Below are 230,686 nucleotides of genomic sequence, written 5' to 3' on the forward strand. Positions count from 1 at the left end.
AGGATCTCCGTGTCTTCGAAACATGGCTGACGCCCGACGACATGGCCGCAGCGATCAACGCAAAACAACAGAAAGCACCGATCGCCCTCGAAGCTGTTCCTCGCAACCGGGGGACGCTCAAAGATCCGAATCAGTCCTTGCATGCCAGACACATGCACAAACTCAAGCTCGGACAGGAAATCCCACAGCCGGTGCAGAACCGCATTCTCGGTTTTGTAAAGTACGACCCAACCGCTGCGCAATTCACGATCGACAATACCCTGCTCGATTCGACCACATTGCAGTCGATGATCAACGCGGGTAAGACCGATATCCCGGATTTCCCAAACACGGCGATCACCACAAAGCCGGTATTTAATATCATTACAAAGAGCACCCTCGACTCGAACGGCGGATACTACAAGCTGCCGGTATGGTCGGGCCCGAACGATACGTCGATTGGTTATCCGTCATCCGCATGGCCCGGAAGTGTCTGGGTCGATCCGAAAAATCAGGGCCAGGGACACGGTGGTGTTGATACCGGACAAGGACGTTCGCCGCAGAATACGTATAATCTCGACGAGTTCGTTCACTTCAAGCTGGATAAGAAATCAGCGTCCTACATTAAGGCCTCGTATGGCATCGATGCGAACGAAGGCGACTATGCGATTCTCGTTGCCATGCATGTGACGTCACGCGAGATCAAGCGATGGACATGGCAGACGTTCTGGTGGGCGCCGAACGCCGATGCGCCGCCGGCTCCGAGCTCGAAAGCAATTGCCGATGCCCGTCCGTCGCAACTCACCGGTGCGCCGCGACATTATGCGATGGCTGTTGCATACACCTTCATCGATCCGAACCAGCCGTATACCAACGGCAACAACATCGGAACATCGATCTATACGTTCAATCCGTATCTCGAAGCAGGCTTCGATACATCCGTCTTTTACGAAAAGGCAATCGTCATGACGAAGGGTAAGCCTATCGTCAACGATGTCGGTGTCCATACGAATTGTATGAGCTGTCATGCGCTGGCGAATTTCAACCCCGGCAATCTCGTCCCGACCGGACCGGGTTATATGGCAGATACATATATCGATATGGATGGCAAGCGATTCAAAGGCGTCCTGAAGCTCGACTTCTTATGGTCGATCCAGGGCAACATTATCGAGGACTCTACGAAAAAATAGCCGATGAAGAAGCTCATCCCGATCCTGACGCTTGCAGCAACGCTGGGCGTCACCTCGTGTTCAAAGAAAGCAATGGAAGGTGACGCCGAGCCCGGCGTCCCTTCCGAGCTTGCAACTCCTGCAGAGTTTGTAAGCACCATTCCCTCCGACATTGATACGTCGCTGCAGAACCAGTATATGGCGAACCACGAGATCGCGAAGTCGCAACGGCTTCACGACCTTTTCTCATGGCGCTCGTTTCTGGCGATCAACTGGCCTGTCGATGCGAAAGGCGATCCGCAGCCGAAACTCACCGATGCCGGCCAGCCGCGCTGGACGGGGTGGTCCGAGGCGTTCAACGTGTTCCGCGATAGCGGCCAGCACCCGTTGCCGTGGGGAGCAAACCGGTTGCCACCGTCGTGGATCGTTAAAGGGTTGCAACGCAAACAACTCAATGCAAGCGCTGATGGAGCGCATAGACGGATTCTTTTCCTCAACAACAAGACTCTGCCTATCCACGGCAAGCAGACGGTTGCGAATGAAGTCGATCAGGCGTTTACCGGACCGATGTTCGATCAGAACGGGAATCTCGTTCGCTACGAAGTCCTGCTCAATAAGCAAGAATACGATTACATCGTGGCGAACGAACTCTATAATTGGGACGGCCAGATTGTGTTCTCATCGAAGCATGACTCTCTGGCCGACTTCCCGTCCGGTATATTCCAGGACAAGGATTCGGTCGGAGCAATCGAAATCAAACTCGCCTGGAAAGTACTCGATCCGAAGAAGGACATCGCATCGCGCTACTTCAGCATGGATGCGTACGTCTATAATCTCGACAGCACTTGGAGCGATGTCAAGGTAGGCCTCGTCGGAATGCACATCAGCCACAAGTGTGCTTCGGGCAAACAGTGGTTATGGTCAACGTTCGAGCAAGTAGATAATGTCGAAGTCAATGAGCTCGCGGCAGAAACCGATTCGTCGAAACTGCCGAAGAAGCCGTCGTTCTACGACCCGAATTGTCCGTCGTGCCCGGTAAACGTCTTCGTCGATTCGACGCAGATCCCCTATACCAATCCGGCCGAGTATATTAAATATTCGATCCCGAAGGATAAATACATCCCAAACGGGGGCGGTGCGTTCATCGCGCAGGCACAACGTGTTATCCCGATCCCGAAGGCATTGCAAGAACTCAACCATCGCATTCAGAAGATGCTTGCAGCGCAGGGATCGGTCTGGCAGTACTACGAACTCATCGGCACGCAGTGGCCGAAGCACCAGTTCGTGCCGCCGGCACCGAACACGTATGCTGCGCTGCCGCGGAGCGTCGACAACAAACCGGGCGGCGATCCCGAACCCGTCTTCCTGACGAACATGACGATGGAAACATATTTCCAACTCGGCAATCAAAGCGCCTCGAATATGATCGAGAATGCAAACGCCCCGGCAAACGTCTCGCAGGAGCGATACGTATTCGGCACCGAAAGCTGTATGGGCTGTCACTCGTCTGCGGGTCTTGCCGTCGGTAAAGATTCCAGCGGCAATCCGATCTTCGCTCCCCAGCTCTCGGCCGATTTCAGTTGGCTGCTCAATACCAAAGCGACCTGGAAGCGATAACAGATCGAACTTCGTTCGATCGCCTCGGATGTTGACGATCGAACCGGTGAAAACGCCCCGGGGCCGATACGGATACCACCGTGTCGGTCCCGGTCTGGTTTTGTACATTAGATAACCTACGTGAGATAGAGTTACGTAGCTTCTTTGTGGCCACATCCTAAACGAAAGAATCCGCCGAAGCGGACTCTCACTCAAACCTCAGTATTGCGAGCGTTTAGCTTAGGATCTGTGTATGCAGTGCGATCTCTTCGAGTACGGAGCTCACGCGCAGACATTCGCCCATATCGCCGTCGAACACTACTGATTTGCCTTTGGTATGGACCTCCCAGGCATGGGCTTCGGCACGGTCGCGGGTGGTGCCGGTGGCTTTGCAGATCTGGCCGATCACCTCGTGGAACGTATGGAAATTATCGTTGAATAGCATGACCTTCAGCGGAAGATCGATCGATACGATGACGTCTTCTTCGCTGTAATCTTGTGTGAGCGATTCGGCCCGCACTACCTCGGTGTGCGGCCAGAACACGGTTGCCAGATCAATTTCGTACTTTCCCATCTCTCTGGATGCTATAACACAGGTTTTGGAAAAAAGTCGCCGGCCATTGGCCGGCGATCAGGGGCCAGTAATTAATAGCCGGTAGAATTCGCATCAAACAATTTCTGGCTACTGAATACTGGCTACTGACTACTAATTCGGAACCCGAACTCGTTATCTGCCATTACAATAAACTCAAGTCGTTAACCAAATAACCATGTCAGAAACTGTAGAGACATCCGTACACGATCGTGCCTATATCCGCGCCGAAGAGCTCGACGCGGTCTATGGCCAGCGCAAACCGCGCATCCTTTCGGGGATGCGCCCGACCGGGAAACTCCATCTCGGCCATTGGGCAGGCGCGCTCGAATCGTGGGTGGCTTTGCAGGATAAGGCGGAGAACTTCCATCTGATCGCCGATTACCACGTGTTGACGACCAACCGCGACACGTCGAAAATCGACGAGTTCACCCGCGACATGACGCTCGACTGGATCGCCTTCGGGATCGATCCAGAGAAGTCTCCGATCTTTCGCCAATCGAAGGTGAAAGAACATGCGGAGCTATTCCTGATTTTCTCGATGCTGATTACCAAGGCGCGCCTCGAGCGCAATCCGGCGGTGAAAGATCAGGCTCGCGATCTCGGTATCGGCGAAGGCATCACGTATGGTCACCTCGGGTACCCCGTACTCCAGGCGGCGGATATCTTATTGTACCGCGGAGAGCTGGTGCCGGTCGGTGAAGACCAGATTCCGCACGTCGAGATCACGCGCGAATTTGCGCGCGATTTCAATTATCTGTACGGCAACGTCTTCCCGGTGCCGAAGGCATACGTCTCGAATTACCCGAGGCTTGCGGGCACCGACGGCAAGCGCATGTCGAAGTCGGTCGGCAATACGATCCTGCTTTCGGACTCGAACGACGAGACATGGCTGAAAATGAAGACGGCCGTAACCGATCCTGCGAAGGTTCGCAAGGGCGATCCCGGCAATCCGGATATCTGCCTGGTGTATTCGTATCACCAGAAATGGAATCCGAACGAGACCTCGGATATCTATGCCGGTTGCACGAGCGGCGCACTCGGTTGCGTCGATTGCAAAAAGCGCATTACCGAGCGGATCAACGAAGAGTTTGCGCCGATGCGCGCAAAACGTTCGGAGCTGGCGAACGAGCCGGAGTATGTACTCCGCGTGCTCGAACGCGGCGAAGAACAAGCCCGCACCCAGGCTGAGATGACAATGAACGATGTACGAACAGCCATGAAACTGGGGTGAGCGAAGTTGAAACGGTGAAGTCGGAAGTCGGAATCACGAACGTTGAATTCCGACTTCTGACATTCTCGTGTTGATTTTGCTTGTGCTTCCGGTTCGAGCAATTGATATGAAACGTTACATACTTAGTGCGGCCGCGATTCTGTGCGTAGTCCTTCCATCCATTCTACGAGCACAGTCGGGCTGGCAGATCCAGCTTCCGCCTTCACTGAAGCATCTGTATTCCGTCGATTTTCTCAATCGCAACGTCGGCTATGCCTGCGGGCAAGCGGCGGTGCTCTATACCAGCGATGGTGGCACCACATGGGCCGAACAGACGATCCCTACGAAATACAAACTCTATTCGATTTGTGCGATCGACGCAAACTATGCGATGGTCGCCGGACGCGATGGCACGATCCTTCGTACCACCGATGGCGGACAGAATTGGTCACAGCAATTGTGCGAGGACACGAAAGTGATGCCGCTCAAAAGCACGGCGTTCGTCGATTCGCTCACCGGCTGGATGGTCGGGTGGTACGGAACGATCATTCATACGGCAAGCGGCGGAAACAAATGGACGAAGCAGGTTTCGCCAACGAATGTCTTTCTCAATAAGATTGCGGCAGTCAACAAGAGTACGGCGGTTGCGGTTGGCGAGTACGGCGTCATCATTCGCACAACCAACGAAGGCAAGACGTGGCAGACGCTCATGAGCGGCACGCGCGATTCTCTCTATGGAGTTTGCGTGGTCAAACAACACCCGAACAAACTCTTTGCGGTCGGCGATCGCGGCACGATCGTACGTTCGAATGACGGCGGAGCAACTTGGGATTGCGTCATGAGCCCAACGCAGAAGGGTTTACTCGATATTACGTTTGCGGACGAACAGCATGGCATCGCCGTCGGCGCTGACGGCACAATCATCCATACCGACGACGGTGGCACAACATGGACCCAGGAGCACTGCCCGGTTCAAACACACCTCAACAGCGTTTGCATGGTCGATGCCTACCATGCCACGATCGTGGGCGTCAATGGCACGATCCTTCACACCACAACCGGCGGCAAGTAGACTGCCCCAGCAGATTTTAGCTGTTAGCGGACTACATTCAACCCCGTTGTCACTGCGCTCGTTGACGTTGTTAACCGGAGGATATAGTGTCCGGGTACCAGCGTGCGCGTCGAGATCAGGAATTTGTGTGCCCCTGCCGGTAGAACTTCTCCGTTCAACGCCACCATGCGTTCGCGTCCGAGATCATCGTAGAGCCGAAGCTCGGCATGCGTGGTTGCGCTCAGTTGAACGGTTGCAACCGTCTCGTCGACAACGGGATTTGCCGACAGCTCAAGTGCAACGCCGCTTGAAGTGTTCTGCTGTTCGACTGCGTCCGGTGCGTTCGTCATTTCAATCCAGTACCACGGACTTTGTAGCTTTGTTTGATCGATCACGAAGGCAAACTGGTTTCGCGTGAGGTCATGCACGGCATCGAATGCTCGACGTGTTGGCATGCCTGAGGAATCGAGCGGATGCACCACAACCCGCATCGAATCGCTCCGCAAGAAGCATTGCAGATTCTGAGCACTCATCAGCACCGGATCCGTCCCGTAGTGTTGAGCGATCCCAAGCGAATCCGCGTCCCACACCCATCCGGTGTTTTGCGACCGCGACCCGATCGTCAGAAACAGATTTGCTGTCGTTGCAAGCGTCGCCGTGTCCATCGATAGAACAGACATCGAGAGCAAGTCGGTATTTGCATCGTCACGAGTGAGCCACAGTGGACCAAATTGTAATGTATCAAAAAGGAAGTATCCCACGGCTGCCGAATATCTTGGTGTTTGTGCCGTCATCCATCGGCGCTGACCGTCCCACGTGAGCTCGCCGGTTTCAGATACTTTTACGGCAGTATCATCGGTCGTCCGATTATACGGGTACTCGCTCGCCAGCTTCTCACTCGGTGCGCTAAAGCTCTGACGTACTTTATACAGTGCACCGATGCCGGTAGAAAGACTCCCCGGAACACCGAACGGATGCAAGAATCTTCCGCTGAGCCCAGTCAGCGAAATACTCTCGTCGGTATGTGTCAACTTCAGATCGACCGACGACGGTGCGATCCGGAAGTCGCGGAATGCTTTGCTCGACGAGGGGAACATCGACAGCAATGCATCGTTTCCTGCAACGCTGTAGTAATCGGTACGGAAAGCATAATCCGAATCGAGTACCTGGCTCGCTGTGCCCCAATAACTGAAGAATATTGCATCCCAATCTTGCAGCGAGGCGTATGATGACAGCAGCGTCGGAATCTCTTGGCACTGTTGGTTGATAAATGGCACCAGATAGCTTGACATCACGAACGGCTTCCCTTCCAATGCTTGCGCTTCAACCGTACCGAGTACCGAGTTGCCTACATCACTCGTAAGGGAATTTTGGATACAGATGTAATCCGACGTTCCAGTTCGTGGGTACGCATAATCGTGATTGATCCCACCGCCAGCGTAATCGCTGGTGCGGTTTGCATACGCATCGAGATATGTCCCCCACCACGTCGGACAATAGTTATTTACCATTATCGCCGACTTGATACTATCGCGGATATATGCATGAATCGGATTAAAGTATGCTTGCTGGAGCGAATCGTAGAATAATCCAAGATCGCGAACACGCTGGAAGGGCGTGGTTGTCGGTGAAGCGAATGCGACACGCGCGACGCTCGAAGTTGCAAGATGCTCCCCTGCACGTAAGCCTTCCTCGCGGGTGCGATGGATACTTATTGCATCGAACTGCAGGTCACATAGATGTGCGCCGAAATAGATTCGAAAATCCTGCGCATCGGAGCCGATGGCGCGAATTGTATATGTATACTTTCGCCATGCGGTGTCAATCGGCACCGAGGCGACAAACGTGGCGGCATACGACGGCACGTCATAAAACACAGGATAGACCGTATCCACGAGCACGGGCGCAGCGGACGAATACTTTACCCTCGCCCAAAAGCTAAACTCGTAGAGACTATCTTGCTTGAGACGAACGGACGTATTTGTGATGTACGCATCCCCAAGTGTTGGGTTCACACTCAACGATTTCAGATGAACCAACAAATTATACTGCGAGTCGACACCGCCGGCAAGCGAGGCCGTGCCGCCGCTCGCTCCGTTCGATGCAATGAACGTCCAGGCACTCGATCCGATATCTTCGAAGCTTCCATTGTCAAACAAGTTTGTACCATTTACCGCAGGGCCCGCATAGGCGGCTGCCAATGCTCCTTCCGACCCGTACTTCTTCAGTAAATACTGTGAGAAGAGCGTATCGAGATGGCGAGACTCGTTGTAGGTAATCGTTGCCGATCCGTTCGGATAGACGTTCGCCTGATCCTTGAAATTTATATAGCCATATCGCCATGCCGTCGTCAGGCTGTAATACTGATTTTCTAATTCGATTGATGCGATCGCCGGATCGTCGGCGAGTCGGAGACCTGTCAATGGATTGACGTGGGTCAGCAATGTCTTCGCCCAGTCGCGGTAGAGTTGACGGGCACGAGCATCGTAGAAGTGCCGGAATATGCCATACACCCACCCACTATCGCTATTGATCACGCCTTCCGCCGGGACGAAGGAATGCACACCACGAAGCGTTAGAAACGTATAGATTCCCTGTTGTTTGAGCTCGTAGAGCAGTGTGTCGAAGTTCGCAACATGTGGTTGGTAGAGGTTGAACGAACTCTTGGCATCCGAATAGACCAGTCCATAGTTATAGTCGTTCACGATGAAGCGAATCGCATTGAATCCAAGCTTTCGCAGGTGTTTCGAGAATCGGCGTGCGTGCGCTTGATCCATAAATTGAGCGCCCCATGCGATCTCGGTGCCATACAGACGGATACGCTGTTGATTCGCAGTGCCGGCATGCAACACGAAGTGTCCGTCTTGCGGAGTGATCCGGTCGGTGATCGGCGTCGCTTCCGTACTAAACGGCAACAGACCGGTCATCGACGTGTCGGCATTTGAGATCGTAAACGGATAGCTCGACCGCAGTGGTTGAGCGTGCACGCTACATCGGCCGGCGATCAATGCTACAACCAATACACATGCGAAGCGAAATATCAATCTTCTCTTCATACCTATTGAACTTTGACGATACGTTTGTTGCGAACACCGGTGGGTGTCTCAACGATCATGGAATATACGCCGGAGGAAAGCCCCGACATCTCGAACGGAATGTTCAGCATGCCGGATGCCGACGCTCCGTCATAGAGCGACTTCGCTGTTCTGCCAACCGCATCGACAAGCGAAATGCGAACACGTCCGCTAACGACGGAGCGAATCGTTGCCGTCGCTGCATGGACGATCGGATTAGGGAATACGTCAACGGAAGTTTCCGCTGCGGTGATTGTCTCACCGATTGACGCCGGATCGACCGTACTGCTGAGTGTGACCGCATACCACGGGGTACGTGTCTGAGCCTGGTCAAGCACGACGGTGATACTCCCTGTTTGTGGTAATCGAATACCGACAATGTCAGCATTCGCGATCGGCGCTCCGCGTCCATCGAGCGGAGTGAGTCGAAGCGTATCCTTTGTTGTCTGCAGCACGAGTGTCACGGTCGCTGCCGACATGACCGTCGGTGCGGTGCCGAAGTTTTTGCCGAAGCCATTACTATCTACCCAGACGATCCCCGTATTTTGTGCACGGGTCGTGAGTGAGAGAAACAGACGAGCCGAACTATCGATCGGTTGTCCGTCGGTGCTCAGTAAAGCAAGCGAAAACTGCTCTTTGCCGGCGGCCGCATCGGTTCGCGCAAATCGGAGCGCTCCGATCACGGTTGTATCGCGCCCGAACAATCCGCACGCACCGAGAATCATTGGCGTCGTAATCGTAAATAAGCCGTTCGTTTGATCCCAGTACAGCTCCTTCGTATCGCATGTTTTTGCGGCGGAGTCGGCAAGATAGGGATACTCGGCAGCTTGTTTGTGCCGCGTACTATTAAACGATTGACGCAGGCCGAACTGTGTAAACACATTATTTTCGAGCGGCCCTTCGACGCCGAATGCACCGCGCGCTGGGGTAAAGACGGGAGAGAGCCAGACGTCGTCCGCATCGTGGAGTAACGAATCCGAAAACCCTGCGGAGGAAACCAATCCGTTGCGAAAGAGCGCGCTGGCCACGGGCGCGAGCGCGAGCGTCGCAGGATTATTGACGATCGAATTAAAACTCCCCCCAGCCTTGAACGGATTAATCAGACTATCGGCAAATAGCTCGGAGCGAGATGTGCTGTACGGACCGAAAAATATCCCATCCCAATCCTGATACGCCGCCCACGCCGGTAGAAGCAGCATTTGCTCGCTATTGTACTGGTTCGGCCACGGGATCTGAAAATCACCAAGCATCATCGCTTTCCCCTGCACCGAACCGGCCGCCAGAATCGGAAGAACCGAGCCGGTCTTACTCTTCGTCATCGAGGTGTTTCGTATCATCCACGTTGAATCGGCATACGTTTTCCCGGCCCGTGCACTAAGAAAGTCATTGGCCTCGTGCATGATCATGACATCGCTGCCCGACCCGGTATACACATCCGGAAGTTGCACCCAATAATTATGCTGACGATGGTTTACCAGTCCGTGAAATTTCAGCGTATCCTTTACAAGGCTGTCCATCGACGCAAAGAATGTTTGTTCGAGTGCATTATAGAATGCCAACTGATCGCGAACGCGCTGCAACGGTTGCGACCGAAGGGTACCATCGTTGTGTAATCTCAGCACCGTTGCGGTCGAGAGATGTTCGTTCGGACCAAGCGTATTTTCGGCACGCATACGCACCGATACAGCATCGAGCCAAACATCACCGAGTTCGTTGCCGCACTGGATCGAGATTTGGTGCGTACCGGAGGCCGTTGGCCGCAGGACGAATGAGTATTGCCTCCACGAAGTATCGATGGTTTGCATCTGAGAGATGCCCCCACGTCCACCCGCCGTAGCATTGACATACGAAAGGGTGATGCTACGACTTGTCTTTCCGGGAAGGTTCTTTGCATCGTAGTTCATTTTCGCCCACAGTGTTAGTGTGTACAATGTATCCTTCCCCAGATACGAACTAGAGTTCGAATAAATCACGTCCGCAGGCGCGGGACGGGCAGAAAGCGAATTGATCCTGATCTTTTCGAATATGGACGAATCCACGCCACCGTCACCAGTAACAGCCACCGCCGTGGCCGAGGAACGCAATGTCAAGACCCATGCATTCGAGAATACGTTTTCAAAACTTCCGTTGGTCAATAGTTCTTTATTCGACACAACGATATTACCACCCCAGGCATTCTTCAGTGCCTGATCGGTGACATATTTCGACTGTAGAAACGATGCATACAGTGTATCGAGACGACGTGAGTAATTCCAACTAATCGTGTTCTTCCCTTTATTGTAATTATTCTGGTCGATATAGATCAAGCGGTCGAGCGAATTCCAATAGTAATAGAGACTGTGTTCATAATTATACTCGATCACTGCAAATGCGGGGTCGTCGGCATACCGTAGTCCTGTCAGTGGGTTGCGGTGTGTGAGCAATGTCCGAGCCCATTCGCGCTCGAGCCGCGCTGCGGCAGGATCGATCAGCGGTGCAAGCACGGCGGTCGGATAGACCGAATCCGGGTACATCAGACCGTCCCCCGCAAGGTAACGGTGATTCGTTAGCAACGTGAAGTCCGTATAGATCCCATTTCGCTTGAGTTCGGAGAACAACGTATCGAACTTCGCCAGTTGTAGAGGATTCACGACATACGACGACTTGTTGATCTGCCCTGCCGAGTCACGATATTTGAAGAAGCTCGCATCGTCGATGTTCGTATAGTCGTTGTTTGCAAAATGGACACAGTTGAACCCAAGTTTTCGCAATCGCGCAGCGACCGTCCGTGCGTCCGGTGACGGAAGAAACTGCGCATTCGCAAGAAGCGACGTACCGAAAAACCGGATACGCGTGCCATCGGTACCGATAATATGACCTTCGGGACTACGCATGCACGCGCCGTGCGCACCGGCGAACTGAGTGCTATCCGATGGCAACGCAAGGGAAGCGACCGTGTCGCGTGACGGCATAGTGAAGGGGTATGGCCGGGCGATGGTTTGCGAACGCGCACTCGTGGCAAACGCTACTGCAATACAAAGCAGCAGCCACGGGTAACTTGTTGGTCTCATAGAGCGTTATCTCCGAGGGATTGCAGAAACGAAGCGGTGAGATATAGCAATACATTCCTTCGGGCGAAAGTTTCCGGCGTCGTGGCGGCGTTGCTCCTTCTTGTGCCGCATATAGCACCGCCTCGTGCCCAGCCGGCCGCCATTGCTCCAATCGCCAAACCTCTTCCACAGGTCACCGTCTCGCTCGACGCTTGCGGCTTTATTCCTTTTAGTCAAAGCTACCGGCTTAACTATCAGTCGAAACTGATGGGGCTGCCGATCGAATGGACAGGGACGCTCGGTTTCCCGATCAACGAAAGTGTTTCGAGCCAGATCGAGCTCCGGTACCGGCGTCGTACGGCGGTATTCCTGAATGATGTTTCTGTCCGCCAACTTGAGATCACGCCGGGTGTGAAGACGTATCTGGAAAAGCAGCATGAAAAAGACCTCCGGCTATTCGGCACGTTCGGTTTGGTGTTGGCCGAAAGCATCGTCAGCGGCCCGCTGCAATCGACAACCGACGGAACGGATATTATCACCGTCGATGTGTCGAAGAGTTATTATAATCTCGGTCTTGCGATCGGACTCGGACTGGAGTATGAACTGACGCCGGTTTCGACGATCCATGGCGGACTTCGCTTCGGCATCTACCTTCTCGATCCCGTTTCACGCGGCGGACTCGGCGATGCGGGTGGAATCTCGCTCGGGCTCGGGTATCAATATTCTGTTTTCTGAAGCGTGGGAATAGATTCGTCTTCGCATGTCTGCTCATTTTTTCTATGAGATTATGTCATCTGTTACGCGATAAGTGAGCAAAGAATTGGACAGCCAATGCGGTCGGCGCGAGCGTATCAGCTCGACTCGGATTGTAAGAAGGATGATCTGAGATGTCGCTTTGAAGCATCAGACATCAAGTGTTGAACTTTCCTCCCCCGCTCGGCTTTGTAATGCTCGATGAAGTCACTGTTCGGCCTCGTATGCTCTTTCGCGGTGGCGGTGGTGCTCGGCTCATGTCATGAGGCGACCACACCGTCTGCATCGCCGCATCTTCCGGCCGTCGTGCAGCCGCTCTCAGGGACGTTCCATCCTCTTGGCAGCACGGCCTATCCCGATTCGCTTGCACCCGTCTTTCCGAACCCGTTCAATCTGGTGACGGGCGACTCGGTAATCAATGTGTTCTTCTCGCTCAAGGATACGGCCGATGCCATTTTGCTGATCCAGAATCCGTTTGGCGACAGTGTTGCCGTCTTCCGCGACGCACATTTGGGCGGCGGCGGTTATAGCGGACAATGGGCGCCTGTGAACGCAGCCGGCGAACGGCTCCGCGAAGGGCTGTATTTCATCACGCTCCGTGTCCAGAACTCCGCGCAATCGCGCGACTTCATCAATTCCGAACTCTTCTCCATCGAAGCTAACTGATGCTCGTACGAATGACCCGACTCGTTTCATTTATTTCGCTCACGATCTTACTCACGCTTGCACACTCCACCCATGCTCAGGAGAAGTATATCAGCAAGGGCGAACAGATCGCACGCTTCCCGCTGCATTTCAATAATGGGTTCCTCTTCGCGAGCGCTCCGGTGATCGATACACTGCTCGATGGCAGACCGGATACGATCGTTCGCAGCTTCTTGATCGACCCGCGCGCCTCGAATGACGGAAGTTATCTTCCGGCAGACTCCAGCGAAACACAGCTTGGTACACGTAATGTGTATGTCCCTGTGAGCACACAGCGCACGATGATCTGGAAGCTCGCGCCAAGTCTGGCAAAGTATAATTTCAAGAAGGCGGACACTGCGTTTCGTGGCGTCATCGGCTACGGTATCTTAAAGCAGTACGTCACGGTAATCGATCTTGCCGATCGCGTCATGACATTGTATGCGCTCGATCCGAGCCCCGATCTCTCGAAGCGACTCGATACGGACGCAATTCATGTCCCGTATTTCGACGATGCAATCCTGAAATATTGTCATTGCAATTTCCCGACGATCTGGCTCGAACCCGATGCTGCACCACTATTACCCGGACGTTGGCATCTCTCACTCGCAGACCGGCAGTCTGTGATCTACGAACAGTCGCTCCCCGGCAAGCTGAAGAAAAAGATTAACGACGCCATGCTGCAAGATTCACTGGCCGGGAAGACCGATCCGTTCGCAGGTATTCAGATATCGAAGTTCGTGCTCGGCGGCGTCAATCTCGCGAAGCTCGAACCACATCGTCCGATCGACAATTTACCCGATATTTTCAAAGACCTCTCGGTCACCGTCATGGGCACAGTCGCCATGGATGTCTTACGACACTTTCCGGCAATCATCATCGACCCGACAAGGGGAAAGATTTTGCTCTGTAACTACTGATTGAATACAGTGTTTATTGGGTGATCAGATTCGATACGGCCATGAAGATTTTCGCCTGTGTTGCTCTCGGTATCACATTGCTTGCCACGAATGTGGCGGCCCAGCAATGGACGACTCCGGTTCGGGTCAATCACGATAAATCGTTGGCGTCCCAGCGTTCGCCGATGATGAAGATCGGCAGGAACGGAAACATCTACGTCGCATGGGTCAATACGATTTCCGGCAGCGGTGGGCCAATCCAGATGTCGGTCTCGGCCGATGGCGGCGAGACATTCACCAACGACGTTTCCGTCTGTGCCGACGCCAACTGCAATGCCGACTTTCAACGCACCGCGCAGTTCGTGCTCGATACGAAGGATCATATTCATATGATCTGGATGGGCAATCGGGTTAAGAATCCCAAAACGAACCAGCTTCAGCCCGATATCTGGTACACGCGTTCGATCGACAACGGTGCGACCTGGACTACTCCGGTCTCGATCAGCGGCGCGGACGATTCATCAATCTATGCACAGGACTTTCCGTCGATCGCGTGCGATTCGTCGGACAATCTCTACGTCACCCATCTGGACTCTCGCGAGACACAGCGGCAGCAAAACTCGAACGTACATCTCTACTTCACGAAATCCACGGACGGAGGGACGTCGTGGAGCGCAAACAAGAAGATCGAATCGTATACCGGAGTATCAAGCGGCGGCACCTGCGAGTGCTGCACCGAGAACATTGCATCCTCACCGGACGGACACCTCTATGTCGTCTTTCGATCGAACATCAGCGATCTGCGCAACATTTGGCTTGAGCGATCGGAAGATCGGGGCGAGACGTGGGCACCGGCACTGAAGGTACAGAACGGCGATTGGCATATTAGTGAATGCCCTGTATCCGGACCCAGCTTGACTTTGGGACCTGATGAAACTGCCTACATATCCTGGCGCGACGCACGCGACGATTCCGGCTCGAATAAAGCACATATCTATCTGGCTCAAATACCGTCTGGTTCGACTGTAATCCCAGCGAATAGGCAAATGGACGAGCCTCTGCAAATGCTCGCGAACTATCCGTCGATTGCGACATACGAAAATGGGAAGTACCTTGCAATCTTCTACCAGAATACCGCCGCGGGAAATGACACGATGCGATATGCAGTGTATTCGGGCGGAACACCTGTCGTAAAGAACTGTCCTCTTCTGAGTGTTAAACGCGGACAATTTGCAAACGTACTGTTTGCACCTGACGGAACGCGATACCTCAGCTGGCAAGATTTAAGAGACGATGCCGGCGATATTTATTTCTGCAAAGAAATCTCGCCCCTTTCCACTGCATCGGTGGAAGTCGCACCGCTGACGAAGCCGTTCTCTGTTCGTCCCAACCCGATTAGCGGACCGAACAAGACGGTCACGATCGTTACCGACGCAACACACGGCACGTTCCGCTTAGTCGATCTCAAGGGCAATACGGTGAAGCTCTGGAAGCTCAACGAATCGACTGGGATGAAGGTCGACCTCTCCGGCTTCGCCGCAGGATACTACGTCGTCGTCTTCGAGCACGACGGCAGGACCGAGTCCAACAATATCGAAATCCGTTAAGGCGCCGGGTAGGCGATCTTTTTATCCGACTCGAAATCGTAGAGCGTCGCTCGCCGTAACCGGAAATAGCTGAGCCAATAGCTTTGCTCGGTGAGGATGAGTGACTCTCGCGCTTTGTCTTTTGCATCTTGCGCCAGCAGCAGTTTGGTGACGTCGTACTTTCCTATTAGATAGCGGTTCTTAGCCAGGATATATTGTTTCTGCGCGATGGTATCCGCTTTGAGCGATAGTCTTAATTGCTCTTGATTCTGTACGAATCGCTCCACTTGTGCCTCGACGTCTTGATCGAACGACTTGCGCTGCAACTCCAGCGACGTCCTTGTGCGATCGAGATCTTCCTCTGCCGCAGCAACGGCATTGCGTCCCTTTCCCCACTGCCACAGCGGAACAGTAAGATCCAACCGGGCCGACTGCTGATTGAGCGGATTCTTATAAACATCTCCAACCTGCGAGCCGGTCTGGTTATACCCATAGCTCGCAGTAATAGTGGCATTGAAACCGGTGGCGAGTTGCTGTTGGCGAAGATTCCGCTCCGCATTATGCTCTTGTAGAGAATACCCGAGCAGATCGCTACGATTGTTGTGTGCCTCGGCCATTGCAGTTTCAAGCGCAACACGCACTTCGGGCAACTCCTCTGCCGGGACGATCCCGTCGATATCGTCGTCGGACGTTCCGAGCGATGTCGCGAGCGACCGAAGTGCGATCTTCATATCCAACTGAGCCGACGCTCGCTGCGTCTTGGCATTGGCGAGTGCAAGTTCGCTTTGCAGGAGATCGTTCTCGTCGATCTTCCCCACCTCAAACCGCCCGCGCGAGATCGTCAGCAACGTATCGTTGATCGAGACATTTAGCTCTGCATTATCCACACGCATTTGCGCGACATACACGTCGAAGAACTTCTGTGTCACGTCGATCATCGCATCTTCCATGTCCTCGTTGTATTTCTTCTGCGCCTGCTCATATTGCAGGTCGTTCGCTCGGTTATCCCACCAGAGCGTATTGAGTTGGAAGAGCGGCTGACGGATTCCGACGACGATCGGAGATGAACGCCAATAGGTCGAATTCTCCGTTCCGAAGAGATCGGTTCGACTGAGCGACGAACTCACGAATATCGACCCGCCGGTGAGCACGAGCGGTTCGGTAAGCGATAGTGACAGCGAAGAGTTTGCCTGGCTTTGCGCAAGGTATGCTGTCGTTCCGTCGTTCTGCACGATCGGATTAATGGCTCGCTCATAGTCCGGCGCCGTGCCTGTCAGTAGTATCTGCGGCAACAATCCGCCGTTAAACGAACGGTACATAAATGTACGGCTACGGAATAGCTGGCGAGCCATCTGCGCATTCGGGCCGTCGCTGCGCGAACGGTCGATGCATTCTCGGAGTGTGTATCGCTTCGGCGTTGCATCGGACGAAGCACTTCCAACGGCAAGGAGGATGAAAACGAACAGGAATATCTGTTTATTCATAGCGCAGGGCTTCGATTGGATCCTGATGCGCAGCACGGCGCGCGGGTACGATACCGAAGACGAGACCGACACTCACGGCAACACCAAACGAGATGACAACGGAGATCGGTGTAACGATCGTGTTGACGCTTGCGAACGTTCGGATCGCGAAACTCATCGCAATGCCGAACACGATCCCGATAATGCCGCCTGCCAGACAGAGAGTGACCGCTTCGCTCAGAAATTGAAAGGTTATATCGCGGCTCCGTGCGCCAATGGCCCGGCGCACGCCGATCTCGCGTGTGCGTTCGATCACCGAGGCGAGCATGATATTCATAATACCGATCCCCCCTACGACAAGCGAGATCGACGCGATGGCACCGAGCACGATATTAAAAATATCTTTTGTGCGCTGTTCCTGTTTTAGAAGCAATTCCGGCACCTCCACTTCAAAATCGATCACTCGGTTATGGCGTCGTTCGAGCATCCGCGTGATCGTCTCGGCGATCTGAGAAATATGTTCGGTGGATGCAACACGGACGGTGAGGCGGTCGAGTTGATTATAATTCTCGCTCGGCTTCGATGTTTCTTCGTCCTCGTCGGTTTCACGCTGCGCATCGGTTACCATCTTACGAGTCAGCAGTGAGCGGTTCTTAAAGCGCAACAACGCAGTGGAGACCGGAGTGTAGACATCCATATTATAATCGCGGATCCCAAGGTGTTTGATATCCGCTTCACTGATGTTGCGTTCGCGCAATATCCCGACGACCGTCAGCCAGACATTCCCACATTTGATGCTCTTGCCGATCGGTTCATCCTGCGGGAAGAACTTTGCACGAATACCACTGCCGATGATACACACCGGTGCCGCTTCGTCGATCTGTGCACGGCTGAAGTGCTCACCTTGCGAAAGGCTAAAATCGGACAATGAGAAATATGACGGTTCTACCCCGACGAGTTTCGCCGTCCGTTTATATCCGTTTCGGAGAACAGTTAGATCATCGACGATCTCCGGGCTGACGTCGGTAACCTCCGGGATTACCGCACGGATTCCTCGTGCATCCTCCATCGACAGTCCCGGCGAAAAGCGTTTCTTCTCTGCTTTCTTTGCGTCGTCATCCTTCGAGGTTTTGCCTTCCGACTGTTCGACAATGGGCTTGATGACGATATTGTTCGCGCCGAGGAGCTTCATCTGCTCGAGGATCTCTTGCTCGGCTCCGCGCCCTACGGATAACATGGCGATCACCGAACCGACACCGAAGATAATACCGAGCGATGTGAGCAACGCACGCAGCTTATTCGCCGCGATTGCCTGCCATGCGATCGCAACGGTATAGCTGAAATTCCCGGGGAGCTTCAACTGCATCAGCTCGGTTGGGTAGTCTTGGCAGAATCAATCTTGGGGAGTGTACGAACGGTCGCACTTCGTCGCCTCTCTTCTGACGGTACGGAGAGAAATACCCGGTCTTTTTCACTTAGCCCCTGGACTATCGTTGCTTCGTTCTCATTCGTTTCTCCGACCTGTACTTGTTGTTTTACGATCTGCCCACCGTCCTTTTTATAGACAAACGTTTGCGAGCCCTCAGGGTGCAGACACTCCAGCGGGACATAGAGCTTGTTCGGCAACGTCGAGACATAGATCGTGTTGCTCGTCGTCATCGAAGGGCGAAGCGTGGTGTCTTTCTCGCGGATGAGTATGCGAACCTCAAACACCTTGGAGTCGGAGTTCGGGCGTTGTTCGCCGATATTGGCAACGCTCGTCACTTCGCCGGTATACTTCTTGCTCGGGTCGGAGTCGAGTCCCAATCGGACCTGCATTCCCACCTTGATCTTTTGGATATCCACCTCGTTCACGTACGTGACCGATTCCATCGTATCGAGGTCGGGGATGGTTGCCACGGTCGGACTCCACTCGTTGATCTGCGAGCCAACCGTCCTCTTTTTCCCGTTCCATTCTCGATAGTATACCACGATGCCGGGAGCGGGAGCGGTGATGCGAAATTGCTGCATGACTTCCGTCATTCGTTGCAGCTTCTGCTGTTCGCGTGCGAGATCGGCGCCGACGGTCTGCATCTTCGCGACCGCTTGTGCTACCTTTGTTTGATAGTTCGTCTTCGATTGTTTAAGCTGTCGCTCGGTTTTTTCAAAATCGAGATCGACCTGTTTACGAACTGCCGGGGCTTCGTAGACCGACTGCTCCTTCAATAACTTCGATTGCTGCTCGGCAAATTCGAGTGTAACGATATCTTCGCGGGCTTGTGATAATGTGAGTGCAGTATCGAGACGGGCAGAATTGTATTCGGCTTGGGCTTTTTGGATTGCAAGCTCGCCATCCTTCATCTTACTCGCAACGTCGGTTTGGTCGATCTCAGCGACAAAATCGCCGGTCTTGACTTGTGTCCCTTCCGCAACGAGATTCGAAATCTTCATTTGCCAGATGCCAATCTGCCCAACGCCTTGCGGGCCGCGAATATCTTTGGAGTTCTTCGCAGAGAGCTCGCCCGTCGTCGTGACAGTGATCATGAACTCCCCTCGCTTCGGCGAAACGAGGACTCCACCACTATCTTCCGCCGGCGCTTTGACGGCAAACCACCAAATGCCGAGCGCTGCGACTGCGACAAGGCCGAGGATCATCCACACTCTTCGTTTCATAGACGCGATGACGCTGATGAACGTGTAATAACAACCGAATTCGCACAAATGCCTGAACCGACCTAACCAAACAACTGCAATAAATAGCCGTAGATATCCGAAAGTTTCACGGTCGGCAGACCGTTTTGTTTCAATCGTGCTGCTCGTATGCGCGGTGTGCGCTCGAGAAGAACAGGAGGACTTCGGCGTCGGCCGACCCAACATTCCGAAAATAATGCGGGATGCCGCGCGGCGCGACAGCGCACTGCCCCGCAACCATGCCAAATACCTCGTCACCGATGACCTCTTCGACGGCCCCACGGATTACATATGCCGCTTCTTCGCAATTCGAATGCGAGTGAGAAGCACTCGTGGCACCCGGCGCGATGATCATTCGGGCAACGGACAACTCCGCCGCATTGCCGAGTTCACCGTTTACGAGCCATTCGATAGAGCCGTAGGGTTGCGCGAGAAGCACTTGGTAACGCGATTGGTACCGAACTGTATTGTACCTATTAAGAAATCATACCCAAGTATAAGTCCCAAACGGGAAAGATCATCTCATAGTCATTCCAGTTCAGATTGCCATTGATAATCTCAAACTTCTTAAACTCCGACTTGCGACGATACTTCTTATAAAGAGGGTTTGGAGCATTCGAAAGGAACATATCAAGATCAACGACACGCTTGGTGCCATCAGAAAATACAACCTGAATACGGAATCCATCAACGTATGCTGCATCGACTACGCTGATTTCGGAGTTAGTTGTAATCTGTGGATGTTGCCTTTTCATTTCAAGCTCCGGCTAATTTTTCGACTCTTCACTGACTTCCCAAGTACAAAGAAGTCAATCCAACTCTTGACGATATTTGCAGCCTCGTGTTCTACCAACTCTTTGAAATGCGCAAGATGACTTCCTCGCAACGGACGTCGCCCCGGCACACGTAGAATTCGTATCGACGTAATCTCACCATTGACAAGTAAGATCTCTGCCTTGCTCTCACTACCTTGATACTCGCCGTGCACATGTACAGGCTCGTGTTCGTTCGCGTAGAAAAACACGACAATTCCAAAATACTCGTAGAGTTTCGGCATCTTCTTCTCACCAGAACATCGGCCACTTCGCCGGGTTCGATTCGCTCATGAGCTGGTAGATGCAACGGAAGATATCGTCGGTGTTCGGCTTCGAGAAATAGTCTCCGTCGGAGCCATATGCCGGACGGTGCGCCTTCGACGTGATCGTGAGCGGTGCCGAGTCGAGATGTTTGTACCCTTCCTGCTTTTCCAGCACTTCCTGCAGCATATATGCCGTCGCACCACCGGGCACATCCTCGTCGAGGAAGACAATGCGATTGGTCTTGGCGAGCGACTGCGAAATCATTCCATGGCGATCGAACGGAATCAGTGACTGCACGTCGATCAGCTCGACCGAGATACCGAACTTCGCGAGCTCGGCCACCGCTTCCTGCGCCACGCGACAGCATGCACCGTACGTGACAAGCGTAACGTCCGTTCCTTCGCTCAATACTTCCGGCACACCGAGCGGAAGTGTGTGCTCTCCGATGTTATCCGGCAGGCGTTCTTTGAGACGGTATCCGTTGAGCACTTCCACAATGAGCGCCGTGTCGTCGGATGCAAGCATTGTATTGTAAAATCCGGCAGCCTGCGTCATGTTGCGCGGAACCAGCACATACATTCCTCGAAGCGAACCGAGAATCATCCCCATCGGCGAACCGCTATGCCATACTCCTTCCAGGCGATGGCCGCGCGTACGAACAATGACCGGCGCCTTCTGCCCGCCCTTGGTGCGCCAGCGGACGGTCGCGAGATCATCCGACATGGTCTGTAATGCAAACAGCAGGTAATCGAGGTATTGGATCTCGACGATTGGCCGCAAACCACGCATTGCGGCGCCGATGCCCTGCCCGAGGATCGTCGCTTCGCGGATGCCGGTGTCGGTAATGCGAATCTCGCCGTACTGTTCCTGAATGCCGTCGAAGCCTTTGTTGACGTCGCCGATCTTTCCGATATCCTCGCCGATGGCGAACACTTTCTGGTCGCGTGCGAACGCAGCATCAAAGCATGCGCGCATGATTTCGCTACCATTGATCGAAGGCGAGGCATCGGTAAACATGGGCTTCACTTCCGGGACAAGCAATGCCGATTCTGTCGACTCGCTATAGAGTTGCGATGTGTACTCGTCTTCTGCGCGGGCGATACGAGAAGCAACCCAGGCTTTTAACGTGGTGCCTGCCTGACTCGGCTCGATATTCCCGAGTCGTATTCCCTTGCGCGCCGCTTCAAGCACATCGCGGTGCAACGGTTCGCGAATGGCGTCAAGCTCCTGCTTCACTTTCAGTACTTCAGCGCCAAGCGATACTTCACTCGCAAGCTCGCCAAGCGTCGCGCTCACCGCCACGAGATCCGTACGGATGGGAGCAAGAAATGCTTCCCATGCGGCTGCCTTTGCAGCATTGACGATCTCGTCGTCCTCTTTGTCGATGGCATCGAGTTGCTCTGCCGTCGCAACCGAAGTTGAGATCATCCACTCACGCATCTTGCGCACACAATCGTGCTCCTCTTCCCATTTCAGACGCTCTTTCGACTTGTAGCGCTCGTGCGAGCCCGACGTGGAGTGGCCCTGCGGCTGGGTAAGTTCATTCACATGGATTAGCGCGGGTATATGTCGCTTGCGAACGTCAGCGACGACCGCTTCGTATGCATTGCAGAGGGCGGCGTAGTCCCATCCCTTTACAACGCGAATGATGTATCCTTCGCCATTCTCCTCGCGGAAGCCGTCGAGAATCTTGGAAATAGACTGCTTCGTCGTTTGATACGCAGCTGGGACGGAAATGCCATACTCGTCATCCCATACGGAAATTACCATCGGGACCTTCAGTACGCCTGCCGCATTGATCGATTCCCAGAACAACCCTTCGGACGTGCTCGCATTACCGATCGTACCGAACGCAACCTCATTGCCTTTGCGTGAGAAGTTCGTAAGCGAATGTAGATCCTTGTTATTGCGAAAAAGCTTCGACGCGTAGGCAAGTCCCACCAGACGCGGCATTTGTCCGCCGGTTGGTGAAATGTCGGCTGACGAATTCTTGATCTTCGTCAGATCGCGCCATGATCCGTCCTCATTGAGCGAGCGCGTAGCAAAATGGCCGTTCATCATGCGGCCGGCGGATGCGGGCTCTGCGTTGACGTCCGGATGAGCGTAGAGCTGGGCGAAAAACTCCTGGATCGTGCTCGTACCGGTCGCAAACATAAACGTTTGGTCACGGTAATAACCCGAGCGCCAGTCGCCCTCGCGAAATGCTTTGGCCATGGCGATCTGTGGGACTTCCTTGCCGTCCCCGAAGATGCCGAACTTTGCCTTGCCGGTGAGCACCTCGCGCCGGCCGAGCACACTCGCCAACCGCGACTGGTGTGCGATGCGGTAATCGGCGATGATCTGCTCGTGCGTATAGGATACCGTCTGCGGCGCAGCGACAGCCGGGGATTTGAGGACAATATCCTTCACGGAAACGGCCGGTTTGCTAACCGAGCGTTTCGCGTACGCAGGTTTCCCGAAGCCCGGTTTAAAGTTATCCGTCTTCCCGAATCCCTTTTTCCCATATCCTTTCTTCTCGAAGCCCTTCTTTTTGATGGTCAACTTCGGCGGCGCAAGCTTTTTTGCCATGTCCAACAATCGCTACAAATTTGCGACGTGGTAACAAAAAACATGCGAGTTCTATTCGCGGTATCCTGTGGTAGGTAGTGGCTCAGTAATGACTATAGTTGTATAGTCATTATCATGTCATTCTGAACGAAGCGACGACTCTTTTTGGCGGAGCCTCACTGCGTTTCGTAAGGGATTCTTCGCTTCGTTCGGAATGACATCGTCTGAATACCATGTAAACTGAGCCACACCCATCGCTCGGTAGTGTGTACTCGTACGGCAATGAAGAAAATTGTTGGGGTAATAATGAAAGAAGCGGCGCAACACACAGGTCGTGGGAGCGCCGCTTCGTTCGTTTGTATTACATGTCCCGTGGCAGGGACGTATCCTCACATGTAGCAACAGCCGAGCAAGCAGAATATTACTCCTGGGACGCGGCGTGATTATTGAAATTCTTAGTCGAAGCTTGTAGCAGATGCAATCGTCTTGCAAACGTGCTCCAACAACGTACCGTACATACCAAATCTTCCGCCGGTGTAGAGTGCGTACGCCTCCACTAGTTCCGGTGGAACCGGGGTACCGTAGGCCGCGAAGCGGACGAATGCGCGCAACACCAGGAAATATTTGCCGGCGTTATACCGTGAAACGCCCAAATGCTTCGACCGCAGAAACTGTTGCGCTCGGTTACACAGGACATCGACCATCTGAATATCGCCGCGCAGCGCGAACGATGCACACTCGACCATGCGGATACGCAGATCGGTGAACATACTCTGTTTCATCTTCGAGTTCATTCCGTAGGCCTCATTCAAATATGGCAACACCTCGGCGGGTCTCCCTTGCAGATTCAGTAGTAGTGCGCGTATGAGTGCAATATTCGCCGATGCGTAATTCGGTAATACATAGGGTAGAAACACGCAGTGCTCGGAGAGAATCTGTTCTGCCTGCTCGAGTTTCCCATTGACGATCGCGAGTTCTGCATAGCGCAAGAGAAAGAACGGCTCGTCCCACAATTCGTGCTTCGCGCCGAGCCTGGTATAGAGCGAGTGATATACTTCGAATGCCTCGGCCGGTTTGCCGGCGGCCATCAATCCATCGGCCGACAAAAACTCAAGTCGTAGCTGCTCAATTTCGACGAACGGAATATCGATCGTCCGCAATAGCTTGCGGGCTCGTTTGAGTGAGCCAATATACGCGTCGGCATCGTAATATCTCCAGAAATGCAGATGCGCATGGATCAGTGATTCAAAGTAGAGACAGCGGGTGTCACGCTGTGTCGCTACCTTCTGCGAGTAGGCAGAAATCATACGTTCGATCGATGCCATCGTCTTGGTTGGATTGGACGTATGTCGCGCAAGAAACGGAAGTTCTGCGGCAAGTTCGGCGCCTTCGAATACCAACAGTTCTGTACGATCACGTTTGACGGCAACAGCAAACCGCTCGCGGCAGCGTTTGATCAGCGCTTGCTCATGCGGATATCGCGCAAATCGGTGCAAGAGGATGCTCGCACCGAAATAGAATTCTTGTATGGCATGCTGGTCCTTCGACCGGAGCACCTCGCTTTCGACACGGCGAAACTCACCTCGGAAGATCGTCGGTAGCTGTTTGCGAGCAAGCAGGCGCAGCAACGGCAATCCCCCTTCGGGCGCAAATACGCGAATCGCACGCTGCAGTAGTACGGACGATATTTGATGACGATGAGAAGTCGAAAGCGAGTCGAGCTGGGTATGCTCATACTTTGATCCGCCCTTCACCCGATACACACGCAGCGCCGCTTGCAGAACCAGGTTCTGCTTTCCTTCCACGATTAGTTCACGAACACGTTCGAGTTCGTCTGGGTACAGGGAATCGATAAACCGCTGCAACTTGAGCATAACGACGCAGAACGATACATGCAAGTGGGGGGAAAGACATGCATGGCGGATCGGCTGCGGGCAGCGGCAAACCGCCTACTGCGCAAAGGCCAAGACGGCCCAAAGGGAAACGCTACCAATCACAATCCATAACAATACGCCCTCGACGAACGGCCGAATGCCGACGGACTTCAGCGTCTTGCGCGAGAGTCCGCTGCCGATCAAGAAGAGCGTCAACACCAACCCGGTCTTGGCGGTGGATACAAGACCATCGTAGATCGTCGGCCCGAGGTCGACATACGTCCGCACGACCGAGGCGATCACGAATAGGAATATAAAATACGGTATTTTTATCGACTTCTTCGAACTTTTGAATAGGAAGGAGGTCGCAAGCGCGAGCGGCACGATCCAGAGCGCACGTGCAAGTTTCACGGTGGTTGCGATTTTCAGTGCTTCGTCGCCGAACTTTGCTGCGGCGCCAACGACAGAACTCGTGTCGTGAATCGCAATCGCTGCCCAGATACCGAACTGTGTTTGCGTGAGTTGAAAGTAGTGGCCGATGATTGGAAAGATAAACAACGCGATCGAATTCAGAACGAATACCGTCCCGAGCGCCACGGACATTTCCTTTTCGCCCGCATCCATCACCGGACCGACCGCTGCGATCGCACTTCCTCCGCAAATCGCTGTGCCACTGGAAATGAGGTGCGACGTCTTGGGCTCGATCTTCAGCCATTTACCGATGAGATACCCAAGGCCGAGCGTCCCGAAGATCGTAACAATCGTGAACAATATTCCCGAACGTCCTGCTTCGAGGACATTTCCAAAGTTCATACTGAAGCCCAACCCGACGACCGAAACCTGCAACAAGATCTTCGTTGCCTTGCTATTGTGTTTGGCGAATGGATGACCAACTGTCAGCGCGATCGCGATGCCAAGAGCCAACGCAATCGGAGGAGATGCCCAAGGAGTCAGACAAAAGACGACGGCAAGAATGAAGATGATCCGGTTCACGGCTCGGGGTGATTGGTGATATGGCACTGACAACACGAATACTGTCGGTTCGGATTCGCTCGGAGCACGAACGACACAAGAAACGGACAGAGGGTGAAGATCACCCCCTGTCCGCACATGTGTTGTGCTGCCTTAGAGAACGTCCTCGAGCGGGACGTTTAATTTTTTCCGTGCAAATTGCAGGAGTTTACCGAACGCGCCATACTGCGCTGAGGTGAACAGGGAGTAATACTTGATCCGTTTATCCTTCACACGTTTGCCGAGAGCAACGTACTTCATGAACGATTCCAGGATCAGGAAATAATGTCCTTCCACATCTTTCTTCAACGACATCTTTCGCGTACGCAGCAACTGGATGCCGCGCGAGATTACTGCCTTGACCAGGTCGTGCTCGCCGCGCAGCACGTAGCATGCGCATTCGAGATACCGGCATTGCAGATCGAGCGCGAACGTATAGTTGCGTCGGCTGTTGAACCGCTGTGCCAGTTCGACATAGCGCAACCCTGCATCCGGATCGTCCTTGAAGATCGCTAAGAGCGCCAGCAGGATCGCAGCCCGGACCGCACGATGGGTCGGGAAGATGTAAAAGAGATGCTGCAGCCGTTCGTCGATGATCTTCTGCGCATGCTCGAATTCGCCGATCGTAATGGCAAACTCGGCAAGGCGAAGATTCAACGCGGAATCGCGCCAGAGCGGGCTATCGGCCGGCAGCTTCTCGAAGAGCATCACGAACCGTTCGTACGCGCGGCCATACTCGCCGCGAGTCGCGAACAGATCGGCGGACCGCAGTTGCATCGCCACTGCTTCGTCGCGATGAACGGCCTGTGTCAGACCCGCAACAACTTCGTTCGCCTTGCGATACCAGCCTTCGACAACTGACGGATCCGTCCCCTTCTCCAATTCGTACGCTGCATGCGCAAGCGCAAGATGAAAGCGGCAAAGATCGTCGCCATCCCGATCGATCGCTGCATCGAACTTGACGAGTTTTTCGTCGAGTTTCTCTGCGGACGATTTGCCCGGAGACGACTTATTCTCGGCAAGCTTTAGCTGGATTGGCGCCATGACCAAATCCATCAACAGCGTTGCCTGTCGCTTATTCTTTGAAAGGCTCAGGTAGGATTCCCGGCATTGTTCCAGAAGGTCTTCTTCGATCAGACGCGAATCCAAGCGGCCGATGAGCACCACGATCGAGTAGTAATACTCGCGCTGCTGCTCTACCGTAAGATCCGGAAGAAGTACCTTTTCCTGCTTTCGGAATTCTTCGCGGAAGAGAACCTGCAGGTCCTTCGCCGCTAAGAATTCGAGAATAGCAAGTCCACCCTCGGGTACGAGCGCCGTGTAACAGCGCTCAAGCATCACCGAGCATATTTCGTACAGATGCTCACGGCTGATATTCGGTAGGAAATTCTCTTCCGAGGCTTTCCCAGTGTCCTGGCGGTACCGCCCAAGTGCAAACTCCAGCACCTGTGCTTGTTTACCCACCGCGCGAATAGCTCGGACCCGTCTGAGGTCCTCGCCCGTGAGACTGTCGACCAGTCTAAATAGTTTTTGTGACAATGTATCCCGTGTAACACCGCCTATTAAGCGGTTATTACAAATATACGAAGAAATCGCCCGATTCCAATACAAAACCGAGAACCTTAGGAATTGGATGAGCGGAATACTACCGCCAGACGATCTCGGTCAACTCGTCCGAACCGGTGAAGGAATGTATCTTTTGCAGTATCTCGTGGCTGCGCATCGTCAATTCATATTTCCAGACGGAGGACTCGACACGCACGATGATGGAATTCCCTTTGATGCGTTCGGGGACGGCAATGTCGGCAACTTTATCCCCGACGATCTCGCGCCAATGCGTCAGCGCTTCATAGCGCTTCGCATTCTCCTGCAACCCATAGGTATGCAGTGTGCGCTCGAGAACATCGGTAATCGACTTTGGGAATTTCATTGTAGCTATGCAAACATACGAACCCTACACAATGAGCCATAAACAATGCAGACACCACAATTTCATCCACTCCGTAAAGTGGCACGGACTCTTAGTCCATGCATCTTTCGTCCGCCGGTCATTCTGAGCCCATTCGCTTCGCTCAGTGTAAACTCCGCGAAGAATCCCTTTCGCAGAGCCGCAGTATCTCCACGCCACGACCCACCCGTAGGGGCGAGGCACGCCTCGCCCGCTCTCAAAGCCACCACCAAACAAAACGGGGCGACTCCTCCCGAAGCCGCCCCGCTCGTTACTCGTTACTTTCGACTCGTTACTACTCCTGATGCACCAGCTTCACCGTCTTCACCTCGCCAAAGCCGGTCGAGATGCGGGCGTAGAGTGTACCGCTCGGCAAGCCAGTGCCATCGATGTGGATGGTGTGCAACCCCGGATCGAGCGAGCGGCCCTTGGCGTCGCCCCAGACCATTCGGCCCAATGGGTCGTAGATCGAGACGGATACGTAGGTCATGCGGTTGAGCGTGACGTTCAACGAGAGGTCTTGCGTGAACGGATTTGGAGAACTACTGCATGCACCCAATCCGAGTCCTGCTACAGATGGCAATGGGTCGTTCACCGAACGTGTCAGCAGGAAGCCAAGACCAAGCGTGTCGAGGCTTGGGTCGATCGTATCTAACTGACCTGGAACGGCGCCGTTGCGAAGCCAGGTATTGTATCGTGCATCGATGTCAAATTGAAGCTGATCGCGTAATCCCCGATCGTCGCAGTTCGAGTCAGCTATTAAGTACTTTTCGATTGCGATTCCGGCATTTGTGATCCGGTACGGTTCAACGCCGTACGTGCTTGCCATAGTCAGGACGCAGTTACAGAAGTACTTTGGGTTGGTCTTGTTCAGAAACAGGACGGAGATAAGCCACTCTCGAAATCTATTCCATCTCGTTGAATCATCGAGGTGAATATTGGAGACGTCCGCCAGTAAATTCGTGAACACATTCGCGGTATGATCGTCAATCGGGGCACACGACTCAACATATCTTGTAAGTGAGTCGAATTGCATTTGATATTCAGCCTGGGTTTGTGGCTGCCCGGCTTCCCACTGCCTCCACCGCTCGCACGAATCGAGATCCATAGCCGCCACAGATGAGTGGGATGTGGCAAGAATCGTTAAGAGCAAAACGAATAATGAAATCTTCATGGTACTAATGAATATCCCAGATTCTGCGAATCAACTGTAAACGAATATACACTGATTTTTCTATAATTCTTCTCCCGAACCACCGATAAGGGTTCAAGCTCTCTACCCCGTCGAGAATGTGAGTGTTTCCTACAACGTCAATTCCAATGACGATGCTACCATATCTGCCCTTCGCCGATCCTAATCAGCCGGTTCGCATGATCGCCGCTGGCCAGGAGCGTATCGAACGACTCTCGGGTCGTGGAGGTGATGAATGTTTGCCCGTACTGCGGCGAGCTGATGAGTTCGAGCAAGCGGGCGGCGCGGTTGGCGTCGAGTTCGGAGAATACGTCGTCGAGCAGGAGGATCGGCGTCTCGCCGGTCGCGTCGCGTAGGTACTGATACTCCGCAAGCTTCATCGAGACAAGCAACGTCTTGTGCTGCCCCTGCGATGCGAACTTGCGGGCTTCGCGTTTGTCGTCGATCAACATCATCAATTCGTCGCGGTGTGCGCCGACGAGTGTCGTACCACGCCGAAGCTCTTCACTTTCACGGCGATCGAACTCGCGTTCGAGCAACGGTCGGAACCCGCCGAGTTCATACGGCTCTTCAATCCCCAGCGGACAGTACCACAATGATGGTTTCTCGTTGCCTCCGGAAAGCTCGGCATATCGAGCTTCGAGGAAGGGACGAAATTCTTCGACAAACGCCGCACGACGGGCCATCACACGCGCAGACCGTTCGGTGACGACTTCGGTCCAGGGTGCAAGCTGTGGCCGTGCAACCGACGCAGGCGTATTGCGTTGCTTGAATTCGAAGAGCAAGGAGTTGCGATGCTTCACGGCCTTCTTCAACTCGATCTCGTCTTCGAGGTACAGACTGCTTGCCTGCGAGAGCACCAACGATAGAAATCTGCGACGATCGTCTGGCGAACCGCTGGTGATGATCTTATCGTCGGGCGTCAGTGCGACAACCGGGATGCGCCCGATAAGGTCGCTCGAACGGCGGAGCTTGTCGGAATTGACGAGAATCGTTTTGCGTGCCGGTGGCCCGGCCGTGTACTCGACCTGAACGCCAAGCGGCACGCCGTTATCGGACGTAAAGCGGGCGTCGATACTATACATGCTCGCCCCCGTCTGCACGAGCACGGCATCGGCAGCATTCGTAAAACTCTTGGTAAGCGCTGCAACGGAAAGCGACTCAATGACGGAGGTCTTCCCCGCTCCGTTCGGACCATTAATAATATTGAACTTCGCACCGAACGCCTCGAGCAGCGTATCGCGATGATTACGGAACGAGGTGATATGGAGGCTGTCGCATCTCATTCGGGAGTGAGTGATCTACAATTCAGTAGCGCCGACTTCAGTCGGCGCAAGTTCATGAACTGCTCCGACTGAAGTCGGAGCTACTATCGGGGGCAACGACTCGTTAGGCGGACAACCGCACCGGCATGACGAGCATCAATACTTCGAACGCGCCGCTTTCGCGGGGCTCGAGGATCACGGCACGAGTCGGTGTCGAAAACTTGAGCGTTACTTCCGATGCATCGAGATGTGCCAATGCATCGTCGATGAACTTTCCATTGAAGCCGATCAGCAAGTCGTCGTTTGAGTAATCGCAGGCAATGTGTTCTTCGGCATTCGAACCCTCTTCGGCATTGTCGGCAAGAATGACGAGCTCGTCCTTGTGCAACTGCATTCGGATCTGACGTGTATCGGGATCGGCGAAGATCATCACGCGTCGGTTCGACGATTGCAGGGGCGCACGGGAAATGGTCATTGTCTTCTCGTTCTCACGCGGAATAACCGCTTCGTAGTTCGGGTACTGTTCGTCGATCAAACGTGAAAGAATCGAGGTCGAATCGTTCTTGAACTCGATCTGTGTCGCACTGAAGCTGATCGTCACCGTATCGTCGTCGCCGAACGATTTCGCAACGAGGTTCACTGCCTTGGCCGGCACGATGACATCGCGTTCGCCATCGCTTTTGAGCTCGGGGTTCGTGATCTTCACCAACCGATGCCCGTCCGTCGCGACACATGTCGTGCCGTCGGGCGAGAACTGGAACAGCAAGCCCATCATTGCGGCACGAAATTCATTCGAGCTTGCGGCGAAGATGGTCGAGGAGATCATCTTCTTGAGGTCGCCGCCTTTCGCAGTGATCGATCCCTCGGGCTTGAACTCTTTCATCATGTCCGGCAGATCGGTATCTGCGAACGTCGCCATGGTATAGTTACCTTGGGCGCTCTGCAACTGGAGGCGGCGGGTTGTTTTGTCCAGCGTCGCGTTGAGGTCACCATCGGGCAACGAGCGGATGATCTCGGCAAGTCGCTTCGCATTGGCGGCAATAACGCCGTCGGTCTTGGCGGCAACTTCGATCGATGCACGAACCGAGACTTCGAGATCGGTCGCCATGAGCGTCAGGCGCTTCGCCTTGAGCTCAAGCTGAATATTCTCGAGCTGTTGCAGGGTCGACCGGCTCGGAACGACTGCCGTGACCGTAGGAAGAATATGCTGCAGATCCGCAATACTTGCCGAAAATTTCATTGGGGTGCCGTTGCTGGTGAATGCACAAATATTAGAATGCAAATTTACTACTTTTTGGCCCATCCTCTGTGAGAAGTTCATCGGGCCCGAATTCAGAAAAAACCTCGGAACCTGCTCGAACTCAATACAGGCTCTCCGAGTTACCAATACACTCTTTTTACCCCGGAAGATCGGGCAGCTCTGCCCGAAGTTGTTGTGTTTCTTTCCCAATCGCTCATTATGAAAACCACACTCGTTATGCTTTGCTGCCTTGTCTGTGCAGCAGGGAGTTCGTTCGCTCAAGGCTTCGCAAAATTCATCATCAGCCCCTCGCTCGTCCAATTTCAATCTGTCAATATCGGCGACTCGCTCGACAAGACGATCAGCTTTATTGTCGATTCGTCTGCGCCGAACGATGTGAACGTTTCGATGTCGAACCCGAAGCTTGCAAGTTATAGCTATGTCGGCCCTTCGTCGTTCACCGTAAAGAAAGGCTCGACCTACTCGCTTACCGTTCGCTTCAAACCGGTCGCACTCGGTGCGCAGCGCGACACAGTATTCGCGACACACAACGGCGATACTTCCATCTTCAAAAGTCCGGCACGTATTACTTTCGGCGGACAAGGTTTGCCGAAGGATACATTCCCGCGCATTCAGGTGACGTCGCAAATACAAGGTCTCAATTTCGGAATCGACAGCATGGGCACCGTCACCACAAAGACATTCTATGTCATCAATGTGTCGGACACACAGCGAGTGCTCACCGGCACCGTAGGCAACCCAAAGACCACAAACTTCTCCTTTATCGGGGCAGCGGGCAACTTCTCGCTCAATAAAGGCGACAGCATGAAGGTGACGGTCGCATTTAGCGCACCGAACAAGGCCGGATTATACCGCGATACGCTGACGATCACGAGCAACTCGAACTCGTCAAACTCGACGATCAAACTCTCGATGTTTGCGACCGTCCCCGGACCGGATACCGTCGCACGCATTTCGATCCTGCCGTCGAACCGTTTCCTCGTGCTTGGACCGGTATCGGTCGGCAAATCGAAGCAACAAACGGTCACGATCAAGAACACTACCAACGTGGACCTTCAGCTCTCGGGGAACGTCAGCAGCACGAACCACAGTAAATCGTACTCGATCGTAAGCGGAGCCGGACCGTATTCGATCAAGAAGGGCGACTCTGCACATGTCGTCATTACCTTTGCACCGGATACGATCGGCAATCGCATCGATACGTTGATCGTCACGAGCAACTCCGACCCGTCAAACCAGAAATTCAATATTCTCATGGTCGGGCAAGGGACAGCGCCGGATATATTGCCGCGCCTGGCGCTCAGCGGCGTCCAACAGAGCAACGGCGCTATTCGGCTGAACTTCGGCACGTCGGGAATCGGTGTCCCGACTTCGCGGACGTTCACGATCTCGAACACGACCGACTCGAAGATCGCAACGCTGATCGGTACAGTCGGAACCCCGGCAAAGCCTCAATTCGCCGTTACCGCAGGCGGTGGTGCGTTCACGCTCGACTCCGGAAAGGCACAATCCGTCACCGTGACGTTTACTCCGACTGCCCTCGCGCAAGTATCGGATACGCTAATCCTCACCTCCAACGATTCCACCGCGAAGCTCGTGCAAATCATTCTGACCGGCTCCGGTCGGTTAGATACGATGGCCAAGATCACACTGAGCACTACGACGATCGACTTCGGAACCGTAGCGGTCGGTGCGCCCGCAGTTATGCGTAGTTTCACGGTCACGAACAGCTCGGATACGGCTCGTTCGTTGAACGGATCGGTCAGCTACCCGATCGCTCCGTTCCGACTCGAAAGCGGCGGCGGTGCATACTCACTCCTCAAAGGTGCCTCGGCGAACGATACGGTTGTGATGACTCCGGTCGTGCCCGGTACATACGACGACTCGATCGTGGTCACGTCGAATACGGATGCGTCTACCAGTCGCTTGGTGATCCATTTGCATGGTGTTGTACTCGCCGATGCGGTACCTGACTCACGCATTGTCGAACATGTTTCGCTCTATCCGAATCCGGCTCAGCGTTCGACAACGCTTGCTCTTACACTCGCCGAGAATACGCAGATGCACGCAACGATCTACGATCTGCTCGGTAATGCAGTGAAACACTTCGAGGCGACTCAGCTCACTGCGGGATCAAACAGTCTTCTGCTCGAACTGGAAGGATTGCATACCGGCTCGTATCTGCTGAAACTGCAATTCGACGACGGGACGAGAGTGATCCGGTTTGTCGTGTCGAAATGAGAATACACACCTCCATTTCTACAAACGCCACCGGCTGTCTTAGCAGCCGGTGGCGTTTGTGCAGAAACAAATCGCACATGATTGTTATTGCTGCGAGGGTTTTGGCGGCGACTGAGGGCCGATCCACATGAAGTGATCCGGATATGTCAGCGGTGCAAAGCCGAGCGGCCGATAGACCTCATGCGCATCTCTCGTCGCAAGGCACCAACGGCGGACGTCGACAACGTCGGGGTGTTCCATCGCGAACCGTACCATCGCACGGGCGATCCCCTGACCGCGATAGGATTCGTCGACGATCACATCCGAGACCCAGGCAAACGTCGTGCGGTCGCTGACAAGCCGCATGTAGCCGACTTGCATATCGTTATCATACGCGCCAACGACTAACGCAGAAAACTCCATCGCTTTCAGGACGCGTTCGTAGGATACACCGGGTGACCAATATGCATTCGAAAGCCATTCATGCACGCGCGGCATGTCCAGTCGCGACCGGTCGTCGCTAATGATATACTGACCAAATTCCAGATTCATAGACGAAGAAAATGAATAAAGCGAACAGGTATCGTACGCAAACGAACGAAAAAGGCGGCACGATGGCCGCCTTTTTTCCCATCGGTAATTGCAGAGCTTAGAGACCGAGATCGGCCAACTCGCCTTCGGTAAAGAAGAATGCGATTTCGCGCAGGCCGTTCTCGACCGAGTCCGAACCATGGACGGCGTTCTCGCCCTTGCTCGAGGCATAAAGTTTGCGGATCGTACCTGCAGCGGCTTCCGCCGGATCGGTCGAACCGATCACGCGGCGCCACTCGGCAATCGCATTCTCCTTCTCGAGCGCGATCGGCACACAAGCGCCGCTCGACATGAACTTTACGAGTTCGCCGTAGAACGGACGCTCGCTGTGGACTTCATAAAATTTGCCTGCCGAGCGCTCGTTGAGGCGCGTCATCTTCATTGCAAGGATCTTGAAGCCTTCCTTCTGGATATGAGCAACGATATTGCCGATATTGCCGGACTTGACGCCATCGGGCTTAATAATGCAGAGTGTACGTTCGATCGCCATAATAGTACGTGTAATTCGTGAGCTGATAGATGCCCTGATGGCGGACTGCGCACATCCGGCGGCCCTGAAACACCGCTTTGCGGGAAGGAAGTTCTAATGCTTCACAACCGTTGCCGTCTTGAGGAATGCGGCCCACTTCCGTTCTTCCTCCGGCGTGATTACGGCGCGTTTGACGCCCCAGAACGCCATGAAGAGGTCATGCGAACCGTTGACGATACGCCAGACCTGCGATTCGGGCTCTTTCTCATTCGTCTCAATCTTGAAAAGTATCCACGGATATGTTGCGGCCGTATCGCGTTCGATCACGGTGAGTTTCGCGCTCGGCGCGGCGGTTTTCGCTTGCGTGAAGAGTTGCTTCATCTCGTCGGCAACCGTGCCGATCGCCATCCCTCGATAGGTGGTGACCGTCCCGATCTCTGACCAGTGATCGAGTGACTCGCCGCCGCGTGTCAGTTCGATCACTTTGACGCCGTCTCCTTCTTGGGTATTCATGACCTTCCATCCTTCGGACTCGGGCCATGTCAACTGCAACTCCTCGGGTCTGCCCATCGCTGCCATCGACGCACTGTCTGAGCAGTATTGCCGCAAGAACCGGTCGGCACGTTGATCACCGAGCGATTTGGCCTCGCGAAGGTCTTCGCAGCCGCCATCCTTATCGCCGACCTGCAATCTCGCCTGCGCACGCATGAAATATGCGGACGCATTACCCGGCTCCAGCTTGATGCTCGTCGTCAAGTCGGCAAGCGCATCCTGTGGTCGTTCGAGTTGCAATTTTGCGATAGCACGGTTGGAGTATGCTCTTGCAAAATCAGGTTTGAGCGCAATCGCTTTATCGAAGTCCGGTATCGCGGATTCGTAGTCTTTGATGCGAATCTTGGAAGTTCCACGATTATAATACGCATCGATGTAGTTCGAATCCATCGAGATTGCGATGCTATATTCTTTGATCGATTCTTCATACCGACGGTCGCGAGCGAGCATGTTGCCTTCGGTGTAATGGTCCTTGGCGTTCTGGGCAAGCGCAACGTCATTCAAGCACACGACCATGAGCAGCGTGAAGAACGAGCCAACGAGGGTACGAATCGAATGTATTGGTGCGAACAATCGGATGATCATCTATTCTCTATCAGTGGATTGAGGAAGTTAGTTCGTCAACGCACGGAAGGATAAGAAACTCCCCTACTTCGCAAATTTTTTGACGATCGTCGAGACCGTGTTCCAGTTGCGTGTCGTTGCCCTGATGGAGAATACCTTCTCCACAATCGCATTGGGGAAACCCCACGTCCCGTTTGGCAACGGATGCGAAAGGCAGAACAGATCGAGCCCCGAACGACCATAGATCGTTATCTCGTTCTTCGCTGAGATGAACGGCAATACCATTTCTTTTTCTGGCTCGGTTTGGATAAATGTGATATACCCTTTCGATTGTCCTGCGAGTTCCTTTCCGGCAAACGGATCGGTCGAGACCAGTGTCGTCATCGCATTCATCGTCCGCAAGATCACATCAACATGGTACCCGAGCGTCTTCGAGAGGTCCTTCTGTATCGATGCCTCCAACTTCGCGCGTGAAGTCGCCGTCGAATCAAAAATCACATTCCCGCTCTGAATGTAGGTCGAAACGTTCGAACAGCGCATCCCCTCGAACATCCGTTTCAGCTCGGCCATCGGGATGATCTTCTGTCCGCTGACATTAATACCGCGCAGGAGCGCAACGTAACGGGTCATTGGCTATTATTCAAGAATGATCTTGGTTGTTGTACGTTCGGTACCGGTTTCGACCCGGCAATAGTATGTACCGGCTGGCAACTCTGCCCCTGACCACACAATATGGTACGAACCCGCGCTTAGAACATCGTTGACCGGCATTGCAACCGGTGTACCGAGCGTATTATATATACTCATCCGCACACGTGTAGGCGCAGCAATCGACAGTGTAATCGTGGTCTCCGTATGAAATGGGTTGGGATAACATGACACCGAGACTTCACCGGCCGTCGTCTGCACTCGAGGACTAACAGAGAGTTGGGCGATCGATCGACGCCATATCGCACTTGGGGCGAACGCGTACATATCGGGTGATTTCGGGAACAACGCAATGATAGTAGAATCCGTCAATCCCTGATTCATTTCCGTCCACGAACTTCCCGTATCCCGTGAAACCTGCACTCCCATCGTTTGCGTACCACGGATGAGTACCGAACCGTCAGACACGACAGGCCCTTGCTGAACGCATGGCCACAACTGACACCGTTCCGACCACGAAGTGCCATTATCGGTCGACAGCCATGCAACCGACTGTTCGTCGGTTGCATACAGCACCCCTCCGACCGCGGCGATCTTCCCCACTCGCGTCCCATTATCTGGGAATGTCGTTGCGGCGACCCGGGTCCACGTGCGACCGGTGTCTACCGAACGGTAGAGTCCTCCAGCTACATCGATATCGTGGAAGATTGCGTTTCCAACGAACCACAGATATCGAAAACTTCCAGAGGCGAGTGGAGACGACCATGTTACTCCGCTATCGATACTCTTAATGAGCACAGGCTTTCCTGACCAACCGGATGCGAACAACACAGACCCAACGGAGTCGATCCGTTGTATTTGCACTTTGGCACTGGTCGCATCCGGACGCTCCCAGGTGTTCCCGTTATCTACCGATCGAAATACCCCACTGTCGGTTCCGGCAAAGACAAGTGTACCGATCGTTGCAAGCGCATGTACTGTGGGAGACGTAAGTCCGCGTGACAACCCTTCCCAATGAGCGCCATAATCTGCGCTTCGTGAGACTCCGCTTGTACCGGCTGAGACAAATATGTGCTTCCCGGCGGCAGCAAGGCTAGCCACATAGGCACTCTCGAACAAGCTATCCGATGCATGCTGCCAATATCTTCCACGATCCGACGAATAATATATCCCGTTATCCGACGTCCCGAGATAGTAGTCAGTGCCGGCTATGGCGAGCGTAGTTATCCAGCGATTCCAAACTCCGGAATCCAATTGTATCCATGTTCTTCCGGTATCATGAGACAATCGAACTCCTACATAGCCCGCTTCGATCAGATCCCCCCCCACAAATTGTAAACTGGGCTCCCATCCGTTCCGTCCGACGGTATCGCGTCGGTACCAATGGCTCCCTGCATCAGTGGACACATAGAGCCCGTCACCGGTCACGGTCACTAACGTGTTCCCGTTTGCAGCAAAGCGATACGGAAGCGCCGCAAGACCAAAGGTATCGGCAACAAGCAGATCCCAGTGTTTGCCTCGGTCGATCGAACGAGCCACATCAAGCGAAATCGAATACAGAGTATCGCCGACATTCGTCAGCATACTCGACCGTGCGTACGAGGAAACGGTATCCACGGCTATCCATGACACTCCGGAATCCGGAGAACTCCATAAGCCGTACCAGGTCCCGGCGTACAACATAGAACCCAAATGAACAAAACTCGATATCTCGCTAATCGGCAGCTTTCTTACGTCGGGCCAGGTTCTGCCCGAATCGAACGATCGGGCGATTTCATTCGTGTATGGATCGAGCGCAAACACAATCGTCCCCATCGTATGGAATTGCGTCGCTACAAAATCAGGCCGATTTGGAAAGACCGACACCCAAGTGTTGCCATGATCGGAGCTCTCGATGAGTCCCGGATGCCCCGAGGTGATCACCATATCCCCAATCGTACCGATCGACCGGACCGATCCCGCTTTCGGTGATGGAACGACGCTCCATTGTGACCACGCAGTACCGAACATGGTTATGAGGACCGCCATCGAAACGACAACATGGTGCAATCCTTTCCGATTAGCAAGCGATAATTTCAATATATTCATACAGCATGCTCTGTCAAATGGTGTACACAATAGCGTTAACGCCGGCGAATGAACGGACGATCGGAAGAAGACCCGTATCTATTTTCCGAGCACTACTATAAATAGACCCCTGTAAGCGGAAATTGTTACTACCTATTCTTCAGTATTTTTTGCGCAAATGACCGATTGCAGGCGTCTCCATCCTCCGTCGATCACATGTGCATTCGTATAACCCAAATCGGTCAATGCCTGTGCAGCCCGTGGCCCGCTCTGCCCGCCGCCACAGTGGCAGTAAATCTCAGTGTTCTTATCGGGGACGAGCGATGCGATCTCAGCTTCGAGCTTCGTCTTGTGGACGTTGATCGCGCCTTCAAGGTGTCCCTCGGCGTACTTATCAGCATCACGTACATCAATGACGACAGCGTTCTTGTTCTTCGAACGATGCGCCAGGAAATCCTCGGCGCTTATGTGTTGTGCATCAGCCATAGTTATTGAACCGTATAGAAAAGAAAAGGGATTCACAGCTCATCCTGTGAATCCCATACATCCCACGAATCCCAGTTAAGAATTACTTGCGCTTCTTGGCGACAGCCTTCTTCTTCGGTGCAGCCTTCTTCGCGGTCACTTTCTTCGCCACAGCCTTCTTCGCCGTCGTCTTCTTCGCGACAGCTTTCTTGGCTACCGCCTTCTTCGCTGCGGGCTTTGCAGCGGGCTTCGTCTTTGCAAGCGCCTTCGCAACCGTCTCGCCGAGCAGCGCGGGGCTTTCGACGACGTGGATGCCGCACTTCTTCATTGTGGCCATCTTCTCGGCCGCCGTGCCCTTACCGCCGCTGATAATAGCACCGGCATGGCCCATACGGCGTCCCGGAGGAGCCGTGCGACCCGCGATGAAGCCGACGACCGGCTTCGTGACATGCTTCTTGACGTAGTAGGCGGCTTCTTCTTCCGCCGTGCCGCCGATCTCGCCGATCATGATGATGGCGTCAGTATCGGGGTCTTCCTGGAACAACTTGATGGCGTCGATGAAGCGGGTGCCGATGATCGGATCGCCGCCGATACCGATGGCCGTCGATTGGCCCATGCCGACGTCAACGATCTGCTTCACGGCTTCGTACGTGAGCGTCCCGGAGCGCGAGACGATACCGATGCGACCCGGCTTGTGGATGAAACCCGGCATGATGCCGATCTTTGCTTTACCCGGCGAAATGACGCCCGGGCAGTTCGGGCCGATCAGGCGCGACGTCGAGTGCTTCATCACTTCGTTGACCGCAACCATATCGCGTACTGGAATACCTTCGGTGATACAGACGATAAGAGCGATGCCGGCAGCTTCGGCCTCGAGGATCGCGTCCGCTGCGAATGCAGGCGGGACGAAGATGCACGTGGCATTTGCGCCGGTCGCTTTGACGGCTTCGGCAACCGTATTGAAGACCGGCACGCCGATATGCGTCGTGCCGCCCTTGCCCGGCGTGACGCCGCCAACGACCTTGGTGCCATATTCCAGCATTTGCGTGGCGTGGAAGGTGCCTTCACCACCGGTGATGCCCTGCACCAGCACGCGCGTTTTCTTATCGACTAATACGCTCATTATGTTCCGAATTGAAAGATAGTATAGAAGACAAAAATACGAAGTTCGGGGAATTGAGAATGCAGAATTGAAAATTGGGGATCGGCTTCGGATGCCAGGCGGGCGAACGAATCTCATCAGTCCCTCCGTTTGGCTGCATTCAGAAGCATCGACCCGAATGTACCGTTTCCTTGCCATTGTATTCTGCGCATCGCTGCTCTTTTCCGGCTGCATCGACATCTTTATCGATGTCGTCCACAATCCTGACAATACGTTCACCCTGAGAAAGATGGTGTCCATCGACGACAGCCTATTCGTCATGCTGCAGGACTTCGCCAATTCGATGGGTGACTCGACCGCGAAGAAGCCCACCAAACGGATGATGCTTGATTCGATGGAACATGAGTTCGCATGGGAGCGCGAGGTCTTGCTCGCCACGAAGGGTGTGACGTGGTATGCCTCGCGAGATAGCGAAGCGAGTGGACGTACGTTCATCCTTTCTGAAATCGGCGTGAAGGATGCCGCTTCACTTTCGACAGCCTCAGTGGCACTGATGCAAACGCTCGACTCCAAGAAACCGGAAGAACGCGATCCGGACAATTCCCGACCAACGGTGAAATGTGCAGTCACCGCCGAAGGCACTTCGATCACGTTTTCGTTCGAGAAGGGCAAGAAGAAACAAACCCAAGAGGATCTCGGGATGGCAACGCAACTTTTCAAAGATCATGGTCTCTTCATTCGCGTCTTCTCGCCGACGCTCGCCGTCTCAAAGAACAAACAGATCTTCCCGATCGACGGAGGTCAGGAATGGCGGATCCCGCTTGTGAAAATGATGGACGAGAAGTACCTCGCTAAGACAAAAGCAACGTTCCTATTAAAAGGCGTCCGCTAAAGTGTGACGAGCAAACCGACCGCTGCGGCGAGCATCACACCGGTCGAAATCCAGCCGAGCACAAGCACTCGCGGTCGCAGAGTGAAGCGCGACATGACTCGTTCGTTCGCGCCCATGAGCATCATGATCGCCATAATAGGCACGGCGACCAGACCGTTCACAACGGCCGCCCAGTAGAGCGCATCGATCGGGTTCACGCCGAAGAAGATCAGGATCGCGCCGGCAATGGTGATGAGCGCGATGAGTGAGTAGAAATTCTTGGCTTGTGACGGCTTCTTCTCGAGTCCTCGCTCGAAGTCGAACAACTCCGCGAGTGCGAATGCCGCCGAGCCTGCCAGCACTGGAAGTGCGAGCATTCCCGTCCCGACGATACCGATCGCAAAGAGTGCGAACGCCGCATCGCCTGCCAGCGGCCGAAGCGCTTGCGCGGCCTCGGCTGCAGTTTGGATACTGCTGCCGCCGGCGTGGTGGAGTGTCACCGCCGCGACGATCATAATCACCATTGCTGCAACATTCGCATAGGCAACACCGAGCAATGTGTCGAGCTTGATCCTTCGCAATGCTCCGGCCGCTTCCGAAGGGGCATCCCGGAGCGGATGCGCCTCTGGGTCGTCCTGCTCTTCTTCTACTTCTTCGGACGCTTGCCAAAAGAAGAGGTACGGGCTAATCGTCGTTCCGAGTAACGCGATGATTGCGGTGAAGAATGTGGTATTGAGTTCGAGTGTCGGGACGACAATGGAGCGCGCAACTTCTGACCACGGCACATGCACGAAAAACAGCACGCCGAAGTAGGCGAAGAGGGCGAGCGTCATCCACTTCAGGAAGAATACATAGCGCCGGTACGGAACCCAAACCATCAATACGATGGAAGCGACCGTAAGCAACACACTGTACACCATCGCGTTTCCCCCGAATACCAATCGCGAGGCCTCACCCATCGCGACTACATCCGCGCCGATGTTCACTGTATTCGCAACCAGCATTAACGCGACGATCGAGAACGCAACCCACTTCGGGTAGTGCTTTTTCATATTCTCTGCCAGTCCGCCGCCGCTGACTCGCCCGATCTCCGCGCTCGCCAGTTGGATCGTGGCCATCATCGGATAGGCCAGCAGCATAATCCAGAGCGTCGAGAAGCCGGTGATCGCACCTGCTTGGGAATATGTAGCGATGCCGCTCGGATCATCGTCGGATGCACCGGTAATCACGCCCGGCCCGAGCGTACGCGACCAGGCGCGAACGCGTTTCATCAAGGGGCTGGGGCGGGTACTCACGCAGGTTTTTTGATTCTGTGTAACAAAAGTACGGTGCGCGAGGGGCAGCACGGGTTAGCGACTGAACTCAATCGGAATTTCCATCTTCCCGTCGTCGAGTCCGCACGAGATCGTGCCATTATAGTGATAGCCCTGTGGCAGCGCTGGAAGTGTTTTCGTCCGTTCAAAGGAGAATCGCTCCGTCTGGCCGGGATACAATCGTTTCACGGTCGTGGCAACATACGCCTTCGAATCTTTGTCCATCGGATCGAACTCGCGGGTCTCGTGAATGTGAAGCGTGAAGGAGTGCGGCTTGTCGGAGTCCGCAAGTCCGCCGCGGAATTTCAGCACGTAGTGTGTTGTATCGTGTGCGCTGAACAGCACACGCGCACTCGCATCGCGCCAATCGAATGCACCGTTATGAACGGCGGAAGAATCCGGTCGCAGGATCTGCAATGAAATGTCGGTGAATAGATTGTAATCTGCACGATCGAGTGAGACGTCAAAGTTCGCCGCATGATCGTTCTCTCCTGCCGTGAACGGCATCGTAAATGAGTCACTCACGGCAATGACCGTGTCGATGTACCGCTCGTACCCATCCACCGTCGCAGTGACCGACCCGACCGGAACGACTGCCGTCGATTGGTTCGTCATCATGAACTGTCCTTCGAAGCCATGCTCGGGCGACGCGGTTAGTTCGAGCGGTTCTACATCGAACGGAAACGCCTTGACCGAGAGTGTTGCGTTCGAAAGCGTCTCGTCGTCGCTGCCAAGCCCGCGCTTGACGACGATCTCCCATACGCCTGCTCCAAGCTCATCTCCGGTGATCCATCTCGTCTTCTCTTCACCCGATTCTTTCGGTTGCACATGTAATCGGCCGAATGTTTTGCCGTCGTTATCGACGAGAATGGCATCGGCACTCGATTGACCTTCGCCGACGGCGAGCGACACCTCCACTGCTTTCGTCCCGGGCGGGATGCGGAAAAATTCACGACGCAAATATCCGACGTGGACCGGAATGTTCTTTACTTCGCAGGTAAAATTGTTCTCGGGCGTCAGTTCGTTTGGAATGACGACGGTGTTCCACAATTCAAACTCCGGGGTGGTACGAGCAACCCCTTTTCGGTATCCAAGAATTTTCGCCGCATAAAGACCCGGTGTGTTGAGCATCGACTCGTCATAACGGATGCTCGCTTCAAGCGCGCCGTCACCGCGCTTGTAGATGCTCGACTGCACCGGCTCGAGCCACTTTGCAGTGGAAACCAGATCGAACGCATTGAACCCCAGCCTGCTTGCACGAGTCCCGTCTTTCTTTTCATCAAGCGGGGTAATCGTGAATTCGGTACGTTCGCCATGTTTGGGATACAAGCCGCTGCGATAGTACGCCGCCGTCCCACTCCCGACTGCATTCGGTACATTCACTCTGATCGCATACTTCCCCGGTGCCCCGCCCGACTGCTGCCACTTCGAAAGCAACTCGAACGCCTTCGGCACATTCGTGAGTCCAGCACCTTCGTCAAGAATCGTCATGTTCTCGATGTGTGTCGCCGAGAGCTGTAATGCGCGCTTGATCTGTGCGGAGTTCGGAACGTACCCAGGGAATGCCTGCTTCATTGCCGAGACGAGCACTGCGCAGCAGCCGGTCGTGTATGGCGAAGCCATCGAGGTTCCGTTGTAGCGATCGCCGCCGACATAGTCAGGCACGGTGCTGATCGCCGTACCGGGGCTCACGATATCGGGCTTTGCCAGTTCGCCGCCACGCGAAGAAAAATCCCAGACGATCGTTTTCGACATTGCGACGCCGTAGAGGTCACGCCCGGTCTCGTTCGGTAATCCCGCTCCGCTCGTGATGACACTGCGTGCCGTCCCGGGCAGACCGATATTGGAGAGTCCCGGACCTTCATTCCCGGCGGCAATACAGACGGTTACTTCAGGATGCGCCTCGAGCAGCGAATCAAGCCACTGATCCATGACGCTCTGACCTTCGAGTTCGCTTCCGACACCGAAGCTCATGTTCGCGATCACGGGTTTGCCACTTTCTTGCGCGAGCTTCACGACATACTCATACGCTCGCTTCATCGAGTTGGTCACCGTCAATCCGCCAATCGTATTATCTGCGAACTTGAGCGCAACCATCTCGGCGCCGGGTGCGACTCCGTTGAAGCCGACCTGTCCGTCGATATTGCATCCACCGGCAATACCGGCAACGTGAGTGCCGTGACCACCGTCAGCAAAGTAGAGATTAATACGATGTTCGCTTGGGAAGATATTCACCGCGCCGGAGAGGAATCGTTCGTCATGATGCGTCGAGGTCGCTGCCGCACGAAGCCGGAATAGATCGCCTTTCTCCTTATACGTCGAGATGATACTCTCATTCGAAACATCTCCGTCGGCATCGCCGTCGACGACGGCAGCATAGTGATCCGGTGCGTCCTCGAAGACGATCACGCCGAAGCTATCACTTTTACCGCCGTTGAAGTTCAGATCGCCAAGCCCGTTCTTAAAATGCGACTCTTCGAGCACCGCATAATAATATTTCCCGTCGACCGGATGGATTGCAAGTTTATCCAGACCGCTGAGCACATGCGTGCCGCCGAGGAATAGCTGATCTCCTTTTCGCTCTGCCGGCTGATACGTAAGATCTCCGGTGCCACTGAAATCCTGCACGTCGATGATCTTGCGCTTCCCTTCCGAGGTTTTGAGCAAACCTTCGATGCCCGGATCGACGCCGTCGTCGAGAACAGCGACGATCGTCCCGCGACCGTCGTATGTCGGGTGCTGCTTGATGAACTCATCCACTCCGCACGCACCGAGTGAAAGGAAACTCCAGGAGTTTTGTCGTTCCATCGAGGTCGTTGAGGCCGTGGCGGTCGCGACCGTATCCTGCGACAGCGTCGGTCTGCGTTTTGCGCCGGTTTGAGCAAATGTAACAGAAGCATATACCGCAAGCAGCAGCGCGCACACTGACAGCAATGAAAAACGACTCATCGGATAACGAAGCGTGAAATGAATAGATGTACTGCAACACACGAGCGGTACAGAATGCTTCCGTCCTGTATTATTGGAACCATTGGAGACCACCCAACGGTATTGAGATGATAGTATCATTTCCATCTACTCTATTTAATACCATGATCCGATCGTTTGTTACTGCCATTGTAGTGTTGTTCTGTGTCCAGTCTGCCGTTGCACAACAGCTTGTCGGTGCGTCGGCATCGTCGACAGCTCCAATCCCGATGCTTGGGGCGTTTCATGCCGCAGCGTCACAGGCGCATGCGCCGACGTCGCCGTTGAGTACAATGGACATTCACTATTTCGATCCCTCGCTTCCAACATACGATTGGATCGGCGGAGCGAACTACGGAGGGATCGTTTCACTCATGCTCGGCGAGCGTATCACCCTGCCCACGACGGACCAGGGATATGTCGACTCCGTCTCGATTGTCATCGACAGTCTGCAAAGCGATAGTGTTGCGGTCCTGCTGATGCCGGACACACTCTTCGAGACCTCGGGCGGTGCATACCATTTGATCGACATCTTCAGCGGCAATTCGGAGTATGCTGCCGTACCACTCTACCGCCAGCAACTTAATCTTGGCGGCGAGACGGTCGTCCACTTCGATCATGTTCAGGTACCGAAGGAATTCTTTATCGTTGTCGTCACCGACGCACAACTTAACTCGGGTGTAGTGTACGCAACGTGGGTACGTGGTGATCTAGAAGCGACACGAACGCGCACGGCCGAGAATACACGTTCGGCAATGGTCGGACTGTTCAACGGACAATTCTATTCACTGGTGCTCGACAGTACCTTCATCCCCACTGGACAAACCCAGGTTGCATTCTCGAATTTATATGCTCGCGCCTTCGTCAGCAACGAAGATCGCGGCGTCTCGACAGGCTCGTCGAGTGCGTCGGCGATCACGGTTTCCCCGAACCCGGCGACATCGACGATCACAGTGTCAAACATCGAGGGGACGGGTAGCACAAGCACGATCGAAGTATACGATCTGCTCGGCCGCACGGTGCTCTCCAAGGTTGCGATGGGCAACACGGCGAAGCTCGATGTTCGCGCGATACCGAACGGCACATACCGTATGGTCGTGCGAAACGGTGATGCCGTGCGCTCGACTACGCTCGTCGTCGCGCACTAACACGTTCACCGTAGCGCACAATCGTGAACATCCCGTGCGCCTCGGTCTGCTGACCGGAGCGCACGGTGAAGTAATAGGGGCCCTCTGCCATCATCGATGCCGAAGATATTGGCACCGAACTCACGGAAGTGACTCCCACATTCGGGTCCATCTACCACAATAAACTTCTGGGGGATACCGCGCTACGCCTCACGTAGAAAATCATTGCCTTTAGGTAGTGACCATGCAGGTAGAGATCGGCACGTTCATCTGCCGAAAAGCACCGATCGAGTTTCGACCCGCTCACCTTCGCGCAACCGCACGTAATATGTGCCGTACGGCAACTCGTTGCGAGAAAGATCATACTCATAGATCCCCGGACCAATATCGAACGGATCTTCGGAGCGAACCGTACGGCCGAGTTCGTCGAACAACTCGATGCTCACCCGACTTTGTTCATCGACCTGAAACCGAAGCGTGCACGTTGTTGCCGCGGGGTTCGGGAAACACCCTTGGATCATCGTACGAGACGGCGGAGGATTATCGTCCGGGATAACAACCAATTGTTCCGGAAACGAATCGACACTGACGAATACGCCGCTCACGTCCGACCCCGCATACAAATGTGCCGAAGGATCGAAGCAGAGCGAGAGGATATTCATCGTGCTCAACCCAATGCTGTACGGCATCCAGTCTTTCATGGCGAGGTTTCGTAGATAGACCCCGCTATCGGTCGCCGCAACGATAGTCCCGTTCGGTGCCTCGATGAGTGCGTTGATTTTTCGATGCTCAATTCCGACATTCCACGGCGACCAGGTGGAGCCGTTGTCGACAGACTTGTATGCTCCGGTTCGATCCGTTGCGGCATACACAGTACCGAGTGAGGACACCAAGAAGCGCACAACATTTCCTGCGCCACTTCCAACAGATTTCGCGACCACTTTCCAGTGCACGCCAAGGTCGCTGCTCTGGTAGATCGTATCCTTGCCAGCGACGACAAGATTGCCACCAGGCAGCAACGCGATCGCATGGAGCGTGTCGTTCGCGATCCCACGGTTATACCGGTTCCACGTCATACCGCTATCGGTCGAACGCAGGACACCAGCATCCGGGGAAGCAGCAAACACCATTCCATTCGGATGAACGAGAATGTCATCGATCACTGCCGGAGGATTAATCCATCGCTTACTAACGCGTCCGATAGGACCCACGGAGTATAGCAAAGTCCAGTCGGTGCCGCCGATGAACCGTTGCTGTGAGTCGAGTGCCATACATCGGGGCGGCGATAGGTACGACCCCTCATATAACGAATCGTTTGTATGCCACGTCGTTCCTTGGTCTGACGTAGACCACACACTCGCACTGTCACCGGCAAATGCATACACGGTGCCTTTCTTGTCCGACATCAGCGCCCAGACCGGGTCGATCGGTGGTGTTATTCGTGAGATCCGGCTCACGGGGTTCGTTTCGATCCGACGCAAGCCACCAATTCCATAGCCGAGAAATGAGCCATCGGCACCTCCGGTCAAGATTCGCATATCCGAACGACGCACACCGTATGGCACATCAGTGATTTCTGCAAACGTGCGGTTAGTGTCGGTACTCTGCCAATAGCTATGCAGCGGCCCAGCCTCGCTGGCCTCCGAGATCATGATTCCCGTTGGTCCAGCAAACGGGTTTTCGTGCTGGAACACAATCGTATCCCATGTCAGTCCGTTGTCGGTAGACCTAAGACCGCTGATAGACGAGGCACTTCCAATAAGACTCCCGTCGGGCCATGGCGTAATCTGTCCAATATACTTGCCCTGCTTCGCAGGACGAAACCACGAGATACCGGAGTCATTGGATACGTATGATGTCCTATCCCAAATACTGGAGCGAACGGCCTCCGCGAGAAGAACCCCGCGCGAAGATGATGTCAATCGTGCCAGAGGCGCGTTCATTTGCGGCGAATCGATCGTCGTCCAAGTCATGCCATCATCATGCGATCCAACCAGGCCTCGGAGCGAGTCCACTCCAAAGAGTGACCCATTCGCGCCTTGCCAAATCTGCATGCCGGCAAGCGGCAGATGTCGCCACGTCAACCCATTATCATCTGAATAAAGGATTGCACCGCGTCGAAACTGATTCAAATACCAGTAATCAAATGCTGCGAGCGAGTCCGCGATGACCCTCCCAGAAGGCTGGGAGAATATGGTGGTCAGGAGACCCGGAGTACGTCGAACCAGTGTCCATGTCCTTCCACCATCGCTCGAACTGTGGAAGACGGTCTCGCTTGTGGGATGGACCGCAGCAGCGATGATCTCACTATTCGGAGTGATGGTGTAACCACCCAACTCATACGCGTCAATCTCCCCTCCCGGCCCACTGGTTTGCCGCCATTGCGCATGCAGCGGTACCGACAGCACCAGGATCGCTGTGCACACCCAAAGCCGGAATCCGTCTCGCATACTCATGCGAGGATAATAACCTCGACGGACCAGAATGGTTACAGGCCTCTTCGTTCTACTTCCGGATTACGATCGGTGTCGTCACGGACCGGCCATCGGGAGTTCTAACTTCGACGTAGTACGCACCATCATGTAGCGACGCTGTGCTCACTTCTATCGTCGACATCTCCGCCGACACGTGCTCGTGTTGCGTCAGCACGACCCGACCGAGACAATCCTGCACCCGCACATCGACCACACCGAAACCTGAAGAACTGAGATTGATCTTGAATGCGGATGCAGCAGGATTCGGGTAGAGTTCACATGTCTCACCGCTGCGTGAATTGTGTTCAGCCCCGACCAAAGACTGGTCCGTCGCCGTGGCAACAAGTTCGACGGTCGATACAGCTTCGGGTGCATTCGTATAGATATAGAGCATCGCATGCGATGTCCCATACGTCTGCGGATGAGCGCTGACGGTAAAGCTCAACGGTTTTCCGTCCGAGACGGTGAATGGGAATGGCAGTGGATTCGCGATTGAAAAATCGCCTGTTTGTCCGGCGTCCGCTATGAGCCTCACGCCATAGACTTCGAGCGGGTTAGAACCCTTCGATGCGATGATGCCGTCAAGTATCGTATCTCTCGTGGTGCCAAGCGGCGCTCGGGGAAATGTAATCTGACCGATCGTTTGCGTGATCGTCGGTGCATCGGCAGGAATGATCTTGTTGAAGGTCTGCACACTTCGGAACACACCGCTACCGTCGGTACCGGCATAGATGCGACCTGCATTATCGCGGCAGAGCGACAGGACGTTTGGAGCAGTGATGCCGAGATTATACGGGATCCAACTGCTGCCTGCTGCTGTGTCGAGGAAAAAGACGCCAGCCTCCGTCCCCGCGAATACTTTCCCCGAGGGTGTCGCAAGGAGCGTGTTGACGTTCTTCGCGGTGAAGCCTGTTGCCTTTTGATTCCACGTCGCGCCGTTATCGGTCGACCAATATATACCGGCGTTCTGCACTCCTGCGATGATCGCTCCTTGTGCGTTCACCACAAGCGACGTGACGTTACCTGCCGTCGCAGGCAAGTTTGCGTTCAGCGAACTCCATGTGAGTCCGTCATTCGTTGAATAATAGATACTCGCGTTCGAGCCGACAAATACATCACCGTTCGGCGCGACCGCAAGCGAATAGAGATTTTGTGTCGGCATACCGGAAGTAAGCTGATCCCACGTCGCTCCGCGATCGGTCGAACGGAAGATTCCTTCGGTGGAGGAAGAAACGAAAATATCGCCGTTGAAGCGGACGGCAATGCCGGAGATTAGACCGCTGGTGAGTGACGGTGAAGCAGTATTCCAAGTCTGAGCATCATCCGCCGACAACAGCACACTGCCACCAGATCCAACGAGAATATCTCCGGAGGAATCTGTAGCCGCCGCCGTACTGACCACATGTGATTTGACGATCTGCCAGGAAGTTCCTTGATCACTACTCCAAGCTGGAAAACCACCACCCTGTCCGTCGATATCGAAAGCTACTATCTTCGCTGTTCGAGTAGCGGTCAGTGAATTGATCATACCATTTGCACCGGATACGACCGTCGGCGCTGAGGGCGGTTGAAACCGATACAAAGTACTACCATCTCTGAGGAGAAAGCTCCTACTCCCTTCCGAGGCCGTTGCTCCCCAGACCGGAGCGAGAGTCTCTTTGATCCATGTTTTGCCAAAGTCCGTTGTCAGCCAGGTGAAGAGACCTCTCGCCATCAGTGCTCCACCATTTCGGTCAACGACGATTCCTTGGATCTCTTGATTGATAAATTGGGAATCGGCTACCCAAGTCCGCCCCTGATCGGTAGACTTACAGAGCGAACGATACGAGAACATATTGGCCAAAAAGAGCGACCCATCTTGCATCTCTATGATAGGTAATGGATACGATAGTATAGGGGGAAGCCCGTTTACAACCTTGCTCCAACTGATCCCATTGTCAGTCGAGCGGTACATATATTGGGCAATCACAATTAACACGCCGCCAGAAGTGCTGTAGAATTGTGTTGGCGGTTCAGTTACACCGGTAAGTGTAAACGGCGTCCAAGTCTTCCCATCGTCTATCGAACGGAGGTACCCCTGATCGCCGGCAAAGAGCAGAACGCCATTCGCGCCTTGCCAAATGCGGCCGCCTGTCACAGCCAGCCCCGTCCAAGTAATCCCTTCGTCATCCGAGGCATAAATGCTATCGGCTGTATTGCCTCCAATAATTCGATGTGAAATGAGTAGTCTTCCACTTGGTTGAATCATCAGTCGATAGAGGTTACCGATTGTTCCTCCTGAAGGAAGCGTCTCCCACGTGAGCCCGGCATCGGTCGACCTCATTAGACCTCGTCCACAGATAAAGAGATGCCCTTGTGTGTTGACAACGATCGAATTGATCCCATCCGTCCCCACCCCATTCGTCTGCTGCCACAATTGGGCATTGGAGGATTGAGCGGCCAGCAGGACTGCCAGGAAAGCGAAGACGGGAAGAATATGCTTCATCGGAGTAACAGCTTGTTGTTGTGTGTCTGAACGAGAAACTGCCAACCCCCACCGAAGTTACATTCGTAGTTGCGGAATTCTTTTCGCAGCCGTCCTCTTGAAAGGGATATGAGAAAACTATTCGTATTGACCGCATTGGTTGCCGCGATCGCGCTGAGTTCCTGCGGACCGGATGTACGCATTGTCACATTCGACACGAAGCCGCAAGGATTTTTCAAAGGAGACAGCGTGAAGCTCTATTGGGTCGTCGAACATGCCGACGAAGTGACGCTCGACGGAGTGCCTGTAAACAAGGATTCCGGTTGGGTAAAAGTCAGGTTCGACACGACCCGCACCTATATTCTCAATGCGAAAAACGGACACTCGGAGCGGACCAATAAGATGCACGTGGTGTCGCAGAACTGAGCATTGAAGATTGAGATAGGGTGCAACCACAATTTCATCGAATGTCATTGCGGGGAAGTCGCGAAGCGACGACGAAGCAATCTAAGAACGTGAAGAAGCACCTGTTTCAGGTTCGTAGATTGCTTCGTTCGGGCAAAAGACCTCTTCGCAACGACGGACGGTTGCTTATCAATGTTTCAATTCTCAATTCCCGACTATCCGAAATTCCACTCGCCGGTTCGTTGCTCTTCCCTCTTCGGTTGCGTTGGATTCAAGCGGACGTTCGGAGCCGTATCCGTGCGCTTCGAGGCGGTTCGATGCGACTGTTTGTGAGATAAGATAATCGACCACCGCTTCTGCACGAGCTTCCGAGAGCTTCTTGTTATGTTCTGCCGAGCCGGTCGAATCGGTATATCCTTCGATCGCGACGCGGATCGACTGGTCCCCTTTCATCACATCGGCAAGGCGGTGAAGCTCGGCGAACGACTCCGGCAGCAGCGTCGCTTTGTCCGTCTCGAAGAAGATATTATTCAATCGGACAACCGCGTTTTCTTTGATCTTGACGAGTGTCAGATCCTTCGTGATAGTCGAATATGCCTTGACGGCCTTTGTATCGAAGCTCTCACTTGTCGGAATGTACCCGTGTTGCTCGGCATAGAGGCTGTACACTTCGCCGGCCGGCACTGTGATCTGAAATGCACCGGTAGCGGGGTCGCTATGTGCAAGGCCAAGCGTCTTGCCATCGGAAAGCCGTTCGTAGCGGATCGTTGCTTCGAGCGTCGCGCCGGTTTCATCATGTACTCTGCCGGAAATCAGCACAACCGGCACAATCCGTGCCGGCGCCGGTGAGCGAAAAATATCGGTTTGGTCGTCCTGACTTCTGCGCCACACATAGTATGCATACTTCCCCGCCGCGTCTTCGCTGTAATAGCTCGTGCGTCCGGGTCGGTTGATCGTGTTATCAAGATGTTCCGGTGCGGACCAATGCCGCCAACCGTCATCGAGCCGTTCTGCGCGCCACACATCGAGTTCACCGATCCCACCGGACCGGTCGCTCGAAAAATAGAGCGTCTTGCCATCGGCGGCGAGATAGGGGGTGATCTCGTTCGATCGCGAATTGATCTCGGCGCCAAGCCAGAGCGGTGTGCTCCACGTGTTCGACTTCTCGTCGAGAAAGCAGACGAACAAATCCTGCCCGCCCATCGACGAATCGTGCTGCATGCTCAAGATCAATGTCTGCTGATCCGGACCGAAGGCAAAGTCGATGACGTTTCCGCGGGCATTGAGATCGTTAATGTGAATCGGCTGTGGCACGGCCCACCCGTCCTTGGTACGATGTGTCACCATGACCCGATCCTCGGCACGTTGTGCCTCGCGAAGTTTGCCTATGAGAAAGAGTGTGTTATCATCCGGCGCAACACTCGTCACGGCAATGCCGTACCGTGAGGCGAGCTTGCCACCCTGAATGGTCGCTGTGGCGAAGCGATCTGTGCTATCGTGACGGCTGCACCAAATGTCGATCACGGTGTTGCCGTCGATGCCAACTCTGGGCCTCGCGAAATAGAGCCACTTCCCGTCGGCGGAGATAACGGGTAGTACTTCGCTCTCGGTCGGACTATTGACCGACGCGGGAAGTTTCGTGAAATTACCGCCCTGCGCAAACGTCGCGCTCGAGGAGAATGCAACGATGCCTGCGGCGGCGAGCGCAAGTAGTCGGTTTACTATAGAGTTGACGGTATGCATGCGAAGGTTCGGTAACGTCGGTGCTACGTGAACGAATCCCCATCCGTTTCATGGGAATTGTTGTCGATATGCCATCCTTGTAATTATGCTATGAGTATCATTTCGACCCGTCGCATTCTCGCACTCTGTGTTGCTGTCGTTACCGTGGTAGCCTCCGTTGGCTTCGCACAGTCCGAACAGTCATCCAGCAAGCAGACCAATCCCCGCGCAACGAAGAAGATCGTTCACAAACACCGTACGCATCGTACCTCGAAGCACGTCGCGAAGCGCTCGAAGCACACCAAGCGAGACACAGCCGAGACCGAACTGCGGCTGCACTATCCTGCTCCAAGCTCGGGTGGCGAAGAGCCCAACGGCGATTGGTACCGCAAGCGTGCGTATCCGAACGAGTTTATCGATCCGGATGCATATCCCAACGCGCTACGTGAGGCTGCTGCGCTTCCGCAGTATCGGCCTGCAGGGATTCACACCCAATCGGCCATGCAGTGGCAGCCGATCGGGCCGTTTAAGATAGGCGGACGTGTGACGTCGATCGCAACACATCCGACCGACCCGAACACGTTTTATGTAGGCGGTGCGGCCGGCGGACTCTGGAAGACAACCGATCACGGCGTATCCTGGCGCTCGCTTACCGACACATTTTCTGCAATCTCCGTCGGGTGCATCACTATCGATCCGCACGACGCGAACACGATCTATCTCGGCATGGGTGAATGCAATTCGAGCGCCGATAGCTACCCCGGCAACGGGCTCTGGCGCTCCACCGATGCCGGTGAGACGTGGACCAACCTCGGACTGACGAAGACACAGTACATCTCGAAGGTCATCGTCGATCCATCGGACCGGAACATCGTGTGGGTCTGCATCCCAGGGCCAGGCAACACCGCCGATTCGAACAGAGGTGTCTGGAAAACTACTGACTTCGGCGCAACGTGGGTGCAGTCATTGCTCGTGCGAACGGCGAAGAATAAGCTCGCCCCGTCTGTACCCGTGATCGACATGGCGATGAACCCTTCCGATCGCAACGACATCGTCGCTGCAACATGGCAGAAGGTGACAAGCGCAAGCAACGCAGTGAACGTTCCGAACACTGGACTGTGGCGTACGCGAGATGGCGGCATGACATGGAATCGTATCGATACGATCTCAGGCTCCGGCTACATCAACGGCATCACATTCAAACATGCATCACGCTCGTCACTGCTCTGGACGACCAATAGTAAAGGCGTCCCGACGCTGTACGCGCTGACATCGAAGGTCGATAAAGACCCGCTGACGGGCTACGTCCTTGCCGATAATTTCAACGTGCTCCTTCGCACGACAAATCCGGAATCCGGCTGGCAGGTCGTTCTCGACTCGTCGTTCCGAATTCCGTTCCTCGGTAATAATATTGACAGCGTCGATATCTTCAATCGTCAGGGCGGATACAATAATCTGCTTGTGGCAAACCCGCATATCCCCGACGATATCTATCTCGGCGGTATCGACATCCTCCGCTCGAGCGATGGCGGCAACACGTGGAAAGATATTTCGAATGCATATCCTCACTACTTCGCCAACGACCGGTCGCAACACTCCGACATGCATGCCCTGGCATTCACAGCGGCGATAAACGGCACCGATATCTTGAACGGGCAAGACGGCGGCGTCTTCAACACAACCGACTTCGGTCAGAATTGGACGCAGCTCAAGGGTTTGCCGATCACGATGTTCTATCACCTCGAACCATGGTACGGCGGCATGGACCACATCGCGGATCCCTTCCCTGTCGATTCGTTAAAATTCTTCGGCGGCACGCAAGATAACGGGACGGTGTCGCACGGCTTCTCGGCGAACGCCGATTGGGACTGGATCAATCGCGGCGACGGTGGCATGGCACAAAGCGATCCGAACAATCCAGCGCACATTGTGACATCGCTGCAGCTCGGGAAGATATTCTTTCGAACGACACTCGATTCGCTTCGACCAAATCTCTTTAGCGATGCTGGAAATCTCGACCCGAATGCGAAGAAGTGGTTCGATCTTTCGGCGATTGCGAAACGTCGTGGGATTACAGATTCGTCCGAATCTTGCACATTTATCCCGCCGGTCCTGCTCGATAAGCAGAACGGCCGCGATGTCTATACCGGCAAAGTGTACGTCTATAAATCGACGCTCGATTTTACCACTCCCGACAGCGGCACGGTGATCACCCGCTGGTCGCCTCAATTAGCGGGCAGCCCTGGCAATCCGAAAACGTGGTACACCGGCAGCATCGAGACGATGGCGCTCGGGCCTCGCGACAGCCACGGCAGACCGATGATCTGGGCCGCTGGAATCCTTGGCGGCGCACGTGCGGTGTGGCGTACAACGCTGAACGAATCGCTGCCGCAAGATTCGATGCCGCGGTGGATTCGCGCCGACTCGGCCGGGTTGGCGAATCTCAGTCCGAACTGGCTCGAAGCCGATCGCAGCGATTCGCTCACCGCGTTTATCTCGTTCTCCGGTTCGGCCTCTGGCCATCTGTATAAGACGATTGACGGCGGCAAACACTGGACTAATATTAGCGGGAATCTGCCAAATACATCGCTCAATGCGTTCGTGATCGATTCGCTTGCCGAGCAGGGCGATCCGCTGAAGAAGAACCAGTGCATGTTCGCCGCAACCGATGTGGGTGTATTCGTTACTACCGACGGCGGTAAAACGTGGTCGTCGATCGGTACCGGTATGCCGCATCTTGTTGTCGGTTCGCTCGCGATGTACCGCAACTGGCTTGTCGCCGGAACACACGGGCGCTCGGCATGGGCGCTTGACGTCAGCAGCATCAACGCGGAGCAGCGCAGCGTGCGGACGGAGACGGGCTCAGTAGCGTCGGTCTCGGTCACTGCGTTTCCCAATCCGGTGCGCGACCACTGCAGCGTCCGATTGAACGGCACAACCGGCCCGGTGCGCTTGACACTCTATGACCTTTCCGGTCGTGCTGTGCTTGGCACGACAACAAGCTCGGGTTCAACGGAACTGGCACTTCCTGCTACACTCTCGACAGGAACGTATATGCTAACCGTCACTACCTCGCACGGAGAAACGGCGGAGACCAAGATCGAAATCGCCCGCTAAGACTATTGATTTTCATTGAACCGCTCGCTTCGGACCATCCGGGGCGAGCGGTTTCTGTGTTCAGACGATCACAAACTGTTCAGACGTGCTAATGCAGTTTGGTATTCCGCAACCAGACGATTCACCACCTCGGCGGCAGGAATAATCTCGTTCACAAGACCGGACGATTGTCCCATCTCAAGCTCACCTTCGTCGAGATCGCCTTCGAAGATGCCGCGCATCTCGCGCTTGCGATCGAGGATGGCCAGTTCTTCTTCTTTCGATGCGCCATGCACTTGCGCATCGAACGCACGCAGCGCAAACGCATTCTTCTTGAGTCGGACCGGTGCGACCTTCTTGAGAGCAAGAATAGTAGAAGTATCCTCGCATTCGACGATCGCTTGCTTGTAGTTCGGATGCGAACTCGCCTCGATCGTCGCAGCGAAACGAGTACCGACTTGCACCGCTTCGGCGCCGAGCGCCAATGCTGCAAGCATCTGTCTTCCATCAGCAATTCCGCCTGCAGCAATAACCGGCACATCGACTGCATCGACGACCTGCGGCACGAGGCATAGCGTCGTGATCTCGTCAGCGCCGTTATGTCCCCCGGCTTCGAAGCCTTCGGCGATCACCGCATCGCAACCCGCTTCGACCGCCTTTTTCGCATGCTTCACGCTTGCGACGACATGCGCGAGAAAACATCCTGCATTCTTAAATTTTTCGGCATGCACTTTCGGCGAGCCTGCGCTCGTGAAGACGATCTTTACGCCTTCTTCGATGGTGGCAGCAACAAGCGCATCGACATCGCCGCGGATAAGCGGGATGTTGACTCCGATCGTATCGGCGACTTCGGTCGCTTTGGCCTTGCGAATGTGTTCGCGCAGCAGTTCCGGCTTCATCGAGCCTGCACCGATGAGCCCGAGCGCACCGGCTCGCGCAGCGGCAATGGCGAGGTTCGCTCCGCTCGTCCAGACCATGCCAGCCTGGATGATCGGGTAAGTGATTCCGAGACGTTTTGAAAGTGCTGTCTGCATCGGGACAAAGTTACGATATCATCCGGTCCTCAGAACGGCTTTTAGTCGTTCCACTCCCCCAACAGGCGTCAACCAGCAACACAGTACGGAGACGACTCTTTTTGCGTATTTTTGTCTATTATTCAATCGATCATTTCCATGAAACGCTTTCTTATCCTTTCGCTGCTGGCATTTGTCGTTGCAAGCTGCGGCAAGAAGTCCGAAGACATGACGCCGGTGCAACCCGGCGAGACAGTCACGTTCCGCGATCAGGTCTATAAGTTCACGTTCAAAGCTCCGAAGGCTTGGGTCGCCGAATCGACACCCGGACAGCGGACGAGCTACTTCTCTTCCCAAGAGAGCGAAATCCGTTTCCAAAAGTTTACCGAAGGTGCGTTCGGCGCCATGGTCGAAGTCGGCGTCAAGGACGGCATGACCAAAGAGGCCGCCATCGACGAGTTCACCAAGAGCATGGAGGGCATCACCTTCTCGAAGCCCGAAGCGGCAACACTTGGCGGACAACCGGCACTCAAGGTAACGTTCAATACGGGTACCGACGAGGATGCCTATATGGGCTATCGTATCTACTCGAACAAGGATTCGATCGTCACCTACTTTCAGGCTGCCACGTTCGGCGCAGGCCGGATGGCAAAGTATAAGCCAGTCTTCGATCTCGCAGAAGCCTCTGTCACGCTCGGCTATGTGCTGAAGCTCACGCCGGGTAAGATCGACAGCGCCACGATGGAGCAGCTCAAGAAGGAAGCCGCACCGTCGCCGAATCTCTCGAACTACAACGGCAACGGCTATTCGATCTCCTACCCCGAAAACTTCAACGCCCAGGCAACAGCGAAGGGAATGAAGTTCGAAGGCGACTGGAAAGGCGCCACGATCATGGTCGATGTGATCCCCTCGAACAATGCAACGCTCGATGCCTTCGCCGCAGCCGCGTCGAAGACCTACGGCGGCATTGCTCCGAGCAACGTCACGATCGGCGGTCAGCCCGCGAAGATGATCAACTACTCGGTGTCGTCCGGTTACGGCTCGCGCGCATACTTCATCGTCAAGGGCGCGAACGCCTACCGCATCACGATCAACTGGCCGAAGGAAGTCGAAAGCCTCTTCCGACCGGAATTCGAGAAAGCCGCGATGAGTTTTAAGCTGAAGTAACTATTCAGCGCGCAAGTGTGGGGCGGTAAGTTCTTCTATCACTACTTGCACTTGAATTGATCTCTTACTGCCTCATGAGCCCCCGTTGCCCTTGCAACGGGGGCTTTTTTTTGTCACAACATTATTGCAGGGCATCACATGCATCGCCCGGTCTTCGTGTGTCCGCGGACTCGGGCGAGGCATGCCTCGCCCCTACGGAACAGTTTCGTTTCTCAATTCTTATTTCTTAATTCCGCTCCACTCGTATTTTTGCGTTATGACAAACGCTGCATCGCTCCAGGCTTCGATCGAATCGTTACTCACATCCGATCTCGCTGCTCGGCGAGAGGAAGGGCTGGCTACATTTGCTGAACTTCGCACATCGCTCAATGCGGGGACGGTTCGCGCAGCCGAACCCGACAGCTCCGCTGGTTCCGGATGGCGAGTCAATACCTGGGTCAAACAAGGCATCCTGCTTGGCTTCCGGCTCGGTGTTCTCGAGATGATGCCGTCACCGGCACCATTCTCGTTCGCCGACAAGAGCACCGTTCCTGCACGTGAGTTCAAACACTCCGACGGTGTGCGCATCGTCCCTGGCGGGACGACCATCCGCGACGGCGCATTCATTGCTCCCGGCGTCATCGTCATGCCTCCGGCATATATCAACATCGGCGCGTACGTCGGCAGCGGGACGCTCGTGGACTCGCACGCGCTTGTCGGTTCGTGTGCGCAGGTCGGAGAACGGGTTCACCTGAGCGCTGCGGCGCAGATCGGCGGTGTGCTTGAGCCTGCCGGAGCGATGCCTGTCATCGTAGAAGACGATGTAATGATCGGCGGCAACTGTGGCGTGTACGAAGGCTGTATCATAAAGAAACGAGCAGTGCTCGGTTCCGGCGTGATCCTCACGGGCTCGACGCCGATCTACGATCTGGTGAATTCGACCGTGATCAAACGTGCCTCCGTGGACGAACCGCTCGTCGTGCCGGAAGGTGCAGTGATCGTCGCAGGCACTCGCTCGCTCGCGGGCCGTTCGCCCTTCGCCGACGAACACGGCCTCTCCCTCTATGCTCCGGTGATCATTAAGTATCGCGACGACAAGACCGACGCCCGTACTGCGCTCGAAGGGGCGTTACGATAATGCAGAGCCCGGCATACTGAAATAGGAATAGATCTCATAGCTGAACCTCCCGGCCTGCACTGCAGGATCGGCTTCAACGTATGAGCGAACTTCATCCTTGTCGCTCGATGCGTAGATCGACATGCCGAAGATTCCGGGATGATCGGTCACCGGACCGTTGACAAGCAGCTTCCCCTCTTCTTTCAGCGAGAACAAGTACCGAAGGTGTGCCCAATGGTTCTCCTCCAGCTTATCCTGCGGATAGTCATGCCGATGCGGACCGGCCGTGAGGAACACAATGGTATAGCCTTTCCCTTTGGCGACCTGCGCCTTGACGTAGTCGTTCGTAATCATATTCGTTGAGTCCTACCAATCGAAGTTCCAGCGGAATTGCTCTTGCTCGAGTTTGTACTGATGATCGCTTTTTCGCAAGAGCAGCCGAAACTCCAGTTGTTCTTTGCGGGCGAGCAATTCTGCACTCGTCGAATCGTGTCGGATAATGCGGACACTATACGATTCGTACATCGGTCGTTCGAAGTTCATCACACACTCTCTGTCTGAAGTTGGTTGAAGCAAGAAGGGCCGAACATCGTCGAAGCCCACCCGAAGCATGCCATCGAATTTCGCGCTATCGAGCGATTCACCAACAACGAGCTGATTCCAACGTTGTTCATCCCTGACATCATTCATTGGCACGCCGTTCACCTCGAATGAAATTACTTTATAATTCCCATAGAGCGCCGGATGCAAAGAGCGAAGCATACGAGGATCGTGTGGGCTCGCGAACACGGTTGCACCCAGCGTTTCCCACACTGCATAGCAAATGATCACAACCCATGCGCCCCTGAGCCAGATCCGAATCTGTGGTTGATACGCCTTCGTATCGGCATACGCATTTCGCTGTACGATCATGTGCCATAACGGCAGCGCGACCTCGGATAGCACATAGAGTGCGAGTATAAAGAGGTAGCTCGAATAGTATTTGACCGGTATACCATAACAGAAATTCATCATCACGACGTTTGCAAGGACACCGGCCGCGACAAACGCGCCGATGATCGACGTACGCCGATAGAGTAACAATAATCCCGCGAGAACCTCCAGTATTCCGCTAAATTGCTGATACGTAGCCGAACTGCCGACAAAATTCCATGCAAGCTGCATGCGCGATTGCTCTCCGAAGGGCATTGCCAGTGTTGCAAGTGTCGGGGCGGGCATTTGCAGACAGAGGACTTTCACAATCCCATACCACATCATCATCATGCTCAGATCCAAACGAACCAATAACCGGAGGTAATATCGCAGATGAACGTAGGATGCCCGTTTGCGATCGAGGAAGCTCCAACACAGCGAGATCAGAGCGGCGAAGAAGAGGTTCAGAACCGTTCGAGCCAGCGTTGCGTGGACATCCCCTGCTCCAGCCGTTGAAATATCCGGTTCACCGATTCCGAAGAAGTCCAATAGGGGGCTGCCAAGCCAAAAGATTGCCGTATTGAGACTTGACAGTAGCCATCCGGAGGTAAATGGAATATTGTACCATATCGTGGTCGACAAGACGACGAACGCCGCGAAGAACCGAAATCCGACGCGATGCGCGAGCGACCAACGCTCGTCAGTGATCTCTGTTGTGTGTTCCATACAAATCTGCCGCACGCCCTCAAGATGCGGGCCGAACCCATACTACCCCAAGCTCGCCTTTATCCGCTCGGTGATCTCGTCGATCTGGCCGAGGCCGTTGACCATGTCGAGCGTGCGACGCTGTGCGTAGTAATCCTGAACGGGCTTCGTCTGCTGGTGATAGACGACGAGGCGGTGACGAATGGTCTCCTCGGTATCGTCCGAGCGACCCGATTCCTGTCCCCGCTTGACAAGCCGTGCAACGAGTTCGTCTTCCGGCGCGTCGAGGACGACGATGCGCACGTTCGCGATGGCAAGCTCAGTGAATAAGCCGTCGAGCGCTTCGGCCTGTGCGACCGTCCGTGGGAAGCCATCGAGCAGAAAACCTTTGCCGGCTTTCTGGTCGGCGACGAGCACTTCCCTGACCAACCCGATAATGACAGAATCCGGCACGAGCTCCCCGGCGTCCATATACTTCTTGGCTTCGAGACCGAGCGGCGTGCCGTCTTTCACGGCAGCACGGAGGATATCTCCGGTCGAGATGTGATGCAGGTTATACTGGTCGCGAATGCGCTCAGCCTGCGTGCCTTTGCCGACGCCCGGCGGTCCGAAAAGAATGATGTTCATGGATCGTTGTATTCTACAATGCTGCGAAACGGACGCATGCAATAGGTGCACGTCCGCCGAGCGCAAAAATACGGAGCGTCTCGGCCTCGCCAGAGAGAACTGCGCTCGCCAGATCAGTCCTGCGTGCCGGGCGGCGGAAGTTTTGAAAGGTCCATCACAATATGCGGCGCGCGAAACTTGTTCCATCCGCCGGATGTCGCATCGAAGATCGCCCCAAGGCCGGCTGTGAGTATCACATCGGCGGTCAGCCATAGCGGATGAATGTCAGTGGCCATGATCAAGGTCTGCGGTTCGAACCCATCGTGCCGAACTTCGATAACCTGGCGTTCGCGCGGTGCGAGCTCTGCGCGAACCGGCGAATAGCCAAGGAACTGTCCGTTTGCGAACACCTTCGAACTATCCGGCGTAACGCTGACGGTCACCGTGTCGTACTTGGATGCAAGCAACATACCACACCCAGTTACTGCCGAACAAAGCGCGATCAAACCGACCGCAACAACTGACTTTCCAATTATCATGATTGAATGCACTGCGATGATGAAGATGCAAATATACGCGCTCTGAACATTAGGATCGGACGGCGACTGCATCGTATCTTTGTACAGGTTATATTGGAGTCATTGCATCGATCATCGCTATGAAACTGTCCCGTACGTTCCTTATCCTATCGACTGTCATTGTCGCAGCTCATTCGGCCGTTGCGCAGCCGAAGCGGATCCCACGCTATCCGTTTGGTTCGGCGCTTGAACCTCCGGCGGTGCATCAGCCTGCAATATCGGCAGATGCGGCCACCGGTCGACCTACCCTTCAGCGATCGATCGTGTATCTTCCGCAAGCGGCGGGTGATTACTGGGACTCGATGTTCTACGATCACCTTAGCTATTTTGACGGCATCGACCATGCACGAGTCAACGCGATCGTCGCGGACACCAACTTCGTCTATGTCGCCGGCTGCTTCCAGCGTTTCGACTTTCAGAATGTCTGGCATATTATTGCATACGACAAGCATACCAACGCATGGACCCCGCTTGCCGACGGCCTTGGCCCTTCAGTCATGGCACTGGCCTTGCATAACGGAAAGCTGTATGCCGGCGGCCGCTTCAAATCGGATGGCGGGGCCGGTTCGACATCGTTGCAAGGCATTGCCGTGTGGGACGGTTCATCGTGGACCGAAGTCGGCGGCGGCGTCGATGCGACGGTCAATGCGATCGCATTCCTTGGCGACGACCTCATCGTCGGTGGCAACTTCTCTTCGGCCGGTGGTTCTGCCACACCGTACATCGCCCGCTGGAACGGCTCCACCTGGGACGATCTGAGTGCCACATTCAACTCGCCGGTCACAACACTCCTCACTCGGCACGATACGCTCTACGCCGGTGGTGACTTTTGGGATTATTCTACCGGCCGTAACTCGATCGCAATGTACACCGAAGCCGGTGGATGGCAGCCACTTGCTCAAGGGCTCGACGGCACCGTCGATGCTCTTACGTTCTTTCATGACTCGTTATGGGTAGGCGGCTCCTTCTGGCACACTGCCGACGGTAATCAAGACATCTTCGGCCTTGCCTCATGGGATGGCTCCCAGTGGCGAACGTTCGGACCGGACAGTAGTCTCGGCTGCGGGCACGGCAGCATCAGTGCGTTCACTGTCTGCGGCGACTCGCTCGTGATCGGTGGCCAGTACTCCGCCATCGCCGGCGTCGCCTCGCATGCCCTCTCGGTCTATTCGCATGGTGCGTTCTCCGCCGTAGCAAACGGCGTCAACGGCGAGATCCATGCGCTCGCCAAGGTGGATACGTCGCTCGTTGTCGGCGGATCCTTCGGGTCTCCTTCGATCTTAAACGATGCGGAACATCTGGCGAACTTCAACCTCCGAAGCGGCGACTGGAGTTCGTCATTCGGAACCCTTACTGGTCCGTATGGCGGCTACAACTATACGGCAACATACGCCACCATTGCGAACGATCGCTCCGTATTTGTCGGCGGCGAGTTCACCGACATCGCGTTGCAGCCGATGAACCATATTGCGGTATTCGACAAGGCCAGCAGAACGTGGTCTGCGCTCGGTGGCGGGCTCGACGGCAACGTCTGGAGCCTGCAACTCGTCGGCTCAAAGCTCTACGCTGGCGGCGAATTCATGCACGCCGACGGCTTACCGGCGACACACGTCGCCTGTTATGACCTCGAGAGCAAACGATGGACACCGCTTGGAGCAGGTTCGAATCGAATTGTGTATGCCATGGAAAGCGATGGCACAAATGTGTATGTCGCCAACGAGCTTGCGCACGAGGGCAATTCATTCAATACGTATATCGGCAAGTGGGACGGATCAAGTTGGACCCGCATTGATCACCCGCTTGTCGGCTGGGTCAACGCGCTGTATCTGAAAGGATCGAATCTATATGTCGGCGGTACCATCTACACCGCAGACGGTACTGACGTGAACAATATCGTCATGTATGACGGAAATAGCTGGCAGCAGGTCGGGGATGGGCTCAACGATCGGGCTCTGTCTATCGTCTCGATCGGCGACGAGCTGTACGCAACCGGATGGTTCACGGCATCGAACTCGACACGGTTGAACGGCATTGGCCGCTGGGACGGATCGAGCTGGCATGCGCTCGGCACGGGACTGAACTACACAGGGTACGCACTGTCTGCTCGGGGCGCTGACCTCTACGTCGGCGGCGCGTTCACAAAAGCGGGAGGCGCCAATTTTTCAGCGCTCGCTAGATGGGACGGCACCCGTTGGAGTTCCGCACTTGGCGGCGCCGACTACAGCGTGTATGGTCTTGCGAATGACGGCGCTTCCCTCTATGTCGCTGGCGGGTTCAGCAACGTCAATTCGACATTCCCGTCGTATCGCTTTGCAATCTTGCATTTCGGCGACGCCGCCGTCGGTGAGTCGAAGTCTTCACCAACGCCATCGATTTCAAACTATCCGAATCCCTCATCGGTCGTGACCAACATCGAGTATACCGTACTTCAGTCATCGATGGTCGAGATATCACTCGTCGATCTCTTAGGCCGAACAGTGCAAATACCCGTGAGCGAATACAAGACGCAAGGAACATACACGACCACCATCGACGTGTCTTCGCTCCCCAGTGGAATATATCTCTGCCGATTCCATGCCGGAAACACCGAGCAAACACAAACGATTACCGTCGCCCGGTAATCGTGCTTGCAGACTGTAAGGTGATTGAACGTTCATCCGTCATGTACATGGATGATTGTTCTTCATTATTCAAAGTGTATTCCGGCCGTGCAACGATAAGCGGTACGGACGACATAAGCACGATCGATGAGTATAGTCGCCACAATCGTAGTGCTCGCTTGCGCTGTACTGTATGGAAGTTACGTGCTTGCAAACCGAGTGATCGGCAGACGCATCCACAGGAAGCGAAACCGAGTACTCGTGAATCTATTGGGCGCACTGTTCGTGTCGTTTGTTGTCTATGTCGCAGGCATCGGTCTCTTCGTCGCGGTAATGAGTTATTACCCTCATCGCTCCTTCGATGCTCGTTCATGGGCCACAAATCCCGACGATCGGTATATGATGGTGGACGATCTCGAAGACAAGTACTTGCGTATCGGGGAATCTCAAGAGCAAGTTCGTAGCCTACTCGGATCGGATGAAAATAATCCCGCAGACGACGAATGGTCATATACGCTTGGCATTCGTCCCGAATTATTCAATATCGATCCGGATGTATTGGTCGTTACATTTCACAATGACCGTGTATCCGGCATTCATACGACGAGGCGTTAACGCCTCACTATTGGCAGCAAGGCCGCTCGTCTCCCAGATCACGGTGCCACAATTGTGTCCGTCAGATCCGGTTCGATCACGCAATTGGCCTTCCGGTCGGCGGCTGCCGAAGAAACCCCGGTAGTTGCTCTGTTCAAATAGTTTACACAGACGTCATTCTGAGCAAAGCGAAGGTGCTCAGAATGACTAGTGGAATACAGTCAAAACGGAGCCACCACCGAAATCCCGGAATGGGAGATGAACTGTCCCCCGAAATCGTTATACCCCCGTAGGCTGGCAACCCGCCAGCCACCGTGAAACTTCTGTGGTACCCGTTCGTGCAATCAGTATCGGATGCCATAGAGCATTCATTTGTGACCTACGATTCTATCTATTCCATTCATCGTCATTCATGAACACTCGCTCGCTTCTGTTCGCCTTCGCTCTTGTCCTTATCGGCATGAGCTCCGTTTTCGCTCAATCGGCCGATGAGGTCGTCGATAAGTATCTTGCAGCCATCGGCGGCAAAGATGCCTGGCATAATCTGCACTCGATCCGGATGGTCGGCGAGGTCAATGCGAACGGCACCAAAATCCCCATGACACTGACCGTCGTCCACAAGAAGGCGATGCGCCAGGACATGACCGTGATGGGTATGTCCGGCATCAATATCGTCACCGCAAACGGCGGTTGGGTCTATATGCCCTTTGCCGGTCAGAAAGAACCCGAGGCCCAGACGCCCGACGCCGTCAAGATGCAGCAAGACCAGCTCGACATCCAGGGCCAGCTCCTCGACTATAAGCAGAAGGGCGAAACTTGCGAGTACATCGGCAAAGAAGACGTCGATGGGACCGAATGCTACAAACTGAAGCTTACCAAAACCAACGGCACCGTCAGCTCGCTCTTCATCGATCCGTCGAATAACTATCTGATCCGCACGACCACCAAAGCGAAAGTGGACGGACAAGATCAAGAACAGACTATCAACTTCAGCAACTTCGAGAAGGTCGGCAACGGCCTCATCTTCCCGATGGCGATCAACATGGGGATGGGCGATGTGAAGTTCACGAAGATCGAGATCAACCCCACGATCGACGACAAGATCTTCGACAAGCCGGTCGTCGACGACAAACACTAAGCGATCGTTCGATTGAAATCCGCCATGCCCATTGCGGCATGGCGGCAACTGTGTTTGTGCATTCGCTTCCCTTCATCGTAGGTTTCACCGCACGTATCATCGCATCAGTATGAGATCACTTGCTACGCTTGCATTGCTTGCTGTCTGTGTGTCTGTTGCATCTGCGCAGTCCACGATCACGTCCGCCACATTCGGGATGATGGAAGCCCGCCATCTCGGCCCGGGTACGATGAGCGGACGCATCACCGCCATCACCGGCATCGACAGCATGCCCCGTACGATCTACGTCGGTACCGCAGGCGGCGGTGTCTGGAAAACGACGACCGGCGGCGCGGCCTTCGAACCCGTGTTCGACAAATACTGCCAATCGATCGGCGCGATCGCCGTCGACCAGAAGCATACCGATGTCGTCTATGTCGGCACCGGCGAGAGCAATATGCGCAACAGCGTGTCGATCGGCGTCGGGCTCTACAAAACCTCCGACGGCGGCGACAACTGGAAACTCATCGGCCTCGATTCGACCGAACATATCGCCAAGATCGTCATCGATCCGAAGAACTCAGACGTCATCTACGTCGCAGCACCCGGTCCGCTTTGGGGCGACAGCAAGCACCGCGGCCTCTACAAGTCCACCGACGCCGGCGCGACCTGGAACAAGATTCTTTACATCAACGAGAAGTCGGGGTGTGCCGATGTTGCCGTCGATCCGACAAACCCGAACATCGTGTACGCATCGACGTGGGAATTCCGCCGGCTTCCCTACGCATTCAACTCCGGCGGCAACGGCAGCGGGATGTATAAGTCCACCGATGCCGGAGCACACTGGACCGAACTCACGAGCGGTCTGCCACCGAAGCCATTCGGCCGCATCGCCTTTGCGCTGAGCCCGAGCGCGCCGCGCGACCTCGTCGCCATCGTCGAATCGAACGAGACGGGCCTCTACCTCTCGCGCGACGGCGGCAACACCTGGGTCAAGAAAAGCGCAACGTTCAACGTCACGGCGCGTCCGTTTTACTTCAGCACGATCATGTTCGATCCGAAGGATTCGAACCGCGTCTATCGGCCGGCCTTCAGCTTTTCATACTCGAATGACGGCGGCTTTTCGTTCGCCGATGCCGGTGCGAGCGGCGGATGGGTACATAGTGACATGCATGCGCTCTGGATCAATCCGATGGACCCGAACCAGCTCTACCTCGGCACCGATGGCGGAATGTATTATAGCCACGACAAAGGCGCGAACTGGATCTTCGTGCAGAACTTGCCCGTGGGTCAGTTCTATCATGTTGCCGTCGATAACCAGGATCCGTACCGCATCTACGGCGGCTTGCAGGATAACGGCACTTGGATGGCGCCGTCTGCCGCACCCGGCGGAATTGGCAACTCGAATTGGATGAACCTCTACGGCGGCGACGGGTTTTGGGCGCAACCGGATTTGACCGATCCCGATGTTGCTTATGCCGAGTCGCAAGGTGGCAATGCCGGGCGAGTGCAACTGAGCGTCGGAAAGTCCTACGACATCCAACCGCAAGCCGGCCCGAAGGACGATAAACTCCGGTGGAATTGGAATACGCCGATCGTCACGGGCGCGAAGAACCCGAAGCATCTGTATATGGGTGCGCAGTATCTCTACCGTTCCACCGATCAGGGCCGCAACTGGACGAAGCTCTCGCCCGATCTGACGACGAACGACAAGAAGAAGCAGCAACAAGATTCGAGCGGCGGACTGAGCGCCGACAATACCTCCGCCGAAAATCACTGCACGATCTTTACGATCGCCGAGTCTCCGCTCGACGAGAATATGATCTGGGTCGGTACCGACGACGGCTGTCTGCAACGCACGACCGACGGCGGGAAGACGTGGACGTTGTTGTCAAAGAACGTCGCGGCATGCGGTGTGCCGTCGATGACATGGGTATCGAGTATCGAGCCGTCGCACTTCGATAAGAACGTCGTCTATGCAACGTTCGACAATCATTACTATGGCGACATGCAGACGTACGTTGCGAAGTCAACCGATATGGGCTCGACCTGGATGCGACTTACGAGCCCTGAGTTCACCGGCTTCGCACATAAGATCGCCGAGGATCTGGTCAATAGGCAGTTGCTCTTCGTCGGCACCGAGATGGGCTTCTTCTCGTCGCTCGATGGCGGCGCCACCTGGATCCGCATGAAGAACAACGTGCCATGGTATGCGTTGACCCGCGATATCAAGATCCATCCGAAAACGAACGATCTGTTGCTCGCCACCCACGGCCGAGGCATCATCAGCATTGACGATATTACGCCGATGCGCGAACTCACGAACGAGATCGCCTCGAAAGCCGTCTATCTGTTCCCCATGCAGCCTGTAGCGCTCAGCGAAGGCCGCTATGGTGGCGGTGGCTTCCCGAGCACGGGCGGCTGGAGCTCCGGCAATGCAGCATATACCTATGCGCCGCCGATCGAGTATTATCTCAAAGATCGCATCAGCAGCGGCGACGTCAAGCTCGGCATTTATAACGCCGATGGAACACTGGTGCAAGAGCTGACGCCATCGAAGCGCAAAGGCATCAACAAAGTGTCGTGGAATCTTCGCATGACCCCGCCGAAGGTGGCATCGGGCGGAAGCAAACCCGACTACTCAGGCTTCTATGCGCCGATGGTGTTGCCCGGCTCTTACACTGCGAAGCTCACGGTTGGCTCGAATTCATATTCGCTGCCGATCACGCTCGTGCACGATGCCGCAAATACGCAGTACAGCACCGACGACGAACAGGTGCAGTATAAGACTGCGATGGCGATCTATCATCTACACGAGTCGCTTGCCGCGATCGTCGACAGCATTTCAGCGCGCGAAAAAACGATCCTTGTCCACAAGGAATCGCAGCAAGACCCAGCCGCGAAGCAATTACTATCGGCGTACCACGACTCGCTCGAAGCACTGCGAGCAACGCTCCTGGCGACGAAACAGAAGTCCATCTTCGCCGACGAGAAGCAGCTTCGCGAAGAGATTTCGGAGCTCTATACGTCGGTCGTCGGCAATCAGGTTCGCCCGTCGAATCTGCAGATCGAACGTGTCGCTGTACTGTCGGATCGTGTCGCGAAAGCAAAGAAGGATGCCGAGGCGATCGATACACGGTTTGCGCAGAAGGCAGCTCCGTATCTCGGCAAACTCTGATCGTAGCGCGGCTCACTCTTCAAGTGAGCCGAACTTCCCTAATTGAAAGTCGATGAAGGCTTGGCGTAATTCGCCTTGCGTGTTCATCACGAAGGGGCCATACATTGCAACCGGCTCGCCAATGGGCTCGCCGCTCATCAGCAGAATGCGTGTCGGCTCCGTGGCGGTGAGGGTGATGCCTTCGCCGTCACGATCGAAGACGACTGCATTCTCCGCCGCGACTTCGCCATGCCCGGCAACATTCAATCTGCCGTCAAGCAAAAATATAAACGCATTGTGCATCTTCGGCAACGGGATCGATAGCACCGCGTCTTTCTTCAAATAGATTGTCGCGGCATTCACCGGCGATGTCGATGGGATCGGCCCTTGCAGACCGAACAGGCTCCCTGCTTGCAAGTATGCTTCGGCCAGATTGTCCTCACTCACAAACTTCGGCGTGTCTTCTTTGGTCAGTGGGATGTACTTCGGCTCGTCGTTCTTATGCGACTGCGGGGTATTGACCCACATCTGAATGATCTCCTGCCGTGAACCTCGCGAATGAATATCGAGAGGCGGACGCTCCGAATGCATAATCCCTGCTCCGGCATTCATCCACTGTGTACCTCCGGCATAGATCGTACTCTCGTGGCCTCGACTATCGCGGTGATGCACGCCGCCTTCGAAGATGAACGTCACCGGAGAGAACCCACGATGCGGATGAGGTCCGACACCGGCATTGGCGAGATCGGTCTCTTTGGGGATAGAGACATTCGCGTGATGCAGCAAAATAAACGGATCGATCTGCCGTACCTCGGGCGATGGAAACGGCTGGCGAACGGTTAGACCGCCCATATCGAATTCGTGAGCATATAAGACATGGGTAACGGAACGTGTAGTCATACGTGTCGAGAGTAGTAATCAAAACGTAGTGTACGAATGTACGAATTGCCGGTTTCGGAACTCCAATCTTCGGCATTCCGAACTCGCGGGCGTAGTGAAGAATCTGTGATGGCTGCGGCTTATACACGAGCAAATGCTTATAGAGTATCGTCGTCCCGGATTCCTCCCTTCGGTCGGAATGACAGTTGGGAGAGTTTATCGAAGGACTTCAGGCTTGTCATTCTGAACGGAGCCCGGTTGCTGTTTCTACCACCTGTATGCTCGCGGGCGTAGTGAAGAATCTGTGATGGCTGCCGCGTATAGTCGTGCGAATGCTTGTAGAGTATCGTTGTCCCAGATTCCTCCCTTCGGTCGGAATGACAGTTGGGAGAGTTTATCGAAGGACTTCAGGCTCGTCATTCTGAACGGAGCCCGGGTGCCGTTTCTACCACCTGTATGCTCGCGGGCATAGTGAAGAATCTGTGATGGCTGCGGCTTATACACGAGCAAATGCTTATAGAGTATCGTCGTCCCGGATTCCTCCCTTCGGTCGGAATGACAGTTGGGATACTCCCTGGCAAACTCAACCTCCCGCCTTTCTGTTTTAGTGGTTCTAACAATCCACCTATGGGACTTTTTTCAAAGAACAGCGCAGCGTTTTCGGAAGCGGATATTCTCAACGCACTTCGGTCGGTCGAAGACCCCGATCTGCATAAAGATGTCGTGTCGCTTGGCATGATCAAGAACGTGAAGATCGACGGCTCGGCCGTCTCGTTCACGTTCGAGCTGACAACCCCCGCCTGCCCACTGAAAGATCAACTGGAACTGGCGGCCCGCACGGCTGCCGAGACGGTCGCCGGCGCCGGGAACGTGAAGATCACGATGTCGTCGAACGTCGCATCGCATTCCGGCGCGAACAAGCCTGCCGCGCTTTCGGGCGTTCGTAATACGATCGCCGTGGCCTCGGGCAAAGGCGGTGTCGGCAAATCGACCGTCGCCGCAAACCTCGCCGTTGCGCTCGCGAAGAACGGCGCGAAGGTCGGCCTCCTGGATGCAGATATTTATGGCCCGAGCATTCCACTAATGATGGGCATCGAGAACGAGAAGCCGATGGCCGAGCAAGTCAACGGTCACGCCGTGATCCAGCCGCTCGAGGCGCATGGTGTAAAGGTTATGTCGATCGGCTTTCTTGTCGATCCGAACACGGCGGTCGTCTGGCGCGGACCGATGGCTTCCGGTGCGCTCAAGCAGTTTATGACCGATGTGCAGTGGGGCGATCTCGATTACCTCATCTTCGATCTGCCTCCAGGCACGGGCGATATTCAACTGACGCTCTGCCAGACCATACCGCTTACCGGCGCCGTCATCGTCACGACCCCGCAGGACGTCGCGCTGGCCGATGCGCGCAAAGCCGTTCGCATGTTCGAGAAAGTGAACGTCCCGATCCTCGGCATTACCGAGAACATGAGTTATTTCCTCTGCTCAGCCTGCGGACACCGCGAAGAAATCTTCTCGCATGGCGGCGCAAAGAAAGCAGCCGATGAATTCGGCGTGCCGTTCCTCGGCGAACTGCCGCTCGAAACGAACGTGCGCCAAGCAGGCGATGCCGGCAAACCGATCGCCGCAAGCATGCCGTTCACTCCGGCAGGTTCTGCGTTCGGCGAACTGGCACAGAGCGTCGCGCAACAAGTCTCGATCAGAAATCTTACCCCGAGCCATAAGCCGGTCGAGATCCTCCTCGGGACGGAAGACTAATCCTGCTCACGATGTCTCCACTGCTCGATCGCATCGAAGCGGCACTCGCAGAGTGTCGTCCGTTCCTCGCCGAAGACGGCGGCGGGATCGAGTTCGTGCGGCTCGATGAAACGGCGATGGTCGCTGAAGTTCGCTATAGCGGCGCGTGCAAGGACTGTCCGATGAAGCTCATGACCTTACGCGCCGGGATCGAGCGCTCGGTCAGGTACTATGCACCGGAGATAAAACGCATCGAAGAGGTCGCCTGACCAAGCCGACCCCTTCGATGCACCCATACCGTGGCAACTCGTTTTATTTTTTCAGCGCCTTGATCGCGTTTTTGATCAAGTTCGCAATCTCATCCTGATTCGACGCATCGCGCGGATCGTACGGCGACTTCCCGCTCTGCCCAAAGACCAGCGTCGGATCGAAGACCATCGCAAGATTGTAGCTATTGCCCGATGAGAACGTGACCGTCGCCGGAAACTTCATTTCCACGTTATCGGTCTTCGATGTCTTGAACGAGAATGCATATCCCGTGCCGTTCACATACGCCGTGCCGTCGATGATTGTCGTGTAACGGCCACCATTGAGGAAATCTCCGAAGAGCGGATCGTTGATGAGCACGGCATCATTCTTATCGTCAAGCTTGTGCATCTCGAACTTGATCTTATCATACGTGCCCGGCGGAACGGTGACGGTCGAGACGATCTTCTCGCCGGTCGAATCCCACTCGGCGATAAACGGCCCCACCTTGATCGTGCCTGCACCGGCCGTGTCTTCGTCGTCGTGATGCAGTTTGAGTTCGCTGATGAGAATACGTGCCCGGCCGATGACGACCGAATCGCACGTCAAGCCGCCGCCAAGCGGAATATTCGTGCGGATGGCCGCGCCACTAACGGTGCGGTTCGATACCGATGTGGTCATCGTGACGCTCGGATCGTTGGAATCGGTCGAACTGGAACAACCGATGAACGAAGATGCGCCGATGACAAGCAGGAGCACTGCCGCTGCGGCGAAAAGGTATTGTTTCATTTTGGATACGAGTATAACTTGGTGCGAAACACACGTAGCTATTAGTATGAACGTAGGACTGTGCGTTATTGTGACACCGATGCGTCCACATCGTAGGCGGATAGCTCCGCCTCCAACTCTTCTTCGTAGGTGACAAGGCGGCCGCGTTTTAACACGCACTCTTCCAACTCGTTGATCTCTTGTTGGTTGGAGCGGTAAAATTCTTGTCTGATCGTTTCGAACTCTTCCTTCGGCACACCTCGCATACGCCACCATCCGCCGCGTACAAGCTCTTCTTTCTCCCGCAGTCCTTGAATGATAAACTCGTAATCGCGCGGCTGCACCGCTTCGGAGATACTCTTGCCGAGGCGGAAGCTGCAGGGCTTGAAATCGTTGATGTCGCGGAACGACACACGCTTCGGTGCGGGCTTTCGGCGCTCGGCTTCTTCGCGTTCGACGGCAACGGGATCGATGGCGACTTCGATACGCGTCGTCATCCCGCAGAGGTATCCGAGCGCCCCGCGACCATGCTGCCCTGCTGACAACCGGCGTGTGCCGTCGCGCGTAATCACAATCACGCATGCTCCGAACGACTTGGCGAACGTCACCAGATCCGATGCAAGATCGAGCTTATGCCGCTCGGTGTCGGTTGCATGCTCGAAATCGGTCACGACGACGGTCGCATACTTCCCTTCGCGAAGTTCATCGGCAACGGTGTCGAGCGAGTCCGTCATTTCTTCCGTATAGAAATGCATCACCGCGAACGGCAGCGACGTCCCGTCGGTGTTGTATTCGTAGAATGCGTCGCTCAGATCGTTCTTCGAACAGCCCCGATTGAGCACAAGTACTGGGGCGGTCTTCGATAGCTCCGACGCCATGCGCACTGCAGTTCTTCGCGATGCATCCATCGTCGCCGAGCGAACCAGCGTAATCTCCTCGCTGCGATATTCCACGCCGGCAAACGAACCCACGATGCGCCGCGAGGACATCGATCGTGCCAGTTGAGCAAATGCTTCCGGTGTAATGAGTTCTGTGTGTTCCATAGATGTATGAATATGAAAAGGAATTGTATGCCCGGCAAGTCCCGGAATGTTCAGCCGAATCACGCTCAGTTCACTGTGACATCATCCTGCTTACAATAAAGGACTACCGGAGGTCTTTCGCCTGCGCGGGCTTATCAGTATTCTGTTGTTCCTGAGCATCCCCATCGAAGAGACCATCGTGGGTTACCGCAGTGGCATGCTTTTTGTCTTGGTATTGACATCGGGCATTTTTATGTCGGGCGGCTTGCTCTGGTGGCATCGCCGCGAACGAGCCTCCGGCTCGGTATAGGTGCCCATCATAGTGATTTTGGCAATATATATAACATATATTATTGCCCATTTGTTGCATCCGGCTGTATATGGGCGAGATCAAGAACAGCGAACTCGAAGCGGCATTCGCTTACTATCGTAAGGGAATCGTCGGCATTGACCGTTCGATTTCTACACCCTTCGGCGAACAACCGCTCGTCTATCTTGACTGGACTGCCAGCGGACGTCTCTATGGGCCCATAGAGCGCATTCTTAGCGATCGATTCGGTCCGCTCGTAGCCAATACCCATTCCGCTTCGACAACGACCGGTATGACCATGACGTACGCGTATCACGAAGCGCACCGAATCATCAAAGCCCACGTCGGGGCAGGCAACAACGATATTATCATCACCCACGGCTCCGGGATGACCGGAGCGGTCAATAAGCTCCAGCGGATTCTCGGTTTGCGGCTGCACGAACACTTTGCGGGGAAGATCACCATCTCTCGTGAGGAGCGCCCGGTGGTCTTTATCACCCACATGGAGCATCACTCGAACCAGACGTCCTGGCTCGAGACGATTGCCGACGTCGTAATCATCGGCGCAGACGAACACGGACTCGTCGACCCAAACGATCTCGACATTCACCTCAATCGCTACGCCGACCGCAAGTATAAATACGGCTCGTTCACTGCCGCATCGAACGTCACCGGCATTGCAACGCCCTATCACCGGCTTGCGCGCATTATGCACGAACATGGCGGATTCGCCTTCGTCGATTTTGCGGCAGCGGCTCCGTACGTCGATATCGCGATGCATCCGGCCGACGAGCGCGAGAAACTCGACGCCGTCATGTTCTCGCCGCACAAATTTCTCGGCGGCCCGGGCAGCGCCGGTGTGCTGGTCTTCGACCGGAGGCTCTATGGCAACGGCGTCCCCGATACGGTCGGTGGAGGCATTGTGGATTGGACCAATCCGTGGGGCGAACACAAGTTTATCGACGACATCGAGACCCGCGAAGATGCCGGCACTCCCCCATTCCTGCAGACGATCAAAGCCGCGCTGGCGATCAAGCTCAAGGAGGAGATGGGGACTGCACAGATCCGCATGCGCGAGCGCGAGATCGTCGAACAGGTGTTCGATGGCCTGCGAGCAATCCCGAACCTCGTGATCCTTGCCGGACATATCACAGATCGTTTGCCGATCTTTTCATTTTACATTACGGGCGTTCACTATAATCTTGTCGTCAAGCTCTTAAACGACCGCTACGGCATTCAAACCCGAGGCGGCTGCTCGTGTGCCGGGACCTACGGACATTTCCTCCTGCACGTCGACCGAGCCCATTCCCATGAGATCACCGAAAAGATCTCGCACGGCGATCTCTCCGAAAAGCCGGGCTGGGTCAGGATTTCCTATCACCCGACCACAACCGACGCAGAGGTAGCCCTTTCGCTGCGCGCCATTGCCGATATTGCGCGCCACGCAGAAGAATACGGCAACGAGTACTCCTACGACCGCCATTCCAACGAATTCCTGCACCACACCGCCGATATCGATGCGGATATGGACCGGGTGCGGAAGATGTTCGACCTCTCCTGAAGCTCATTATCAGAAGTCAGCGCAATGAATCGGATCTTCGCATCCTGACTTCATCGAGCGCTCTCCTACATTCGCATATAACCACGGTAATTCAATCGTAGTGGATAAAAACACAACCGCCCTGCCTGGAATACCAGACAGGGCGGTTGCGAACAATCGTTGCAGACAGGCTCTCCGAAGAGAGCCTGCGTGCATGAGAACGATTACTTGTTGAGGGTCATCTTGTTGCGCATGACGCTCGTCTGACCGTCTGCGTTCGTGAAGCTGACCTCGTAGATATAGGTACCGCTTGCGAGCTCGTTCGCATTGAACGTGAAGTTGTGCTGGCCTGCCGTCATCGACTGACCGTCGACAGCGACCGTGACAACCTTGCCCGTGAGATCGAGGACGCGGATCGACACCGTACCGGCTTCCGGCAGGCTGTATCCGATCGTCGTCGATACCGTGAACGGATTCGGGAAGTTCTGCGCAACTGCGAAGGACGCACCTTCAGCCGTACGCTCGACATTCACCGTGCCGCTCGTCTGACGCGAACCGTCGAGGTTCACGGCTGCTACACGGTAGGTGTAGGACTTGCCGGTCTCGAGGGCGCTCTCAGCGGAGTGCAAGAAGCTGTAGTTGTCGGTTGACGTAGCCTTGACCGTACCGGCCCAGTTCCACGTGTTATCCGAACCAAGCATCTCGACTTCGTAGCGATCGATGTCCTTCTGGCCAGCGACCGACCACGAGATGAGGTTACCGTTGGTCTTGGCTGCGCCGTTGACGTTCGTGAACTCGACCGGCAATACTGTGCCGCCGAAGCTCTTGATGAAATCAAGTGCACCGCGCAAGAAACGGGTGGTACCACTGACATTGACCGGAGCGATTTCGCCGTCGCGCAACCCAACGGTCTGCACAGCGTCTGCCCAGTCGAATGCGTAGAATACGATATTGAAGTTAGCACCGTTCCACGCCGTACCTGCACCGCTATCCGACGGCGTCGAGCCGTGCTGCGGATAGAAGTATGCGAAGCGCGAGGTGTTCGTGCCGACCGTACCCGTGATCGGGTTCGGCTTGATCACGTCCGGCGACGCTGCCCAGAGGCTGTCGCTGAAGACGAAGTACACGCCCGTACCCTTAGCCGTACCGTAGTACGAATTCGGGCTTGCGGTCGGATAGTTCTGAACCGGCCAGCGGCCCACGAAGCTCGTGTGCATCCAGCTTGTCATGAACTCGGCATCCGTGATCACGTTGTTCTGCTGCTTGAACGCGCTGTTCGGATCGAGATACTGCGCAACGTTCTGACCAGCAACAATGAACGACTTCTTGGCATAGCTTTGGCCAGCCTTGAGGTAGTTGATCACTTCCTGCTCTTCCTTCAAGCTGATCGAACCGACACCGAGGTTCGTCGAACCGACCGTCTGATAGGCAGTCGTCGGATCGCCGGTCGCCCATACGAGCGTCCACCACGGTGAGTAATCAATCAGGTTCGCGCCCCATGCATTGCGATCGAGCGAATCGTATGCAACACCCAAGCGCTGGAGAGCAGCGGCAAGCGAATCCTTGTTCTGCTGACCACGGAGGGTCGACGAGTTGTAGGTCAACAATGTCGCAGCGCGCTTGACGAGGATCTGGAAGACCTTCGTCTGCGTGTTGTTCGCATTGTACTGATCGTTTGCAACGGAAACCGTCACGCGGAACAAGCGGGTCGCTTCGTTCGTGATGACCGGTCCGACGAGGTCAACCGTCTTTGCTTCGCCAACTGCCCAGGTCATCGGGGCGCTGGTGGTGGAAGCGAGCGGGAACCACGAAATACCGTTGTTCGTCGAGTACTCGGTCTTCGCCGTCACCGTGCGGTTGTTGGCGATGATCGAGCCCATGTTCTTGACCACTGCCTGGATGGCAAGCGGATTCTCGGCCGTCACCTGGATCACACCGTTGGTGTTCACGATGCCCGCAGGCTTCGTGATGGTCATCACGGAGAGATCGTTGGTGTACTGGAAGCCGTCGAATTCGTCAGCGCCGATATCCGGGTTGCCGCTGGCGACAACACGCGAATCACCGTCGATATCCGTCGCCTGCGTAGCCGAACCGAGCCATGCACCGTTGTTCGATGCGGTCGTGTAGAGATACGTCGTTGCGATCGGCAGATGCAGGCTATCGGTCGTGAAGAGCGGATCGCCGCCGACTGAAAGGATATCCTGCTGCGACATCGTGCGCCATGCATTCAGGGTCGGAACCGTGATTGCATACGTCGATGTACCCGTCGCTGCATCGTATTCGCTCATGTTCGCGAAGGCCGACGCATTACGGAAGTCGATCAGGTTATTGTTCGAGCTGACATTGCTGAACATCGGACGCGGCACCGTCAGGTTATAGAGCACTGCCGTTGCGTTTGCCGAGTTGTTCAGGTTCTGATAGATATTGTTCCACAGGAACGGCTTGGCGACGTGGTTCATCACCACTGCTGCCGGAGCGTCTGCGACTGCGATCGAGTTGTTGAAGATCGAGTCGTTCGCAACCGTATAGGTCGACGAACCAACCGTCACGTCACGCATCGGAATGAACGTCGTCGTATTGGCACCGTTTACACGGAGGTCATAGACGAAGTTGTTGACAATACGGTTACCCGTACTGACCGGAAGCGTCGAACGGCGCTGGTTCGGACCCGTACCCGTGACGTAGATGATCGACGCCTGCTGGATATCGACACCAGCCGTCGTCGAACCCGAGATATTCGGGGCCGTCACGTTGTGGATCTTATTGCCATTGAGCATCAGGTTGATGCTGTTACCGTTTGAGGCCGTGATACCAGCGACGTAGTTCGACGATGTCGAAGCACCCGTGATATTCGAGATCTCGTTACGAAGCACGAGCGCACCGTCTTCATTGGTAAGCTGAATACCAACTGCGCCGATCGGGTTCGAGGCCGAACCGATGGTGTTGCGCGAGAAGACGTTGTCGTGGTTACGGCGATCCTGGTAGAATGCCTTCGTCACGTCGAACAGCGGAACCGTACCCGAATCGGAGATCGCGACGTTCGCATTGCCGATGAAGCAATTGTCGACCGTGATGTGATGAATCTCCGAGGTATCGAACACGCGACCGAAGTTGTACGAATTGAAATCGTACACGTTCGCGATGCTGATCGCACGGCTCTGGTTGTTATTGAGACTGCCGTTATTGACCAAGTTCAAGTTCTTGAACGTGAGGTAGCTGCGGCCGTGGCTAATACGGAAGATCGAGCCCGGCGTCGTCGACTGGTTCACGAACGTGATACCGCGCTTGCCCGGCTCGGCCGTAAGCGCATCCGGCGACGGAGCGATCTGGTTATTACCATCCCACGACATGTACTGAGCAGACTGGTAATCCCATGTCATGCCGTACTGCTTGTTACCCGAGAAGGTGATCGTCGGGGCAACATTCGTCTTCGGAACCCACTTTACCATAGCCGTCGGGCCGGTGCCTTGGATGTTCGTGAAGTCGATGAACGAGGTCGGCGTCGTCGTGACGGACGAACCCGTGCCGTATTCAGTGTAGTTCGCATCCGTCAACACGAGGGTAAGGTTACCACCGATACCTCGGAAGCGCATCGAATCGACGGCAGCGCTGATCGTCTGGAAGCGACGGCCAACACCAACTTCGATCGTACCCTGCAAACGGGAAATGATGCTGAAGACCTGGCATGCCGTATCGTTCGTGCGATCGCCATCGTCACCCTGGCGGGCAATGACGCAAACACGATAGCAACCCGGAGCGAGCTTCGCGATGTCGTTCGTACCCTGCGATGCCGGGAACGAGAACTTCACGTTACCTGCGTCCGTGTTAAGCTCGGGAATGATCGAGTCGGCCTTGAAGACGACGACACCGTCGGAGCAGCGATGGATCTCGCAGCGAGCCGGTACGTCGAACAAGTCCTGCACGCCGACCGAAGCGAACACGCCCTGCGGACGGAACTGGCGCTTCTCCGGCTTTTCTTCCTGGTCGTCCGGGTTGAGCACGTCAACTGCGGCAACGTCCGAAAGGTAGCGAACGGCGACCGACGTACAGATCGTATCGTCGGCATGGTTCTGGTCGTTGGCCAACAGGGTGACACCGCAGAGGGTGTAGTTACCGTTGGTCTGCGGCAAGAAGTCTTTGAACGTGGTGTCGCGGAACTGCTGTCCCGGAGCGCTCGACCAATACGGAATGATCACCGTGTCACGGTACACCACCTGACCCTGCGGGTTCTTGATGTAGACCGATACCGGCACATTCTGCTGGTTGTTGACGCCCATGTTACGGTAGCGGAAGCTGACCGGCGTTGCATAGCCGACTGGTGTTCTGCCACCCGGAGCGGGAATCAACGAGAAGATCGAAGCGACATTGTTCGGCGGGCTCACGACAAACGACGTCGAGATCGTGTTGTCTGCAGTGTAGCTTTCAGCCGGAGTTGTCGACGTGATCGTATACGAGATCGTGTACAAACCGTATGCAGTCGGGGTGAACGACGGGAATGTCGTCGCCGACGATGCGGTGTTGCCGAGCGGGTTCGGAATCTGCGTGCCCGTCGGTGTTACATTCTGGCTATAGACCGGAGATGCAACGCCCTGCTGGGTAATCGTGCAGTTTACCTGGCAGCTCGTGATCGCATTCTGACCTTCGTTGACAAGCTTACACGACGGCGTGAACGCGTTATTGATCAGCAGGATCTGCTGGTCAGCAGGCGACGCGGACGGATTGTTCCACGAAAGGTTGAACGGGTAACGGATCGCCCATACGATGTTGCGTGTCGGGCCCGTATTGTAGAAGTAATAGCCGTTGTCGTAGTAACCGCCCGTTGTGGTGGTTAGCGACTGACCGGCGCTCAAACTATTGATGTTACCGAGGTATGCATCCTGGAACGTACCGGCCGTCGTGCGCAGTGCAGTGATGAGGCCGCTGTAGTTGTACGGATACTCCCAGTAATAGCTACCGTTGGTGCCGCTGTACGGACCATAGTTCATCTGGATCTTCGAGATGAAGGCGCTGCCTTCGAAGAGCTCATACTGATAGCTGATCATGTCCTCGCCGTAGGTAGCAAGGGCTGTCGAACTATAGTAAGAATCGTAGGCCTTCGGATAGTTACCCATTCCGTCGATCTCGATCCAGAAAATGCGGTTCGGGGCCGAACCGGTCGTGGTATACTGGACATTATACGTACCCTTGACAGGGAAGGACGAGCCAGTCCAGGCGTGGATGGTATTGTTCGAACCATAGACGTACCCGAACTGTGAGTAATCGGTCCAATAATACAGCTGATAGTAACCGCCATACGCGAGGTAATCGTAGACAGCCGCATCAGGAACTGTGGCCGAGCCGCCCATCACAACACCGCCGTTGCCTTTGATCTTGATCTTGTTCGTGATCAGATCGCAGTAGCGGAAGTTGAACGGAAGCGTGATCTCGTTCGAGAACTTATAACACATCGTAAAGAAGTCGGTGTTAAAGCTCGCGAGTTCAGACACCGTGGTGCCACCCGTAAGAGCAACCCACGGATCCGTGTTTACGACCGCACTATAGCTCGACGGCGAATACTGCGCCTGCGCATCCTTTGCCGAAGCAAAGAAGGCGAGCATCAGCAAGCCGACTAGTAAAGTGTAGAGTTTTTTCATAGGTTTTGGTACTAGTATAGATAGTTAGTTCGGTGCGAAGCTGGCCTCCACAAACCGCGACTAAAACATTTGCCCACAACGGTTAAACCCATTCTGGGCACCCCTAAGACACAAAAATACGTACTTTTGTGACACAAAAAAAGAATTTCACAAAGAAAAAATTTTTGTGGCCCTGCGCCCCGCCTTATTCCTTCTCGGGAGAACTTATTCATCGATCGTGAGAGCTAATATTACCATAAAAACAAGATATTAACGTCTACTAGCCTCCCCACCAGCCCTTCTTGGAAAACCCTAATTTAGTCGTTCGGGTGATTTTTTGTGGGGAGAGAGAAATCGTATGTTTGCACAGCCGCCATCAACCCTCAGAAGCCACGTGATATAGTTACGCACTCTGGACAGAGAGCAGGAGATAGAATTCGGCATTTTCGACACCGAATTCCGACGATAATGAGTTGTATTGATAGCCCCCACACTCGCGCGGACGGAGGCTTGAGATGGTTTTTCTCCGCGTTTTTGCTGCTAATGAAGAAGGGCGGCCCCGAAATGGGCCGCCCTTTCTTGTTTGTGCACTTCTATTGCCGAACGGAGAATCCTCTGGGGCATGCGGGGCAAAAATGACCGCGCCTCTGTGGTTTCCGTCCGACGGCCATCGTCATTTCGACGGTCTGGCAACCCCGTTCTTGGGCTCTGGTGCAGTTGACGGAGCGGGCTCCTGCGACGCAGGTGCCTGGGTCGGTTCGGTGCCGAAGTTCACTTTTGGCGCATTTTCGGCTCCTTGGGCAGCTTGGAACACCTGGTATTCCTTAAATCCGCTCATCCCGGCGATAATGCTGGCCGGAAACGAGAGGATACGGGTATTGTACTCTTTCACACGTTCATTATATGTCTTGCGCTCGGTTGCAACCCGGTTTTCGGCGCCTTCAATCTGCGACATGAGCGTTTGGAAGTTCGCCTGCGACTTCAAGTCGGGGTATTTCTCGACCGTGACCAGCAGACGCGAGAGCGCGCCCGAAAGCTCGCCCTGCATTTTCTCGAAATTCGCCATTGCCTGCGGATCCTTGAGGGCCTCGGGCGTGAGTTGAACGCTCGTCGCACGGGCGCGGGCGCTAATGACCGCATCGAGCGTGCTGCGCTCGGCTTGTACCGAGCCCTGGACGGTGGACACAAGATTCGGGATAAGATCGCTTCGACGCTGATAGGCGGTATTGAGGTTGCCGATCGATTCCTTGATGTTTTGGTCGAGCTGTACCATGCCATTATAGGTACTGCGCCACCAACTGAAAAGCACGATCACTACAAAGAGGATCGAGCCGATAATAAGCCATGACTTTTTCATTGTCTCGTAGTTCGGTTAGAAACCCGCGAGGAGTGTACGTCCCGGGTACTCAAAGTTACGAACGAAACACGTCGGGCTGCCGAAGAAGAGGTTGTGCCAAAAGACAGCAAACGACCCGCGACACATGGTGTCTCGTTAACCCCACCCAACCTTCTCCCCCGAAGGGGAGAAGGGGGGAATATTCGTCACATCCTGGATGCGACGAACGTGGGTGAGGTTACACTTTGCGAACCGACCTGATGTAGGTCGAAACGCGTCCGTCGGCGTCGCGAATAACGATCCGACAGAGATATAATCCACATGCAAGCGGGCGTCCGTCGTCCCCCGCTCCGTCGAAACGCAGCGAGACAGCGCCTCCTGCGAATCGCTCGTCGTTGCAGAGTGTCCGGACGATCACCCCCGTTTCGCTCACTAATTCGACGGTAACGGTTGCATTCGCCGGACATGCGAATGTCACGTTCGATGCAGTGTTGAACGGATTCGGGCTGACGGTCGGCTCTGCAAGCTCGTGCGCTTCGACGCTGACATCGGCGAATGCATTGATGACGGTCACGGTGAACGATTGGGTCGTCATGTGCCCTCGGTGATCGGAAGCGGCAAGCGTTACCGGATACTCAGCGGCCGACGTATCCGCGCGGCCCGAGAGGGTGCCGAACCGGTCGATCTGCAACCACCGAGGACCGGAGAGCATCGTGATCTTCGGATGCTCGTCGCGCTGTGCGCTTGCTTGGGGGCGATAGACATACCAATCGCCGCGAGCAACGATGGTCGAGCTTGGAAACGAGGTAAAGACCACTGCCGTATCGATGAACCGCCAATCGAGCGTCGTACTGTCGAAGCCGTTCGAGATCGTGACGGTCACCGTGGACTCGTCTTCGTGATGCATCTTCTTATACCGGTCGAGCACCAGCACCGAATCGGTGCCGAGCATCCACTTTCCCCACTGCCATGTGTACGTCAGCGGCAACCCCTGCGGGTCCTGTGCATGCACAACCAGCGTATCGTTACGATTGATCGAAAAGTGCAAGACGCGATGAGGAGTAAAGACGTGTTGCGCGTTGATCGAATCGCTCGTCATCGTTCGCGGCGCATACGAAACCACCTGCGGCGGAAACGGATCGTGCGAACGGAAGCGGCGCATCACGTTGCGTGTCACCCACTCGACGGTCGTATCGCCCATGGCAAGTCCGTCCGACCAATTGATTGTTGCCGCATTGAACACAGCGCCGCCGTTCGGCATGATGTAATACCCCATCGTCGCCGCGCCGGTCGTCCCACCCGATTCGCTTGCGGCAGGCGAGAGGCCGAGGATCCGGAAATTTCGAGGCGTGCGATCGGCGCCGATGAGCGCCATCATGCTATCGCGGCCCCAATAGTAGAGAGCGCCATCGACTTCGTAACCGACAATCGCCGACGCATGACCGAATATGTCGCCGTCGCGAACGTTCGTGCCGCGGAAGATCCAGTCGTCGCTGTGAAAGACCGTATATCCTCCGCTTCCATTAATACCGAGCAGCACGGAGTCGTGATTGACATACCCACCGTGTTCGAAGCTGACACCGATGAGCGAATTCTCGGGCTCGTTGATCGGATCGCGGCCCCAGTTCTCGGTGACGACGGAATTATCGACGCCATAGAGCGGGTCACGATTCGCGCTCTTATAGCACACCATCGTCTTGCCGGCATCTTCGAAGCGGACCTGCCACCAACAGGTATTGCCGCCGAGGACGATGATGCGTCCACCTCGATCGACGAAGTGCTGGATTGCCGTGCGTTCGGTGCGCGACCAATATTCCGAGTGGCCGCCGATGACGAACACATCGTACGCATCGAGCAGCGACGGGTCGGCGTCGAGATCGTTCATCATGCACGTCTCGTAGTCGATGTGTTCTTTCTCGATCCAGCGGATGAGTTTGTCGGCATGTTTGAAATAGATCGAGCTCATCCAATTTGTGAACGGACGTTCAAACGAGACCTTATACGAAGCCGTGGTATTGGTGGAGTTAAAATCGTAGAGGCTCTTGCCGCCGAAGCTATTATAGGCCTGCCACGTATTCGACGACATAGATACGAGCATCTTCGACGTCGAACCCGGCACGCGTTCTCTCACGCAGAAGATAATGCGCTTCATACCGGACGTCGTCGGAAATTCGGCCGAGTACATTCCGGCGGACCATTCGTCCGGGATGCGCAGTTCGGCGGTGACCTTCCATCCGCAGCCGAGTGCATAGGCACTATCGCGCAGGGGCTGCAAGCCGCCATGCACACCGTCGATCGTAGCAACACGAACATGCTCGGCACCGAGACGGGTGATGCCGATCGAAAATGTATCGAGGGTGGTAGAAATATGAAAACGAAGTGTGTCTCCCTTGGTAACGGAAAGCGAACTGAGATATCCTCCTTCTTCGGCTCGTCCGTTGAGTACACACAACACTATAATACAAGCACCGAATAGTGCCTGCACGGCTCGTAACTTCATCGTGACTCTCTGTCTCTCTCGCGCTTGGGGAAATGCGACGTGCGCTCTGTGTGATCGCTCGTATAATAGTGAATGAAATTTTGGAATCAATTAGTTCCAAATCGGGCATGCGGCCGTTGTTCTCTCCGACTTCGTACACTGTCATTCTGAGCACATTCGCTTCGCTCAATGTAAGCTCCGCGAAGAATCCCTTTCGCGGAGCCGCAGCATACCGACGCCAGTAGGACGGACTCTCAGTCCGTCCCCTTTCGGCAGCCACAAACATTCGGCCCTGCCACGAACCCCGCCCACGAATGAATTCGTGGGCTACGCCTGTGGCCGTCCTGCCGGACTCAATGCGGCGAAGCCGCAGTGCCTCCTTACCCCAACACGTCATTCTGAGCGAAGCGAAGAATCCCTCTAGCGGAGCCGTAGTATGTTGACGCCAGTAGGACGGACTCTCAGTCCGTCCCGTTTCGGTCTGTACGAACCGCTGAGGCAACCCGAAGGGATTCTTCGCTTCGCTCAGAATGACGATAGTTCGATCAGGTGACGATAGTTCGCCCAGAATGACGATAGTTCGCTCAGGTGACGAGTATCAATAATACTAAATACATCAAAACTGAGTCGCACACCATACACACAGCTTGTTTTGTGGCAACAGGTCGATCTGGAGAAGACCTTATCACATTTCTTTTCTATGCTTGGCCGTGTCGGTACGATTTCTTGGCCGGTCCCCGCTATATTATGTGCATCGTGGCGAACTATGGTTGTGCCCCAGACGCCGTTGGTAGTTCGCGAGAGATTCAATCAAGTATCATTATTACGTTGTATGAGAAGGCTGATCGTATCCCTTGCCCTTGCATGTTTCGTCTCGCCGAGCTTCGCGCAGCATACGCTGCAAGTCGATGACGGTGCCGGACATTATTCCATCATCACCGGCGCAACCACCGGCGCGATGAATATCTTCACCCTCCCGAACTCCCCCGGGACCATCCTGACGAATACCAGCGTCGGTTCGACGCTCTGGGAGTTGCAGGGGAACACGCTCACAAGCGGTGTCGATATGACGGATAATGTGCTCGGCACACTCGCCGGCTCCACGCTGCAACCGGTGAACATCATCGTCAACGGCGTCCGCGCCATGCGCTTCGAAGCAGGGACCACACCCAATATCATCGGCGGAACGGCGACCAACGCCATCACATCGATCGGGACGATGGGCAACGTGATCGGCGGCGGCACGACGAACACGATCGGCACGGCCAGCAACGACGTGATCGCAGGCGGCAGCACCAACTCGATCGTCGGCATCAACGATGGCAACAACAACGACATGAATGTCATCGGCGGCGGCAGTGTCAATGCGATCAACTCGTCGGCCGTCGGGTCGAACGGCGGCGGACTCAACGTCATCGCCGGCGGATCGCATCACAGCATCACGGGCACCGGCGTGTTCAACTCCGGGTATAACTTCATCGGCGGCGGATATCAGAACATTATGACGGGCGGCGCAGGAACCTACTCCGGCTTCAACGTCATCGCCGGAGGCTACAAGAGCCAAATCAGCGGTGGCGGCGGTACGCAGAGCGGATTTAATTTCATCGGCTCCGGCTATCAGAACATCTCGAATGGCGGCGGCGGCCTTCAGAGCGGCTTCAACAGCGTCGCTGGCGGCGCACAAAACAATGCAAGCGGCGATGGCGGTGTTGCAAGCGGTTTCAATACGGTCGCAGGCGGAATATTTAATCAGGCCAAAGGCGGTGCTGGAACATCGAGCGGATATAACACGGTCGCCGGCGGTAACAACAATTGGGCAAACAGCGGCACCGTCGATAACACCGGCGGCAACACCATCGGCGGCGGTGTGAACAATACTGCGATCGGCGGAGCAGGCACTGGGTTCTGCGGCATCAATACCGTCGCTGGCGGACAGGCCAACAGCGCGAACGCCGGTACCACAGCAAGTCTTTATTCCGGCGGCAACTTCGTCGGCGGAGGAAATTTCAATCTGGCAACCGGCAGCGACGGTCAGTCGTCAGGCTTTAACGTGATCGGCGGCGGTTGGAGCAACAAAGCACAGGGCTCGGCGACAGTGAACTCGGGCCAGAACACTGTTGGTGGCGGATCGGGGAATATTGCATCCCCGACAGGCACGAACGTCGGCTACAACACGGTCGGCGGCGGTAACGGGAATTCGGCGACCGGCGGATACTCGACCGTTGCGGGCGGCAATACCAATGCAGCCACAGCGGCCGGCGCGACCGTTGGCGGTGGTGCGAACAACACGGTTGATGGCGGTTACTCGGTCGTTGGCGGCGGCGCAGTCAATGTTATCGCGGCTGCAGCAAACCTAGCGGTGATCGGTGGCGGGAATCTCAATACGGTGAATGTCAACAATGCGACGATCGCCGGCGGCCTTTCGAACACGAACGACGGCGTCGCATCGTTCATCGGCGGCGGCTTTCAAAATCACACGGTCAGCAACGATGCAGTGATCGGCGGCGGATCTGCAAACACCGCCACATTCCGTGCAACGGTCGCCGGAGGATATACGAACAATGCTTCGGCAAATTACTCGGCGATCGGCGGCGGTCGAAATAACACGACGAGTGGGAGCGTCTCGGTGATCGGCGGCGGCGAACTTGGTGTGGCATCGAATCTTCATGCGTCGGTCCTCGGCGGCTATGCGAACCAGGCAACCGGCGACGCCTCGACAGCAGTCGGCGGATCGAGCAACGTTGCCTCGGGCATCGGTTCGTTTATCGGCGGTGGCGGCTATAACGGCGGTGTCACGCTCGGCAACACGGCCAGTGCTCCGACGGCGATCGTCGTCGGCGGCATCGGCAACACCGCATCCGGCGGAGCGTCGTTCATTGGCGGCGGCATTCAAAACCAAGCGACCGCAAGCTACGCGATTGTCGTCGGCGGCAACATCAACATTGCAGGCGGATTCCGTTCGACGATCGGCGGCGGCTATAACAACTCCGCCAGCGGTGACTATACCGTCATCGGCGGCGGTTCGACTAACACCGCAACAGCAACGGCAGCGGCAGTCAGTGCCGGCGGCGGTAACAACGCAACGGCAAATTATTCCTACATCGGCGGTGGCGGGACGAACACTGCATCCGGTGTCGTATCGGTCGTGGTCGCAGGCGAGCTCGGAACGGCATCGAATCTGCATGCGTCGGTTCTCGGAGGATATGGTAACACCGCGTCGGGCAATGCAGCAACGGCGGTCGGCGGATCGAGCAACACCGCATCGGGCGCAGGCGCATACGTCGGCGGCGGCGGATACGACGGCACGAACACGTTCGGCAACACCGCTTCGGGGAACGGGTCGATGATCGCAGGCGGATTAAACAACACGGCATCGGGCCGAGTCTCTGCGATCGGTGGCGGTGAAAGCAATGTCGCGTCGAATGTCGGCGCGACGGTTGTCGGCGGATATAACAACACGGCGAGCGGCGTCTACTCTACGGCAATCGGCGTGCAGTCCGTTGCGGCGAACTTCGGTCAGTTTGCACAGAGTGCCGGCTCGATCAGCGGCAGCACGATGCAAACATCCGTCTTTGTCCCCTACTTGTCATACAACGACAACTCGGGCACATGGCACTCGATCCCGGTCGATGGCGGCAGCTCCAAGATCGCCGTGCCCGCAAGCGCGACATTCGCCTTCCATGCCACCATCGCCGCGAAAGCAACGGGCGGCGGTGCGAACTACGGCGCATGGGATATCTCAGGAGTATGTATCAATAATGCAGGTACGGTCAACATCGCACCCGGATCGACGGTGACGAACCTCACGACTGCCGAGCCCACCGGCTGGGGCGTGCAGGTCGTCGGTACCGCCTCGGGCGAACTCGACTTCCAGATCCGTAACAACGGCGGCACTGCGGAGACCATCCGCGTTACTGCTCGTGTCGAAACGACGGAAGTCAACTTCTAAGCCGATCCATCATCACACATACGCGCGAACGCACACGGGCGGTCAGATGGCCGCCCGTGCTATTGTATACGCTCACGCCAACGATGACTACTGGATGTGGTATGACGTCAGCCGCCACAACCAACCCTTGCTGCTCGTGATCGTTCCGTCGCTATAGGAAAGATCCTTCTCACGATACTCGACGAAAAATCCGAGTTCCGGCGCATACCACGATGTGGTCGTGGTCACATACTTGCTTTGGCCGCCACTGGGATAATCGGTGCTCCCGACATACGTGCTGATCACCCGCGCACAGCCGAAGGACTTGCCGGCCGTCGTGATATTCTCCGAGCCGTCGAACGTGTCCGTGACTTGCGTCTTCGAAACATTCCCGTTCGGATAGGTCGAATCCGTTGTCGGTGGCGTGTTCGCTATCCGCGATTTGACGGGCAATCGCTCCCAAGAAAAATCCGTGACGACGCCGTTGGTCGTAGTGGTATTAAGGATCAATAAATCGCCATTCTCATCGTACGAAATAAAGATCGGCTGCGGATCGTCTTGACGAATTCTGATGACATTCGTACGACCCCACTCCGCGAGGCCGACGGAGTCGACGACCATCGTCAACTGGAAGGCTTTCCCGGCGACGAGGTTGTCCGTCGAATCGAGTTCTTCCACAAGGTACGTCAAACTCGAACCGAGTGTCAGGCTCTTCCATGTCACACCCGAAAGCGGATCGGTGTTCGAGTCGGTGCTGCTTTTACACGCGCTCAGGAGCACCGCAAGGACGAATACACACGCTATTGTTCTACCCATTGATGTTTACTGAATGTGAATGATGAAGGATATTCGTTCGACAAAGATACAGTAGAACCGGGTCGCCGCTGCGCGTATTGAATTCCAACCCAGCACCGAAATCGTCCTTTCGAATGTATGGGTACTGAAGCCTTTTTTATTCGATGTGTTGATTGTCTTCCCCCTCACCACCGTCCCATAAACAAAAGCCGGCCCAAATTAAGGAACATTTTACCGCAGTGTCATTCCGACCAACGGGAGGAATCTGTGACGAGACCGATCTATCGGTATCCTGAATGCCTATAGCTCGGTACCAACTACAGATTCCTCCCGTTGGTCGGAATGACATGCAAGTGAATCAGATATATATACCCAATAAGGTTCTTTTTAGCAATAGACTAAACCATATTCTTGAGATTTAATATTATGGGCTCCTTGGGAGCTATAAGCAGTAAACGCCCCCCAACGCGGCCTCATACTTATAGCCCAGGGTGGAGGCCGAAGGTCGCAACCATGGGTCGATGTCGGCAAGACGAACCGAGCCCCGAATGGGGCGGTGTTTCCCATCATTCGCACGCCGGGCCGCCCCTCGCGGGGCTAACAAGATCATACAAAATCATTACCCCGGAGGGGTATCCGTCAATAGCCAGGGGTGAAGGCCGAAGGCCGCAACCCCTGGTGACGTTCGGTTGCGTTTTTCCTCCGAGCCCTGGAAGGGCGAAATATCCTCACACCCTTTCAGGGTTATCCACGATAATGATCGGATTGGACCAGGGGTTTCACCCCTGGCTATTGACTTGGACCCCTCCGGGGTCGTGGGTGATGGCCTGCCTCGAGCGAAACGCAAACCGCGCCGCAGCCCCAACGGGGCGTTGTACTCGCAGCCCAGGGTGGAGGCCGAAGGCCGCAACCCTGGGTGGATGTCGGCAGGACCTCCCCGAGCCCCGAACGGGGCGGTGCACCCCGACATATTCGAAGCGCCACCTTGGGTTGCGAGTACATTGTGCCATCGGCACTCAACTCCTCCGACGCAGTATCTTTCTGTCCGGTGTCTCGGTTCCGAAGCTATGAGGAGAATACGGATCAAACCCAGTCTTGTACTCTACGCACGCAACTAGTCCGTATGCTTTGGGTTCTTCGTATAGAAACATTCATCAAATCACTCTATCTCATGCCTACCCTCCGCTTGGTGACCGTCCAGCTTCTGATCGCGACAGGTCTCTTTGCCTTACTTGCGTCAATCTCCTTCGCCGCGAAACCATTGCTTGCCTCAACAGTCATGGTGCCTGAACAGTCGTCGCTCTGCGAACGACTAGCCAATTGGAAGGGATATGCTCCATCGAACTGGCAGGAAGCACGAATGCAGTATGACACCCTACGCATGTACGTAGAAAATTGTGCGGCTACGGATCCGCTTGCGTACCTTGCATTCCCCGACCTGGATGGGGACATGCGTGTTCTTGCGGTGGATACGACTATCTACAATCAGTACAGAGACTGGCTTGTCTCAGTGCTCAATCTCGGAGCCCAGGGTAGTGCATACTACTGTCGGTGTCTTGGCTCGATCGCTGGTACTTACCAACACTATAAGGGCTACGACCCAACGATCTGCAACTTGGCAGTACTGGAGTATATTCGGGACCACTCACCTTGTACTGGAGGTAGTGGACTGGATAGCCAAATTTCGAAGGACAGCATATACGCTTGGCAGCATGGCCAAGATCCGAGTCACTCAATCCCGCTGGACTCTCTCGGTCTCGGGTTCCTGCTAACAAACGGCGTGAAAACGCCTTCTGTTACTCCGACGTCAACCTTCCTTTCTTCGTTCGCGAGCAGCCCAAACCCATTCGTGAATGAGACAGAACTCTCGTTCACGCTCAACCGCATGACCTACGTGACCATCTCGATCTACGACGAACTCGGCCGCATGGTCTGGGGTGACGGCAAGGGCCGCTCGCTCGATGCGGGGTCGCATACGATCCGCATTGACGGCACGTCTCTACCAAGCGGCACCCTCTATGCCCGCATCTCGACCGGCTTCGGTGAGGTGAAGACGGTGAAGCTCGTGCATCAGGAGTAGTAACGAGTTAAATGTAACGAGTAACGAGCGGGGCGGCTTCGGGAGAGGCCACCCCGTTCTGTTTAGCTGCAGCATTCAAATTTCAGCATTCACCTCCCAAAATGCGCAACCTTCGTATTTTTGTCGTTCTATTGACCCCTATAAATCAGGATACGAACCATGAATTTCAATCTGAGCGACGACCATATTGCCATCCGCGATGCCGCGCGGGAATTTGCCGAGAACGAGATCGCACCGAGTGCGGTCGAACGCGATAAGACCGGCGAATTCCCCGCCGAGATCGTGAAGAAGCTCGGCGAGCTTGGCTTCATGGGCATGATGGTCTCGCCGGAGTACGGCGGCGCCGGACTCGATGCGGTCAGCTACGTCATCGCCATGGAAGAGGTATCCAAAGTGGATGCATCGGTGTCGGTGGTCATGTCCGTGAATAATTCGCTTGTGTGCTGGGGCCTCGAGACCTATGGCACCGAAGAACAGAAAAAGCGTATCCTCACGCCGCTCGCCAGCGGACAAAAACTCGGCGCATATTGCCTGAGCGAACCGGGCGTCGGCTCCGATGCAACGCAGCAGGCGACGACCGCCAAGCGCGACGGCAACGACTGGATCATCGACGGTGCGAAGAACTGGATCACCAACGGCACGTCGGCCGATTACTTCATCGTCTTCGCCCAGACCGATGCATCGAAGAAGCATAAAGGCATCACTGCCTTTATCCTCGAGAAGGGCATGCCGGGTTTTGAGCATGGTTTGAAAGAAGACAAACTTGGTATTCGCTCGTCGGATACATGCTCGCTTGCGTTCACGGGCGTCCGCGTGCCGGATGCGAACCGTCTCGGCAACGAAGGCGAAGGCTTCAAGATCGCGATGGAAACGCTCAACGGCGGACGCATCGGCATCGCCGCACAAGCGCTCGGCATCGCAAGCGGCGCATACGAGAAGGCAGTGAAGTACTCGTTCGAGCGTCACGCGTTCGGTCAGCCGATCAATCAGTTGCAAGCGATTCAATTCAAGATCGCCGAGATGGCGACGAAGATCGAAGCCGCACGCCTGCTTATCATGCGCGCTGCCCGTTGCAAAGACAACCACGAGAGCTACATCAAGGAAGCGGCGATGGCGAAGCTCTACGCTTCGACGATCGCATTCGAAGTGGCGAACGAAGCAGTGCAGATCCACGGCGGCTACGGCTACGTCCGCGAGTATCTCGTCGAGCGCGCACTTCGCGACGCGAAGATCACGCAGATCTACGAAGGCACATCGGAGATCCAGCACATCGTCATCGCACGACAGTTGCTCAAAGAGTATAGCCTCTGATCGCGCTACGATATCATAGGAAAAAGCCCGGACACTGTCCGGGCTTTTTCATTTGGAGTTGCTCCGATGTTACTCAATTGCTCGTGACGATCGCGGTCATTCACGTAATGCTCGCATTCGCCATAATATCAGTACAACTCGAGCCCGAATGCGCCGACCGACCCAACCGGTGCGCCGGTATGTGTCACTAAAATCGTCACCAGATCTCCCGCTACGACAGCGACCGTGTTCGCGACGTCGGACCCGGACGTTACGGCTCCGGTAAGGGTTACGGAGATGGCGGTAGAGACACCGTTGACACGCACAGTAAATGTCTTTGAACTTCCGACACCCGGCGCAGCAGTGAGATTCGCATAGAGATGTTTCAGGATCCCATTGCGGGTCACAACGATCTGCTGCTGTGCTTCGACAGCGCTCGCTCCGCTGCCGAATGGACTCAGGAATGAGTTGTTTGCGGTGTTGCCACCGGAATTACCACCGTAGGTAACTGCGGGTGCAGAGGGTGTGGTCCAACTCATCACGCCGCTGCCATTGGTGGTTAGCACGTCTCCGTTCGATCCGTCCGCTGTCGGCAGGGTGTAGGTGACTGATGTTGCAACGGCACCGGCTTTGAACGCTACATACTTCGTGCCATTCGGAAATGCACCGTTCGCATTGTATGGCGCGTAAAAGTAGAGCGCGTGTGCTGTGTTGTCATTGCTCGCAAGCCAGATATCGGTATTACCGAATACGCTCGTCATTGAAGCGTTCACGGTCATAAAATAGGTCGTCGCCACAGGGTTGGCGAGGAATCCAAAGGATCCGGCACCATTGAGCGTCAGCCCAGCACCGCCCGGGATCGTAGAGAACAAGCCGGCTGCAGTATTGTATGTTCCGCCACCAACGGTTGAGCTGCCACCGGTAGCGCTATTGATATACCCACCCGCGACAACATCGGCGATCGCAGTCGCGCTGCCTGCGACATTATCGAAGCCACCACCGACGCTTGAGTACGATCCAATAGAGTAGTTGCCAAATCCCCCACCGATTACAGAGCCGCCACCGTAGGCGGTGTTGCCGTTACCGCCGCCGATGAAATTCCAGCCACTGCCCGATGTTGCCGCACCGCTTGCATCGTTTGACTGACCGCCGGCAACCGTGTTGTACCCGGTGTTTGCCGCTGCCGCGCCGTTCGCATGGTTGCTTCGTCCGCCGCCGATGAAATTCAGTCCTACCCCTGAAAAGCCGTAGTTGCTGATGATCTGATTGAAGAGTCCACCAGCGATCGTATTGACGTCACCGTCGCCGCCGGCATTTGAGGTGACCGTGTTCGAAAATCCACCGCCGATCACGCTCGCTTCGCCACCGGTAAGCGTGTTATTACCGCCGCCCCCGATGACGTTGATTCCCGTCGCTGTGCTCGGTCCGGTACCGATGTTGACCGTGTTGTTACTCAGCCCACCGATCACGTTCGGGCCTAAGCCGCCGATGTTTGTGAAGCTCATCGCAACCGTTCCGTTGACAATGATGCGAACGGGTGTGAGCGTCGAACCGGCGGTCGAGCCGATCAGATTGTTCGCGAAGTCCGAGCCGCTGACATTGTTACCCGTCGTCAGCCAACCGCTTGCCGCGCTCCACGAAAGATTGCCGCTTCCATCATTCGTCAATGAACCGAGGGCATTCGAAGCGGGCCATGAGTAGCTGACGTTCTTGATCTTCGCAAGATCACCGCTCGAGTTCACCTGAAGAAGATTGCCTGAGCCCACTGAGAGCAGCGCGCCCGGATTCGCTTCGCCGATGCCGACAAAGCCGCTGCTGCGGATCGTCATGCGCGGAGTGATGAAGCCCGTCGATGCGTCAGCCGTCGAGAAGACGATCTTCGCCGGCACTTTCCCCGTGGCAACGGCAGCGTCGCTCCATACATCGATCCCTGCGCTCGGCACGTGGTTCGTGCCGTCGTAGCTTAAAACCCAGAATGCACCCAGGTAATCGCCCGCGAGCACGGCCGTTGGCGCGGCAAGCGTCCCGCGTGCATGCTCAATAATGTAACCGGGTGCGTAGCCAAAATTATCGACAGCGTTACGGATGAGCATATCGGTCGGCGCCAGATATCCTTCCGAAGCCATCTCGAACTTCGCCGTGCTGTAGGTCGAGTTCGGCGTCGTGGTACCGAAGCCGAGCGTGCCGTTGGTGAGCACGCGAAGGCGTTCGATATTATTGGTCTTGACGACGAGCGGCAGGTTGTCGGTCGTCCCGAGAAAATTTGTTGCCGGGTTCGTCGAGCCATTCCCGGTGAGCGACCATCCGTAGCTCGTAAGTGACGAACTCGTCAGCAGCAGGCCTCCGCCGACAGGCAACGTGTAGGTGCCGCCGGGATTCGCGCCGGTGATCAGCGAGTAGTGCCCTGCTCCGTCGTCTGTTTGAAGCGAATGTTGCGCAAAGGTAGCGTGTGCGCAGAACACGCTCATACACAAGAGTACTGTAAGTCGTCTCATGGGTGGATTATCAGATGGAAAGAGAAGCTATCTCTGTGACAATGCGGAGTCCTCCGTCACAACAGGCACGTTGTGGGTAGTGCTTGGCCGGATGAACACCGAGATAACGAAAATACGACATCCAAACGGAGAGACCGGGAAATGATCGTATGTATCCAATATGTTCGTTCACGATATGCGACACTACAACCGAACGTACATGAAGTAGTATCGCTGCGGTGAACCGCTTGTCAGAGTCCTATCATTATTAACACGGATAAAAAAGAAGGGCACACTACCGTGTGCCCTTGCGCAGAATGTGTCGACTGCTTCGTGTTACATTCTGTAGGCGCGGTTACGGATTGACGACGATGTAATTGATCACGTCTCCGTTAACCGCCGGCGCATCGAGCGTAATGGTGACGCTGCCTGCTGCCGCAGTGACGCTCTTGACGAATGTTGCCGTCCCGCCGCCGCCAGCCGACACGAACGTCGCTACGACAACGGAGCTGGTGCCGCTCACGATCGAGTTTGCAATCGTCACCGAATTTCCCGCCTTCGCATCACCTGCGACGACCAGGTTATCACAGTCAGACAGTATTAACTCTGTTGCTTCGCATACTGACCTGATAAAAGTATCTATATAAAAGCCAGGCCGAAAAATCAAACATAGAGTACCTGTTTCCGACTGCTCACTGCATCGATGAAGCAACTTCGAAGAGGTATCGGTGCGATGAATTTCCTTCCTCACCGATGCGATGATGCCACTCGCTGCAATCTTCGCTCACAATCCTGATGCGAATAATTTCCTGCGATGTCGAATCGTTGCGGTGCAGTGTGTACTGTGTGCCAATCACAAGGGCTTGATATGTCGTCAGGAGCGGAGATGCTTCCTCGTCGTGAACAATTGCAAAGACGAGTTCGCCGTCGTTCGACCGAAGTGCCGCAAATCGATCGAGCACACGATATCGCCGAAGCGACGTCGAGCGAAACAGACCGGCCAGCCACTGCAACGGCGTTCGAAAGATCGGGCGGTTCGTACGCAGATCACGATACCAGTACACCGAATACAGTGCATCGATCAACCGTTGCTGCGAGTGTTCGTCGTCGGTAGATAGACTGCACTCAACCTCTGTCGTGCCGTCGCGACGCGTCTGCGTCCTCGTTCCGTGCAGTGTTACATCGACCGTGCCGGTGGGCAGCGGCAGCGCACAGCGAATGCGGCTTCCTGTTGCAATGACTTCGCGGGTGACGAATGCAAGCGCGGTCTCGGAGATCCATGTGGTGGCAACCCACATCTTCCCTGCTACTCCGTCACAGCGCATCGGCAACTGAAGTGTAAAACGATAGTGCTCATCGCTCGAATCGCTCACATGCCATGCGCGCTTCAGGAACACCCCGACGCGAATCATATTATACAACGCCCACCCGCCTGCCACAACGAGAATATCGACGGTGTAGCCTTGTTCGAGCGGCTTCGTCATGTCAGAGACTTGTCCGGACAGTAGGATTCCCGAATCGAAATGAGCGATGAGCGTTGCGATCGCAACACCAAGACCGATCGCGCTCAGCAGAAAGATGACGAGCTGGGGCAACACGCGGCTGATCGTCGTTTGTGTCTGTAAGAGCTTGCTCGATGTCTTCCACAGTATCTTACGGCGGAACACCCCGAGCACCGAGATGATATGCACCGGCCATCGAGCCATCGAGAAGATCTCGTTCGCCCAAATGCGCGAGTATCCGCTTCCAAGTTCTTGTAAGAGCAGTATGCTCACGAGCGGATAGAACAGTACGATCAATACGTTGAGCGGCGTGATCACGAACGGCTGCCATCCGGTCAGCAGCGCGACGACGGGGATCAACAGCAATAACAACTGCTGCCAGCCTTCGAGGTAGATCAGCCCGAGCGAGAGATGATGCAGACGTTGTCTGAGTGTAAGTCCCTTCGTAAATGGTACGCGTTCGAGCGAGAGCACATGCAGATTGCCGTGGGCCCACCGGTGACGGGTTTTGTAATACTCTTCGAGATTCGCTGCCGCGATGCCGTAGGCGACCGGGTCGTTATGAAAGACGGTCTTCCAGCCGTGCTTCATGAGTCTGAGCGACGTATGGATATCCTCCGTCGCGGTGTCGGTCGGGATGCCGCCTATCTCGGCGAGCGCCGAACGGCGATACACGACACCGGTCCCGACACACGACGCGCTGTTGTCGCGATCCATCGACGGCAGACCGAACAAATAAAAGAACGACTGGTCGTGCCAGATTCCGCCGCGCCGCTTCGCGTTGAAATACTGAAATGCGTCGGTGTTATAATAATCCTGCGGCGATTGCACGAGCGCGACCGTTTCGTCCGCAAAATATCCGAGCAAATCGTCGAGGGCCGATGGCAACGCAATGTGATCGGCATCGAAGACCATGATAAATTCCGCACGTGATTGCGAGAGCGCGAAATTCAAGTTGCCGGCTTTTGCATCGATATTCTGTGGCCTCGAGAAGTACGCGACGCCGAGTTCTTCGGCAATCGCTCTGACTTCTGGTCGTCTGCCGTCGTCAAAGACGCGTGTGTCGTGCGGATAGTCGATCCGCCTCGCCGCAGCGAGAGTCCGGCGGATCACATCGAGCGGTTCGCGATAGACCGGCACCCATACCTCGACGCTCGCCCCGGGCAATGGCGGCAACGACGTGCGGCGGCGGAACTGCCACGACATGAAAATATAGGTGAGCCCGAGGACGAACTGAAACGATTCGGCAACGAAGTACGACCACGAGAGCAGGAGCGAATGCGGATTGATGATCGTAAACCGATACACCATATAGATGGCGTTGAGCACGATGTAGCCGACTGCCGCGACGCGGCGCACACGGCGCCATCGCTGCAATTCGGGCTCCACCATCTCACGGATCGATCGATACTTCATCCCAAACGTCTGGTCGGCAAGAGACTGAGGCGTCTGCTATCAAACAGAAACGCCGCCCTACAACAGTAGCAGGGCGGCGTTCGGTGCGGACGCTGGTCCACAATAATTAGTACTGCACTTCGCTGGTTTCGACGCGCGCAACCCAACGAATGTTCGTCGCAGCGACGCCGGTGGCAGTGATGTTCATATCGTTGCCCGTCGTGCCGAGCGCAATGCTCCAGCCGGCCGGAACGGCCGACGTAAGTGCGGTGACGGTCGAACCCGCCATCAATGTCGCTCCGGCGCCGGCATTGAACACAACACCTTTGATCTCCCAACCGCACGTGTTCGCCGTCCCCTGCTGATTGGCTACGACAAGAATACGAAACGACCACACGGTGTTCGCGGGTACTGTCAACTCATCGCCCATCACGGTCTCAAGCATGAGGTTTGTCGGCGTTGCATCGGTCGTAGCGGCTTTGAGCACCGAGACCGATGTCTGTGCATCGCCTGCGGTTGCGAACGCACCCGAGGCTTGGCTCATCTGGCCGAACTGCGTGGTCTTGGCGTCGATACCGCCCGGGATGCTTGACGCGCTGGCTGACGCCTGGTTGTTCCAACCGCTGCCGACGAACGACCATGTGCCGCTCGCAGTATTGTTCGTGCCGCCGCCGATGGCCGACCAGGTGCCGCTTGCGGTATTCAGATATCCGCCGGCAACCGACGCCCATGCCATGTTAGCAGTATTGTTCTGCCCACCCGCGACCGAGGTCCATGTTCCGCTTGCGGTGTTGCTTTGTCCGCCACCGATCGCAGCCCATGTTCCGTTCGCGGTGTTGCTTTGCCCGCCGGTGACTGTCGACCAGGTATTTCCGGCTGAGTTCGATTGTCCGGCGCCAACGAATCCCCAGGCATTCGTGGCGCTGTTGCTCTGGCCGCCGCTCACGCGCGACCATGTACCGATCGCACTGTTGCTCGCACCTGCGCCGACACTGGCCCAAGCGCCGGTTGCTGCATTACCATTGCCGCCGGCGATAACTGTTTCAAACGCGTTGGCATTATTTGACTCGCCGCCGCCGATAAACGCGCCGGTCGATGACAAGTTGTTCTGACCACCGACGATCGTGCTCCAGCCATTGCCCCCGGCCGTATTGTTATTACCGCCTCCGACAAATGACCATACCCATGACGCCGTATTCCCATGTCCGGCGACAACACTCGACCACGGTCCGTTAGCTGCATTGGCATTCCCACCGGCGATCGTGGCCCACGGATTCGTTGCGGAGTTCGATTGTCCGCCGCCGATCGTAGACCATACGGAGGTTGCAGAATTGCTTTGTCCGCCGCCGATCGTCCCCCAGGAAACATTATTGATCGAATTGCTTTGACCGCCGCCGATCGTACTCCAGGTCGAGAAGCCCGCAATCGAATTCAGGTTTCCGCCGCCGATCGTCGACCAAGTATCACTCACACCAGCCGAGTTACCTCGGCCGCCGCCGATGAACGACAATGTTGCGTTGTTGACGTTCCCATCGCCGCCACCGATCGCCGAGAAGAAATTTGTCGCCTGGTTCATCGAGCCGCCCGCGATCGCACTCTTCATGCCGCTCGCCGAGTTCGAATCGCCACCGCCGATAGCTGCGTAGTCGTTTGTCGCAAGATTGTAATATCCGCCGCCGACCGACGCTGCAAATCCGCTGGCCGCACTCGAATCGCCGCCACCGATTGAGGAATAGACACCACTGGCAACGTTGAACTGGCCGCCGCCGACTGACGAGGCAGTCCCACTTGCGGTATTGTTCGTTCCGCCGCTCACCGACGTCCAACCTCCGCTTGCGGTATTGGTGCTGCCGCCGCCAACGGTTGACACATTGCCACTCGAGGTATTCTGGAGTCCGCCCCCAACGGTCGAATATGGATTGCTCGCGGTATTCTGATAGCCGCTCACGGACGAAGCATATCCGCTCGCGTTATTATTGCCGCCGCCGGTAACCGAAGAATAGAGTCCGCTCGCAGTATTGGACCCGCCACCGCCAATGTTCGAATAGTCGCCGCTGGTGGTGTTCAACCGTCCGCCGCCAATATTCGAGTATTGCGCCGAAGCGGTGTTGTACTGTCCGCCGCTGACGGCCGTGTACAAGTTTGTCGAATTGTTGCCGCCACCGCCGGAGACGACCGAGAGAATTCCGCTTGCCGTGTTCTGCGAACCGCCGGCAACGATCCCCCACCAACCCGATGCGGTGTTGAGTTGTCCGCCGCCGATGACGCTTTGCGTCCCGCTTGCGACCTCAGTCGTCGCGCTGCGCGTGACTTGCAGATCGATCGCTTCGCTGCCGCGCGGATCGCCGCCTGCGTCACGCTGAATACTGCTATTGGTATTGAGTCGCAGCCGAATGACATTATTCGTACGCACGTCGAGGGCTTGATTATCGAGCGTGCCGATAAAATTCGTACCAGCCGTTGTACTGAGATTGCCCGTCGTCAGCCATGCCGACGATACGCCCGGCCCAGTTTGCACCAGCAGCGTGCCGCCGCCCGACGGTAGTACGAACGTTCCGCCCGGATTAGCACCGGTGATGAGTGAGTAGTGGCCTGCACCGTCATCGACCTGCGCCGAATGCCCTTGTGCAAATGCACCCTGTGCGAATGCCGCCATGGCAGCGAGAAGAACGAATGTTTTCATGTCTGTAGCTAGTAACGACTCATCGCCGACCCCGAGGCCGTCGATGAAACGATGAAGAATGATCGCAGAGATGGCTCACCTCATATTTCTTCCGCGAACATATTACAAAATACAAAGATACGCATTGTCTCCCAATAATTTCTAAAACCAATCGATGGGTTGCCGGACCCGGCGGTTGGTAAACAAAACTGCGTGTCGAAACTACCGTATATTTGCAGGGTCATTACTGTTAGACAATTTCTCGGACACGCAGATCGTTATTCACACCATGCGCAGATTACATTCCATTTCATCCGTTGTTGTACTCGCGTTGCTCGCCCTCACTCTTGCAGGCAGCAGCACTGCATTCGCGCAGCGAGCGAAGAACTCCATCGCCGTCGGCGCTGCGTTCGCTGGCCTTCCGACGCTCGTGCAGGCGCAGTACGAAACTCGTATCGGTGACGACCAGAGCATCGTCGGCCGTTTTATTTACGGACTCAATACCAATGATTATTCCGGTTACGGGCTCGGCGCAGCGTACCGCTTTTATCTGACGGACGATCAGCCCGTCAAAGGGCTTAGCGTCGGGCCGGCGCTCGAAGTATTGTTCTATAGTAATTCGAAGTTAGTGCGCAGTTCACGCATCCTCATGATTGGCGCCGAAGGGGCGTACAAACTGATGCTCGGTCAGTTCTCGATCGAACCGGCGTTGTCGTTTCGTATCGGTGTGAGCGGCGGAGAAAGTCTTTCTAAATTTACGAGCACGCTGATCTATCCTGCCGTCTATCTCGGCTACGCGTGGTAGGTCGCCGGTTCGTATTCCTTCATCGCACCCTTCGGCTGTCCGCAGCCGGAGGGTGTTCGCTTTTGATTCTGCTGGTCGCGCTCGGCGCGGCACACGCACAGACCGATAGCGCCAGAACGCCGATGCATCGCTACGCGCCGGCTGTCGGGCTCGACGTCGGCTACGGCTGGCGAAGCGGTACCGGCGAGCACGGACCGGATCTTGCCGTCATGTACCGCGACGCGCTCGGTACGATTGACCTCGAAGCGATCTTGTATCAGCGGTGGTTCAATAACGATACCTATAGTCTCGGCCACTTCGGCTTCGGCTTCGGCTTTCTGGTATTCATGCCGGGAATGTTTGACCATGTGAGCGGCCGCGCCGGACTCGAACCGAAGATCGGCGTCGATTTCACCGTCTGGACGACAACGCTCGGAATCGGTATTCCGGTGGGAGCCGAATACTACCTTCCGCTTGTTGCATCTTGGGACGCATCCCTCGGTGCGTCGGTGGAACCACAGTTTAATTTGAACACGGACAAGAACACCGTCGTGTTCGATCTGAGAATCGGAATTCGATATCATTAAGAAATGATGCAGCACCGCCTACGTCGTATCATCCTTCCTCTTGCATGCGTTCTCGCATCGCTTACGATCGTGTTCGGCGACACCGCCTATGCCCAGGGGCCTGCAACGCCCACGGTGCACGATACAGCGAGCTCGATCCAGAAGCGCCGCCAGGATATGGCGCTCGTTCGCAAGCTCGGCGTGATGCCGTATGCGACACTCAGCTACAATCTGCAATCGGGCCAGGCATTCCCGAAAAGCGCCGCCGGCGTGGGGTATGGCCTCGGCATCGCCTTCGACTTCGCGCCCGACCGCCAGCCGCTTGGCCTCTATATCGACTTTGCGTATCAGGATATGCGTGCATCTTCAAACGATGGCGCATGCAAGCTCATCCATCCGCAGACCGATACCATTGCGGTTACGGTGCCGGTGACGCACTATTTCTCGTACGCATTAATGGAGGTGTTCGCCAAGCTGCAATCGCCCCGTACCAACGGGTATTTCCTGATCGGTCTGAGCGCCGGTATTTCGACGACCAGCCTGACCGACAAACAGGGGCCAGGGGTGGATGAGTATTCGGAGTGGGGGCCGACCACGGAATACCACAAGGTACGTCTCGATCTTCGGGCCGGTCTTGGCTTCCGGCTTGCGCAGATCAGCACGCACGATCTCATTTTCGAAGCGCGTTTCGGCTACCCGCTGACAACGGTCCTCTCGGATTACCAGGATGTGTGCAACGGTTCCGAAGCACACGGGCCGTGGCGTATCGTGACGCTGCAAGGCAACCTGGGTCTTCGCCTCTAAGCTCGCTCGCGTTCCTCCTGCACATTCGTCGAATGCCGCTATGATCGGCATGCGTTCTCCTGCGATTCTGCTTGAATTTTGATATTTTTTTTCGATTTCCCGTCCCGTAATTTCGCAACGCGTTGTTGCACATTCGCAATGCTCACAGCATGCGGATGTTCCGCGGACGCGCTCGACGCGTGCGCAATGCAATCGTGCCACGGGAAAACAAGCAGTGGATCGGGGTGGCCGAAACCCGCTACGGTTCGTAGCGCTTGCATGGGTATCAATACGTTTACGCGCTCGGGTATTCCCCGTGCGATGTGAGAGTAATGATGGTTCTGTCGATTGCATCGCTCGATGCAATCGACACAGACACATCGGCCACCCTATCCGCTCAGCGCAGCACCGATCGTTTCGGTCGCCGGATCCACTCGCGCCGGCAGCGCTCAGCCTCCGAGCCTTCGTGCTTCGGAGGAGGTATGTGTGCCGTTTTGCGCAAGGACATTATACCGATCATTAGACGGTAGTTCGTGTAGACACAACGGCGCAACAACGCAGCCCGCGCAGAGGCGGAGAGAACCATCGTTTGGGGAGCCTGTTCGTCCTGTCTGCATCGCGCGGTCCTATGTATGGTTACATCATCGACGCGCGTGTGGCGCAGTGATCGTTGCGGTCGCATCCGATCGGCAGCGTCACCTGTATACATCTCTATCACCCATGCGAGATCGCCCCGCACGACCACCAGCGGCTGGTAAGGGTTCCCCACATCGAAGTACTTATGGCTGATCGCCCCATCAAGATCGCAAAACTAATTCCGGTTCTGCATTCGGACGAACTCCGAACCATCGGTGAACATCTCACCCCGGAAGAAGCGGAATTGGTCGAGGCCGTACGATCGAATCCCGCCGTGACACGGTCCCAACTCCTGAAGCGCTTCGGACAAACGAACCGACAGCTCAATCTGAGCGCCCACGCCGTCTGGCGGAAAGTGATGGCACATTGCGCCGGAGGAAGCGAGGAGGACGTTGCGGAGTTTATGGCCGAACGCGGACTCTTCGATCAGGTGATGCCGCAACTTCGGCGCATCGAACGCCAATTACTCGATCAGCGCGCATCCGCCGAGCGCATGACGTCGTTCTATCACCGCGCGTCGTCGATCGTCTTCAACAAACTGCCCGCCAATATCGTCGACAGTAACGTGCTGGTCGAATATGCTCGCAAGCACGACGCCCACACAAAACGCGGCGCTGCCACGACAGCCGACCAGGAAGTATTCCTCTATGCGATCGTTACGCAGGCGCTCTCGCCATATTCCGATATCTCCGGCACGCTGCACGACAAACGCAACCGCACGATTCGCGCGCTTGCATCGGCGTATCGTTTCTTTCGCAATTCGAACGACGCATGCTGTGAAGCACGCTTCTCGTTCACCTATGCATACAACCTCATCCTCGCCGACCGCCAACCACGACTCGTCTCGAGCCTGATCGAACGAATCCGAACGATCGGCGAAACTGCCCCCTGTCAGCGCGAACCGTTCGTGCGCGATTACCCGCATATTCTCGAAGCACTTCGCCATGCATTCAAGGGTGAGCATGCGTCGGCATTAGACGTATGTCGTCGCGCGTATCCGAACGATCTGCATCTGGACTCGCAGCCTCCGGCGATCATACTTGCAAAATGCGCATCGTTGCTCGCACTCGAAGAAGACGATCGGTTTGCGTCGATTGCCGATGCGTTCGATGCGCAGATCGAAACGAACGGCCGCGATCTTGCGACACTCTTTCGCATGCGCCTATTGATGCTCGAACACCGCATCCTCAACGGCACACCGCAGGAAGTTGACCAGGCGCACGCACAACTTACCGTTGCACATGCCCGACTACCCCGGCCGGATTTCACACAGGAGTGGCTCTACCGGTCCATCCTCCCGTTCGCACTCTTTCCGGGTAAAGACGAGTTTGGTGCGGCGACAGCAGAGACGGAAGTTGTCCTGCGATGGCTCGCACGCCGCGGCATGCGCAGCGATCATCCGCAGACGCTGGCACTGCAAGGGCTCCAAAGCCTCATTACACATGCACATCAACGCGACGTCCTCGCGCGCAAGGTACAGCTTTATCGTGCAAAATTGCAGACGCTCTACGGCACACAACAAGCGATCCTTGGGCGTCTGCTCGGCCGCGCGCACGAGGCGTTAGTACGCTGAGTCGTATTCTCCGAAGAAATTTCCACGCACTACGTGAGGTTTTTGTGAGGCGGTTTTCGTGCATAGCCACATATATTCGTCCGTACTCATTCCATCGACACAGGCGCCCGCTACGAATGGTCACGATCGTATACGCCCGTCGGCCGACGGTGGTATTTCATTGCAACTACACATCACCTACTACTATGGCAACGTCAACGATCAAGACACGAGAAGAACTGGCGAAGATTGCCGCCATCTCCGCTGCGAACACGCTCAAACAACACGGCTTCGACACCAAGCATATTGTCGCCGGCGAAGGCACGATATCGAGCGTACCGGACAAGCACTGGATCGGGATTTGGATCGACGAGAATCCGCATATTCCTGTCGGCGGACCGCATGGACCGATCTGGATCGGCATCATCGCCGACACGAAGTTCGGCACGCACGCCGTCAACGAAGTGAAAACCGGATTAAAAGAGGCAGGATTCTCGCGGTGAACCCAACCGAACCTCACGCACTGCCTGAGGCGGAGGGAATGCTCTGCCCAAGTGTATGGCCCGATATGCCGGGTGCGCAGGTCTTTGGCGTCATCGATCGTTCGGGAGAGAAACCGGTACTGACTCCGTTACAGAAGCCCGTACCGGTGACGCCGGAGATTCTCGAACTTGCCGCACCGGCTGATCCTGCGCTCGTCTTTCGGTTCACCGGGACCTGTGCCGAATCGAAGTGTCAGCACTTCGACGGACACGATTGCACGCTTGCAACACGAGTCGTCCAGTTATTACCGCCGGTCACCGACGATCTTCCCATCTGCAGCATCAGACCCGATTGCAGATGGTGGGCGCAGGAAGGTCGCGCAGCGTGTATGCGTTGTCCCGAACTCGTCTCGCACGTGTACGAACCAACGATCACGATCGCTGCGGTCGCCGATCCGCCGACGCATGCATCGGCGATCGTCTCCGGCTGAAGCGCTAATTATCGATCTGCGCGCGCTGCAGATGGCCGGAGTAGTCAATGTAGACCGACTTCCATTCGGTGTAGAAATCGAAGACAGCCCAGCCGCCTTCGCGGTGGCCGTTGCCTGTTGCTTTCGTCCCGCCGAACGGCATGTGCGCTTCGGCGCCGATGGTGGGAGCGTTAATGTATGTAATGCCCGCTTCGATGTCGCGCACGGCAAGCATGGCTGCATTGATATCGCGCGTGTAGATACTCGACGAAAGACCATAGATCACGTTATTCGTGATCTCGATCGCCTCTTCGAGTGAGTGACACTTCAACACGGACAGCACCGGCCCGAAGATCTCCTCTTTTGCAATGGTCATTGTCGGCGTCACGCCGGTAAAGATCGTCGGCTCGAAGAACCAGCCCTTCTCTAATCCGGGTCCGGTCGCAGCCTTGCCGCCGAGCAGGCAATTGGCGCCTTCGTCGTTGCCGATGCGAACGTAGCGCTCGACGTTGCGCAGTTGTTTTTCGTTTACGATCGGACCGACTTCCGTCCCGGCAACAAGCCCGTCGCCAAGTTTCAGCGTCGAAACGCGCGCTCGCAACATCTCGACAAACTTGTCATGAATATCTGCATGTAAGATCAGCCGCGACGTTGCGGTGCAACGCTGCCCCGTCGTGCCGAAGGCGCCCCAGAGCACACCCGTCAACGCAAGTTCGAGATCGGCGTCGGGCATCACGATCTGCGCATTCTTGCCGCCCATTTCGAGGCAGACATGCTTTGCGCGTGCGCCGCATTTCTCGGCAACCGTCTTCCCGGTCGTTGTCGAGCCGGTGAAGCTGATCGTCGTGATCCGCGGATGATCGACGATTGCCGCGCCGACAACACTGCCGATGCCGTGGACGATATTGACTACTCCGGCAGGCAATCCGGCTTCGAGTAAGATCTCGAGCAGCACATTTGCCGTGCGCGGCGTATCTTCTGCGGGCTTGAAGACGAACGTGTTACCCGCAACCAACCCCGGAAACAGATTCCAGGTCGGGATCGCCATCGGAAAATTCCAGGGCGTGATGAGTCCGCAGACGCCGACCGGCACGCGGAACGAGAGATTCATCTTGTTCGGCAACTCGCTCGGCGTGTTATAGCCGAACAACCGCCGGCCTTCGGTGGCGCAGTAGAATGCGGTATCGATTCCCTCCTGCACATCGCCTTTTGTTTCGGCAAGTGGCTTGCCCATTTCGCGAGTCATGATAGCGGCGATCTCGTCCTTACGCTCAATCATGAGTTCGCCTGCTTTGCGGATGATCTCGCCTCGTGCCGGTGCCGGAACCAGCCGCCATGTCTTGTATGCCTCCGCCGCAGCACGGGCGGCTTCGTCCACGTCGTGCGGCGTCGAGAGTGGAAATGTCCCGATCACATCGTCCCAATTGGCAGGGTTGCGGTTCTCGAAGATTTTGCCGCCGGTGGCATCGACCCATTTGCCGGCAATATTATTCTGAAATTTTTGCGACATAAAACGAATTATGGGATTGTTGTATCATCAAACGAATTCCGCACCGAAAACGGTCGCGGAAGAGTTGTTTTCTCGTTGTCATTCCGAACGGAGTGCAGCGATGTGAGGAATCTGGTGCCGCACCGATCGACCGCCGAACGTGTGTCGTCACAGATTTTTTCCTTCGGTCGCAATGACGATGGAAGAATACGGTTAGGAACACGATCATGAAAGCCACACAAATTCTCTCGCTTCTTGCGCTCGCAGCAGCGCTAAACATTCTCTCGACGAACTCCTTTGCGCAAGGCGGCATGGGCAAGATGCCCCGCGAAGATGTCGTCATGATCTCGCAGGTCGTACGCGATTCGCTTTCGGACGAGATGTACGCCCGCATCAACGACCTCAAGCGCTATGCACTTGCGAACAACGCCGACAGCGCCGCGCCGCTGATCGCCTTCAACACCGGTGCCGGGAAAGTCTGGGCCTGGACTAAAGCCTGCGACCTCAAGAATCCGGACGAAGCGAAGCGCGTCGCCGACGTGCTGGCGAAGTTCAAGAAGTTCTATACCGATTTCCCGGACGAGATGCATCAGCAGTACTTCGCGATGTTCAAATCGAAAGATACACCGTCGGGCCAGATGCTGCATTACCAAATCGATCTGACCAAAGGCGGCAAGAAGCGGATGGTCAGTTTCCATTTCTTCCCGATCGGCGACAAACTGCTCTTTGGAGATGCATACTAAGGGAACGGACGAATGATGCAGAATGAAGGATGAAATTCATTTCGACATTCACCATTCACGCTTCACACATCATTGATGATCATTACGTTCGTCGGTCCCGCACAATCGAGGTTCGTCCAGAACGATATTGAGATCTTGAGTCGCCGGCATACGCTGCGGCTCGTCGATGCCAATGTCGGGCGTGGAAGCTCGGCAGCGATGAACCTGCTGAAAATGGAGTGGGAGATCATCCGAAAGATCTTCGGCTCGCAGGCCCTCTTCTTCTGGTTCGCTGACTATTATTCGCTCATCCCGACGATCGTCGCCCGGCTGCTCGGCAAGAAGGTGTATGTCGTTGCCGGCGGATTCGATGTGACGTATATCCCGGAGGTCAAGAGCGGCGCGCGCGTGCGGCCGCTGCGGTGGTTTCTCGTGCGCAACACGCATCGCTTCGCGACGAGAGTATTCCCCGTGAGCAACTACGCACAGCATCTGCTCGATACGAACTCGGTGCATCACGGGCCGAGCGAGGTGATCTATAACGCTGTCGACACGAAACGTTTTCCCTTTTCCGACCGCGAGCGTCAGCCGATTGCGATCACCGTCACCCAACTCGATATCGTTCTCGACTATCTGCTCAAAGGCATCGACGTGTTCATCAAGACCGCCGCAGCAATGCCCGATGTGCGGTTCGAACTTGTCGGCATTCGTGGCGAAGCACTCATACATGCACGCAACGAGGCGGCGGGGCTATCGAACATCACCATCACCGAAGGGCCCGTGAAGTATGAGACATTGCTCGAATACTATCACACCGCATCGACGTACTGTCAGCTTTCGATGGACGAGACCTTCGGTGTCGCGACTGCCGAAGCGATGAGTTGCGGCTGCATCCCGGTCGTGAGCGAAGTGCCGAGCCTGCGCGAAGTCACCGGCGAAACAGGCTACGTGGTAGACCGTACGGACATCCAAGCCGTCGCAGCCGCGATCCGCAGGAGCTTCGAGGCGACCAGCGACGATCGCCGCCGCGCGAGCGAATACGTGAAGCAATTCGACATCGACCGGCGAGCGGAAGCGTTGCTCGAGGCAATGGGCTAATAGGAACCATTCACTTCCACGCGAGGTACAATTGATATGACCATCAAAGTAGTCTTGGAAAAGGGTGAGGACGGTTTTATCGTGGCTCATTGTCCGTCGCTAAAAGGATGCTGGTCTCAAGGTCGCACGAGAGACGAAGCGATCGCTAACATCCGAGAGGCGATAGAACTCTACCTCGAAGTCGAACCGGTCGATCTTGTTGTCGACGAGGACCACGAGGTTGTCGAGCTTTCGTTATGAAGCTTCCGCTATTGCACGCCCGCGAGGTGATCGCGGCTCTTACACGCTTAGGTTTTCAAGAATCGCATCGACGCGGCTCGCATGTGAAACTCGTGCATCAGGACGGCCGTGTAATCATCATTCCGTACCACAATCCTGTCGACCGTTTTACGCTCAAAGGCGCACTGCGGGATGCAGAGATCTCGACTGAAGAATTTCTCAACGCACTCTGAACTCTTGAAATTTTCCCAACATCTCGGTAAAGGCGCATGGGGTTTCGCGACGAAGCTCTTGCCTGCGGTCTATGGCGTCGTGACGACCGTGCTCGTCTTTAAGGTCATGCCCAAGATCGAATGCGGCGAACTGAGTCTGTTCCAGGTGATCTTTGGGATGATTTTTACCTTCGCCGACAGCTTCGCACTCCAGGCCGTCGTCAAGTTCGGCGTCGATCCCGCCAACGACCTGCGCGAACTGCTCACGGCGACATCCGGACTGTTCTTCGCATTCCTCGCCGTCGTGCTCGGCACGTTCGCACTCTTCCCTGCTGCATTCGGCGAACTGATGAAAGCGCCTTCGCTGCCCGGGCTGATCCCGAGCCTCGTGTTGCTGACGATTGTCACGATCCCGCGTGTGGTCGCAAGCAAGATTTTTCAGATGCGCTTCCATACAAAAGAGCTCTTCTTCATGGACCTCATTTACTTCGGGGGTTCGAGCGTCGTCGTGACGATCCTTGCATTCTCCGGAAAACTCTCGACGGCATCCGACGTGATCTTCATTACGATCATCTCCGCCACGCTGAGCTCTGTGTATTCGATCATTGCAGCACGACACGACATCATCTTCAAACCACGATTCTCGAAGTCGATGACGAAGAAGATTTTCGAGTTCACACGATACCAAACGGCGACCGGAACGGTGCACGTCGCACAACAGAATCTCGACAGCCTTCTGATTAGCTCGATCCTTGGTGTCGAGGCGTTAGCCAATTATCAAGTGGCGAAGTTCTTCTTCAAAGGGTTTGACGTACTGCGCGATACGCAGGGCATTTTCGTCTTTCCTGCATCGAGCAAATACTATGCAGCCGGCGACTTCGCGACGCTCAAGAAGATCATTGAAAAAGCGGCGAGTTTCCTGTTCCTGCTCATGGTGCCGATGTGTATCGTGTTGATCGTGGTCGCTCCGTTTATTTTCCATCTTCTCTACGGTTCGAAGTTCGACGTCAGCATCAATGTCTTCCGAGTACTGATCGCGACGGGTCTGATTCTGCCGTCGGTGATGGTTTCGATGAGCGCGCTCGTCGGCATGGGGAAAGTAAAAGAGGTATTTCGCATCATCCTCTCTTCGCTCGTCGTCAACGTCGCACTTGCGTTTGCGTTGATGCCGCATCTGCATCTGATCGGAGCAGCCGTCGCATTTTTGGTCTCCATGACGGTGCAGGCAGTCGCAGGATACCGGACGATGTCGAAAGACGTGCGGCTCGAACTGCGCGAATTCCTCTTCCGAGGCCTGGAAGACGGAAAGCATTTCCTCAAAGCGCGTCTGGCCCGAGGGTAGTTGGCAACGGATCGATCTGTTGCGCGAGTCGATACTCAGTCTTTCGATTTCGGGTTCTCTCCGAAGACCACCACCGGCGTTCCGACGGACATCATGCGAAAGAGTGTTGCCGCAGCGAACATCGGCACGCGGATGCAGCCGTGCGATGCCGGGACGGCCGGCACGCTTTGCGCGCCATGGATCGCAAAGCCGCCGCGAATGTACATCGGGTCGTAGAGCATTCCGAGCTCGCTCTTTTTCCAGCCGCTTACTTTGTAGTAAATGCGAAACGTACCGCGCGGCGTACGTGCATACTCCCATCCCTTTTCGGGATAGAAAAACTTCTGACCGTTGCCCGTCGATACGGGGAGGATTCGCCAGACGTGATCCACCGAATCCACAACGAATAATACCTGCCGATTGAGGTCCACTTCCATGTGTAAGCGGTGCATCGAGTCGCGTGCGAGCGGACGCTCGGCGCGACGGATGGCCATGGCAACCGAATCTGAGAGTTTCCCGGTGCGCTTCAAGCGCTGTACTTTCTCGAAGGCGACGATTGCCTGACGATTCTTTGAACTAAGTGGTGTCGCAGAAGTGTCGGGCCAAAATCCTAAGGAGGATAAGCGGACGAGCGCTTCATGCACATTCCAGCTTTTCTCGATACCGTTCGGACGAGTCTGAGCTGTCACCGAGTTCGCGGCGAACTGCAGGACGGCCACCATGAAAACCACGGAAGTACGGCGCATTGACCGGATTGCGTTCAACAACTGTGCCAATAACGAAAGGCCCCGCACAACCGTGGGCGGAGCCTTTGACAACATGCTCTGTAATAAATCTTAACGGCATTCAGCAGAATCCGCCACTATCGTTTGCGGAGTGTGACCGTTGCAGAATCGCGGCCGAAGAGGTTATTTGCCTGATCGAATGCTGAGTACACAATCTTGTATGTCCCAAGACGAAAGAGTGTTGGCTGGGAGAATGCTCCCATCGGAGCGAGTACCGTATCCAGACCGGTCGTCGTAACGTGTATCGAAACCGAGGACACGTACTTACTATTCGAGTACGCAGAGAACACTGGAGGCAAAATGCCGAGGCGGAGCGTACTGTCCGTCGTGATCACCGAGGTGTCAACCTGATGTGGAGTAACGCTCATCCAGTGGATCGTATCGTCGACAATTGCAGGTACCGTTGTGCTTGCGAGCAGTGTATCCCGGAATCGGTCGAAGGCCTTGGCGGTGACGGTGAACGTACCAGGTGTAAGAAAGAAGTGCTCGATCTGAGACCCCGTCGGGGGGGTAACACCCGCTCCATCACCAAAATCGAAGGTGTAGTACACGTCACTCTGCGCAACGCCGTTCATGCGGGCGCTCACTGCGACGGTAGTATAGCGTGTTGCGTGTATCGTTGACGGCAGAACCTCCAACGCATTGTTCGAATTGCTCGTCGTTGACGTAGCCGGGTCGCTTTTGCAAGCACTTAGAAATGCCAACGCAGCGATGTATATGAGTAGGACTCGAATGTTCATGATCTCTCTTGAGCTGGTGTATGATCTGCGAGTGGGCTCGCTGGATATAGAATGCGTCTGACGAGTGAAAGTTACACGGAGTGGTGCGTTTAGAGTTCGACAGGCCCGCAGTGGTTCCGTTTGAATAGACAACGCAACGGTTTACGCAGACGTCATTCTGAGCATTCTTCTGCGACCACAGGAGCAGAAGCGAAGAATCCCTATGGCGGAGCCTCGCTGCGTTTCATCAAGGGATTCTTCGCGGAGTTTACACTGAGCACAGCGAATGTGCTCAGAATGACGTTGTCTACCAGACATAGCCACTCCCACAACCCCAACGCAACATCTTGGCCTGCGCAATCTCCCTCCCCGAACCAGCGACCCCATGCCCCTGTTGTGTTGGCCAACGCACCTATCACTGCCGATGCTTCTCGGGCTGATTCTTAGTATCGTCGCGGCGACCGCGCAGGTTGCCAGCGGACTTTCCGCCCTGCGGGCGCGGAAGTTTCCGCATACGTGGGAGCGTGCGCTGCTGGCGCTTGGCGCGGGGTTTATCCTTGCTCTGGTATTCCTCGATCTCATCCCCGAGAGTTTCCATCTGACCGAAAACGAGAGCACGTCCGCCTTGTTTATCCTGCTCGGGTTCAGCTTACTGCATTTCTTCGAACATACGGTCGTCGAGCATTTTCACTTCGGCGAAGAGACGCACGAACATCCGCATGTCGCCCATACCTCCGTCTTCGGCGCCGTAGGCGGGCTGACGCTGCATGCGTTCTTCGACGGAATGGCGATTGCCTCGATCAGCAACGCACATCCCGAAATGGGCGTGCTTACCTGCATCGCCGTGCTGCTGCACAAGATCCCCGAAGGTCTAACCGTCGCCAGTGTCATGACCGCCGGGAATAAGAGTACCGGCGCGGCAAAACGAGCGACCTACTCGCTCGGACTTGCAACGATCCTCGGCGCGATGTTCGTCTATCTCTTCATCGAGATCAACGCACATATTATCGGCGTACTGTTCGCATTGTCGGCCGGTGCTGCGCTCTATGTCGGCGCCAGCGACCTCATCCCGGAGATCAATAAGACCAAAGGTCGACGCATTCCGCTGCTGGTGTTCTTGGGAATGTTGTTGTTTTATTTAGGGACGGTCATCGTCGGAGCACTTTGAATACGATTTTGCTCCGCCACACTCCGAACAGCCAGACTCCAATTTTGTCTTATTTTTGAACCCACATATTCACTAATGCTTCGAACTATGAAACTCAAGCTGTTTGCGATCCCCCTCATTGCTGCTGCCCTCATCGGCACCGGCTGCGGAAAGAAAGAAGATAAAGCACAAGAAGCTGCCGATGCTGCGCAGAAGGCGGCGCAGCAAATGGCGCAACAGACCGCGCCTGCTGCCGCTGGCGGTGCGCATACGCCCGGCGTAGTGATCCCGGCCAAGACGCTTGCCGGCGCACTCGTCGCGCCGTCTGGGTATACGATCGAAGGCGAGCCGGAAACCATGGAGATGGATCTCCAGGGACAGAAGTGGTCCCATGCGAATGCAACCTACAAGAATGGCGAGAAAACCATTAAGATCGGAATCTACGATTACAACTACATCACCGGTCTGAGCACGGCATACTCTGCCATGATGAATATGAACATGGAGTCGAACGACGAGTCGATGCATACCGACAAGATCGGCGGCTTTCCGGCGTGGGTCGATTGGAAGAAGAAGAGTAACCAAGGGACGATCGGCGTCATCGTCAACGACCGTGTGTTTGTCGTGACCGAGGGTCATACCGGCACAACACTCGACGAGATCAAAGCTGCCGCCTCGGGCATCAACTATTCCGCGATTGCTTCCGCCACGAAGTAACGGCCGAATTGTATCGTAGTAGCGCCGGCTGTTAGCCGGAGCCACTGCGTGACCAGTATCTATGATAGGACGGACTCTCAGTCCGTCCTATTGTGTTATTAGGCCGAACCAATTACCGCATGATTCGCCGTATACTCGCAACCATCGTGTTTCTTATCGCCACCGTGATCCTCTCGGTGCTGTCGATCCCGGCGGCGCTCGTCGATCGCAGCGGTCGGCTCTACTGTTCGATGGCCCGTGTATGGTCGCGGATATTTCTTACGTTGTTCGGGCTGCGTGTGGTCGTTCGTGGCGCCGGGCATCTTTCGAAATCCGAGCATTACATTTTCGCGGCTAATCACGCGAGCTATACCGACATTCCGGCCGTGTTTGTTGCGATCCCCAAAGATATTCGCCTCGTGCTTCGCCATACGCTGACGAAAATCCCAATCTGGGGTTGGTCGCTCTGGGCAAGTCCGTTTCTCATTATCGACCGCGGGAATGCGGTCAAGGCAAAACGCACGCTGAACGCAGCCGTCACAAAGATCAAAGCCGGCGCATCGGTGCTGCTCTTCCCCGAAGGGACACGCACGCACGATGGGAAGCTGCAAGCGTTCAAGCGCGGCGCATTTCATCTGGCCTACGAAAGCGGCGCGAACGTCGTACCGGTGCATATACACGGCACGTTCGATGTCCACAACCGCTTCGAGCGTCTGCCGAGATCGAACATGACCATTACCGTCACGATCGGCAAACCCCTCAGCGTCGATACGAGCATCGACGGCGACCGCAATCGCGAAATGGACCTCATGCAACGAACCGAAGAAGCGGTAAGGAAACTTATCCCGAATGTCACTAGTGATTGACGATGAGCAGCCCGTCCATCGATTCTTCTTGTGTGTGAACCCAAATATTGTAAGTTCCATCCGGGACATTCGTCAGGTCGATGGAATGCGAGTGCGCGCCTGCAGATTCAAATCCTTCATTGCGTGAAAGTACGAGTTTGCCAAGGACGTCTCGGATCTCGATTCTCACCATCGACGCGGAAGGCATGTGGTAACTGATCCCCAGACGCAAAGCGCACGGGTTAGGCCACAGAGTCAATACTTGACTCTGTGGTGTTTCTCCTCGTTCGACCCCTAGTTCTCGAAGAGAGTGCCTCCAGACTCCATAGCCCCAAAGGCCCACAAACAGTTCGCTGTCCGACTGGATGAGCGTCTTGCCATACGGGCCAGGAAGCCCATCGTCCATGCTCGTCCACAATGCACCATCATTGTTCGATCGATAGAGATACCCAAGGCCGGAGACGGCAAATACTGAACCACCGACGACACAAAAGTTGATCACAGATGAGTCGACCATCCCATTGAATGCGGCGGACCAGGTAGTCCCAAGATCGGATGATCGAAAAATCCCACCTTCCGTTCCTGCGAGCAGATACTGACCGCTGAACGCTACGGCGTTAACAGCACGTGAAGAGGCGACTCCAAGCTTCAATTGATATTCATGAGTCCAGCTTACTCCACGATCCACAGACACGTAGAGCCCATCGCGTGTCCCCACACAGATGGTGTCCCCCGAGATGCAGACTGATTCTGACCAACCCAGAACAACGGAGTCTGCCTGCCAGGAGCTCCCCTTGTCCGTCGAACGATATAGTCCGGCTGTCGTAGCTGCGAACAGTATGGAATCCCTGCTCGCAATTGAACTGACTGTCACATTGCTGAATGCAGGACCCGTGCGCACCCAAGTATTCCCGTCGTCAGAGGAACGGATGACTCCCTCTCTATGGGTCCCGGCGTAGAGATCGCCGTCGGCGGCAGCAAAGCAATAGACACCATCGAGTGACACGCTGCGACGAGTCGTGCTCCATGTATCTCCTCTGTCCGTTGAACGAAACACCGATCCATCAACGGCCCCTGCGATCAAGGTGCCATTTCGAGCATAAAGAGAGTATACGAATGTATTCCCAAGCCCGTCGTTACTTGTGTTCCAACCCCTACCCGTGTCCGAGGATCGGGCTATGCCGGAATTGTAGGTGCCTGCCAAAAGATTACCACCCGCAACTGCGACGGCTAATATGCTTTTGTCCTGCAACCCCAGAGTGTCAATCGCCCAAGAATCACCATTGTCGGTAGAAACAAATGGCCCGGATCTGGTGCCTACAATAAGCTTCGAACCAAGCGTTGCAAGTGCAGTCGGTCCGAGCAGATAAGGCCCAGTGCGAAGTTCTGCCCAAGTCTTGCCACTGTCATTTGACCTAAAGACGGAGTTGCTTGCTGTGAAGAGGCTTGTACCGACCCCCACAATGCTGTTCGTGTGCAGATTCGTCAATCCGGTATTCAAAGCGAGCCACGTATCTCCGTTATCCTCAGACGCAGCCACACCGCCCCCGTATAGACATGCATAAACCCGCTGGCCGAGAATGGCGAGTGCTCGAACATCAAGTTTCGTAAGTCCTGTACTGACAGATGTCCAGCTTGCACCATTATTTGTGCTGCGAAATACACCGTTGCTTCGAGTACCGGCAAACACCACGCCATCCTTTGCAGCGAGCGCTTGAACCAGTTCTCCCTCAAGCCCATCGCTTACCGAAACCCATGAAGCCCCATCGTCGGACGATCGGAAGAACCCGAAGTCCCCCGCGGCGTACACAAGTTGAGGTGTTGATGCCAAGGCACTGACACTACCTATCAGGAGGTTCGTTGCGCTCCGTGACCAACTCACGCCTCCGTCGACCGATCTAAATAGCCCTCCGCCGATCGTTCCTGCATAAACATCGGATCCCTTGACTGCAAAGCATACTACCCGGCCACCGTACGGTCCATTTGTCGGCAACCACTGCGCCATAGCGGTGCGGTGTCCAAACCCAATGATTCCACTCACGAAGAGCAAGAATATACTTACGGTGATTTTGCTTTGCATCCTTCTATGCGACTATGAAGTGCTATTTATAGAATCAACCTCGTCGTACTCCGTATTGTTACATCGCGATGCCCAGCTACACGCTCACTCTTCCCCCCCGCAGACGGCGTTAGCTATGGCTATGCTTTATATCTCCATTCTCTGCATAGACGGCGACGTACTCCTCGGCGACAAGGCCAAGCGTTTCCCATCCTGACTGACGTTCACCTATCCGGCACAGTAGCTTCCGTAGAGATACCCTACGAAGCCCGCGATGTCTCAATGCCGCACCACTAACGGCGTCTGCGAGATACTACCCCCAGCGTTGACCACGCAGCGATACATGCCCGACGCCAGGCCACTGAGGTCGAGTGTACAGTTTTGGTCTCCCGCTGCGCCGATCACATCGCGCATATATACCGCTCTGCCCACTGCATCGACAAGCCAGATCGTCGTGCCAGTGCCATTATCCTGCTGACCGATATGAATCGTCGTTCGTAGGTCGGCCGGGTTCGGCGAAACCGAAAGAAGAGGCGATGATTGCGATAGCGTCGTTCGCGGTACATCCAGTTGGAAGAACGAGCGGGTCCAGAGTCCGTAATTGTTTGAACTCAGGTAGAGCTTATCCCCGGTCAGCGCCATTCCGCCGATCGCCAGATTCGAATATGTGCCAAGAGTAATCTGTACCCACTCCTGGCCTTGATCGGTCGAGAACCAACCGGTGTACCACCCGCCGAGAAAGAGCGTCGTGCGATCGGGCGAAAACAACACGATGTAATTCGAATCGCCGAGTGGTGTCGCGATATGCGACCAGTTGGCACCGCGATCCGTCGTGCGGAATACACCGTTGTACTGTGAACTCACATACACTCCTTCTCGCGTAGCGACAAGTGAGGCGATATGCTCCCCCACCGTCCCGCTTCCGCTTGCAGCCCATGATGCGCCGTTATCCGTCGAAACAAACACGCCGCTGTTCGTCCCGACAAATATGGCCGTGTCGTCCGAAGCGAAGCAGATAAGCGTCTTCTTCGGCATCGTGCTGCTCACATCCGCCCATGTATTGCCGCCATCGGTGGAGCGATACATACTACTATCGAACAATCCCGCGAACAGGTTTTTCCCGGCCTCGCCGATGAATAGTGTCTGTGTGGGCGGTATGCCATTGTCACGTCGTTTCCATGTCGCGCCGGAATCGTCGGACCGGAAGATGTTCGTGTTGTTCGACGTGTACACTGTCCCGCTGCGTGTCGCAAACAAATTATATGGGGAGAGTAGCCCGGAGGTGTCCGGTGAACTGTAGATCCAATTCTGGCCCTCATCGACCGAACGGACCACCCCTCCATAGCCTGGCATGAGGAGCGTCGAGCCAAGCGAGGTAATCGGGCCCGTACCGTAGATCGACACGCCATAATGAACAGTATTCCAGTGCGCTCCGAAATCGCTCGATGCGAGGATCGTGCCTCCGGATATCGTCGCGGCGAACAGCAGTCCAGAACGTGCGGTGATCGCTGTGATCATGGTGTCCGGCACTCCGGTATTTGCCGATTCCCAACTCAGCCCTCCGTCGGTCGATCGGTACAACCCCGAGTCGCGTGTTGCCGCCACCACCGCATTTCCCGCATGCGCAAGCCCGATGACGGCTCGATTCCAAATTGTACTGTCGCTCCAGGTCGTGCCGCCATCAAGCGAGCGCATGACGCCGTCGCCTCGACCCACGATGATCGTATCACCCGCAATATTGATCGCATTTACAAGATATTCGGTTGGGCGGATGAACGTCCAATGCGCTCCGCGATCGAGCGACCGATAGATCCCGCCGTTGAGCCCAGCGTATGCGAACGCGAACACGCGGTCGCCGTCGGCCGCCAGCGATACCACACCGCGGTATGCGATCCCTGTATTCACCGGCGTCCAGTGTGCGCCAAGATCGGTCGAGCGATACACGCCGCTATCGCGCAAGCCACAGTAGATCACCGTGCCGCTCGAAGCAAGCGCGGTCACCGAATATTGTGAAAGGCCGCTGCTGGCGCCCGACCAACTATTTCCCTGATCGCTCGAACGAAAGACGCAATCCGTCGGGGCCACCAACGACGAGCCGTCGGAGCCGGCGAATACTGTAGAGCCGATCGTCGCAATGCAGGTGAAGCCCAGAGGCATTCCATAATTCCAGGTCGGTACCCTGACCCAATACCTGCCATTGTCGTTCGAGCGGTAGATACCGTTATTGGTCGAAGCGTACAGGACGCCTCCCGTCCCTACAAGTCCGTTCACGGTCCCGAAGAAACCGACCGGCTGCCACTGGGCCTCGACGGTGGTGGTCAGAGTGAAGCTGCTGAGAATGAACAGAATGAGTATTGTGCGTTTTGACATCTGTTAGCGGATGGTACGTCACTATAAACTCCCAAGCATACCCGATGTTACAACGGGGGCCGGGGCACCGAGGGAATTTGCGAATAATCTTCCGGCCCGTTATCGTGTTACGATTGCCTATGTTGCAGATCCTGATCCCAACGCCCACAGGTGCATCCATCGCGATCGGTGGGGGCACCGAACGCTTCCCTGTGATTGCCGGACCATGCGTCGTCGAGTCGTACGACGTGCTCTCGGCGGTCGCCGAGAAGCTCGCGGCGATCCAAACGAAGCTCCCCGTCGATTTTATTTTCAAATCGTCCTACCGCAAGGCCAACCGCACCAGCGGCTTGAGCTTTACAGGGATCGGCGACGTTGCCGCACTCGGTTTGCTGGAGCAGATCAAGAAGACCTACGGCTTCCCGATCCTGACCGACGTGCATCTGCCCGACGAGGCCGCGCTCGCGGCGCAAGTCGCCGATGTGCTGCAGATCCCCGCATTCCTCGCGCGGCAATCCGATCTGCTCGAAGCTGCGGCAGCAACCGCGAAGATCATTAATATCAAGAAGGGACAGTTCATGTCGCCCGAAGATATGAAGTTTGCGCGCGAAAAAGTGGTGGCCGCAGGGAATCCGAATGTCACAGTAACCGAGCGTGGAACGACATTTGGATATGGCGATCTTATCGTCGATTTTCGTTCGCTCCCCGTCATGCGCGAGTTCGGCTCGCCGGTGATCTTCGACGCGACGCATAGTGTGCAGCGCCCCAGCCAACACGGCAAGTCGGGCGGCGCACGCGAATTTATTCCGCCGCTGGCACGTGCAGCCATGGCCGTCGGCATCGACGGGATGTTTATCGAGACGCATCCGAACCCGGCCGAAGCCAAGAGCGATGCCGCGACGCAGTTGCCGCTCGGCGAGTTGGAAGGATTGCTTACTTCGCTGATCTCGATCCGAAATGCACTGTGATACCGTAGGGGCGATGCTTGCGTCGCCCGCGCTTTCGTACACCACCGACCACGGGCGATGTATTACTCTACTCAATAATAGATCGTGATACACTTTCCGCGCTCGCTCACGACTGCCGAACTCGAGTTCGTTCGTTGGATTCTTCCAGCCGAATGCGAAACCTATCGCCTTGCGCTCGAACGAATCGAGAACGATATCATTGTCGGCGAAGGCCGATGGGGACACGGCGATTTGATGATGGGCAACCAGGGCGCCGAACTCGACCTCTCGCTCGGTATGGCGCCGGTCGTTGCGTACGGCGAATGCCACACGCGCGGTGGCGGTTCGATCTCGATCAGCGTGCACGATCCGAATCCGGACAATCTGATCGAGGTGCAATTCAGCGGCCAGTGGCCGATCCCGGACGACATTGAAGTAACTTCGGGCTGGACGTATTCGTACTGGAAACCCGGCATGCCGTGCCCGGCGACTGGTGAAATAGTACGCGAGGTCGTGCTGACCGACTCGAATCTGCATCCGCTCTATACGCTTGCGATCTCGACAGCCAAGCATGTTGTATGGCTGCATCACCATACGACTGGGTTCAATCAAATGATCGCTGTCACCGGTTTTGCCGACGAAGTGTTCCGCACGCATCAGATCCGGGATGCAAAACTCGTAACGCAGCCTGCGAAAATGTTCGAAACGCTTGCGGAATATTCCGACAGCGATTTGCGGCATGCGCTCTTAGAACAGAATTCGATTGCGAGCCGTAAATTTGATGCGGGCAAGATCGCGCTTCCGCCCGAGCGGGTGAAGCCGTCGATCATCGGAAAGTTATTCACCCGGCACAAGTAGCATCGCGCCACGCCGGGGCTACACGAATACTATTACAGTGCATACAGAGCGTACCCGATCGTTATTCGAATCTGCGAAACGCACATTCCGCATCGAGTCCGAGACCATCGCGCAAACGATGGCATCGCTCGACGAACTCGATTTCGCACGCGCATGCGAGCTGATGCTTGCCTGTAGCGGCCGTGTGGTGGTCAGCGGCATGGGCAAATCGGGCCATATCGCCCGCAAGATCGCCTCGACGCTCACTTCGACCGGCACGCCTGCCATCTTCTTGCATCCGGCGGAAGCGTCGCACGGCGACATCGGCCTCTTGCAGCGCGGCGATATATTGCTTATGCTCTCGAAGAGCGGCGAGTCCGACGAGCTGGCGCCCGTCCTCTCGGCGGCGAACGAACGGCAGGTTCCGATCATCGCGATCACTTCGAATGCACGTTCGCAGCTTGCAAAGGCCGCACGCGACGGCGGCGGTGCGACACTCTTCGCCATCGTCAAAGAAGAAGCGTGCCCGCACGATCTGGCGCCGACATCGTCAACAACGGCGCAGCTTGTCATCGGCGATGCAATCGCCGTTGCGTTGCTCGAGGCGCGCAATTTCACGAGCGACGACTTCGCACGATTGCATCCCGGCGGCGCACTCGGCCGCAGACTGACGATGACTGTGCGCGATCTGATGTCGAGCGGCGCGGACATTCCGATCGTTACTCGCGAGACGCCGCTGCCGGCCGTCATGCTCGAAATCTCCGGCAAGAGATTAGGAGCCGCATGTGTCGTCGACCGTACGAACTCGCTCGTCGGCATTGTCACCGATGGCGACTTGCGGCGATTCTTCCAGCGGCAGGAACTGGTCGATGTGCGCACCGTGACCGCAGGCGACCTCATGAGCCAGACGCCGAAAACTACGTCTGCCGATACACTCGCCATCGAAGCGCTCCACCACATGGAAGACCCGTCGCCGAAAGTGATGCAGCTTCCGGTGCTCGATGAACATGGGCATGTCGTGGGGCTCATTCATCTGCATGAAATCGTCAGAGTCGGGATCGCGTGAACACTGTGCACACAGAGTGTCAGCCTGAATCTAAGGCTGAGAATTCGTTGAGACCCACCTCACGGGTTGCAATGCGCCGCTACACATGCTTCGGGCGGCTGCCGATGGCAATTTCTCTGGGAATCTCATGCCGCTTATGCGTTCTGGCAATGATCGTGCTCTTATTCTCTTGCACCAGCGGCGAAGTCACACCGCCGAAATCCGCAACGATCGCCGAACAGGAAGGCCCGACACAAATCGGCACCGATACACGCGTGACATTTTCGAGCGACGGCAAAGTTCGTGCAGTGCTCAATGCCAAAGGCGTTCGCATCTGGGAGCGCCAACGCTACACGAAGCTCGATTCGTCGGTACGCGTCGATTTCTTCGATAAAGAGAACAAACGTTCGAGCGTGCTTACCTCTCGTCGCGCGTTTATCAACGACAACACGAAGAATATGACGGCATACGATTCCGTCAAGATCACGAGCGATTCCGGCACCGTGGTTATCACCGACTCGTTGCTTTGGGATAATCAAACCCATGAGATCCGCTCCGACGCATTCGTGCGCATCACGGAAAAGAACGGCCGTGTCACCAACGGCCACGGCTTCGTCAGCGACCAGGACATGACGAACTACCACATCCTCCGCCCCATCATCGACGCTCCGGCCTCGGCCTACCAAAACCCGAACGCCCAGGCCCCACTCTCGACACCGATCAAGCCTGGCTTTGGAAACTGAGCAGAACGTGGGGAGAATGTTAAATGTAAAATGTAAGATGTAAAATGTAAAATTGGAATGCAGTATCGCTTAATTTTACATTTTACATCTTACATTTTACATTCTGCACGCCACATTCCGTATTTTACATTCGAATTTCCTGCCACATTCCGGACTCAATTCGTGTTAGATTCGCCCCCAAATGCAATCGAAACTTCTTACCGGACTGAACCCTGCGCAGGCGGCCGCTGTCAGCGGCTCCGACGGACCGACGATGGTTGTCGCCGGCGCCGGCTCGGGCAAAACGCGCGTCCTGACGCATCGCATCGCCTACTTGCTCGAGCGCGGCATTCGTCCGTGGGAAATTCTTTCGCTGACCTTTACTAACAAGGCCGCCGGCGAAATGAAGGAGCGCATCGCGCATCTGGTCGGCGCAGACCTGACGGCCGATTTGTGGATGGGTACGTTCCATTCGGTCTTCGCCCGAATTCTCCGTCGTCATGCCGAACTACTCGGCTACACCCAAAGTTTTTCGATCTACGACACCGACGATACGCTTGCGCTGATCAAGCGTACAATGGAGCGGCTCAATATTCCGCGCGATCAGTTCAATCCCAACGCCGTCCGAAGCCGCATTTCGTCGCTGAAGAACAATCTCATCCGCCCCGAAGAGTTTTCGCTGATGGCGCATGACTTCTTCAGCGAGAAAATCGCGGAAATATATCCGGAGTATATCAAAGGACTCAAGGAATCGAACGCGATGGACTTCGACGATCTGCTTGTAAAGACGATCGAGCTCTTCGTCCATCATCCCGAAGCGCTCGAGATGTACAAGCGTCGCTTTCGCTATGTGCTTGTCGACGAGTATCAGGATACCAACCGGGCGCAGTACATGGTCATCAAGCTGCTCGCCGACGAACACCGCAATCTGACGGTCGTCGGCGACGATGCCCAGTCGATCTACGCGTTTCGCGGCGCCGACATCAAGAATATTCTCGACTTCGAGAAAGATTATCCCGACGTCAAGACGTTTCGTCTGGAACAGAATTACCGTTCGACCGGCAACATCCTCGCCACTGCCGATACGCTGATCAAGCACAACAAGAAACAGATCGCGAAGACGCTCTTTACCGATAATCCGAAGGGCGACCCGGTTCGGGTGGTCGAATGCTCGGACGAACGCGAAGAAGGGGCGTTCATCGTTCGCTCGATCGAAGACGAGATCCGCAAAGAACGCTACGGGCTCAACCAGTTTGCGGTGCTCTACCGCACCAACGCACAAAGCCGCGCACTCGAAGATGCATTCCGCCGACAGGGCATCCCGTACATCATTATCGGCGGCGTCGCGTTCTACAAGCGAAAAGAAATCAAAGATGCGCTCGCATACATTCGCCTGCTTGTCAATCCGGCAGATAACGAATCGGTGGTGCGCGTCATCAACTTTCCCGCGCGCGGCATCGGCGAGACCACACTCAAGCGTGTGCTCGAATTCGCCCGCGAGAGCGGTACCTATGTGCTCGATATTCTCGGTCAGGCAGAACAGATTCCGGGCATCATGCCGCGCCTCGTCGGGAAACTACAGGGTTTTCATAATCTCATCGAGAAGTATCGCAAGGTTCGCAACGAACTCAGCCCCAGCGAACTGCTCCGTTCGCTCATCGACGAAACGGGCATGCTTGCGGAGCTCAAACTCGAGAACACCCTCGAGTCGCTCGCACGCTATGAGAACTTGCGCGAATTTCTGTCGGCAATCACCGATCACTTCACCGAAAAGCCCGATGCGACGATCGAGTCCTTCCTCGAAGAGATCTCGCTTGTGAGCGACATCGATAATGTGGACGGTTCGAAGAATGCCGTCACGCTCATGACGCTGCATGCGGCCAAAGGACTGGAATTTCCGGTCGTGTTCGTCACAGGCCTCGAAGAAGGGCTCTTCCCGAATCCGAACACATCGTTCGACGATTTTTCGATCGAAGAAGAGCGCCGTCTGCTCTACGTCGGCATCACGCGCGCGATGAAGAAGTGTTTTCTGACCTACGCGAAGAACCGGCTGAAATACGGCGAGTATTCCTCCGCAATGGCGTCGCGTTTTCTCGACGAAGTGAGCGAATCCGAAAGCGTCGAACTCACGACGAGTTACGGTTCGCACGTCTCGTCGCTTCGCAGCCGCACCACATCGAGCGATACCGATTTCGTCACTAACTCTCCGGTCTTCAACCGTTCGGCGACGATCGGCAACCGTACGTTCGGTACGAAGAAATATCCGTCGAAGACCTACGGCTCCTCTCCCGCGTCTCGTTCACCCTATGCGCAGGAGGATGCGCCGAGCGAGTATTCGCAGGTCGAATCGGACGGTCAGGTACTGCGTCGCGGGGTACGCGTCTCGCACGAGATTTTCGGCGAGGGCCGCGTGATCGAAGTCAGCGGCAAAGGCGACCAGGCCAAAGCCGTCGTCGATTTCGAAGGCCGAGGCCGAAAGAACCTGATGCTGAAGTTCGCGAAGCTGCGAGTCTTATAAAAGCAAGGGGCGCCGACTACTGTCGGCGCTACCGGTGGGGTACTCATTCTGATCAACCATCCTGCCTCGTCTCGAACTCTACCGCCGAGCGATTGTTCTGTAGCACTCGGATTTATCATCCACCATTGCCATGACGCATTTCGAGGCTCCCCGCTTTCGAACGGTCTCACTGTTGTGTTTCCTTGCGATCTTCGTTGTTGCTATTTCGGGCAGCCGAGCCCAGACGCTGCCGTTCCCATCGACCGGACAGAATATGGACTTCGAAGACGATTCGCTCATGCACTTCCCCCTTCGCGGGTGGTTCACCCCTGCAAAAGAGTACATGCCGAATTACGCGGCAACGATCTCGAAGACATCGCCGTCTCACGGGGTGCAGTGTGCGCGGATCGCGAGCGTCGCACCGCCGAACCCGGGCGAGTTCGGCAACCTGATGCAGACGATCGACGCGAAGCCCTATCGCGGGAAAGTTGTTCGGTTTCGGGCAGCGCTTCGTACCGACGGATCGACAACGTGTTATGCACGGCTCTGGATGCGCGTTGACCGCAGCAAGCAACGCACCGGGTTCTCCGACAACATGTCCGATCGCCGCGTCAATAGCTCGACGTGGCGCAGCTACGACATTATCGGACGGGTTGATACCGATGCGGTCGTCATCAATATCGGGTGCATGCTCAATGGCAGCGGCGAAGCATATATCGACGATGCACACTTCGATATCGTCGAAGCGGATAGCATGCTCTTTGCTCGTCAAGAGGCGAAGCCGCTCACGCCTCGGGGCCTCGAGAACCTCGTCGCGTTCGCAAAATTATACGGATACGTTCGGTTCTTTCATCCGAGCGACGGTGTTGCCGACGCGAACTGGAATATCATCCCGATCAACGGCGTTCGTGCTGTCGAAGACGCGCCGGACGCTGCAACACTTGCAACGAGACTGCAAACGTTCTTCGCCCCGGTTGCCCCGTTGCTTCGAGTGTTTGCAAACGAGAAGCCGGCGGCCACTCCACCAGAGCTTGCACATCCATCGGACACGGATGTTGCCATCGCATGGCTGCATCACGGCGTCCGTCTTCTCGGCGACGGCAACATGTATAATAGCCGCCGCGTATCGGCTGACGAATTCACCGGCCGCACGGCGACCGAAGGCGCGTACGGCGGTCTGACCCAGACTGTTAATGCTTCATCGCTGCGCGGACAACATGTCACATATTCGGTCTATACACATTCGGGCTTCGGAAGTCATGAAGTCCCGGTCGAGTTCGCCATCCGAGTCGCCAGCCACGGCGCATTCAACGAGACACCACTCGAGCATACGCTCGTCGTGCCATCGCCGCAATGGCAGCGAGTAAGCGTCTCTGCAACGATACCGGTCGATGCAGACAGCATCAGCGTCTCGGCTCGCATCTACGCCGCGACGGGCGTATATTACGATGACGAAGCGCTCTGCATCGGCGATAGTGTCACGCCGGAGCATCCGAATCTGTTGCTCAACGGCAGTTTCGAAGAAGGCTGGAAACATTGGGACGGCTCGCCGACGAACGATTACGTCGAAGATATTCGTACCGGAGAGCATTTCAGCGGCATGGCCGCCGCGTTCTCGACAGTCTCGCAAGCGGTGAAGCATACAAGTGCATTCCCGAGCACCACGCCTGCTCGCTATGACCTTGGCGCAGGCGTATCTTGTCTGTTGCCGATCGCATTACCCAAATCGCTGACGCATCTTCTGGGCACAGGCGGCCACCGAGCGATCGACACGCTTCGCAGCGGGTACTACCCAAGCGGCAACGACCGTGCGACGCGGCTTGCGGACGTGATCACTGCCTGGAACATCATTGAGCACTTCTGGCCGTACTTCGATGTCGTCCATGTAGATTGGATGCACGAACTCCGCGCGGCACTCACGCGCGCCGCGAGCGATGACGACGATCTGCGCTTCGGTCGCACACTCCGAATAATGATGGCATCGTTGCACGACGGACACGCATGGGTCGGAGATATGGCGCCGCACCGACAAGCCCCGTTCACGGCCGTCATCGCAGACAGCAGAGTCGTCGTCAATCAACTCGCCGAAGGATATGCGGGTGCGATTCGCGTTGGCGATGTGATCAATAAAGTAAATGGAGTCCCCATCGCGCAATGGTACGCACGGATCGATAGTCTGACACCCGCCGCCACTCGGACGGCGCATGAATACAAGGTGTATGAGAACCTCTATGCTGCGCTCGACGCCGATAGCGTGGTATTGACGATCAGCGACCGAGACAATAAGTATCGCGACATCGCCGAAGTTGTGCCGAGTGTTACGCCGACATTTGCTCGACCGAAGAAAGAACATATCGGTGAATTGCGCGATGGAATCTGGTATGTCGATCTCGATGCGACAACATCGGACGAGCTTAGCGCAGCGCTCGGCAAACTCGAACATGCAAACGCAGTGATCTTCGATCTGCGCGGGTATCCGAATCACATGCTTCGCGAACCGATCTCGCACATGATCTCGACGACTGCACTATCGCCTCGGATGAGCGTCCCGCTGGTGATGTTGCCCGATCGCGTCGATGCAAAGTGGAGCAATGTCCGATGGCAGATCAAACCGAGTCTGCCCCACCTGACGAATATCGTCCATCTGGCCGACGGACGCGCCGTCAGCGCCGCCGAGACGTATCTGAGTATCATCGACGCATACCACATCGGCGAGATTGTCGGCGATACCACCGCCGGCACGGACGGGAATATTAATCCATTCACGCTCCCGGGAGAATTCTATGTGTCCTGGACCGGCATGCAAGTGCTCAAGCACGACGGTTCGCAATTACATGACGTCGGCATTGCACCGACGGTCGTGTGCAAACCGACACTCCGCGGCATTCGCGATGGAAAAGACGAAGTACTCGAAAAAGGCATCGAAGTAGCCGAAAAAATGATCGCGCACCAACCGATTCACTGACAACCGACGGATTACATGTGCTCCCAAGTAGTGGAAATACGATAGGTTATCGTAGGGTCTCCCGTTTGGCACGATAGTTGAGCATATTCATGGTAGTGTTCACAAATTGCACACTCCTATGAAAGCATATCGATTCATAGCGGGAGCAATGATGCTGACATCGCTCCTTTGTAGTTGTAAGGACACGCACGAGAGGCCGGAAGCGCAGGCCATGGCCGCTGTTGCAAGCGCGCCGGTCGTAGATACGGCGGCAATCCTCGCTGCCGACTGGGACCGCTTCAAACTTCAATCCGAACAGCGCATCGCCGAAATCGAGGACAGCTTGTCACTCTATGACATGAAGATTCGCAATGCGACGGCGACGAGCAGAGCGGCGAGAAACGATGTGCGCGAACGCGTGATCGCCCTACATCGCCGACTCGCTCAGCGTGACGAAGCACAAGGAAGCATGAAACGCGCGGGCGAAGCGATCACTCGCGGCATCGATACACTCGGACGAAAGGTATCGCACCTCTTCACGAAGGATTAGGAAGTTTCTTCCCCTGTGTACGTAGCCTACCTCATACACCTACAGTGGCGCACAGTGTATCGCGCTACTGTAGGTGTATTGCTGACTGATAGACTTTTTCGACCGGCAGGTGGTCTAAGCAGAAATACTCGGGATTGACGCATGTGCCGCGGAAGTAGCACTGGCACGGCTTGTCCGGTTCGATGAGCTCGCCGAGACCATACAGATCGCCGAACTCGTACTTATTGAATATATTATTGATCAGGACAATCTTCTTTTCGAGTGCGACTGCAATATGAAACGCCATCGTCACACCGCTGATGATCGTCGAGCACTTGTCGACAAGCGAGATGAACTGCTTCAACCCGAACGTCCCGAGGTACTGTGCAGCACCGTCGGCAAGGCGAGCGATCTCGCGGTTGCGCGCATCTTCGTCGGGTCCGCCGAGTAACAGCACGCCGTAGCCTTGCGACTGTAATTTCTTTGCCAACTCGGCCCAGTGTTCGACGGCCCACAAGCGCGACGTCCAGCGCGCACCCGCGCCGGTGTTCATGCCGATAAGCGGCTTCGAGAGATCGAGTCCCTCGAACTGCATATCTGCCGGAGCGTCGATCAGATATTTCTCGCCGGCGAATTTGTAGCCGCAGATCTCGAAGAGTTCTTCGGGATATGATTTGCGATTCGCTTTGCTGACATCGTCGAACACGCCGGTGACATACTTCTCGGCTGCCAACGCATTCGCCGGACGCGACACGCCAAGCTCGTCGAGCAGGAAGCCTTCTTTACGTTTGGCGTGCAAGCGGTTTGCAAGCGCGCAGGCGTGATGGTCTTTATCGAGATTGATGATACGCGAAAACTTCAGCGCACCGAGGATCTCGAGACTATCAGGGCTCCACTTCAGGATGCGATCGACCATCGACGTCGGCACCAATTCCGGCGAGAGCGTCAACCACCAAATGCGCGCAGTCGGGTGCTCGTTCTTCAGCGGCGTAAGCAGCGGTGTGGTGCGCAGCACGTCGCCCGCTGCGCCGAGCTTGATGACGAGGATGTTCTCGGTGACGGGTGCGTAGTGTTCGCAGCCGTCGCAATGCACGCCGAACTCTTTATGTGGCTTGCACGGAATGTCGCCTCGAAAATGCCGACAATCGGAATTGATGAGAATGTCCATCCTTCAATGCAAAATTCGATCTGAACACGGTACGATTTACATTCGATGTACGAACGTCACATGCGTTCGCCGTACATGCAATGTCTTAATGATTCCTCGGTCGCGGTGCGCGTCGTTGGCGCTCGACCGAAGTCTGCTGGTTGCGCATCGAGTTCTTCACCATCATTTCGCCGAGCAAGCCGATCGAGATGAGTTGCACGCCGACCAAAATCAGCAGCACACCGAGCAGCAGGATCGGGCGATTCGAAAGCGTCGTGAGTCCGCGTGCCCATTCGACGGAGACCCACACATTGATGACAAAGCCGATGAAGGCGAAGAGTGTGCCGATCGTCCCGAAGAAATGCAGCGGGCGGCGGCCGTAGCGATTGGTGAAGATGATGGTCAAGAGATCTAAGAAGCCTTTGAAAAAGCGGCTCGTGCCGAATTTGGATTTTCCGAACTTACGCGGGTGATGCAACACCGGCACTTCCGCAACACGGAAGCCCATCCAGTGTGCCAGAGCCGGCAAATAGCGGTGCATTTCGCCGTAGACGTCGAGCGAGTCGGTCACGGCCTTGCGATACGCTTTGAGCCCGCAATTGAAATCATGCAATTTCAATCCGCTAAAGAAGCTGGTGACGGAGTTGAAGAGCTTCGACGGCGCCGTCTTCGAAAGCGGATCGTTACGCTTCTTCTTCCAGCCGGTCACGAGATCGTATCCTTCGTCGAGTTTCGAGATCAGATTCGTGAACTCCTTCGGGTCGTCCTGCAGATCGGCGTCCATCGTGATGACGATGCCGTGCTTCGCTTCGCGAAATCCTGCGGCAAGCGCCGCCGACTTTCCTAAGTTCGAGCGGAATGTCAGCACCGTGACGCGGCTCGTCCCTTCGGCGATGTCTCGCAAGATCTCCGAAGAACGATCGGTCGAGCCATCGTTGATGAGAATGATCTCGTTATTCTTCTCGCACAATTTGAACAGCTCTTCGCGGACCGATGCGACGAGTTCGCGAAGCGATTCCTGCTCGTTATAGAGCGGGATCACCACAGAGATACCCAGGTTTGTCGCCATCGCACGGGCTCGTGGGAATGCGTTGTCCGCCGTTTTCGGTCCTCCGACACGCATCTCCGGCCTCGGCGGTCGTTGCTCTCTGCGCTGTTCGGGGCGCGCACCTCGATCGGGTCGCTCGCTTCGCTCCGGGCGCTCGCTGCGTTCGGGACGATCGCCACGATCGGCTCGCGGAGCGCGTTCCGGCCGTTCGCTGCGCTCAGGACGCTCACGACGTTCGGGGCGCTGACCACGAGTGCCGCGATCAGCACGCGGTTCTGCGGAAGCACCTTCGGGCTGCGCCGTTTCAGCGGCCGATTCGGCAATGCCTGCTGCCAGCGTCGGCTGACCTTCCGGTCTCGGACCGCGATCGCGGCGGTCACGGCCTCGTCGGTCGCGACCACGATCACGACGTTCTCGCGGCTGGTGTTCGCCTTCCGGCGTCTCGGCGGGTGCAGGAGCCTCGGTCTGCATTTCTTCCGTCGTCTCGGCGAGGACGGGGCTGAGGGGTTCGACATCTTTGGCCGGGATGAACAAGTCCGGAACCTCGAGTTGCGTACGCGATGCTGCCGATGCTTCGGCCTCGGTCTTGGGCTCGCTCGCCATCGGTGGCGCTTCGACGGGTTCGCTTGCGGGCTGGGCACTGTGTTGCTGCTTCATGCGTGCCGCCATCCGTTCGGCGATGATGTCCCGTGCCGGTGCTGGCGTCGGTGCGCGTTCGGGACGTTCTTCGCTCTGGCTTTCCAGAGGGGTCAATTCGTTGTCCATTCGTATCTACGTTCTGCCCATACAGGGTAAGCTGAGATAACACGGCACTTGCCAAAAACGTCCGCAGAATGGATCGCTCCGTTCGACCGCTCGGGGCGAGTGGTTATAACACGGCTGCCCGGACCGCTTCGACCGCAGTTTGAGCGTTGGATACATCGAGAATCGTCGGGTCCTCACGCGTCGGTACCTTGATCACCAACCGGACCGTTCCGGTGGTATACCCGCATGCTTTCGAGAGGCGGCTGTCCCAATCGAGGATGACACCGGTCGTCGCTTCCTTGCGAAACCCGCGGCGGAAGAGCCATTTGAATACGCCCGGAACGTCGGGCAAGGCAGCAACGGGGATGATCTTGACCTGTTCGCTCGGCATAGTGCTGCGCAGATGGGTCTCGGGTGCAGTATAGTTGCCATTGAAGCTCGTGTGCAGCGCTGCGCCGATGATTCGTGCATTGTCGGAGGCATCGCGGTCGGCGATCACCAGAACGAAGGGCTTTGCAGAAAACGCAGACCACACGACCTCCTCGCCGAATTGGTCTTCCGCAGGTTCGCCGGAGAGCGCACCAAGGATGCGCCCCCAACTGAGCGTGAGCAGTATGAGAGCCTGAAGCGTCACGAATGCGCGTATTATTTTGTCCTACGCTGTGACGGTCGGGCTCGGATTTATTTTGCGGCCGGGCCTCCGGGTGTTCCAGGTTTTTTCCCGACCACATCGCGTGGGCCGCGAACCGTGAATACCCATGCTTTGAGTTGCCGTTCGAATTGCTCCATCGGCAGCGGACCCATCGAAAGCACTTGGTCGTGAAATGCTTTCAGATCGAACTTCCCGTCCGGCGTGAGCTCGCTTCGCGTATAGTCGAGCATTTCGCGAATGCGCATCTCGCCCATCTTGTATGCGAGAGCCTGCCCAGGATCGGCGATGTAGCGATCTACTTCGACTTCGATGTCGTGACTTGCCTTCGGGACATTCTTCGTGAAATACTCGATCGCTTGTTCGCGGGTCCACCCCTTCCAGTGAATACCGACATCGACCACGAGCCGGATCGCTCGCCACATTTCATAGCTCAACTGCCCCATCCGATCCGCTGGTGTGGTGTAGAAGCCAAGCTGATCGCCGAGACTCTCGGCATAGAGCGCCCAGCCTTCGACGTATGCCGTGTAATCGAGATACTTACGCAGATCGGGCAATGTATGCTGTTCGTCGCTGTATGATAACTGCAAGTGATGGCCCGGAACGGCTTCATGGAGAGACAATGGCTGCATCTCCCACTTCGGTCGCGACGAGAGATCGTACGTATTCACCCGATACACACCCGGGCGATGCGCAGCCGCAGAACCGGGCTCGTAATACGCTGTCGTTGCTTCCTTCGCCGCATAGGCAGGAACGGGTAGCACGACAAGCGGCGACGACGGAATGTGCGAGAAGATCGTCGGCAGCCCCTTCTGTGCTTTTTCGACGATCTCACGATACCCTGCGACGAGGCTTGCGGAATCGGTATAGAAGAATTGTTTGTCGTGGCGCAGAAAATCGAAATACGCGGTAAGATCGCCGCTAAACCCGGCAGCCTGACGCACCGAATCCATTTCTTTGCGGATCCGCTCGACCTCTTTCGTGCCCATCTCGAAAATCACGTCGGGGACATAGTTCGTCGTCGTATGGTGTGCTGCTTTCCATTTATACCATTCGGGCCCCTTCGGCAGATCGCGCATCCCGATCGTCTCGCGGCAGTGCGGGATGTACGTCTTCACCATAAAATCTCTAAACTTCTCGAATGCCGGTACGATCTGCGATGCGTAGATCTGTTGCGCCTGGCGATTGAGTTCGTCGCGATCAGCAATAGCGATTGCCGTCGGTAGTTCGACAAAACGCGCAAGCAGCGGCGAGTTCAACGGCTCGGTCGGGATGAGGGCCGCGATTTGATCGGGCACGCCGCGCATAATGATCTTCGGCTGCACGATGTGTTGGTCGATGCCACGTTGCAGCATCGCGATGGTCTGATCGATCAGCTTCGGCAGCGCTCGCAGACGCGCGAGAATGTCATTGTAGTCTTCGAGTGTCGCATGTGGCTGCCGATCGAGCGTGCCGACGGCGTCGATCTGCGGACCCGATTGCTGCGAGACGAGCAGGTAATCGTCATGAAACGCGTAGCCTGCGAGACGGTCGATCGCCCAGGATTGGATCGCCTTAAAATCCGACTTTCCTTGTTCGTCGAGATACTGCTGCCGGTTGCCCCATCGAAGCTGTGCGAGAAATTCGTTAAGATCTTCGCGTCGGCGGCCGGTCGCTTCCGGTGCGAGTTCGCTCCATCGGTCGTTTTGCCCGGGGTAGCCGACTTCGGTCGCCCACTCCGGAAATTCGTGCATGAGCGACGCCCATTCGCTGTCGAGCAATTCGTAGAGCGTTGGTTTGGGTTCGTTCGGATTGATCGTATGCTGTGCGCGCAGCGACGACGCTGTGGCGGTGAGCATGGTCAAGGCAGCGGCGGCAAGAATCGCAAACTGTAGCCCGCGTGTGGATGTATTGGTCATAATAGATGCGGGGGCGTTGATACGGCGCAAAAATACAACAATCGAAGCAGAATTCCTAACGTGCCTCTCTGCGGCGGAACCGACCGGCGATCTCAGCGAAGAACGCACGCTCGCGTTCGCTGAAAAAACCGAAGGCGAAGAGTCCGCCAATGGCAATGCCGGTGCAGGCAACGCGCACCATGAAGACTGCGGCAGAACCACTAACTGCGCCCACCCCGACAAGAATGCGTTCGGCAACAAACGCAACGCCGACCACCAGCGCGAGCAGTCCGATGCGGCCCCATTCATATTGGATGGGATACGCTCGCTGCGACGGAATATAGATCGCGATTGCCATCGCAATATACGCGGCCAACGTCGCAAGCGCTGCGCCCATGATGCCGAGCGGCGGAATGAGCAATAAATTTACAGCCACATTCACAAGTGCGCCGAGGCCGGTAATAGACGGCAGTGTCTTGTTGCGCTCTTTGATATAGATGCCCGCAATGAAATTCGTGTACATTCCTTGAAAGACGTAGGCGAAGAGCACAACCGGAATGATATTCATCCCGCTCAAATAATCCGCCCGCAACAAGCGTCGGCCAAAGACGGGCGTCGAGAGCACGTACGGAAGAAAGAACGAAAGCAATAAGAACGCGACGAGCGCAATGAGCATGAAGTACGTGAAGATCCGCGAGAACAACAAGCGTGCACGCACATCGTCGGTTTTGTGCTGGCGCATAAAGAACGGCCGCCACGCATACTCGAATAGGCTCACAAACACCATCATGATAAAGCCCATCCGGTAGTTCGCCTGATAAATACCCACCGCGCCAAGCCCAAGATAGAGCTGCACGATCGGCCGGTCGATCACCTGCACCATCATCGCTCCGAGATAGGCCGGGACGTTCGTCAGACCGAAGACGAGCATCGTCCGAAGCGAAGTCGCCTTCGAGTCATGCGACGCAGTGCCACCGCCGCTTCTATACTTCGCGAGGATCGTCGGCACGAGCATCAACACCTGCACCGCCGATGCGACCAGATTCGCCACGAAGATCCCTTCGACTCCTGCATGGAAGCCGAGAATCAGCACAAAATTCAGGATGAGAGTAATGACGATATTCGTAAGCTTGATCGCCGCAAACTTCTTCGCACGATGTTCGAGTCGCAGGTCGGCGAACGGCAGTACCGAGATCGCATCGAGCAGCAGGATGATCGCCGAGTACCGCACGATACGCGTGAGCATCGGCAGCATCGGCGTGATGTCGGTCTTCGGGTCGAAGAATAGCGGCGGCGCAAGTGTCGGAGCAAGAAAGAAAAACCCGATCGAGAGCAAGGCTCCGACGGCGACGATGGTATTGAACGAACCGCTGAAGAGGCGCGTCTGCCGCATGCCGTCGGCCGCTTCGTGTTCGCCGCGCGATGCATAGCGGAAGTACGCTCCTTCGAGCCCGAGCGGATACACGACGTTCAGGAATGCGATCCAGGTATAGAGCACACTCGAGATGCCGTACTCGCTCGTCGAATGCAGGACGTTCACATAGAACGGAACGAGCAGAAAATTGAGGAATCGGCCGATCACGGTACTCGTCCCGTAAATCAGCGTCTCTTTGGAAAGCGCGGCGAGTTCTTTACGCATGTTCGGCAAAAATACGCGTAATTACCGATTGCATCGTATCTTCGTGATGGTGACTCGTTCGTACTGACATGCTATCTCCGGCAACACATCGCGCAGCATTTCGTTCGTGTAGGTCGGTCGTACTGACCGCGATCCTGGTGTTCGTCGGCCCATTCGTTTCGTTCGCACAGTCTATTTATCTCTCCGACTCCTTCCCGGGTGGTGTCACCGCCGGCGGATATGCACCGGACAACGACGGTTCGGGATCGGGCCAGATCATGCTCCATTTCCCCGCCGGTGCACAGGTCGTCAAAGCGATTCTCTTTGCCGGGAATTTCGATACGCCGGCAATACTTCCGCTGATGCTTAACGGCCACCCAATCCGCTTGGACCCTGCGACCCAAATGACGCTGGGACATTGGTCGAGTTACGGCGATCCTGCCAGCACACATGCTGTCGATGTAACATCGTTGATCGACCCGGCTCAACAAACCCAAACGCTCGACGTTCCGCCGCAGCCTCCGACATCGCATCGATATGTGGACTTTTGGCTCGTCGTCGAATACACGTTCGCTGGCGCGACACAAACGCGCGTCACCGTTGTGCTCGATACGCAAGACTTTGCTTCGTCGCTCAACTTCAGAATTCCGATCGCCCGCCATGCTGTTAGTCGCCGGCCGCTTGGCTTCGGTGCGTATGTAGGATATGTATGCAATTCCAATTCGGATGGCGAAATCGTCAATGCCAACAACGCTCGTCTCGGTGTTGTCGGCGGGCACGAAGCGAATTCGGGTAACTGCGCGGGCCCGATGCCGCACTTCTACTATGAGCGCGGTACGCTCGTCGGGCTTGGCGAGTGTGGCGCCGATCAAGCGATGGATACGACCGATGTGCTCAGCGATATCCGGGGGCTCGTCCGCCCGAGCGATCAGACCGTCACGGTTACGCTCGATCACATCTCGAGCGCGACGCCGAATGACAACAGTGTATGGGGCCTCGTCGTCGTCGATGGCGACACGATCTGCACGAATCCGACGATCTCACTCTCGCCAACATTCGCCACGGCGAAACCAGGCTATGCGATCGACTATGCGCTGATGGCAAGTTCTCCGCTCGTCGACATCGCTGCGCTTGATGTCGATATCGAGTTGATCGGCGACAACCTCGAGCTCAATAGCATCGAATCCGCAAATACGGTGACGTTCGACCGGTGGTTGCAACCGACGCATCTCTCGTTGCACGGCGCTCCGTATCTCGTCACTCCCAACGATACACTTGCGCTCTTGCACTTCGATGTCAGTGTAGGACGCGACACACTTACGAGACTTCATTTATCGCACCTGCAGATCGACGAAATCGACGAGTCGCTTGTTCCCTGCGGCGCCTCGCTGCCGTCCGCAACGACACCCGACCCGACGTTTATCATGACGGATACTTGCAGCTCCGCCGAGATCCGCCAGTACCTTCGAACGGGAAGGGTGATCGTCGTTTCGAAGATCGTACCGAATCCCGTGTCGAATAGCGCAGTGCTCGAAGTGCAGGCACGTGCCGAGTGCGATGCGTCAATAGAAATTGTCGATGTATTGGGAAACACAGTAGCTCGGCAATCCAGCCATCTGCATCAGGGTACGAACGACCTCACACTCGACCTTGGCAACATAGCATCCGGCTTCTATCAAATCGTACTGCGTACTCCCGCAGAGAATACACGAACCCCGCTCGTAAAAATCGACTGACACGCGACAGACTTCGCGCAGTGTATTTTTGATCCGGTATATTGCTGCATTGATGAATGTGTTCTATGGATATCTCGGCGCATCGATCGTCGCTGCAGTTGCGTGGCGACTGCGGGCATTGTCACCAAGCGGCGCAGTTGCGGCTGTTGTTGTTGGCGGGACGATCTTCGCATTCGGGGATCTCTCGGCAACCACCATCCTGCTCGCCTTCTTTCTCAGCGGCTCGCTGCTGTCGCGTCTGAACGAACGTCATGCCGGTGCGCGCGACTGGAAACAAGTGCTCGCGAATGGTCTTGTGCCGACACTCGCGATCATGTTGCTTGCCGCGCGACACGATCTTCGCCCGGAGGCGACACTCCTGTTTCTCGGTTCGCTCGCTACTGCAACCGCCGATACGTGGGCGACGGAGTTCGGGAAACGCTTCGGCACGAATGTGTACGATTGTCTTTCGTGGCAGCCGATGACACCGGGACTCTCCGGCGGCATATCGCTGGTCGGCACACTCGCAAGCGTCGCAGGCGCAACGGTGATCGCCGCGCTCTCGCTCGTCCCGTATCCGAACGATGTCGGTCTGTGCGGGTTGGTCTTTGTGAAACCAATGCTTGTCGTCCCGACCGCAGGAGTATGCGGTGCGCTTATCGACAGCATTATCGGTTCGGCGCTGCAGGTCAAATACAAGACAAGCGACGGCACCATTATCGAAGAGCGGCGTGCGGACTCCGAACATCTCCGCGGCCTGCGCTGGCTCGGCAACAACGCAACGAACCTGATCTCGACATTCATCGGCGGCATCGTCGCTGTCGGCATCGCGGAGTGGTTTTGATGAAATAAAAAAGGACGGACAATGCGTCCGTCCTTCCGTGCTCGACCGGTGATCGTGAACAATCAGTAGTTGATTTCCATAGGATGCGTCAGCTCGACGCCACCGAAGGAGTGGCCGTTGGTAAAGAGGTCGCGCTCGCCGAGGTTCGTGCCGGCGAACCATTGACGACGGTTGAACTCGTCGCGGTTCTTGTTGCAGACGATCTGGAAGCACGTCGAATTTCCCTGCTTCGCAATATCGACCGACCAGCCGAGGAAGATCTCCCAGCACCGGAACCACCACTGGCCATACTTCGCGAGGATCTCTTCCTTGTGCGACTGCCAGTTGTAATACCACAATTGGATCGTCTGCGAGTAATGAATACCGATGTTCTCGACCGAGTGAATCTCGAAACCGGCCTTCTCCAAACGCTTCACGACGAATGATAGCGGCATAGACGCATCTGCGCCCGGGAAGATATACTGCGCCATAAAGCCACCCCAGATGAGCGACTCCTGATGATACCCGGCTCGCAAGCCCGCGATCTGCAAATAGAACAATCCGTCATCTTCGAGCAAACCGGCGATCTGCTTCATGAACTTGGTGAAGTGCTTGACGCCGACATGCTCTGCCATTTCGAGGCAGGTAATCTTATTGTACTTTGCATCGGGGATGCTGCGATAATCCATACGATGAACGCGGGCTTTGTCCTTGACGCCCCAGCGTTCGATTTGTGCGTTCGCATAATCCGCGCCCGCCTGTGCGATCGTGATGCCGGTCGAATCGGTCCCGTAGTATTTCGCCGAATGCGCGACGAGCGTCCCCCAGCCGCAGCCGATATCAAGGTGCTTCTCACCTGCTTTCATTTTAATTTTTTGGCAGACGAGATTCATCTTTTGGTCTTGCGCCGTTTCAAGATCTTCTTTTCCCGTCTTGAAAAACGCGGAGGTATAGATCATGCGATCGCCCAGGAATCCGCCGAAGAAATCGTTGCCGCGATCATAATGGTCGCGAATGACTTTCTCATCTTGTGCCGCAGAATGGATCGTCACCTGCGGGATGAACTGCGAGAATAAAAATTTCAGGTGGTGCGCGACGTACTGATAATTAAAATACTGCCGTCGGTTCTGCAAGAGCTTCTGCACATCGCATGTCAGATCGACTCGGCCGTTCATATAATCTTCGATGAACGTGGTGATGGGTACGGTGCGTCCGTTGCGGTAGCGATCTTCGACCTTCGGGTCACGGGGGATTACAATGTCCCGAATGTTCTTCGAAAGCGGCGTTTCTGAGGTCATATATCGTGGATGATGGGTGAAAATATACGTAGGTGATGGAGTACCGAAGTACCCTGGGTGCGTGGTGGTCGAACGAAGGTACGCACGGAATGCGCTGTACGGGTGAAAACGCCGATTTTGTGCCCGGAGCGATTCGCGAATGCCATGCTGCGTGAATTCACATTCATCTTGTCACGGGGGTTGCATTCCGGTCGTTGAACGCATATATTTGTTCACACTCATTCATTCACGTACCACTATGACACACACACGCAATACCCGTATGACGTTCGCGACGCTGCTCGCGCTGGCGATCGTCCTGTTCGCTTCGAACACATTCGCAGCGCTCAACGCATACCTGCAACTCAAAGGCACGAAGAGCGGCAAAATATATAAGAGCTCGCTCGATGCCAGCGGCAAGTTCTCGTTCTCGAATGTCGAGCCGGGGACATACAGCCTCATCTTTGTCAGCGAGGACGGCAGCAATCCGCCCGCTTCCATCGAGATCCAAAGCTTCTCGTGGGGAGCGACAAACTCCGGTTCGATGTCGTCGGGATCGATGAGCTCGGGCCGCGCAAGCGCATCGGCAACGACATCGAAGAATTCGCCAGTGACCCGCTCGAACATCTCGAATAACCGAGTAAGCTGCCCGAGCGGCGTAACCGTCTCGACCGGCGACCTCGACGGCGACGGCATCCCGGACGTGATTACCTCGCCCGTGACGATCAGCATCAGCAATGCCGACGGTTCACGAGGACAAGTATTCTCGAAGGTCGTGCTTCAGGATATCACCGTCTCGAGTGCCTGCTCCCCCTCCGGTGCCTGCAAAGGAAACTGGAATTTGAAAGAGAATGTGAAGTAGTCGAGAATTGTCAATTGCCCCGTATCCAATGGTTGGAGCGGGGCAATTTCCCTCCACCCTTGTCCGCGTCCCCGTCCGTCCCCGCAACTCTTCATCCACTGATGTGTTTCACTGACTGTTGGGCAACTATGCTATCAAATGAAGGGTCACGCAATCTACAGATCCATCCGAGCATCTTCACGAGTCGTATGCTTGATGCTCTTATTCTTGACGGCTTGTTCTACTGAACCGGAGCTCAATCCCGTTCCACTCCCGGGTCTCGAACTTGGTGACTCAGTTCGTTTGGGCACGGCTGAGATCGGGCCTGGCGGCGGAACACTTGCCGATGATCTCGGTATTGGTCCAACGGTAACGGTACCTGCAAGTGCGTTTACAACGAGTCGGACTTGCACGCTTAGCCAAGCCTTGATCAAATCACAAACCTTTGGGGAGAACATCTACCCGGAAACGCCGCTGTATCGTCTCGATATCGGTACTGATTATCCCGCACGCAATATTGTGGTTCGCATCGCAGTGAAGATGAAGTCCGACCGATTCTATATGCCGTTCTATTTTGATGCGGTAACGCATCAGTTGGACGCGATTCCCATCTCGACCATCGACAATCAAAGCATCACGTTCGTCATCCGACACTCCGGTTCGATCTTCGTCAGTTCAATCGCTCGTACAGCACTGAAGGGAAAGATCACATCTGCTTTTGATGTGGCACACGATGCATGGAACATTCCGAATGTGGGCACTTCTGCCTTCCCCAATGGGCTTGCCAGCGGCCTTTCGCTCGGCGCGCTCTGGTATTATTGTAGCAAGTGGATAACCACCGGAACATCCCTTGGGAGTGCATTCCAGGAACCGACGTACTCGAACGATACCCTTTGGATGGCGCACCCACGGAGTTTTCGCGCAGTGAACGCGATTGAATCGGCGTGTGCTTGGACGACAACGGCTACCAACCTGATCGAACATCTGACTGGCGGTGACAACACGCTTACTCGAAATGAGTTAGCCTATGCCTTACTTGCCACTCACAAACCACAGGCACTGTGCCTTACCAATCGTCTAATCACGGCGAGGGTCCCGATCGTCGTTACGGGCCTGAACGAGAATCTCGCCACCGTATACGACCCCTGCTATCCTGGTGCAACGGATCGCTCTATCGACGTGTCCGCAAAAGCAACGCAGGCTTATAGCACATCGTACACCGTTTCAAACTTAATACAGTCAGACGAGCACGAATTTCCCTTTATTAGTTATATCGGTGGCTATGCGATCCTGGATTATGCTACAATCGCAGCAGGATATTCAGCATCCGTCACCGGTGTTCCGCAAGACCTCTTTTCGGGCGTGCGGGCAGATCATGGTGTGATACGAACGGGAGACACCCTCCAGTGTATTGACCCCGCCATCCGGTTGGACTTCTCGGGCCGAACGAAGACGAGCATCTCGATTTATCTCAATGGCGCATTCCGGTCCTACTCGACAGGCGATGTAATCCCTATCAAGCGCGGAGAAAATGTGGTTGGGATTTATATGGATTCTGCGTCGCCATACGTGAACAAACGTACATGGGTTGGTTGGCAATGGCTGCACGCATCATTTGAACCGTTGCTTATTACGATGAAGCCGACAAATCCGGTCTCTCACACCCGGGAGTACTTTGGAATTGTTTCTCCCTTGTACCAACAATCCGGAGTCACGTTCGAGTGGAATTTTGGCGATGGGACCACTGAGCAGCGCGCATACCCGAACGACACGATCTCACATGTGTACGACCACGAAGGAAGCTACCCTCTCACGATACACATCAGACCGAGCGCCGGCACGGTTCCGCAGGACTCCTTCTCACAAACGATAATTGTCAGTGCACCCGCTGTAGCCATCATACCATTGGATTCGACGTTGCCGTTCGTCGGAACGCCACAGGCGTTCGTCGTACAGGTATCTCCGAAACCCGAACAGCGGTTCAGGATTCGCTGGACGGTGGTGGGAGTCGGCGCAAACCAAGTGTTAGCGGATACAGCGTGGTGGGTTCATACATTTGCGAGCGCAGGCATGTACACGTTGCGAGCGGATCTACTCGATAGCAAAGACATCGTGTTTGCCTCTACAACGCGCACCATCCAAATTTCTCCGGCATTAAGCCCGCCAACAATCGCCGAACTTCAATCCAAGAGGAATCTCCTGGTCCGATTTACCGGCGATATTCAGTTCGACGGCACCGTACAGTGGTACACGACATTTGTCTACGGAACGGGCAGTAGTCGTGACTCGGCAGCCAATCGGCTACAGTGGGACCAACCGGGGACGACATGCAGTCTGAAGTGGTCGACCTCTTGGAGTTCACACGTCGTTACCGATTCGATCTTCAACTTCTACCATGACGAATCCGACAGCCGATCCCTATCGATTAGCATCCACTTCGCGACCGACTATTCTACCGTCTCGAATTTCGCATGTGCGTCATCTCATGCGTGGAGTGAATACTCCAACAGTGCCATGACCGAGAACTACAATACGAATTCGGATGAGAATGCCTTAGAGGGCAACTCCATCTCGTATCATGGTCGTAATAACGATACAATTGTCTACCGGCGCAGTGGCCCAATGGTAGAGCAACTCTTGTCAAAGATCGAGTATAAGGCATCTCTATACTACAAGCATGGGGCAAGCGGCCACGCCGACTATGTGAAAACGAATTGGTCTAACAGCGCCAAACCGCCGATTGTTGATATTCTCTTCTATTGATTAGGGTTTGACTTCAGAAACGGTTCGGGGCACCGGTTTGGGGTGCCCGACCCGTTCCTGAATATTTCTCACCAGGTGTGCATACTATCAGTGGCTCAATAGAACGTCGGCCAGAGGGTGATCTTCAAGTCCGTCCCGTTCGAGAGGGTGACGACGATCTGTACTAACCCGAATTTGTGATTGGTGATGTATTTGATCTTCGTCACGCCGTTGAGATCGTTCACCGGCGTTTCCTCGGTCGTGTTGGTCTTGATGAGCAGGAAGCCATAGCTAAAATCGTCGGTGGTCGATTTTTGCGTCACGGTGCGGGTGACGGTCGTACCTGACGATGTGGTGAACGTGTACTTATCGCCCACCGAACAGTTGTACTTGATGATAGTGAACGGCTTCGACCAGTCGGAATCCGCCAACCGGTAATCCTGAATCCCTTCCGAGGTCATGCGCACATGGACTTCTGTATTCAAGTTGCCTGCCGTGTCGAGCCTGCTGGCCGGAAGGATCGAACGCAACGCGGGGTACGCCGACAGATCGGCCCAGACACGGACCGTCACAAAGCCGTTCTGATTCTTCGTGATATACATCGTATCGCGCAGCGCTACGTACGAACTTCCGAGATAGACAGTTGGTGAAAAGTCATTGCCAACGGTATTGAGCGGAATGTTCGTATCGCCGCCGAGGTCGTTCGGCCCTTCGGTCGAGCTTTGGCTGCATGCCACGAGGGTCATGGCTGCAAGCATGAGGAGCAAGGTTCGGATCTTCATATATCCTCCGTAAGACATTTGTTTACGCCTGCGAAGCTTTTGTTACGGCCACCGGTACGCTCTTCTTCGTGGCAGTCGCCGGAAGTGCGCTGATAATCAACCACTTCCGATGTTCAATCGGCCCCATTGGGCCTAACTACTCGCTATTCTTGCAATTAGAATGCCAAACAGAGATGCGGCGTTGACGTATCTTTGTCCTTGGCAGCATGGCCGATATTTTCATCTCATACTCACGCAACGATTCGGAACAGGCCCTTGCCTTGGTCGATCGATTGCGCGCACATGGAATGACCGTCTGGATCGACCAGCACGGACTCGAAGCCGCGACGTCGTGGAGCAAGGAGATCGCGAACGCGCTGCAACAGTGCGATGTGATGCTCCTGCTGCTCTCCTCGACGGCAGTGAGTTCGGTGAATGTCGCAAAAGAACTCTCTGCCGCATCCCAGCTCCATAAACGCATCGTCCCTGTCCAGCTCGAGCGTGTCGAACTGCAAGGCGAATTCCTCTACCATCTATCGGGGCTGCAGCGCGCGAAATACGACGACTTCGATTCGATCCTGCGGGCGGTGGCCAAAACAGATCAGGAAGTCTCACCCAATACAACGAACTCGACCGAGCAAGCCCCGCCTCGTGCCCGAAAGACACGGCTTCGGGCTATCGTTGCTGCTTCGATCATTCTGGTGCTCGGCGCCGTAGGCTACTTCGCGTTCCGCCCGAGTTCATCCGGCAGTACGGCGAGCACGGTCAAGACGCTGTTGGTTCTGCCGTTCGAGAGTCTGAGCGCCGACAAAGAGAACGAGTACTTCGCCGATGGCATGACGGCCACGCTAATCGATATGCTTGTCCCCGTGACCGACCTGCAGGTGGCCGACCGCAGCACGTCCATGGAATTCAAATCGTCGAAGCGGGACGTCAAAGAAATCTCAAAACTGGTCGGATGCCGCTATATCGTCAACGGCACCGTGCAGCGTGAGGCCGACCGCATTTTGATCAATGCCCAAATGTCCGATGCCGAAACGGGATCGGTGCTCTTCAGCAAGTCCTTCTTTGGCTCATCACGCGATCTGTTCCAGTTGCAGCAACAGATCGCGCAAAACATTGTCGTAGAACTCCAACTGTCGCTTTCTACCGATTCGGTGTATGTGCCGCTGGGCGGGAAGCCCGCCAGTCCGGAAGCCTGGGACCTGTGCATGAGAGCTGACTACGAAGAGAGCCACAACCGCATCGATTCCTCGATCGCATTGTACGTACGTGCTACACAGTTTTCCCCATACTACGCACATCCGTATCTCCAGGCCGCGCGTGAATATGGCAACAAGTACATGGGCGACACCACCGCCACGCGGTCATTGGTGCTGGCAGACTCGTTTCTGGCGATCGGACGCAAACTTGATACCGCCCAACTATATTCGCATTTTGTTGGCAGTTGGATCGCAACGGTTCATCATGATTACGACCGAGCGATCTCCGAAGCGACCGCGTATCTGAAGAAGCAGCCCAGGCGCTCAGGCGGCTATTATCTGTTGGCTCTGGCATACGCTACTTCAAAACAATACGGCCTTGCTGCCGACAATTTCCTCGAGTCACTGAAGCGGGATCCGACTGCGCCGCAAGACCGGTTCATGGTACTCTACTGTCTGTGGTTTGCGCATGATACCGTGCGATTGCATCAACAAGCGGCAGCGTCTATCCCGATCTTCGAAGCATGGCTCAAGTGGCACCCGGACGACAAATCCGTCAGCAACAATAGCATCCCGCTGGCATTGGTATGGTCCGGCCGAGGCGATGAAGCCTGCAAGCGGATGGAAGATCTGCTCAGGACCCCGAACGTCGACTCGCAGTACGTCCTGAATACCGCAGCGATCAGCGCCCTCAGTGGTAAGCTCGACCGAGCGATGGAGATCATGCGGGGCAAGATCGCCCGCTCCGGCGTGCAGAGCGTCGACTTCGAACGCCCCTTCTTCGATAATCTCCGCAACCTCCCGGAATTTCAGTCATGGGTAAAGCAGAAGGAAGCACTACCGAAGAAGCATGGCTGATATTTTCATCTCGTACTCCCGCAACGACTCCGAGCAGGCTCTTGCCTTAGCCGAGCAACTGCGCGCGAACGGATTGGACGTCTGGATCGACCAGCATGGCATCGAAGGGGCAACGAGTTGGAGCAAGGAGATCGCTAATGCGCTACAGGCCTGTCACACCATGCTGCTGTTGCTGTCGCCCACCGCTGTTGCATCGAAGAATGTCGCGAAGGAACTCTCGGTCGCAACACAACTAAATAAGCATATTGTCCCGGTTCAGGTCGTTCGAACGACGCTTGAAGGCGAGTTCCTCTACCATCTCTCTGCGCTGCAACGCGTCAAGATAGCAGACGTAGATGCAATTCTCCGTGCGATCGCCGGCACTGCGCAGGATCGACCGGTGCGTCACGCACCTAAACCGATCGATGAACGGAAGTCGCTGATGATCCTGCCGTTCAAGGATCTCTCTCCGACAGCCGACAACGGCTGGTTCGCCGATGGGATGGTCAGCGAACTCATCGACTCCCTTTCGCATATCAAGTCATTGCGGTTGGTGGACAAACAGACGACGAACGAGTACAAGACCTATCAGGGCCACCTCGCCGACTATGCCCGCGAAATGGGCATCCGATTCTTCGTACAAGGCGACGTCCGGAAGTTCGGCGACCAGATCAAGATCTCGTGCACCTTGCTCGACATCGATACTGCCGATCACTTATGGCAGATCTCCCATAAGGGGACGATGTCCGACATCTTCGACATGCAGGAAGAGCTTGCGAGAAAAGTGGTCGATGGTCTGAAGCTGCATCTGCTCGCATCGGAAGAGAAGAAGCTTTCAAGCCGCGGCACCTCGAATGCCGAAGCGTATGAGATGTACTTGAAGGCCGAGGAATTCTATGACAAAGACACGAAAGTCTCAGTAGAATACGCCATGAAGGCGATCGAACGAAGCCTGGAGTTGGACCCAGATTTCCCGCAAGCGATGCTGCGGCGTGCGATCATTCTTGTTCGTTACCAACACGGATTTGGGGGTAGTGCGGAAATGCTCGATGAAGCCGAAGCCCTATTTGAAAGGGCAAAGAAAAAGCTCTCCCCTTCCGACGATTGGCGTGTTCTCGCCGGTCCGGGTATTCTGGCAATGGCGCGCGGCAATTTTGCATTGGCCGAATCGATCGCTCGTGAGAATGTCTCGATCGATCCGAACGATTATTACAGGCACAATGCACTGGCGTATTGTCTGTTCCTTCAAGGTCGGTACGAAGAGGTGCTCGTCGAACATGAAGCATGTCTTGCGATCGTTCCTGAATCCTACAAATGTGCGCGCCAGATCGTCATGATGGCATGGAATATGGATCGGCCCGACCTCAAAGCTGATTATGCCCGGCGATTCATTCATCTGTTCCGGCGGAGAATGCAGCTCATGCCGAATGACGATGAAGCCTCCGTTCTCTATGGATTGTTACTGTTCTACCTCGGCCGCAGAGACGATGCACTCAGTCATCTCGACACGATCAGTGACGATCATATCACCGACGAATTGTCTTTTCGAATCCTCGCATGCCTTGCGGCACTTCTTGGCAGACCGGAGCGAGCAATCCGGTCGATGCAGTTGAGTGCTGAGATGGATCTGAACGAATGGCACCTGGCCTTGCTTAATAAGTCGGAGCTCGATTCGCTCAGGGACAGAGAAGACTTCCGTCGATTGGCAGAAGCTTGGAAAGCACGGTTGACGTCCAATGGCTGATATTTTTATCTCATACTCGCGCCACGATTCGGAGCAGGCTCTTGGTTTGGTCGCTCACTTGCGCGCGCAGGGTGTGGATGTCTGGATCGACCAGCACGGCATCGAAGGGGCGGCGAGTTGGAGCAAGGAGATCGCCAACGCACTGGAATCCTGCCATACGATGCTCCTGCTGCTTTCGCCGACGGCTGTCACATCGGAGAACGTTGCGAAGGAATTGGCGGCCGCGACGCAGCTCAAGAAACGCATTGTCCCGGTACAGGTCATCCGCACTGCCCTCAGCGGTGAATTTCTCTATCATCTCTCCGGCCTGCAGCGCGTGAAGATCGCGGACGTCGACGGCATTCTGCGTGCGATCAATACGAGTAAGTCGTCGGCCATCCCGATTCAGCCGAAGGCTGTACAACCTGTTGACGAGCGCAAGAGCCTCATGATTCTGCCGTTCAAGGATCTCTCCCCGACCGCCGATAACGGCTGGTTCGCCGACGGCATCGTCAGCGAACTCATCGACTCGCTCTCGCGCGTGAAGTCACTGCGATTGGTAGATAAACAGACAACGAGCGAGTACAAGACCTATCAAGGTCATTTAGCTGATTATGCTCGCGAGATGCGCATTCGCTACTTCCTGCAGGGCGACGTTCGGAAGTTCGGCGATCAGATCAAGATCTCTTGCACGTTGCTCGATATCGACACCGCCGATCACTTATGGCAGATCTCCCACAAAGGGACGATGTCCGATATCTTCGACATGCAGGAAGAACTTGCGAGAAAAGTGGTCGATGGGCTGAAGGTGCACCTGCTCGCATCGGAAGAGAAGAAGCTTGCGAACCGGGGTACGTCGAATGCCGAAGCGTATGAGATGTACTTGAAATCCGCAGAGTTCTTCGGCAAGCACACCAAGGTCGGCACGGAGCATGCGCTCGCCTCGATCAGGCGTGCGCTGGAGCTCGACCCCAACTTTCCACAGGCCATGCTTCGCTGTGCGATCATTCTGATCACATTGCATCAACATTTTGGATGGCCGGCCAACGTTCTGGATGAGGCAGACCGTCTGCTTGAGGCTGCGCGGCTGGTGCTTTCCCCTACCGATGACTGGCGGGTGTTGGGGACACACGCGTTGCGATTGTGGGTATCCGGCGATCCTGATGCAGCCGAAGCATTGATGCGTGAGAACCTTCGCATCGATCCGGCGGACACGGATCGCCTCAACCAGCTCGGAGTCTTCCACTCGGTGCAGCATCGGTTTTCAGAAGCGTTGGTCGAATTCGAAGCAATATTCGCCCTCACCCCAGATTCCTATCGCGCCGCCAGAACGTTGATCGGGACAGCATGGGCACTTCGAGATCGCGACCGCAAAGTGCAGTACGCACACCAGTTTTTCGATCTCGTGGTTGCGCGCATGAGCACCATGCCGGATGATGACGATGCTCGTATCGTCTATGGGCTGTTGCTGGTCTATCAAGGCAGGATCGACGAAGCACGGCAACAGCTCCATGCATTTCCGGACGATCACATCGTCATCGAAGAATCCTACCGCAACCTTGCCGGGCTCGCCGCGATGGTCGGTGAAGGCGACCGCGCCATTCGTCTCTTGCAGACGTTCACCGAGCGGTTCGGGACAACGCTCACTGCTGAGCATCTGCTGTGGTTTAGTGATCAGGAGTTCGAACCCATCAGCGATCGAGAAGAGTTTATTCGCCTCGAAGAAGAGTGGACACGCCGCGTACATTCTAATGGCTGATATTTTCATCTCATACTCACGCAAAGACCTCGACCAAGCGCTTTCGCTTGTCGAACGACTCAAGGCGGCCGGTTTTGATGTCTGGATCGACCGGCACGGGATCGAGGGGGCGAATAGTTGGAGCAAGGAGATCGCCAATGCACTCGAATCGGCCTCGATCTTCTTGTTGCTACTCTCCGAATCTTCCGTCGCATCGCCGAATGTCTCGAAAGAACTCGGCGTCGCGACCCTGCTACAAAAACGGATCGTCCCGCTGCGACTGGACCGTGTCGAACTCCGAGGTGAGTTCTTGTATCACTTGGCGAATCTGCAGTACGTTCGGTTCGAGGAGTTCGATGCGCTCGTGAGCGTTTTGAGTGGCAAGCCGACTCCGCGCGGAGTGACACCCGCAAAGAGCTCGGACGACCGCAAGAGCCTGATGATCCTGCCCTTCGACGACCTCTCGCCTACCGCGGACAACGGCTGGTTCGCCGATGGCATTGTCAGCGAAATGATCAGCGCTCTTTCGAACGTCAAATCATTGGTCGTCACTGACCCGCAGACGACCAAGGACTTCAAACGCTATAAAGGCGCGCTTCCTGCCTATGCGAAGGAGATGTCGATCCGATATTTCGTGCATGGCGATGTGAGGAAGTTCGGGGACAGCATCAAGATCACCGCCCGTCTTCTGGATATTGCGACTGGAGATTACCTGTGGCAAGAGTCCATGAAAGGCACGATGAGCGACATCTTCGAGATCCAGGAGCATGTAGCGAAAAAGGTGCTTGATGGACTGGCGGCGATCCTTTCGACCGAAGAGACATCGACACTTTCCACGCACGGAACCAAGAACACCGACGCCTATGAACTATTCTTGAAGGCCTGCGAGTACTATGCACGAAACACGCTGGAAGGATTTCGACTTACTGCTCAGCTCTGCGACGAAGCGATCCGCCTTGAGCCCGAATATGTTCAGCCGATCAATTACAAGGCGCTCGCACTACTAGCGATCTATCGGCATTACGAACGAGACCCTCGGCTGTTGGGCGAAGCGGAGCGACTCTGTCAGGAGGCACTGCGGCTCAACGCTGGTTTTCGCCAAGCATACTTCCCTTTGTCGCAGATACAGTTGTATCGTGGCAAGATCGCTCAAGCAGAGGAGACCGCAATCGAATACATCAGGAAGGCGCCTGATGACTTTCACAGCCATTTCACGCTCGCTTTCGTCTACGGTCAAAGCAACAACTACTCCAGAGCGATCCCGCTCATGGAAGAAGCGATTCGTCTGCGGCCCGGCGATCTTGTCTTGTTGTGGAACCTTGTGGTGGTGTGCGACAGTGCAGGCGCGAAAGAGAAATGCGCTCAGTGGGCTGAAGAAGCACTTCCGTACTTCGAACGCTATACTAAGCTGCATCCCGATCATGAAGACAAACGTCTCATTCATGCGGCGCTTCTGCAGATGAGCGGAAGAACGGATGCCGCCCATGCTGCCGCGACAAGGCTCAAGGCCTCTCGAGATGCGGTGACTCTCTACAATACTGCCTGTCTCTTTGGGAAGGTCGATGACAAGAACGAAGCACTCGCGACACTCAAAATGTCTATCGAGACAGGGATGAAGGACGTCGATGCACTAAAGCACTTTCTTGCCGATACTGATCAGGGGGTCGCGTCACTCTCGGGGACCCCGCAATTCGAAGAGGTGCTACGTTTGATTGAATCGCTAGAAGGCGAAACCGATCCAAGAACGCATGGCTGATATGTTCATCTCGTACTCACACAAAGACCTTGAGCAGGAAATGTCGCTTGTCGAGCGATTCATTTCACCAGACGCCCTGATTTTCTCATTCCATCTATCATTATGTCACTGAAACACCTTGCCCTGATAGTATTGATCTCTTCTGCCCGAATTGCGACGGCGCAGGAGGTTGCACCGCAGACTCCGGAATCCGACCGTGAACTCAGTCGTGCTCTGAAAGTCGCGAAGCTCGGCGATCGACTCTATCGGGAATGCGACGTATTTCGGCGCGTGATCGATCATCAACTATCTCAACAGCCAGCATCGCAAGTATCGAGCGTTCTATCGACCGAACCACTTCAGTCGCTCGGCGACACATCACTGGATATTACGCATTCCTCTTCAGACGAGTCTGAGACAACCGTCGCGATCAGCCGTACGAATCCAAACATGATCGTTGTCGGGTTCAATGACGCGGCACAAATAGCGAATGGGATAGGCATGACCGCCTGCGTTTCCACCGATGCCGGAAATACGTGGTCACGACAGCATTTGCCAAAAGTGAATTTCCACGGAGCAAACGCGTGGTGCGATCCTATTCTCACGTGCGATGATTCCGGCATGTTCTACTATGCCTTCCTCATCATCACACCCAACATGTCGCTGAGTGATATTATGGTCGGGCGCAGCAAAGACGGTCGGAATTGGGTGCTGGGGTCACCGGTTGTCGGTGACACGATCGCACCAACCAAACTGCAGGATAAACCCACGATCGCTGTCGATCGCGATCCGAACAGCCCATACCACGGGAGGCTCTATATTGCATGGTCGGAATATCCGTCACTCGCCGACACATTGTGGGATGGGATCAATTATGTGGCATATAGCGATGATCATGGCGTCAGTTGGTCAAAGCCGTTAGAGTATAGCACCGCATTCGGACACTTTGCAACACTGCGTATCGGCAAAGGCGGAACGGTGTTCATTTCTTCGAATAACTTTCGCGACGAGACCGTTGCCTCGTTCGCCGTGGAAGTCTCGCATGACGGCGCTAAGACGTTCTCTGAGTATCCGATCGCGATGCGACAAAAAGCATATCCCGTCGATCATAATGTCTATATGTATGCCATGTTAAAGGGGTCGAAGGGTTTCCGAATCGACCCCTACATTAGCTTCGATCTCGATCCCGAAACAAATGATCTGTTTGCCGTGTACGGATCGTACGACACGATCAAGAAAGCCGCCCGCGAATTCATCGTTCGTTCGACCGACGAAGGCGTGTCGTGGTCATCCCCCATTCAGGTAGGCGATCCAACGCTCTTAGGACTCGACCATTGTATGCCGTGGGTGAGCTTCGACCCCTCTACAAAAAAGGCATACGTAACAATGTATAGTTCTGAAGAGGATACAGCCAATGTGCTTATGCGGAGAGTTCGATACTCCTTCGATACACCAACGAACGCCGAGCCGCTCGGGACCCGACTTTTCAACCCACTCCTCGCTTCAGTCGCGACCGGGGGTCGTTGGGCTAATATGGGCGACTATACGTATAGCGATGCCTTCGGTGGCACGTTCGTCGATGTCTGGGCCGAGAACCGTCCACCCAGCTACAATGACGGCGATGTCTTCGCATACGTTTCTTCACCGGCGACACACGCCGGTGTGATCCGTCAACTCAATGCACCAACGATCGCGATCAGTGACCTCAGCCCGAATCCGGTGCATGGAGATCGGATCAGCTTCACACTGACCGGCGACCGTTCGAGGGAAGTACTCATTCATGTGCAAGACGTTCTGGGGCACGAAGTCTTGAGTGCCACTGCAAAGCTGGATGCAGGTACTCTCACAGATGTAACACTCGATATCGGAACGCTCGCCGCCGGGAGCTATCTCATAGTTATCGATGGCAATGACGAATCTGTCTGCCGGCGTTTTGTCATTGTTCGATAATTTCCCGAACGACCCGTGGCTGATATCTTCATCTCATACTCACGCAAAGACGCCGAAGCGGCGCTCGCATTAGCGGAGCGTCTGCGCAGTGACGGCGCGAGCGTGTGGATGGATACAGCCGCATTGGCGGCAGCCGAGACCTGGAGCGCGGAGATCGTCACTGCGATCGAAGGGTGTACGTTCTTCATCGTCCTGATCTCACCGAATGCTGTGGCGAGCAGAAACGTGACCAAAGAGGTGTCGCTCGCTTCGGAGTCGAAGAAGACGATCATCCCGATCGAGCTCGTGCGGTGCGAACTCAATCCCGCAATGAAGTATGCGCTCGCCGGCCTGCAGAAGGTGAAGCTCCACGATGAAGTAACACTGCACCGCAGCCTTTCCAAACTGGGACTCGCTCCGGGAGTTCATACTGCACCGTCGGCTCCCCAAGCAGTAGCATCGCCATCTCGTGCGGACTCTGGCCCCACACGCCTTGCCGTGTTTCCGTTCGAAGATCAATCGCCCACACGCGACCACGAGTGGTTCAGCGATGGGCTCACCGATGAACTGATCTCGATGCTCAACAAGGTCGATGCGCTGCTCGTACTCGATCGCAACTCGACGCGCGCATATCGCGATGCGAAGATGACGACCAAGCAGATCGCTCGTGAACTGCAGGTACGATATGTGATCGTCGGTGCCGTCCGCAAAGCGGGCGAGAAGATCAGGGTTCAGGCATCGCTCATCGATCCCGAGACCGGAAAGGTGCTGTGGGATGAGAAGTTCAACGGCACCATGGACGATATCTTCGAGATCCAGGAGAAGACGGCCCGAGATATTGTCGAAGGACTGAAGATCACGCTCACCCCGGCAGAACGCAGCTCACTCGATCAGAAGATGACGGACTCGCCCGAGGCATACGAACTGCTCATGCGAGCGAGCCGCAAACTCGATGAGGAAATGGATCATGCCGGAGGAACGCGCTTGGCAGAACGCGCCTTGGAGATTGATCCGAACTGTGCCGCAGCCCTTTATCTGATCTCGGTCGCGACGTCGAACCAATATCGAATCGGTAACCGATCCGATGCGTCACTGCTCGAACGCGAACGCGGACTCGTCAAGCAACTGATGACACTTGCTCCTGAGACGCACTATTGTTATATCGCCCGAGCAAATTATTACCTGAACATCGACGAGACGGAGCTCGCCGTGGAAATGGCGGAGCGAGCCGTCAGCGTTAGTCCGAAACGCCCCCGATCTCACGGTGTGCTTGGGTTTATTTATTCGCGTCTCAATCGTCCGGCCGATGCGGTCAGAGAATTTCGTCGTGCGATCGAGCTCGATCCGAACTCCGGTACTGATCATGTCAGCCTCTTGACCGTCCTCTTTGTCAGTGGAGCGCCGCTCGAACAATTGCGCGCCCAGTACCCGAACGTCAAACGACACCTTGACGCACGGATAGCTGAGTACCCCGACTCGCTCAGGATTCGGACGGAACTGCTGAATGCTGCCATCCAAGCGCAAATCCCGGACGATGCCGTAGCAGTTGCTGAAGCCATCCTCGCCAGAGGAGATGTGGACGCTGATACCGAATACTGTTGCGCCGAGGCCTTCGTACTCGCCGGCGATCTCGAGCGAGGCCGCACACATCTTCGCTCCGCGATCGATCGAGGCCAGGACACCTTCACCATTTGGGATGAATCCGGTTTCCTCCCGCTCAACGGCACGCCGGAATACGACTTCCTGGTTGCACATATTGCAAGAGACTAACGTGGCAGATATTTTCATTTCATACTCACGCAAAGATTCCGAGCAGGCACTCGCACTTGCCGATCGGCTACGCTCGAGCGGAGCGGATGTCTGGATGGACACCGCATCGCTGACGGCGGCAGAAACATGGAGCGCGGAGATAGTGTCGGCGATCCGCAGTTGTCACACGTTCATCGTGATGCTCTCGCCGAATTCGGTCACTTCGAAGAATGTGGTGAAAGAAGTCGGGCTGGCGTCGGAGCGCGACAAACGGATCATCCCGATCGTGCTCGAGCCATGCGTTCTCAGCGATGCAATGCAGTACGCACTCGCGGGCATTCATCACGTAAAGATCAACGACCGGGACGCATTGGACCGAGCATTAAGCAAGATCGGCCTCGTCGCAACCACCCCCGTCGCTGAAGCACCGAGCGACCCGGTATCTGCATTCCCCGACAACCTCATTCGCATCGCCGTGCTGCCGTTCGATGACCAATCCCCTGCCCATGACCACGAATGGTTCAGCGATGGCCTGACCGACGAACTGATCTTGACATTGAATAAGCTCGATGCACTCTTTGTGCTTGACCGGAAATCTTCGCAACTCTACAAGGATGCTCGCATCTCCGTGAAGCAGATCGCGGCCGAGCTCAACGTCCGCTACATCATTAGCGGCGCCGTGCGCAAAGCCGGACAGAACATTCGCGTGCAGGTGTCACTCATAGAGGCGACATCGGGCGTAACGCTCTGGGATGAAAAATTCTCGGGGACGATGGATGACATCTTTGAGATCCAGGAAAGAACCGCGTTCGACATTGCCGAAGGCTTGAAGCTGAAGCTCACGCCGGCTGAAATGCTCCTGCTCGAAGAAAAGACAACAACATCTTCTGAAGCGTATCGTCTGCTTCTGCAAGCCCGGGAAAAGAACAACAGCTTCGCCGACAGTGCCGGCGCCATTGAGGATCTCAAGCATGCCATCAGGATCGATCCCGGATTCCTTCCCGCATACGCGATACTCTCTGTCGCGTATGCAAACGAATATCGCAGCTCGAACCGTACCAACGCAACCCTCCTCGATCTCTCGAAACGAGCAATGGACGAGATCAGGCAAATCGATCCGAACTCGCCCTTCTACTATGGTCCATGCGCCAATTACTATCTGAATATCGGCGAGCGCGAACTCGCATTGGACATGGCGAACAAGCTCGTTGAGCTTCGGCCAAAACAATTTGTGTCGTACGCGATCCTCGGATTCATGCAGGATTCGCTCGGCAACTACCGCGAGGCGATGCGCGCGTTCCAACGGGCCATCGAGCTCGATCCGGCAACGGCCACGAACTATGTGAAGCTGGCTACCGCGGCGTTCCGACTGGGCGAAATGGATGCGATCGAATGGTGTTGGGAGAAAGGGCGGCCGTTGTACGAGCGCTTGATCGCAGCACACCCGGAACGGATGTGGGCCAAACTGGAGTACTTGTTTCTCTCCCTCTTTGCTGGGTATGTTGACATTGCTGTAGAAATGGCAGAATCGATCGAACGCTTACCTGACCTCCCTCTCGAGACCCATACGCAGCTTGCCGCAGTCTGGATGGCCAATGGCCAGATCGAGCGCGGGACCAAAGCGTTACAGTATGCGATCGACGGAGGGTATGTGGCGTTCGAAGGCATGGACCGACGTCTCTATCGCGCGATCGAAGGCACACCGTTGTACCAGTTCGTCCTCGATCACATTGTACGACCCTGACCAAGAGGCGGGCAACTCAACTCAAGTACGAGATAGGGCTACCAACCTCCTCTGACTCTCCCAGAATTTGTCCACAGCTCCTTGGACTATCACCCAAGATCGTGGCTCTCTGTGCCAATTGAATTATTTGTAACAACTTATATGTTTTGACATAGAATAGAGCAAGCCTAATGCATCATTGCTTCGTACACCCTGTCTGTTCGATCCAATGAATTGAATTACCTCTTTGATCTTAACTCATAATCTAAGGATACACGAATGTCAGAAAAGAAAATCATCGTCGTCTTCGGGGCGACTGGCGCACAGGGCGGCGGACTCGTCCGCGCGATCTTGAACGATAGCAATAGCGAATTCTCGGTGCGCGCCGTTACGCGTGACACCACTTCTCCGAAGGCGCAAGCGATTGCCGCAATGGGCGCAGAACTTGTTGCCGGTGATGTCGATGACATCGCTTCCGTGAAGAAGGCATTGCAGGGCGCGTACGGAGCGTACTTCGTCACGTTCTTCTGGTCGCACTTCTCGGCAGAGAAAGAGACCGCCGAAGCGAAGGCGCTTGCCGAAGCCGCGAAGGAAGCCGGCTTGAAGCATGTGATCTGGTCCACGCTCGAAGACGTACGTAAGTTCGTGCCGCTCGCTGACAGCTCGATGCCGACACTGCACGGCAAGTACAAAGTCCCGCACTTCGACGGCAAAGGCGAAGCCGATCAGTATTTCATCGCAGCGGGCGTCCCGACGACGTTCTTGCTCGCGTCATTCTACTGGGAGAATCTGATCTACTTCGGTTCGGGTCCGAAGCGTGGTGCCGATGGCAAGCTCGCACTGACTTTCCCGATGGGCAACAAGAAGATGGCGGGCATCGCATCCGAGGATATCGGTCGCTGCGCGTACGGCATCTTCAAGAAAGGTCCGTCGATGGCCGGCAAGCGCATCGGTATCGCGGGCGAACATCTGAGCATCGCCGAGATGGCGACGGCATTGTCGAAGGCGATCGGTGAAGAAGTAGTGTATAACGAAGTCACCCCCGATGTCTATCGCAGCTTCGGCTTCCCGGGTGCGGACGATGTCGGCAACATGTTCCAATTCTATCGCGACTTCGAAGAGGTGTGCAACACCACGCGCAATGTCAGCTACTCGAAAGAGCTGAACCCGCAGCTGCAGTCGTTCGAAACCTGGCTCGCAACCAACGCGAAGAGCATCCCGCTCGACTAAGCGCGAATCTCCGAGGTACGACCAGTACCGCAACCGGCCCCTGTCAGCTCGATCACCACGAGTGGCAGGGGTTTTGTTTGGCCGGCGAAATTCAAACCGCCTCCGTCGCAGCACATCCTTGAATCAACCACCCCAACCCCGCCTTGAAAAGGCGGGGCCTCTTGTTATCTTTGCTTACGCAGGTTCATGATTTGCCTACAAGGAGTATTCTGTGCTGCTTGAAGCTAAATGCGATTGCACTTGCGCACTAAAATCGTAATTGGCGTAAGCAAAGTAAATTAGATAGCCCCGCCTTTTCAAGGCGGGGTTGGGGTGGTTGATTCGTATTTTCGCACATGCTCCGCCGATTCAACAATAACCCGATCAACAAAGACCGCCGTCGCGAGTTACGCTCGAATCCTACGCGCGCGGAATCAGAATTGTGGCACGGACTTCGCAATCATCGCTCCGGGTACAAATTCCGCCGCCAGCAAGGGCTCGGGCCATTCATCGTGGATTTCTACTGCCCCGCATTTCATCTCGCGGTAGAAGTCGATGGCGCAACGCATGATTCGCTCGAGCAACAAGAGTACGATTCGCGAAGGAGCGAATACCTGCGTGCAAATGGAATCGACGCCATCCGCTTCACAGACGGCGAAGTGCTGTGGAGCGTAGATATCTGCGTAGCGAAGATCGCCGAACGGATCGAAGAGATCAAACGAGGACGTGGTGGCACATCGGAATCAACCACCCCAACCCCGCCTTGAAAAGGCGGGGCGTCTTATCATCTTCGCTTACGCCGGTTGAAGATATCCGTACATGGAATAGTTATTGCGGCGTACGCTGAACCCAGTTGCACTTGAACACCACATTCAAAATTGGCGTAAGCAAAGTACATTAGATAGCCCCGCCTTTTCAAGGCGGGGTTGGGGCGGTTGACCTCGGCCACCAGAATGAATGCCTGCAATAGACAGCTGTAATTCTAAAGCTACCCAGCATAATGAGTGCAAAGTAAAAGCCACGTCGTAATCGCTCGGCGAGCTATGAGCAAGAATTGCTGGCGTCGCTGAAGAACCCCGACGAAGCGCTCGCATATCTGCGTGTCTCATTTCAGGTCGACGACCCGCGAGTTTTCCTTACCACACTGCGCCGTGTCGCACAAGCCAACGGCGGTTTCACCGAACTTACCGCCCGCACCGGCCTCAACCGCGAGAACCTCTACCGAACGCACTCCCCCACCGGCAACACGAAGTTCGTCAATATCGAAGCAGTGCTGCGATCGTTTGGGATGAAGTTGACGGTGGAGAGGGTAAGCTGATTACGCGGACGACATCAGCCTCGATTCTCTCGAACGGATCGCCAAAGCCCTCGGAGTGGAGATCCAAGTGCTGCTGATGAAGCGAGAGTGAGCTTACTTGAGTAATCCCCCAAAAGCCTAGTATGATGCAACTTCGATGCAAAGAGAATGCAAACTCTATGTACCGCTAAGTAGTTATAGAACGGTATTGCCAAATAGAGCTACCACTCAAGTAGTAACAAGAATCTCGTTCGGGCACAGCATAGATGGCACAAATTAAGTATCTTACCGCTCTAATCCGAGCCCACGTTGAGGGTGATGAGACTACTTTCAGAAGGCTGGTACTTCAATTGGCATCAATCGAAGCGAGTGCCGGACATAGTCATGCTGCACAACAGATTAGAGAAGTACTCGACCAAAGTACCACTAAAGTACTCGGACAGCAAACAGGGAAACCCATTCCCTACGTAAATAGCCCTGGTACTCGTGTCGATCTCTCAGGACTACTTCATGCGAGCAATCGAGAGGAGCGTCTTGGAGATATCGTTCTGGCTCCTGCTACGAGACACACTCTTGAGCGCGTATTGGAAGAATGGCGTAACAGCTCTCTGTTGGAATCCCACAGCCTAAGGAAACGCAACAAACTCCTTTTAGTCGGACCTCCCGGATGTGGCAAGACTTTCTCTGCGAGAGTTCTAGCTGGTGAACTGCACCTTCCACTTTTCGTGGTAAGACTAGATGGTCTCATTTCCCGGTTTCTAGGAGAAACGGCCAACCATCTTCGGAATATTTTTGAGGCAATGCAATTGACTCCTGGCGTATACCTGTTTGACGAATTCGATGCCATCGGAACAAACCGTGGAGAGGGCAGGGACGTTGGTGAAATCAGACGAGTATTGAGCGCATTCCTTCTTCTTCTGGAAAACTTCGCGGGCAACAGTCTGATAATCGCTGCTACAAATTATAAGGACTTGCTGGATCATGCTCTGTTTAGGCGATTCGATGATGTTATTGAGTATCCCCTTCCATCACCACACGATTTGGAATCCCTATTCAAACTTAAGGTCTCCGGTTTCGTCCATGCTCCGATCGAGTTTCCCGAGCTTGCAAAACTTGCTACCGGTATGAGTTATGCAGATGCTACAAAGTGTGTGATGGAAGCTATGAAGAATACTGTCATTGCAAAAAAGTCGAAGCTCACCGAATCTTCAATTGTCAACGCAATCCTGGAAAGGAAAGGATTGAAATCTCAGGAACAATATCCCTCCAGCTAGTGATTACTAGCGAATGGCACGCAGATTTGAGCTAAAACACCTATCCCTTCCCGATCCTCTAAAAGAGGGCTACAAAGCTCCCCAATCCGGTCGGAAGATTGAAGTTCCTAGTCGTGATCCTGAAACTCACGCATCCGAACTAAGGAGACAATTAAGAGAAATAAAGCGGGATGCCCTTCCAGGGGACAGGATCGTTGCTATCAAAGGAAGTCCGTCTCTAATTGCCAAGTTGGACTCCCTAACTGATCGATCAAGAGATCAGGAGGTTCTGCAAACGCGACAGAGCGATAATAACAACCTAACTGCCATCGTCCGATTTTCGAGGCGTGGAATTGGAAAGTTCGAGCGGAAGCTGGACGCTTACCAATCCGGATCGAACTTGACGACGAAGAAGCCGAAAAACAACGATCTATTTGCAAGCATAGAAGGGATTACCCAAGCTCTACTAGAAGACCTGTTCGTTGGCGATCAAACCATTCTCCGGTCCGATCCAGCGATTCCACTATGGTGGGAGTTGTGGATTAGGGGTGGAGTATTAGAACCTCAACTAGCCAAACAGGCTCGGACTAAACTCTCCGAACTGGCAGACTCCTTAGATGTCTCCATCGAAATGGAGAAGAGGATAGTTCTTTCCGAAAGACAGATTTTGCTCGTTGAATTCACACTTGACCAACTGCGATGGTTGGTAGGAGAGTATGAAGACATTGCAGAAATTAGAAAGCCGAGTAGGACTGTAGTACAGAGTCTCTCACACGCCAGACACGTGATTGCTGACATTTCTGCACTAGCTAATCGGATTGAACCACCTAGTGATCTTATGGCCCCAAGCGTCGCCCTCATCGACACAGGCTTGAACGATGGACATTCGCTGCTAAACAAGATAATTGCGCAGGATGGTCTATTTTCAATAGACTCAGCTTCGGAATCGACAAGTGACTCATACCCTACAGGTCATGGAACTCCAGTGGCAGGGGTGGCGGCATACAGTGACCTTGCGGGACTGATTGGTGGTGGTGGACATGAAAAACTTGACCATTGGATCGAGTCTGTCCGAGTCCCGCGAGACGAGGATGGTTCTTCACGACACCTTTGGGGTGCAACAACAAAAGCCGCGATAGATAAGATTGAGCAGGGGCAGCCACGTCAACGAGTTTTCTGCTTGGCATGGGGCGCCGAAACTGACACCCCAACATACAGAACATCATGGTCCTCGGAGGTTGACATGCTGGCATACAACCGGGGAAAAGGACGTGTCGTCATGGTTAGCGGTGGTAACCTCCCTGATGGCAGCAACGATCATGGACGGATTCAACGCCCGACGGACTATCCACTACGCAACATGACAACCTTTCTACACGACCCTTCATTTGCTCTCAACTGCTTATGTGTCGGGGGATATACTGAACTCTGTGACATTCTCCCTCCCCGACCGAATCTTGAAGCACTTGCAAAACTCGGGCAGTTATCACCTTTTTCCAGGACCGGCCAAGCTGGAAAACCGATCAAACCAGATATTGTCTGTGAAGGCGGAAATCTTGTGTGGGATGGCTATTTCCTAAGCAACAATGAGGATGGACTTAGCATCTTAACGACTAGTGCAGATATACAGCGAGGCCCTTTCGAAAATGCATCGGGTACGAGTCCTGCTGTAGCTGCAGGTGCTCGTATTGCGGCCAAGGTGTGGGCCTCCAATACCAAACTGAGCCCACAATCCATTAGAGGACTAGTTGTGCATTCCGCCTCATGGACCGATGCAATGAACGAGCAATTTCCAGTCAAGGCGGACAGACTTCGTGCATTCGGATACGGTGTCCCTAATCTTGGGTTCGCGTGCAGAAGCGCAATATCAGCGACCACACTAATATCCGAGGATACAATATTTCTTCGGAAAACCGTCGAAAATCGGACCGTTGATGCTAGAGAGGTTTGTTTCTATGATCTTCCGTGGCCAAGACATTTCTTAGAGTCGATCCCAGACACAGAGGTAGAAATTAGAGTCACACTATCATACTTTGCTGAACCCAAATCCGGGGATGGCGCAGACTATCAAGGTGCTGCACTTCGATGGCGGATGCAAGGGCCGGTCGAAAAGGAATTGGAGTTTCTCAAGCGTGTGAATGCATCAAGAAGAGATGACGACGTTTCTACAGGCTTTAGTGATCCAATTCACTGGGAAATCGGTTACCAGTCCCGCAGCAAGGGTTCGGTGCAGTCTGATCGCTGGGTAACAACGGCTACCCAGCTTGCTGCCTGTGGAAAGATTGCTGTCTTTCCCAAATATGGCTGGTGGGACTATAACCGGGTCAAACGCCCCCACCAGGAGCTGGCATTTTCTCTTATCGTCTCCGTCACAGCAAAGGACGAGTCTATCGACCTGTATTCAGCGATTGAGAATGAGTTGAGAATCCCAGTTATTCTTGAAACCTAGCTCTTATGGTATAACCACGAGTAGCTTAACACAAAGTATGCCTATGCCCTCCATATAATTGCCGTGATATTTCAAGAATTCCGCCCGGCCGCGGGTGCCTCTTTCATTAACTTTTCAGAAATCGGTGATGGGCACCTTGACAACGGCCGGAAAATTTCGTATCTATGCACCATGAGAATTGTGCGACAATGGGCACCTACCCATATCTATCAAGAATTCGATCAGGAGCCGGCGGAAGCCGGCTCTTGTGCGTATGGGGGTGGGTGGTGTGTGTGCACAATCATGTCGTTGATATCAAAGCAGATAAAATGTAAACTAACCGTTTTGGGCACCTCACGTCGCAACCAGGAAAGGCCCCGGTGCGTTTACCCCGCTCGCTATGCTACTCGATCAGTTACAGTCAATTCACGACAAGTTCGCGGCCATCGAATCCGACCTCGCGGACCCGGCGCTCATGGGCGACCAGAAGCGCATGGCAGCGCTTGCACGCGAACGGCGTCAGCTTCTGCCGATCGAGGAGGCGTATCACAAGTATAAGAAGATGACCGACGACCTCGCAGGTGCCCGCGAGGTGCTGCGCGAGACGCGCGACCCCGAAATGCGCGAGATGGCCGAAGTCGAGATGCATTCGGTCGAAGAAGAGCTTGCGAAATACGATGAGGAGGTGAAGTACCTTCTCGTGCCGCAAGACCCCGACGACAGCCGCAACTGCATCGTCGAGATCCGCGCCGGCACGGGCGGCGACGAAGCCGCGCTCTTCGCCGGCGACCTCTACCGCATGTACATGCGCTACGCCGAGCGGCAAGGTTGGAAGATGGAGACCATCGACTACAACGAGACGGGTCTCAAAGGCTTCAAGGAAGTGTCGTTCTCGCTCGAGGGCGAGAATGTGTACGGCAAGATGAAATGGGAAGGCGGCGTGCACCGCGTGCAGCGAGTCCCCGAGACCGAACAGCAAGGCCGCATCCATACGAGCGCCGCGACGGTGGTTGTGATGCCGGAGGTCGAAGATGTCGAAGTGGACATCAATATGAACGAGGTTCGCGTAGATATCTTCCGCTCGGGCGGCAAGGGCGGACAGAACGTTAATAAGGTCGAGACGGCCGTTCGACTGACGCACATCCCGACCGGCATCGTCGTGAGTTGTCAGGACGAACGCTCGCAGCTCAAGAATCGCAACAAAGCGATGAAGGTGCTCCGCTCGCGATTGTATGAGCGTGCGAAAGAAGAGCAGGCAGCGAAGCTCGGCGCCGAGCGCAAAGCGCAGGTCGGCTCGGGCGACCGCTCGGATAAGATCAGGACGTACAACTTCCCGCAGGACCGCCTGACCGATCATCGCATCGGGCTGACGCTCCACAACCTCCCCGGCATTCTCGACGGCGACATCGACGGCGTCATCGAACAACTCCGTATCGACGACCGCGCCAAGAAGCTCGCTGCAGCAGGCGGATAACAAAAGAGCCGACCTACAGCCGGCTCCGGAGTCGAAACGATCGTAGGTTGAGTTAGTGCTTTGACAACCCATCGAGCGAGATCGTATAGGTCTTTGCGGTCGCATCGTACTTGACGGAATATTTCGTCGGGAAGTATCCGCTGCGCTGATACTGCGATGGCTGACGAACGTCGAACGATGCGTTCGGTTTCGTCTTGAGGAACGACCCGGCGCACATCGGTTCGAGAAACGCCATCGTGCCGTGATAGCTGCCGAAGACCATCGTGTGCTGGAATCTGCCGCCGTGAAATTCGGTGGCGGTCGTATCCATCCAATGCACACCCATCATTTCTTCGACCATACTGTCGCACATATAGCCGCCCGGCATATACTTCGGATCCATGCCCATCGAATCGCGTCCGGCATGGAAGCCCATCATATCTTGCATGGATGTCATATCGAAATGACAATCGAGGTGAGCACTATCGTACGGCGGCTCCGGGTCGCCTTCGGGGACCCAATCGATATCGACGTGATCGAACGGCGTCGCTGTCATCATTCCCATGCCCATCGTCATCGGGAACATGAGCGTGAGCGACGTATCGGTCTTCGGAAGCGTGTTGAATGCCGCTTCGCTGAACGTGACGCCGATCGAGATCGGCGCACCGCTTGCATCGGTCGTGACCCACGAACGAATGCTGTCGTTGCCGAAGCGAGCAACCTGGCCGACCGTCGTTCCAGCCGATGTGTTCATATTCATGGAAGTGTCGCTGCTGCAGGCGGCAAAGAATACCGCAAGGCATACAGCGAGAACAAAACGGGTGGAGGTGTTCGTCGCAGTAGCGTTCATAGAGATGATTGATTGTGTGAGCCTCCATAACACGATGCCTGAGAAAAGTATCCATATTACACCGTATCTTTGCAGGACCATCGTACATGCAGCATGCGTCGTCTGCTGCTCATTTCCATCATCAATAGATTGACTATGCGTACACTTCTCTCGTGTTCCCTTGCCATGATGCTGAGCCTGTCGTTCATTGCATGCAGCAAGTCGAGCGATACAACATCGGCAAACAACAACAACACACCTAACTCCGCCGGAACGAACCAGATCGTCGAGACCGTCGCTGGTATGCCAATGACATTCGTCTGTACCGGATCGAAATCGACGACGAACGGCCAGACGATGATCCAGGTCATCGGCGTTGACACCAGCGGCAAAGCGATTGTCGGCCTCTCGCTGACGAACGTCACCGCAACGGGTACGTATGACATCGGTACGGTCACGTTCAGTACCACGCCACAGACCATCTACCTGGACTATTCATATAACGACGCGAATGGGAGTACCATCGACTACAATTCGACGAATAACTCAAATTCGAAAGTAGGCACGATCACCATCACATCGCTCTCGCCGTTGAAGGCAACGTTCTCTGCAACACTGCCGCTTACACACGGTACGGCTGCCTCTTCGGTTGCGATCACGGGCGGCATGGCGAACGTGACGATCAACTAACTGTTGCGTCTGTAATCACCCGCTTTCTCTAATTGAATTAGGCCGTTTTGGGCTCCACTTTGGAGGCCGAAACGGCCTAATTATGTGTCTGTAAATTCTTTCAAAAAAAGGGATTCTTCTGGGAACCACCATGTTACTCTTGGGTAATCAACGGTTTCGCGAGCGTACCGAATAGTGAGTGAACGAGCTGTGTTTGTGGTTTCAAGGCGCTGTGAAGTTTACAGAATACTGAGACTTTCTTCTCCTTCCTTCCCGATTCTCCCGTTCTCCGATCGACCAGTATTCCCGCGCTACCACTTTGTTCCATTCGTATCTCAAGTGTGCTATGAAGATCTATGTAGGAGGTCTGCCCTACCAGGTGACCGATGAGCAGCTCGCTCAGGTATTTGCAGCATATGGCGACATACAGAGCGCGAAGATCATCATCGATCGTCAAACTGGTCGCAGCAAGGGCTTCGGGTTCGTCGAAATGGATGACGAGGCCGGAAAACGTGCGATGGATGAGCTCAACGGCGCCGAACTCGGTGGTCGTACGCTCACGGTAAACGAAGCGCGTCCGCAGGAAAGCCGACCGGGCGGCGGCGGTGGTGGTGGCTATCGCGGCGGTGGCGGCGGTGGTTATCGCGGCGGCGGCGGTGGCGGTGGTTATCGCGGCGGTGGTGGCGGTGGCGGTGGCTATCGCGGCGGCGGCGGCGGAGACCGTAACGGCGGCGGTGGCGGTCGTTGGTAACTCAACCCCTATAAATGTTAAACGGCTCGGGAATCTCACGAGCCGTTTCTATTTCTACCAATTTCGAAATCGTGACGTGCGCGCTACTCTGTTCGTGATTACCTGAAACGATCGGCAGTTGCTCTGTATAATATCGTCATTCTGAGCGAAGCGAAGAATCCCTTGATGAAACGTAGTGAGGCTCCGCCATAGGGATTCTTCGCTTCACTCAGAATGACGGCTTCCTATACCATTTCAAACTGGGCACTACGAAACGATCGTCAGATACACGACCACATATCTACGGTGTTGTTTCACCGCGTTATATAGAGCAGCACGTTGCAGGGGAAAGCAAATACTTCCCCCTGCACTTAACCTACTGATGCACGAACCGGATGCGTTCGTCTGCAGTGGTACTGTGAACCTCAAGAAGATACGTGCCGCATGACAGGCCATGCAACGGGATCGTAACCTCCTGCTCGCTCGTCGTCACACTCGCGACCGATCTGCCAAGCATATCGTAGATCGTGAACGTCTGCAGTCCGTCCGGCATAGCGACCTTCACTCGAAGTTCGTCATGTGCCGGGTTCGCGGCAATCGTCAATGCACTGCGATCCGTCTTCGGCTCGTTCACCAATGCATCACTCTTCGTCGTGAAGGAGAAGGGTATCCCGAATGCGCTCTTCGCACCGCCGTCACCGAGCGCCTGCACACGCCAGAGATATGGCGTATTGGTATAGAGTCTATGCACAATGCATTCGGTATCGGTCACCGCCGTATCGACGGAGAACGAACCGAGATTCGGATCCTGCGATATCTGGAGGCGATACCCCGTCGCATTTTTGATCTTCGACCAGACGAACATCAGCGTAGTATCCTGGTTAGCCGAATTATCCGGCGGTGAAATGAGCGTTGGGATCGTCAGCGATTTCGAGGCTGTCGTAAAGCTCCAGATGTCGGACTGCGAACCGCTGCCGCCACTATTCGACGCCGTGACACTCCAATAATATTTCATCCCTGCTACGAGCGTGTCCGGCGTGAAGCTAAGCAGTCCGGTGTGCTGCGTTTGCACGACGTTATTCATCGTGGCATCGGTGGCGATCTCAACGGTATAGCTCGTTGCGCCGCTCGCCGCCTGCCAACTCAGCGGCACGACGGTCGAAACGTTCGTCGCAGTATTTGCCGGGCTTACAAGCACCACTTTCTCGGGCGGATTCACTTTCGGTGCCGTGCGACCGACACGCATCCCGTTGCCGAAGCTCGACACCCAGATCTCGGTCGTGTCATACGGATTATAGAATACGCGCATCGGCTGACGGAACGGATACGACGACACCTGCACAAGGTTATACCCGATGTCATGGCGATTGCCGCAATACCATAACCCGTCAACTTCGCTCGTGACATACATCGCGTCGGGGTTATTCGGGGAGAACGTGATCGAGGTCACGCCCTGCATCGACTTCATCAACTTCCAGGTCACCCCCGCATCCGTCGTGCGATACAATCCGCCGAGTCCGTTTGCCTGCCCGCCCCAACCACTATAGACTCCGGCATACCAGGTCTGCTCGGTGTTGTCGTACGGATCGACGACAACATCCATCGTCCAATACTTCATCGCATTGTCCGACCGATCAAGCCAGGTCTTTCCCCCGTCGGTGCTCAGGAAGACGCCGGAGCTCGCGGTAAAATTATTCGTGCGATGCCCGCTATACGATGCGAGGAGATTGCCGTTGCGCAGCGGATGAATCACGAACGGATGTCCTTCGGTTCGCGGCGGAGCTGCAAGTTTTGTCCAGGTGGACGATCCACCGATGGCCGCATCGTGGCTGACGTAAATCCCGCCGCTTGAACTATTAACAACACAGGCATAGACGGTATGGGAGTTCAGCGGATCCGCCTCGATCCAAATCACCGGATGACCGAAGTCGTGATCGAGCTGCCAGGTCATGCCCTTGTCGGTCGAGAAGAGTACCTTCCCGTGCCCACCGTCGATGCGGCTATCGGTGAGTGTCGTGCTCTGGTACATGTCATGCACACTGCTGGTCGCTCCGTAGGCGATCGTGCCGCTAAAAAGTGTTGTATCCTTGAAGGAAATCACTTGATACATCGTGTTATCGGTGTGACCGGTGTAACCGAAGCCCCACGTCGTCCCGCCGTCGGTGCTGCGCGTGCCTTGAATATCAGAATAGCTGCCGAAGAGTGTGTTCTTATCGAACCACGTAATGTTCCAGTTCGTCGTGTTCTCGAGGCCGACACTGTGATAGCTGCGTCCCGTTGGCGTCGGAGCGGACTTCGGGTTCAGATCGGACGCCGGGATGTATGCCGCATGCCACGTTGCACCGCCATCGGTGCTGATATGTGCGAAGCCGAGATCGGTCATCACGAGTGTATTCGCATCGCTCGGCGCGCACTGGAAGCCGAGTGCATACTCGCCGTAACTCCACTGGCGATCGCCACCCTGTCCGCTCCAACCGGTATAAATGTTCTGATTGTTGCCGGTGCGGAAGACACTGTTCCAGTTCGCACCGCCGTCGGTCGACTTATACACTGTCGGTGCCGAGTTCGTGCTGCCTCCTGCAACATAGACCGTGTTGATATCGCCCCTCGGCATCGACACAAAGAACGGCTCTGCCGATGCATCGATCCCGTTCGTCACTTTCGTCCATGTCTTCGTCGGCCAGTCACACCGATAGATCGACTTGTACTCGCTATGATCGGCTCCGGTGATACCGGCATAGACCTGGCCAAGCGTGACACAAAACAGGCGGATCGAATTTCCGGTCTTCGCACCGGCAAAACTCACGATAAACTCCCCCTTCGGGATGCCGCCCATCGAGACGGTGTCGAACGTGTTTCCTCCGTCGTTCGAAACGAGCAGCCCTTCGTTCGTGCCGAAGAAAATATTGTTGCCGTCATAGAACGCACCGCCAACGGCAAGGCCAGCCGCATTATTATTTGTATGATAGACCGGTCCGAACGACTGCGCACCGACGCTCGACCAATACATCGTATTGTAATCCGACATCATAAGGTGCATATTATTATTCGGATCCGCCCAGATCGTGTAGGCATTATCCGCCGTCGCGTCGTTGAGCACGACTTTCCAACTCGCACCGCCGTCGGTGCTTTTCATTGGACGCATGTGATCGGTGCCATACGTGTTCGACCCGTCAATCGCATACACCACGCCGCCGTTCGACCATTGCACCATTGCCATCTTCTGCGACTGGATCGAACGAAAATCGGGGATGCTCCAGGTTGCGCCGCGATCGGTCGAGTGAAAGAGCTCGGTCATGTCGCATGCGAGATAGAGTTCGTCCGGGTTGGTCGGGTTGAAACTCGGCGAGAACAGCGCGCCGCCGCCGCCCGGACCGCGCGACTCGAACGATGTAGGCTGCGCAACCGCACTCGCAACCATCACGGAGGATACACAGGCGAATATTACGAAGGCCAATAGTCTATTCATCATGAGCGAAATTCCTCGAAAGATTCAATGATACAATGTCTGCAACAGTACAAAGTTACACCCAAGACCGGCACGGGCGGGGATTCGCCCGAACCGGCACCTGGGTGTAACGCCTACACAACAATTGCCGGGGCTGTCGCCTGAAACGACGTGCACAAGAGACTGGCGCAGCCCCTGCCTGAGCGAGCGCTCAACTTATTTCACATTCACCATCACGTTGATGGTCCCGACGCCCTTCCCGCTGAAATCGCCAAGCGCTTTGCCGATGATCGCACCGAGCATCTTGCTCTTGTTCGTGCCCTTCATCGCTACGCCGCTCTTGCTCGAGGTCACGAGCAGATCGCCGCGCTTGATCGGGCCGTTTTCGGTGCAGACCTTGGTCGGGATGACACCGACCACGCCCATCGGCACGAGATCGGAAATATCTTGCGTCACGTCGCGCTCGGTCAGGAGCACGCCGGGCTTCGTCGCGTACACGCCGCTGACGAGTGTTGAATACGGCTTGTTCGATTTGGCCACGCGACGGTCGGCGTTCGTGCTGATGACGAGCACGTCACCGGGCTCATAGCTTGCGCGGTCGCCATCGACAGCAAATGCCTCGGCAACGTCGGCACCGGAATTCTGCGTGCCGCCGTTAAAGAATCCCTTGCCAGTGCGATCGATACGCGCAACGTTCGAGCCCGATGCCTGGAATACCGCGAGGTTACCGCTGGTCCCACTATGGTTGACCCAGAGCCCGGTGCCGGTACCGCTCACCGTCGCCTGCACACCGTGACCGTCAACCGATTTGCCCCATACGCCATACGCCGACGAACCGCTGTTCGCTTCGCCGATCACGCCGGTGCCGTTCGATGCGGTGGACGATCCCTTCACGCCGGCACTGCTGGCCGAATACGTTGCCTGGGTTCCGAAGACACCGTTGCCCGAGCCGGCCGATTTGCCGACGAGTGCATCGGACGAGTTCGAGTTGCTCGTGATTTGGAAATACCCGCCCGAGCCGCTCGTGCTGATACCGTACACACCCGTGCCGGCATTCGCCGTTGCGTAGATCGCAATGCTATTCGTCGTAGTGCTCGACGACGATGCATACAACGCACCCTGACTCGTCGAAGAATTGGTGTTCGCGAACGAACCCGCATACCCGCCGCTGCCCGCAGTTGCCGAGCTGATCGCATTCGACGTACTCGACGAGTTCGAGATCGAGAACTGACCCGCAACGCCGGTTGAGCTCGTCGCATACAACCCTGTGCCGCTCGAACTCCAGGCATACACACCCGTGCCCGAAGTCGATTCGCCATAGACGCCACGACCGGAGACCGTTGTACCATAGACGCCCCATCCGCCGCCGGCTTGCGAGCCTTCGACGCCGATGCCGAGCGACGACGTACCGTCGTTCTTGCCATACACGGACACCGAACCGTCGCCCTGCGACGTGTTCGTCAACTCGCCTTTGATCGCAACCGCACCGCTTGACGTCGAGGCAGACTGGCCCACGATCGCGCCGGTCGTGCCGCTTGTCGAAGAGCGCACCGCCGTGATCACGCTGCCACTGCCGTTGGTCGTTGCATAGACGGCATCCGACGTGTTCGCATTGTTCGAGATCTCGAAGTAACCGGCATGTCCTACGTTGCCGATCGCATAGAGGCCGTTGCCCGAATCTGCTTTTGCATACACGCCCGGCGTTTGACCGGCACCGCGACCGAACACACCTGCATATCCGTTGCCGCCTTTGCTCGTGCCGACCACACCGTAGTAACCCGGACCTGCATCGGCCCACACCGACGCTGCGGTCTGTGTACCGATCCCTGCGCCGCCGCCACCGATGGCCGCGATCACTGTGCCGCTATTGCCGCTGTTGGTTACGCTGAAGATGGGACTATTGCCATTGGTACCGCTGCCGGTGAACGGAAGCGTGAGTCCGCCACCGCCGCCTCCCGTGTTATCTGTTCCCGGAGCCCATGCGGTGCCGTTCCACTTGAGTACTTGACCGCTCGATGCACCGCCGGATTTCAACTTCGACAGCGAGAGCGCGCCGTCGGCGATGTGTACATCGGAGATACAATTACCGAGGATCTGAATGCCAGTCACTTGGTTCGCGCCGATCTTCGCGGAGGTCACCGCGTTGTCGGCGATCTTCGCTGTTGTTACTTCGCCGTCGCCGATCTTAGCCGTCGTGACACTTCCGTCAGCCAGCGCGGTATTCTTCACGCCGCCTGCCGCAATATTGATCGTTGCCGTCGGACCGTTTGCATTCGTAACGGCGAGCGAACCGTCGGTCGATTGCACGCCCTGAATGCCGTTGCCACCGCCGCCGCCGGACGAGCTAATTGTGAAGACACCGCCGACGTTCGACACCGTCGTGCCGCCGCCGCCCTGAATCGTGATCGCGCCGTGTTGATTATTGATGCTGGTGACTGCGCCACCCGCATCGACTGTTGCCGCATGCAGCGCATACGGTACGGCGGTCAGTGCCGTGCGAGGCGCAAGCTCCGCTGCGCCGTCGATCGACACGCCGATCCAATACGGTTTGTCGAAACCGAGCGCGGCATCGATCGCAGTGGTCGAACCAAGCGTCACGCTCAGAACGCCGCCAGTGATCGTGGTGGTGAATGTCTCGCTATGCAGCGCCGATCCGCCGTTCGGCTGATCGTAGAGTTTGACGGTGACTGCATGCGAACCGGTCACCGGTTGCTGCGATCCGTCGAGAACATAGCCTTGGTAGCTCAGTGTGCGGGGAGCCTGCGCATAAGAAACATTGAGTGCGCCTATCACGAGCAAGCAAGCAATTGCAATTCGTGTGCGAATAGTCATAGTAATAGTGAATAAATGTGTGGAATGAAACAGGTGATGATAGACACTGACGCGCGGGATCGTTGTGAACTCTCTCTTTCGACGATTGTCAAATAAAAAACGTCCGTTGCGTCTTGGCAATGGAAATTTATTTATGCGGCGATCGCACGGTCGGCGTTCGCAGCAGCCTTCATCGTGCTCGAAAGCACGGTGTACACGTCGACCCATGCAGCACGCACGTCGGGGGTGAACTCGTCGCCGAGCCCTTTCTCCAGCGTCCAGAGCAGTGCAGTCGCGACGGTCTCGTACATCTGGTCGGTGACGCCATAGCCGCTATGGCTGCGACCGAGATGTTCGACTGCCGGAACGAGCGTTTCGAGATTGTCGAGACCCTTGACGGCAAGGCCGATCATGTTCATGAGTTTGCGACCCTGTTCCTTCATGTCGCTATGGAACAGATGTCGAAGCGAGGGATCGAGTTCGAAGAGCTTTTTATAAAAGAGCTCGGCTGCGGTATCGGCGATCGGCGCGACCTTCTCGAAAGAAGCCTGCACCAGTTGTTTCGTTTGTTCGGTCATTGTAATATTGAGTATAGTGAATGATTATTAAAATGACGGCCCGCTACAGTCTGACGAGTAGCCTCGAATTCCCATAGCGGGCCGTGTGTCGTTTGATACTAGCCACAGAGAGGGAGTACCAATAAAATTTGGGCCCTACTGTTGTCCGCTCGGCTTGGCGAGTGCAGTACCGCATTCGGTACAGTAGAGCGCAAGGCGGTCGGCGACTTCCGCGCCACATCGCCCGCACCGGCGTGCAAGGTCCGCTCCGCAATACAAGCAATATTTGCTTGAGCGGTAATTATAGGTCTTGCACCGATCACATTCGATAAGTCCTTCAAACTGTTCGTGTCCGTTCCTGCGCACCGGTATGTTCTCTGACATATTGTCATCGCACCTGTCAAATTGAATTTGCGATCGATCGATATTTTCAATTCAAATTCGATATACCCAATATATCGGGCCATGACCAAATTTGCCCGTCCGGGTGACCAACATTCGAATTTTTTCGGACAAGAATTGCACTTTCTTCGGCCAAGATGGCGATTATCGCGCAGAATCGGCAGTAGGAAGTTTCGGGAGGGTAATATTATTGGAGGATGAGTCGAGATACAGGCTTGACTATCGTATCAGCTCTGGCGCATGCTCGTGGTCGTTCGATGAATACGAGATGAGAATCTCAGTCACTGCTTGTCTCCTCGGCAATGCGACCGCGCAATTCGTCAAGTATCGCTTCGAACTCCGGGGTATTACGGACGGGATCGAAGTCCGGAAGTTCTGTGACCCAGCCGATGGTACGCAGCCCACGATTGATCGAGCGACGGAGCGCGCGGAACGCGCGATCGGTATGACCAATGTGGATATACACACAAGCGATATTAAACAGCGTACGGGGGTCTAATTCTTCCATGGCTTCTACATTCTCGGCTTCCTCGAGTGCACGTTCTTCGTGCCCTGCCCATTCTAAGAGCGTGATGTAATCCACACGAGATCCCCAATCGTCGGGGTGACTACGAAGATGAGCCTCGAACACAGGAATGGCTCGCTTTGACGCATCGCGCATACGTTCGCGGTCGCCCAATTCATAATACGCGACGGCTACCCGATTACTTAGCTCCGCCTTATCCGGATTTAGATCGGCAGCGGTCGTCCAGGCCTGTGCCGATTCTTCCAGCCTTCCGAGCGAGCGGTACGCCAATGCAAGCGATTGATAGGCTGCAAAATTTTCGGGGTCTCGTCGAACAGACTCCAGTGCATGCTCCAGCGCAGTATTTCCATCGCGTTCCATTTGCGCCAATAAACTGCGCAATTCCGAAACATCGCTGGTGGGACCGACAATAGATGCAGCACGCTCAATGTGTGCGCGAGCCGTCCGAAGCACGTCCTGGCCTTGCTCGTGCAGGCTGTAGAGCCGGATGATCGTCGCGGCAAGCTCAAGATGTCCTTCGGCGAAACTCGGATCGAGCTCAACCGCACGACCAAGCAATGAGACCGCCGCCTCATGACCGTCTCGTGTCATTGGCTGCGAACATTCACGTGCCCGAAGGTACAACTCATACGCTTCGGCATTCTGCGTCGGCCGAGCTTCCAACGCTCGTCGCTCAACTTCGCTGATCACCAGCCGGAGACCATCAACGACTCGTTCGGCTACCTCATCTTCGATCGCGAAGAGATCGCTAATGCTCCCTCGCAAACTTTCCGACCATATATGGTCGCCTGAGCGAATATCGAGCATCATTACCGTAACCTTGAGCGTATTGCCCAGCGTACGGACTTGTCCTTGCACGAAGTATCGGACTGCAAGTTCGCGGGCAAGGTCCACCGTCTTGACCCTGCTTCCCTTAAAATGTTGTGTGGTGTTCCAGTCGACAACTCGGACCTCGGGGAGTCTGCTCAATCGCGAGATGAGCTCGCTGCAGAGTCCGTCGGCAAGCCAGGCTGCCTCACTGGTCGGAGTGAGATCGTCGAATGGCAATATCATGAGGCTCATGCGCGAATCTTGTTTCGAGCGCACGACAAACGTATTAATATCGCCGATCGTCAGGCCGAGTTTCGAAAGCCCCCGAGCAATGCCTGTTGCATCATTCAAAGGGATGCGTTGGATGCCGGCAAGATGATACGCCAGATCGTCCGGCATGTTTGCAGGCTCCAACTGGATAGGCAGAATTCCTTTTCGATGTTCTGCAGCAAGCGCAACCTCCTTGCTGACATTCTCGGAGCGAACCGAAGCGGTGCTTAAGAGCACGATCACCACGCGCGAAGCAACAATCGCGCGAGAGATCTCAGCGGACCAACTGGCGGACGCTTCGATCGAGGTTCTATCGATCCAGACCTCTATACCCGCGCTCGTGAGCTGCTCTACAAGCTCATCAGCCTGGGTGCTGTCCTTGCGGGAATACGAGATGAAGATCTCAGCCATGCAGGTCTACGATCGGTGTGTGCGAAGCGGAGTGATGTCGCCTCGCGATGCGCTGTGCCGTTCGTTCCGGAAAGAGAAACAGTCCGAACATGCCTGCGGAGAGGACGAGACAGGTTGTCACACTTATCAATGAGACGAAGAAGATCCCAAGAGACACGACACACGACAACAGATAAAGGGTATCGTTTGCTCGAAGCACCGTTGCGGATTCGGCCGTTGCCAGGCCGTTCCTGCTCGCATAGTGCCACAAGCAGCCCATCGTCGATCCCATCAGCGCGAAGTTGCCGGTGTAGATGACGACCGCCGTGCCCGACTCCGCCCCTTGCAAATATTTCGAGAGCACTGCTGTCACGAACGGCGTGACCGAGACGACGAGCAACTTGAGCCCGTTGAGCAAGAGTACCTGCCCGTTGCTGCGACGAATAAACTGAAACATGTAATGATGATTGATCCAACAGACAAGAATCGTGAAGAACCCAACCAAGAACGCCAGAAAGGTCGGCCAATCGGCCAGCAGTCCCTGGACGAGCGAGCGGCCCGGCACCGGCACGTGGATGTCGAGCACCAAGAGCGTGATCGCAATGGCAAACACGCCGTCGGTAAATGCTTCGAGGCGCGATGTGCCGCTCGTAAGTGTGTTTCGTTTTTCCATCGAGGCGGTGCGAATCTGGAATGCACAAACCTTTGCGCGGACAGCGCGTACGGTACGACGAACTGTAAAGATACGCTAAAAACGTTCGTACGTCAGTCGTTAACCGAGTATGAGATTTAACAAAAGAAGCACCTACCCCCTGCGAATCAAACCTCCCCGAAAAACGTACTAACTTGATTCGAGAAATTATTAGGAGAAAAACACGTGCCGTTCGAACTCGTATCCGATTATAAACCCTCCGGAGACCAGCCGGAAGCAATCCGCCAACTCGTCGAGGGCATCCAGCGTAATGACCGTGCACAAGTGCTGCTGGGTGTCACTGGCTCGGGCAAAACGTTCACGATGAGCAATGTCATCCAGCAGATCGGCAAACCGACACTCGTCATCAGCCATAACAAGACGCTTGCCGCGCAGCTCTACGGCGAGTTCAAGCAGTTCTTCCCGAAGAATGCGGTCGAGTTCTTCATCTCCTATTACGATTACTATCAGCCGGAAGCGTATCTGCCGACGACCGATACCTACATCGAGAAAGACCTCTCGATCAACGACGAGATCGACCGTCTGCGCCTCAAGGCTACCAGCGCCCTGCTCGACGGACGTGACGATGTGATTATCATCTCCTCCGTCTCGTGCATCTATGGTATCGGCGCACCGGATGAGTATGCGAAGCAAATGCTCAAAGTGCGTGCGGGCGATCAGATCGAGCGCAACCATTTTATGCGTGCGTTGCACGAGATCCACTACGAGCGCAACGACGTCGAGTTCAAACGCGGAGCGTACCGCGTACGTGGCGATGTCGTCGAGGTGATCCCGGCATACGAAGACGAATTCGGTTTCCGAGTCGAGTTTTTCGGCGATGTCGTCGAACGCATCAGCCTCATCGAGCGTCTGAGCGGGCGTGTCCGCGAAGAAGTCGATCGCGCCTACATCTACCCGGCGCGCTACTTCCTGACCAACGGTCCGATGCTCGAAGAAGCGATCGGCAAGATCGAAGAAGAGCTCGAGGGCAGGCTCAAGTATTTCCGGATGAACGGCAAACTGCTCGAAGCACAACGCATCGAACAACGCACACGACTCGATATCGAAATGCTCCGGGAGCTCGGGTATTGTTCGGGCGTCGAGAACTACTCGCGTCATATCGCCGGACGCAAAGAAGGCGAACGGCCGGCCGTGCTGCTCGATTACTTTCCCGATGACTTTCTCATGGTCATCGACGAATCGCACCAGACCATTCCCCAGGTACGAGGAATGTACGCCGGCGACCGCGCACGCAAGACGACACTTGTCGAACACGGCTTCCGGCTGCCGAGCGCACTCGATAATCGTCCGCTCAACTTCGACGAGTTCGAGAAGATGGTCAACCAAGTCATCTACGTCAGCGCGACGCCGGATGAATACGAGGTGAAAGAAGCGCATGGCGTCGTGGTCGAACAGATCATCCGCCCGACGGGCTTGCTCGATCCGCGGATCGAAGTCCGTCCGATCCTCAACCAGATCGACGATCTGCTCGCAGAAATCAGAACGCGAGTGCGCCGCGGCGAGCGCGTGCTGATCACGACACTCACCAAACGGATGTCGGAAGATTTAGCGGATTACTATTCGAAAGTCGGTGTGCGCGTTCGGTACTTGCACTCCGAGATCGACGCACTCGAACGCGTCGAGATTCTGCGCGACCTGCGCGTCGGCAACTTCGATGTGCTCGTCGGCGTCAACTTGCTGCGTGAAGGGCTCGATCTGCCGGAAGTTTCGCTCGTTGCCATCCTTGACGCCGACAAAGAAGGCTTCCTTCGTTCTGAAAAGGCGCTCATGCAAACGGCGGGACGCACTGCCCGTAATGCAGAAGGGCTCGTCATTTTTTACGCCGACAACATCACGCGTTCGATGAAGGCCGTGCTCGACGAGACCGATCGTCGGCGGAAATTGCAGATGGAGTATAACCAGAAGCACGGCATCACACCGACAACGATCAAGAAATCGTACGAGGAGATCATGCAGGCGACCACTGTCGCCGATGTCAACGCGAAGCGCGAGGAGAAGAAACTAGAGCGCGAGGCCCACAAGCCGAAGGAATTGACACCGAGCTTTATTTTGAAGTCGATGAGCAAGGATGAACTCGAAGCGCTGATTGACCAATACAATGCGGAGCTGAAGCAAGCGGCAAAAGATCTGGAATTCGAACGCGCCGCCGATCTGCGTGATGAGATCACCCGTATAAAAGACGGCTTCCTCGCGACTGCAAAATAACCGGTGCCTCGGCGTTGTATCTTTGAAGCGGCTATACGTTGCCGTTATTCGATACGATGCTCGGATTCATACTCCCCGCTGTCTGCCTTCATTGCAACGCCCATATCGACACGCGAGCGAACCGACTCGGCGTGCAGCGATATTTGTGCGCCGATTGCATGCTCTCGATGCGCATTCTCTTACCTGCGGCTGGCGACGATATCGACGATCGTTCGTTCCGATTCCGCACACTCCATGCACGCACGACACTCCATGCCGGTTTTGCATACACTCGCGGCAACGTAATCCAAAGCTTGGTACATCATTCAAAGTATGCATCGATGATGCGCTTGGCCTCGCACCTTGGGAACACACTGGTCGAGCAGATCCCCGACGCGTTTGCGTCAGCCGAACTGATCGTACCGATTCCATTGCATCGAACGAGATTAGCCCAACGCGGATATAATCAAGCGGAACGGATCGCGCACGGTATCGCCGCATCTACCGGTATCCCCGTCGCCCCGCCATCGCTGCTTCGACGCATCAAACAAACCGAAACGCAAACGAACAAGGACAGAACCGAGCGCGAGGAAAATGTCAAAGGTGCATTCCGCATTCGGGCAGACGCTGCCGACTGGCTCCGCGGAAGATCGGTCTTATTGATCGACGATGTGATGACAACCGGTGCAACTCTGGCAAGCGCAGCAGCCGAGATCGATAGTGCCGGACCGAAGGCGATCGATGTGGTTGCGTTTAGTTATGCGGAGGAAGCGTAAATGGCGCCGATTACCAATCACCGCCAGCCCCGCCGCCTCCGAAATCGCCACCGCCGCCGGAGAAACCGCTGAAGCCGCCGCCGTCGGAGCCGCCGCCTCCAAACCCTCCCCAACCATCGCCGCCGCGACGACCGCCGCCGCGGAAAATGCTTGACCAGAATAATGCCGAAAGAAAGCCGCTCATGAAGCCGTGATTCGCTCCTTGCGAACCGACCACCGTTCTGCGAAGTCCTGTCCCGATCGCACCGCGGATTACGGCGATGATAATGAAAATGATCACAACGATGACGAGCCCCATCGGGCCGCTGTCATCCGAGTTTCGTTTCCCGCGATGCGAACCGGTCCCTTTGAATTCCCCTTTGGCTGCGGCGGCGATCGAATCGATCGTTGCATTGATACCGCCGTAGAAATCGCCGTTGCGAAGCGCCGGCTTGAGAACATCGCGCAGAATGACTGACGCCAGCGCATCGGTAACCGTCGGCTCCATCCCGTAGCCGGTTGCGATGTAGGTCTTGTGTTCCTGCATAGCAATCAGCAGGATGACGCCGTTATTCTTCTTCGACTGACCGACTGCATTCTGCTTGCCGAGGGTTGTCGCATAATCGTTGATCTCTGCGCCGCCGAGTGTCTTGACGATCACCACGACGATCTGCGTCGAAGTAGAATCCTCATAGATCGCAAGCTTGCGCGAGAGTGCCTCGACTTGATCGGGCGTCAGTGTCGAGGTTTCATCGTAGACGCGCGTCGTCAGATGCGGAACATTGACGTCCGCGCGTGCACTCAATACAAAGAGAAATGCAGCGATTAACGCCGCAAGGATGGGGCGAAGCATAGTATATGAGCAACACCGAGACCTGGGGATAGGTGTCGCCCACCCCTCCCCGTAGTGGCTCAGTTTTGACTGTATTCTAAACGTCATTCTGAGCAACGCGAAGAATCCCTTGCTGAAACCTTGTGAGGCTCCGCCAAAGGGATTCTTCGCGTTGCTCAGAATCACAGCTCCTTACACCGTTTCAGACTGAGACACTACCCCACCCCCAACCAGTGCCGCCGCGAGCACCCAACGATCAACTGTTACGCGCCGAGCAATTTACTCTTAATCCCTGACGAAACAACTGCTTACTACACCGCGATCTGTCATTCGTACTATGTACTCACCACCAGATAGAGAAGGTATGGATTCTACCACTCGGCGTTCGCCCCCTCGAATCTCCCATGAGGCAATCCGCCTGCCTAGAATATCGAACAGATCGAGTTGGTAATCCGACTCGGCATTGCCTGAGCGAATGATTGTCAGATGTCCGTGAGCGATCCAGGCCGATATGCGCTCAGGGTCGCTCGGGGTAACCTGACCCACGACACCGGACACTGCATCGGCGGACAGCGTGGTGCTCTGTTTGCCGAGCGAAAGAGCATCGGCAGCAATATCCGTACGCCAATCAATTGTTGCATTATGAGCGTCGGTTGACTGAGGATGATAACATAGTGTCGCTGTGATGTACGTGCCGGGCCTGATCGGCATCGGATAGACCCAACTCGTTGCAGTCGAATCGACACTGAAGTTATTCGTATCGCTCAGGTCACCACGAAGGATATGCAGAACCTGTGTACCGACGTTTCGAAGCACCACTTGTCGACATTCTGTCGCCCCGACCGAGACGGGCCCGAATGCGATATCGTCAGCCTGTAGTATTCCCGTAGCGCCGATGCCTGTCAGCGAATAACGATAAAATGCGTCACACGGCGTACGGAGGATGACCTCCTCGTTAATCGATCCGGTATCATGTGGATGGAAGCAGATGTCAAGCCGCAGCGTATCCGCAGGGTGAAGCGTGATCGGCAGATTCGGTATGCTTTGCAACGAGTAGTTGCGCCCCGGATCGCTCAACCCAATATAATCGATCGGGACATCTTCGTTCGAGCCGGACGGATTGACCAAGTAAACGGTTGCGCACCGCTCGCTATCGAGCGGAAGCACTCCTGCATCAAATCCCTGGTTATTACCTCGCGTGTGAAACGGCGCCTGTGCTTGCAGCGAGAGCAACGGAGTGCCGAGATCGACATAGACCGATGCTCCCGAATTATCGTACACGGCGATCAACGCACTCCCGCTGTCGTGCGAATGCAACGGTTTTACGGCGAAACAATATTCGGTATCTGTCCCCGAGAGTACGATCTCACCAAGTTGCATCGGATCGACACTATTCTCAAATGCAATTTCCGGTCGCACATATTTCCATGAGCCGTCCTCTTGTTGTTGTGTCGAACGGATTTCTACGAATCGTATCCCGTTGTTCGGGCCCCCGCTGTCGTGTACACATACAGTCCAGGGTACGCAATCGCGCCGGACGCTCACGTGCAAGCGTGACTGTCCTGCTCGCAGCGATCGCAGCGCCATCCCGGCCGGTGCCGCATATTCATAGAACCGTGTGATGCCATTCCTGTCGATGAACGCTCCGTACGGATTGTAATAGCGCATCCCGTACGAATACACCATGAACGCAGAGCCACCCTTGTCCGGTCGTAGCCCTCCCCCTTCGACAAATCTGTATGTTCCCGCAGAAAGACGGATCTGCGCCGAAAACAGATTCGACATATTCAACGTCTTGACCGATGTCGATTGCATCGCGAACGCCGTACGAAGCGATTGCCATCCCCCGCCGTCGATACTGACAAGAATCGAATCCCCGAGATAGGCGCTCCGGCGGCCGATGATATTGACATAGTCGGTACCAAGCGAGTCGTACTGGTTCGGAGGGACACACACCGTGAATCGATTGGTCCATTGCGACATCGGAACGATCGTCATCATTTCCGGCGCAGTATACGGCGGGACACTCGTCTGTGAGCGCTGATCGAACTGCATCACTGAGATCGGATGGCCATTCGTGCTGTAGAACTCTTCGTTACTACCGATTGTGACGGGCGCACTTGCACCGGCAGTGTACGATACGAGGGTTTGTGCGTAGAGGCCATTGCCATGGCTCACCACAGTATTCGTCGTATCGACAGGATCGATCATGCCGATCGCACCCGTATAGGACACAACCTCGTCTCCCATGCCGGCATGAATTGTGCTCGGCTCTACAAACGGCGCTGCAATGTATCCTGCAGAATCGAAGCACATCCTTGGCACCAGTTGCTCGACCATGAAATTCGTCGACCCAAAATCTGTGTACAGGTCGCTGCCGCTCGTTGTTGCAGCCCCATGCGCAGCGATTACAACGATCGGTTTGTCTGCTACGACAGAACTTCCTGCCTCGGAACAGAATAGTCCTGATTGAATACGAACGGTGTACGATTGACCGCGCAACAACACGATCGAGAATGGGTGGTAGCTGCCGGTAGCGCTATCTCCGCATAGCACACCAGCGCGGCGCCGTTGCGTGGTTGCGACCGGTACGATCGTAATGTGCGTGCTATCCGACGTGGCGATGATCTCGAAGATATCGCTGCTCGGTTCTTCTATTACGTGCGGATAGGTACAGACGACATATTCCTTTCCTAATGCAGATCGTGGCAACGCCAGATACGCACCGCCAGCTCCGCTTCCTTCGGAATATACCATCACCGTAAGCGGTGTCTGCGATGTGATATGACATGTGCGGTACTCTGCGATTTCACCGACACGATTCGAAAGAACCTGAGACGAATCCAGCGGGACGATCCGGGCGTGACCGGGGTGGACCGCCAGATGCGACGCAAGGTGTTCGCTCCCATCCGATGCGAAATAGCTGATATTGACTGTATCCTCCGCGTCGCTCATCAAAAACATTTTGGCTGCGTAGCCGCTGGCGATCGTTTTTCCATTCACGAGAATCGGCAGATTATCCGAGAGGATCGACGGTGCGGGCATGCCAATATAGAATTCACGCCCGGCATTCGTAAGCTGCTGTGCGTACGGCACCGCGGCTGATAGCAAGAGGCACAGAAGTCCGCTCGCAACTGTGAGGCAATTATTTGCTATAGATCGCATCTTCTTCTTAGTTACTAATTACTGCACATGCAACACAATGCTACGATGCATGCGGTCGGTTTCGAATCGTACGATATATGTACCGGCGGCAAGATTTGAAAGCGCATACCGTCCACCGCTCCACCCTGGATCAAGCCGAATGCTCCAGACTTGGCGACCGATGAGATCGTACACGCATACGGATGCATACGCCGTCAACGTCGATGACGTATTGATATGGAGCGTTCCATCCGAGAACGAAGCCATCAACCCGATATCCTCCATCGGTTCGGCAGCGACGTCATCGACTGGGATAAATCCTCGCCCCATGAGATGCGAGATACGCGGCAACTCAGGCTCGACCGTATCGGCAACCGAAGTCAGCCACTCCATCTCTGTTCGAAGGGTATCGGCACGAGTCGGGCGGAAACAAACGGTGAAGGTCATCGTGTCGCCCTGGACAATACGATGCGGGAGCGAATACCCTTTCGGATTCGGCTTCACCCGGAAGTTGCTCGTATCGTTCAGTCGGTATCCATCGAGCCAGAGTGGCGCATTCCCGGTGTTGGTCACGACCAGTGTCGAACACACTTCTGCCCCGACCTTGGTGTCATGATATCGTATATCATCCACGTGAATATATCCGCTTGTTGCAACCGCGGACAGCCGGAATGTCTGCGAGCGGCATCCATATTCCACGACGACATCGGCATAAGATGTATCGAGAGCATGCGTCGTACAACAGAGTTCGAGCCAAACGGACGAATTCGCTTCGATGCGCAACGGGAATGCTGGAAGTGCATTGGTAATATGAAATGCAGACGTGTCACCAGTTATGCGGATCGAAGTGATCTCTGCAGATCCGGTCTCATACTGATTGGCATACAACCATAAATCTCCGCAGCGTGTACTGCCGAGCGTATCGGTGCCGAACGTGTATGTGCGATTTGCCCCATATCCTAATTGACCGCTCGGCTGAGCGTAGAGAGTCAGCAAGCCGCTAACTGGCACGATCATCCCCCGACCCGAATTGTCGTAAAAGGCGATCGAGCCGAAGGCGGTATCTGCCTGCGAGCGCTTGAGCACATCGAAACAATACTCCTGTTCTGCGCCATCGAGAACGATCTCACCTTTACCGAGCGGATCGAGCAGTGGATCGAACATCACGTTATGGGCAATGTCGTTGCCTGCGCCGGTTTCATAGTTTGCGTAGTTCAATAACTCGATATAGCGAATCCCGTTCGTTGCAGCGCCAGTCGAATGCAAGCAGACGTGCCAATGTGTACACTCGTCGGTAACATCTGCACTCATCGTGGGTCGCGGAATACTCGAGTTACCGTATGACATCCCGAGCGGGGACGCATATTCGGTGAAGAAATCGTCTCCGCTTTCGTCGAGTACGTCACCGTCCGGCGAATAGGCTCGCATTCCGTATCCGTAGGCCATCATTGGGAATGTAAGCGTGTCTTCACGATAGTACGGGTGCGCTTGTCCGGCCCGAGCATTGACGATGCGATAAGCTCCGGGCCCGATCGAGAGGATAAGTCCTCGTAGGTATGGTTCGTCCGGTACGGAGACCATCCGTTTCACGGAGATTCCTGCGCTTTGTAGTGTCGTAAATGCAGCGCCGTTCACCGAAACCAGCAGATTGCCCTGATCCCACTCCCACTTCGGGACGATGAGGGTGATATACGATGCGTACGAATTCATCCCAGTCGTAGGTGGTACGACGAATGCGAATTCGCTTTTCCACCTGCTCGACGGTACGAGGCTCATCATCGAGGGTGCAGGATACGGCCCGCTCGCACCTTGCATCCGCTGATCGTACATCATCGCGCCGAATGCCTGCGTCGATCGGTACGTCTGTGCCGTGGTTACCGACGATCTGCTCACGGCCGAGAACGGATTTACAGAAAGTGTCGCGCCGGTCGTTACTTCGTTCACTGTGGTGCTTGCCGATGGATTCAGGCCGACGATGCGAATCTCGTCGCCTTCCCCACCTTCAGCCGGTTGTCCGGAATCGACAAACGGAATGCTGATCACGGAAGACGTATCCCAGCATTCGGCGGGGATCAACTGCTCCATCATAAAATCTCGTCCTTCATCGTAGTGCGATCCGACACTCCCGGCCAGCGGGAACGCGTTCTCGTGCATTGCAAGTACGGCGACCGGTTTGTCGGCCGTTACCTGGCTTCCGGTGATATCGTTCGAGGCGTCGCTGCCATCGGAATAGATTGTGACCGATTGGCCCCGGTCGAGCACCACGTCGAACGGTCTTGGTGTTCCGTCGGACCCGGCACCGGAGATCGCCCCGATATGGCCACCGGCAGTGGTTGTCGATGGCGTGATCGTCACTCGGGTTGCATTCGAAGCGGCGATCACCTGAAAGCCGCCGCGCGATCGTTCGTTCGAGACGATCCCGCCGATTCCGGCAGGGTTGTCCGTGTAGCTCATGACGACATATCGTTTGCCCCAGCACTGCAACGGCAGCGCGAGATATGAGCCGCCGGCGCAGCCGCCACTGCTATAACACAACACCGAGATCGGCGCCGTCGCAACGATATGACAGGTGTTGTATGTCGCCTGGTCGGGCGCAACACTCGTGGTGCTCATCCTACCGAGATCCAGCGACACTTGTAGGGATGTGTTCGCCGAGACCCGGTAGGAGTGCGCACCAAATTCCGCACCATCCGTGCCGATATACGATACGGTCACCACATTCTCGCCAAGACTGGTAATCAGTGCGTTTACACCATATCGCGCAGTCCCGCCGACGAGCTGCGCTTCGACGCTCGGCGTCGCAATGCCGAGGAAATATTCTCGGCCGTCGCTCGGGATGCCCAGCTGTTGAGCGTGAATTGCGGCGGCGATGAGGATGAGAACGACTGCGAACCGGTAACGATAGTGCATAGACGAAGATTGTGGTCACGCATAATTGACCCGTCAGATGCACGAAGGTTGCAATGTTTTTTGAAAATTACATGGGCATCGATCTATACAAGCACAATGCGCACTCCGAACGGCGAGCGCTTGCAACAGCAAAGCGTTCATCGCATGGAATGCGGCTTGTGCGGAGGACGTGCGGAGCCTGTCCGCTCTTCTCGTTTATTTCGCGTTCACCAGGAGAAGTAGTACATGACGTTCACAACTAAATGACACGCACCAGTTCAAAAGGTTACAAATAAAGTGTTGTGCGAATATCGATTCACCATGCCGACGGAGAGGAGCGTAAAAAATCCGTAGTTTTGTCCGACAGGAGGATTCCCGTTTGAACCAGTTACTTGCGCCCGCAGAATCGAAGCTGATCGTCGATTTCGTATTGAGCGTCGTGTTCTCACTGCTGATCGGCATCGAACTCAACAATCGCCTCGGCGAAGAAGAACGCTCGAAAGTCTTCGGCACCGACCGCACCTTCGCCTTCATCGGCACGCTCGGCTTCATCCTCTATGTCATTACCCCTGGAAGTCTGACGGCCTACCTGACAGGCTTTTGTATGATCGGCGGGCTGTTGGCGGTGTATTATTTCCTGCGGTCGCAAAACCAACAGACGTACGGCATCACTGCGATCGTGCTTGCATTCGTCGTGTACGTACTGCCGGCATTTATCATCACACAGGAGCGCTGGTTCTCGCTGTTAGTGATCGTGATTGTCATGACGCTCTCGGAGATCAAGCCGCAGATCAAAGCGTTCTCCTCGAAGATCCTCAGCGGCGAGTTTCTGACACTCTCGAAGTTTCTGGTGATCACCGGCGTAATCCTGCCTCTCGTGCCGGACCGCGAGTTCATCCCCTACATTGCCATCTCGCCGCACAAACTCTGGCTTGCCATCGTCGTGATCTCGAGCATTTCGTACATCAGCTATCTCGTCCGCAAGTTCATGTTTCCGAATGCCGGACTGTTGCTCAGCGGCGTACTCGGCGGACTCTACAGCAGCACGGCAACGACATTTATCCTCGCCAAAAAATCGAAAGAGGTACCGGGCAGCCGGTATGAATACACTGCGGCGATCCTTGCGGCAAACACGATGCTCTTTCTGCGAGTCTGGATTATTATTGCGATCTTCAATCAGCCGCTGGCATCCGAGACGGCGCCGGTCTTTGCCGCAATGATCCTCGTTGGCACTGTCGCGACATACTTCATGCACCGAAAGATCGAGCCGACAGTCGTTAACACCTCCTCGACGGGCATCATCGACAGCAACCCGCTCGAACTGCGTGTTGCGATCCTCTTCGGCGGGTTATATATGATTTTCGCGTTGCTGACAAGTTATGTTATCGCAACGTACGGGAGCTTGGGCCTGACCGTTCTTTCCTATATCGTCGGACTCACCGACATCAATCCGTTTATCATCAACCTCTACCAAACACATGCGACCACCCTGCCGGCCGCAGTCATTGCAACCGCAACGATCAACGCGGTGGCCGGCAACACGCTCTTGCATGGAGTGTACTCGCTGCTCTTATGTGCGAAGGAATTACGGCGTCCGCTGATGATCGGATACGTCGTGCTTGTAGCGACCGTGCTCGGCGCTTCGATCGTGGTGGGTGTATTGTGGTCCTGATGCAATGCGCGCTCAGACTTCCTGGGTCTGGCGCTGCTGCTCTTTGACGAGATTGCGATACGAGAACTTCCCGCGTTCGACCATGCGGATCTGTGCCTCGTCACGCGGTACGACCGATGCCGCATCGTCCGTCACATGATAAATATCCCCGTTGCGAGTATCGAAAACCCGGACATTCGTCGCAGCAGGCGAATAGATGTGCAGCCCGACGTAGGGTTCGTCGGAAGTAACATTCGCCAGCGAATGGATCATATCCTTCGGCAGGCGCATGTGCTGGCCGTTCTTGATCGTCGACTGTTCGTAGAGTTCGAGCGTGTCGCCATTGAAGCGGTAATCGAAATGTTCGACCTCGCCGCTGCATCCATAGACGACACCTTCTGCATCGCCGTGATCGTGGGCATCGCACCAGCCGTTTCGCGGCCAGCAACCGATGATCATTTCGTACTTATCGTTGAGGCGAAGGATCGTCCGTCCGTATGGCATGCTTGTATCGGCGAGTGCCACGACTTCCTCGGGCGACGGCAGGTTCTCGAGCAGGATGCGCTCGAGTGTTCCCACGGAATAGTCGGGTGCGTTATCGAGAGCGTGCGCAAGCGTTTCGATCGTAGCGGCCATAGAATGAGTGCAATGAAAGTATTCGAACGAAGATACAATGGTTTTCGAGGAAGCGTTTCCGCGATGCTGTCACGCAGTGTCCGATGGTCGTTCATCGGTTGGCCGGTAATCGCGGTGATGAATGGCCCCTACTCCGCTCTGTGCATCGAAGAGAACGGACTGCTCCGCGGTTCATCGATGATCGGGCGCGAGAGTACATCGGGTCGTTCGACACCGAGTGCGTCGTACATCTGTCCGAGGTGCATACGAAACAGCTCGTCGAAAAGCCCTCTGTCTTCGGCATAGTGATCGTCGCCAAACCACCAGAACCAGTCGCTTCCCTCGGCTTGCAGTAATGCGGTCCGTGCCTGTGGATAATTTGCGGACGCTCGGTCCGCTGCCGCGAGTACCTCTCTCGCGGCGGCGAGATATTCCCACGCGGTATTCTTTTCCGGGTGTCCGATCCAGATCTTGAAGTTGCCGCCGATCCACGAACCGGCAACGATATGCTCGATGGGCCGGATGTTCGCTTTTCCGATGTTCTCGACCGCTTCCGACATCGTGACGGGCTCGATGTCCGGATCGTCCACCAACGCACGGTACAACCCTGATACGAAGTCGAATCCGTTGCGCTCGTAATGCTCCCAACAATTCTCTCCGTCGAGGATGACGCTGACACAGGCCGTGCGAAGCACGTCTTCACCATATTCGCGCAGTATCTCCTGGCGGACCTGCCGGATGTGATTGACAAAATCGTTTACCGCATCCGTTACGTGCCACGTGTGATAATCAAAGCCCACTTTGTCCGAAAGCCAATGATCGCGGAAGAAAACGACGATGCTGCCGTGCGCCGACCTCACCATGCGCGGGAAATAGTGTTCGAATCTGCCGTATGGTCGATCGTACTCGCCAAGGGAATGATCGAGAACGGTCTCGTCGCTTGCGGCCCAGACAATCCCTTCGTCTGCCATGAGCGCGAGCGCCGCATCCGAGATGCTTCCTTCCGCAGGCCACATACCTCGCGCAACGAGACCGAACTGATGTTCATGAAATGCGATGGAGCGCGTGACGTGTTCGCGTGCATCCTCCGGCCACGAACATCGCACGTCGGGAAGCCGAAGACCGGGCATCGCCTCATGCGCGGAGTTGGTATCGCAGATTAGAGGAAGGATCGGATGGTAGTACGGAGTCGTCGAGAGTTCGATATTCGCACCTGCCGCAAGCCGCATGTGCGCGACATCGAACGTCTGCAGGATTTTCGTGTGCGCATCGAGTAGCGCTGTTTTATCCGCTTCGGTATAATCGCGATCTTTCGCAATAAGCGAAGCGAATGGTTCGCCGCCACGCGCGTACTCGCCGGTCCAGGCCAGATGGAAATGCACGATGAGGTCGCGCAGATCTTGAGTCGTGAACGTCGTACGCTCCCGAAGCTCCGTGTACCGTGCCGAGCGCATGATCATGCGTTGATAATTTGCATGAAAGCATTGCCGCATCACAAGCGCACGCTCGTCGTCGGTTAACCGATCGGTCGGTGCACGGCTGGCAGTAAGGAGCGGGTCGGTTGCCCCGTGAGCATATTCTTCTACCTGTGCGACGAGCGACGGGACGAGGTTGATCGTGGCATGCATCGCGGGGACTCTGGCCAGATGCTCGGCCATCTCGAGGTAGTCTTTCGTGGCATGCAACCGCACCCACGGCAGGCGCACAATCCCGTCGGAGCGGTAGTACGGCTGATGCTGATGCCAGAGGATCGCGAGTTTGATTGGTACACTCATAGTGATCGTTCCCCAATAGAACAGTACAGCCGCCGAGAATCGCTTCATCGGCGGCTGCACTCGTTATGAGAGAAAACTCGCTCTCGCTTACGTGCTGCTTTTGCTGAAGCGGATGATATGCAGCTTCTCGAATTTGTTCTCCGTCTTCGAGAGCAATCGCGAGATGTTCGTTCGGTGGCGGTAGATCAAGAATAGCGCAATGCCGATCGCTCCGATGATGAGCGTGTGATAGCCGTAGATATCGACCCCGAACACATTCTGGCGCACGAACATCGTCGTCGGGAACATCACTGCCGCCGTGATCGACCCGAGCGATACGTAGCCCGACGCGAAGAGCACGAGCAGGAAGATACCGACCGCGACTGCCGTCTCGACCGGCGCAATCGTCACGAGCATGCCGAGCGTCGTGTTGATACTCTTTCCACCCTTCCAGCCGGCGAAGCATGTATAGCTATGTCCGAGCACCGCCGCCGCACCTGCGAAAAAGCGGAACACGGTAATGTCCTGGAACGGCGTGTGATTATGGAACGGCAGCCCGTTGAAAATGTAGGTGGCGATGAGAACGGCGGCTACACCCTTTGCAATATCGAGTACCTGGATGAGAACCCCAAGTTTCCAGCCCAGAACCCGGAAGGCGTTCGTCGAGCCCATATTCCCGGATCCCTTGGTTCGTAAATCGAACCCGCGGAAGCGTTTACTGACAATAACACCAAAGGGGATCGCGCCGAGAAAATACCCAACGCTAATTACCAGAAGAATACTGATCATTCTATATAAATCCCTGAACTAGTAGTTGCGACTCAATAAAACACCTGTCGCGACAAGAATGTTCTGCCCGAAATGTGTCGGCAGAAGCCCCGTTTGAACGCATTATTCAGCCGTCATTCTGAGCGAAGCGAAGAATCCCTTGATGAAACCCTGTGAGGCTCCGCCGAAGGGATTCTTCGCTTCGCTCAGAATGACGGTAGAGTGATAATTGCTATGGCTCGGGAGCATCACCGACGCAGCAGCAACGCAACCCGTTCGAGATCGTCAGGATAGGTCACCTTCATCATCCGCTCATTGCCAAGGACCAGCTTCACGGCAACTCCTGCGCGTTCCAGCAGTTCGGCTTCGTCGGTCCCTTCGTATCCGCGAATTCGCGCTTCATCCATTGCCTTCAGAAGAAGCGCGCGTCGGGCTCCCTGCGGAGTCTGCGCGCGCCACAACGACGCTCGCGAGATTGTCGCTGCCGAAAATCCGTCAGCCTCTCGCTTCAGTGTATCGACGACCGGTATCGCCGCAAGTGCAGCGCCATGACGGTCGATCGCCTCTATGATTGCGCTGATTACCGCAGCGTCGATCCCGGGACGAGCGGCATCGTGGACTAGCACCAACTCACTCGCTGCGCCGATGGATAATTGTGCAAGGCCGTTCGAAACGGATGCCTGGCGCGTCTCGCCGCCAAGGACCATCTCGATGCGTCCGTCACCGAATACAGTTGCAACCTCATCTGCAATCTGCGACCGCACATCCTTGCTTACGACGAGGACGATGCGCCGCACCAGTTCGTGCGAAGCGAACACATCCAGCGAGTGACGATAGAGCGGCTTCCCGAGCAATTGCAATAGCTGCTTCGGAGCCCCGAAGCGCGTGCCTGAGCCTGCGGCGACGATGATGACGTCGGTGGTATGCATGTGAGTCGAATGCAACAGGAGACGCTCGGGGTTCGCTCCCATGCAATTGAAGTGTCTGAGCGATTACAGCAGTTCTGTTAGTTGGAGGTCGAACGAAGGGGCAACAACTTGATGCGAGCGCGATATTCGTCAATGGTAAGCAATGCCCCACTTGTGAGTGCCTCCGCATGTGCTTGTAACGAACGAATCACCGTCGCTCCCAGATGCTCAACGGACACATCCTGTGTTCGTACGTGTACCACACTGGGTCCGATCGCTCCGGTTAGCGCAAGAATGGTACCGAAATCAAGGTCGTGGGTAAAGACAATGTGCTGGTGTTCACGAGCCCATGTAAAGATCAATTGATCCGGCGCATCGAGAGGACCGATCGCTCTCCAATGAATGGCTGATATGCCTGCTGCCTGCAGCGTCTCGACCCACGAAGGCGAGAGGTTCACGTCATTGACGACCTGCATATTCAGGCATCGGCCAACGGCGTTTCGATTTCTTCCGAACGCCACGCCGCATACGCGAGCGCTTGTCGGATGTCAGCTACTTCGAGATAATCGTACACCTTCAGGATATCCGTTTCCGATTTGCCCGAAGCAAGCAATCCGACGATTGTCCCGACCGTAATGCGCATACCACGGATACATGGTTTGCCTCCCATCACTGCCGGATCAAGAGTGATTCTGGATAATTCTCGCATACTAATACATAACAGCATGCCGCGAGTGCTGTTCCCACGCGGTGCGGACCGTTGAGTTTGCACCGCGCAGGTATTACAGCGAGAACATCGTGCGCATGAGCATCTTCGGCGAACGGATCTTGCCGGCAACGACGATAGCAACCAAACCGATCAGCACCTCGGCGCCACCGCTGCCGACGAGCACCGGTCCCGAACCGAGCGACTTCGCGATCGGGATACCGATAATCACTGACAGCATCAGTGCCGGACCGCGCTGTGCGCTATAGAGCGAGAACACGCGGCCGCGATGTTCATCGTCCGTATTCTCCGTAATAGCTGTTGTGATGCCGACATAGAATGCCGAACCGATGATGCCGAAAAGTCCGAACATACACACCATCGGCACCAGCCCATGCAGCGACGTGAATGTCATCAGGACCCCACCATCGAGCAACGCGATTACGGCGATATTTACCTTCCCGCGTCGTTTCGAAATATCGAATGGATGTCTCTCCTTTGGCAATTGCGACATCAAGAGCCCCCCCACGATGCCGCCGATTCCCATCGACGAAATCAGCCAGCTGAGTTCGCGCGTCCCGCCCCCGAACGCTTCGCGGATGTACACGAAGATCAACGGAAATTGCATGCCGACGGCAAGATGAAAACTTCCCATCAAGATGAACAAGAACATCAGCGTCGGATTACCGCGCACAGCTCGTAATCCGCCCGAGATCTCGTCGACGAAGCGATGCGAGTCGCGCTGAGTCGTTGTTACTCGTTCGAGATCGATCACGAGCGCCGCCGAGAACAGGAAGCTCGCCGCATTGATGAGGAACGCGATGCGAAACCCCATCGTCCCGATGAGCAAGCCGCCGATCGCCGGACCGAGAATCATCACGAGCGACAGCAGGCTTTGGCGAAATCCGTTTGCCTGCACGATCTGGCCGTCGGGGATGTAGTGCGGTTCGAGCGCCGAACGCGACGGATCGAAGAGCTGCGTAAACGCGGCTGCACAAAACCCGCAGACGAAGTACAGCCACAACTCGTTCGCCATCGCTGCGAGGATAAAGATCACTGCGCGTGCGAGATCGGCAACGAGCAGCATTCTGCGCTTATCGTAGCGATCGATGATGATCTGCACCAAAGGCAGTGCAATCAAGCCCGCGAACATCTCCGCGACGGAAATACCGCCGATCGCATAAACATCTTCGCTGCCGGCAGAGACGGCGGCAAGAAATGCCAGATAGCCGAGTTGATCCCCGAGCCCGGAGACGAACGAAGCCACCAGCAACCGCCGGAACGACCGATGAGCCGTTACGCGCCTGACGTTCGAGACGTAGTTCGATATGTTTGTGACGACAGAATTCACGGGTATAGATATCCCGATCCTGCAACCAGGTTGTAACAATAACGTGCTGGCGTATGAGCGCGTACAAGCGAAGTGAATGTGTATCCTTCCGTAGGATGCTTCGAACCGCAATCAATGGCACGATTAACCGTTTTGCAGGAGGGTTAAGTGTATTAACTGCGAAGCGGAGGATTTGTTACAGGCCGTGGAGAGAAAAATCGGCTTCTTAGAAACTCCGAATGATCGGCATGTAGGACCATTTCACCCTTGCACGGATGAAGCGTCCGTGCCATTGTTCATACCGTAACGCATCATCTCACATCAGCACGTGCCCGACATTACTGGCCCATTCCGCCGCCAGCAGCACCGCCGGGATTTGGGTTGGATTTGATCTTTGCGATCTCGGCCAGAACTTCGTCGATATTCTTGACCATCTCGGTTTCGCCTTTCTTTTCGGCGGCGGCGCGAGCGCGGTTGAAATAGCCTTCGGATTTTTCGATGGCTGTCTTCTTATCCGGGAAGGCTTGCACCGATAGGAGGCCGGCGTTGAAGAGTCCCTTTACATGTTCGGGATCGATCTTCAGCGCCTTTTCGATCTCGTCGATGGCACGACGATAATCCTGGGTCGTCTGTGTCAGCACGTACGCATAATCGATAATAGCATCCGGATCTTTCGGGTCGCCTTTCAAATATGCTTCATACTCCGTCTGCGCTTTTTGCCAGTCGTTCGCCTCGTAGAGTGCGTTTGCATATTCTTTGTGAAATTCAGGATTTGCCGGATCGCTGGCAACGACCTTCGCAAGTGAATCCACATAGGGTTGTAGTTTCATGCGCTTTGCGAAGAGCGCAGCAGAATCGGCAGCCGCTTGCTTGCGTGCTTCGGCATGCGGGTCCTCGGCATATTTCTCCGGCGTTTTCGAGATGAAATACACGATCACACCGAGGGCGATCGTGATCATCACAATGCCGAAGAGCATCGGCGGCGGAATCTGGGGTTTTACCGGCGGGGCGCTCTTAAGCCGTTCCAGGAGAATATCTTCGGTACGAATTGGCTCGTTCGCATCCGAAGAGGACGCAGACTGACTGTCGGCAGCAAGTGGCTGATCGTTGGCTTCCAAGGAGATGCGAAATCGTATGTTATGAAGAGGCTGCTGTTCGCTTTGCCTTCATTCGGTCGTTGATCATTGCACGAAGTTCACGCGAGGGTTTGAAGGTGGGGACCCAATGAACATCGAGCGGCACCTGAGCGCCGGTACGCGGGTTACGCGCCATTCGGGGTTTGCGTTCTTTCACTTTGAACGTTCCAAATCCACGAATCTCAAAGTGTTCACCCTCCGCGAGCATTTCGGAAATGGTTTTGAAAAAGCCGTCAACCAATATCTCGGTCTCCAGCTTCGTCACGCCCGTCGCTTTCGCTACGCGATCGACTATATCCGCTTTCGTCATAACCGCAGTGTGGGTTGGTGAAGTCTATAAGTTTAACACAGATGCGCGGAAAAAGCGTTCGCCTTGTTTTCGCTCGCTCCTCCCTGCGAAATACTCCGGTGTGTATGCACGCATTCGCAGCGTATAACACGCAAGAGGCCACGGCCTCTCTGGGGAGCGAAGCCGTGGCCAATTGCGGTGGGGAAAGAAATTTGTTCGCGGTAGTTAGTTCTTCGTCGGTGGTTTCGCCCCCGCCCCGTCTGACGGAGCTTCCATCCGACTCGGCATCCCGAGGTCTGACATAAACTTACCCATATCCATATATCCCCAATGCTCCGTTATTGTTCCGTTCCTGATACGCACCCAGTCTTTCCCCATTCTGTGTCTCGATGGTCGTGGAATCGACTCCTGCCGTGGGGTTGCTGCGGGTGTAGCGCATGAACTAACGAGCGATGAATGTCGTGCAACTCTCAATTGATAGGATATCTGTTTTTATCGTGCATGATCGATGATCGATGTGATAGAAATCCTCAATATCTATCCCGATCGTTCTGTGTGTGGTCTCTAACTTCAAATATACAACGTACGAGCGATGCTTGTGGAAAAATTCTTCCCTACTTTCCGAGGATATTTTCTGAATACGAATTGTTTTCTGGGTCTAAGCAATACATCCTGCGATGGCATCACTTGACTTTCAGATCTACCCTTTGACGAGCGGCTTTCACGGCGACTCCCGACCGACGCCAAAATCCGATCTCGTGAAGGAATACGGGTACGACACATTCGTACCGTTCACGAACTCGGCATCGAACAGCGACGAAGAGATCACCTCGATCGCACGCGAGATCCGACGCGACATCATTCGCTCGCTTGTCGAAGCCAAGAGCGGACACTCGGGCGGACCGCTCGGCTCGTCGGATATTTTCGCGACGCTCTACTTCGGCGGCGTGATGAATCACGATCCGAAGAATCCATGGGCGGCGAATCGCGACCGGTTCATCCTTTCGGCCGGCCACATGTGCCCGGTGCTCTATGCGACGCTCGCCAACGCAGGATATTTCCCGAAAGCCGAACTGCTGACACTGCGCAAGCTCAACAGCCGCTTGCAAGGTCACCCGGGTCGCGATATGGGGCTGCCGGGCATCGAGAGCTCGACCGGTTCGCTCGGTCAGGGTCTAGGTATCGCCGTCGGCATGGCACTGGCCGATAAGCTCGTAACGAAGAATTCGAACCGCGTCTATGCGCTTACCGGCGACGGCGAGTTGCAAGAAGGCGAGATCTGGGAAGCAGCCATGGCCGCTGCTCATTATAAGCTCGATAACCTCTGCGTTGTCGTCGATCGCAATCATTGCCAGATCGACGGTCGTACTGATGAGGTGATGGAGATCGATCCGGTCGCCGATAAGTGGACCGCCTTCGGCTTCCATACGATCCACGTGAACGGACACAACATCGGCGAACTTCGCCAGGCATTTGCCGAAGCGAAGTCGACGAAAGGCAAGCCGACGTGCATCGTCGCCGAAACGTACATGGGGCACCCGATCAGCTTCATGAACGACGACTTCCGCTGGCACGGAAAACCACCGAAGCCGGAAGAAGCCGTGAAGGCATTGGAAGAATTGCTCTAAGCGAGAAGGAGTGTAGTAATAATGGAAACCGCAACAAAGACCAAGACCATGACTGACGTCGCAAGCACGAACAGCCAGAACAAGCATCCCTTCACGCTGCAGGGCAAAAAAGCAACGCGTTTCGGCTTCGGCGAAGGCCTTGTGACACTCGGCGAACGATACGATAACGTCGTCGTCCTCGGCGGAGACATCACCGGCTCGGTGATGACCTCCTACTTCAAAGACAAATTTCCGGAGCGATTCTTCTCGATGGGCATCATGGAAGCGACGGCAACACTCGTCGCAACCGGCCTCGCGCTCAGCGGCAAGATCCCGTTCTTTGCAAGCTACGGTGCCTTCGCTGCGCTGCGCAATACCGATATGCTTCGCATCAGCGTCGCCTACAACGATGCCAACGTGAAGATCGGCGGCGGCCATGCCGGCATCTCCGTCGGACCCGATGGCGCGACCCACCAGGTGCTCGAGGAAATGTCGATCCTTCGCGCGCTGCCGAATATGACGCTCGTCGTCCCGTGCGATTTCCTCGAAGCGAAGAAAGCCACCGTCGCCATCGGCGAACACTACGGCCCCTGCTACATCCGCTTTGGCCGCACCGACACCCCGCTCTTCACCAGCGACGACACACCGTTCGTTCTCGGCAAGGCGCAGGTCTTCCGCGAGGGCGGTGACGTTGCGATCGCCGCCTGCGGACCGATGGTCTGGGAAGCGCTCGTCGCAGCCGACGAATTGCAGAAGCAGGGTATCGACGCCCGCGTGATCAATGTCTCGACCATTAAGCCGCTCGATAACGAAACGATCTTGAAGGCAGCGAAAGAATGCGGTGCTATCGTCACGGCGGAAGAGCACCAAATCACGGCCGGCCTCGGCGGCGCGATCGCAGAGCTGCTTGTCAAAGAGCACCCGACCCCAATGGAATTCGTCGGCGTCAAAGACAGCTTCGGCGGCTCCGGCGACCCCGACGAGCTCATGAAGCTCTTCGGCCTCACGAGCGCCGACATCGTCGAAGCGGCGAAAAAAGTAATCGCCCGCAAGAAGTAATCCTCGAATTATTCGAAGTATTCAGTAGCGCCGACTGTAGTCGGCGTTATTGTTTTTGGGGCAAAACTACTGTTTGCTACCATGCGCCGGCTCAGTGGCTGATCCAGTGTGCCCAGCCTGGCTACGAACCAACCACCCCCCTTCGCGCGTTACAAACGGCTCGAATTATCGTACCCGAACGAGTCATTCATCACTGTTTTTTCGAAGTACTTACCAGTTGACCATGGTCACTTTACGTAATTCATTTCAGCAGGCCACATCATGCGTTGTTGCGGCCTTCCTGTTCCTCGGTCTTGCCGGAGGCGTTTCCGCACAAAAGAAGCACGCCTCCGCAACGGGTGCATCGCCTGTCCTTATCAAGACCAATAAAGAGAATGTCACCCTCGATGAATTCGAGAAGGCATATAAGCGGATGAACGATAAGGATCCGTATGCCAGCAGCCTCGACTCGTTAAAGGATTTTCTGGTGATCTACGGCGATTACCGCCTGAAGCTCATGGATGCCAAAGCACAAGGGCTCGACAAAGACGAGAAGATTATCAAAGAGATGGACGGCTATCGCAAACTCCTCGCGGGTCCGTTCGTACTCGATAAGTTACTGACCGAACCTGCCATCGAAAAAATGTACGAGCGTCGGCGCTATGAGGTAAACGCCGCACACTTCCTCGCGCAGGTCCATAACTGGAACAACCCGAAGGATACACTTCAGGCCTATACCCGCGCGATGACGGCATTGCAACGCTTACGCGGCGGCGAACCGCTGGCGATGATCGTCATGAGCGACCGTCAGCGCAAGTGGGCCGAATCTCCGGCAAAGGCACGCCGCGAAGAAATGCAGCAAGCCGGCAAGAATGCACCGGCCGATTCGAATGCATGGCAAGGTTCGGACGACCGCAACTCGATCAATCTCGGCGGTTCGCTTGGCTGGTTCACCGGCGGCATGACCATTCGTCCGTTCGAAGATGCCGTCTACTCGCTACAGCCCGGCGAGTACGTGCAGTATCCGGTTCGCACCAAGTTCGGCTACCATGTTGTCTATCTGATCGATAAACGGCTTCGCCTCGGCGGCATCAAGGTGCACCATATCCTTGTAAGCATGCCGCGTAATGTCAAAGACGAGGATACACTCAAGTACTATCAGAAGGCCGACAGCCTCCTGCATGCGATCAAAGCCGGCGCAAAGTTCGAGACGGTGGCAGTCGAATCGAGTGACGATAAAGGTTCGAGCGGTAACGGTGGCGACCTCGGCGCGATCGACCACGAGCAGAAACGTACCGAACCCGCTTTCGACGATGCAGCATACATGCTCAAAGATGGCGAAATGTCCGGTATCATCCGCACGAGCAAAGGCTATCACATCATTCGCCGAGACGGCATCATCCCGGCAAAGTCGTTTGCCGAAGAAAAAGATTTCCTCAAGAAGCTCTACAAGCAGTACTATTTCAACGAGGACCGCGACAAGCTTCTGGCGGCAACGAGCAAGCAGTTGAACCTCCACGTCGATTCGTCGTCGATCAATATCTTCATGTCACGCGTCGATTCGAGCCGTACGTCGGTCGATAGCAACTGGGCTGCAAAGATCACACCCGGCGAATTGCATCTGCCGATCTACACGATGGGCGGCGCATCATGGTACATCTCTTCGCTCGTCGATTCGCTGAATTCGCAGAAGGGATATCCGCTGGCACGGAATCAGATCAACGACTTCGTGACGCGTCAGATCGACGAAGACGTGATGAATTACCTTTCGAAGGATGTCGAAACCAAGTACCCCGAGTTCGACCAGATCATGGCCGACTATAAGAATGGTATCATGCTCTTTGAACTCGAGAACCGCAAGGTCTGGGGCGCGATCAAGCCGGACAGCCTCGCCGAACTGAAGTTCTACAACGAACACAAGACGCGCTTCATGTGGCCCGAGCGCATCGACGTGTCGGAGATTTACGTGCTGAGCGATACGCTTGCAAAATCGCTCTATAAGCGCATTCGCGACAATGGCGAGAACTTCGATTCGCTTGCCGCGAAATACACCGAACGTCCGGGCTATAAAGAGAAGGCCGGCCATTGGGGGCTGCTCATCAAAGACGAAAACGAGCTGTCGCGCAAGTCATTCTCGTTGGCAGTGGACGATGTCTGCCAGCCGTTCTCGAATCAGGCGGGATATTCCATCGTGAAGATGAACCGCCGCGTCCCGCTGACGCAGAAGTCCTTCCAAGAAGCACGCCAGGAAGTGGCAAGCCAGTATCAGGACGAGATGTCGAACGAACTTCGTCTGAAGTGGGTCGAAGAACTCCGGACGAAGTACAAGCGCGATATCAATAACGCCGCACTCGAAGCAGCCGTCAAAGCACATTCCGCCGCTAACGCGCAGACCAATTGAGACGTACACTCCTACTCCTTGCCGCGCTTGCCGCCCTACCAATTGCGGTTCGGTCGCAACCCGGCGCGCTGCATGACGGCGATGATATCGACGGCGTCGCCGCAGTCGTCGGTAAATATCCGATTCTGCGCAGTTCGATCGACGCACAGGTGCAGCTTGCGCTCATGAGCTCGGGGCAGCATTCGGCGTCGGCCGATACGATCGCCTCACTTCGCAAGCAGATCCTTCAGAGCGAGATCGACCAGAAAGCGATGCTCGTCAAAGCCGAGGCCGATACGCTCATCAACGTAACCGAGAGCGAAGTGGACGATCAGATCAACGATCGCATCAAGCAGTATCAGCGGCAGTTCGGTTCGCAGCAGGAGATGGAAAAGGCATTTGGGAAAAGCGCCGAAGAAATTCGCCGATCCGCTGACCTTCGCGAAAAAGCCCGACAGCAGCTCTTTGTCGATAAGCTTCGCCAGGAGAAATTTTCGAAGCCGCCCGTCATCTCCCGTCACGATGTGCAGGAATTCTATGCGTATTATAAGGATAGTCTTCCGTCGGTCGGCGAACAAGTCGAGCTTGCCACCATCGTAAAGCTCATCAAGCCGAAAGCCGGCGAACAGGACCGCCTGCGTGCTTTGGCCAAAAAGCTCGTCGATTCTCTGCGTGCCGGGGCGTCGTTCGAAGAGTTCGCACGTCGGTACTCGCAGCATCCGACCGCCTCGGCCGGCGGCGACCTCGGCGGACCGTATCCGCGAGGCACATTCATCCCCGATTTTGAAGCGGCTGCGTTCAAACTGAAGGTCGGCGAAGTCTCCGACCCGGTCGAGACCGATCAGGGGATTCATATCATCAAGCTGCTCGAACGTCGCGGAGAGGATATCCGCGTCGCGCAAATCCTGATGAAAGCAACCGCCTCGACTGCCGATGAAGACTCCGTCCGCCGGCTCGTCAGCGATCTTCGCGATAGCATCCTCAACGGCGCCGATTTTGCTCGCATTGCCAAAGAATATTCCGACGATCAGGAAACAAAGGAAACAGGCGGCTACCTCGGCAAAATCAATCTTGCGGACCTCGGCCCCGAACAGCGCGGTGTGCTCGATTCGATGAATGCCGGCGACATCTCGCGCCCGATGAAGATCAGTTTTTCCAAGACAATCACCGGATATCAGATCGTCAAGCTGTTCCGTCGAATCCCATCGCATAAACCGACCGTTGACGGAGACTACCGCGAACTCGAGTATGCGGCGACCCAGTGGAAGCAGATGAAGATGTACCAGCAATTCGTCGCCGACGCCCGAAAGGACGTCTATATCGAGATTCGCAAGTAACCACACCGGGCTCCGACGATCTGCAATCAGTCCCGAACGTCGGCCCCGCAACAATCCGCGATCTCGAACTGGATATATTTGTTTTTGAAGGTGCTGGCCGCAATGGTTCAATTCGCCCACTATGCTGTCATCGTGGAGAGTTGTGCATAACCGCCCCACTGCACGGCCCAAAGTACAGAAATCTGAGCCTCCGAGCATTTTCTGACTATTCGTACAGAAAATGACACAATAAAGTGAAACCTTGTCCGTCCTTTTGCATAAGAGGGTACCAACATATGCAAAAAAACGCCGAACATACATTTACCAGATACCAAGCTTTTGTCGTCGCGATTCTTGCGATCCTGCAATTCACGGTGATTCTTGACTTCATGGTGCTCTCGCCTCTCGGCGTGATCCTCATGAAGACACTCTCGATCTCGCCGTCGAAGTTCAGCGTCGTCGTCTCGGGCTATGCGTTTAGCGCAGGCGCCTCGGGTCTGCTCGCCGCGGGCTTCGCCGACAAGTTCGACCGGAAGAAGCTCCTGATGTTCTTTTACGTCGGCTTCCTGCTCGGCACGGTGCTCTGCGCCCTGGCGACGGATTTCAGCTTCCTGCTCGTCGCCCGTATCATCACGGGTATTTTCGGCGGCGTGATCGGTTCGATCAGCTTTGCGATCATCACCGATCTGTTTGCGATGCAGGTTCGCGGCCGTGTGATGGGCTACGTCCAAATGTCGTTCTCTGCAGCGCAGGTTCTCGGGATTCCCGCCGGCCTTCTGCTCGCAAATAACTTCGGCTGGCATTGGTGTTTTTGGATGATCGCTGTGTTCGGTTCGATCGTCGGCATTGTGATGCTCTTTTACATGAAGCCGATCAACGAGCATTTGAAATTGCATCAGGACCGCAACCCGATCCATCACTTGATGGCAACGATTTCAAAGCCGCGCTACCTCTACGGATTTCTGACGATGTCGTTCCTTGCATCGGGGGGCTTTATGCTAATGCCGTTCGGCAGCGCGTTCGGTACCCATAATATGGGCATTTCGATCGACGCGCTTCCGATGCTCTATCTGATTACGGGGGTGTTCTCGATCCTGATCGGACCGCTTTCCGGCAAACTCAGCGACAAACTCGGCAAGTATAAAATGTTCATCGTCGGCTCCGTCGCATCGATGATCATGGTCGTCGTGTACACGAACCTCGGGATTACCCCGTTCTGGCTCGCGGCGGTCTTCAACGTGCTGCTCTTTGCAGGCATTACCTTCCGTATGATCCCTGCTTCGGCGCTCATGACCGCGATTCCTGCGCCGGAAGATCGCGGTGCATTTATGAGCGTGAACTCCGCCATCATGCAGATCTCCGGCGGCGGCGCATCGGTGCTCGCGGGGCTGATCGTCACCGAATCGAAAACCGGCATGATCGGTAACTACGATACGCTTGGGTATGTCGTTGTCGGCACGATGGTGGTGATGATCGCAATGATGTACTTCATCAACCGGTCGCTCGAGGGCGGCCCTACACCGCCGTCGAGCAAAGAACCGAAGGAAGAATTCGCCCCGGCAGAATTGGCGCCTGAGATGATGTGACGCTCGTCACGAAGTGTAGGGTTCTATTACCGTTATCATTCTAATGTCATTCTGAGCAAAGCGAAGAATCCCTTCGGCGGAGCCTCACTGCGTTTCATCGAGCGATTCTTCGCTTCCGCTCAGAATGACACTTTCTAACTCCGTTTCAAACTGAACCGGCACCGAGGCGCCCCCCATCCGAACTCCCTCCCGCCGCGTCTCGTTAGCTATAGGCTAATAAGGATACAATACCGATTTGAGCACAATTTCCAACGGACATCCCGGGCAGATCGCCTACGACGAATACGATCTGGCCAACGGGTTGCATGTGATTCTCTGTGAAGATCACAAAGCGCCGATCGTCTGCGTCAATATCGCATACCATGTCGGTTCGAAGAACGAAACACCGAACCGCGCAGGGTTTGCGCATCTGTTCGAGCATTTGCTCTTCGAAGGCTCGACCAATGTCAAGCGAGGCGATTTCGATAAGTACGTCACCGAGGCCGGCGGCTACAACAATGCCTACACCACCGAGGACAAGACGAATTACTACGAAGTCCTGCCCTCGCATCAGCTCGGCCTTGCGCTATGGCTCGAAAGCGACCGCATGCTCGGTTTCGTACTCGGCGAAGAAAGTTTGCGCACGCAGAAGGACGTCGTCAAAGAAGAAAAACGCGAACGCTACGACAACACACCCTACGGCTCGCTTTCGGAGCGCATGATGCGTCTTGCGTACACCGACTTTCCGTACCGCTGGACCGTCATCGGTGACATGGACACCATCGAAGCTGCGACACTCGACGATGTACGGGATTTTTACACGACCTATTACTCCCCCGCGAACGCGACGCTCGTCGTCTCGGGCGACTTCAAGAACACCGAAGCGAAGCGGTTGATCGAACAGTATTTCGGTCCCATCCCGCGCGGCAGTCGTGACATCGTCCGCCCCCTCTTTGGCGATCTGCCGCAACAAGGCGAACGCCGCGAACTCGTGACGACCGAAGCCGTCCCGTTACCTGCGGTATTTTATGCATACCGCATGCCGCCAGAAGGAACACGCGATGCCATCGCCCTCGATCTGGCAACGGATATTCTTTCGACCGGCAGAAGTTCGCGTCTCTACCAGAAACTGGTGTATCAGGGGAAGCTGGCGTCGGAAGTGTCGGCGTATGTCGATCTTCGCGAAGCGCCGGGGTTGGTGTGGTTTTACGCTGTCGCCAACGAACCCGACCAGCCAATCGCCGCGATCGAAGCGGCGCTCGAAGATGTGATCGCATCGATGCGCTCCGAACTCGTCTCGGAGAACGAGCTGCAAAAAGCAAAGAATAAGATGGAGATGCGCCTCGTGGCAAGCCGAGTCACCGCCAGCGGCAAGGCAGACCAACTTGCCCATGCGCGCACGTTCTTCGGAAATACCGACCGCGTGAATTCGATCGTCGGCGAATACACCAATGCGACGACGGAAGATATCCGCACGGCGTCGGCTGCCTGGCTTAATCCCGACCAACGATGCACGGTGGTGTACCTGCCGCCGAAGGATTGATCGCCAGCGTACACGGAAGTGTACCCTTAAGCACTGTAGCTGACGTAATCGTGCGGGCACGCCGCAGTGTGCCCCACCGTAAATGACTTTCTTGATGACAACTATCGATCGTACAACACCACCTGCCCCGGGGCCGATCACCGAGATCCGCTTTCCGTCATTCGTTTCGACAACGCTATCGAACGGCATCCCGGTCTATCTTGTCGAAAACCACGAGCAGCCGCTCGTGAGCGTCACGCTCTATCTTGGTGGCGGATCCTCGCGCGACACGGCCGCAACCCAGGGCCTAGCGTCGATGGCGGCGGAGATGCTCAATAAGGGCACCGCAACGCGCAGCGCGACCGAGATTGCCGAGACTATCGACTTCGTCGGCGGTTCGCTCGGTGCAAGTGCGTCGTGGGATGCGTCGGTCGTCTCGACGTCGGTACTTTCCCGGTATCTCGATACTGCTATCGGACTGCAATCGGATATCGTCGCGAACCCGGTGTTTGCCGACGAAGAACTTTCGCGTATCAAAACGCAGCGCATTGCGAATATCATGCAGGCCAAGAGCGACCCCGGGTATCTCGCCGATGTCGTATTCTCGAAAGGAGTGTATGGCGATCACCCTTACGGGTTCGAGGCTGCGGGGACGGAAGCCTCGGTGAGCGCGATGCAGAGCGCTTCGCTACGAGAGTTCTATGCAACGCTTCGCGCACTGCCGGGCGCATTTTTCATTGTTGCCGGCGATGTCACCGAAGCGCAGATCGTCGAAAAACTTTCGGCCGCCTTCGGCTCGGCGCTCCGTGGCCAGTCCGCCGTCGGCGCCAGTGCCGTCACGAGCATACCGGCGCTCAACCAGGGCCCGAGAATCACGCTCGTTGAAAAAAAGCAGGCGGTGCAGTCCGCTATCCGCGTCGGCCACCTCGGTATTGCGCGTAACCATCCCGACTACGTGCCGCTGTATGTCCTGAACATGCTGCTCGGTGGGTACTTCAATTCGCGCATCAACCAAAACCTTCGCGAGCGCAACGGGTTTACCTACGGAGCGCGCAGCTACTTCGATGCCCGGAAACAAACCGGTGCGTTTGTCGTCAGTACCGAAGTACGGACCGACGTGACGGCAGCGGCCGTTCTCGAGATCCGCAACGAGATCGAGGCGATCGTCACCAAGCCGGTCGAGCCGCATGAACTGCAGATGGTCCAGCAATATATCATCGGCAGTTTTCCGCTCTCGATCGAGACGCCGCAGCAAGTGGCCAATCGCATCGCGTCGCTTGTGCTTTATGATCTCGGCGCTGATTACTACGACCGCTTCCGCGATCAAGTCGCTGCCGTGACGGCCGATGACCTGCTTCGTGCTGCCAAAGCGCATTTGCATCCTGATGCACTCGTAATTGGTGTCAGCGGCGATGCCAACGCGCTCGAAACAGAGTTGCGGGCATTCGGCGAAGTTGATGTGAAAGAGAGTATTTAGAATGTCAGCTCGAAGACGTCGTGCACGCGCGGCGACGGGCGACGACATCTGCAATCACGATCAGTTAGGACACGTGGATAAACAATTATCGACCTCCGTGAAGAACGCATTCGAAGGAAAAGAGCTGGAATACGCCCAGGAGCTTCTCAAGAAATATCGCGACGTAAAATCCGAGATCGCGAAGGTCATCGTCGGTCAGGATCAGATCGTCGACGAACTGCTCGTCGCATTGCTCGCGCGCGGACATTGCCTGCTCGTCGGCGTGCCCGGTCTTGCGAAGACATTGCTGATCAGCACACTCGCCAAAGTGCTCGACCTTGAGTTCAGTCGCATTCAGTTCACGCCCGATCTGATGCCGACGGATATTACCGGCACCGAGATTCTCGAGCAGAACATCTCGACCGGCGCAAAGGAATTTCGCTTCATCAAAGGACCGATCTTCGCGAACATTATCCTCGCCGACGAGATCAACCGCACGCCACCGAAGACGCAAGCGGCACTGCTCGAAGCCATGCAGGAGCATTCGGTCACGGCGGCGAATGTGACCTATACGCTCGAAGAACCGTTCTTTGTGCTCGCGACCCAAAATCCGATCGAGCAAGAAGGGACGTATCCGCTTCCCGAAGCACAGCTCGACCGTTTCATGCTGAACCTCTGGCTCGATTACCCGAGTGCTGCCGAAGAGGCACAGATCGTCAAGAGCACGACGAGCGAGTACGTACCGAAACTCAACAAAGTATTATCGGCAGGCGAACTTATCGCGTTTCAGGATCTTGTGCGCTACGTACCGGTCGCGGATAACGTGATTGAGTACGCCGTACGCCTCGTGGGTTCGACCAGACCCGGTACGAAAAACGCCGGCGAGTACGTAAAGAAATATGTCAGCTACGGCGCCGGTCCAAGAGCCTCGCAATATCTTGTGCTCGGCGCGAAAGTTCGCGCACTGCTCGACGGTCGGTTTACCCCTGCGCAAGAAGATATCCGTGCGCTCGCGATCCCGACGCTGCGTCATCGCATCGTGCTCAACTTCAATGCCGAGGCCGAAGGCCTCACGCCGATCTCCGTGATCGAAAAACTCGTGAAGGAGGCCTAAGCTTCGGATGCGCCGCTCCTCTCTTCTTGTGTTGATTGTCGTGTTTCTCAGTTCATCGCTTGCCGATGCCAGAACGGTCGCATCCGTGCGCCGGTATTGGATCGAGTTCAGCGACAAAGGCATCGAGCGTGAGTCGTTCGTCCCCGGCAACCCTCTCTATGAGCGCACGCTAGCGCATCTCTCCGCCCGGGCCCGTGCACGGCGCGCACACGCACTCGGTTCGGCGTCGCACATCGTCACCCTTGAGGATGCACCCCTGAGTAGCACATATTTGTCGCAGCTTTCACGACTCGGTATCGTCCCGACACAGCAGATTGTGTGGGAAAATGCGATCAGCGCCGATCTGACACCGGCACAGTTCGATGCCGTGCGCGCACTGCCGTTCGTTCGCTCGGTGCATGCAGTGCTTGCAGCCCAACCCGCGACGCTCGAATCGCAACAGGTGTCGGTGTTTCATTCGATGCCCCAGCTTGCTACCCAGGTAGTGACGACACAAGATTGCAGCTACGATAGCGTCATCTATCACTACGGGTACTCCGACATTGCACTCGGGCTTATTAATGTGCGCCCGTTGCATGCGATGGGCTTCAGCGGTGCAGGAGTCAATTACGGCATACTCGATTGCGGTTTCAACTGGCGCGAGATGCGCACGACAAAACACCACCGCGTGCACGGCGAGTACGATTTTGTCTTTCACGATTCGGTCACCGCAAATCAACCCGAGGACTGGCCGGATCAGGACGGTCACGGTTCGCTCGTGCTTTCTGCGGCAACCGGATATTTGCCCGACAGCGTGATCGGTCCCGCATACGATCCCGACGTGTGGCTTGCAAAGACGGAAGATCTGCGAAGCGAGACTCCGCGCGAAGAAGACAACTATGCGGCGGCGCTCGAATGGATGGAATCGCAAGGCGTCGAGATCACCTCGTCGTCGCTCGGGTATCGCAACTTCGATAGTGGGTTCGTTAGTTATAACTATGCCGATCTCGACGGCCGCACGACAATCTCGAGTCGAGCCGCCGCACGTGCTGCGCACCTCGGCGTGCTCGTGTGTACCGCATCGGGTAACAACAAACAGACCGATCCGCCGTCGCTCATGACGCCCTCGGATGCCGACAGCATCCTTTCCTGCGGCGCGCTCATGTATAACGACACCATCGCGGATTTTTCGTCGAACGGCCCGAGTGCCGACGGCCGCATCAAACCGGACATCAGCGCACCCGGCGTGTGGATCGCAACGATCCATCGCGACGACTCGCTCGGATTCGATACCGGCACGTCGCTCGCGACGCCGCTCGTCAGTGGCGCATGTGTGCTTATCAAACAAGCGCACCCCGAAGCAACCGCCATGCAAATCCGCGATGCTGTACTGGCCTCCGCCCGGCATGTCGTCGATTCGCTGCCGAATAACGTCTATGGCTACGGCGGAATCGATGCGTACAATGCTGCGCTCAAGCTCGGGACAATTATCGGACCGCTGAAGCTGCATCGAATAGACACCACCTATTCGGTCTGTGTCCCGATTGCTGCAAACAACGGCATTCGTTCGGCACATCTGGTCTATTCGCTGGATTCCGGCTCGTTCTCTCAGAGTCTTCCGCTCTCGCTTGCGACCGATTCGCTGATCTACAGTGGCTCGTTCGTGGGCTTGAAGCACGGCACGGTCGTGCAATTTTACGTCGAGGTATTTGACGGCGCAGATACGGCAACCCATTCTCCTCGCACTGCAACCCATGACGTGTACACGTTTACGGTCGGCGACTCGTCGGCAAACCAGCCGTTCCTCGACGCGACGATTCCGCAGTCACCGTCGTCGCTTGCAGTATATCCGAACCCCGCAAGTGATTATGTGATGATACGAACCGTCTCGAACGAATCGACGGCGTTCGAGCTTGGGGATGCGGTCGGCCGCGTGGTCGCATCGTTTACTTGTACGCCAGGTGAACACACCACGCGTATTATGCTTGGTTTGCTTACGAGCGGCACCTACTATCTGCGCGGACGCAGCGCATCGGGAATTGTCTCCATGAGATCGATCGTCGTCGCGCGATGACTTTTCTGAATCCATACGTCCTCTTCGCACTCGTAGCGGCAAGTTTTCCGGTACTGTTTCATCTGTTTGCTCAGCGAAAAGCGCGCCGTGTCGAATTCAGCTCGATTCGGTTTCTCAAGCAGCTCGAGAAGAGCTCGATGCGCAAGGTAAAGCTGCGCCAGATCCTGCTGCTAATTCTTCGTACGCTGCTTATCGCATTCCTGGTGATGTCGTTCGCGCGGCCCGCACTGCGCGGATTTCTCGGTGGGTTCTTCGGTTCGTCGCGAGCGAACACCACAGCGATCATCCTCTTCGATAATTCGGCGTCGACTTCTCGACGTGACGCATCCGGCATCTTCTTCAAACAGGAACAGGACGCTGCCATCAAGATCGCCGATGCACTCGAAGACGGCGACGAACTCATCATCGTCCCGCTCGCGACCATCGAACGCGGCAAAGCCTACCGCCGATTGCACGATCCGCAGGAAATGCGCAAAGCGATCGGAGAAATCATGATCTCGGATGCACGGGCGAAGTTGGCCGACGGTCTTCGCGTCGCGGCATCGGAGCTTGCCCGATCGGCAAACGTCAACCGTGAAGTGTACCTCGTCTGGGACGGACAAACGCGCAACCTCGGCGATCTGCCCAAGTCCGATACCGCACTCCGTCTGTTCGACGAACGCACGAATCTCTTTGTCACCACCGTCGGGACCGCTGCGCCGGTGCGCAATCTTGCGATCGACTCGCTCGTCGCAGTGACCACCGTGTTCGAGCAAGGTAGGCCGATCGAATTCAATGCGTACGTACGCAATACCGGCGACGGAGCAGTCGATAACGCAGTTGTCTCGCTCTTCTTCAATGACGACCGCGTTGCACAGCGATCCGTTACATCGATTGACGCCGGCAAGACGGAAAAGGTCGCGCTCGGCGCACTGCCGAAGCAGACGGGTATTCTGAATGTACGTGCAGAGTTGGAGGACGATGCTCTTCCGTTCGATAACAAGCGGTATTGCTCGATCACGCTTCCGGCGACGAGTCATGTCGCCATCTTTACCAACACCGCTTCGGACGCCGACTTCATGCGACTCGCGCTCGAAGAAACGCTTTCGGAATCCGGCGCCGCGCCGTATGCGATCGAGGTGCACCGGCTCGAAGAACTGCGCATGCTTCCTTCACTCGGCGCGCGGCTCGATGCGGTGATCGTTCAGCTCGGTGCCACCACACCGGATGCGTCGGATTTGAAAGCACTCCGCGCATATCTAAATGCAGGTCATGGTGCTGGGATCGTGCCGGAGCCCGACCTCTCGCTACAAGAGTATAACACGTCCGTCGCTCCGGCGCTTGGGCTGCCGCAACTCGTCTCGCTTGACGGATCGCTCGCTGCAACCGACAAGTATTCGAGCCTCGCGTCGTTCGATCTGGCACATCCCTTCTTTGCAGGGATGTTCGACCAGAACTCGAATCCCAACGGCCGCGGGATCGAGTCGCCGAAGTTCTTTCGTTTCTTCCGCTTTGCAAATGGCGGCGTACCGCTCGTCAAACTCTCGAGCGGTGCCGCGTTGCTCAGCGATGTCGGCGTGGGTAATGGCCACGTACTCTTGTTTGCAGTACCCGCGACATTCGCGTTCAGCGATCTTCCCCGCAAGCCGATTTTCTTACCGCTCATTCGGCGGACGGCTGCATACCTCGCATCACTTCGCGGACGAGATCAGAATATCGTCCCGACCTACACCGCAGGCGACCCGATCGACATTTCGCTTGCGTCTGCCGCAGGAATCCAATCGGGCGAACGTCTGCTCGTTCGCGGACCGAACGGATTCGCGCAGCGCGTGGAAGTGACCGGCTCCGCAAGCGGCACGATGCATGCAGTAGTCGAGCAAGTGCCGTATGCGGGAATCTACTCCGTCTTCAAGGACGCCGATGCGGCGACGCCGGTGGCTGCCGTTGCGGTGAACCCCTCGACGGGCGAATCGTCAGTGAGCACAGCTTCCCAAAGCGAGATGAACTCCGCACTCTCGAGGGTTGCCGCATCGAAGGCCGCGCTCCATACGCTCACGGCATCCGGCAAGGACCTTGCCGAGGCGATCCGTCGCTCGCGCTTCGGCGTCGAGCTCTGGCAGTTATTCCTCGCGCTAGCGATCGTTTGCGCCGTCGCCGAGATGCTAATCGCGCGCGAGGGGAAACACGAATAAGGCAGATTAATAGTTGTTCGGGCGGATACAATGATCCGCCCGAGATCTTATCACTCTTCCGTGATTGTGAATACTGGCCGTTGCCGGCGCTTCTTGTCGGTCACCGTTGCGTCGCTCTTGCTTGGGTTCTGCTTCGCGGCGCAACAGGGACGAATCGGCGCCGAGAGGCCCGCCGCCTGCAGCGACATCGTGCAGATGAAGAGCCCGGCCGCCGAAGCGAGCTTAATGCGCTGTCTCGTACTCATACTGCGGCTCCCATCCGTTCTCTCCGTCTTTCAAGAGTTCGAAGAAATGCCAGATCCCCGAGTACATATCGGTCGGCCCGAACTCGTCGTATGCGATGCGTGTGACGGAACCGTCCGCCTCCCGGTGGAAGGTTGAATATCCCGGTTGCGGATAGCTCTTGCCGTCTTTCTCATAGGCAAAGCCCATGTCCTTGGTGAACTGCATATCGCGATCGGAGAACATTCGCAGGCGCCATCCACGGCTGGCAGCAAACTCCTTTTGCACTTCCGGCGAATTCGGCGAGACGACGGCGAGCGCCGCACGATTCTCGATATGTTTCGATATGCCGTTGATCTCGTCAGCCCAAAGCGTGCAGTAGCGACAGCCCTTCCCCATGTTATGAATGAGGATGAGATCGTCCTTGTCGCCAAAAAGATCGGCGAGCGCAACTTCTTTGCCGTTGCCGTCGATCAGACGATAAGAACTGCTGACTGTTTGTGCCGACGAGCGCAGGATTTCGATGATCTGCATACGGCGCTCGAAGATCTCCTTCTGGATCGCTTCGACCTGCGGATTCCCGTAGAGACCGGGGTATTGGTTTTGTGCTGTTTTCATTATCGTATCGTTGAAGGTGGTGTAATAATAACGATACAAAGATACCGGGACCCTGCCCCTCCGTGGTTTCGGAAAATTGCTATTTGCCGACCATCTCGTTGTCGTTCGATACGGAAGCAGGCGGGTTCTTTCGGTATTTTGACGGTGGGACGCCGTATTCCTTGCGAAAGGCGTCGGAGAATACGGGAAGATTCTCGAATCCGACCCGGATGGCAATATCGCCGATGGGGGTGTCAGAGTTTCGCAGCAGCTCAGCGGCTTTCGAGAGTCTGCGCAACAGAAGGTACCGGTACGGTGTCACTTCGAACACGCTTCGGAACAATCGCAGGAAGTGATACTGCGATACGCATGCAACTTCGGCAAGGTATTCGACCGTAATATCGCGCTCGTAGTGTAAGTCGATATATGCCTTTGCTTCGGCGAGCCGGTAATAGACGGAATGACGAGCATCGGGGCGTTGCAAGGGGACGCGCTCGACCTCTTCGGCCATCGTTCGGCGCGCGCGCATCGCACTTTCGAGGATCAACTCGACTCCGGATTCGAGCGGTGTACGCTCGTCATCTTCCGTTGCACGAAGCGCAGGCGCAAGCGTTCTGTAGCGCCGAAGCTGTTCGATGAACGGGTTATACGCTTCCGAACCGAAGACGATCACTGCATCCGCGCTCGCGCCGTCGTCGCTGCGATCGATGAGCGACTCCATCTCTTTCGCTAACTGCTCGATCTGTGTTCGGCGATCCGGCTCCATGAACGCTACCGTTTATGCCCGGCCATATCGACCAAAATCGGAGAGCAGAAGATCGTATCGGGATTCTTGCGGTGCGCAAACCAATCGGCAAGCATTGCATCGCCCATTTCTTTCGTCGTTGCACCGGAGGCGACCATGAGATCCATGTGTTTTGTAAAGAAACGGTGCGCCCACTCGATCACGTCGCTATCCGGCCCACCGGAAAGGCAGTGCGGCGCATAATCAAAAAGATCGAGCCCGTTGGCGCGGAAGATATGTGGAATTCGTGCAGCGATGAACGCATCGCCACCGCCAGCCGCCCAGTGACGAATCACCGTCTGGAGCATATTATCGAACGCACCACCGTTCGGATAGAGGCCCAAGCCGGAATACAGATAATCCTGAATTGCCAGAACACCGCCTGGCTTGAGTGCGCCAACCAGATTGCGCACGAAGGCATCGGCATCCGGCACGAAGCCGATCACCCAACGGACGAAGATGAGATCGTATTTTTCCGTAGGAAGTGCAGCCGTCTCGGCGGTACCATGAATGCGGTGGATATTGCTCCACCCGCGCTCTGCGGCTTCGTCTCCAAGATAGTCGAGATAGTAGTCTGCCGGTTCGAGGGCGGTGACCGATCCTTCGGCACCGACTCGTTCGCGCAGATCCATCGTCACAAACCCCGGCCCCGCACCGACATCCAGACAGTGGAATCCCGTGCGCATACCGACGCGATCGAACAACGCGTCGGTCACTCCCTTCCAGACGCCATGCTGGAAGCGCAGACGTTCGAGTTCTTCTTGATTGATGCCGAGGATGTATGGTTGGGCAGGCTGGCTCATGATATGATTTTCAGAACTTTTTAATGATCGAATGGGTACTAAACCTTCAGTGAGCTGAATTCATTCTACCCATACACCATGCGCAGTGTTCTTCTCGTCACCGTGTTGTTGTCGTGCGTTGCATTGTTTTCGTGTTCCGATTCGTCGAGCAACGGATCGGCTGCCCAAACAGGAGTGATCATCCCGATGACAATCGGAAACTACTGGGTGCTCGATAGCACGCTCTACGATGCGTCGGGCACATCGCATGCGGGCGGCACGGATTCGATCAAGATCAAATCCAGCACGATCAGTCCGAAGGACGGCAGCACGTATTTCGATTTGAAGTATTATTGGCTGATGCCGACGAATGTCGGTGTGTACATTGCAGCACCGCCGAATTTCTACAGTGCGTATCGCTATTTCAAATATCCGGCAAACCCCGGCGAAATCTTCCGCGACCATACGGATTATATGACCATGCCGTTTCCGATCACTTCAAAGCCCGATTCGATCGCAACGATGGTGTCGAACTATGTAGTGCAAAAGAACAGTGTATCGGTCACCGTCGCGGCTGGTACGTTCAACTGCTATGAGTACCAGACTGACTGGAAAGAGGTCCGAGGAAATGCGACCCTCCAGCGAGACATTTATTATCTGTGTCCGAATGTCGGATACGTCCGGATCGAACACTATTCGATCCAAGGGGCGGACATTTCGGCCCTGCATTTGCGTTCACGAGTCGATCTGCGTTCGTACTCCGTTCACTAACGAAGTACCTGCAATTCGGCGATCGACCGGACCGTCGGATACTGCGACTCTTCGGGGGCGCCGGTCGGTTCGCGTTTGACCCAAACGGAGTTGATGCCGACACGCCGAGGTGCACGTACATCCCATTCCAAATTATCGCCGATCATCCAAGCGCTACTTGCGTCGGCATCCATCGTCACGAGGGCATGAAGGAAGATGCGCTCGTCCGGTTTGCCGATGCCCACTTCCCCTTCGATGAAAATCTGCTCGAAGTAGTCTGCGAGCGCGAAGCGTTCGATCTTGCTTCGCTGCATCCAGCCCATGCCGTTGGTGACGAGCCCCAGCCTGATACCTTCCGAACGCAGCATTGCGAGCGTATCGAGCGCCCCGTCGATGACATGCATTAACGAAGCATGATGCGCAGTGTATGCATCGCCAAGCTGGTCGGCGAAGTCGAGATCGTCTCGCTCGAGCCGCTGAAACGCCAAGCGCGCGATGTCGCGACGGGCCTGTGGGATATCCTGCCGAGCAACGCGGTGTCGTTCCGGATCGCCCCAGAACCACTGACGACTCTGCTCGAGCGCATCGAGCAACCGTTCATGTTCCGGAGTATCGAAATGAGGTTTCGTCGCTTCGAACCAAGCCTGATTGGCGTGGACGTCCGATGCGATGATCGTATCGTCGAGGTCGAAGAGAACAACGGATGGTGTGTGAAGTGTCGTTGGCATGTGCATCGAACGATACGACGGAATGTGCGGAAAGTTTTGTGTTCGTGGATGATCGTAACCCCATCGTTGCCTTCGCGACTATGGATTGCCAAGAATTTTCGTATATTTGCACTTTAGACCACTCCCTGCCACGGGAGAGGCATTGCTGGATCGATCCTTCAAGCGGTCGTGTGGTGAGCCGATGCCCCCCGGTACACCGTATCGCTCGAATTGTACTCGAAGAACTCAACGGGTGCGGGCTCGATGTCCGAGAGCGAAGAGTGCACTTACTTCACAGTACAGATATCTGCTCTCGAGAAGCAGGTGCTTCGATCGCGACGACACATAGAAGAGCAACATGTACGAATGCTGAACCGACACAGACGATCATATCGCGACAGAACCTATCGCTGCGCGGGCACAATTGTCCGAGGAGCGAGCGTGCTGTGCTGGGGAATATGTACCGTGTTCTGGTCGATCTCGGCGTGCGCACAGACGGCGGATACGCTCGTCGTCCGCGACACTGCCCGAAAGTACGTGAATGCACTGATCAGCCCACGAACGAGCCTACAGCGCACCTCCATCGAGCATGCCAAACCACGCCGTGCCGGGACATCGGAACTGACGATCGTTCGAGAGCAATACACGACCGAAGCGACGAACCCGCATTTTGTGCGCGCTTCAGTCGAAGCCGTAGCTCTGGGCGCAGATGGCGCCGAAAGTACATTTGACACGCTTCGTGTCGAAGAATTTCGGCAGGTGCGTGCACATCCGACACTTGGGTACATTTTCTTCGATGCCAATTCATCTGAAATACCTGCTCGATACGAGCGAATGTCCCAACGCGAAGCCTCGAAGTTTTCTTACGCCGATCTCTACGACCGCGAGGCGATGGATATCTACCACAATATTCTCAACATCGTCGGTAAACGACTCGTCGAACATCCCCGAGCAACGCTCACGCTCGTCGGCTGTAATGCCGATATCGATAACGAAAAGGACAACCTTCCACTCTCGCGAGCGCGCGCCGAGGCGGTCAAGAATTATCTGAATGCCGTCTGGTCGATCGCACCGTCACGCATCACCACAACAGCCCGCGATCTGCCGGAACGACCGTCATCTGGGAAGAGCATCGAAGGCCGGGAAGAAAATCGGCGAGTAGAGATATACTCCGACGATCCGGAGATCACGGATGTCTTCACGGCCATTGATACAACACTCTTGCCGACGCCGCCGGTCATCCGCTTGCGGACGATGTATCAGTCTGCATCGCCACTACAATCATGGTCGCTCACCGTTCGCCAGAAGAACACGGTATTGAAGCGATATGCCAACGGTGGTGCGCCGCCGCGGAACATCGATTGGGATCTGCAAGACGACGAACGCAGCATCCCGCGTATGAATGCGCCGCTCGATCTGGAACTCATGGTAAAGACGACAGCCGGCGATGTAGCCAGATCGTTGGCGACAGTACCTGCGCTGACACACACGCTCAAACAGAAAGCGCTTACGCGCGCGCTCGATACGATGATCGATCGGTATAACCTCGTACTGTTTGATTACGGGAAGGCTGAATTGACGCCTGAACATCAACGCATTCTTGCATCGCTCAAATCACGATTAACACCGGCATCGCATATCATCATCGAAGGATTCGCCGATCAAAGTGGGAGTAACTCCACAAACAGCCGCCTGGCATTGGCTCGGGCCGCGGCAACAAAAAAAGCACTCGCTCCTGTCGATGCAGTCGTGCGCAGCAACGCAGACGCTCGCCTGCTCTTCCCGAACGATACACCCGAAGGGCGATTCCTCTGCCGAACCGTACAAATAACCGTCCTGACCCCGTCAAATGCCCTTCGGTGATCTCTAACGCGTTCGCAACTTTTCGAATGGTCCGGGGTTCGTAACTATATGAAGCGGATTATTCCAATGATGTGTATCCTCCTAACGTACAATGCGATCGTTGGTTGTCGATCGAATGCAACTGGCCCCGCCATTGCGGCGACCGATAGCATGATCTTCCCCCTTGCTCTTGGGAATAATTGGGTCTATCGCGAACAGTATCTACTGCCGAATGGACGCCCGGATACGACAGCAGGTCTTGGCGTGACGGGTTCGCATACCACAATGGTCTCGATCACACATCGATCCTTTCTCGATGGCGACTGGCAATATTCCATCGACGATGGGACGGTAGTGTATGACGGGCCGATGGTCACATACTTTAATCGGTCAGACGGATTATGGTATCGACAATCATCGAATGGGTTCGATACTTCCGCCTTGATCATTCCGTTTCCCGTCTCGAATGTCGGAGTGCCGCTCGAACAAACACGTACGCCGCGGATCGTCTTCGATACCGTCAAGCGTATCAACCGGCAGGATACCGAAGTCTTCACGTTCACTTGTGTGAGCCGGGATACCGTTGTGACGGTTGCTGCCGGGACATTCCATTGCTACGAGTATCGTCAGGAAGCCGGATATGCTTCACAGCACGAACCCGACTGGAAAGAAGATGCATTCTATGCACCGAACTACGGGCAAGTCTATGTTGAAGACCGCTACCATGACGAGCACGGACAGTTCTTCGTCGGCCACCGTCTGACATTACTCTCGTATTACCTCAACCGATAGCCTCTCGATCGCTGGCATTCCTTTCGAACGCGAGTTGTTATAGGGTGTGAGAAAATCCGCACACTATGCTACGCTCTCGTTGCATACTCCTAATCGTTCTGGCGGCAACGATCTCCACCCCTGCAATTGCCCAACAGAAGACCGATACCACCTCGACCGTCGTGACACGAACGATCGAAGAACCGAAACTGCAATTATTTTGGGCGACCATCGGCGGTGGTGGCGTCGGGCCTGGGCTCGGAGGCCTCCTGAAAACGACTTATCTATGGGGGGCACACAGCATCAGCGCGAAGGTCCAGGCAGGAGCAGAACTTAACCTCTGGAACGGACCGCAAAACGACGTCACCGAATACAGCATCTATTACGGACGTCAGTTCGTGACGCCCTGGACGATGATGCGCATCGCCGCAGGCCCCGCGTATTTTTCGCACACCTTTGAAAACACGACCATTCATCGTATCGGCATGGGTGCCGAAGTGGAGGTGATGGTTAAGATCTACTTTTTCGGGTTCGGGTTCATGACGTCGGTGATGGCAGCTCCGGACATTCTCTACGGCTCCATCACCGCGAATCTCAGTCTTGGAAAATTATTCTAAGGCGAAACACCGCTCAAGACGGTCATCTTGTTCGTCAGTGTCCACTTGAATGTTCATTCTTGTACAACAGCCGCTTCGCATCCGCGAGCAACTGCATCGTATTGAGATGGAGTAGGTTGCATCGGGATAACCGAGTCTGGCATACTCTTTGTCCGGCATCTTGATACGTCCTGTTCCCCAGAAACGAGGGACCCCTATTCACGCAGCAACAGGAGACAGACAACTATGAGTAAGATCCATGTCAACGACCCGGACGATTTTGCCACCTACCCCAATAATCGAATCTGTGCCATTGTCGACGAACGCGACGACGCGAAGCGAGCGCTCGATGCATTGCTCGATAACGGGATCGACACCGAACACATCGGCATCCTCTATGGCGAAGCCGGAGCCGATGTGCTCGATGCCGAATCGACACACCACGGAGTGCTTGCCAAAGTCGCACGGACGATTCGTTCGTTCGGCGATGTCGAGAACGAATCGATGCATCTATACGAATCTGCGTTGCATACCGGCGGCTATGTGTTCGCGATTCATGCACGGACCGACGACGAGAAAGAGCGCATTCGAACAGCGCTCGGACTTGGCAATGCTCGCGAGATCAATTTCTTCTCCACCTGGTATGTTCAGGCGATGAGAGGCAACTAAACCCCCCCCCCCCCCCCGCAAGCTCGCGACGCCAACGAATGGCTCATCCCGCAAGAAGCCGGCACTGCGCCGGCTTCTTCTCTTGTTGAATTGTTGTATATTTGGTCTACTACCATCATTTATAATCCCAATGAAATCAGCAATTCTGATCCTGTTTCTGATCCCATTGCTTGCCGCATGCAGCAGTACGAACACTCCGGTGACCCAATCGAACAACGATTTGATGCCGTTAGCGGTCGGCAATCAGTGGACGTATCACGAGTGGCGGACCGATTCGACGCATATACTGCGTCCGCAGGAGGATTTTACGATCACGCTTCTTTCCACCTCGGTCAGAGGGGGGAACACCTACTATCAATCGGATCTCGGCGCACGATATTTTTACACATCGCAGGGATTGTGGTCGGAAACGAATGGTGTGCTGAGCCCACATTTTTATGCAAAACATCCGGTGGTTCTGAACGAACAAATGGCGCTCGACTCGGTCGCCATTACCGACGAACAATCGCCCGATCCGCTCGACCTTGCCATCGGTACTCAATCCCTTACCGGGGAAAACGTCCCTTACACAACGTCATCCGGCACTACCTATAACACGGTGCAGTATCGCCGTACGTATCGCGGCACGGTTCACGATTCCGTCTATCTCGTCGAACTACAGTACTTCCAACTCGGGACAGGACTCGTCATGCACTCATACTTAGCTCCCGATGCTGCCGGGACTCTGCAAACAACGGAGAAGTGGGAGTTGGCAAACGCAACGGTGAAGTAAGACCCGAATTCCGATTGCGTATTAGGCGCCAAACTGCCGCAGGTGGTGGTCGGTGTGCACGTACATGACGCGCCCCCAGTTTACGTTGTTGAAACGCCCGCCGAGCGGGTGATATTCGACATAGGAACCCGCCGCAAGATACCGGTCCATCGCTGCTTTCAGATCGGCTTTCTCCGCTTCGAGTTCTTCCGGATCGATCTTTCGCGCGACCATATCGAAGGACGGAAACGTTTGGATCTTGCCTTTGAGCGGCGTCATATTGAGCAGACCGAACTTCCAGATCGGCCGCAGGAGTGCGGGTGCGGCGAACGGCTCGGAGACCTCGCCGATCGCAAGCTTGAAGCCCATTCCCACGTGGCGAAGAGCCTGCCTCACGTTCATCTTCCCCCATCGGGGAACGCTCTCGGTTGAAAGCGAATCAATGCGTGTGCGCAACTCCTGTTGCACGGCTGGATCGAGGTAGGTTTTCTTCGGCATGGGGTATCTGTGTGAGTGATACATACTCTACACGCCTCAACGGAAAGTAGTGCCATATGCCATAATTAGATAGGATCTAAGTTTAAAAGCTGTCATTCTGAACGAAGCGAAGAATGACTATCGTTATAAGTTGCAAAGTCAAAACTAAGCCACCACTCATAATTAGAGGGTATATTTGTTCAGCTATGCGTACGGTGATCGTTCTTCTATCAATTAGCCTGACCATTGGGGGCTGCGTCTCCACCCACGTTACATCACTCGTCGATCCATTGTATCGCGACTCCTCGTATGCGCGGATCTTGGTGATCGGGAGTTTCCCGACAATCGAAGCCACAAAACTCGCCGAACAACATTTGGTACGGGACCTTACCGATAGCGGTACGTTCGCAATCGCGAACACCGAGATCCTTCCACCGCTCAGGAAATATTCCGATAGCGAGATTACGCTCATCTACAGGAAATATGACCTTGATGCTTGCGTCGTCATATCCCCGACGTCCGAGCGGTCGAATCTGGTATATGTTCCCGGATGGACACACATCGACAATTCCATTCACCAAAATACTGTCGGGACGTCCGTTACCACATCCGTCAATTCGATCCCCGGCAATTACCAGCAGACGAATTACATCGGCACCAAAGCGGAGTTGCGAGATATCAAGACGGGAGCGTTGGTGTGCCGCTGCGAAACGAATTCAAAGCACGTGACTGAATATGCGACGTCGTCATCCTCCTCAGAAAACGACTACGTCATGAACTCAATCTGCGAGAAGATCGTCGGAGAATTGGAGAAGAATAAATTGCTGAAGCACAAATAGAAATGCCGACTCGTTCGCCGGGGCTATTGTACCGAAGACTACTATACGACATACGTCCCGATCTGTCGCGTGAATGGGTTGAATGTTATCCCCGAACCGCCACCATTGGTTGAAACTCATGTCTCATTCTTTCCGTCCTTCGGACGCTACGCAAGTGTCTGCTTCAGCAGACTGAAAGAAATGAGCCCCGCGTTTCAACGCGGGGCGAGCTTGCGGCCACAACCGTATTTCGTGAGATCACTGAGACCAGTTCCTATTGTGGTGAGTCACTCAGAACGATTCCTTCGCGAAATGTTTTTTTATCTAACCAACCGCCGATCCAAGTGCCCACTCCTACGATCGACCTTCGCGATGTGATCCAGCAATGGATGAGCCGGAAGATTAACCGCGTCAAGCAAAGTAATCGTACGCTAACAGCAGCACTTGGAGGATTCGAGATATTACTATTCTACTACTTCGCACAGCGAGGATTCGATGCCATTGCCGTCGTAACGATACTGGCCGGGTTAGTTGTCATCGGGTGGCTGATTTATACCGGGTGGAATCAAACGAAGCGCACGGTTGCCGAACTCGGCGATGCGAATGTGGACGTCTGTCTTCAGCACTTGGGCAGATACGGTGAGATCGATGAGATTGTAGCTCAACTCGAGCTAGAGCTTTCCGCGCCGATCCTCACCGGACGCGAAAAAGGCCGATCACCTTCGTTCTTTCTTACAGAACATTGGCTTGTCAATTTTACATTACTCCCTCACCAGTTTGCGTATATGTACGGGGACATTTGGCGGGTGAGCGGCTCGTACAAAGGTACACCAAGAGGAACGCCGCTTGCATTCTTCTTTGTCATCCACTTCAGTTCGACACAAATGTATGTCCCCCCTCTTGCATTCGAGGACCAGGTAACCTTGCTGCGATATCTGCGGCTCAAACGACCGGGCCTACAGTTCGAATGGCCACAGATTTACCGTGAATACTTTGAATCAGTCCTTGAAGCTGCCATGAGAGCTGAAGAACAAGCCGCCATGGGTTGAAAACCCATGGCTAATTTCTTTCAGTCCGTCGGACGCAACCGCAAAATGAAGAAGCCGGCCCATCGCTGAGCCGGCTTTTTTATACGTCAAGACGCGTAACCCCGTCTATCCGTCAGATTAGTACATCCCGTCCATGCCGCCACCGCCCGGCATCGGGGGCATCGGCTTGTCTTCCTTCTTCTCGACGATCGTTGCTTCGGTCGTCAGCAGAAGGCTCGCGACGGAGGCTGCGTTTTGCAGCGCGCTGCGCGTGACCTTCGTCGGGTCGATAACGCCCGACTTCAGGAGGTCTTCGTACTTCTCGGTCAGTGCGTTGAAGCCGTAGCCGTCCTTGTTGTTCTTCACCTCGTTGACGATGACCGAACCTTCGAGGCCGGCATTGGCAACGATCTGGCGAAGCGGCTCTTCGACCGAACGCTTGATGATCTCGACGCCCGTCTTGACATCGACATTATCGAGGCCCTTGATGAACTTCTCGTTGAGGCCGCCGAGCGAACGGATGAGTGCGACACCGCCGCCGGGGACGATCCCCTCTTCGACGGCTGCGCGCGTGGCGTGCAGTGCGTCTTCGACGCGTGCCTTCTTCTCCTTCATCTCGACTTCCGTCGCGGCGCCGATCTTGATCACGGCCACACCGCCGGCGAGCTTCGCAAGACGCTCCTGCAGCTTCTCGCGATCGTAGTCCGACGTGGTCTTGTCGACCTGGCTCTTGATCTCGTTGATGCGCTTCTTGATCTCGTCCTTCGAACCCGAACCCTCGACGATCGTCGTGTTGTCCTTGTCGATGGAGACGCGGCTTGCCGTACCGAGGTAGCTGAGCGTTGCGTTATCGAGTTTGAAGCCCTTCTCTTCGCTGATGACCGTGCCGCCCGTGAGGATAGCGATATCCTCGAGCATGGCCTTGCGGCGATCGCCGAAGCCCGGAGCCTTGACGGCTGCGACCTTCAGGGTACCGCGAAGCTTGTTGACGACGAGCGTTGCGAGCGCTTCGCCTTCGATGTCCTCGGCAATGATCAGGAGCTGACGTCCTGCCTGCGCGATCTTCTCGAGGATCGGGAGCAGGTCCTTCATCGAGCTGATCTTCTTGTCGTGGATCAGGATGTACGGGCTCTCGAGCACCGCTTCCATCGTATCCGGATCGGTGACGAAGTACGGCGAGAGATAGCCGCGATCGAACTGCATACCTTCGACGACGTTGAGCTCGGTCTCGATGCCCTTCGCCTCTTCGACGGTGATCACGCCGTCCTTACCGACCTTCTCCATCGCTTCGGCGATGAGGTCGCCGATCGACGGGTCGTTGTTCGCGCTGATGGCGCCGACCTGTGCGATCTCTTTCTTACCCGAGATCGGGCGCGACATCTTCTTGAGCTCTTCGACGACGTTCGCAACCGCGAGGTCGATACCCCGTTTCAAATCCATCGGGTTCGCACCGGCCGTCACATTGCGAAGACCTTCTCTAACTATAGCCTGTGCAAGTACGGTAGCGGTCGTCGTGCCGTCACCGGCGACGTCCGACGTCTTCGATGCGACTTCGCGCACCATCTGTGCGCCCATGTTCTCGATCGGATCTTCGAGCTCGATCTCCTTTGCCACCGTGACGCCGTCCTTGGTCACGTTCGGTGCGCCAAACTTCTTGTCGATGACGACGTTGCGGCCTTGCGGTCCGAGCGTCACCTTCACAGCGTCGGCAAGCTGATCAACACCGCGCTTCAACTTCGCGCGAGCGTCTACGTCAAATGTAATGATCTTTGCAGCCATTTCGGTAATGTAAAATTAAAAATGTAAAATGTAAAATGGAGGAAGCACCAGTGTCATTGCGAGGAGGGCCGTAGGCCCGACGAAGCAATCTGAAATATTGGGGATGTGTCCCTGGTTCAAGATTTTAGATCGCTTCGCTTCGCTCGCGATGACATTCGACTAGTTACTTCTTTTTCGATCCGCCGACGACAGCGAACACATCGCTCTCGCGCATGATCAGGAGGTCTTCGCCGTCAACGTTGACTTCCGTGCCGGAGTACTTTCCGTAGAGCACGATATCGCCGACCTTCACGGCCATCGGGACGAGCTTTCCGCCCTCGTCATGCTTGCCGCCGCCGACGGCCAGCACTTCGCCCTTCTGGGGCTTTTCTTTCGCGGTATCCGGCACATACAGGCCGCCCGCCGTCTTCTCCTCCGCCGCAGCCGGGCGAACGATCAAGCGATCATGAAGTGGTGTTAGGTTCATAAGTCGTTATGAATAATATAGTTAAAGTATCCTAAAATTTGTATGACCATTCAGGTCTGAGAGGCAATACGATATTAGCACTCTCTGGTTTCGAGTGCTAAACAGGGGGATAATTTTTGGGGTTCCGGACATCGCCAATGGATAGATTCGTGGGCGGGATCGGAGCTGTGATCAATACTTGGCAGCGTACAACCTCAACCATCGCCCACGAATAAATTCGTGGGCTAGTGTGTGGTCGTCGCCGGGCGACTCAATGCAGATAGGAATCGGCTTCAGCCGATGAACACATACTAGCCCACGATTTCAATCGTGGGCGGGGTCGGGTGCAGATCGAGATTGATCGAAGAAAACCGACCGTTCGTCGAACACAATATTATTCGCTCGAAGAAATGCAACATACTCGTCATGAAACGAGATATTCATATGGTGCTCTTCCTGATTTGCGATGTACTCAATGACCTTCTTGAGTTGCGAAGTGCTCACGCTGAACTCTGCATATCCGACTTGCCATGCAAATGACCTCAACTCGGGATACTCGTCGGAGAGCCACTTTGAGGATGTCCCCTTTAAGGTTTTGACGGTCTTTGCAACAGACTCAGTTGACGGCAGTGAGATCAATGCATGACAGTGGTCCTCGTAACCACCAATAGCGATCGAATCGATACCGTGCTTCTTTAAAATCCCGTGCATCACCTTCCACAAACGTTGGCGAATTTCGACTGTTAGCCACGGCTGGCGGTGCCTTGTCGAGAACACAACGTGCACAAAGTGCGCATGAAACGAGTGAGCCATGTGCTAATATACGATGGACAAGAATCCCCTCCACCACCTCACGCCAGCAGCGATTGGTTATCGGACTCGCTTCGGAAGGGCCGGACTACCGAGGATTCTCGTGCACCCCGAATTTCTTGTGCTTATAATCGATGATAACCGTCTTGTTCAAGAATAGATAATTTCCTGCGGTCGCGTCGGTATGTTTGTCGATTCCTAATCCTGAATGATTTGCGTACACCTTCACATTCGAACACCGCAGACCGGCGAGTTCGAATGTGTCGTTCATCAGTTTTCCCGTTACAGCGTGCGATGTGCCCCACGACGAGATCGTGATCGTGTCGATATCCGGTGAGGTAGAGAACGTGGAAATATTCTTTGCTTGCGTAATGAGCGGGAATATGCTCGATCCGTTGTCGAACATGATCCTCAACGATTTGCCGTGCAGCTTCATCGGCAGAATCACTCTGCCGTCGGGATCAAATTCCGCATCGATCAGATCGTGGTTGTATTCGTTCGGAACATGGTCGCAAATCGCGAAGCGGGAATTTGGATAATCGATCAACAGCACGGTATTCTTGAAGAAATCACTGCCGATCGTTCCGATGTGGATCGTGTCCCCCGCGTCGGGCTTCTCGATATGTTCTCCATACTTCGGATACACAAAACCGGTGGTGTTTCTTGCGGTGTATCCGCCGAAATGCAATCGAATATTATCAATATACTTCCTGCTGTTCCAAAACTCGAGCGGACTTTTGAGTCGCTTTAATTTCTCCTTTGCAACGGTATTGACTTCGGCTAACGCCCCGACGGTATTCTCATACACCCCGGTCATGTCGGCTCCGAGATCGAATTGGAACGTGAAGACGTTGGGAAGTCCTTCGATCGTGCAGGGAATATCCATCGCCGTTTTCTCGACATACTTTCCACCGAGCGAATCGCTCACCCATTCGAACGGCGCCCACACGATCTTCGAGGTTTCGTGGCTATTGGTTGTGATCTCCCACTCCCCATAGCCACTCTTGTCGGTCAGAACAGAAATTCCGCACACCACCAAGAGCAGTGTTGTAGCTACAGCCGATATCGTTGCCGATGTTCTCACGTTGATGTGTTGTCCAAGCAATACCAACAACTACACATCCTGAGACCTCCGTTGCTATACCACGTCAAACCCGAGCGGCGACTGGTCTTCGGGGTCGTTCTCGTAGTTGATGTGGATCTCCTGGCCCGCGGGGATATCGCGCAGGGCGATGTAGGTGATCGTGTCGTCGTCGAACTCGTAGTCGGCGTCGGGGTCGAACGAGTGGTTATAGAGCGATCCATATCCGAGGGCGATGGCAACCTGATCTTCGTCCCAATAATAGACATAGTATTCACCGACGTTCGAGTGATTCTCCGGATGAAATTCGTCGGAGCCCATCAGCAGGACGGGTGCGACCTCGATCACCTGCCCTTTCTTGATATCAACGTTTGCAAAGACTCCGCGCCCCTTGCCCGGGGACGAATCCACATAGATCAGCGTCGATGGTTCGATTCTCATACGTATCGTGTCGTCGGCAAACCAAGAGTTTGCGTATCAATTCAAACGGGTGCAAAGATACGCAATGCACGAAGCCGTTGACCCTATCGTGGATGATACAGTCTATTTTGTCGCGGGGCGTCCCCACCACAAATGTCCGATCGTGCCAGGTTGAAACCCAGCCGCAGCCGTTACCGTCGCACTCGCAACGTCGTACGTAAACGATTGCCCGATGAACTGGGTACCGGCAAGATTTGATTCCGACGTGCGCAGGATGAGCGACTTGCTATCAGGCGACCAATCGTATGCAGCCAAGCTCCCATTTACTAACTGGTAGGGCAATGATAGTCTTGTCGATGATTTCGATACGAGATCGTAGACGACCGGCGTACAGACACTATAGGAATTATTGATCTGCGTATTGGTATAGAATGTCTCGTAGAGAACATAACGCCCTGACGGTGATACTTTGACGGACGTCGGCTGAATGGACGAATCCGAGACCAGCGTCTCGCTCACGCCGGTTTTCGGATCGTATCGCTTCAGTGCGCGCATACTTGATGACGCCGTGGCGCCGATATAGATTAACGTACCATCGGGAGTCCAATCATATGAGTGTGGGTCCGGATCGGCAGCAACACTTGCCAACAGTACCGTATCGGGCAACGGTCGCAGCACAGCGCTCTGTACCTCGGCGATGGTGATATGAAAGATCGAATTATCTACGTATGCGATAGCGACTTGTTTGGAATCGGGCGAGAAGACGGGTGTTTGCATCCAGTACCACGACAGCGAGCCGTTCGGCGATGCTTGCATCTTGGTCTCTTGTGCGGAGGACAAATCGCGCACCCGCAGATCCGATCCGTCGGTCGTATAGAAGAGCCGATTTCCGTCGGGAGCAACCGCAAGATCTCTCGGATATCCGCTGACACGGAACAGCACATGCGGTGTAGTATCGACGACACTATATTTGACGAACGCGATCGAGTCGCCGTCGGTGCGCAATCCGATAATGTTACCGTCGATCGGACGTGCAACGAGCGTCATATTCGGACCAATCATCTTCGAGGTGCCGTCCGTCTGGAGCCAGTAGATACCTACCACAGAGGAATTACTGGAAGATGCAACGTCGTACACGATCGGACCGCTCGGCGTCGTGCCCGTCTGAGGAGCATTCGACGAAGAGCATGAATATAGAACAGCGGACAAAAGAAGAATAGCGAACGATCTAATGATGGACTTCATAGTGTACCGTTAGAATGGATGTCAGAAAAACACATTAGGATCGGTGTTGTTCCGCCGCGCAGTCACAGGTAGTAGCTCAGTCTGAAATTGTCTAAATACCCGTCATTCTGAGCGAAGCGAAGAATCCCTGTGGCGGAGCCTCACTGCATTTCA

Annotated in this window: 174 protein-coding genes (1 of these 174 cut by a window edge); 86 read left to right on the forward strand and 88 right to left on the reverse strand. The window is 55.4% G+C overall.

Annotation, left to right across the window (positions count from 1 at the left end):
• Both JSS75_08415 and JSS75_08420 read left to right on the forward strand, forming a co-directional pair.
• A protein-coding gene (locus JSS75_08415) for a hypothetical protein (GenBank protein MBS1903710.1) crosses the window boundary here: on the forward strand, window positions 1–1,169 show its 3' portion. It extends 280 nt beyond the left edge of the window; the window shows 1,169 of its 1,449 coding nt (coding positions 281–1,449); its start codon lies beyond the left edge, outside the window; it ends in the stop codon at window positions 1,167–1,169.
• A gap of 3 nt (window positions 1,170–1,172) precedes the next feature.
• Window positions 1,173–2,765 (forward strand): hypothetical protein, encoded by a 1,593-nt coding sequence (locus tag JSS75_08420; GenBank protein MBS1903711.1) that lies wholly within the window; start codon window positions 1,173–1,175, stop codon window positions 2,763–2,765.
• A 214-nt stretch (window positions 2,766–2,979) separates the two neighbouring features.
• On the opposite strand, the gene JSS75_08425 is transcribed toward JSS75_08420, so the two are convergent.
• The gene (locus tag JSS75_08425) at window positions 2,980–3,318 is read right to left on the reverse strand and encodes an ATP-dependent Clp protease adaptor ClpS (protein MBS1903712.1); all 339 of its coding nucleotides are present in this window, start codon (window positions 3,316–3,318) and stop codon (window positions 2,980–2,982) included.
• Between the two features lie 196 nt (window positions 3,319–3,514).
• Between JSS75_08425 and trpS the strand changes: the two genes are divergently transcribed.
• On the forward strand, window positions 3,515–4,570 hold the full coding sequence (gene trpS, locus JSS75_08430; protein ID MBS1903713.1) for a tryptophan--tRNA ligase: 1,056 nt from the start codon (window positions 3,515–3,517) through the stop codon (window positions 4,568–4,570).
• 106 nt (window positions 4,571–4,676) lie between these two features.
• Window positions 4,677–5,621: a hypothetical protein gene (locus JSS75_08435; GenBank protein ID MBS1903714.1), complete on the forward strand. Its 945-nt coding sequence runs from the start codon at window positions 4,677–4,679 to the stop codon at window positions 5,619–5,621.
• Between the two features lie 23 nt (window positions 5,622–5,644).
• Here JSS75_08435 and JSS75_08440 read toward each other — a convergent pair whose 3' ends face one another.
• Both JSS75_08440 and JSS75_08445 read right to left on the reverse strand, forming a co-directional pair.
• A complete protein-coding gene (locus tag JSS75_08440; protein ID MBS1903715.1) occupies window positions 5,645–8,656 on the reverse strand; it encodes a hypothetical protein in 3,012 nt (1,003 codons plus the stop codon).
• Between the two features lie 2 nt (window positions 8,657–8,658).
• Window positions 8,659–11,724 carry a hypothetical protein gene (locus tag JSS75_08445; GenBank protein MBS1903716.1) on the reverse strand — a complete coding sequence of 1,022 codons (3,066 nt, stop codon included), beginning with the start codon at window positions 11,722–11,724 and terminating at the stop codon, window positions 8,659–8,661.
• Between the two features lie 36 nt (window positions 11,725–11,760).
• On the opposite strand from JSS75_08445, the gene JSS75_08450 reads away from it, so the two are divergent.
• From JSS75_08450 to JSS75_08465, 4 genes are all read left to right on the forward strand, one after another.
• Complete coding sequence (locus JSS75_08450; GenBank protein ID MBS1903717.1) at window positions 11,761–12,438, forward strand: hypothetical protein; 678 nt, start codon at window positions 11,761–11,763, stop codon at window positions 12,436–12,438.
• A gap of 219 nt (window positions 12,439–12,657) precedes the next feature.
• Window positions 12,658–13,122: a hypothetical protein gene (locus JSS75_08455; GenBank protein MBS1903718.1), complete on the forward strand. Its 465-nt coding sequence runs from the start codon at window positions 12,658–12,660 to the stop codon at window positions 13,120–13,122.
• 11 nt (window positions 13,123–13,133) lie between these two features.
• Window positions 13,134–14,060, forward strand: a complete 927-nt coding sequence (locus tag JSS75_08460; protein MBS1903719.1) for a hypothetical protein — start codon at window positions 13,134–13,136, stop codon at window positions 14,058–14,060.
• Window positions 14,061–14,101: 41 nt separating this feature from the next.
• Window positions 14,102–15,646: a hypothetical protein gene (locus JSS75_08465; protein MBS1903720.1), complete on the forward strand. Its 1,545-nt coding sequence runs from the start codon at window positions 14,102–14,104 to the stop codon at window positions 15,644–15,646.
• Here the strand turns inward: JSS75_08465 and JSS75_08470 are convergent.
• The 14 genes from JSS75_08470 to dnaN form a co-directional block, all read right to left on the reverse strand.
• Window positions 15,643–17,109: a TolC family protein gene (locus JSS75_08470; protein MBS1903721.1), complete on the reverse strand. Its 1,467-nt coding sequence runs from the start codon at window positions 17,107–17,109 to the stop codon at window positions 15,643–15,645. The two genes, JSS75_08465 and JSS75_08470, sit on opposite strands and share 4 nt — an antisense overlap.
• Entirely contained in the window at window positions 17,102–18,454 is a 1,353-nt protein-coding gene (locus JSS75_08475) for an ABC transporter permease (GenBank protein MBS1903722.1), read from the reverse strand. The genes JSS75_08470 and JSS75_08475 overlap by 8 nt, the downstream gene beginning before the upstream one ends.
• Window positions 18,454–19,740: an efflux RND transporter periplasmic adaptor subunit gene (locus JSS75_08480; GenBank protein MBS1903723.1), complete on the reverse strand. Its 1,287-nt coding sequence runs from the start codon at window positions 19,738–19,740 to the stop codon at window positions 18,454–18,456. The genes JSS75_08475 and JSS75_08480 overlap by 1 nt, the downstream gene beginning before the upstream one ends.
• A gap of 130 nt (window positions 19,741–19,870) precedes the next feature.
• The gene (locus JSS75_08485) at window positions 19,871–20,197 is read right to left on the reverse strand and encodes a cupin domain-containing protein (GenBank protein MBS1903724.1); all 327 of its coding nucleotides are present in this window, start codon (window positions 20,195–20,197) and stop codon (window positions 19,871–19,873) included.
• Window positions 20,198–20,234: 37 nt separating this feature from the next.
• Window positions 20,235–20,513 (reverse strand): DUF2442 domain-containing protein, encoded by a 279-nt coding sequence (locus JSS75_08490; GenBank protein ID MBS1903725.1) that lies wholly within the window; start codon window positions 20,511–20,513, stop codon window positions 20,235–20,237.
• Entirely contained in the window at window positions 20,510–20,815 is a 306-nt protein-coding gene (locus tag JSS75_08495) for a DUF4160 domain-containing protein (GenBank protein MBS1903726.1), read from the reverse strand. Before JSS75_08495 ends, JSS75_08490 begins: the two co-directional genes overlap by 4 nt.
• A gap of 7 nt (window positions 20,816–20,822) precedes the next feature.
• Window positions 20,823–23,405, reverse strand: coding sequence for a transketolase (locus JSS75_08500; GenBank protein MBS1903727.1), 2,583 nt, complete (start codon window positions 23,403–23,405; stop codon window positions 20,823–20,825).
• Between the two features lie 434 nt (window positions 23,406–23,839).
• A complete protein-coding gene (locus JSS75_08505; protein ID MBS1903728.1) occupies window positions 23,840–25,258 on the reverse strand; it encodes a hypothetical protein in 1,419 nt (472 codons plus the stop codon).
• Window positions 25,259–25,333: 75 nt separating this feature from the next.
• Complete coding sequence (locus tag JSS75_08510) at window positions 25,334–26,251, reverse strand: putative sulfate exporter family transporter (protein MBS1903729.1); 918 nt, start codon at window positions 26,249–26,251, stop codon at window positions 25,334–25,336.
• 132 nt (window positions 26,252–26,383) lie between these two features.
• Entirely contained in the window at window positions 26,384–27,733 is a 1,350-nt protein-coding gene (locus JSS75_08515) for a hypothetical protein (GenBank protein MBS1903730.1), read from the reverse strand.
• A 181-nt stretch (window positions 27,734–27,914) separates the two neighbouring features.
• Window positions 27,915–28,199, reverse strand: a complete 285-nt coding sequence (locus JSS75_08520) for a DUF721 domain-containing protein (protein ID MBS1903731.1) — start codon at window positions 28,197–28,199, stop codon at window positions 27,915–27,917.
• Between the two features lie 313 nt (window positions 28,200–28,512).
• Complete coding sequence (locus JSS75_08525; GenBank protein ID MBS1903732.1) at window positions 28,513–29,046, reverse strand: T9SS type A sorting domain-containing protein; 534 nt, start codon at window positions 29,044–29,046, stop codon at window positions 28,513–28,515.
• Window positions 29,047–29,546: 500 nt separating this feature from the next.
• Complete coding sequence (recF, locus tag JSS75_08530) at window positions 29,547–30,695, reverse strand: DNA replication and repair protein RecF (GenBank protein ID MBS1903733.1); 1,149 nt, start codon at window positions 30,693–30,695, stop codon at window positions 29,547–29,549.
• Window positions 30,696–30,798: 103 nt separating this feature from the next.
• Window positions 30,799–31,914, reverse strand: a complete 1,116-nt coding sequence (gene dnaN / locus JSS75_08535) for a DNA polymerase III subunit beta (GenBank protein ID MBS1903734.1) — start codon at window positions 31,912–31,914, stop codon at window positions 30,799–30,801.
• Between the two features lie 219 nt (window positions 31,915–32,133).
• On the opposite strand from dnaN, the gene JSS75_08540 reads away from it, so the two are divergent.
• Entirely contained in the window at window positions 32,134–34,176 is a 2,043-nt protein-coding gene (locus tag JSS75_08540; GenBank protein ID MBS1903735.1) for a choice-of-anchor D domain-containing protein, read from the forward strand.
• Window positions 34,177–34,260: 84 nt separating this feature from the next.
• On the opposite strand, the gene JSS75_08545 is transcribed toward JSS75_08540, so the two are convergent.
• The 7 genes from JSS75_08545 to sucD all read right to left on the reverse strand — a co-directional run bounded on the left by JSS75_08545 (window position 34,261) and on the right by sucD (window position 40,634).
• On the reverse strand, window positions 34,261–34,644 hold the full coding sequence (locus tag JSS75_08545; protein MBS1903736.1) for a GNAT family N-acetyltransferase: 384 nt from the start codon (window positions 34,642–34,644) through the stop codon (window positions 34,261–34,263).
• A 160-nt stretch (window positions 34,645–34,804) separates the two neighbouring features.
• Window positions 34,805–35,230 (reverse strand): nucleoside-diphosphate kinase, encoded by a 426-nt coding sequence (gene ndk, locus JSS75_08550; protein MBS1903737.1) that lies wholly within the window; start codon window positions 35,228–35,230, stop codon window positions 34,805–34,807.
• 99 nt (window positions 35,231–35,329) lie between these two features.
• Window positions 35,330–36,352, reverse strand: a complete 1,023-nt coding sequence (locus JSS75_08555) for a tetratricopeptide repeat protein (protein ID MBS1903738.1) — start codon at window positions 36,350–36,352, stop codon at window positions 35,330–35,332.
• 63 nt (window positions 36,353–36,415) lie between these two features.
• Window positions 36,416–36,961 carry a DUF1697 domain-containing protein gene (locus tag JSS75_08560; GenBank protein MBS1903739.1) on the reverse strand — a complete coding sequence of 182 codons (546 nt, stop codon included), beginning with the start codon at window positions 36,959–36,961 and terminating at the stop codon, window positions 36,416–36,418.
• A 6-nt stretch (window positions 36,962–36,967) separates the two neighbouring features.
• Window positions 36,968–39,007, reverse strand: coding sequence for a T9SS type A sorting domain-containing protein (locus JSS75_08565; protein MBS1903740.1), 2,040 nt, complete (start codon window positions 39,005–39,007; stop codon window positions 36,968–36,970).
• Between the two features lie 192 nt (window positions 39,008–39,199).
• Entirely contained in the window at window positions 39,200–39,532 is a 333-nt protein-coding gene (locus JSS75_08570) for a rhodanese-like domain-containing protein (GenBank protein MBS1903741.1), read from the reverse strand.
• Between the two features lie 82 nt (window positions 39,533–39,614).
• Window positions 39,615–40,634, reverse strand: a complete 1,020-nt coding sequence (sucD, locus tag JSS75_08575) for a succinate--CoA ligase subunit alpha (GenBank protein ID MBS1903742.1) — start codon at window positions 40,632–40,634, stop codon at window positions 39,615–39,617.
• A 157-nt stretch (window positions 40,635–40,791) separates the two neighbouring features.
• On the opposite strand from sucD, the gene JSS75_08580 reads away from it, so the two are divergent.
• The gene (locus tag JSS75_08580; protein MBS1903743.1) at window positions 40,792–41,505 is read left to right on the forward strand and encodes a hypothetical protein; all 714 of its coding nucleotides are present in this window, start codon (window positions 40,792–40,794) and stop codon (window positions 41,503–41,505) included.
• Here JSS75_08580 and JSS75_08585 read toward each other — a convergent pair.
• Both JSS75_08585 and JSS75_08590 read right to left on the reverse strand, forming a co-directional pair.
• The gene (locus tag JSS75_08585) at window positions 41,502–42,755 is read right to left on the reverse strand and encodes a divalent metal cation transporter (protein MBS1903744.1); all 1,254 of its coding nucleotides are present in this window, start codon (window positions 42,753–42,755) and stop codon (window positions 41,502–41,504) included. The two genes, JSS75_08580 and JSS75_08585, sit on opposite strands and share 4 nt — an antisense overlap.
• Window positions 42,756–42,833: 78 nt before the next feature.
• A complete protein-coding gene (locus tag JSS75_08590; GenBank protein MBS1903745.1) occupies window positions 42,834–45,746 on the reverse strand; it encodes a S8 family serine peptidase in 2,913 nt (970 codons plus the stop codon).
• A gap of 143 nt (window positions 45,747–45,889) precedes the next feature.
• Between JSS75_08590 and JSS75_08595 the strand changes: the two genes are divergently transcribed.
• Window positions 45,890–46,912, forward strand: a complete 1,023-nt coding sequence (locus tag JSS75_08595) for a T9SS type A sorting domain-containing protein (GenBank protein MBS1903746.1) — start codon at window positions 45,890–45,892, stop codon at window positions 46,910–46,912.
• Between the two features lie 245 nt (window positions 46,913–47,157).
• On the opposite strand, the gene JSS75_08600 is transcribed toward JSS75_08595, so the two are convergent.
• Together JSS75_08600 and JSS75_08605 are read right to left on the reverse strand one after the other, a co-directional pair.
• The gene (locus JSS75_08600; protein MBS1903747.1) at window positions 47,158–49,341 is read right to left on the reverse strand and encodes a T9SS type A sorting domain-containing protein; all 2,184 of its coding nucleotides are present in this window, start codon (window positions 49,339–49,341) and stop codon (window positions 47,158–47,160) included.
• Between the two features lie 55 nt (window positions 49,342–49,396).
• Window positions 49,397–51,850 (reverse strand): T9SS type A sorting domain-containing protein, encoded by a 2,454-nt coding sequence (locus JSS75_08605; GenBank protein MBS1903748.1) that lies wholly within the window; start codon window positions 51,848–51,850, stop codon window positions 49,397–49,399.
• Between the two features lie 108 nt (window positions 51,851–51,958).
• Here JSS75_08605 and JSS75_08610 point away from each other — a divergent pair, with 108 nt between their 5' ends.
• Entirely contained in the window at window positions 51,959–52,255 is a 297-nt protein-coding gene (locus tag JSS75_08610) for a hypothetical protein (protein ID MBS1903749.1), read from the forward strand.
• 183 nt (window positions 52,256–52,438) lie between these two features.
• On the opposite strand, the gene JSS75_08615 is transcribed toward JSS75_08610, so the two are convergent.
• Window positions 52,439–53,977 (reverse strand): OmpA family protein, encoded by a 1,539-nt coding sequence (locus JSS75_08615; GenBank protein ID MBS1903750.1) that lies wholly within the window; start codon window positions 53,975–53,977, stop codon window positions 52,439–52,441.
• Between the two features lie 90 nt (window positions 53,978–54,067).
• Between JSS75_08615 and JSS75_08620 the strand changes: the two genes are divergently transcribed.
• The gene (locus JSS75_08620; protein MBS1903751.1) at window positions 54,068–57,073 is read left to right on the forward strand and encodes a T9SS type A sorting domain-containing protein; all 3,006 of its coding nucleotides are present in this window, start codon (window positions 54,068–54,070) and stop codon (window positions 57,071–57,073) included.
• 68 nt (window positions 57,074–57,141) lie between these two features.
• Here the strand turns inward: JSS75_08620 and JSS75_08625 are convergent, their stop codons facing one another.
• Window positions 57,142–58,086 (reverse strand): nitronate monooxygenase, encoded by a 945-nt coding sequence (locus JSS75_08625; protein ID MBS1903752.1) that lies wholly within the window; start codon window positions 58,084–58,086, stop codon window positions 57,142–57,144.
• A 138-nt stretch (window positions 58,087–58,224) separates the two neighbouring features.
• On the opposite strand from JSS75_08625, the gene JSS75_08630 reads away from it, so the two are divergent.
• Window positions 58,225–59,232 (forward strand): hypothetical protein, encoded by a 1,008-nt coding sequence (locus JSS75_08630; GenBank protein MBS1903753.1) that lies wholly within the window; start codon window positions 58,225–58,227, stop codon window positions 59,230–59,232.
• A gap of 256 nt (window positions 59,233–59,488) precedes the next feature.
• Window positions 59,489–60,349, forward strand: coding sequence for a 2,3,4,5-tetrahydropyridine-2,6-dicarboxylate N-succinyltransferase (locus JSS75_08635; GenBank protein ID MBS1903754.1), 861 nt, complete (start codon window positions 59,489–59,491; stop codon window positions 60,347–60,349).
• Here the strand turns inward: JSS75_08635 and JSS75_08640 are convergent.
• The 4 genes from JSS75_08640 to JSS75_08655 all read right to left on the reverse strand — a co-directional run bounded on the left by JSS75_08640 (window position 60,341) and on the right by JSS75_08655 (window position 63,090).
• Complete coding sequence (locus JSS75_08640; protein ID MBS1903755.1) at window positions 60,341–60,682, reverse strand: hypothetical protein; 342 nt, start codon at window positions 60,680–60,682, stop codon at window positions 60,341–60,343. The genes JSS75_08635 and JSS75_08640 overlap by 9 nt on opposite strands.
• Window positions 60,683–60,694: 12 nt before the next feature.
• A complete protein-coding gene (locus tag JSS75_08645; GenBank protein ID MBS1903756.1) occupies window positions 60,695–61,966 on the reverse strand; it encodes a hypothetical protein in 1,272 nt (423 codons plus the stop codon).
• A gap of 42 nt (window positions 61,967–62,008) precedes the next feature.
• Window positions 62,009–62,572, reverse strand: coding sequence for an adenylate kinase (locus JSS75_08650; GenBank protein ID MBS1903757.1), 564 nt, complete (start codon window positions 62,570–62,572; stop codon window positions 62,009–62,011).
• Window positions 62,573–62,685: 113 nt separating this feature from the next.
• Complete coding sequence (locus JSS75_08655) at window positions 62,686–63,090, reverse strand: hypothetical protein (GenBank protein MBS1903758.1); 405 nt, start codon at window positions 63,088–63,090, stop codon at window positions 62,686–62,688.
• 119 nt (window positions 63,091–63,209) lie between these two features.
• Here JSS75_08655 and JSS75_08660 point away from each other — a divergent pair, with 119 nt between their 5' ends.
• From JSS75_08660 to JSS75_08675, 4 genes are all read left to right on the forward strand, one after another.
• Complete coding sequence (locus JSS75_08660; GenBank protein ID MBS1903759.1) at window positions 63,210–65,750, forward strand: T9SS type A sorting domain-containing protein; 2,541 nt, start codon at window positions 63,210–63,212, stop codon at window positions 65,748–65,750.
• A gap of 126 nt (window positions 65,751–65,876) precedes the next feature.
• Window positions 65,877–66,344: a hypothetical protein gene (locus tag JSS75_08665; protein MBS1903760.1), complete on the forward strand. Its 468-nt coding sequence runs from the start codon at window positions 65,877–65,879 to the stop codon at window positions 66,342–66,344.
• A 391-nt stretch (window positions 66,345–66,735) separates the two neighbouring features.
• Window positions 66,736–67,461 carry a hypothetical protein gene (locus JSS75_08670; protein MBS1903761.1) on the forward strand — a complete coding sequence of 242 codons (726 nt, stop codon included), beginning with the start codon at window positions 66,736–66,738 and terminating at the stop codon, window positions 67,459–67,461.
• Window positions 67,462–67,570: 109 nt separating this feature from the next.
• A complete protein-coding gene (locus JSS75_08675; GenBank protein ID MBS1903762.1) occupies window positions 67,571–70,618 on the forward strand; it encodes a glycosyl hydrolase in 3,048 nt (1,015 codons plus the stop codon).
• A 12-nt stretch (window positions 70,619–70,630) separates the two neighbouring features.
• On the opposite strand, the gene JSS75_08680 is transcribed toward JSS75_08675, so the two are convergent.
• Window positions 70,631–71,497, reverse strand: a complete 867-nt coding sequence (locus JSS75_08680) for a pirin family protein (GenBank protein MBS1903763.1) — start codon at window positions 71,495–71,497, stop codon at window positions 70,631–70,633.
• A 606-nt stretch (window positions 71,498–72,103) separates the two neighbouring features.
• On the opposite strand from JSS75_08680, the gene apbC reads away from it, so the two are divergent.
• The gene (apbC, locus tag JSS75_08685) at window positions 72,104–73,231 is read left to right on the forward strand and encodes an iron-sulfur cluster carrier protein ApbC (protein ID MBS1903764.1); all 1,128 of its coding nucleotides are present in this window, start codon (window positions 72,104–72,106) and stop codon (window positions 73,229–73,231) included.
• An 11-nt stretch (window positions 73,232–73,242) separates the two neighbouring features.
• Window positions 73,243–73,479 carry a NifU family protein gene (locus tag JSS75_08690; GenBank protein MBS1903765.1) on the forward strand — a complete coding sequence of 79 codons (237 nt, stop codon included), beginning with the start codon at window positions 73,243–73,245 and terminating at the stop codon, window positions 73,477–73,479.
• Between the two features lie 43 nt (window positions 73,480–73,522).
• On the opposite strand, the gene JSS75_08695 is transcribed toward JSS75_08690, so the two are convergent.
• Together JSS75_08695 and JSS75_08700 are read right to left on the reverse strand one after the other, a co-directional pair.
• Window positions 73,523–74,245 carry a hypothetical protein gene (locus JSS75_08695; GenBank protein ID MBS1903766.1) on the reverse strand — a complete coding sequence of 241 codons (723 nt, stop codon included), beginning with the start codon at window positions 74,243–74,245 and terminating at the stop codon, window positions 73,523–73,525.
• A 65-nt stretch (window positions 74,246–74,310) separates the two neighbouring features.
• Window positions 74,311–75,267 carry a hypothetical protein gene (locus JSS75_08700; GenBank protein MBS1903767.1) on the reverse strand — a complete coding sequence of 319 codons (957 nt, stop codon included), beginning with the start codon at window positions 75,265–75,267 and terminating at the stop codon, window positions 74,311–74,313.
• Window positions 75,268–75,626: 359 nt separating this feature from the next.
• Between JSS75_08700 and JSS75_08705 the strand changes: the two genes are divergently transcribed.
• Window positions 75,627–77,117 carry an aminotransferase class V-fold PLP-dependent enzyme gene (locus JSS75_08705; GenBank protein MBS1903768.1) on the forward strand — a complete coding sequence of 497 codons (1,491 nt, stop codon included), beginning with the start codon at window positions 75,627–75,629 and terminating at the stop codon, window positions 77,115–77,117.
• A 203-nt stretch (window positions 77,118–77,320) separates the two neighbouring features.
• Here the strand turns inward: JSS75_08705 and JSS75_08710 are convergent, their stop codons facing one another.
• From JSS75_08710 to JSS75_08720, 3 genes are all read right to left on the reverse strand, one after another.
• Window positions 77,321–82,729, reverse strand: a complete 5,409-nt coding sequence (locus tag JSS75_08710; protein ID MBS1903769.1) for a T9SS type A sorting domain-containing protein — start codon at window positions 82,727–82,729, stop codon at window positions 77,321–77,323.
• Window positions 82,730–83,381: 652 nt separating this feature from the next.
• Window positions 83,382–84,065, reverse strand: a complete 684-nt coding sequence (locus JSS75_08715; protein MBS1903770.1) for a LemA family protein — start codon at window positions 84,063–84,065, stop codon at window positions 83,382–83,384.
• Between the two features lie 217 nt (window positions 84,066–84,282).
• On the reverse strand, window positions 84,283–86,544 hold the full coding sequence (locus tag JSS75_08720) for a hypothetical protein (GenBank protein ID MBS1903771.1): 2,262 nt from the start codon (window positions 86,542–86,544) through the stop codon (window positions 84,283–84,285).
• Between the two features lie 811 nt (window positions 86,545–87,355).
• Here JSS75_08720 and JSS75_08725 point away from each other — a divergent pair.
• Window positions 87,356–90,472, forward strand: a complete 3,117-nt coding sequence (locus JSS75_08725; GenBank protein MBS1903772.1) for a hypothetical protein — start codon at window positions 87,356–87,358, stop codon at window positions 90,470–90,472.
• 87 nt (window positions 90,473–90,559) lie between these two features.
• Here JSS75_08725 and JSS75_08730 read toward each other — a convergent pair whose 3' ends face one another.
• Window positions 90,560–91,267 (reverse strand): hypothetical protein, encoded by a 708-nt coding sequence (locus JSS75_08730; protein MBS1903773.1) that lies wholly within the window; start codon window positions 91,265–91,267, stop codon window positions 90,560–90,562.
• A 1,150-nt stretch (window positions 91,268–92,417) separates the two neighbouring features.
• Here JSS75_08730 and JSS75_08735 point away from each other — a divergent pair.
• Together JSS75_08735 and JSS75_08740 are read left to right on the forward strand one after the other, a co-directional pair.
• Window positions 92,418–93,326 carry a T9SS type A sorting domain-containing protein gene (locus JSS75_08735; GenBank protein ID MBS1903774.1) on the forward strand — a complete coding sequence of 303 codons (909 nt, stop codon included), beginning with the start codon at window positions 92,418–92,420 and terminating at the stop codon, window positions 93,324–93,326.
• A 159-nt stretch (window positions 93,327–93,485) separates the two neighbouring features.
• Window positions 93,486–94,637, forward strand: a complete 1,152-nt coding sequence (locus JSS75_08740; protein MBS1903775.1) for an acyl-CoA dehydrogenase — start codon at window positions 93,486–93,488, stop codon at window positions 94,635–94,637.
• Window positions 94,638–94,765: 128 nt separating this feature from the next.
• Here JSS75_08740 and JSS75_08745 read toward each other — a convergent pair whose 3' ends face one another.
• The 4 genes from JSS75_08745 to JSS75_08760 form a co-directional block, all read right to left on the reverse strand.
• Window positions 94,766–97,111: a hypothetical protein gene (locus JSS75_08745; protein MBS1903776.1), complete on the reverse strand. Its 2,346-nt coding sequence runs from the start codon at window positions 97,109–97,111 to the stop codon at window positions 94,766–94,768.
• Window positions 97,112–97,445: 334 nt separating this feature from the next.
• On the reverse strand, window positions 97,446–97,634 hold the full coding sequence (locus JSS75_08750; protein MBS1903777.1) for a hypothetical protein: 189 nt from the start codon (window positions 97,632–97,634) through the stop codon (window positions 97,446–97,448).
• 148 nt (window positions 97,635–97,782) lie between these two features.
• Entirely contained in the window at window positions 97,783–100,008 is a 2,226-nt protein-coding gene (locus tag JSS75_08755; protein MBS1903778.1) for a glycosyltransferase, read from the reverse strand.
• A 106-nt stretch (window positions 100,009–100,114) separates the two neighbouring features.
• Window positions 100,115–102,670 carry a hypothetical protein gene (locus tag JSS75_08760; protein MBS1903779.1) on the reverse strand — a complete coding sequence of 852 codons (2,556 nt, stop codon included), beginning with the start codon at window positions 102,668–102,670 and terminating at the stop codon, window positions 100,115–100,117.
• Window positions 102,671–102,938: 268 nt separating this feature from the next.
• Between JSS75_08760 and JSS75_08765 the strand changes: the two genes are divergently transcribed.
• The 6 genes from JSS75_08765 (at window position 102,939) to JSS75_08790 (ending at window position 107,943) form a co-directional block, all read left to right on the forward strand.
• Window positions 102,939–103,454 carry a hypothetical protein gene (locus JSS75_08765; protein MBS1903780.1) on the forward strand — a complete coding sequence of 172 codons (516 nt, stop codon included), beginning with the start codon at window positions 102,939–102,941 and terminating at the stop codon, window positions 103,452–103,454.
• A 62-nt stretch (window positions 103,455–103,516) separates the two neighbouring features.
• Window positions 103,517–104,020, forward strand: a complete 504-nt coding sequence (locus tag JSS75_08770; protein ID MBS1903781.1) for a hypothetical protein — start codon at window positions 103,517–103,519, stop codon at window positions 104,018–104,020.
• 6 nt (window positions 104,021–104,026) lie between these two features.
• Entirely contained in the window at window positions 104,027–104,803 is a 777-nt protein-coding gene (locus tag JSS75_08775) for a hypothetical protein (protein ID MBS1903782.1), read from the forward strand.
• 760 nt (window positions 104,804–105,563) lie between these two features.
• On the forward strand, window positions 105,564–106,991 hold the full coding sequence (locus JSS75_08780; GenBank protein MBS1903783.1) for a hypothetical protein: 1,428 nt from the start codon (window positions 105,564–105,566) through the stop codon (window positions 106,989–106,991).
• Window positions 106,992–107,176: 185 nt separating this feature from the next.
• On the forward strand, window positions 107,177–107,473 hold the full coding sequence (locus JSS75_08785; GenBank protein ID MBS1903784.1) for a hypothetical protein: 297 nt from the start codon (window positions 107,177–107,179) through the stop codon (window positions 107,471–107,473).
• A 38-nt stretch (window positions 107,474–107,511) separates the two neighbouring features.
• On the forward strand, window positions 107,512–107,943 hold the full coding sequence (locus tag JSS75_08790) for a nitrogen fixation protein (protein ID MBS1903785.1): 432 nt from the start codon (window positions 107,512–107,514) through the stop codon (window positions 107,941–107,943).
• Window positions 107,944–107,947: 4 nt separating this feature from the next.
• On the opposite strand, the gene JSS75_08795 is transcribed toward JSS75_08790, so the two are convergent.
• Complete coding sequence (locus JSS75_08795) at window positions 107,948–109,432, reverse strand: aldehyde dehydrogenase family protein (GenBank protein MBS1903786.1); 1,485 nt, start codon at window positions 109,430–109,432, stop codon at window positions 107,948–107,950.
• Window positions 109,433–109,638: 206 nt separating this feature from the next.
• Between JSS75_08795 and JSS75_08800 the strand changes: the two genes are divergently transcribed.
• The 5 genes from JSS75_08800 to JSS75_08820 all read left to right on the forward strand — a co-directional run bounded on the left by JSS75_08800 (window position 109,639) and on the right by JSS75_08820 (window position 113,004).
• Window positions 109,639–110,154, forward strand: coding sequence for a hypothetical protein (locus JSS75_08800; protein ID MBS1903787.1), 516 nt, complete (start codon window positions 109,639–109,641; stop codon window positions 110,152–110,154).
• A gap of 75 nt (window positions 110,155–110,229) precedes the next feature.
• Complete coding sequence (locus JSS75_08805) at window positions 110,230–111,231, forward strand: glycosyltransferase (GenBank protein MBS1903788.1); 1,002 nt, start codon at window positions 110,230–110,232, stop codon at window positions 111,229–111,231.
• A 36-nt stretch (window positions 111,232–111,267) separates the two neighbouring features.
• Window positions 111,268–111,471: a type II toxin-antitoxin system HicB family antitoxin gene (locus tag JSS75_08810; GenBank protein MBS1903789.1), complete on the forward strand. Its 204-nt coding sequence runs from the start codon at window positions 111,268–111,270 to the stop codon at window positions 111,469–111,471.
• Window positions 111,468–111,683, forward strand: coding sequence for a type II toxin-antitoxin system HicA family toxin (locus JSS75_08815; protein ID MBS1903790.1), 216 nt, complete (start codon window positions 111,468–111,470; stop codon window positions 111,681–111,683). Before JSS75_08810 ends, JSS75_08815 begins: the two co-directional genes overlap by 4 nt.
• Before the next feature lie 4 nt (window positions 111,684–111,687).
• Window positions 111,688–113,004 (forward strand): oligosaccharide flippase family protein, encoded by a 1,317-nt coding sequence (locus JSS75_08820; GenBank protein MBS1903791.1) that lies wholly within the window; start codon window positions 111,688–111,690, stop codon window positions 113,002–113,004.
• 35 nt (window positions 113,005–113,039) lie between these two features.
• On the opposite strand, the gene JSS75_08825 is transcribed toward JSS75_08820, so the two are convergent.
• Window positions 113,040–113,729 carry a L,D-transpeptidase gene (locus JSS75_08825; protein ID MBS1903792.1) on the reverse strand — a complete coding sequence of 230 codons (690 nt, stop codon included), beginning with the start codon at window positions 113,727–113,729 and terminating at the stop codon, window positions 113,040–113,042.
• A gap of 116 nt (window positions 113,730–113,845) precedes the next feature.
• Window positions 113,846–114,508, reverse strand: a complete 663-nt coding sequence (locus tag JSS75_08830; GenBank protein MBS1903793.1) for a PKD domain-containing protein — start codon at window positions 114,506–114,508, stop codon at window positions 113,846–113,848.
• 403 nt (window positions 114,509–114,911) lie between these two features.
• On the opposite strand from JSS75_08830, the gene JSS75_08835 reads away from it, so the two are divergent.
• From JSS75_08835 to JSS75_08845, 3 genes are all read left to right on the forward strand, one after another.
• Window positions 114,912–115,655 carry a ZIP family metal transporter gene (locus tag JSS75_08835; GenBank protein MBS1903794.1) on the forward strand — a complete coding sequence of 248 codons (744 nt, stop codon included), beginning with the start codon at window positions 114,912–114,914 and terminating at the stop codon, window positions 115,653–115,655.
• 87 nt (window positions 115,656–115,742) lie between these two features.
• Window positions 115,743–116,351 carry a hypothetical protein gene (locus JSS75_08840; protein MBS1903795.1) on the forward strand — a complete coding sequence of 203 codons (609 nt, stop codon included), beginning with the start codon at window positions 115,743–115,745 and terminating at the stop codon, window positions 116,349–116,351.
• A 119-nt stretch (window positions 116,352–116,470) separates the two neighbouring features.
• A complete protein-coding gene (locus JSS75_08845) occupies window positions 116,471–117,196 on the forward strand; it encodes a 1-acyl-sn-glycerol-3-phosphate acyltransferase (GenBank protein ID MBS1903796.1) in 726 nt (241 codons plus the stop codon).
• On the opposite strand, the gene JSS75_08850 is transcribed toward JSS75_08845, so the two are convergent.
• Window positions 117,186–119,255: a hypothetical protein gene (locus tag JSS75_08850; protein ID MBS1903797.1), complete on the reverse strand. Its 2,070-nt coding sequence runs from the start codon at window positions 119,253–119,255 to the stop codon at window positions 117,186–117,188. The genes JSS75_08845 and JSS75_08850 overlap by 11 nt on opposite strands.
• Window positions 119,256–119,513: 258 nt before the next feature.
• Window positions 119,514–121,604 (reverse strand): hypothetical protein, encoded by a 2,091-nt coding sequence (locus tag JSS75_08855; GenBank protein MBS1903798.1) that lies wholly within the window; start codon window positions 121,602–121,604, stop codon window positions 119,514–119,516.
• Between the two features lie 119 nt (window positions 121,605–121,723).
• On the opposite strand from JSS75_08855, the gene kdsA reads away from it, so the two are divergent.
• From kdsA to JSS75_08890, 7 genes are all read left to right on the forward strand, one after another.
• The gene (gene kdsA / locus JSS75_08860; GenBank protein ID MBS1903799.1) at window positions 121,724–122,551 is read left to right on the forward strand and encodes a 3-deoxy-8-phosphooctulonate synthase; all 828 of its coding nucleotides are present in this window, start codon (window positions 121,724–121,726) and stop codon (window positions 122,549–122,551) included.
• A gap of 84 nt (window positions 122,552–122,635) precedes the next feature.
• Window positions 122,636–123,388 (forward strand): hypothetical protein, encoded by a 753-nt coding sequence (locus JSS75_08865; protein MBS1903800.1) that lies wholly within the window; start codon window positions 122,636–122,638, stop codon window positions 123,386–123,388.
• A 118-nt stretch (window positions 123,389–123,506) separates the two neighbouring features.
• Entirely contained in the window at window positions 123,507–124,433 is a 927-nt protein-coding gene (locus JSS75_08870) for a KpsF/GutQ family sugar-phosphate isomerase (protein MBS1903801.1), read from the forward strand.
• 104 nt (window positions 124,434–124,537) lie between these two features.
• Window positions 124,538–125,155 carry an LPS export ABC transporter periplasmic protein LptC gene (lptC, locus tag JSS75_08875; GenBank protein ID MBS1903802.1) on the forward strand — a complete coding sequence of 206 codons (618 nt, stop codon included), beginning with the start codon at window positions 124,538–124,540 and terminating at the stop codon, window positions 125,153–125,155.
• Window positions 125,156–125,336: 181 nt separating this feature from the next.
• Window positions 125,337–127,652 carry a UvrD-helicase domain-containing protein gene (locus JSS75_08880; GenBank protein MBS1903803.1) on the forward strand — a complete coding sequence of 772 codons (2,316 nt, stop codon included), beginning with the start codon at window positions 125,337–125,339 and terminating at the stop codon, window positions 127,650–127,652.
• Between the two features lie 130 nt (window positions 127,653–127,782).
• Complete coding sequence (locus JSS75_08885; GenBank protein ID MBS1903804.1) at window positions 127,783–130,596, forward strand: hypothetical protein; 2,814 nt, start codon at window positions 127,783–127,785, stop codon at window positions 130,594–130,596.
• Window positions 130,597–130,714: 118 nt separating this feature from the next.
• Window positions 130,715–131,125 (forward strand): hypothetical protein, encoded by a 411-nt coding sequence (locus JSS75_08890; protein ID MBS1903805.1) that lies wholly within the window; start codon window positions 130,715–130,717, stop codon window positions 131,123–131,125.
• Between the two features lie 64 nt (window positions 131,126–131,189).
• Here the strand turns inward: JSS75_08890 and JSS75_08895 are convergent, their stop codons facing one another.
• From JSS75_08895 to JSS75_08915, 5 genes are all read right to left on the reverse strand, one after another.
• Complete coding sequence (locus JSS75_08895; protein ID MBS1903806.1) at window positions 131,190–132,272, reverse strand: glycosyltransferase family 9 protein; 1,083 nt, start codon at window positions 132,270–132,272, stop codon at window positions 131,190–131,192.
• Window positions 132,273–132,357: 85 nt separating this feature from the next.
• Window positions 132,358–133,308, reverse strand: coding sequence for a glycosyltransferase family 2 protein (locus tag JSS75_08900; GenBank protein ID MBS1903807.1), 951 nt, complete (start codon window positions 133,306–133,308; stop codon window positions 132,358–132,360).
• Between the two features lie 859 nt (window positions 133,309–134,167).
• Entirely contained in the window at window positions 134,168–134,677 is a 510-nt protein-coding gene (locus JSS75_08905; protein ID MBS1903808.1) for a hypothetical protein, read from the reverse strand.
• A gap of 47 nt (window positions 134,678–134,724) precedes the next feature.
• On the reverse strand, window positions 134,725–136,590 hold the full coding sequence (locus JSS75_08910) for a DUF885 domain-containing protein (protein ID MBS1903809.1): 1,866 nt from the start codon (window positions 136,588–136,590) through the stop codon (window positions 134,725–134,727).
• Window positions 136,591–136,645: 55 nt separating this feature from the next.
• The gene (locus tag JSS75_08915; GenBank protein MBS1903810.1) at window positions 136,646–138,208 is read right to left on the reverse strand and encodes a polysaccharide biosynthesis protein; all 1,563 of its coding nucleotides are present in this window, start codon (window positions 138,206–138,208) and stop codon (window positions 136,646–136,648) included.
• A gap of 68 nt (window positions 138,209–138,276) precedes the next feature.
• Between JSS75_08915 and JSS75_08920 the strand changes: the two genes are divergently transcribed.
• Window positions 138,277–139,923: a T9SS type A sorting domain-containing protein gene (locus tag JSS75_08920; protein ID MBS1903811.1), complete on the forward strand. Its 1,647-nt coding sequence runs from the start codon at window positions 138,277–138,279 to the stop codon at window positions 139,921–139,923.
• A gap of 28 nt (window positions 139,924–139,951) precedes the next feature.
• Entirely contained in the window at window positions 139,952–140,746 is a 795-nt protein-coding gene (locus JSS75_08925; protein MBS1903812.1) for a DUF92 domain-containing protein, read from the forward strand.
• Between the two features lie 62 nt (window positions 140,747–140,808).
• Here the strand turns inward: JSS75_08925 and JSS75_08930 are convergent, their stop codons facing one another.
• Window positions 140,809–141,900 (reverse strand): class I SAM-dependent methyltransferase, encoded by a 1,092-nt coding sequence (locus JSS75_08930; GenBank protein MBS1903813.1) that lies wholly within the window; start codon window positions 141,898–141,900, stop codon window positions 140,809–140,811.
• 361 nt (window positions 141,901–142,261) lie between these two features.
• On the opposite strand from JSS75_08930, the gene JSS75_08935 reads away from it, so the two are divergent.
• Complete coding sequence (locus JSS75_08935) at window positions 142,262–142,864, forward strand: FG-GAP repeat protein (GenBank protein ID MBS1903814.1); 603 nt, start codon at window positions 142,262–142,264, stop codon at window positions 142,862–142,864.
• Between the two features lie 405 nt (window positions 142,865–143,269).
• Window positions 143,270–145,606, forward strand: coding sequence for a PKD domain-containing protein (locus tag JSS75_08940; GenBank protein MBS1903815.1), 2,337 nt, complete (start codon window positions 143,270–143,272; stop codon window positions 145,604–145,606).
• 95 nt (window positions 145,607–145,701) lie between these two features.
• Here the strand turns inward: JSS75_08940 and JSS75_08945 are convergent, their stop codons facing one another.
• Window positions 145,702–146,367: a hypothetical protein gene (locus JSS75_08945; GenBank protein MBS1903816.1), complete on the reverse strand. Its 666-nt coding sequence runs from the start codon at window positions 146,365–146,367 to the stop codon at window positions 145,702–145,704.
• 206 nt (window positions 146,368–146,573) lie between these two features.
• Here JSS75_08945 and JSS75_08950 point away from each other — a divergent pair, with 206 nt between their 5' ends.
• The 13 genes from JSS75_08950 to prfA all read left to right on the forward strand — a co-directional run bounded on the left by JSS75_08950 (window position 146,574) and on the right by prfA (window position 166,643).
• A complete protein-coding gene (locus JSS75_08950) occupies window positions 146,574–148,406 on the forward strand; it encodes a TIR domain-containing protein (protein ID MBS1903817.1) in 1,833 nt (610 codons plus the stop codon).
• Complete coding sequence (locus JSS75_08955) at window positions 148,399–150,129, forward strand: TIR domain-containing protein (protein MBS1903818.1); 1,731 nt, start codon at window positions 148,399–148,401, stop codon at window positions 150,127–150,129. The genes JSS75_08950 and JSS75_08955 overlap by 8 nt, the downstream gene beginning before the upstream one ends.
• A complete protein-coding gene (locus JSS75_08960; protein MBS1903819.1) occupies window positions 150,122–151,867 on the forward strand; it encodes a TIR domain-containing protein in 1,746 nt (581 codons plus the stop codon). The genes JSS75_08955 and JSS75_08960 overlap by 8 nt, the downstream gene beginning before the upstream one ends.
• Window positions 151,860–153,602, forward strand: a complete 1,743-nt coding sequence (locus tag JSS75_08965; protein ID MBS1903820.1) for a TIR domain-containing protein — start codon at window positions 151,860–151,862, stop codon at window positions 153,600–153,602. The genes JSS75_08960 and JSS75_08965 overlap by 8 nt, the downstream gene beginning before the upstream one ends.
• 102 nt (window positions 153,603–153,704) lie before the next feature.
• Window positions 153,705–155,531: a hypothetical protein gene (locus JSS75_08970; protein MBS1903821.1), complete on the forward strand. Its 1,827-nt coding sequence runs from the start codon at window positions 153,705–153,707 to the stop codon at window positions 155,529–155,531.
• Window positions 155,532–155,546: 15 nt separating this feature from the next.
• On the forward strand, window positions 155,547–157,280 hold the full coding sequence (locus tag JSS75_08975) for a TIR domain-containing protein (protein MBS1903822.1): 1,734 nt from the start codon (window positions 155,547–155,549) through the stop codon (window positions 157,278–157,280).
• Between the two features lies 1 nt (window position 157,281).
• Window positions 157,282–159,003 (forward strand): TIR domain-containing protein, encoded by a 1,722-nt coding sequence (locus tag JSS75_08980; protein ID MBS1903823.1) that lies wholly within the window; start codon window positions 157,282–157,284, stop codon window positions 159,001–159,003.
• Window positions 159,004–159,261: 258 nt separating this feature from the next.
• A complete protein-coding gene (locus JSS75_08985; protein MBS1903824.1) occupies window positions 159,262–160,212 on the forward strand; it encodes an NmrA/HSCARG family protein in 951 nt (316 codons plus the stop codon).
• A gap of 335 nt (window positions 160,213–160,547) precedes the next feature.
• Window positions 160,548–160,958 carry a DUF559 domain-containing protein gene (locus tag JSS75_08990; protein ID MBS1903825.1) on the forward strand — a complete coding sequence of 137 codons (411 nt, stop codon included), beginning with the start codon at window positions 160,548–160,550 and terminating at the stop codon, window positions 160,956–160,958.
• 287 nt (window positions 160,959–161,245) lie between these two features.
• Window positions 161,246–161,509 carry a transcriptional regulator gene (locus JSS75_08995; GenBank protein MBS1903826.1) on the forward strand — a complete coding sequence of 88 codons (264 nt, stop codon included), beginning with the start codon at window positions 161,246–161,248 and terminating at the stop codon, window positions 161,507–161,509.
• Window positions 161,510–161,754: 245 nt separating this feature from the next.
• On the forward strand, window positions 161,755–162,762 hold the full coding sequence (locus JSS75_09000) for an ATP-binding protein (GenBank protein MBS1903827.1): 1,008 nt from the start codon (window positions 161,755–161,757) through the stop codon (window positions 162,760–162,762).
• A 13-nt stretch (window positions 162,763–162,775) separates the two neighbouring features.
• A complete protein-coding gene (locus JSS75_09005) occupies window positions 162,776–165,190 on the forward strand; it encodes a S8 family peptidase (GenBank protein MBS1903828.1) in 2,415 nt (804 codons plus the stop codon).
• A 379-nt stretch (window positions 165,191–165,569) separates the two neighbouring features.
• On the forward strand, window positions 165,570–166,643 hold the full coding sequence (prfA, locus tag JSS75_09010) for a peptide chain release factor 1 (protein MBS1903829.1): 1,074 nt from the start codon (window positions 165,570–165,572) through the stop codon (window positions 166,641–166,643).
• Window positions 166,644–166,695: 52 nt separating this feature from the next.
• Here prfA and JSS75_09015 read toward each other — a convergent pair whose 3' ends face one another.
• Entirely contained in the window at window positions 166,696–167,376 is a 681-nt protein-coding gene (locus JSS75_09015; GenBank protein MBS1903830.1) for a DUF5602 domain-containing protein, read from the reverse strand.
• Between the two features lie 231 nt (window positions 167,377–167,607).
• Here JSS75_09015 and JSS75_09020 point away from each other — a divergent pair, with 231 nt between their 5' ends.
• Together JSS75_09020 and JSS75_09025 are read left to right on the forward strand one after the other, a co-directional pair.
• Window positions 167,608–168,141, forward strand: coding sequence for a hypothetical protein (locus JSS75_09020; protein MBS1903831.1), 534 nt, complete (start codon window positions 167,608–167,610; stop codon window positions 168,139–168,141).
• Window positions 168,142–168,466: 325 nt separating this feature from the next.
• Window positions 168,467–168,871 (forward strand): RNA-binding protein, encoded by a 405-nt coding sequence (locus JSS75_09025; GenBank protein MBS1903832.1) that lies wholly within the window; start codon window positions 168,467–168,469, stop codon window positions 168,869–168,871.
• Between the two features lie 355 nt (window positions 168,872–169,226).
• Here JSS75_09025 and JSS75_09030 read toward each other — a convergent pair whose 3' ends face one another.
• The 6 genes from JSS75_09030 to JSS75_09055 form a co-directional block, all read right to left on the reverse strand.
• On the reverse strand, window positions 169,227–172,319 hold the full coding sequence (locus JSS75_09030) for a T9SS type A sorting domain-containing protein (GenBank protein ID MBS1903833.1): 3,093 nt from the start codon (window positions 172,317–172,319) through the stop codon (window positions 169,227–169,229).
• Between the two features lie 195 nt (window positions 172,320–172,514).
• Complete coding sequence (locus JSS75_09035) at window positions 172,515–175,130, reverse strand: hypothetical protein (protein MBS1903834.1); 2,616 nt, start codon at window positions 175,128–175,130, stop codon at window positions 172,515–172,517.
• 131 nt (window positions 175,131–175,261) lie between these two features.
• Entirely contained in the window at window positions 175,262–175,687 is a 426-nt protein-coding gene (locus JSS75_09040; protein ID MBS1903835.1) for a hemin receptor, read from the reverse strand.
• A 135-nt stretch (window positions 175,688–175,822) separates the two neighbouring features.
• A complete protein-coding gene (locus JSS75_09045; GenBank protein ID MBS1903836.1) occupies window positions 175,823–176,050 on the reverse strand; it encodes a zinc ribbon domain-containing protein in 228 nt (75 codons plus the stop codon).
• A 295-nt stretch (window positions 176,051–176,345) separates the two neighbouring features.
• Window positions 176,346–178,085: a TIR domain-containing protein gene (locus JSS75_09050; protein ID MBS1903837.1), complete on the reverse strand. Its 1,740-nt coding sequence runs from the start codon at window positions 178,083–178,085 to the stop codon at window positions 176,346–176,348.
• A complete protein-coding gene (locus JSS75_09055) occupies window positions 178,078–178,737 on the reverse strand; it encodes a DUF1211 domain-containing protein (GenBank protein ID MBS1903838.1) in 660 nt (219 codons plus the stop codon). The genes JSS75_09050 and JSS75_09055 overlap by 8 nt, the downstream gene beginning before the upstream one ends.
• A 204-nt stretch (window positions 178,738–178,941) precedes the next feature.
• Between JSS75_09055 and uvrB the strand changes: the two genes are divergently transcribed.
• A complete protein-coding gene (gene uvrB, locus JSS75_09060; GenBank protein ID MBS1903839.1) occupies window positions 178,942–180,981 on the forward strand; it encodes an excinuclease ABC subunit UvrB in 2,040 nt (679 codons plus the stop codon).
• Window positions 180,982–181,037: 56 nt separating this feature from the next.
• Window positions 181,038–181,736: a ComF family protein gene (locus JSS75_09065; protein MBS1903840.1), complete on the forward strand. Its 699-nt coding sequence runs from the start codon at window positions 181,038–181,040 to the stop codon at window positions 181,734–181,736.
• Window positions 181,737–181,746: 10 nt separating this feature from the next.
• Here the strand turns inward: JSS75_09065 and JSS75_09070 are convergent, their stop codons facing one another.
• The 3 genes from JSS75_09070 to JSS75_09080 form a co-directional block, all read right to left on the reverse strand.
• The gene (locus JSS75_09070) at window positions 181,747–182,568 is read right to left on the reverse strand and encodes a TPM domain-containing protein (protein MBS1903841.1); all 822 of its coding nucleotides are present in this window, start codon (window positions 182,566–182,568) and stop codon (window positions 181,747–181,749) included.
• Between the two features lie 264 nt (window positions 182,569–182,832).
• Window positions 182,833–185,712 carry a hypothetical protein gene (locus JSS75_09075; GenBank protein MBS1903842.1) on the reverse strand — a complete coding sequence of 960 codons (2,880 nt, stop codon included), beginning with the start codon at window positions 185,710–185,712 and terminating at the stop codon, window positions 182,833–182,835.
• An 18-nt stretch (window positions 185,713–185,730) separates the two neighbouring features.
• On the reverse strand, window positions 185,731–188,601 hold the full coding sequence (locus tag JSS75_09080; protein MBS1903843.1) for a T9SS type A sorting domain-containing protein: 2,871 nt from the start codon (window positions 188,599–188,601) through the stop codon (window positions 185,731–185,733).
• Between the two features lie 358 nt (window positions 188,602–188,959).
• Here JSS75_09080 and JSS75_09085 point away from each other — a divergent pair, with 358 nt between their 5' ends.
• Window positions 188,960–190,252: a DUF4010 domain-containing protein gene (locus tag JSS75_09085; GenBank protein ID MBS1903844.1), complete on the forward strand. Its 1,293-nt coding sequence runs from the start codon at window positions 188,960–188,962 to the stop codon at window positions 190,250–190,252.
• A 12-nt stretch (window positions 190,253–190,264) separates the two neighbouring features.
• Here JSS75_09085 and JSS75_09090 read toward each other — a convergent pair whose 3' ends face one another.
• From JSS75_09090 to JSS75_09130, 9 genes are all read right to left on the reverse strand, one after another.
• Window positions 190,265–190,867 (reverse strand): cysteine dioxygenase family protein, encoded by a 603-nt coding sequence (locus tag JSS75_09090; protein ID MBS1903845.1) that lies wholly within the window; start codon window positions 190,865–190,867, stop codon window positions 190,265–190,267.
• Between the two features lie 128 nt (window positions 190,868–190,995).
• On the reverse strand, window positions 190,996–192,621 hold the full coding sequence (locus tag JSS75_09095; GenBank protein MBS1903846.1) for a glycoside hydrolase: 1,626 nt from the start codon (window positions 192,619–192,621) through the stop codon (window positions 190,996–190,998).
• Window positions 192,622–192,708: 87 nt separating this feature from the next.
• Entirely contained in the window at window positions 192,709–193,389 is a 681-nt protein-coding gene (gene plsY / locus JSS75_09100; protein ID MBS1903847.1) for a glycerol-3-phosphate 1-O-acyltransferase PlsY, read from the reverse strand.
• 227 nt (window positions 193,390–193,616) lie between these two features.
• Window positions 193,617–194,297 (reverse strand): 2-C-methyl-D-erythritol 4-phosphate cytidylyltransferase, encoded by a 681-nt coding sequence (gene ispD, locus JSS75_09105; GenBank protein MBS1903848.1) that lies wholly within the window; start codon window positions 194,295–194,297, stop codon window positions 193,617–193,619.
• 77 nt (window positions 194,298–194,374) lie between these two features.
• Window positions 194,375–194,752: a DUF5615 family PIN-like protein gene (locus tag JSS75_09110; protein MBS1903849.1), complete on the reverse strand. Its 378-nt coding sequence runs from the start codon at window positions 194,750–194,752 to the stop codon at window positions 194,375–194,377.
• 2 nt (window positions 194,753–194,754) lie between these two features.
• The gene (locus JSS75_09115) at window positions 194,755–194,985 is read right to left on the reverse strand and encodes a DUF433 domain-containing protein (GenBank protein MBS1903850.1); all 231 of its coding nucleotides are present in this window, start codon (window positions 194,983–194,985) and stop codon (window positions 194,755–194,757) included.
• A 73-nt stretch (window positions 194,986–195,058) separates the two neighbouring features.
• Window positions 195,059–196,333, reverse strand: coding sequence for an MFS transporter (locus tag JSS75_09120; GenBank protein ID MBS1903851.1), 1,275 nt, complete (start codon window positions 196,331–196,333; stop codon window positions 195,059–195,061).
• Window positions 196,334–196,650: 317 nt separating this feature from the next.
• Window positions 196,651–197,430 carry a tetratricopeptide repeat protein gene (locus JSS75_09125; GenBank protein MBS1903852.1) on the reverse strand — a complete coding sequence of 260 codons (780 nt, stop codon included), beginning with the start codon at window positions 197,428–197,430 and terminating at the stop codon, window positions 196,651–196,653.
• 19 nt (window positions 197,431–197,449) lie between these two features.
• On the reverse strand, window positions 197,450–197,758 hold the full coding sequence (locus JSS75_09130) for an integration host factor subunit beta (GenBank protein MBS1903853.1): 309 nt from the start codon (window positions 197,756–197,758) through the stop codon (window positions 197,450–197,452).
• A 656-nt stretch (window positions 197,759–198,414) separates the two neighbouring features.
• Here JSS75_09130 and JSS75_09135 point away from each other — a divergent pair.
• The 10 genes from JSS75_09135 (at window position 198,415) to JSS75_09180 (ending at window position 213,959) form a co-directional block, all read left to right on the forward strand.
• Window positions 198,415–199,365: a transketolase gene (locus JSS75_09135; protein MBS1903854.1), complete on the forward strand. Its 951-nt coding sequence runs from the start codon at window positions 198,415–198,417 to the stop codon at window positions 199,363–199,365.
• 48 nt (window positions 199,366–199,413) lie between these two features.
• A complete protein-coding gene (locus JSS75_09140) occupies window positions 199,414–200,403 on the forward strand; it encodes a transketolase family protein (GenBank protein MBS1903855.1) in 990 nt (329 codons plus the stop codon).
• A gap of 223 nt (window positions 200,404–200,626) precedes the next feature.
• Window positions 200,627–202,783, forward strand: coding sequence for a peptidylprolyl isomerase (locus JSS75_09145; protein MBS1903856.1), 2,157 nt, complete (start codon window positions 200,627–200,629; stop codon window positions 202,781–202,783).
• A complete protein-coding gene (locus JSS75_09150) occupies window positions 202,780–204,099 on the forward strand; it encodes a peptidylprolyl isomerase (protein MBS1903857.1) in 1,320 nt (439 codons plus the stop codon). The genes JSS75_09145 and JSS75_09150 overlap by 4 nt, the downstream gene beginning before the upstream one ends.
• Window positions 204,100–204,374: 275 nt before the next feature.
• Window positions 204,375–205,664 (forward strand): MFS transporter, encoded by a 1,290-nt coding sequence (locus JSS75_09155; protein MBS1903858.1) that lies wholly within the window; start codon window positions 204,375–204,377, stop codon window positions 205,662–205,664.
• 235 nt (window positions 205,665–205,899) lie between these two features.
• Window positions 205,900–207,186, forward strand: coding sequence for an insulinase family protein (locus tag JSS75_09160; protein ID MBS1903859.1), 1,287 nt, complete (start codon window positions 205,900–205,902; stop codon window positions 207,184–207,186).
• A gap of 94 nt (window positions 207,187–207,280) precedes the next feature.
• A complete protein-coding gene (locus tag JSS75_09165) occupies window positions 207,281–208,642 on the forward strand; it encodes an insulinase family protein (GenBank protein MBS1903860.1) in 1,362 nt (453 codons plus the stop codon).
• Between the two features lies 1 nt (window position 208,643).
• On the forward strand, window positions 208,644–209,735 hold the full coding sequence (locus JSS75_09170) for a MoxR family ATPase (GenBank protein ID MBS1903861.1): 1,092 nt from the start codon (window positions 208,644–208,646) through the stop codon (window positions 209,733–209,735).
• Between the two features lie 7 nt (window positions 209,736–209,742).
• Window positions 209,743–211,788 (forward strand): S8 family peptidase, encoded by a 2,046-nt coding sequence (locus JSS75_09175; GenBank protein ID MBS1903862.1) that lies wholly within the window; start codon window positions 209,743–209,745, stop codon window positions 211,786–211,788.
• The gene (locus tag JSS75_09180) at window positions 211,785–213,959 is read left to right on the forward strand and encodes a BatA domain-containing protein (protein ID MBS1903863.1); all 2,175 of its coding nucleotides are present in this window, start codon (window positions 211,785–211,787) and stop codon (window positions 213,957–213,959) included. Before JSS75_09175 ends, JSS75_09180 begins: the two co-directional genes overlap by 4 nt.
• Window positions 213,960–214,009: 50 nt before the next feature.
• On the opposite strand, the gene JSS75_09185 is transcribed toward JSS75_09180, so the two are convergent.
• From JSS75_09185 to JSS75_09200, 4 genes are all read right to left on the reverse strand, one after another.
• Entirely contained in the window at window positions 214,010–214,204 is a 195-nt protein-coding gene (locus tag JSS75_09185; GenBank protein MBS1903864.1) for a hypothetical protein, read from the reverse strand.
• The gene (locus JSS75_09190; protein MBS1903865.1) at window positions 214,182–214,799 is read right to left on the reverse strand and encodes a DUF899 family protein; all 618 of its coding nucleotides are present in this window, start codon (window positions 214,797–214,799) and stop codon (window positions 214,182–214,184) included. Before JSS75_09190 ends, JSS75_09185 begins: the two co-directional genes overlap by 23 nt.
• Window positions 214,800–214,878: 79 nt before the next feature.
• Window positions 214,879–215,544, reverse strand: a complete 666-nt coding sequence (locus JSS75_09195) for a helix-turn-helix transcriptional regulator (GenBank protein MBS1903866.1) — start codon at window positions 215,542–215,544, stop codon at window positions 214,879–214,881.
• Window positions 215,545–215,549: 5 nt separating this feature from the next.
• Entirely contained in the window at window positions 215,550–216,365 is an 816-nt protein-coding gene (locus tag JSS75_09200) for a methyltransferase domain-containing protein (GenBank protein ID MBS1903867.1), read from the reverse strand.
• Window positions 216,366–216,443: 78 nt separating this feature from the next.
• Here JSS75_09200 and JSS75_09205 point away from each other — a divergent pair, with 78 nt between their 5' ends.
• Complete coding sequence (locus tag JSS75_09205; protein ID MBS1903868.1) at window positions 216,444–217,115, forward strand: hypothetical protein; 672 nt, start codon at window positions 216,444–216,446, stop codon at window positions 217,113–217,115.
• Here JSS75_09205 and JSS75_09210 read toward each other — a convergent pair.
• Complete coding sequence (locus JSS75_09210; GenBank protein ID MBS1903869.1) at window positions 217,112–217,822, reverse strand: HAD family hydrolase; 711 nt, start codon at window positions 217,820–217,822, stop codon at window positions 217,112–217,114. The two genes, JSS75_09205 and JSS75_09210, sit on opposite strands and share 4 nt — an antisense overlap.
• Before the next feature lie 444 nt (window positions 217,823–218,266).
• Here JSS75_09210 and JSS75_09215 point away from each other — a divergent pair, with 444 nt between their 5' ends.
• The 5 genes from JSS75_09215 to JSS75_09235 all read left to right on the forward strand — a co-directional run bounded on the left by JSS75_09215 (window position 218,267) and on the right by JSS75_09235 (window position 222,451).
• Window positions 218,267–219,664 (forward strand): OmpA family protein, encoded by a 1,398-nt coding sequence (locus tag JSS75_09215; GenBank protein ID MBS1903870.1) that lies wholly within the window; start codon window positions 218,267–218,269, stop codon window positions 219,662–219,664.
• A 48-nt stretch (window positions 219,665–219,712) separates the two neighbouring features.
• Window positions 219,713–220,435: a hypothetical protein gene (locus JSS75_09220; GenBank protein ID MBS1903871.1), complete on the forward strand. Its 723-nt coding sequence runs from the start codon at window positions 219,713–219,715 to the stop codon at window positions 220,433–220,435.
• A 65-nt stretch (window positions 220,436–220,500) separates the two neighbouring features.
• Entirely contained in the window at window positions 220,501–221,031 is a 531-nt protein-coding gene (locus tag JSS75_09225) for a hypothetical protein (protein MBS1903872.1), read from the forward strand.
• A 225-nt stretch (window positions 221,032–221,256) separates the two neighbouring features.
• Window positions 221,257–221,679 (forward strand): hypothetical protein, encoded by a 423-nt coding sequence (locus JSS75_09230; GenBank protein ID MBS1903873.1) that lies wholly within the window; start codon window positions 221,257–221,259, stop codon window positions 221,677–221,679.
• A 130-nt stretch (window positions 221,680–221,809) separates the two neighbouring features.
• Window positions 221,810–222,451: a hypothetical protein gene (locus JSS75_09235; protein MBS1903874.1), complete on the forward strand. Its 642-nt coding sequence runs from the start codon at window positions 221,810–221,812 to the stop codon at window positions 222,449–222,451.
• A gap of 21 nt (window positions 222,452–222,472) precedes the next feature.
• On the opposite strand, the gene JSS75_09240 is transcribed toward JSS75_09235, so the two are convergent.
• A complete protein-coding gene (locus JSS75_09240) occupies window positions 222,473–222,928 on the reverse strand; it encodes a DUF1569 domain-containing protein (GenBank protein MBS1903875.1) in 456 nt (151 codons plus the stop codon).
• A gap of 185 nt (window positions 222,929–223,113) precedes the next feature.
• Between JSS75_09240 and JSS75_09245 the strand changes: the two genes are divergently transcribed.
• Both JSS75_09245 and JSS75_09250 read left to right on the forward strand, forming a co-directional pair.
• Window positions 223,114–223,746 (forward strand): hypothetical protein, encoded by a 633-nt coding sequence (locus JSS75_09245; protein MBS1903876.1) that lies wholly within the window; start codon window positions 223,114–223,116, stop codon window positions 223,744–223,746.
• 323 nt (window positions 223,747–224,069) lie between these two features.
• A complete protein-coding gene (locus JSS75_09250; protein MBS1903877.1) occupies window positions 224,070–224,774 on the forward strand; it encodes a hypothetical protein in 705 nt (234 codons plus the stop codon).
• Between the two features lie 117 nt (window positions 224,775–224,891).
• On the opposite strand, the gene groL is transcribed toward JSS75_09250, so the two are convergent.
• The 6 genes from groL to JSS75_09280 form a co-directional block, all read right to left on the reverse strand.
• Complete coding sequence (gene groL / locus JSS75_09255; protein ID MBS1903878.1) at window positions 224,892–226,532, reverse strand: chaperonin GroEL; 1,641 nt, start codon at window positions 226,530–226,532, stop codon at window positions 224,892–224,894.
• Between the two features lie 163 nt (window positions 226,533–226,695).
• Entirely contained in the window at window positions 226,696–226,998 is a 303-nt protein-coding gene (locus JSS75_09260) for a co-chaperone GroES (GenBank protein MBS1903879.1), read from the reverse strand.
• Window positions 226,999–227,301: 303 nt separating this feature from the next.
• A complete protein-coding gene (gene tnpA, locus JSS75_09265) occupies window positions 227,302–227,790 on the reverse strand; it encodes an IS200/IS605 family transposase (protein MBS1903880.1) in 489 nt (162 codons plus the stop codon).
• Window positions 227,791–227,875: 85 nt separating this feature from the next.
• On the reverse strand, window positions 227,876–228,871 hold the full coding sequence (locus JSS75_09270) for a hypothetical protein (protein MBS1903881.1): 996 nt from the start codon (window positions 228,869–228,871) through the stop codon (window positions 227,876–227,878).
• A 54-nt stretch (window positions 228,872–228,925) separates the two neighbouring features.
• Window positions 228,926–229,309 carry an SET domain-containing protein-lysine N-methyltransferase gene (locus tag JSS75_09275; protein ID MBS1903882.1) on the reverse strand — a complete coding sequence of 128 codons (384 nt, stop codon included), beginning with the start codon at window positions 229,307–229,309 and terminating at the stop codon, window positions 228,926–228,928.
• A gap of 102 nt (window positions 229,310–229,411) precedes the next feature.
• Entirely contained in the window at window positions 229,412–230,533 is a 1,122-nt protein-coding gene (locus JSS75_09280) for a hypothetical protein (GenBank protein MBS1903883.1), read from the reverse strand.
• Window positions 230,534–230,686 lie beyond the last annotated feature (153 nt).

The organism is Bacteroidota bacterium, assembly GCA_018266755.1.
Classification (GTDB): Bacteria; Bacteroidota; Ignavibacteria; order Palsa-1295; family Palsa-1295; genus JAFDZW01.

Coding starts and splice junctions, on each gene's coding strand:
- JSS75_08420 (MBS1903711.1), top strand. CDS start 1,173: ATGAAGAAGCTCATCCCGATCCTGACGCTTGCAGCAACGCTGGGCGTC.
- JSS75_08425 (MBS1903712.1), bottom strand. CDS start 3,318: ATGGGAAAGTACGAAATTGATCTGGCAACCGTGTTCTGGCCGCACACC.
- trpS (MBS1903713.1), top strand. CDS start 3,515: ATGTCAGAAACTGTAGAGACATCCGTACACGATCGTGCCTATATCCGC.
- JSS75_08435 (MBS1903714.1), top strand. CDS start 4,677: ATGAAACGTTACATACTTAGTGCGGCCGCGATTCTGTGCGTAGTCCTT.
- JSS75_08440 (MBS1903715.1), bottom strand. CDS start 8,656: ATGAAGAGAAGATTGATATTTCGCTTCGCATGTGTATTGGTTGTAGCA.
- JSS75_08445 (MBS1903716.1), bottom strand. CDS start 11,724: ATGAGACCAACAAGTTACCCGTGGCTGCTGCTTTGTATTGCAGTAGCG.
- JSS75_08455 (MBS1903718.1), top strand. CDS start 12,658: ATGAAGTCACTGTTCGGCCTCGTATGCTCTTTCGCGGTGGCGGTGGTG.
- JSS75_08460 (MBS1903719.1), top strand. CDS start 13,134: ATGACCCGACTCGTTTCATTTATTTCGCTCACGATCTTACTCACGCTT.
- JSS75_08465 (MBS1903720.1), top strand. CDS start 14,102: ATGAAGATTTTCGCCTGTGTTGCTCTCGGTATCACATTGCTTGCCACG.
- JSS75_08470 (MBS1903721.1), bottom strand. CDS start 17,109: ATGAATAAACAGATATTCCTGTTCGTTTTCATCCTCCTTGCCGTTGGA.
- JSS75_08475 (MBS1903722.1), bottom strand. CDS start 18,454: ATGCAGTTGAAGCTCCCCGGGAATTTCAGCTATACCGTTGCGATCGCA.
- JSS75_08480 (MBS1903723.1), bottom strand. CDS start 19,740: ATGAAACGAAGAGTGTGGATGATCCTCGGCCTTGTCGCAGTCGCAGCG.
- JSS75_08490 (MBS1903725.1), bottom strand. CDS start 20,513: ATGAAAAGGCAACATCCACAGATTACAACTAACTCCGAAATCAGCGTA.
- JSS75_08495 (MBS1903726.1), bottom strand. CDS start 20,815: ATGCCGAAACTCTACGAGTATTTTGGAATTGTCGTGTTTTTCTACGCG.
- JSS75_08500 (MBS1903727.1), bottom strand. CDS start 23,405: ATGGCAAAAAAGCTTGCGCCGCCGAAGTTGACCATCAAAAAGAAGGGC.
- JSS75_08505 (MBS1903728.1), bottom strand. CDS start 25,258: ATGCTCAAGTTGCAGCGGTTTATCGATTCCCTGTACCCAGACGAACTC.
- JSS75_08520 (MBS1903731.1), bottom strand. CDS start 28,199: ATGAAATTCCCAAAGTCGATTACCGATGTTCTCGAGCGCACACTGCAT.
- JSS75_08525 (MBS1903732.1), bottom strand. CDS start 29,046: ATGGCAAGCACGTACGGCGTTGAACCGTACCGGATCACAAATGCCGGA.
- recF (MBS1903733.1), bottom strand. CDS start 30,695: ATGAGATGCGACAGCCTCCATATCACCTCGTTCCGTAATCATCGCGAT.
- dnaN (MBS1903734.1), bottom strand. CDS start 31,914: ATGAAATTTTCGGCAAGTATTGCGGATCTGCAGCATATTCTTCCTACG.
- JSS75_08540 (MBS1903735.1), top strand. CDS start 32,134: ATGAAAACCACACTCGTTATGCTTTGCTGCCTTGTCTGTGCAGCAGGG.
- JSS75_08555 (MBS1903738.1), bottom strand. CDS start 36,352: ATGATCATCCGATTGTTCGCACCAATACATTCGATTCGTACCCTCGTT.
- JSS75_08560 (MBS1903739.1), bottom strand. CDS start 36,961: ATGACCCGTTACGTTGCGCTCCTGCGCGGTATTAATGTCAGCGGACAG.
- JSS75_08565 (MBS1903740.1), bottom strand. CDS start 39,007: ATGGCGGTCCTCATAACCATGTTCGGTACTGCGTGGTCACAATGGAGC.
- JSS75_08570 (MBS1903741.1), bottom strand. CDS start 39,532: ATGGCTGATGCACAACACATAAGCGCCGAGGATTTCCTGGCGCATCGT.
- sucD (MBS1903742.1), bottom strand. CDS start 40,634: ATGAGCGTATTAGTCGATAAGAAAACGCGCGTGCTGGTGCAGGGCATC.
- JSS75_08580 (MBS1903743.1), top strand. CDS start 40,792: ATGTACCGTTTCCTTGCCATTGTATTCTGCGCATCGCTGCTCTTTTCC.
- JSS75_08585 (MBS1903744.1), bottom strand. CDS start 42,755: ATGAAACGCGTTCGCGCCTGGTCGCGTACGCTCGGGCCGGGCGTGATT.
- JSS75_08590 (MBS1903745.1), bottom strand. CDS start 45,746: ATGAGTCGTTTTTCATTGCTGTCAGTGTGCGCGCTGCTGCTTGCGGTA.
- JSS75_08595 (MBS1903746.1), top strand. CDS start 45,890: ATGATCCGATCGTTTGTTACTGCCATTGTAGTGTTGTTCTGTGTCCAG.
- JSS75_08600 (MBS1903747.1), bottom strand. CDS start 49,341: ATGCGAGACGGATTCCGGCTTTGGGTGTGCACAGCGATCCTGGTGCTG.
- JSS75_08605 (MBS1903748.1), bottom strand. CDS start 51,850: ATGAAGCATATTCTTCCCGTCTTCGCTTTCCTGGCAGTCCTGCTGGCC.
- JSS75_08610 (MBS1903749.1), top strand. CDS start 51,959: ATGAGAAAACTATTCGTATTGACCGCATTGGTTGCCGCGATCGCGCTG.
- JSS75_08615 (MBS1903750.1), bottom strand. CDS start 53,977: ATGCATACCGTCAACTCTATAGTAAACCGACTACTTGCGCTCGCCGCC.
- JSS75_08620 (MBS1903751.1), top strand. CDS start 54,068: ATGAGTATCATTTCGACCCGTCGCATTCTCGCACTCTGTGTTGCTGTC.
- JSS75_08625 (MBS1903752.1), bottom strand. CDS start 58,086: ATGCAGACAGCACTTTCAAAACGTCTCGGAATCACTTACCCGATCATC.
- JSS75_08630 (MBS1903753.1), top strand. CDS start 58,225: ATGAAACGCTTTCTTATCCTTTCGCTGCTGGCATTTGTCGTTGCAAGC.
- JSS75_08635 (MBS1903754.1), top strand. CDS start 59,489: ATGACAAACGCTGCATCGCTCCAGGCTTCGATCGAATCGTTACTCACA.
- JSS75_08640 (MBS1903755.1), bottom strand. CDS start 60,682: ATGATTACGAACGACTACGTCAAGGCGCAGGTCGCCAAAGGGAAAGGC.
- JSS75_08645 (MBS1903756.1), bottom strand. CDS start 61,966: ATGGAACACACAACAGAGATCACTGACGAGCGTTGGTCGCTCGCGCAT.
- JSS75_08650 (MBS1903757.1), bottom strand. CDS start 62,572: ATGAACATCATTCTTTTCGGACCGCCGGGCGTCGGCAAAGGCACGCAG.
- JSS75_08655 (MBS1903758.1), bottom strand. CDS start 63,090: ATGATAATTGGAAAGTCAGTTGTTGCGGTCGGTTTGATCGCGCTTTGT.
- JSS75_08660 (MBS1903759.1), top strand. CDS start 63,210: ATGAAACTGTCCCGTACGTTCCTTATCCTATCGACTGTCATTGTCGCA.
- JSS75_08665 (MBS1903760.1), top strand. CDS start 65,877: ATGAGTATAGTCGCCACAATCGTAGTGCTCGCTTGCGCTGTACTGTAT.
- JSS75_08670 (MBS1903761.1), top strand. CDS start 66,736: ATGAACACTCGCTCGCTTCTGTTCGCCTTCGCTCTTGTCCTTATCGGC.
- JSS75_08675 (MBS1903762.1), top strand. CDS start 67,571: ATGAGATCACTTGCTACGCTTGCATTGCTTGCTGTCTGTGTGTCTGTT.
- JSS75_08680 (MBS1903763.1), bottom strand. CDS start 71,497: ATGACTACACGTTCCGTTACCCATGTCTTATATGCTCACGAATTCGAT.
- apbC (MBS1903764.1), top strand. CDS start 72,104: ATGGGACTTTTTTCAAAGAACAGCGCAGCGTTTTCGGAAGCGGATATT.
- JSS75_08690 (MBS1903765.1), top strand. CDS start 73,243: ATGTCTCCACTGCTCGATCGCATCGAAGCGGCACTCGCAGAGTGTCGT.
- JSS75_08695 (MBS1903766.1), bottom strand. CDS start 74,245: ATGAAACAATACCTTTTCGCCGCAGCGGCAGTGCTCCTGCTTGTCATC.
- JSS75_08700 (MBS1903767.1), bottom strand. CDS start 75,267: ATGGAACACACAGAACTCATTACACCGGAAGCATTTGCTCAACTGGCA.
- JSS75_08705 (MBS1903768.1), top strand. CDS start 75,627: ATGGGCGAGATCAAGAACAGCGAACTCGAAGCGGCATTCGCTTACTAT.
- JSS75_08710 (MBS1903769.1), bottom strand. CDS start 82,729: ATGAAAAAACTCTACACTTTACTAGTCGGCTTGCTGATGCTCGCCTTC.
- JSS75_08715 (MBS1903770.1), bottom strand. CDS start 84,065: ATGAAAAAGTCATGGCTTATTATCGGCTCGATCCTCTTTGTAGTGATC.
- JSS75_08720 (MBS1903771.1), bottom strand. CDS start 86,544: ATGAAGTTACGAGCCGTGCAGGCACTATTCGGTGCTTGTATTATAGTG.
- JSS75_08725 (MBS1903772.1), top strand. CDS start 87,356: ATGAGAAGGCTGATCGTATCCCTTGCCCTTGCATGTTTCGTCTCGCCG.
- JSS75_08730 (MBS1903773.1), bottom strand. CDS start 91,267: ATGGGTAGAACAATAGCGTGTGTATTCGTCCTTGCGGTGCTCCTGAGC.
- JSS75_08735 (MBS1903774.1), top strand. CDS start 92,418: ATGCCTACCCTCCGCTTGGTGACCGTCCAGCTTCTGATCGCGACAGGT.
- JSS75_08740 (MBS1903775.1), top strand. CDS start 93,486: ATGAATTTCAATCTGAGCGACGACCATATTGCCATCCGCGATGCCGCG.
- JSS75_08745 (MBS1903776.1), bottom strand. CDS start 97,111: ATGAGACGACTTACAGTACTCTTGTGTATGAGCGTGTTCTGCGCACAC.
- JSS75_08755 (MBS1903778.1), bottom strand. CDS start 100,008: ATGAAGTATCGATCGATCCGTGAGATGGTGGAGCCCGAATTGCAGCGA.
- JSS75_08760 (MBS1903779.1), bottom strand. CDS start 102,670: ATGAAAACATTCGTTCTTCTCGCTGCCATGGCGGCATTCGCACAGGGT.
- JSS75_08765 (MBS1903780.1), top strand. CDS start 102,939: ATGCGCAGATTACATTCCATTTCATCCGTTGTTGTACTCGCGTTGCTC.
- JSS75_08775 (MBS1903782.1), top strand. CDS start 104,027: ATGCAGCACCGCCTACGTCGTATCATCCTTCCTCTTGCATGCGTTCTC.
- JSS75_08780 (MBS1903783.1), top strand. CDS start 105,564: ATGGCTGATCGCCCCATCAAGATCGCAAAACTAATTCCGGTTCTGCAT.
- JSS75_08785 (MBS1903784.1), top strand. CDS start 107,177: ATGGCAACGTCAACGATCAAGACACGAGAAGAACTGGCGAAGATTGCC.
- JSS75_08790 (MBS1903785.1), top strand. CDS start 107,512: ATGCTCTGCCCAAGTGTATGGCCCGATATGCCGGGTGCGCAGGTCTTT.
- JSS75_08795 (MBS1903786.1), bottom strand. CDS start 109,432: ATGTCGCAAAAATTTCAGAATAATATTGCCGGCAAATGGGTCGATGCC.
- JSS75_08800 (MBS1903787.1), top strand. CDS start 109,639: ATGAAAGCCACACAAATTCTCTCGCTTCTTGCGCTCGCAGCAGCGCTA.
- JSS75_08805 (MBS1903788.1), top strand. CDS start 110,230: ATGATCATTACGTTCGTCGGTCCCGCACAATCGAGGTTCGTCCAGAAC.
- JSS75_08810 (MBS1903789.1), top strand. CDS start 111,268: ATGACCATCAAAGTAGTCTTGGAAAAGGGTGAGGACGGTTTTATCGTG.
- JSS75_08815 (MBS1903790.1), top strand. CDS start 111,468: ATGAAGCTTCCGCTATTGCACGCCCGCGAGGTGATCGCGGCTCTTACA.
- JSS75_08825 (MBS1903792.1), bottom strand. CDS start 113,729: ATGCGCCGTACTTCCGTGGTTTTCATGGTGGCCGTCCTGCAGTTCGCC.
- JSS75_08830 (MBS1903793.1), bottom strand. CDS start 114,508: ATGAACATTCGAGTCCTACTCATATACATCGCTGCGTTGGCATTTCTA.
- JSS75_08835 (MBS1903794.1), top strand. CDS start 114,912: ATGCTTCTCGGGCTGATTCTTAGTATCGTCGCGGCGACCGCGCAGGTT.
- JSS75_08840 (MBS1903795.1), top strand. CDS start 115,743: ATGAAACTCAAGCTGTTTGCGATCCCCCTCATTGCTGCTGCCCTCATC.
- JSS75_08845 (MBS1903796.1), top strand. CDS start 116,471: ATGATTCGCCGTATACTCGCAACCATCGTGTTTCTTATCGCCACCGTG.
- JSS75_08850 (MBS1903797.1), bottom strand. CDS start 119,255: ATGCAAAGCAAAATCACCGTAAGTATATTCTTGCTCTTCGTGAGTGGA.
- JSS75_08855 (MBS1903798.1), bottom strand. CDS start 121,604: ATGTCAAAACGCACAATACTCATTCTGTTCATTCTCAGCAGCTTCACT.
- kdsA (MBS1903799.1), top strand. CDS start 121,724: ATGTTGCAGATCCTGATCCCAACGCCCACAGGTGCATCCATCGCGATC.
- JSS75_08870 (MBS1903801.1), top strand. CDS start 123,507: ATGGCATCGCTCGACGAACTCGATTTCGCACGCGCATGCGAGCTGATG.
- lptC (MBS1903802.1), top strand. CDS start 124,538: ATGGCAATTTCTCTGGGAATCTCATGCCGCTTATGCGTTCTGGCAATG.
- JSS75_08880 (MBS1903803.1), top strand. CDS start 125,337: ATGCAATCGAAACTTCTTACCGGACTGAACCCTGCGCAGGCGGCCGCT.
- JSS75_08885 (MBS1903804.1), top strand. CDS start 127,783: ATGACGCATTTCGAGGCTCCCCGCTTTCGAACGGTCTCACTGTTGTGT.
- JSS75_08890 (MBS1903805.1), top strand. CDS start 130,715: ATGAAAGCATATCGATTCATAGCGGGAGCAATGATGCTGACATCGCTC.
- JSS75_08895 (MBS1903806.1), bottom strand. CDS start 132,272: ATGGACATTCTCATCAATTCCGATTGTCGGCATTTTCGAGGCGACATT.
- JSS75_08910 (MBS1903809.1), bottom strand. CDS start 136,590: ATGACCAATACATCCACACGCGGGCTACAGTTTGCGATTCTTGCCGCC.
- JSS75_08915 (MBS1903810.1), bottom strand. CDS start 138,208: ATGCGTAAAGAACTCGCCGCGCTTTCCAAAGAGACGCTGATTTACGGG.
- JSS75_08920 (MBS1903811.1), top strand. CDS start 138,277: ATGCTATCTCCGGCAACACATCGCGCAGCATTTCGTTCGTGTAGGTCG.
- JSS75_08930 (MBS1903813.1), bottom strand. CDS start 141,900: ATGAACGGCCGAGTCGATCTGACATGCGATGTGCAGAAGCTCTTGCAG.
- JSS75_08935 (MBS1903814.1), top strand. CDS start 142,262: ATGACACACACACGCAATACCCGTATGACGTTCGCGACGCTGCTCGCG.
- JSS75_08945 (MBS1903816.1), bottom strand. CDS start 146,367: ATGAAGATCCGAACCTTGCTCCTCATGCTTGCAGCCATGACCCTCGTG.
- JSS75_08950 (MBS1903817.1), top strand. CDS start 146,574: ATGGCCGATATTTTCATCTCATACTCACGCAACGATTCGGAACAGGCC.
- JSS75_08955 (MBS1903818.1), top strand. CDS start 148,399: ATGGCTGATATTTTCATCTCGTACTCCCGCAACGACTCCGAGCAGGCT.
- JSS75_08960 (MBS1903819.1), top strand. CDS start 150,122: ATGGCTGATATTTTTATCTCATACTCGCGCCACGATTCGGAGCAGGCT.
- JSS75_08965 (MBS1903820.1), top strand. CDS start 151,860: ATGGCTGATATTTTCATCTCATACTCACGCAAAGACCTCGACCAAGCG.
- JSS75_08970 (MBS1903821.1), top strand. CDS start 153,705: ATGTCACTGAAACACCTTGCCCTGATAGTATTGATCTCTTCTGCCCGA.
- JSS75_08985 (MBS1903824.1), top strand. CDS start 159,262: ATGTCAGAAAAGAAAATCATCGTCGTCTTCGGGGCGACTGGCGCACAG.
- JSS75_08990 (MBS1903825.1), top strand. CDS start 160,548: ATGCTCCGCCGATTCAACAATAACCCGATCAACAAAGACCGCCGTCGC.
- JSS75_09000 (MBS1903827.1), top strand. CDS start 161,755: ATGGCACAAATTAAGTATCTTACCGCTCTAATCCGAGCCCACGTTGAG.
- JSS75_09005 (MBS1903828.1), top strand. CDS start 162,776: ATGGCACGCAGATTTGAGCTAAAACACCTATCCCTTCCCGATCCTCTA.
- prfA (MBS1903829.1), top strand. CDS start 165,570: ATGCTACTCGATCAGTTACAGTCAATTCACGACAAGTTCGCGGCCATC.
- JSS75_09015 (MBS1903830.1), bottom strand. CDS start 167,376: ATGAACACATCGGCTGGAACGACGGTCGGCCAGGTTGCTCGCTTCGGC.
- JSS75_09020 (MBS1903831.1), top strand. CDS start 167,608: ATGCGTACACTTCTCTCGTGTTCCCTTGCCATGATGCTGAGCCTGTCG.
- JSS75_09025 (MBS1903832.1), top strand. CDS start 168,467: ATGAAGATCTATGTAGGAGGTCTGCCCTACCAGGTGACCGATGAGCAG.
- JSS75_09030 (MBS1903833.1), bottom strand. CDS start 172,319: ATGAATAGACTATTGGCCTTCGTAATATTCGCCTGTGTATCCTCCGTG.
- JSS75_09035 (MBS1903834.1), bottom strand. CDS start 175,130: ATGACTATTCGCACACGAATTGCAATTGCTTGCTTGCTCGTGATAGGC.
- JSS75_09040 (MBS1903835.1), bottom strand. CDS start 175,687: ATGACCGAACAAACGAAACAACTGGTGCAGGCTTCTTTCGAGAAGGTC.
- JSS75_09045 (MBS1903836.1), bottom strand. CDS start 176,050: ATGTCAGAGAACATACCGGTGCGCAGGAACGGACACGAACAGTTTGAA.
- JSS75_09050 (MBS1903837.1), bottom strand. CDS start 178,085: ATGGCTGAGATCTTCATCTCGTATTCCCGCAAGGACAGCACCCAGGCT.
- JSS75_09055 (MBS1903838.1), bottom strand. CDS start 178,737: ATGGAAAAACGAAACACACTTACGAGCGGCACATCGCGCCTCGAAGCA.
- JSS75_09065 (MBS1903840.1), top strand. CDS start 181,038: ATGCTCGGATTCATACTCCCCGCTGTCTGCCTTCATTGCAACGCCCAT.
- JSS75_09070 (MBS1903841.1), bottom strand. CDS start 182,568: ATGCTTCGCCCCATCCTTGCGGCGTTAATCGCTGCATTTCTCTTTGTA.
- JSS75_09075 (MBS1903842.1), bottom strand. CDS start 185,712: ATGCGATCTATAGCAAATAATTGCCTCACAGTTGCGAGCGGACTTCTG.
- JSS75_09080 (MBS1903843.1), bottom strand. CDS start 188,601: ATGCACTATCGTTACCGGTTCGCAGTCGTTCTCATCCTCATCGCCGCC.
- JSS75_09090 (MBS1903845.1), bottom strand. CDS start 190,867: ATGGCCGCTACGATCGAAACGCTTGCGCACGCTCTCGATAACGCACCC.
- JSS75_09095 (MBS1903846.1), bottom strand. CDS start 192,621: ATGAGTGTACCAATCAAACTCGCGATCCTCTGGCATCAGCATCAGCCG.
- plsY (MBS1903847.1), bottom strand. CDS start 193,389: ATGATCAGTATTCTTCTGGTAATTAGCGTTGGGTATTTTCTCGGCGCG.
- ispD (MBS1903848.1), bottom strand. CDS start 194,297: ATGCATACCACCGACGTCATCATCGTCGCCGCAGGCTCAGGCACGCGC.
- JSS75_09110 (MBS1903849.1), bottom strand. CDS start 194,752: ATGCAGGTCGTCAATGACGTGAACCTCTCGCCTTCGTGGGTCGAGACG.
- JSS75_09115 (MBS1903850.1), bottom strand. CDS start 194,985: ATGCGAGAATTATCCAGAATCACTCTTGATCCGGCAGTGATGGGAGGC.
- JSS75_09130 (MBS1903853.1), bottom strand. CDS start 197,758: ATGACGAAAGCGGATATAGTCGATCGCGTAGCGAAAGCGACGGGCGTG.
- JSS75_09135 (MBS1903854.1), top strand. CDS start 198,415: ATGGCATCACTTGACTTTCAGATCTACCCTTTGACGAGCGGCTTTCAC.
- JSS75_09140 (MBS1903855.1), top strand. CDS start 199,414: ATGACTGACGTCGCAAGCACGAACAGCCAGAACAAGCATCCCTTCACG.
- JSS75_09145 (MBS1903856.1), top strand. CDS start 200,627: ATGGTCACTTTACGTAATTCATTTCAGCAGGCCACATCATGCGTTGTT.
- JSS75_09155 (MBS1903858.1), top strand. CDS start 204,375: ATGCAAAAAAACGCCGAACATACATTTACCAGATACCAAGCTTTTGTC.
- JSS75_09165 (MBS1903860.1), top strand. CDS start 207,281: ATGACAACTATCGATCGTACAACACCACCTGCCCCGGGGCCGATCACC.
- JSS75_09170 (MBS1903861.1), top strand. CDS start 208,644: ATGTCAGCTCGAAGACGTCGTGCACGCGCGGCGACGGGCGACGACATC.
- JSS75_09175 (MBS1903862.1), top strand. CDS start 209,743: ATGCGCCGCTCCTCTCTTCTTGTGTTGATTGTCGTGTTTCTCAGTTCA.
- JSS75_09180 (MBS1903863.1), top strand. CDS start 211,785: ATGACTTTTCTGAATCCATACGTCCTCTTCGCACTCGTAGCGGCAAGT.
- JSS75_09185 (MBS1903864.1), bottom strand. CDS start 214,204: ATGAGTACGAGACAGCGCATTAAGCTCGCTTCGGCGGCCGGGCTCTTC.
- JSS75_09190 (MBS1903865.1), bottom strand. CDS start 214,799: ATGAAAACAGCACAAAACCAATACCCCGGTCTCTACGGGAATCCGCAG.
- JSS75_09195 (MBS1903866.1), bottom strand. CDS start 215,544: ATGGAGCCGGATCGCCGAACACAGATCGAGCAGTTAGCGAAAGAGATG.
- JSS75_09200 (MBS1903867.1), bottom strand. CDS start 216,365: ATGAGCCAGCCTGCCCAACCATACATCCTCGGCATCAATCAAGAAGAA.
- JSS75_09205 (MBS1903868.1), top strand. CDS start 216,444: ATGCGCAGTGTTCTTCTCGTCACCGTGTTGTTGTCGTGCGTTGCATTG.
- JSS75_09210 (MBS1903869.1), bottom strand. CDS start 217,822: ATGCCAACGACACTTCACACACCATCCGTTGTTCTCTTCGACCTCGAC.
- JSS75_09220 (MBS1903871.1), top strand. CDS start 219,713: ATGAAGCGGATTATTCCAATGATGTGTATCCTCCTAACGTACAATGCG.
- JSS75_09225 (MBS1903872.1), top strand. CDS start 220,501: ATGCTACGCTCTCGTTGCATACTCCTAATCGTTCTGGCGGCAACGATC.
- JSS75_09230 (MBS1903873.1), top strand. CDS start 221,257: ATGAGTAAGATCCATGTCAACGACCCGGACGATTTTGCCACCTACCCC.
- JSS75_09235 (MBS1903874.1), top strand. CDS start 221,810: ATGAAATCAGCAATTCTGATCCTGTTTCTGATCCCATTGCTTGCCGCA.
- JSS75_09240 (MBS1903875.1), bottom strand. CDS start 222,928: ATGCCGAAGAAAACCTACCTCGATCCAGCCGTGCAACAGGAGTTGCGC.
- JSS75_09245 (MBS1903876.1), top strand. CDS start 223,114: ATGCGTACGGTGATCGTTCTTCTATCAATTAGCCTGACCATTGGGGGC.
- groL (MBS1903878.1), bottom strand. CDS start 226,532: ATGGCTGCAAAGATCATTACATTTGACGTAGACGCTCGCGCGAAGTTG.
- JSS75_09260 (MBS1903879.1), bottom strand. CDS start 226,998: ATGAACCTAACACCACTTCATGATCGCTTGATCGTTCGCCCGGCTGCG.
- tnpA (MBS1903880.1), bottom strand. CDS start 227,790: ATGGCTCACTCGTTTCATGCGCACTTTGTGCACGTTGTGTTCTCGACA.
- JSS75_09275 (MBS1903882.1), bottom strand. CDS start 229,309: ATGAGAATCGAACCATCGACGCTGATCTATGTGGATTCGTCCCCGGGC.
- JSS75_09280 (MBS1903883.1), bottom strand. CDS start 230,533: ATGAAGTCCATCATTAGATCGTTCGCTATTCTTCTTTTGTCCGCTGTT.